The 230686-nt window shown below is 39.3% G+C and carries 226 protein-coding genes, 1 other RNA gene, 4 pseudogenes and 2 riboswitches (2 of these 233 only partly in view); of the genes and pseudogenes, 65 read left to right on the top strand and 166 right to left on the bottom strand.

Features of this window, described 5'->3' with window-relative positions:
• The 4 genes from JIN86_RS09985 to JIN86_RS09970 all read right to left on the bottom strand — a co-directional run.
• Positions 1–884, bottom strand: the 5' portion of a protein-coding gene (locus JIN86_RS09985) for an ABC transporter ATP-binding protein (RefSeq protein WP_202341834.1). The gene continues 37 nt to the left of window position 1, outside the view; 884 of the gene's 921 nt are visible here — the first part of the coding sequence; its start codon is at positions 882–884; its stop codon lies off the left edge, out of view.
• 87 nt (positions 885–971) lie between these two features.
• On the bottom strand, positions 972–1685 hold the full coding sequence (locus JIN86_RS09980; protein ID WP_004229317.1) for an ATP-binding cassette domain-containing protein: 714 nt from the start codon (positions 1683–1685) through the stop codon (positions 972–974).
• Between the two features lie 9 nt (positions 1686–1694).
• A complete protein-coding gene (locus JIN86_RS09975; RefSeq protein WP_004229320.1) occupies positions 1695–2051 on the bottom strand; it encodes a GntR family transcriptional regulator in 357 nt (118 codons plus the stop codon).
• Positions 2048–2824 (bottom strand): hypothetical protein, encoded by a 777-nt coding sequence (locus JIN86_RS09970; RefSeq protein ID WP_202341833.1) that lies wholly within the window; start codon positions 2822–2824, stop codon positions 2048–2050. The genes JIN86_RS09975 and JIN86_RS09970 overlap by 4 nt, the downstream gene beginning before the upstream one ends.
• Positions 2825–3014: 190 nt before the next feature.
• Here JIN86_RS09970 and JIN86_RS09965 point away from each other — a divergent pair, with 190 nt between their 5' ends.
• On the top strand, positions 3015–3248 hold the full coding sequence (locus tag JIN86_RS09965; RefSeq protein ID WP_004229323.1) for a hypothetical protein: 234 nt from the start codon (positions 3015–3017) through the stop codon (positions 3246–3248).
• 6 nt (positions 3249–3254) lie between these two features.
• Positions 3255–3929, top strand: a complete 675-nt coding sequence (locus JIN86_RS09960) for an HAD family hydrolase (RefSeq protein ID WP_009370926.1) — start codon at positions 3255–3257, stop codon at positions 3927–3929.
• 17 nt (positions 3930–3946) lie between these two features.
• On the opposite strand, the gene JIN86_RS09955 is transcribed toward JIN86_RS09960, so the two are convergent.
• From JIN86_RS09955 to JIN86_RS09940, 4 genes are all read right to left on the bottom strand, one after another.
• Positions 3947–5497, bottom strand: coding sequence for a hydantoinase/oxoprolinase N-terminal domain-containing protein (locus tag JIN86_RS09955; protein WP_202341832.1), 1551 nt, complete (start codon positions 5495–5497; stop codon positions 3947–3949).
• Entirely contained in the window at positions 5490–6593 is a 1104-nt protein-coding gene (locus tag JIN86_RS09950) for an S-methyl thiohydantoin desulfurase family protein (protein ID WP_202341831.1), read from the bottom strand. Before JIN86_RS09950 ends, JIN86_RS09955 begins: the two co-directional genes overlap by 8 nt.
• On the bottom strand, positions 6590–7858 hold the full coding sequence (locus tag JIN86_RS09945) for a cytosine permease (RefSeq protein WP_009370923.1): 1269 nt from the start codon (positions 7856–7858) through the stop codon (positions 6590–6592). The genes JIN86_RS09950 and JIN86_RS09945 overlap by 4 nt, the downstream gene beginning before the upstream one ends.
• Positions 7859–7987: 129 nt before the next feature.
• Complete coding sequence (locus JIN86_RS09940; RefSeq protein ID WP_202341830.1) at positions 7988–9592, bottom strand: PucR family transcriptional regulator; 1605 nt, start codon at positions 9590–9592, stop codon at positions 7988–7990.
• 137 nt (positions 9593–9729) lie between these two features.
• Between JIN86_RS09940 and JIN86_RS09935 the strand changes: the two genes are divergently transcribed.
• The gene (locus JIN86_RS09935; protein WP_202341829.1) at positions 9730–10584 is read left to right on the top strand and encodes a pentapeptide repeat-containing protein; all 855 of its coding nucleotides are present in this window, start codon (positions 9730–9732) and stop codon (positions 10582–10584) included.
• 39 nt (positions 10585–10623) lie between these two features.
• Here the strand turns inward: JIN86_RS09935 and JIN86_RS09930 are convergent, their stop codons facing one another.
• From JIN86_RS09930 to JIN86_RS09885, 10 genes are all read right to left on the bottom strand, one after another.
• Entirely contained in the window at positions 10624–12339 is a 1716-nt protein-coding gene (locus tag JIN86_RS09930; RefSeq protein WP_009370920.1) for an FTR1 family iron permease, read from the bottom strand.
• The gene (gene efeB, locus JIN86_RS09925) at positions 12314–13573 is read right to left on the bottom strand and encodes an iron uptake transporter deferrochelatase/peroxidase subunit (RefSeq protein ID WP_004229336.1); all 1260 of its coding nucleotides are present in this window, start codon (positions 13571–13573) and stop codon (positions 12314–12316) included. Before efeB ends, JIN86_RS09930 begins: the two co-directional genes overlap by 26 nt.
• Positions 13574–13582: 9 nt before the next feature.
• Entirely contained in the window at positions 13583–14452 is an 870-nt protein-coding gene (gene efeO / locus JIN86_RS09920; RefSeq protein ID WP_009370916.1) for an iron uptake system protein EfeO, read from the bottom strand.
• 162 nt (positions 14453–14614) lie between these two features.
• Positions 14615–15814: an MFS transporter gene (locus JIN86_RS09915; RefSeq protein ID WP_202341828.1), complete on the bottom strand. Its 1200-nt coding sequence runs from the start codon at positions 15812–15814 to the stop codon at positions 14615–14617.
• 11 nt (positions 15815–15825) lie between these two features.
• Positions 15826–16245 (bottom strand): MarR family winged helix-turn-helix transcriptional regulator, encoded by a 420-nt coding sequence (locus tag JIN86_RS09910; protein ID WP_004229343.1) that lies wholly within the window; start codon positions 16243–16245, stop codon positions 15826–15828.
• Positions 16246–16528: 283 nt separating this feature from the next.
• A complete protein-coding gene (locus JIN86_RS09905; RefSeq protein WP_009370913.1) occupies positions 16529–16936 on the bottom strand; it encodes a nuclease-related domain-containing protein in 408 nt (135 codons plus the stop codon).
• Positions 16937–17093: 157 nt separating this feature from the next.
• Positions 17094–18101 (bottom strand): FecCD family ABC transporter permease, encoded by a 1008-nt coding sequence (locus JIN86_RS09900; protein ID WP_004229349.1) that lies wholly within the window; start codon positions 18099–18101, stop codon positions 17094–17096.
• Positions 18094–19095: a FecCD family ABC transporter permease gene (locus JIN86_RS09895; protein ID WP_004229352.1), complete on the bottom strand. Its 1002-nt coding sequence runs from the start codon at positions 19093–19095 to the stop codon at positions 18094–18096. The genes JIN86_RS09900 and JIN86_RS09895 overlap by 8 nt, the downstream gene beginning before the upstream one ends.
• 23 nt (positions 19096–19118) lie before the next feature.
• Positions 19119–20045 carry an iron-hydroxamate ABC transporter substrate-binding protein gene (locus JIN86_RS09890; protein WP_004229355.1) on the bottom strand — a complete coding sequence of 309 codons (927 nt, stop codon included), beginning with the start codon at positions 20043–20045 and terminating at the stop codon, positions 19119–19121.
• Positions 20046–20058: 13 nt separating this feature from the next.
• Positions 20059–20847 (bottom strand): ABC transporter ATP-binding protein, encoded by a 789-nt coding sequence (locus JIN86_RS09885; RefSeq protein ID WP_004229357.1) that lies wholly within the window; start codon positions 20845–20847, stop codon positions 20059–20061.
• A gap of 147 nt (positions 20848–20994) precedes the next feature.
• Here JIN86_RS09885 and JIN86_RS09880 point away from each other — a divergent pair, with 147 nt between their 5' ends.
• Positions 20995–22044: an NAD(P)/FAD-dependent oxidoreductase gene (locus JIN86_RS09880; protein ID WP_202341827.1), complete on the top strand. Its 1050-nt coding sequence runs from the start codon at positions 20995–20997 to the stop codon at positions 22042–22044.
• Between the two features lie 50 nt (positions 22045–22094).
• Here the strand turns inward: JIN86_RS09880 and JIN86_RS09875 are convergent, their stop codons facing one another.
• The gene (locus tag JIN86_RS09875) at positions 22095–22337 is read right to left on the bottom strand and encodes a hypothetical protein (RefSeq protein ID WP_004229360.1); all 243 of its coding nucleotides are present in this window, start codon (positions 22335–22337) and stop codon (positions 22095–22097) included.
• Positions 22338–22567: 230 nt separating this feature from the next.
• On the opposite strand from JIN86_RS09875, the gene JIN86_RS09870 reads away from it, so the two are divergent.
• The 4 genes from JIN86_RS09870 to JIN86_RS09855 all read left to right on the top strand — a co-directional run bounded on the left by JIN86_RS09870 (position 22568) and on the right by JIN86_RS09855 (position 26189).
• A complete protein-coding gene (locus JIN86_RS09870; protein ID WP_004229362.1) occupies positions 22568–23179 on the top strand; it encodes a class I SAM-dependent methyltransferase in 612 nt (203 codons plus the stop codon).
• Between the two features lie 154 nt (positions 23180–23333).
• Entirely contained in the window at positions 23334–24461 is a 1128-nt protein-coding gene (locus JIN86_RS09865) for a DUF418 domain-containing protein (protein ID WP_004229364.1), read from the top strand.
• Between the two features lie 13 nt (positions 24462–24474).
• Positions 24475–25587, top strand: coding sequence for a sensor histidine kinase (locus tag JIN86_RS09860; RefSeq protein ID WP_004229366.1), 1113 nt, complete (start codon positions 24475–24477; stop codon positions 25585–25587).
• Complete coding sequence (locus JIN86_RS09855) at positions 25584–26189, top strand: response regulator transcription factor (RefSeq protein ID WP_004229368.1); 606 nt, start codon at positions 25584–25586, stop codon at positions 26187–26189. Before JIN86_RS09860 ends, JIN86_RS09855 begins: the two co-directional genes overlap by 4 nt.
• Positions 26190–26440: 251 nt before the next feature.
• Here the strand turns inward: JIN86_RS09855 and JIN86_RS09850 are convergent, their stop codons facing one another.
• The 7 genes from JIN86_RS09850 to JIN86_RS23780 all read right to left on the bottom strand — a co-directional run bounded on the left by JIN86_RS09850 (position 26441) and on the right by JIN86_RS23780 (position 31909).
• Positions 26441–26782, bottom strand: coding sequence for a hypothetical protein (locus JIN86_RS09850; protein ID WP_237497206.1), 342 nt, complete (start codon positions 26780–26782; stop codon positions 26441–26443).
• Between the two features lie 104 nt (positions 26783–26886).
• A complete protein-coding gene (locus JIN86_RS09845; RefSeq protein WP_202341826.1) occupies positions 26887–27591 on the bottom strand; it encodes an ankyrin repeat domain-containing protein in 705 nt (234 codons plus the stop codon).
• Positions 27592–27704: 113 nt separating this feature from the next.
• Positions 27705–28391 (bottom strand): response regulator transcription factor, encoded by a 687-nt coding sequence (locus tag JIN86_RS09840; protein WP_202341825.1) that lies wholly within the window; start codon positions 28389–28391, stop codon positions 27705–27707.
• Positions 28369–29847, bottom strand: a complete 1479-nt coding sequence (locus JIN86_RS09835) for a sensor histidine kinase (protein WP_202341824.1) — start codon at positions 29845–29847, stop codon at positions 28369–28371. Before JIN86_RS09835 ends, JIN86_RS09840 begins: the two co-directional genes overlap by 23 nt.
• 178 nt (positions 29848–30025) lie before the next feature.
• On the bottom strand, positions 30026–31387 hold the full coding sequence (locus JIN86_RS09830) for a PepSY-associated TM helix domain-containing protein (RefSeq protein WP_009370904.1): 1362 nt from the start codon (positions 31385–31387) through the stop codon (positions 30026–30028).
• Positions 31388–31556: 169 nt separating this feature from the next.
• Complete coding sequence (locus JIN86_RS09825; protein ID WP_004229387.1) at positions 31557–31724, bottom strand: hypothetical protein; 168 nt, start codon at positions 31722–31724, stop codon at positions 31557–31559.
• Between the two features lie 62 nt (positions 31725–31786).
• Positions 31787–31909 carry a hypothetical protein gene (locus tag JIN86_RS23780; RefSeq protein ID WP_004229388.1) on the bottom strand — a complete coding sequence of 41 codons (123 nt, stop codon included), beginning with the start codon at positions 31907–31909 and terminating at the stop codon, positions 31787–31789.
• Between the two features lie 30 nt (positions 31910–31939).
• A riboswitch (cobalamin riboswitch) is annotated at positions 31940–32131 on the bottom strand.
• Between the two features lie 253 nt (positions 32132–32384).
• On the opposite strand from JIN86_RS23780, the gene JIN86_RS09820 reads away from it, so the two are divergent.
• Together JIN86_RS09820 and JIN86_RS09815 are read left to right on the top strand one after the other, a co-directional pair.
• Positions 32385–32750 (top strand): VOC family protein, encoded by a 366-nt coding sequence (locus JIN86_RS09820; RefSeq protein ID WP_202341823.1) that lies wholly within the window; start codon positions 32385–32387, stop codon positions 32748–32750.
• Positions 32751–32991: 241 nt separating this feature from the next.
• Positions 32992–34347: a C40 family peptidase gene (locus tag JIN86_RS09815; protein WP_202341822.1), complete on the top strand. Its 1356-nt coding sequence runs from the start codon at positions 32992–32994 to the stop codon at positions 34345–34347.
• Between the two features lie 42 nt (positions 34348–34389).
• Here JIN86_RS09815 and JIN86_RS09810 read toward each other — a convergent pair whose 3' ends face one another.
• Positions 34390–35775, bottom strand: coding sequence for a UDP-N-acetylmuramoyl-tripeptide--D-alanyl-D-alanine ligase (locus JIN86_RS09810; RefSeq protein WP_202341821.1), 1386 nt, complete (start codon positions 35773–35775; stop codon positions 34390–34392).
• A gap of 139 nt (positions 35776–35914) precedes the next feature.
• A complete protein-coding gene (locus JIN86_RS09805) occupies positions 35915–37309 on the bottom strand; it encodes a Mur ligase family protein (RefSeq protein ID WP_202341820.1) in 1395 nt (464 codons plus the stop codon).
• A 140-nt stretch (positions 37310–37449) separates the two neighbouring features.
• Between JIN86_RS09805 and JIN86_RS09800 the strand changes: the two genes are divergently transcribed.
• A complete protein-coding gene (locus JIN86_RS09800) occupies positions 37450–38661 on the top strand; it encodes an ATP-grasp domain-containing protein (RefSeq protein ID WP_004229393.1) in 1212 nt (403 codons plus the stop codon).
• Between the two features lie 76 nt (positions 38662–38737).
• Here JIN86_RS09800 and JIN86_RS09795 read toward each other — a convergent pair whose 3' ends face one another.
• The 11 genes from JIN86_RS09795 to JIN86_RS09745 form a co-directional block, all read right to left on the bottom strand.
• Entirely contained in the window at positions 38738–40930 is a 2193-nt protein-coding gene (locus JIN86_RS09795; RefSeq protein WP_004229395.1) for a YheC/YheD family protein, read from the bottom strand.
• 79 nt (positions 40931–41009) lie between these two features.
• On the bottom strand, positions 41010–41441 hold the full coding sequence (locus JIN86_RS09790; protein ID WP_004229405.1) for a hypothetical protein: 432 nt from the start codon (positions 41439–41441) through the stop codon (positions 41010–41012).
• A gap of 148 nt (positions 41442–41589) precedes the next feature.
• The gene (locus tag JIN86_RS09785; RefSeq protein ID WP_009370900.1) at positions 41590–42249 is read right to left on the bottom strand and encodes an HAD family hydrolase; all 660 of its coding nucleotides are present in this window, start codon (positions 42247–42249) and stop codon (positions 41590–41592) included.
• Positions 42250–42367: 118 nt separating this feature from the next.
• Positions 42368–42718, bottom strand: coding sequence for a DMT family transporter (locus JIN86_RS09780; RefSeq protein WP_004229409.1), 351 nt, complete (start codon positions 42716–42718; stop codon positions 42368–42370).
• Between the two features lie 12 nt (positions 42719–42730).
• Entirely contained in the window at positions 42731–43054 is a 324-nt protein-coding gene (locus tag JIN86_RS09775; RefSeq protein ID WP_202341819.1) for a DMT family transporter, read from the bottom strand.
• A 25-nt stretch (positions 43055–43079) separates the two neighbouring features.
• Positions 43080–43298: a helix-turn-helix domain-containing protein gene (locus tag JIN86_RS09770; protein ID WP_004229412.1), complete on the bottom strand. Its 219-nt coding sequence runs from the start codon at positions 43296–43298 to the stop codon at positions 43080–43082.
• An 11-nt stretch (positions 43299–43309) separates the two neighbouring features.
• Positions 43310–43948 (bottom strand): DUF2975 domain-containing protein, encoded by a 639-nt coding sequence (locus JIN86_RS09765; protein WP_202341818.1) that lies wholly within the window; start codon positions 43946–43948, stop codon positions 43310–43312.
• A gap of 120 nt (positions 43949–44068) precedes the next feature.
• Positions 44069–45589, bottom strand: a complete 1521-nt coding sequence (opuFB, locus tag JIN86_RS09760; protein WP_237497205.1) for an osmoprotectant update ABC transporter permease/substrate-binding subunit OpuFB — start codon at positions 45587–45589, stop codon at positions 44069–44071.
• A complete protein-coding gene (locus JIN86_RS09755) occupies positions 45579–46535 on the bottom strand; it encodes an ABC transporter ATP-binding protein (RefSeq protein WP_202341817.1) in 957 nt (318 codons plus the stop codon). The genes opuFB and JIN86_RS09755 overlap by 11 nt, the downstream gene beginning before the upstream one ends.
• A 92-nt stretch (positions 46536–46627) precedes the next feature.
• Positions 46628–48424, bottom strand: coding sequence for a vWA domain-containing protein (locus JIN86_RS09750; RefSeq protein WP_202341816.1), 1797 nt, complete (start codon positions 48422–48424; stop codon positions 46628–46630).
• Between the two features lie 3 nt (positions 48425–48427).
• Positions 48428–49486 (bottom strand): AAA family ATPase, encoded by a 1059-nt coding sequence (locus tag JIN86_RS09745; protein WP_004229422.1) that lies wholly within the window; start codon positions 49484–49486, stop codon positions 48428–48430.
• Between the two features lie 146 nt (positions 49487–49632).
• On the opposite strand from JIN86_RS09745, the gene JIN86_RS09740 reads away from it, so the two are divergent.
• The 3 genes from JIN86_RS09740 (at position 49633) to JIN86_RS09730 (ending at position 52433) form a co-directional block, all read left to right on the top strand.
• Complete coding sequence (locus tag JIN86_RS09740) at positions 49633–51021, top strand: hypothetical protein (protein WP_202341815.1); 1389 nt, start codon at positions 49633–49635, stop codon at positions 51019–51021.
• Between the two features lie 163 nt (positions 51022–51184).
• On the top strand, positions 51185–51910 hold the full coding sequence (locus JIN86_RS09735; protein WP_004229425.1) for a glucosaminidase domain-containing protein: 726 nt from the start codon (positions 51185–51187) through the stop codon (positions 51908–51910).
• Positions 51911–52016: 106 nt separating this feature from the next.
• On the top strand, positions 52017–52433 hold the full coding sequence (locus JIN86_RS09730; RefSeq protein WP_009370891.1) for a hypothetical protein: 417 nt from the start codon (positions 52017–52019) through the stop codon (positions 52431–52433).
• Here the strand turns inward: JIN86_RS09730 and JIN86_RS09725 are convergent, their stop codons facing one another.
• The 12 genes from JIN86_RS09725 to JIN86_RS09670 all read right to left on the bottom strand — a co-directional run bounded on the left by JIN86_RS09725 (position 52434) and on the right by JIN86_RS09670 (position 64767).
• Positions 52434–53261 (bottom strand): C40 family peptidase, encoded by an 828-nt coding sequence (locus JIN86_RS09725; protein ID WP_202341814.1) that lies wholly within the window; start codon positions 53259–53261, stop codon positions 52434–52436.
• The gene (locus JIN86_RS09720; RefSeq protein WP_202341813.1) at positions 53230–54042 is read right to left on the bottom strand and encodes a serine hydrolase; all 813 of its coding nucleotides are present in this window, start codon (positions 54040–54042) and stop codon (positions 53230–53232) included. Before JIN86_RS09720 ends, JIN86_RS09725 begins: the two co-directional genes overlap by 32 nt.
• 7 nt (positions 54043–54049) lie before the next feature.
• Positions 54050–54982 carry a S66 peptidase family protein gene (locus JIN86_RS09715; RefSeq protein WP_202341812.1) on the bottom strand — a complete coding sequence of 311 codons (933 nt, stop codon included), beginning with the start codon at positions 54980–54982 and terminating at the stop codon, positions 54050–54052.
• Complete coding sequence (locus JIN86_RS09710) at positions 54979–55926, bottom strand: ATP-binding cassette domain-containing protein (protein ID WP_009370886.1); 948 nt, start codon at positions 55924–55926, stop codon at positions 54979–54981. Before JIN86_RS09710 ends, JIN86_RS09715 begins: the two co-directional genes overlap by 4 nt.
• Positions 55919–56992, bottom strand: a complete 1074-nt coding sequence (locus tag JIN86_RS09705; protein WP_051145728.1) for an ABC transporter ATP-binding protein — start codon at positions 56990–56992, stop codon at positions 55919–55921. The genes JIN86_RS09710 and JIN86_RS09705 overlap by 8 nt, the downstream gene beginning before the upstream one ends.
• Positions 56985–57959 carry an ABC transporter permease gene (locus JIN86_RS09700; RefSeq protein WP_004229435.1) on the bottom strand — a complete coding sequence of 325 codons (975 nt, stop codon included), beginning with the start codon at positions 57957–57959 and terminating at the stop codon, positions 56985–56987. Before JIN86_RS09700 ends, JIN86_RS09705 begins: the two co-directional genes overlap by 8 nt.
• Positions 57959–58903 (bottom strand): ABC transporter permease, encoded by a 945-nt coding sequence (locus JIN86_RS09695; protein WP_202341811.1) that lies wholly within the window; start codon positions 58901–58903, stop codon positions 57959–57961. The genes JIN86_RS09700 and JIN86_RS09695 overlap by 1 nt, the downstream gene beginning before the upstream one ends.
• 82 nt (positions 58904–58985) lie before the next feature.
• The gene (locus JIN86_RS09690; protein WP_232735586.1) at positions 58986–60815 is read right to left on the bottom strand and encodes a peptide ABC transporter substrate-binding protein; all 1830 of its coding nucleotides are present in this window, start codon (positions 60813–60815) and stop codon (positions 58986–58988) included.
• 332 nt (positions 60816–61147) lie between these two features.
• The gene (locus JIN86_RS09685; protein WP_004229439.1) at positions 61148–61942 is read right to left on the bottom strand and encodes a M55 family metallopeptidase; all 795 of its coding nucleotides are present in this window, start codon (positions 61940–61942) and stop codon (positions 61148–61150) included.
• Positions 61939–62553, bottom strand: coding sequence for a M15 family metallopeptidase (locus tag JIN86_RS09680; protein ID WP_004229440.1), 615 nt, complete (start codon positions 62551–62553; stop codon positions 61939–61941). Before JIN86_RS09680 ends, JIN86_RS09685 begins: the two co-directional genes overlap by 4 nt.
• A 455-nt stretch (positions 62554–63008) precedes the next feature.
• A complete protein-coding gene (locus JIN86_RS09675; RefSeq protein WP_202341810.1) occupies positions 63009–64067 on the bottom strand; it encodes a DmpA family aminopeptidase in 1059 nt (352 codons plus the stop codon).
• A 1-nt stretch (position 64068) separates the two neighbouring features.
• The gene (locus tag JIN86_RS09670) at positions 64069–64767 is read right to left on the bottom strand and encodes an aspartate/glutamate racemase family protein (RefSeq protein WP_202341809.1); all 699 of its coding nucleotides are present in this window, start codon (positions 64765–64767) and stop codon (positions 64069–64071) included.
• Between the two features lie 227 nt (positions 64768–64994).
• Here JIN86_RS09670 and JIN86_RS09665 point away from each other — a divergent pair, with 227 nt between their 5' ends.
• A complete protein-coding gene (locus JIN86_RS09665) occupies positions 64995–66392 on the top strand; it encodes an alanine/glycine:cation symporter family protein (RefSeq protein WP_004229444.1) in 1398 nt (465 codons plus the stop codon).
• Positions 66393–66513: 121 nt separating this feature from the next.
• Here the strand turns inward: JIN86_RS09665 and JIN86_RS09660 are convergent, their stop codons facing one another.
• The 3 genes from JIN86_RS09660 to JIN86_RS09650 all read right to left on the bottom strand — a co-directional run bounded on the left by JIN86_RS09660 (position 66514) and on the right by JIN86_RS09650 (position 71202).
• The gene (locus JIN86_RS09660; RefSeq protein WP_004229450.1) at positions 66514–68475 is read right to left on the bottom strand and encodes a methyl-accepting chemotaxis protein; all 1962 of its coding nucleotides are present in this window, start codon (positions 68473–68475) and stop codon (positions 66514–66516) included.
• A gap of 175 nt (positions 68476–68650) precedes the next feature.
• Complete coding sequence (locus JIN86_RS09655) at positions 68651–70330, bottom strand: methyl-accepting chemotaxis protein (RefSeq protein ID WP_202341808.1); 1680 nt, start codon at positions 70328–70330, stop codon at positions 68651–68653.
• 152 nt (positions 70331–70482) lie between these two features.
• Positions 70483–71202, bottom strand: coding sequence for a hypothetical protein (locus JIN86_RS09650; protein ID WP_370568661.1), 720 nt, complete (start codon positions 71200–71202; stop codon positions 70483–70485).
• Positions 71203–71405: 203 nt separating this feature from the next.
• Between JIN86_RS09650 and JIN86_RS09645 the strand changes: the two genes are divergently transcribed.
• Positions 71406–71972: a hypothetical protein gene (locus JIN86_RS09645; protein ID WP_054550850.1), complete on the top strand. Its 567-nt coding sequence runs from the start codon at positions 71406–71408 to the stop codon at positions 71970–71972.
• Positions 71973–72002: 30 nt separating this feature from the next.
• Here the strand turns inward: JIN86_RS09645 and JIN86_RS09640 are convergent, their stop codons facing one another.
• The 7 genes from JIN86_RS09640 to JIN86_RS09610 all read right to left on the bottom strand — a co-directional run bounded on the left by JIN86_RS09640 (position 72003) and on the right by JIN86_RS09610 (position 75462).
• Positions 72003–72539 (bottom strand): DUF1572 family protein, encoded by a 537-nt coding sequence (locus tag JIN86_RS09640; protein WP_202341806.1) that lies wholly within the window; start codon positions 72537–72539, stop codon positions 72003–72005.
• A 63-nt stretch (positions 72540–72602) separates the two neighbouring features.
• A complete protein-coding gene (locus JIN86_RS09635) occupies positions 72603–73484 on the bottom strand; it encodes a hypothetical protein (protein ID WP_004229456.1) in 882 nt (293 codons plus the stop codon).
• Positions 73477–73992, bottom strand: a complete 516-nt coding sequence (locus JIN86_RS09630) for a sigma-70 family RNA polymerase sigma factor (protein WP_004229457.1) — start codon at positions 73990–73992, stop codon at positions 73477–73479. The genes JIN86_RS09635 and JIN86_RS09630 overlap by 8 nt, the downstream gene beginning before the upstream one ends.
• Before the next feature lie 114 nt (positions 73993–74106).
• Positions 74107–74715 (bottom strand): SCO family protein, encoded by a 609-nt coding sequence (locus JIN86_RS09625; protein ID WP_004229458.1) that lies wholly within the window; start codon positions 74713–74715, stop codon positions 74107–74109.
• 104 nt (positions 74716–74819) lie between these two features.
• Positions 74820–74942, bottom strand: coding sequence for a YvrJ family protein (locus JIN86_RS09620; protein WP_004229459.1), 123 nt, complete (start codon positions 74940–74942; stop codon positions 74820–74822).
• Positions 74943–75007: 65 nt separating this feature from the next.
• Positions 75008–75232 carry a DUF2922 domain-containing protein gene (locus tag JIN86_RS09615; protein WP_004229462.1) on the bottom strand — a complete coding sequence of 75 codons (225 nt, stop codon included), beginning with the start codon at positions 75230–75232 and terminating at the stop codon, positions 75008–75010.
• Between the two features lie 14 nt (positions 75233–75246).
• Positions 75247–75462, bottom strand: a complete 216-nt coding sequence (locus tag JIN86_RS09610; protein ID WP_004229465.1) for a DUF1659 domain-containing protein — start codon at positions 75460–75462, stop codon at positions 75247–75249.
• Between the two features lie 121 nt (positions 75463–75583).
• On the opposite strand from JIN86_RS09610, the gene JIN86_RS09605 reads away from it, so the two are divergent.
• Entirely contained in the window at positions 75584–76012 is a 429-nt protein-coding gene (locus tag JIN86_RS09605; protein WP_004229468.1) for a DUF2621 domain-containing protein, read from the top strand.
• Positions 76013–76243: 231 nt separating this feature from the next.
• Here the strand turns inward: JIN86_RS09605 and JIN86_RS09600 are convergent, their stop codons facing one another.
• From JIN86_RS09600 to JIN86_RS09590, 3 genes are read right to left on the bottom strand one after another with little or no spacing between them, the layout of a single operon-like run.
• Positions 76244–76738, bottom strand: coding sequence for a CcdC family protein (locus JIN86_RS09600; RefSeq protein ID WP_004229470.1), 495 nt, complete (start codon positions 76736–76738; stop codon positions 76244–76246).
• 25 nt (positions 76739–76763) lie between these two features.
• Positions 76764–77150, bottom strand: coding sequence for a response regulator (locus JIN86_RS09595; protein ID WP_004229473.1), 387 nt, complete (start codon positions 77148–77150; stop codon positions 76764–76766).
• Positions 77151–77184: 34 nt separating this feature from the next.
• Positions 77185–77895: a cytochrome c biogenesis CcdA family protein gene (locus JIN86_RS09590; RefSeq protein ID WP_004229475.1), complete on the bottom strand. Its 711-nt coding sequence runs from the start codon at positions 77893–77895 to the stop codon at positions 77185–77187.
• 511 nt (positions 77896–78406) lie between these two features.
• On the opposite strand from JIN86_RS09590, the gene JIN86_RS09585 reads away from it, so the two are divergent.
• The 4 genes from JIN86_RS09585 (at position 78407) to JIN86_RS09570 (ending at position 82153) form a co-directional block, all read left to right on the top strand.
• Entirely contained in the window at positions 78407–79138 is a 732-nt protein-coding gene (locus JIN86_RS09585) for a FadR/GntR family transcriptional regulator (protein ID WP_004229477.1), read from the top strand.
• A gap of 139 nt (positions 79139–79277) precedes the next feature.
• Entirely contained in the window at positions 79278–79994 is a 717-nt protein-coding gene (locus JIN86_RS09580) for a (Fe-S)-binding protein (RefSeq protein ID WP_004229479.1), read from the top strand.
• 15 nt (positions 79995–80009) lie between these two features.
• Entirely contained in the window at positions 80010–81437 is a 1428-nt protein-coding gene (locus tag JIN86_RS09575) for a LutB/LldF family L-lactate oxidation iron-sulfur protein (protein WP_202341805.1), read from the top strand.
• Complete coding sequence (locus tag JIN86_RS09570) at positions 81437–82153, top strand: LutC/YkgG family protein (protein ID WP_202341804.1); 717 nt, start codon at positions 81437–81439, stop codon at positions 82151–82153. Before JIN86_RS09575 ends, JIN86_RS09570 begins: the two co-directional genes overlap by 1 nt.
• A gap of 742 nt (positions 82154–82895) precedes the next feature.
• Here JIN86_RS09570 and JIN86_RS09565 read toward each other — a convergent pair.
• Positions 82896–84191, bottom strand: a complete 1296-nt coding sequence (locus JIN86_RS09565; protein ID WP_202341803.1) for an MFS transporter — start codon at positions 84189–84191, stop codon at positions 82896–82898.
• Positions 84192–84312: 121 nt separating this feature from the next.
• On the opposite strand from JIN86_RS09565, the gene JIN86_RS09560 reads away from it, so the two are divergent.
• Positions 84313–85566 carry a helix-turn-helix domain-containing protein gene (locus tag JIN86_RS09560; RefSeq protein WP_202341802.1) on the top strand — a complete coding sequence of 418 codons (1254 nt, stop codon included), beginning with the start codon at positions 84313–84315 and terminating at the stop codon, positions 85564–85566.
• 40 nt (positions 85567–85606) lie between these two features.
• Here JIN86_RS09560 and JIN86_RS09555 read toward each other — a convergent pair whose 3' ends face one another.
• The 11 genes from JIN86_RS09555 to JIN86_RS09505 all read right to left on the bottom strand — a co-directional run bounded on the left by JIN86_RS09555 (position 85607) and on the right by JIN86_RS09505 (position 95205).
• Positions 85607–87511, bottom strand: coding sequence for an endonuclease MutS2 (locus JIN86_RS09555; RefSeq protein WP_202341801.1), 1905 nt, complete (start codon positions 87509–87511; stop codon positions 85607–85609).
• A gap of 118 nt (positions 87512–87629) precedes the next feature.
• Positions 87630–87812, bottom strand: a complete 183-nt coding sequence (locus tag JIN86_RS09550; RefSeq protein WP_004229493.1) for a hypothetical protein — start codon at positions 87810–87812, stop codon at positions 87630–87632.
• A gap of 328 nt (positions 87813–88140) precedes the next feature.
• Entirely contained in the window at positions 88141–89049 is a 909-nt protein-coding gene (gene rarD / locus JIN86_RS09545; RefSeq protein WP_202341800.1) for an EamA family transporter RarD, read from the bottom strand.
• 134 nt (positions 89050–89183) lie between these two features.
• Positions 89184–89720: a hypothetical protein gene (locus tag JIN86_RS09540; RefSeq protein ID WP_202341799.1), complete on the bottom strand. Its 537-nt coding sequence runs from the start codon at positions 89718–89720 to the stop codon at positions 89184–89186.
• Between the two features lie 245 nt (positions 89721–89965).
• The gene (locus JIN86_RS09535) at positions 89966–91135 is read right to left on the bottom strand and encodes a toxic anion resistance protein (protein WP_202341798.1); all 1170 of its coding nucleotides are present in this window, start codon (positions 91133–91135) and stop codon (positions 89966–89968) included.
• A 67-nt stretch (positions 91136–91202) separates the two neighbouring features.
• Positions 91203–91460, bottom strand: coding sequence for a hypothetical protein (locus JIN86_RS09530; RefSeq protein WP_004229511.1), 258 nt, complete (start codon positions 91458–91460; stop codon positions 91203–91205).
• A gap of 137 nt (positions 91461–91597) precedes the next feature.
• Entirely contained in the window at positions 91598–92842 is a 1245-nt protein-coding gene (locus JIN86_RS09525) for an ABC transporter permease (RefSeq protein ID WP_202341797.1), read from the bottom strand.
• Positions 92826–93731, bottom strand: coding sequence for an ABC transporter ATP-binding protein (locus JIN86_RS09520; RefSeq protein ID WP_202341796.1), 906 nt, complete (start codon positions 93729–93731; stop codon positions 92826–92828). The genes JIN86_RS09525 and JIN86_RS09520 overlap by 17 nt, the downstream gene beginning before the upstream one ends.
• A gap of 13 nt (positions 93732–93744) precedes the next feature.
• Positions 93745–94275 (bottom strand): DUF2812 domain-containing protein, encoded by a 531-nt coding sequence (locus JIN86_RS09515; protein WP_202341795.1) that lies wholly within the window; start codon positions 94273–94275, stop codon positions 93745–93747.
• Positions 94276–94352: 77 nt separating this feature from the next.
• Positions 94353–94889 carry a DUF2812 domain-containing protein gene (locus tag JIN86_RS09510; protein WP_004229527.1) on the bottom strand — a complete coding sequence of 179 codons (537 nt, stop codon included), beginning with the start codon at positions 94887–94889 and terminating at the stop codon, positions 94353–94355.
• Position 94890: 1 nt separating this feature from the next.
• Positions 94891–95205, bottom strand: a complete 315-nt coding sequence (locus tag JIN86_RS09505) for a PadR family transcriptional regulator (protein ID WP_009374222.1) — start codon at positions 95203–95205, stop codon at positions 94891–94893.
• A gap of 153 nt (positions 95206–95358) precedes the next feature.
• On the opposite strand from JIN86_RS09505, the gene JIN86_RS09500 reads away from it, so the two are divergent.
• Entirely contained in the window at positions 95359–95946 is a 588-nt protein-coding gene (locus tag JIN86_RS09500; RefSeq protein ID WP_009374223.1) for a TetR/AcrR family transcriptional regulator, read from the top strand.
• 58 nt (positions 95947–96004) lie between these two features.
• Positions 96005–97177, top strand: a complete 1173-nt coding sequence (locus tag JIN86_RS09495) for a YhgE/Pip domain-containing protein (protein WP_202341793.1) — start codon at positions 96005–96007, stop codon at positions 97175–97177.
• 238 nt (positions 97178–97415) lie between these two features.
• Here the strand turns inward: JIN86_RS09495 and JIN86_RS09490 are convergent, their stop codons facing one another.
• Complete coding sequence (locus JIN86_RS09490; protein WP_202341792.1) at positions 97416–97997, bottom strand: TetR/AcrR family transcriptional regulator; 582 nt, start codon at positions 97995–97997, stop codon at positions 97416–97418.
• 162 nt (positions 97998–98159) lie between these two features.
• Between JIN86_RS09490 and JIN86_RS09485 the strand changes: the two genes are divergently transcribed.
• Complete coding sequence (locus JIN86_RS09485; RefSeq protein WP_004229537.1) at positions 98160–98918, top strand: SDR family oxidoreductase; 759 nt, start codon at positions 98160–98162, stop codon at positions 98916–98918.
• A 48-nt stretch (positions 98919–98966) separates the two neighbouring features.
• On the opposite strand, the gene brnQ is transcribed toward JIN86_RS09485, so the two are convergent.
• Together brnQ and JIN86_RS09475 are read right to left on the bottom strand one after the other, a co-directional pair.
• Positions 98967–100307: a branched-chain amino acid transport system II carrier protein gene (gene brnQ, locus JIN86_RS09480; RefSeq protein ID WP_004229539.1), complete on the bottom strand. Its 1341-nt coding sequence runs from the start codon at positions 100305–100307 to the stop codon at positions 98967–98969.
• Positions 100308–100473: 166 nt separating this feature from the next.
• Positions 100474–101226, bottom strand: a complete 753-nt coding sequence (locus JIN86_RS09475) for an alpha/beta hydrolase (protein WP_004229542.1) — start codon at positions 101224–101226, stop codon at positions 100474–100476.
• Between the two features lie 285 nt (positions 101227–101511).
• Between JIN86_RS09475 and JIN86_RS09470 the strand changes: the two genes are divergently transcribed.
• Positions 101512–102393: a LysR family transcriptional regulator gene (locus JIN86_RS09470; protein WP_004229545.1), complete on the top strand. Its 882-nt coding sequence runs from the start codon at positions 101512–101514 to the stop codon at positions 102391–102393.
• A 90-nt stretch (positions 102394–102483) separates the two neighbouring features.
• Complete coding sequence (locus JIN86_RS09465; RefSeq protein WP_202341791.1) at positions 102484–103050, top strand: DUF5412 family protein; 567 nt, start codon at positions 102484–102486, stop codon at positions 103048–103050.
• Between the two features lie 137 nt (positions 103051–103187).
• On the opposite strand, the gene JIN86_RS09460 is transcribed toward JIN86_RS09465, so the two are convergent.
• Positions 103188–103976: a DUF1835 domain-containing protein gene (locus JIN86_RS09460; RefSeq protein WP_202341790.1), complete on the bottom strand. Its 789-nt coding sequence runs from the start codon at positions 103974–103976 to the stop codon at positions 103188–103190.
• Positions 103977–103988: 12 nt separating this feature from the next.
• Positions 103989–104612 carry a LysE family translocator gene (locus tag JIN86_RS09455; RefSeq protein WP_009374224.1) on the bottom strand — a complete coding sequence of 208 codons (624 nt, stop codon included), beginning with the start codon at positions 104610–104612 and terminating at the stop codon, positions 103989–103991.
• A gap of 215 nt (positions 104613–104827) precedes the next feature.
• Between JIN86_RS09455 and JIN86_RS09450 the strand changes: the two genes are divergently transcribed.
• The 6 genes from JIN86_RS09450 (at position 104828) to JIN86_RS09425 (ending at position 110299) form a co-directional block, all read left to right on the top strand.
• Positions 104828–105211, top strand: a complete 384-nt coding sequence (locus tag JIN86_RS09450; RefSeq protein WP_004229554.1) for a hypothetical protein — start codon at positions 104828–104830, stop codon at positions 105209–105211.
• Positions 105212–105601: 390 nt separating this feature from the next.
• On the top strand, positions 105602–106696 hold the full coding sequence (gene proB, locus JIN86_RS09445; RefSeq protein WP_202341789.1) for a glutamate 5-kinase: 1095 nt from the start codon (positions 105602–105604) through the stop codon (positions 106694–106696).
• 13 nt (positions 106697–106709) lie between these two features.
• A complete protein-coding gene (locus JIN86_RS09440) occupies positions 106710–107960 on the top strand; it encodes a glutamate-5-semialdehyde dehydrogenase (protein ID WP_004229561.1) in 1251 nt (416 codons plus the stop codon).
• A gap of 39 nt (positions 107961–107999) precedes the next feature.
• A complete protein-coding gene (locus tag JIN86_RS09435; protein ID WP_004229564.1) occupies positions 108000–108884 on the top strand; it encodes a DMT family transporter in 885 nt (294 codons plus the stop codon).
• On the top strand, positions 108884–109846 hold the full coding sequence (locus JIN86_RS09430) for a carbohydrate kinase family protein (protein ID WP_202341788.1): 963 nt from the start codon (positions 108884–108886) through the stop codon (positions 109844–109846). The genes JIN86_RS09435 and JIN86_RS09430 overlap by 1 nt, the downstream gene beginning before the upstream one ends.
• 63 nt (positions 109847–109909) lie before the next feature.
• Positions 109910–110299, top strand: a complete 390-nt coding sequence (locus JIN86_RS09425; RefSeq protein ID WP_202341787.1) for an RDD family protein — start codon at positions 109910–109912, stop codon at positions 110297–110299.
• A 138-nt stretch (positions 110300–110437) separates the two neighbouring features.
• Here the strand turns inward: JIN86_RS09425 and JIN86_RS09420 are convergent, their stop codons facing one another.
• Both JIN86_RS09420 and JIN86_RS09415 read right to left on the bottom strand, forming a co-directional pair.
• Positions 110438–111121 carry a hypothetical protein gene (locus JIN86_RS09420; RefSeq protein ID WP_237497204.1) on the bottom strand — a complete coding sequence of 228 codons (684 nt, stop codon included), beginning with the start codon at positions 111119–111121 and terminating at the stop codon, positions 110438–110440.
• A 95-nt stretch (positions 111122–111216) separates the two neighbouring features.
• Positions 111217–111648, bottom strand: a complete 432-nt coding sequence (locus JIN86_RS09415; protein WP_004229573.1) for a GNAT family N-acetyltransferase — start codon at positions 111646–111648, stop codon at positions 111217–111219.
• A gap of 125 nt (positions 111649–111773) precedes the next feature.
• Here JIN86_RS09415 and JIN86_RS09410 point away from each other — a divergent pair, with 125 nt between their 5' ends.
• On the top strand, positions 111774–112226 hold the full coding sequence (locus JIN86_RS09410; protein ID WP_004229576.1) for a MarR family winged helix-turn-helix transcriptional regulator: 453 nt from the start codon (positions 111774–111776) through the stop codon (positions 112224–112226).
• Between the two features lie 43 nt (positions 112227–112269).
• Here JIN86_RS09410 and JIN86_RS09405 read toward each other — a convergent pair whose 3' ends face one another.
• A complete protein-coding gene (locus JIN86_RS09405; protein ID WP_202341786.1) occupies positions 112270–113625 on the bottom strand; it encodes an aspartate aminotransferase family protein in 1356 nt (451 codons plus the stop codon).
• Positions 113626–113765: 140 nt separating this feature from the next.
• On the opposite strand from JIN86_RS09405, the gene JIN86_RS09400 reads away from it, so the two are divergent.
• Entirely contained in the window at positions 113766–115403 is a 1638-nt protein-coding gene (locus JIN86_RS09400; RefSeq protein WP_202341785.1) for a PucR family transcriptional regulator, read from the top strand.
• Here the strand turns inward: JIN86_RS09400 and JIN86_RS09395 are convergent.
• The 13 genes from JIN86_RS09395 to pdxR all read right to left on the bottom strand — a co-directional run bounded on the left by JIN86_RS09395 (position 115392) and on the right by pdxR (position 131335).
• The gene (locus tag JIN86_RS09395) at positions 115392–116219 is read right to left on the bottom strand and encodes an ABC transporter permease (protein WP_202341784.1); all 828 of its coding nucleotides are present in this window, start codon (positions 116217–116219) and stop codon (positions 115392–115394) included. The two genes, JIN86_RS09400 and JIN86_RS09395, sit on opposite strands and share 12 nt — an antisense overlap.
• A 12-nt stretch (positions 116220–116231) precedes the next feature.
• Entirely contained in the window at positions 116232–117173 is a 942-nt protein-coding gene (locus tag JIN86_RS09390) for an ABC transporter permease (RefSeq protein WP_009374228.1), read from the bottom strand.
• A gap of 16 nt (positions 117174–117189) precedes the next feature.
• Complete coding sequence (locus tag JIN86_RS09385; protein WP_004229588.1) at positions 117190–118746, bottom strand: ABC transporter substrate-binding protein; 1557 nt, start codon at positions 118744–118746, stop codon at positions 117190–117192.
• Between the two features lie 17 nt (positions 118747–118763).
• A complete protein-coding gene (locus tag JIN86_RS09380) occupies positions 118764–119735 on the bottom strand; it encodes a P1 family peptidase (RefSeq protein WP_202341783.1) in 972 nt (323 codons plus the stop codon).
• A 3-nt stretch (positions 119736–119738) separates the two neighbouring features.
• The gene (locus JIN86_RS09375) at positions 119739–120752 is read right to left on the bottom strand and encodes an ABC transporter ATP-binding protein (protein ID WP_202341782.1); all 1014 of its coding nucleotides are present in this window, start codon (positions 120750–120752) and stop codon (positions 119739–119741) included.
• Positions 120721–121755, bottom strand: coding sequence for an ABC transporter ATP-binding protein (locus JIN86_RS09370; protein WP_009374232.1), 1035 nt, complete (start codon positions 121753–121755; stop codon positions 120721–120723). Before JIN86_RS09370 ends, JIN86_RS09375 begins: the two co-directional genes overlap by 32 nt.
• Positions 121756–121770: 15 nt before the next feature.
• Positions 121771–123225 (bottom strand): aldehyde dehydrogenase family protein, encoded by a 1455-nt coding sequence (locus JIN86_RS09365; protein ID WP_202341781.1) that lies wholly within the window; start codon positions 123223–123225, stop codon positions 121771–121773.
• 10 nt (positions 123226–123235) lie between these two features.
• On the bottom strand, positions 123236–123982 hold the full coding sequence (locus JIN86_RS09360) for an SDR family NAD(P)-dependent oxidoreductase (protein WP_202341780.1): 747 nt from the start codon (positions 123980–123982) through the stop codon (positions 123236–123238).
• A gap of 1 nt (position 123983) precedes the next feature.
• Positions 123984–125072 carry a tartrate dehydrogenase gene (locus tag JIN86_RS09355; protein WP_202341779.1) on the bottom strand — a complete coding sequence of 363 codons (1089 nt, stop codon included), beginning with the start codon at positions 125070–125072 and terminating at the stop codon, positions 123984–123986.
• Positions 125069–126301, bottom strand: coding sequence for a M20 family metallopeptidase (locus JIN86_RS09350; protein ID WP_004229602.1), 1233 nt, complete (start codon positions 126299–126301; stop codon positions 125069–125071). The genes JIN86_RS09355 and JIN86_RS09350 overlap by 4 nt, the downstream gene beginning before the upstream one ends.
• A 419-nt stretch (positions 126302–126720) precedes the next feature.
• The gene (locus JIN86_RS09345) at positions 126721–127848 is read right to left on the bottom strand and encodes a conserved virulence factor C family protein (RefSeq protein WP_202341778.1); all 1128 of its coding nucleotides are present in this window, start codon (positions 127846–127848) and stop codon (positions 126721–126723) included.
• Between the two features lie 12 nt (positions 127849–127860).
• The gene (locus JIN86_RS09340; protein WP_202341777.1) at positions 127861–129747 is read right to left on the bottom strand and encodes an ABC-F family ATP-binding cassette domain-containing protein; all 1887 of its coding nucleotides are present in this window, start codon (positions 129745–129747) and stop codon (positions 127861–127863) included.
• Between the two features lie 121 nt (positions 129748–129868).
• Positions 129869–131335: a MocR-like pyridoxine biosynthesis transcription factor PdxR gene (pdxR, locus tag JIN86_RS09335; RefSeq protein ID WP_202341776.1), complete on the bottom strand. Its 1467-nt coding sequence runs from the start codon at positions 131333–131335 to the stop codon at positions 129869–129871.
• A gap of 101 nt (positions 131336–131436) precedes the next feature.
• On the opposite strand from pdxR, the gene JIN86_RS09330 reads away from it, so the two are divergent.
• Entirely contained in the window at positions 131437–132843 is a 1407-nt protein-coding gene (locus JIN86_RS09330; protein WP_202341775.1) for a pyridoxal phosphate-dependent decarboxylase family protein, read from the top strand.
• 139 nt (positions 132844–132982) lie between these two features.
• Here JIN86_RS09330 and JIN86_RS09325 read toward each other — a convergent pair whose 3' ends face one another.
• The 7 genes from JIN86_RS09325 to JIN86_RS09295 form a co-directional block, all read right to left on the bottom strand.
• Positions 132983–133597, bottom strand: a complete 615-nt coding sequence (locus JIN86_RS09325) for an HD domain-containing protein (protein WP_202341774.1) — start codon at positions 133595–133597, stop codon at positions 132983–132985.
• 701 nt (positions 133598–134298) lie between these two features.
• Complete coding sequence (locus tag JIN86_RS09320) at positions 134299–135342, bottom strand: S-methyl thiohydantoin desulfurase domain-containing protein (protein ID WP_009370450.1); 1044 nt, start codon at positions 135340–135342, stop codon at positions 134299–134301.
• Between the two features lie 16 nt (positions 135343–135358).
• The gene (locus JIN86_RS09315) at positions 135359–136933 is read right to left on the bottom strand and encodes an OPT/YSL family transporter (protein WP_004269402.1); all 1575 of its coding nucleotides are present in this window, start codon (positions 136931–136933) and stop codon (positions 135359–135361) included.
• Between the two features lie 22 nt (positions 136934–136955).
• Positions 136956–137708 carry an IclR family transcriptional regulator gene (locus JIN86_RS09310; protein WP_202341773.1) on the bottom strand — a complete coding sequence of 251 codons (753 nt, stop codon included), beginning with the start codon at positions 137706–137708 and terminating at the stop codon, positions 136956–136958.
• 12 nt (positions 137709–137720) lie between these two features.
• A complete protein-coding gene (locus JIN86_RS09305) occupies positions 137721–139400 on the bottom strand; it encodes a hydantoinase B/oxoprolinase family protein (RefSeq protein WP_202341772.1) in 1680 nt (559 codons plus the stop codon).
• Positions 139401–139403: 3 nt separating this feature from the next.
• Positions 139404–141440: a hydantoinase/oxoprolinase family protein gene (locus JIN86_RS09300; protein ID WP_202341771.1), complete on the bottom strand. Its 2037-nt coding sequence runs from the start codon at positions 141438–141440 to the stop codon at positions 139404–139406.
• Between the two features lie 425 nt (positions 141441–141865).
• Positions 141866–143545: a formate--tetrahydrofolate ligase gene (locus JIN86_RS09295; protein WP_048390103.1), complete on the bottom strand. Its 1680-nt coding sequence runs from the start codon at positions 143543–143545 to the stop codon at positions 141866–141868.
• A 213-nt stretch (positions 143546–143758) separates the two neighbouring features.
• Between JIN86_RS09295 and JIN86_RS09290 the strand changes: the two genes are divergently transcribed.
• Both JIN86_RS09290 and JIN86_RS09285 read left to right on the top strand, forming a co-directional pair.
• A complete protein-coding gene (locus JIN86_RS09290; protein ID WP_004269397.1) occupies positions 143759–143959 on the top strand; it encodes a cold-shock protein in 201 nt (66 codons plus the stop codon).
• A 145-nt stretch (positions 143960–144104) separates the two neighbouring features.
• The gene (locus tag JIN86_RS09285) at positions 144105–144383 is read left to right on the top strand and encodes an amphi-Trp domain-containing protein (RefSeq protein WP_202341770.1); all 279 of its coding nucleotides are present in this window, start codon (positions 144105–144107) and stop codon (positions 144381–144383) included.
• Between the two features lie 531 nt (positions 144384–144914).
• Here JIN86_RS09285 and JIN86_RS09280 read toward each other — a convergent pair.
• Positions 144915–145700, bottom strand: a complete 786-nt coding sequence (locus JIN86_RS09280; RefSeq protein ID WP_202341769.1) for a VOC family protein — start codon at positions 145698–145700, stop codon at positions 144915–144917.
• A gap of 149 nt (positions 145701–145849) precedes the next feature.
• On the opposite strand from JIN86_RS09280, the gene JIN86_RS09275 reads away from it, so the two are divergent.
• A complete protein-coding gene (locus JIN86_RS09275) occupies positions 145850–146335 on the top strand; it encodes a flavin reductase family protein (RefSeq protein ID WP_202341768.1) in 486 nt (161 codons plus the stop codon).
• Between the two features lie 90 nt (positions 146336–146425).
• On the opposite strand, the gene JIN86_RS09270 is transcribed toward JIN86_RS09275, so the two are convergent.
• The 5 genes from JIN86_RS09270 to JIN86_RS09250 all read right to left on the bottom strand — a co-directional run bounded on the left by JIN86_RS09270 (position 146426) and on the right by JIN86_RS09250 (position 150328).
• Positions 146426–146581, bottom strand: coding sequence for a YezD family protein (locus JIN86_RS09270; protein ID WP_004269393.1), 156 nt, complete (start codon positions 146579–146581; stop codon positions 146426–146428).
• A 70-nt stretch (positions 146582–146651) separates the two neighbouring features.
• A riboswitch (SAM riboswitch) is annotated at positions 146652–146747 on the bottom strand.
• A gap of 170 nt (positions 146748–146917) precedes the next feature.
• A complete protein-coding gene (locus JIN86_RS09265; protein ID WP_202341767.1) occupies positions 146918–148012 on the bottom strand; it encodes a DUF418 domain-containing protein in 1095 nt (364 codons plus the stop codon).
• On the bottom strand, positions 147996–148598 hold the full coding sequence (locus JIN86_RS09260) for a TetR/AcrR family transcriptional regulator (protein WP_004269392.1): 603 nt from the start codon (positions 148596–148598) through the stop codon (positions 147996–147998). Before JIN86_RS09260 ends, JIN86_RS09265 begins: the two co-directional genes overlap by 17 nt.
• Positions 148599–148700: 102 nt before the next feature.
• Positions 148701–149375, bottom strand: coding sequence for a phosphopantothenoylcysteine decarboxylase domain-containing protein (locus JIN86_RS09255; protein ID WP_048390090.1), 675 nt, complete (start codon positions 149373–149375; stop codon positions 148701–148703).
• A 71-nt stretch (positions 149376–149446) separates the two neighbouring features.
• Complete coding sequence (locus JIN86_RS09250; RefSeq protein WP_004269390.1) at positions 149447–150328, bottom strand: LysR family transcriptional regulator; 882 nt, start codon at positions 150326–150328, stop codon at positions 149447–149449.
• 133 nt (positions 150329–150461) lie between these two features.
• On the opposite strand from JIN86_RS09250, the gene JIN86_RS09245 reads away from it, so the two are divergent.
• Both JIN86_RS09245 and JIN86_RS09240 read left to right on the top strand, forming a co-directional pair.
• On the top strand, positions 150462–151361 hold the full coding sequence (locus JIN86_RS09245) for a DMT family transporter (protein ID WP_004269389.1): 900 nt from the start codon (positions 150462–150464) through the stop codon (positions 151359–151361).
• A 136-nt stretch (positions 151362–151497) separates the two neighbouring features.
• Positions 151498–151854: a hypothetical protein gene (locus JIN86_RS09240; RefSeq protein WP_202341766.1), complete on the top strand. Its 357-nt coding sequence runs from the start codon at positions 151498–151500 to the stop codon at positions 151852–151854.
• Between the two features lie 118 nt (positions 151855–151972).
• On the opposite strand, the gene JIN86_RS09235 is transcribed toward JIN86_RS09240, so the two are convergent.
• Both JIN86_RS09235 and JIN86_RS09230 read right to left on the bottom strand, forming a co-directional pair.
• Positions 151973–152410: a general stress protein gene (locus JIN86_RS09235; protein ID WP_202341765.1), complete on the bottom strand. Its 438-nt coding sequence runs from the start codon at positions 152408–152410 to the stop codon at positions 151973–151975.
• A gap of 188 nt (positions 152411–152598) precedes the next feature.
• The gene (locus JIN86_RS09230) at positions 152599–153039 is read right to left on the bottom strand and encodes a Dps family protein (RefSeq protein WP_004269386.1); all 441 of its coding nucleotides are present in this window, start codon (positions 153037–153039) and stop codon (positions 152599–152601) included.
• A gap of 217 nt (positions 153040–153256) precedes the next feature.
• Between JIN86_RS09230 and pepF the strand changes: the two genes are divergently transcribed.
• The gene (pepF, locus tag JIN86_RS09225; RefSeq protein ID WP_202341764.1) at positions 153257–155071 is read left to right on the top strand and encodes an oligoendopeptidase F; all 1815 of its coding nucleotides are present in this window, start codon (positions 153257–153259) and stop codon (positions 155069–155071) included.
• Positions 155072–155298: 227 nt separating this feature from the next.
• Complete coding sequence (locus JIN86_RS09220; RefSeq protein WP_004269384.1) at positions 155299–156282, top strand: SEC-C domain-containing protein; 984 nt, start codon at positions 155299–155301, stop codon at positions 156280–156282.
• 58 nt (positions 156283–156340) lie between these two features.
• On the opposite strand, the gene JIN86_RS09215 is transcribed toward JIN86_RS09220, so the two are convergent.
• Positions 156341–156532 (bottom strand): zinc-finger domain-containing protein, encoded by a 192-nt coding sequence (locus tag JIN86_RS09215; RefSeq protein WP_004269383.1) that lies wholly within the window; start codon positions 156530–156532, stop codon positions 156341–156343.
• Positions 156533–156719: 187 nt separating this feature from the next.
• On the opposite strand from JIN86_RS09215, the gene JIN86_RS09210 reads away from it, so the two are divergent.
• The 4 genes from JIN86_RS09210 to JIN86_RS09195 all read left to right on the top strand — a co-directional run bounded on the left by JIN86_RS09210 (position 156720) and on the right by JIN86_RS09195 (position 159624).
• Positions 156720–157112, top strand: coding sequence for a ribonuclease HI family protein (locus tag JIN86_RS09210; protein WP_004269382.1), 393 nt, complete (start codon positions 156720–156722; stop codon positions 157110–157112).
• Positions 157113–157344: 232 nt separating this feature from the next.
• A complete protein-coding gene (locus tag JIN86_RS09205) occupies positions 157345–158142 on the top strand; it encodes an amino acid ABC transporter substrate-binding protein (protein ID WP_004269381.1) in 798 nt (265 codons plus the stop codon).
• A gap of 67 nt (positions 158143–158209) precedes the next feature.
• Positions 158210–158866: an amino acid ABC transporter permease gene (locus JIN86_RS09200; protein WP_202341763.1), complete on the top strand. Its 657-nt coding sequence runs from the start codon at positions 158210–158212 to the stop codon at positions 158864–158866.
• Between the two features lie 11 nt (positions 158867–158877).
• Positions 158878–159624 carry an amino acid ABC transporter ATP-binding protein gene (locus tag JIN86_RS09195; RefSeq protein WP_202341762.1) on the top strand — a complete coding sequence of 249 codons (747 nt, stop codon included), beginning with the start codon at positions 158878–158880 and terminating at the stop codon, positions 159622–159624.
• Between the two features lie 679 nt (positions 159625–160303).
• On the opposite strand, the gene JIN86_RS09190 is transcribed toward JIN86_RS09195, so the two are convergent.
• The 5 genes and pseudogenes from JIN86_RS09190 to JIN86_RS09170 all read right to left on the bottom strand — a co-directional run bounded on the left by JIN86_RS09190 (position 160304) and on the right by JIN86_RS09170 (position 165951).
• A complete protein-coding gene (locus tag JIN86_RS09190) occupies positions 160304–162364 on the bottom strand; it encodes a HAMP domain-containing sensor histidine kinase (protein WP_004269377.1) in 2061 nt (686 codons plus the stop codon).
• Positions 162342–163037 carry a response regulator transcription factor gene (locus JIN86_RS09185; RefSeq protein ID WP_004269376.1) on the bottom strand — a complete coding sequence of 232 codons (696 nt, stop codon included), beginning with the start codon at positions 163035–163037 and terminating at the stop codon, positions 162342–162344. The genes JIN86_RS09190 and JIN86_RS09185 overlap by 23 nt, the downstream gene beginning before the upstream one ends.
• A gap of 244 nt (positions 163038–163281) precedes the next feature.
• Positions 163282–163899, bottom strand: a pseudogene (locus JIN86_RS09180) (NUDIX hydrolase).
• A 457-nt stretch (positions 163900–164356) separates the two neighbouring features.
• Positions 164357–165553 (bottom strand): MFS transporter, encoded by a 1197-nt coding sequence (locus tag JIN86_RS09175; RefSeq protein WP_009370464.1) that lies wholly within the window; start codon positions 165551–165553, stop codon positions 164357–164359.
• Positions 165553–165951, bottom strand: a complete 399-nt coding sequence (locus tag JIN86_RS09170; RefSeq protein ID WP_004269373.1) for a MarR family winged helix-turn-helix transcriptional regulator — start codon at positions 165949–165951, stop codon at positions 165553–165555. Before JIN86_RS09170 ends, JIN86_RS09175 begins: the two co-directional genes overlap by 1 nt.
• Before the next feature lie 167 nt (positions 165952–166118).
• On the opposite strand from JIN86_RS09170, the gene JIN86_RS09165 reads away from it, so the two are divergent.
• A complete protein-coding gene (locus JIN86_RS09165) occupies positions 166119–166673 on the top strand; it encodes a DJ-1/PfpI family protein (RefSeq protein WP_004269372.1) in 555 nt (184 codons plus the stop codon).
• A 35-nt stretch (positions 166674–166708) separates the two neighbouring features.
• Here the strand turns inward: JIN86_RS09165 and JIN86_RS09160 are convergent, their stop codons facing one another.
• The 5 genes from JIN86_RS09160 to JIN86_RS09145 all read right to left on the bottom strand — a co-directional run bounded on the left by JIN86_RS09160 (position 166709) and on the right by JIN86_RS09145 (position 169760).
• Positions 166709–167035, bottom strand: a complete 327-nt coding sequence (locus JIN86_RS09160) for a DUF3889 domain-containing protein (RefSeq protein ID WP_009370469.1) — start codon at positions 167033–167035, stop codon at positions 166709–166711.
• Between the two features lie 56 nt (positions 167036–167091).
• Positions 167092–167223 carry a hypothetical protein gene (locus JIN86_RS23775; RefSeq protein ID WP_004269370.1) on the bottom strand — a complete coding sequence of 44 codons (132 nt, stop codon included), beginning with the start codon at positions 167221–167223 and terminating at the stop codon, positions 167092–167094.
• 14 nt (positions 167224–167237) lie between these two features.
• Complete coding sequence (locus JIN86_RS09155; protein WP_004269369.1) at positions 167238–167462, bottom strand: hypothetical protein; 225 nt, start codon at positions 167460–167462, stop codon at positions 167238–167240.
• 125 nt (positions 167463–167587) lie between these two features.
• Complete coding sequence (gene coaW, locus JIN86_RS09150; protein ID WP_004269368.1) at positions 167588–168424, bottom strand: type II pantothenate kinase; 837 nt, start codon at positions 168422–168424, stop codon at positions 167588–167590.
• Positions 168425–169025: 601 nt separating this feature from the next.
• Positions 169026–169760 carry an SDR family NAD(P)-dependent oxidoreductase gene (locus JIN86_RS09145; protein ID WP_004269367.1) on the bottom strand — a complete coding sequence of 245 codons (735 nt, stop codon included), beginning with the start codon at positions 169758–169760 and terminating at the stop codon, positions 169026–169028.
• 214 nt (positions 169761–169974) lie between these two features.
• Between JIN86_RS09145 and JIN86_RS09140 the strand changes: the two genes are divergently transcribed.
• Entirely contained in the window at positions 169975–170796 is an 822-nt protein-coding gene (locus JIN86_RS09140; protein ID WP_202341761.1) for a squalene/phytoene synthase family protein, read from the top strand.
• A gap of 41 nt (positions 170797–170837) precedes the next feature.
• On the opposite strand, the gene JIN86_RS09135 is transcribed toward JIN86_RS09140, so the two are convergent.
• On the bottom strand, positions 170838–171326 hold the full coding sequence (locus JIN86_RS09135) for a metal-dependent hydrolase (protein WP_202341760.1): 489 nt from the start codon (positions 171324–171326) through the stop codon (positions 170838–170840).
• A gap of 157 nt (positions 171327–171483) precedes the next feature.
• Here JIN86_RS09135 and JIN86_RS09130 point away from each other — a divergent pair, with 157 nt between their 5' ends.
• Positions 171484–172716 (top strand): ferredoxin reductase family protein, encoded by a 1233-nt coding sequence (locus tag JIN86_RS09130; RefSeq protein WP_202341759.1) that lies wholly within the window; start codon positions 171484–171486, stop codon positions 172714–172716.
• A gap of 37 nt (positions 172717–172753) precedes the next feature.
• On the opposite strand, the gene JIN86_RS09125 is transcribed toward JIN86_RS09130, so the two are convergent.
• Positions 172754–174784 carry a methyl-accepting chemotaxis protein gene (locus JIN86_RS09125; RefSeq protein WP_004269363.1) on the bottom strand — a complete coding sequence of 677 codons (2031 nt, stop codon included), beginning with the start codon at positions 174782–174784 and terminating at the stop codon, positions 172754–172756.
• 194 nt (positions 174785–174978) lie between these two features.
• On the opposite strand from JIN86_RS09125, the gene JIN86_RS09120 reads away from it, so the two are divergent.
• On the top strand, positions 174979–175605 hold the full coding sequence (locus tag JIN86_RS09120; RefSeq protein ID WP_004269362.1) for a nitroreductase family protein: 627 nt from the start codon (positions 174979–174981) through the stop codon (positions 175603–175605).
• A gap of 368 nt (positions 175606–175973) precedes the next feature.
• A complete protein-coding gene (locus JIN86_RS09115; RefSeq protein WP_202341758.1) occupies positions 175974–176471 on the top strand; it encodes a hypothetical protein in 498 nt (165 codons plus the stop codon).
• A 29-nt stretch (positions 176472–176500) separates the two neighbouring features.
• Here the strand turns inward: JIN86_RS09115 and JIN86_RS09110 are convergent, their stop codons facing one another.
• A complete protein-coding gene (locus JIN86_RS09110; protein ID WP_202341757.1) occupies positions 176501–177550 on the bottom strand; it encodes a DUF1835 domain-containing protein in 1050 nt (349 codons plus the stop codon).
• Between the two features lie 141 nt (positions 177551–177691).
• Between JIN86_RS09110 and JIN86_RS09105 the strand changes: the two genes are divergently transcribed.
• Positions 177692–178861 carry a pyridoxal-phosphate-dependent aminotransferase family protein gene (locus tag JIN86_RS09105; protein WP_009370474.1) on the top strand — a complete coding sequence of 390 codons (1170 nt, stop codon included), beginning with the start codon at positions 177692–177694 and terminating at the stop codon, positions 178859–178861.
• A 263-nt stretch (positions 178862–179124) separates the two neighbouring features.
• Here JIN86_RS09105 and JIN86_RS09100 read toward each other — a convergent pair whose 3' ends face one another.
• Positions 179125–180453, bottom strand: a complete 1329-nt coding sequence (locus tag JIN86_RS09100) for a D-serine ammonia-lyase (protein WP_202341756.1) — start codon at positions 180451–180453, stop codon at positions 179125–179127.
• Positions 180443–180916, bottom strand: a complete 474-nt coding sequence (locus JIN86_RS09095) for a YaiI/YqxD family protein (RefSeq protein ID WP_202341755.1) — start codon at positions 180914–180916, stop codon at positions 180443–180445. The genes JIN86_RS09100 and JIN86_RS09095 overlap by 11 nt, the downstream gene beginning before the upstream one ends.
• Positions 180917–181091: 175 nt before the next feature.
• On the opposite strand from JIN86_RS09095, the gene gdhA reads away from it, so the two are divergent.
• The 3 genes from gdhA to JIN86_RS09080 all read left to right on the top strand — a co-directional run bounded on the left by gdhA (position 181092) and on the right by JIN86_RS09080 (position 184169).
• A complete protein-coding gene (gene gdhA, locus JIN86_RS09090; protein ID WP_004269356.1) occupies positions 181092–182465 on the top strand; it encodes an NADP-specific glutamate dehydrogenase in 1374 nt (457 codons plus the stop codon).
• 217 nt (positions 182466–182682) lie between these two features.
• On the top strand, positions 182683–183369 hold the full coding sequence (locus tag JIN86_RS09085) for a phosphoribosylaminoimidazolesuccinocarboxamide synthase (RefSeq protein ID WP_004269355.1): 687 nt from the start codon (positions 182683–182685) through the stop codon (positions 183367–183369).
• Positions 183370–183515: 146 nt separating this feature from the next.
• On the top strand, positions 183516–184169 hold the full coding sequence (locus JIN86_RS09080) for a Yip1 family protein (RefSeq protein WP_202341754.1): 654 nt from the start codon (positions 183516–183518) through the stop codon (positions 184167–184169).
• A 99-nt stretch (positions 184170–184268) separates the two neighbouring features.
• Here JIN86_RS09080 and JIN86_RS09075 read toward each other — a convergent pair whose 3' ends face one another.
• The 7 genes from JIN86_RS09075 to JIN86_RS09045 form a co-directional block, all read right to left on the bottom strand.
• Entirely contained in the window at positions 184269–185471 is a 1203-nt protein-coding gene (locus JIN86_RS09075) for an NAD(P)-dependent malic enzyme (protein WP_202341753.1), read from the bottom strand.
• Positions 185472–185878: 407 nt separating this feature from the next.
• A complete protein-coding gene (locus JIN86_RS09070; protein ID WP_202341752.1) occupies positions 185879–186709 on the bottom strand; it encodes an MBL fold metallo-hydrolase in 831 nt (276 codons plus the stop codon).
• A 54-nt stretch (positions 186710–186763) separates the two neighbouring features.
• A complete protein-coding gene (locus JIN86_RS09065; protein ID WP_004269351.1) occupies positions 186764–187318 on the bottom strand; it encodes a hypothetical protein in 555 nt (184 codons plus the stop codon).
• Complete coding sequence (locus JIN86_RS09060; RefSeq protein WP_237497202.1) at positions 187311–188075, bottom strand: hypothetical protein; 765 nt, start codon at positions 188073–188075, stop codon at positions 187311–187313. Before JIN86_RS09060 ends, JIN86_RS09065 begins: the two co-directional genes overlap by 8 nt.
• Before the next feature lie 2 nt (positions 188076–188077).
• Entirely contained in the window at positions 188078–188407 is a 330-nt protein-coding gene (locus tag JIN86_RS09055) for a hypothetical protein (protein WP_004269348.1), read from the bottom strand.
• 437 nt (positions 188408–188844) lie between these two features.
• Positions 188845–189654, bottom strand: coding sequence for a sulfurtransferase (locus JIN86_RS09050; protein WP_202341751.1), 810 nt, complete (start codon positions 189652–189654; stop codon positions 188845–188847).
• Between the two features lie 10 nt (positions 189655–189664).
• On the bottom strand, positions 189665–193276 hold the full coding sequence (locus tag JIN86_RS09045; protein ID WP_202341750.1) for a dynamin family protein: 3612 nt from the start codon (positions 193274–193276) through the stop codon (positions 189665–189667).
• Between the two features lie 242 nt (positions 193277–193518).
• Between JIN86_RS09045 and JIN86_RS09040 the strand changes: the two genes are divergently transcribed.
• Positions 193519–193941 (top strand): DUF4183 domain-containing protein, encoded by a 423-nt coding sequence (locus JIN86_RS09040; protein WP_004269345.1) that lies wholly within the window; start codon positions 193519–193521, stop codon positions 193939–193941.
• 24 nt (positions 193942–193965) lie between these two features.
• Positions 193966–194286 carry a DUF4183 domain-containing protein gene (locus JIN86_RS23955; RefSeq protein WP_202341749.1) on the top strand — a complete coding sequence of 107 codons (321 nt, stop codon included), beginning with the start codon at positions 193966–193968 and terminating at the stop codon, positions 194284–194286.
• Positions 194287–194318: 32 nt separating this feature from the next.
• Here JIN86_RS23955 and JIN86_RS09030 read toward each other — a convergent pair whose 3' ends face one another.
• From JIN86_RS09030 to JIN86_RS09015, 4 genes are read right to left on the bottom strand one after another with little or no spacing between them, the layout of a single operon-like run.
• On the bottom strand, positions 194319–195053 hold the full coding sequence (locus JIN86_RS09030) for a 5-oxoprolinase subunit PxpA (RefSeq protein WP_202341748.1): 735 nt from the start codon (positions 195051–195053) through the stop codon (positions 194319–194321).
• Positions 195053–195916 carry a 5-oxoprolinase subunit C family protein gene (locus JIN86_RS09025; protein WP_202341747.1) on the bottom strand — a complete coding sequence of 288 codons (864 nt, stop codon included), beginning with the start codon at positions 195914–195916 and terminating at the stop codon, positions 195053–195055. The genes JIN86_RS09030 and JIN86_RS09025 overlap by 1 nt, the downstream gene beginning before the upstream one ends.
• 3 nt (positions 195917–195919) lie before the next feature.
• Positions 195920–196615, bottom strand: a complete 696-nt coding sequence (gene pxpB, locus JIN86_RS09020; protein ID WP_202341746.1) for a 5-oxoprolinase subunit PxpB — start codon at positions 196613–196615, stop codon at positions 195920–195922.
• The gene (locus JIN86_RS09015; RefSeq protein ID WP_202341745.1) at positions 196599–197213 is read right to left on the bottom strand and encodes a pyroglutamyl-peptidase I; all 615 of its coding nucleotides are present in this window, start codon (positions 197211–197213) and stop codon (positions 196599–196601) included. Before JIN86_RS09015 ends, pxpB begins: the two co-directional genes overlap by 17 nt.
• Positions 197214–197832: 619 nt before the next feature.
• Here JIN86_RS09015 and JIN86_RS09010 point away from each other — a divergent pair.
• The 4 genes from JIN86_RS09010 (at position 197833) to JIN86_RS08995 (ending at position 200913) form a co-directional block, all read left to right on the top strand.
• On the top strand, positions 197833–198294 hold the full coding sequence (locus tag JIN86_RS09010) for a chemotaxis protein CheX (protein WP_004269332.1): 462 nt from the start codon (positions 197833–197835) through the stop codon (positions 198292–198294).
• Positions 198295–198578: 284 nt separating this feature from the next.
• Positions 198579–198749 (top strand): hypothetical protein, encoded by a 171-nt coding sequence (locus tag JIN86_RS09005; protein WP_153802592.1) that lies wholly within the window; start codon positions 198579–198581, stop codon positions 198747–198749.
• Positions 198750–198773: 24 nt separating this feature from the next.
• On the top strand, positions 198774–199265 hold the full coding sequence (locus tag JIN86_RS09000; protein WP_004269330.1) for a cupredoxin domain-containing protein: 492 nt from the start codon (positions 198774–198776) through the stop codon (positions 199263–199265).
• On the top strand, positions 199252–200913 hold the full coding sequence (locus JIN86_RS08995; protein WP_004269329.1) for a b(o/a)3-type cytochrome-c oxidase subunit 1: 1662 nt from the start codon (positions 199252–199254) through the stop codon (positions 200911–200913). Before JIN86_RS09000 ends, JIN86_RS08995 begins: the two co-directional genes overlap by 14 nt.
• Before the next feature lie 64 nt (positions 200914–200977).
• On the opposite strand, the gene JIN86_RS08990 is transcribed toward JIN86_RS08995, so the two are convergent.
• The 25 genes and pseudogenes from JIN86_RS08990 to JIN86_RS08870 form a co-directional block, all read right to left on the bottom strand.
• Positions 200978–202474 carry a carboxypeptidase M32 gene (locus JIN86_RS08990; RefSeq protein WP_009370492.1) on the bottom strand — a complete coding sequence of 499 codons (1497 nt, stop codon included), beginning with the start codon at positions 202472–202474 and terminating at the stop codon, positions 200978–200980.
• 76 nt (positions 202475–202550) lie between these two features.
• On the bottom strand, positions 202551–203645 hold the full coding sequence (locus JIN86_RS08985; protein ID WP_202341744.1) for a helix-turn-helix domain-containing protein: 1095 nt from the start codon (positions 203643–203645) through the stop codon (positions 202551–202553).
• Positions 203646–203911: 266 nt separating this feature from the next.
• The gene (mdh, locus tag JIN86_RS08980; RefSeq protein WP_016991928.1) at positions 203912–204859 is read right to left on the bottom strand and encodes a malate dehydrogenase; all 948 of its coding nucleotides are present in this window, start codon (positions 204857–204859) and stop codon (positions 203912–203914) included.
• On the bottom strand, positions 204859–205227 hold the full coding sequence (locus JIN86_RS08975; protein ID WP_004269325.1) for a BMC domain-containing protein: 369 nt from the start codon (positions 205225–205227) through the stop codon (positions 204859–204861). The genes mdh and JIN86_RS08975 overlap by 1 nt, the downstream gene beginning before the upstream one ends.
• Positions 205220–205504, bottom strand: a complete 285-nt coding sequence (locus JIN86_RS08970) for a EutN/CcmL family microcompartment protein (protein WP_004269324.1) — start codon at positions 205502–205504, stop codon at positions 205220–205222. Before JIN86_RS08970 ends, JIN86_RS08975 begins: the two co-directional genes overlap by 8 nt.
• Positions 205505–205540: 36 nt before the next feature.
• Positions 205541–206410 (bottom strand): phosphate propanoyltransferase, encoded by an 870-nt coding sequence (locus tag JIN86_RS08965; RefSeq protein ID WP_009370493.1) that lies wholly within the window; start codon positions 206408–206410, stop codon positions 205541–205543.
• Between the two features lie 12 nt (positions 206411–206422).
• The gene (locus tag JIN86_RS08960; protein ID WP_004269322.1) at positions 206423–207013 is read right to left on the bottom strand and encodes a phosphate propanoyltransferase; all 591 of its coding nucleotides are present in this window, start codon (positions 207011–207013) and stop codon (positions 206423–206425) included.
• 128 nt (positions 207014–207141) lie between these two features.
• Positions 207142–207420: a BMC domain-containing protein gene (locus tag JIN86_RS08955; protein WP_004269321.1), complete on the bottom strand. Its 279-nt coding sequence runs from the start codon at positions 207418–207420 to the stop codon at positions 207142–207144.
• A gap of 20 nt (positions 207421–207440) precedes the next feature.
• Entirely contained in the window at positions 207441–208931 is a 1491-nt protein-coding gene (locus JIN86_RS08950) for an aldehyde dehydrogenase family protein (RefSeq protein WP_202341743.1), read from the bottom strand.
• Between the two features lie 15 nt (positions 208932–208946).
• Positions 208947–209597, bottom strand: coding sequence for an ethanolamine utilization microcompartment protein EutL (eutL, locus tag JIN86_RS08945; protein ID WP_004269319.1), 651 nt, complete (start codon positions 209595–209597; stop codon positions 208947–208949).
• Positions 209598–209608: 11 nt separating this feature from the next.
• Positions 209609–210619: an ethanolamine ammonia-lyase subunit EutC gene (eutC, locus tag JIN86_RS08940; RefSeq protein ID WP_004269318.1), complete on the bottom strand. Its 1011-nt coding sequence runs from the start codon at positions 210617–210619 to the stop codon at positions 209609–209611.
• Positions 210620–210628: 9 nt separating this feature from the next.
• The gene (locus tag JIN86_RS08935; RefSeq protein WP_008176446.1) at positions 210629–211999 is read right to left on the bottom strand and encodes an ethanolamine ammonia-lyase subunit EutB; all 1371 of its coding nucleotides are present in this window, start codon (positions 211997–211999) and stop codon (positions 210629–210631) included.
• Positions 212000–212004: 5 nt separating this feature from the next.
• Complete coding sequence (locus JIN86_RS08930; protein ID WP_202341742.1) at positions 212005–213426, bottom strand: ethanolamine ammonia-lyase reactivating factor EutA; 1422 nt, start codon at positions 213424–213426, stop codon at positions 212005–212007.
• 17 nt (positions 213427–213443) lie between these two features.
• Complete coding sequence (locus JIN86_RS08925) at positions 213444–213944, bottom strand: EutP/PduV family microcompartment system protein (RefSeq protein ID WP_004269315.1); 501 nt, start codon at positions 213942–213944, stop codon at positions 213444–213446.
• 10 nt (positions 213945–213954) lie between these two features.
• Positions 213955–214296, bottom strand: a complete 342-nt coding sequence (gene eutS / locus JIN86_RS08920) for an ethanolamine utilization microcompartment protein EutS (protein ID WP_004269314.1) — start codon at positions 214294–214296, stop codon at positions 213955–213957.
• Positions 214297–214315: 19 nt separating this feature from the next.
• Entirely contained in the window at positions 214316–215566 is a 1251-nt protein-coding gene (gene eutH / locus JIN86_RS08915; protein ID WP_004269313.1) for an ethanolamine utilization protein EutH, read from the bottom strand.
• 83 nt (positions 215567–215649) lie between these two features.
• Complete coding sequence (locus JIN86_RS08910) at positions 215650–216228, bottom strand: ANTAR domain-containing response regulator (RefSeq protein WP_004269312.1); 579 nt, start codon at positions 216226–216228, stop codon at positions 215650–215652.
• Positions 216221–217681, bottom strand: coding sequence for a sensor histidine kinase (locus tag JIN86_RS08905; protein WP_202341741.1), 1461 nt, complete (start codon positions 217679–217681; stop codon positions 216221–216223). The genes JIN86_RS08910 and JIN86_RS08905 overlap by 8 nt, the downstream gene beginning before the upstream one ends.
• 226 nt (positions 217682–217907) lie before the next feature.
• Positions 217908–219815, bottom strand: coding sequence for an ATP-dependent DNA helicase (locus tag JIN86_RS08900; protein ID WP_004269310.1), 1908 nt, complete (start codon positions 219813–219815; stop codon positions 217908–217910).
• Between the two features lie 85 nt (positions 219816–219900).
• Entirely contained in the window at positions 219901–221037 is a 1137-nt protein-coding gene (locus tag JIN86_RS08895; RefSeq protein WP_004269309.1) for a THUMP domain-containing class I SAM-dependent RNA methyltransferase, read from the bottom strand.
• A 3-nt stretch (positions 221038–221040) separates the two neighbouring features.
• The gene (locus JIN86_RS08890; protein ID WP_004269308.1) at positions 221041–222786 is read right to left on the bottom strand and encodes a GGDEF domain-containing phosphodiesterase; all 1746 of its coding nucleotides are present in this window, start codon (positions 222784–222786) and stop codon (positions 221041–221043) included.
• Positions 222787–223273: 487 nt separating this feature from the next.
• Positions 223274–223654, bottom strand: an RNA gene (gene rnpB / locus JIN86_RS08885) — RNase P RNA component class B.
• Between the two features lie 60 nt (positions 223655–223714).
• Positions 223715–224011 carry a cell division regulator GpsB gene (gene gpsB / locus JIN86_RS08880; RefSeq protein WP_004269307.1) on the bottom strand — a complete coding sequence of 99 codons (297 nt, stop codon included), beginning with the start codon at positions 224009–224011 and terminating at the stop codon, positions 223715–223717.
• Positions 224012–224132: 121 nt separating this feature from the next.
• Positions 224133–225380: a ribonuclease H-like domain-containing protein gene (locus JIN86_RS08875; RefSeq protein WP_202341740.1), complete on the bottom strand. Its 1248-nt coding sequence runs from the start codon at positions 225378–225380 to the stop codon at positions 224133–224135.
• A 158-nt stretch (positions 225381–225538) separates the two neighbouring features.
• Positions 225539–225997, bottom strand: a pseudogene (locus JIN86_RS08870) (Zn-binding domain-containing protein); the annotation flags it as partial.
• A gap of 441 nt (positions 225998–226438) precedes the next feature.
• Between JIN86_RS08870 and JIN86_RS23515 the strand changes: the two are divergent.
• Positions 226439–226640, top strand: a pseudogene (locus tag JIN86_RS23515) (IS5/IS1182 family transposase); the annotation flags it as partial.
• An 883-nt stretch (positions 226641–227523) separates the two neighbouring features.
• Positions 227524–228150, top strand: coding sequence for a hypothetical protein (locus tag JIN86_RS08860; RefSeq protein WP_202341739.1), 627 nt, complete (start codon positions 227524–227526; stop codon positions 228148–228150).
• Positions 228151–228418: 268 nt separating this feature from the next.
• On the opposite strand, the pseudogene JIN86_RS23510 reads toward JIN86_RS08860, so the two are convergent.
• Positions 228419–228517 (bottom strand): annotated as a pseudogene (locus JIN86_RS23510) (helix-turn-helix domain-containing protein); the annotation flags it as partial.
• Between the two features lie 400 nt (positions 228518–228917).
• Here JIN86_RS23510 and JIN86_RS08855 point away from each other — a divergent pair.
• Complete coding sequence (locus JIN86_RS08855; protein WP_202341738.1) at positions 228918–229334, top strand: hypothetical protein; 417 nt, start codon at positions 228918–228920, stop codon at positions 229332–229334.
• A 761-nt stretch (positions 229335–230095) separates the two neighbouring features.
• Here JIN86_RS08855 and JIN86_RS08850 read toward each other — a convergent pair.
• A protein-coding gene (locus tag JIN86_RS08850) for a methyl-accepting chemotaxis protein (RefSeq protein WP_202341737.1) crosses the window boundary here: on the bottom strand, positions 230096–230686 show its final stretch. The gene runs 1092 nt beyond the window's last position; 591 of the gene's 1683 nt are visible here — the last part of the coding sequence; the start codon falls outside the window, past its right edge — the gene reads right to left on this strand; its stop codon occupies positions 230096–230098.

Raw genomic sequence — 230686 nt, 5'->3', positions numbered from 1 at the left:
GTCATTTCTAAGAATTGATCCTCTAACGTTTTTTGATGTGGCTGTACGGCAAATAATTGAATACCTGCTTGGACTAGTTGTGTAGTCATAGCCGGGACATCCTCTTTCTTCATTTCCACCACATAGCCTTGATTCTCTGCTACAAAGTTAAAGTTACGCTGTTCCAGATAAGCAGACACCTGCTCTTTTGGCTGTGCCTCCACATAATAAAACGATGAGCTTTCATTGTGAATATCGCGCAGATCAATCAGCTGCCCATTTTGAATCACGGCCACTCGATCACACATCAATTCAATTTCTGATAGTAAGTGACTTGAGACAAAGACGGATACGCCCTCTTCTGAAGCAATCTTACGCAGGTACATACGAAACTCACGAATACCAGCAGGGTCTAAGCCATTCGTCGGCTCATCTAAAATTAAAAATTTCGGTCTGTGCAATAACGCCTGGGCTAATCCTAGTCGCTGTCTCATACCAAGTGAATACGTAGAGACCTTTTCATGTATACGATTTTCGAGCCCAACCTGTTGAATGACCTCCTGAATTCGTTCCTTCGTTACATTTTTATGCATACGTGCAAAATGTAGTAAATTTTTATAGCCTGACATAAATTTATACATTTCTGGATTTTCAACAATCACACCAACTTTACTAATGGCTTCCTCATAATGCTCCTTCAGTGAAAGCCCGTCGATGATGACATTGCCCTCTGTTGGATGCATAAGCCCTGTCATCATTCGGATCGTTGTCGTTTTCCCCGCTCCATTCGGTCCTAAAAACCCTGTAATTTGACCTGGATATAAATCAATGTTTAACTGTTGAATTAATTGCTTTCCTCGAATAGTTTTCGATAAATTTTGCAATTGTACAATTGGTTCTGTCATATTTTTCACCCTTTCTAATCTATTTCGCCTGAGCATTATGCAGTCTGGCACGACAACATTGCTTTATTGACGATTCATTCTTCACCTTTAGCTGTCAATATTTTTTACTGAAGGCCGATAAAATCCTTTCATCCACTCAACTGCATCCTTATTAGCCACATCGCGTAATGTTTCCACGTTCTCATAGGCCATGATTGATCCTGCCTGCAATAAAATAATTTGATCTAAAATAGGCTCTACCTCATATAATTCATGTGTGGATAGCAAGATCGTTTGATTTTCGATGTCCGTAAATTGAATTAAGCCTTTAATCAGCTGCTCTCTCACAATAGGGTCTAGCCCAGCAAATGGTTCATCCATGATATAATAAGGAACCTCTCGCCCAAGGGTTGCAGCCATTTTCATACGACCACGATTCCCCTTTGATAATTGGCGTAGCTTTGTGCGTGTATCTACTTGTAAAAATTGTGCGACGATACAGGCCTTATCATAGGAAAAATCTTCAAACTGCGAAGCATAATGCTGGAAAAGCTGTTCACCCGTGTAGTACTCAAAAAATAAATCTGTATCTGGTAAATAAGCAATTTTGTCAGCACTTCTACGTGTGAGTGGCTCACCCTCTAATGTGATTTCACCAGCAGTGGGTCGCAGTAAACCAGCTAAAACTTTCATAAGCGTAGATTTACCACTACCATTTTCCCCAACTAGTCCAATGATTTGTCCAATTGGAAAGGAAAAGGATAGATCCTGTAAAACTGGCTTTTTCTTATATTGAAAAGATACATTTAATAGCTGTAACATCCCTTCACCTCACGCTTTATTTTTCAAAACCACCAGCATCTCTTCCTTTGAAAAGCCTAATGCCTCAATTGATGTTAAAAAATTTTCAGCCAGCTGATTTTTCATCTCTTCCCGCAATAACTCAATGCGCTCCTCATTGCTCGTAATAAATGTACCCTGTCCTCGTTTGGTTTCCGTTATATTCATTGCCTCTAACTCCTTGTATACACGTTGCACCGTATTGACATTGACACCTGTTTCTACTGCATATTCTCGAACGGAGGGAAGTCGATCACCTAGCTGCAACTTCCCCTTCAAAATGTCTCCACAAATTCGATCGACAAGCTGGCTATAAATGGGTTTGTCACGCGAAAAATCCATCGTCATCGTAAAACCACCCTTTCAAGCCACTTCGATGCTGCTAAAAACAGCAGTAGTAGTAATAACGTAATGGCTACTTCCTCAACGACATAAATCGAGCCAAGCATCCATTCCATCGTCATTTCTTTCCCTGTTGGTAGATATTGTTCGATGCTTTGAAGCGAAATCTCTCCATGGAGGAAGATCGTTCGATACAGCTGACTCTCCGTTACCCGCACCCAACTAGCTGTGGTTACATAAAACGCAATCATTGTCAGCACAATCGAAAAACGTCCTATTATACGCTTTAATTGCAAATAAAAAGCTAAAAAGAATAAAAGAACGATAAATAGCATTAATTGTAAAATTGTCAATATAATAACAACTATTACCAAAACCAATAAAATTTGTCCAACGCTGGCAATCAACTCATCCTTAATATTGAAAATGGCTATACTCGTAAAAAGGATCGTGAAGAGGACATAACCTACTAGTGAGCAAACCAATTTTGCGCCGATAAGCTTTGTGATGGAGCTTGTTGAATGGAGCCAGCTCTCCTTTGCTTTAATGTCCAATCGCATCGATGCCAAAAATTGTAAAACAGAATAAAATCCGCCTAGAAAAAGGACGAGCATCGTAAATACAAACTCTAGCTGATTTTCCTGTGCAAAAAGATCAACAAACCGATGTAACACATAGGGAACGATCCAAGATAGCATAAGTCCCATAAATATCCCTACTAGAAACCATGAGCGATAAAGTACCCACTCTTTTTTTAAAAGTCCCGTAAAGCTTTTCAATCACAACACCTCGTGTCATAGTGTACTAGTCACATATTACACTATGACTTTTTTGTTGGCAAGTGGCAAATACAAGAAAAGGGAAATTTAGTTTGCTCAACAATTATGCTTATTCTCAAAGAAGGTATTCACCTATTAAATACAGAATATATGGATAGCACGCTAACACTAAGCGTAAGGTGGTACTTGAATGGATAAAAGAGTTGTCTTTGATTTTGAAATTGAATTTACCAATGGTGGTGGCATACAAGGGCAGGATTTTCGCCTTGATATTGATGGAGATGACATATCGGACGAAGAGCTAGCTAAGTATATTGTGGAAGATATGAGGTTGCTCATGGTTGGTAAGGTAACGATCCTAAATAAGAAAATTATGAATGAAAAACATAAGCGAAATCCTCTTGATGAAGGAGAAAGGACATGAAGCTCGTTGGAAGCGATACTATTTGATTTAGATGATACCTTACTTAATCGAGATCATGCTGTCGATAACCTGTTTTATATTATTTTGGAAAAATACTATGGTGCTATTCAGGATACGCTGAAAATGGACATGCTGCAAAAATTTAAGGAGTACGATAAAAGAGACTATGGGTTTGCGGATAAAACCAATGTATTATCATCGTTTTTTGATGCGTTTCCATCAACCTTTCAATTGCCTCGCCATAACATGCAAGAATTTTGGGATCAGCAGTTTCCTTATTGCTTTTCTATCGATCAACATACGTTGAAGGTTCTCCAATTGATTAAGAAGCAAGTACAAGTTGGCATCATCACAAACGGCTCTACACAGCGACAAAGGGCTAAAATCACACATACAGGTTTAGCTAGCTATTTTGATGTTATCCTTATTTCTGAGGAAGTAGGATTAACTAAGCCTGACAAACGCATATTTGAATTAGCTCTACATCAGCTCCAAGTTCAGCCAAATGAAGCCTTATTCGTTGGGGATGACTTAGCAAAAGATATCGCTGGTTGTCAGCAAGCAAGGATGAAAGGCATATGGTTCAATCCTCATCGCCTCATGAATCCTACTGACATTACACCGGATGCCGTGATTCATTCATTTGATCAATTAATAAAAGGAAGAGCCCTGTTAAACTAGGACTCTTCCTTTGACTGTTACACCATTTTCCCTACTACTTTTACCTTTAATCTTGTTGCATTTTCTGGATGATAAGCGAGAGGTGTTTCTTCTACTTCCACTAGCTCAATCGTATCCTCAAGAGCACCTGCTAATACGGCTTGTTTCACAGCCTTGTTTTGTGCATCTTTTAATGATTCCTCACGCGATTCTTTGGAATAAATATAAATCTGCTCATATTGACCACTAATTTGTGCAATCGAGGCACCGATGGCATTCGCTACACCACCGTACTCAGATTTTACAATTGTGGAAACGCCTCGAATCTTGTCTGGCACAATGATTCCACCACCTCCTACTAAGACTAGTGACACATCCTCTGAGGAAGTTTTCATCTTATCAATCGCCTGCTCCAGTAATGAAGAAATTTCTTCTTGAACAGATTTGGCAAATGCTTCATCAATATGTGCAACTAACGTGCAATCGCCTACCTCTGCTAAGCCTAAACGGACAGCGATATCTGTTGTCGTTAAGGTCGAGCCACCGAAAACAAGGGCCTCCTCACTGATTTTATAGCCTACACTATCCGGCCCAACTGTAATTTTGTCACCATTCACTCGAACAATACTCCCCCCGCCAAGTCCGACTGAAATAATATCTGGCATCCTAAAGTTTGTCCGAATGTCTCCCACTTCAACTGCGACCGAGGATTCTCGCGGGAAACCATCCTGTAATACACCGATATCTGAAGTGGTACCCCCAACGTCCAATACCATTGTGTTTTGAATTTGGGATAAATACGATGCTCCACGGATACTATTGGTTGGTCCACAGGCAATTGTTAAAATTGGAAATTGCTTGGCGTAATCGATAGACATTAATGTACCGTCATTCTGGCATAGATAAACCTCTACATCAAAAATGCCTTCTGCTTGTAACGCCTGTATAAAGCCCTGTGTTGTTGTCTCAATCACCTTACATAATGCAGCATTCAGAATCGTAGCATTTTCACGTTCAATTAACCCGACGGAACCTATTATTGAGGAGCAGGAAATTGGGAATTCCTCGCCATAGACTTCTTGAATCCATTCACGAACCTGCAATTCTTGATCATTTTTAATAGAGGAAAAGACACCAACAATTGCAATGGATTCCACTTGACCACGCCATTCCTCTAGTAGTTTTGTAATTTCCTGTTGATCGAGCGCACTTAATAATTGGCCGTCATATTCATAACCACCACGGGCAATGGCATAATGACCAGATAATTCATCAACCATATCCGCTGGCCAAGCTGTATAAGGGAGTACGGAAGCCGTCGCTGGATAACCTAGTCGAATGACGCCCACCTTTGCAAGCTTTTTACGTTCCACAATGGCATTGGTACATTGTGTTGTCCCTAACATCGCATGGGTAATTTTTGCTTTATCGATATTTGCACCCTCTAGTAATTGTTGTAAAGACTTTTCAATTCCCGTTTTAATATCTAAGCTTGTTGGTGATTTCACACTGTAAATAAGCTGACTATTATGGTCTAAAAGGATGGCATCTGTGTTTGTTCCACCTACATCGATTCCAATTTTATACATGCTCTGCTACCTCCTTTTTCACCAATTCCTCAATTGGCGTATACTCATATTCATAGCCAAAGTATTTGGGTCCAGCTGTTTCAATACCCTTTGCTGTACGCCATTTTTCATGTGCTGGTAAGCCAATCACACGCACACGTTTACCATATTTTAAGCTCTCTGTTGTAACAGGCAATAAGGTTTCATAATCTACTAAACAAATTAAGTCTGGTGTCATGGCTATAACTTGCTCGTTTTTCTCAGCTAATAAGTTTTCATTTTGGAAATGAACCTTCATTTGATCATTTTTATAAGATTCAATACCTTCAAGATTCATTTTACCTAGGTTAAAGCCACCTTTCGTTTCACGAATAACATCCACTATCTTTCCTTGGAAAAGCTCATATCCTTCCACAAGCTTTAAAAGGCTTTGTAGCTTATCATTCACCTCTTGATCTTTCGAGGCAATAATTTCACCGATTTTTTCAGAAAGTGTCACTATATGATGAACACCGCTTTGTTTAATTTGTGCACCCGTTGTTGGGTAGAGGCTCACTAATGAACTAGCACCCATTTCTACTGTTGCTGTTCGGGCGATACGCTCGGTCCATTTATTATCAATCGTTTCAAAAATACCTATATTCCCTTTTTCATCGGTGATGGCCATTGGCGTTGCTGAAATCCCATCTAAGTGGAATGTCACCATTTGTAATTCTGGAAATGCACGCCCCATGCCATCACAATCAATCAATGGTAAGCCAAGCTGTGCAGCTACTACAATAGGAATCATCGAATTGACCCCACCTGCTTCCATTGGATAGGTACCTGCAATTTTTTCTTTACCCAAATATTGCGCGAGCTTTTGGAAAACCTTAACAAACTCATCGCCACGTGGGAATTTTTCTACTAAAACCGATGGCGCCCCCATCATTGCGGCTGGAATGAAAAATTCATCATCTGCAATTTCATCCACTGAATACAACTTTACAGGGCCATTTTTTTCGATGGCAGAAAGCGCCATTAATTTTCCAATATAGGGATCTCCTCCCCCACCTGTTCCTAGAAATGCTGCCCCAATGGCAATATGTTCAATAGCTACTTGATCTAAATATCTCATCTATGTTCCTCCAATATGACCGTTTTTTGTACAGATACACGATACCCAACATAATAAATCACGAATGAAATAATGATGCCAATCATCGGTTGGTTTGGTAGTGCTGGCAATGCAGGGAATAAGGAGAATACCACTGGCATACAGGCAATGACAGCTCCTACTAGCCAAGAAAATACACCTAATCGATTAACCCCTTCCACTTCATGCCAGCTATCTGCTTTGCCTTTAAGAATGACCCAGTAGGAAGCAATCATCACCCCTGCAACAGGCGGAATCATCGCCGATAAAATTGACATGATGGGTGTAAAATAATTTAAAATCCCTACAACGGCTAGGATTGTGCCAATTGTACCCGCCACACCTATGGCTAATCGTTCTTTGTTTTTCGCAACATCAAATACATTAATTAAGGCAATTCCACCTGAAATTGCATTGACCAAGTTGGTTTTCCATGTTGCTAAAATCAGACCCACTCCACCAATAAAGGGTGTTGCGATATGCAGAAAGACTGCTGTAATATCACTTGTTTGATAGGCAATCGTTAAGACAGCTCCCACAGCTATCATTAGCACTCCTGCGGGAATAATCCCTAATGTAGCGGCTTTGAAAACGTCTGAACGTTTTTTGGAAAATTGCGAATAATCGCCCGCTATAACAGCCCCTAATGCAAAGGACCCAATCGTTACAGCTAAACCATCCATAAAGCTCATATTGCCCTGTGGCTGATAATCCCGAACAAGCTGTAGTTGCTCACCAGTTAATATTTGACCTAAACCATACAGGCAAATGATGACGAGCAATGGTACGGCGATATAGCTTAAAATACGCAACACCTTCATCCCATAAAGTGCGGATACGACCATGACCATACCACTAATGAAGGAAGCGACTGGAATGGGTATAATCAAATGATAGATTGCTAATAAGTTTGCTAAGGCTACGCCACACACATTGGCCTGAATGCCAAACCACCCTAAGCAAGCAATAGCTAAGATAATGGATAATATTGTACGAGAGCCCTTTTTACCAAACACCTGTCCTGCTATATGGACAGTGGGCTTTCCTAAATCACTGCTTTGCATGCCTTGCAAGATCATGATGATCACGACAATAGCATAGCCTACAAAAGCAACAGCCAGTGCCTTTGATAAACTCATATTGGTAATCAGTGCGTTACCTACTAATAAACTGGGAATACAAATCATGGCACCCGCCCAAATAATGCCTAAGCTATACCAAGATTGACCTTTATTTTCATTTTGCATGTGACTCCCTCCTTATTTGGTGATGGATTAATGTTTTTAATTATAGAAGATAGGTAAGAGTCGAGTCTTTTGCGCAAATGAAAAAAATAATCTGAAATTTTGTTCAAAACGACAAAATTTCAGATTATTCTAATCATTAATCAATCGATATAGCATGCAAGCCATATAGGCATCATAAAATTCCGAATACACGGTAACATCTGTGCCAATCAGCTCACTAATTTTTTTGATGCGGTATTTCACCGTGTTTTTATGGATATAGAGGAGCTCTGCACAGCGCTCCACACTAGCATTTGCATCTAATAAAAAGGTTATCAATGTCTGCAAGGAATCATGGTCACGTAAAATGGGTTCAATTACAGACAAATATTCTTCAATCATTTCTTCGCCCTGCTTACTGACATCGATTGCCCTTTTCATGGAGCGCACTTCCGCTGCAGTAAACAATTTCCGCATCGGATAGATCGTATGGGCTTTGTCCCCCACCTGATTGACCAATTGATACATTTGACGAACAGACTTTGTATTTCTCATTTTAGGTGCATAAACAATTTCTGCGATTTGGGCATCATACTGAGTCGTTTCACTATATTCAATGGCAATTTCAAACTCATGATGCTTATAAAAGCAATTGCCTACCAGTACAATCATACAATGGTCAATGCATTGGATGACTCTTGTTTGATAATATTTGGACAGTTGCTCTTCTAATTCATCGCGAATTCTTCTTTCTTCTGCTAACTCATGGATGTAGATAAGCCACATCATTTGAATCGCGGAAACATCAATATGAAGGAGATTGGCTAATCTTCTCATTTTCTCCCCCTCATCATTGATAATAGCTTTAACTAAGGCATATTCACTAACCTCATCATGCTTGTCTCCCCATAAATTTAGAGCTACTTGCACAACCTCACTTACTTTTTCAATTGTCTTAGCAGGTAATTTTGTATTTTCTTTAATCAGAAATAAAAATAGCGGCTCGCCATTTTTTTGGTGTACTCTTTTATAGTCTACGACACAGGCGACATCACTTCTTAGTAGCTCAAGCTTGCCTGCTTCACTCTGAAAATTGGATCGGGAGCATTGTTCAATGACATTCGCTACATCTAATGATGAATTTCGTGGCCACATCACTTGGTTCACAATCTCAAAATGACTATTGGTGAGCACAATATTAGCCTTCAAACGATCTGAAAGCATTTTTAGTGTAATTTCAACACTTCTTAAATGCTCAGGTAGTAACGATACCTTTTCTAATGTCTCTTTGACAAAATGATCATTAACGCCCTGATTACTAACAATCGCTTCCATAACCTCATAAATAACCTCGTTATAGCGCAGTGAATAATCATTTCGCGGCATACAAATGATAATAAAGCCTTGTGCCTCCGCTAACGTAAGCACTTCCTGTGGAATATCAGGCAATACAATGCCGACATAATATAAAATAAGCCCCAGCTCTCCTAAATCATGTAAATGCTGAATCGTTTCACATTGCTGCTCCACACTATCTCGAATGGAGTAAAAGGAGCTAATGACAAGCTCCTCTGCATACCATTCCTCCTGTACACGGTTAATAATTTTCGAATAAAAATCAACATTCGATACCTCTAATACAGATAGAGATGATACGGTACGATGCAGATTATCTCGCCCTGTTAACACCTCTGCCCCTCGAAAAGATGGCAATTGTAATAATTCATTGACCGTTACCCCATGTTCCACCACCACTTTTCTTTACAACTCTTTTGAAGAAGAATACCATATCCCCTACTATCTTTCAAAATACAGTTTCTCTCTATTTAAACTGGTAGCTTGTTAGTGTTAAAATAGTAATTAAATGGATAAGATGAGAGAGGAAAATGAGGATGTCTAATCAGACAAAAAAAGAGACAACCGTTGGTACAAAAATCCGACATAGTCTACAGGCAGATTGTCAAAGCTGTTTTGGCTTGTGCTGTACCGCTTTAAATATTTTGGCTTCTAGTGATTTTGCGATCAATAAACCCGCAGGCACGCCATGTCCTAATTTGCAGGATAACTATAGCTGTCACATACATAGTCAGCTACGAGAGACTGGTTTTAAGGGCTGTACCGTTTTTGATTGCCTAGGCGCAGGTCAACAAGTTTCGCAGGTGACATTTCATGGACAGGATTGGCGACAATCTCGTGAGCATGCTGACAAGATGTTTCGTGTTTTTCCCATAATGGAACAGCTTTACGAAATGATTGCGTATGTGGCGGAGGCTTTGTCCTATCAGGTGGATCATATGCTTTATGAACAGCTTCTTGCTCAATTGAAACACTTACAGCAGATCATAGCTCAGGATGCAGATACCTTATTAGCCTTGGAAATGGTAGCTATTCGTATGCCGATCAATGCCCTATTGCTCCAAACTAGCGAACAAATTCGCCAGCACAGTGTGAAGGGAAAGGCTTCTAGAAACTTGAATCAGCGTGGGGCTGATTGGATGGGCAAAAATTTAAAAGGCAAGGATTTACGAGCGACTGATCTAAGGGGGGGTTATTTAATCGCAGCAAATCTTCAAGATGCGAATTTACAAGGAGTAGATTTCATCGGAGCTGATTTACGAGATGCCAATTTACGCGGTGCTGATCTTTCAACAAGTCTGTTTCTAACCCAAATGCAAATCAATGCCGCACAAGGAGATCGTTCGACTAAATTACCTTCCTATATAAAACGACCTGCTCATTGGCAATAAAAAAGGTAGATGGCGTTCTACGCTCATCTACCTTTTTCTTTAGGCTTGTTTCTTTTTATATAGCACAGTAGCCGCCACTAACACAAGTAAAATAGACTGCCCTATGATTGTTTCCACTGTTGGATAGAAGCCAATCAAGCTAATAACAGGTAAGCCATCAACAATCGTTGTGGACAGATTATCTGTCAGCTGCAAAGTATGCAAACTGACCCCAATAATTTTAAAGGCTAGCACGTAAATTAAAATGGTTGCTACTGCAAAAAATTTGTGAATTGGAATTTTACCACTTGCTTTAAATAACACGACTGCAACTACAGCAAGAATGAGTAGTGCTACCACAATCCCAAGAATAAACTGTGACGTTTCCATTTTTGGTGCAATCCCTGCATAAAAGACAAGTGTTTCTGCACCTTCACGGAAGACCGATAAAAAGCTAATCATAGCCATCGCAAAAATAGAGCCACTCGAAATGGCATTACCCATTTGTTTGGAAATATAGCGATTCCAGCTGACCACGCTTGATTTGCTATGTAGCCAGATACCAACACCAATCATCATCGCTGCAGCAACTAGCCCTACATACCCTTCCATTAACTCGCGATTCGTATCAATCGTTGCCGAATTTAAAATCGTCGACATAAGAATGGCTGCAATAGCAGACAATAGAACACCGACAAACGCGCCGACATAAATCCATTTGCGCATCTTGATCTGCCCTGACTTATTGAGGAATGACACTAAGGCTAAAATAATCAGTAATGCCTCTAGCCCTTCGCGTAATAAAATTAACGCAGCGTCCCAAATTGTGTAATCGGAATCCCCTTGAATCAGTTCAATCTCAGTGCGGAATGTATTTAATTGTTTGGTAATTGCTTGCTGATCGACGTTGGATTTTAATAAATCACTCGCGATCATCGGCATATCACTTTCAATTTTCGTATAAAGACTACCATTACGTGTGGAGATTTCAATTTCTACACTTGGCCAAATGGTAATAAACTCACGTATTTTATCTGAAGCTGCCTGGTAATCACCTGCATCCAAAAAATCATTGGCCTCATCTATATAGGCAATTAATGTAGCTAAAGAATACTCTCCCTCTACCACGTCGGCTGTTTCTTTGCCAGCTACAAAATCCTCAATCGTTTGCTTTAAATCAGCAAATTGAGATTGCATAAGCGCTACATCAGGCTCCTCAGCAGAAATAGAGATACGAAGAAATGCCATTTGTGTTTCGATTTGCCCATACATTGCGATACTTTGTTCACGCACAGGTCGCTCATTTTTATTCCATTTACTATTAAAATCTTTGTAGGCTTCATCAATGGCCTGAATATCACCACTTGCTAAAGCTTTTTCAAAGTCTGCCATTATCGGCTTAAATTTTTGCCCAAATTCTGCTCGCTGTGCCGCTTCATCCACTGGATTTTCAAGCTTTTCTAATGCACGCAATGCATTTGATAGTGCTGATAGCGCCTCTAAACGCTCATTCTTGGACGTTGCCTCAGTAGCCTGTGCAAGGATTTCATCCACCTTTGCTTTTGCCTCTTTCTGCTCTGAAGATACTTTAGCCCAATCAACAGAAAATTGTTCAAGTGCCTGCTTGGCCTCCGCCTCTTTATCCTGCTTTGTATTCATCAGTGCATCACTAATCGCAATATAGAGATGACTATAGGATTGCGCAGCTTGCACAGGTAAAGCTAAAGTCAGCATAAGGACAATCACGATACTACAGCGCGTTAAAAAGTGCTTCACCTAAATAACTCCCCTTTTGTACACCAGGGAAGCAAGCAAACACGGCACTGCCTCGATGGGTAATGTACTCATTCATTTTATCCATACGCCCTAAGCTATTTTGGATGGTTGTAAATTGGGCTGGGTCCTTTTGAAAAGAGATAAAGATTAGCCCTGCATCATGTGTCCCTGTATTAGACATCACGCCTGATGCATAGGAATAAGAGCGTCGCAAAATACGCGCACCTGATTTCCGCGCCAAATGGACATGTGATGTATCAGGCATAATATAATTGCCCTTATCATCCTTTGCCTCTACATCAAAATCCTCGAATTCCTTTGTTTTGCCAAAAGGTGCCCCACTGTCACGGTAACGGCCAAATGTTGCCTCTTGATCTTTCAATGATGTGCGATCCCACGTTTCAAGATGCATTTGAACCTTACGCGCAATTAAATAAGAGCCACCCTTTAGCCAGCCTTTATCCACCCACACGACCTCCTTTAAGTCTTTTTCATCGGTAATAGATGGGTTTACCGTACCATCCTTGAAGGCGAAGAGGTTTCGTGGTGTCCCTCCACTAGCTGGAAACGAGTTAAAGCCCGCCTGTGACCATTTTATTTCTACTTTACCTGAAGCAGCTCGTACTAAATTACGAACAGCATGGAAGGCCACCTGCGGATCATCTGCACAAGCCTGAATACACAAATCACCACCTGTGTATTCTTTCTGTAGCTGATCTTTAGGGAAATGTGGTAAATCCTTTAGCTCCGCTGGTTTTAAATGCTGGATGCCCAGTTTATCGAATAATGAAGGCCCGACACCAATGGTAATGGATAGATTAGATGCATCTAAGCCCTCTGCCTCTCCAGTATCGCCAGTTGGCACTCTTGTATTTGTCGATACATCGACCATGACTTCACCGTTCATTAAACGCACAACAAGGGGTGTCCATTGCTGGAACAGCGCTTGTAGTTCCTTCTTTGATGTCACTAATACATCTAAAGAAGCAAAATAAATATTCGTCTGTACAGGTGTCACAATACCTGACTGATGCTTGCCATAGAAATTGACCTTATTGCTAGCCGTCGTGCTATCTGCTACTGGCTCAAAGACATTATAGCCCATTGCTTTCATGACACCACCCAAGCCAGAGGCACCGATGGCAACACCTGCCACACCGATACCTGTTAGCTTTAACATATCACGTCTAGAAATTTTTTTATTTATAAATTTTTCCTCGTTTGACGTTGTCATTGTTTATGTTCACTCCAAAATGATACCCATTTGACTTAATGGTTCTCCAAGCTGATTCACCGCTGCTGCAAGTGCTTTTGTGTTTTCCTCTGTTAATTCTTCGTAAGATATATAGCCACCATCAGCCGTTGCATGCTGTGCTAATAAATCGTCCACTGCTTTGAATTTTTCATCAAGTGTTGCCACTAATGTGGCATCTTTTGCTTCTAATTTTGAGCGTAAAATCTCAAAGATTTTTTCTGCGCCTTCAATATTCGCTTTAAAATCATAAAGGTCTGTATGAGAGTAAATTTCTTCCTCACCTGTAATTTTTGATGTTGATACTTCATTTAATAAATCTACTGCACCTGTAATCATTAAGTCAGGTGTCACTTCCACTGTTTGCACAAGTGCATGCAATTCCTTCGCATCTGCAAGAAGCTGATCTGCTACAGCCTCATAACCTTTTGTTGTATTTTCTTCCCAAAGTGCATGCTCAAGCTTATGGTAGCCTGACCATTCTTCCTCACCTTTACCTTCTTCTTGAATATCTGCTAAACGTCCATCGATGCGAGGGTCAAGATCACCGAAGCTTTCCGCAATTGGCTCAGAACGTTCAAAATACATACGTGCTGGCGCATACGCTGCCTTTGCTCCTTCAATATCGCCCGCTTTGAATAGGTTCACAAATTTCTCTGTGTCTAGTAAAAATTGATCCATTTGCTCTAACGCAAATTGTTGATAGGCTGATAATTCAGAAGATAAATCCACCTCTTTTGTAGCTTGCTCCGCCTGTTCTGTTGCTGGCTTATCTTCTTTTTTTACTTCTTCTGTATTGCCACAGCCAGCCATTAAAATGCCTCCTGCTACCAATACCGACAAAAATGATTTGTTTTTCATACTTCGTACCTACTTCCGAATTTGTTTTATATTGTGATGATAATGATTATCATCATCTATTGCAACAACTATTTTTGTAAATAGAAAAAAACGTCATTTTTCAGTTATTCTTTACGAACAACTAGAAAAAAGACGTTTTTTCTACAATATAATGATTCTAATCTACAAAATTTTTGCTTGTTTCAAATTTTCATATTTTCCATGTAAAAGGTAATAAAGCACAATCGACACTAAAATAACAAAGACCATCGAGAAGAAAATCGAGCTGTAGCCCACAGATGGTACAAATAAGCCTAAGAAATAAGGCCCGACACCTAAGCCTAAATCATAAAAAATAAAATACGTAGATGTCGCAAGGCCTAAACGCTCATTTGGTGTTACTTTGATGGCAATTGCCTGTGCCACCGAGTTGAAGTTTCCATAGCCAATCCCGATACAAGCGGCAGCGATTAAAAAGGCAATCGTAGTGGTTGCTGAGCTAAAGGCATACATACCTATTGCAAACAACACTAAGCATGGATAGATAATGATATTCGCCCCTCTTGTATCAAGCAATTTCCCCGTAAATGGACGTGTAGCCAAAATGACAATGGCATAGATAATAAAGAAGTAGCTACCTGCTGATACTAAATCTAGCTCCTTTGCATAAAACGTCATAAACGACATCACACCTGAATAAGCAAAGCCAATCACAAGTGCCACAAAGGCAATCGGTACTGCGCGCATTTCAATAAAGTTCGTCACTTTAAAGCCAGCCCTTACAGCTGTATCCTTCGCTTTTTTCGGTGCATCTGGCACGGTCACAATATAATACATAAAGAAACAAATAATCGCTAACACAGAATCAACTGCAAAAATCATACGATAATCTGCAAATAGCTGTGTTAATAATATGCCAACAAATGGGCCAATGGCTGTGGCTAAAATGGCGCTTAAGCTATAATAACCAATCCCTTCGCCACGACGCTCAGCTGGTAAAATTTGTGCGATAATGGTACCTGTTGCCGTACTGGCAATCCCTAGTGCAATCCCCTGTACTAAACGATTGATCATCAGCAGCGGTAAATTGCCTGCTATAAAATAAGACATTGTTGATAACATAAATAATAACAGTCCACAAAATAATGTTTTTTTGCTACCCCAGTCTCCAATAATACGCCCTGTCCCAAGACGACCTAATAGTGTCCCGATAATAAAAATACTCGATACAAGCCCCGCTGTACTTGTAGAGGCATTAAAATGCTCCACCGCATATGCTGCAATCGTAACCATTAATAAATAAAAGATTAACGTAATGGTAAAATTAATAAGTGAGACAATTAAAAAATCTTTTGTCCATAGTTTCTTTCTGGTTGCTTCCACGTTACTCTCTCCTATTGATTGATATTCATACAAATTCTTGCTAAAACCTGAGTCGCAATATCAATATCTTGCTTTGGCACGCCTGCCAAAGCCTGCTCAAAAAACGGATTTAGATGCAACTTTATTTCCAGCACAAGCTTTTCCCCATGCTTTGATAGGTGTACCAGCTTTTCACGCTTATCCTTGCCCGTCATCGTTTCCACATAGCCTAGCTCCACAAGCTTATGTACAAGCTTCGTGACACTTGGCTTCTCTATAGACATGAAATTCGCGATATCTACAAATGAATGTGGACCCTTATCATTCAAGAAACGAAGCACTGCCCACTGCGAGCTATATAACTGATAGGGTTCAAGCTGCACATTCAGCTGATTAATAAACGGCCGATACATTAAGCGGTACTGATTAAAAAATTCTTGTTCAATTGTCACACTATCACTTCCTTTTATATTAGTTAGCCTAGCTAACCATATACCTAAAAACTCTATTTGTCTAGTAGGAAATAAGCGAAACACCGCTCTTGGAGGTGTGTGCTGCTAGAGTGGAATCCATCACTTTGCGCATTCTATCCACCTACACGAAGCGTATCCTCCACTTTCTCTGTTCGATCCATCACTTCTCGCACCCTATCCGCTACTTTCTCCATCTTATCCGTCACTTTCAGCACTACTATCCACCTACTTCAAGCGCCCTTTCCCTCTACAACACTAAAAGCTACAATTCAGACCGCTTGAGCTGAAGAAATGGATCCGTCATGCCTTCGACCGTATCATCTGCGATCGTACGTATTAATTGAGCGAACGGAGCATCGTATGAAAGTTTGCCTGTAATATTTTTGATTTCTAGGATGAGTAAAAAGTGAGGACAGAGAAAGATGGTGTCCGTTTGATGGATAGAACCGAAGTCATTCATTGTTTGAAAGTCATGAAGAAAATAGTGGGGGAATGGTAAGTCAAGTTCAAGCCATTTTGCATCAACGAACTGTTCACCAGCGCATCCTGCTTGTAGGCGCCTTAAATGCTCACAAGATAATGTGTATTTACTATGGGATATAGGAAGTCTTTGTACAAGTGCCTCTAGCATCTTTTGCGTCTCTGATGTTTGACGTTCTAATAAAATCATCTTATCGCCTCCATCCATGATTATATAAAAAAAGAACCTCAATGAATGAGGTTCCTAAAAACTTGTCATATAGAATGCCTAAAATAAAAATTCCCCTATTTTCGCTAAAACAAAAGTCTTTTCTTTCGAGCATCACTCAATTTTGATTGGTACTTTTCTAGACACTCTTCCGCAATAAATACAGAAAATAAGGTGCGCCAATAAAAGCAACAACAATCCCAGCAGGAACCGTTGCACTTGCAATAGCAACACGTCCAATGGTATCAGCGAGCATTAGCAAGCTTGCGCCAATGAATAGCGTCAGTGGTAAAAAGAATTGGTAGCGTGGACCAACGAGCTGCTTTGCAATATGGGGAGCCATCAAACCAATAAAGGCTACGCCCCCTGTTACGGATACAGCGGCAGCCGCTAATGCAACCGCAACAATTAATAATCGGAAACGTTCTCGCCCAATGTTCATACCAAGACCGACTGCTGTTTGTTCCGTCATGGCCAAGACATTTAACACATTGGCTTTATAGAAAATGTAAGGGATGCCCAGTACAAGCCACGGCATTAGCGCCCAGAAAAATGGCCAATCTGTGCCCCACACATTTCCGGCTAGCCATTGTGCAATAAATTGTACATCGCTCCGTTCAGCAGAGGAGATTAATACCATCATGACCCCGGATAAGGCTGACGCAACGCCTACCCCTACTAAAATGAACTGCACAGGATGGACACCCTTATTACGTTGATAAGAGAAAAAGTAAATACCCAGTGCTGTCACTAAGGCACTACAAAAGCCGACAATCGGTAAAATATAGGCAAAGTGAGGTAGGTCGCCATCTACTAGCAAATAAAAGACAGTTATCCCAACACCAGCGCCAGCACTGATACCTATAATTCCTGGGTCTGCTAAATCATTGCGGGTTACACCCTGCAATACGGCCCCTGCCAGTGCTAACGCCATACCCGCAGCCGCTAGCACAAACATTCTAGGTAAACGGACTGAAAAGAGCACAAAGGACTCTTTAAAACTACCATCGCCCAGTAAGGTTGGAAGAATTCGGTCAATGGAAACCGAGGCAGCACCTAATGAAATCCCTAAAATAAAAATGAGCACGGTTACCACAAGCCATATGAGTAACCATTTACGTTGTTTTTTGCGACCTTCTTTAAACAAATTGACGTCCTCCCTTCCGCACTAATAGGAGGAAGAATGGAAGACCTAAAATCGAAATAATAGCGACAACTGGCGTTTCATAAGGTGCGTTAATCATGCGCCCTGCAAAATCAGCCAACACCATAAACCAGCCACCAACAATGGCGCTCATCGGTAAGACAAAACGATAGTCTGTCCCAACAAACGTGCGGACAATATGCGGTACCATTAAGCCAACGAAAGCTAGATTTCCGACGAGGGCCACAGCAGAGCCTGCCAGAATAACCACAACGAACATCATTACACCCTTTACGAGCGTAGTATTTTGTCCGACACCCACTGCTACTTCCTCATTTAAGCTTAAAATCGTTAATTGACGACTAAAAGCAAATGAAAGCAGTAAGCCAATAATAATAACGGGTACGATCAATAATGCCTGCCAGGTTGTGCCAATAAAACCGCCACTTGTCCACATGGATACATCCTTGGAAATTTGAAATAAAATGCCTGTCCCTTCAGCGATTGCCTGTAATAATGCTGTAACAGCTGCACCAGCTAAAACAAGCTTTAAAGGGGAAAAGCCTTTTTTAGTAGAGGCACCAATCCCATAAACTAACATCATACCGATTCCCGCTCCAACAAAGCAGGCTAAAATTAACGTATAATACGAGAATTTAGGGATGAATGCCATTGTTAAAGCAAGGGCAGCATTTGCCCCTGCCGTTAAACCAAGCAGCCCTGGATCAGCTAATGGATTTCGTGTAACCCCTTGCATAATCGCCCCAGCGACAGCGAGGGCACTCCCAACAAAAATAGCTGCAATGATACGAGGAAATCGAATTTCACGTAAAATCGTGTAATGTTTACCTCCACTTTGTCCGACAATTGCTTGAAAGACATCTTGAATGCTTGTATTCGCTGCCCCTAAGCACAGCGAGATACTAGCAGTACCAATTAATACAAACAATGCAAGCAATACCTGAAGCCAAAATGGAAGCTTTCGAAACTTTGTCATTCGCCTTCGCTACTCTCTACTAATTATTGTAAAAATTTCTCTTCAAAGAACTTCAGTTGATGTTCTAATGTGATAGGGTCATTGAAATAAAAGGCATTTGCATTCACTTCAAATAAATGACCATTTTTCACTGCTTCTAAATCTTTAAACCATGCTGCATCTGTAAAGGAATTATCTTGATCTTGGAACATACTAAAAATCACGTAGTCACCTGCGTATTCCCCTAAAACTTCTTGAGAAATGGCATAGTAGCCAGGCTCTAACGCTGTTTCTTTTACTTTCTCAGGCATTTTCAAACCCATTTCTTGATATAAAATCTCTGTTCCACGACCCCAGTTATCGCCATAAATATAGAACTGTTTATTAAAGTTCTCTGCTACTGTTACAGTCGCATCTTCACCGATTTTTTCTTTAATCTTTTTACCAGCTTCTGCTGCACGTGTTTTAAAATCTTCTACCCAAGCAGTTGCTTCTTTTTCTTTATTCACCACTTTACCGATTTCGATGAACTGCTGTAAATAGTCTACTTTACCATACGTAAATAATACAGTTGGCGCGATTTCTGCTAATTTATCCGCATTTTCAATACCATTTAAGCCAATAATTAAATCTGGTTCTAGCTCAAGAATTTTTTCAATATCTGTATTTTCAACTACAACAGCATCTTTAATTGCATCTTCAAAGTTGGGATTTTTTGCTGCCCATGCATCCACACCAACAACATTTACATCAAGCTGTAATAAGCTTCCTACAAAAGAAGATAGTACAACAACACGTTTCGGATTTGCTGGTACTTCTACAGGACCTGACTCTGATTGATATGTGATTGTTTCTGATGAAGCTTCCTCTTTTGAGCCCTCATCAGCCTTCTCTGTTTTTTCTTCCTTACTGCCACATGCTGCAAGTACTAGCACAAGCATCATAAACATTGGTAATAGCCACTTTTTCATTGTTATTCTCCTTTTAAATGGTTTGTAATAAGTCATATGTAATGCACATTGGTTTGTTTGTTCGTGGATCTTTGCCAATAACTGCATCTATATTAAATACTTTTTTCAATACTTCTGGAACCATCACTTCTTCAGCCGTTCCGAATTTTACAAGCTCACCTTGTGAAAGCGCTACAATATAATCTGAAAAACGTGCCGCTTGATTTAAATCATGGAGGACCATGACAATTGTGCGCCCCTGTTCTTCATTCAGCTTGTAAAGTAGCTCTAAAACTTCTAGCTGATGAGCCATATCTAAATAAGTTGTCGGTTCATCTAAAAAGATAATGTCGGTTTCTTGGGCCAATGCCATCGCAATCCATACGCGCTGACGTTGTCCACCAGATAAGGCATCTACAGATTGTAAACGGAATTCTTCTGTTTTGGTTACCTGTAAAGCCCAGCCAATAACATCTTTATCTTTTTGTGATAAATTCCCGAAGCCCTTTTGATAAGGAAATCGACCGTAGGATACAAGCTCTTCCACTGTTAGACCATGTGCACTTTCTGGACTCTGTGGTAAGATTGCCAGCTCTTTTGCTAACTCTTTTGTTTTCATCTTGGAGATATTTTGACCATCTAATACGACCTGTCCACTCTCATGCTTTAAAATCCGTGTGATAGCCTTTAACAAGGTTGATTTTCCACAACCATTTGAACCAATGATTGTCGTGATTTTGCCATCAGGAATTTGCAGCGATAAGTCATGCACAATCGTTTTATTCTCATAACCAACACGAATCGATTCAACTTCTAAACGCAAATCGGACCCTCACTTTCTTTTTACTTCTTTCCATGCTATGATATTCAAAGTTAAAAATGATAATCATTATCACTAGAATTAGTCTAGTTATCTGATAAGATTTTGTCAATTACTTTTTTACTATTTGTTAAGGATGTGGCAATAAAAATGCAGCATGTGTATGATGTAACAATTATTGGCGGCGGTCCAGCTGGCTTATATAGTGCTTTTTATAGTGGTTTACGGGGTTTAAAAACAAAATTATTAGAAAGTCAACCACAGCTTGGCGGTAAAGTATTACTTTATCCTGAAAAGCTGATATGGGATATTGGGGGTCATCCTCCCGTTTTAGGCGAACAATTTGTTAAACAATTAATCGAGCAAGCCAAAACATTTGATCCTACAATTTTGACAGGTACAAAAGTAGATTTAATTGAACGTCACGATGATATTTTTATAATACATACAGCAGCTGGTGAAAAGCATTATTCTAAAACGGTGCTGTTAGCTGTAGGTGGCGGCATTATTAGCCCTCAAAAGCTAACACTTGAGGGTGCTGAAAAATATGAAATGGCCAATCTACATTACACTGTGCAATCGTATAAACGTTTTGTCGATAAGGATATCATCATCTCAGGCGGTGGTAATGCAGCCATTGATTGGGCTGTTGAATTAAGTCCGATTGCCAAAAGCGTAACGGTTGTTTACCGCAAAGAGAATCTATCAGCTCACGAAGCCACTGTACAGGAAGCACTGGATGCAGGTGTGCGCATTGAGTGTAATACAACGATTACAAAGCTTTCCGCAAATACTGATAAAACGGCTATTCAATTAGTCACATGTGAGAATATGATCACGAAGCAAAGTTATACGCGTCAAATCGATGAGGTAATCGTCAGTCATGGCTATAATCGTGAGGCGTCTCTTGCATTTGATGAGGCCATTGCCATTCCGAAAAAGGATGATTATTATGTTGAAGGAAAAGCAACAGGTGAAACAGCACAGCCAGGTATTTTTGCAGCAGGTGATATTTTATCATTTGATGGAAAAATTAATTTGTTACTTGGCACTTTCCAAGATGCAGCCAATGCAGTCAATTCTATTAAAACGTATTTAGAACCAACTGCCTATCGTCATGGCATGGTGTCCTCACATAATGAGCTATTTAAAGAGAAAAATCGCTCTATTATCGAAAAGCAATTTGCACCAGCCCACTAAACCTAAATATAACCCTCTTAAGATCCTGATCTTAAGAGGGTTTCTAGTTTTTATCTAAATAAACTTAATAACGCTCCCATCTGTCTCAACATATTTACTCCATTTGTAATCGTCCCAGCATGCCCCATAATTGTATTTAAATGATCTGGTAAATTTCCTAATCTAGGACCTTGCTGTTGCTGATTGGGAGAATAGTATGGTTGCACCATCCTACCTCGAAAAGGTGGGCCAAAATATTGCCTATTGTTTGGCGGATATGGACCTCTTCTAGCATTCGGCTGAAAATATGGCATTTATACACCCCCTATCTGAAAGCTTCTCACTAGTATATGTAAAAATTTTTATAGCGAATTAGACTTTTGGAGAAGAGGTTAAAAATAATAAGGGAACCATACTAGTTTCTCTGTCATACTATAAGAAAAAAGAAGGTGGTACTATTCAAGGCTCTCATTATCTTACCTTTTTAGCTAAGTTTGGGGTCGGAGGCGCACATCCTGGGGGCATTAATCTATCAAAGGCTGTCTTGCAAGCAGAGAATATCGAGCAAAACGCACATATTTTAGATGTGGGATGTGGTACAGGGCAAACGGCTGCTTATTTAGCATCTTCCTATCAAGCAAAGGTCACAGGTCTCGATATTCAGCCCATCATGATAGAAAAGGCTCGTCAGCGTATGCATAAAGCGCGTCTACCTGTTAAACTTCTGCAAGGCTCTATTGAACAAACCTCGTTAGCGAACGAGACATTTGACTTGATTCTAGCTGAGTCGGTTCTGGCTTTTGTTAATTTGCAGCAGGCTTTGCAGGAAATTTATCGTTTATTGAAAAAAGGTGGCCGCTTTATTGCTATCGAATTTACCATTCCTCAAACACTTCGTACCGAACTTGCAGACGACCTCCAACAATTTTATGGCTTTCAGTCTCTCCTCAGGAAAAAGGATTGGGTAAGACTACTGCAACACGCTGGCTTTTATGATATCCATATACAAAAAAACAAATCCATCTCATCCAAGCCTGAATTTCAAGTTTCCACAGATCTAGAATCCGAATTCTATGAAATCATGGATCAGCATATTGCCATGAATGAAAAATACGAAGACATTTTAGACTATCGCATCTATACTTGTACAAAATAATGAGCCGGCAGCAAAAGCGTTGCTGGTTTTTTTGTGCTGTCACAGCATACTTTATGACACCTGTCATCAAGATTCTTTGACTGGTGTGAATAGGTTTTTTTTGGAGATTTTCTTATCCTTAAGGTAAGAAAACAAAGAAAGAGTGATCGAACTTATGCAAACACAACAAAGACTTCCCTTTATCGATATGTTAAGAGGCTTTGCCGTCTTAGGAACGCTTGGTACAAATATTTGGATATTTGCTTATCTTGGTGATTTATCGTATATCACCACAAGTGATTATTCTGGTTGGTGGTCCTTCAATGATTTTTTACGTATGGTCGTATTATTTTTTGTTAATGGCAAGCTGCTTGGATTGTTAACAATAATGTTTGGTGTAGGTCTACAATTAAAATATCAGCAAGCCTTACGTAGAGGTACAGCGTGGCCAGGAGTATACCTGTGGACTATCGTTTTTTTAGGGTTAGAGGGGCTACTGCACTACACGCTTGTGATGGAGTATGATATTTTAATGAGTTATGCTGTTACAGCATTCATCGTCGCTTTTATTGTACGTTTGGGTGATAAGGTCATGACAGGAGCCTTTTATTTTTTTGGTGGCTTTCACATCCTATTGATTCTGCTTATTTTTATCAGTACCTTACAAGGAGCGGGTGTTTCCTTAAATGGCATGGCGTCCGTTACTGAGCTCTATGAACATGGTACATGGTTTGCGCAGGTGCAGCATCGTCTCACAAACTTTTTATTTTATCGCTCAGAAGCTATATTTATTATCCCAATGAATGTCTTTTTATTTTTACTTGGCGTGAGGTTCATGCGGAATGGGGTATTTTCACCAACAGACAAAGGACGTCAAACTCGACAAAAGCTCTTTAAAATCGGTGTATTCATTGGCTTTCCTATCAATCTGCTTATTTTTATTCCTGGGGGGCTTTTTGATTTACCTGTTCGCTATCTTTGTGCCCCTCTTCTATCCATTGGCTATATTGGAATTTTAGGTAAACTGGTAGAATATAAGAGGCTAGACTGGCTTTGGCAGCGCTTTGCTCATGTCGGTAAAATGTCTTTAAGCTGCTATGTCCTCCAAAACGTGCTTGCGTCGATTATTTTTTATGGCTGGGGGCTTGGCTTAGGTGGGCAAGTCAATAGCTTCACTGTCATTGGTATTTGGCTATCTCTATCAATCTTACAACTTGTTATAGCGTTTGCTTGGTTACAGCAATTTCAAACGGGCCCTATGGAATGGATTCGTAAAAAAGCCCTTCAAGCGATGACAAAGTAATCAGCAACAAAGGATGGTGCTAGTAATAAAAATATATCCTAGAGAACAAATTAAGCATTATTTAATCATTGATGCAGCTTCTGTCATTTTCCTATTCGCACTAGTACTAGGGTCTCATTCCCTTCCCTTAGCTATGAAAATAACAGTGCTCCTTTTATACCTAATAGCCTTCTACATTGCTTTATGGCATCGAGATTGGAGGCTACTTGCTGCATCTTTAGTAGCCTTTGTCCTGATCACCTTACTTAGCATAATTGTTGATCCTTTTATGCTTATTTTTGGCTTTACCTTTGCCGATTTACTAGGACGGGCAAAATCAAAATGGCATATTGCCAGTGGAATTGTAGCCATCGTTGTCATGTTTTTGACGGTTATGTACACGACAACCGATTCTCTTTTACCGAAGGAATCACAGGTACTAGTACCGATTATGATGTTTCAACTAGTGCTCCCGATTCTCATTTATTTTGTGGAAAAGTCCAAAAATCTGCAGGCTGAGCTGGCAGACGTAAATACTCAGCTTGTTCAGCAAGAGGAACGACAACGGATCGCTAGAGACCTTCATGATACAATTGGCCATACGCTCACAATGATTAAAGTAAAAACCGAATTAACGACCAAACTGATTGACCGAGATCCTTCAAGCGTGAAGCCTGAGCTACATGACATATTAGCCACTACCCGTACCGCTTTAAAACAAGTACGTGAGCTAGTGTCTGATATGAATTTTATTGCGTTGCAAACGGAGCTTATCCATTGCCAACAGCTTTTACAAAGCGCGGATATTACAACAACCCTTGACAATCAATGTCCTCAAATCGTACTTTCTAGTGTGGAGGAAACGATGCTTGCTCTATGTGTACGAGAGACGACTACGAATATTCTCAAGCATAGTCAGGCAAAAAAATGCCATTTCACCATTCAATGTTGTAATGGACACTATACACTTGTGATAAAAGACGATGGCATCGGTTTACAGTTGCAAGGACGTGGGAATGGCATCCACTCCATAAAAGAAAGAATGCATATGCTGCAAGGCTATGCCCTGATTGAAAGTGACACACCAGTAGGCACCATCGTCACACTTACTCTACCCATTCAAGATGGAAAGGAGCCTCTAACATGATACGTGTATTACTAGCAGAAGACCAACAAATGTTACGTGGTGCCCTAACTTCGCTACTAGCGTTTGAGCCGGATATTGAGGTCATAGCTGAGGTGGCGGATGGACAACAAGCATGGGAATTGATCCAGCAGGAGCCACCAGATATTTGCCTAGTCGATATTGAAATGCCCCATCTATCAGGGCTTGAGCTTGCTGAAAAAATTAAACAGGCCAACCTCCCTTGCAAGGTAATGATTGTGACAACCTTTGCACGCCCTGGCTATTTGCAGAAGGCAATGGATTGCGAGGTACACGGCTATCTATTGAAAGATGAACCCATTGATTATTTAATTGCTACTATTCGTAAAATCATGCAAGGAGAAAAGGTGGTCAGCAAGGATTTAGCCGCCTCCTTATTTATGAAGGAGCAAAACCCTTTAAATGAACGAGAAATTGCGGTGCTACAGCTAGTCAAAAAAGGCTTGACCACAAACGAAATCAGTAAGCAATTATTTTTAACCAAGGGCACGATTCGCAATTATTTATCCACATCTATTCAAAAGCTACAAGTTGAATCTAGACAGCAAGCCGCTCAGGTAGCAGGCGAAAAAGGCTGGCTATAAAAAAATCTCGCCACAGCTGTGACGAGATTTTTACAATGGTGGCATAAAACACGTTCCATTTATTAGGTTTCAAAAGACAGATTCATTATTAAGCAAAAGAACGTTTATTTTCCTTGTAGAACTAAATCTGTTGCTGTAGCCCAGTTGTTTAATGGGGTTACGGTATAGCTGACATTTGTTTTCAACGTACCACCATTCGTTAGATCAAAAATGCCCACAGCACCTTTACGTGATGAATAACGATATTGTGCTTACAATGTACTCCCATCACTGCCTTTTAACCCTACACTTCGGCCAGCAAGTAAATCAGATTGCGGATCGTTTCTTATTTGTAATTCAAAGGATTTTTCATCCATGGCCTTCGCTGATTGCAGGCTGAATGGCGCGATTTCGCTCGCCACAAAGCGCTTTACATCTATTTCCGCCCATTGTGCGTACACTCGGTAAGTCACACCTGGTTTTAAAACCTTGCCAGCAGGGAGTCTAAATTGAGGAGCCTGTCTGCCATCAGCTGCTTGACTCCCGTGGGATAGCAAGACAGGAGAAACTCTAAACGGAGCGGTAGCGGAGGAAGCGATTCGGTGCTCGCCCACAGAAAATCAAATAGCCTGCAACGGAAATCCATTTCTACCTTTCAATTGACTGTTTTGTTTTTCAACACTAAGAAAACGGTAGAGAGCCGCCTCTACCGTTTGGGTTACTTTGCGCCTGCTGCAAGTAGAATTTGTTCAATCTCTTTAAAGCCTCGCTGTTTTGCATGTTGCAGTGGTGTTACCTTATTTTGATCGGGAATATTCACATCAGCACCATGTTCAATCAACAGTTGTATCAAGGTTTGCTGTGTTGGATTGCCGTTATTTAAGACAATCGCCTCCATCAGGGCTGTCCAGCCTAAATGATTCACATGATTGACGTCAATATCGGTATTGCTCAATAGCTCCTCGATGACCTCCACATGACCATGCTCTGCTGCTGGTATGAGTGCCGTTCCCCCATATCGATTTAAAATAGTCGGATCGGCCCCAGCTTGGATGGTCATCTTTAAAATAGCCAGATAGCCCTCCGCACCTGCATAGAGAAATGGCGTATTTTGCTGATTATCCAAAATATTAACATCTGCACCTGCATCTATTAATAATTTCGCTGCCTCGATATCCTGATTATAGGTAGCTATCATCAAAGCTGTTCGATTATTTGAATCTTGTACGTTGATGTCCCCTTTTTGACTTAAAACATGTTGAAGTCTATCGATATCTCCCTTTTCAGCTGCCTTTAGCAACTCACTCGTCCAATCTGTTTGTATCACTTCACTCCCTCCTTTATCATGTTGTATTGTATTAATTGTGGCACACCCTTGAAGCAAAAATGTTAATGCAATGATAACTACCTGCCTTTTTTTCAATATATATGCACCGCCTTTTTTCCTCAGTGTAAGTGGTAATGCTAAAATGCCGATTAACGAATTCTTAAAAAAGTCTAAAAAAACTACCCCGCCACAAGGACGAGATAGTTTACTTAAACATTAAAGCGATAGCCTGCACCCCAAACTGTTTCCAAAAACTTGGGCTGCGCTGGCTCTCGTTCAATTTTTTCACGTAGTTTTCGGATATGAACAGTGACAGTCGAAACGTCTGCAGCTGATTCATAGCCCCAGTTTCGCTCATATAGCTGTTCCTTACTTAATACTTGATTGGGGTGTCTAACAAAAAAGACGAGCAAATCAAATTCCTTCGTTGTAAAGGCAATCTCATCACCATTGACAAACACCTTTCTAGCCGAAGTATCGATTGTAATGCCATGAATGGACATCATATGATTTGTTTGTTGATTGGTCGCCAGACGCTCATATCTCGATAAATGTGCCTTGACCCTCGCTACTAATTCACTCGGACTAAATGGTTTTGTAATATAATCATCAGCTCCTAGTCCAAGACCACGAATTTTATCAATATCCTCTTTTTTAGCTGAAACAAATAAAATGGGCATATTGTGTACCGCTCGAATCTGTTTACAAATGTCAAAGCCACTTATCCCTGGTAGCATAATATCCAAAATGATTAAATCATAATTACCTTTAAGTGCCTGCTGTAGCCCATCCTCTCCATGATGTTGGATATCTACTGTAAAGCCATTAATCTCTAAATAATCTCGTTGAAGCTCAGCTATGCTCACTTCGTCTTCAATTAGCAGAATTTTTTTCATGATGATTCACCTTCTTCTCAGCCTTTTTCAATGAAATGAATATGCTCGTCCCCTTTGTTAATTCACTCTTTGCCCAAATATCGCCACCCATTTCAACAACGATTTGCTTTGCAATGGCTAACCCTAAGCCACTGCCTCCTGTTTGCGAATTACGTGAAGGCTCCGCACGGTAAAAACGATCAAAAATATAGGGCAATGCGGCAGAATCAATGCCTGCACCATTATCTGTTACCTGAATAATCGCATCCTCTGCTCGCTCATGCAAGGAAATAATGATTTGCTTATACGGCTTATCCATATATTTTTCGCTATTACTTAAAAGGTTCGTCAGGACACGTCTTAATTTATCTCGATCCACCATTGCCAAAAGCGGCGAGCCTGCTGATAGATATTGTAAATGAATGTCTCGTGCAATAAAATCAAAGCTTGCATCCTCTACATAATCATGCATATATTGCTGGAGATTGACGCTTTCTAATTGGAAGGGAATCTTTTTTAAGTCCAATTTAGAAAATAAGAATAGCTCATCAATTAATACATCCATATCCTTTGCCTTTGTATAGATAGTAGTTAAATATTTATCCATTTTTTCCTCTGTATTTGCCACACCGTCTTTAATGCCCTCTACATAGCCGATAATGGAAGTCATCGGCGTTTTTAAATCATGGGAGATATTGGAGATGAGCTCCTTTCGATTTTCCTCGTATTGAAGCTGCAGCTGGATGGATTCTTTTAATTTGACTCTCATTTCCTCGAATGACCGATTCAGCTGACCAATTTCATCCTTCGAGTGGGTCGCAATTTCAAAATCCAAGTCGCCCGATTTAATTCGTTCTGCCCCTTCCTTTAATGCCGAAATCGGTTTAATAATACTTCTTGAGACTAAATAATTTAAAAAGCCAATAATCATCATAAACAGGACAAATAAAATACCCAAAAGAATTGGTAACAATTCCCTCGTTACCTCTGCATGGGAACTAACCTCTCTCAATACGAAAATACTGCCCTCTGTTTGATCTGGAAAATAAAAATCAAATTTGACATACGTATAAAAGGCTCGATTTATCATGATGGTGTCACGAGAATTAATATTGGTTGCTTCAAAGCCAGGTAAGCTTTGAAGCAATAATTGTTTATGCTCTTTCTGTGTTGAATAAACAATTTGATGATCTTTTCGTACCACAATCTCTATCGAAGGCGCATTGATTTGTTCAAGCTGTTCGAGATCTAAAAGCTGCTGGGGATTTTTTTTAGCTAGTAATTTTAAATCTAGAAACGCATTTTCCTCTACTGTCGTCAAAGGCTTTTGGACGTAAGATTTTTTATAAAAATGCTCAATTGCTTTGACATCGCCTGTAATGGCAAAGGAAAAAAGAAAAACCGCTGCTAATAATAGCGTGATGGCAATGATGATGACACCCACATATGATAGCAAAAACCTTGTTTTTATTGACATCTACATACCCCCATAAGCTGAAACTACTAGCAATGTACCATACAAATCTTAAAACTTTATAAAATCATGCTGAAAAATCTATAAACATTTTTACCGCTTCAGTATAGTATTGCGTTCCTATAAATGAAATAAACAAAAAAGATACGGCACAATCCCGCTGTGCCGTATCATCTTTGCTTTATTTAGTTTCTTGTGCTCTTAGCTTCTTCTTTGTTTGCCAACCTAAAAGGATATATTCAATTAATGCCACAACGATTAATGAAGCACCAAATAGCGGCATCATAATCCCTAATATGACAAGGAAAATGATGAATGGCATGGATATTTTATGAGAAATTTGCGGTGGTGCAGACAGCTCCCCTTTTTTTCTACGTAAAATCCAAGTGCGAATGCCCCACACAATTACGGCTAAAAAGGCTAGACAAACCACTAAATTTAAAAGCTTATTGGGCCAGCCGAATAAATGCCCCTCATGTAATGGTATCCCCCACGTAAAGAATTTAGCTAATAGGCCATAATCGTCATAATTCACTTGATCGATAAACTTGCCACTATACTGATCAAAATACATTGTAGCTTCCGCTGTAGGTTTTACATCTAGCCCTGTTACACCAGAATTACTAGCCTTCGCGACTGTATAGACGCCCTCACCGTTTGACGGATAAATTATAGAGTAAGGCTTAGCAACGTTCATCGAATTGATCTCTTTTTCAAGCTGAGCAATCGGCATTTGGCTGTCGTTCGTATAACGGACAGCACTACCACCATGATGCTGTGCATGTTCTCCTTCTGATGTCGGTGCCTCTAATTGACGAGTGGCCCATGGAATTTCAGAGACATCAGATGTTGGTGGCTTTTGTTGGAGTAATGGATAGCCAAAAGTAGGATTTTCTGACGCTATATCTGCTAGCATGGAACCCTGAAAAGCAGACCATAATAGCCCAGTCGAAATGAACATCACCATTGGAATCGTAATGATTGTCCCAACAAGTGCATGCAATCTCTTACTTTTTTGTCTCTTATTCTCCGACTTGCCCTTCTTTAGGAGATTTCCTTTGAATGTCATATAAAGACCTGACAGTAATAAAAAGATCGTCCAGCAAGCTGCCAGCTCTACTAAATAGTTGACAAAGGTCCCACCAATAAAGAGAGAGCTATGCGTATTTCTCATAATATTTGAAAATGTATAATCGGCATCCTGACTACCAACCATTTGATTGTGATCATCTAAAAATACGTACTTTTGTTTAGCTCCATTTGATAAAGTTAAACGCGTATTATAAGGCTCCTCCAACATAATCACTTTCGTAGTAGAGTATCCTGCAAATGCCGCCTCCGCTTTTTCCACGGCCTCATCAATTGTTAAGACCTCTTCCTTATGGCTTTCACCAAAAAAATAATCATCATATAATCGATTTTCTACATCTGTAAAAAACAAATAACCAATCCCACTTAATGTGAGAGACAGCAATAAAGGCGTAATAAAAAGTGCTGCGAAAAAATGCAACCGCCAAAACCTAGAATAAAGCAAATTTTTCATATTTGATCTCCAATCTCTCTATTTATAGCAGATTAATTATATAAATAAAAAGTGAAATATGAATGAAGTCCTAAAGGCAGTTTTATGACAAACAAATGTATTCCAATTGGTATTATGTTATTTACTCAGAAAAATGGCTACTTCATTTTTCGAAGTAGCCAAACATATTCTATCCTCTTAATTCTTTCAAAACATTGGCGTACGCTGCTAAAATAGATTGCTCATGTGAAGCATCATGCCCAACATAATGTTCAACAAGCTCCTTTAAGGGTTTAGGCTCTTGCATAATTTCAAATTTGAATAAGCTTTCATAGTACTCAACAACTTGTGGATTCATGTGGACCGCTCCTTTAATTTTTTACATAAAAAAACATCTTTCCCTCATCAGAAAGATGTCTACTATGACAAATACACGACATAATACGGTGATTGCCAGATGGAAAGAAGCTTTCTATTAAACATAGAAGCACCCTTTTTAGCAATCATCGTACTATGAGCATGCAGGAGAAATTCTCTAGTCACACTCAACACCCCCTATCCGCGTAGGTTTTTTGGCTGTACTAGATAAAGGCAGGTCTCCTGGCTTATGTTCATCACACCTTTCACCTTCCCATTACGACTCGTAACAGTGGTCTTTTGAAATGTGCTCCCATTTACAGTTGCGGGACAGCGTCGGATTCACACCGATCTTCCCTTTTAAACAAATTAAAAAATCTAATTTGTACCTCTATCCTATTATTCCGTTTTTATTATTATACCATAGTATTAAATCTTAACAGAATAGAAATGTTGGGCTTTTAAAGTTCTAAAGATTAGATTTAGAACTCTATCCCTCTCTTTTGAGGTTTTATCCACTTAATTTGAAGCGCTATCCACCAGTTTTAGAATCCTATCCTCCTCTTTTGAAGTTCTATCCGCTAGTTTAAAGTCTATCCTCTCATCCATTTCAAATATCTAGAAATTAATCTATAATTAAGGAAAAAGGGGGCGGTCTGAGATGATTATGGGTTTACATCATGTGCAAATTACAATTCCGAAAGGCTGTGAGGAGCAAGGGAAGGATTTTTATTGTCATGTCTTAGGACTTCCAGAATTGGAGAAGCCTGACTCTCTCAAAGGACGTGGGGGATTTTGGTTACAGCTTGGTCAACAGGAGGTCCATGTAGGGACAGAGGATGGCTTCGATCGTTTGACCACAAAGGCGCATATTGCGTATCAAGTAGTGGATATTCAGTATTGGCGGAAGAAGCTCGCAGCACATCAAATCAAGATACTCGATTCTGTGCCTATTCCTCATTACGAGCGTTTTGAATTCCGTGATCCTTTTGGTAATCGTGTAGAAATGATACAGAAAATCGTGTAGGCTGCCTCGTTTTGGGGCAGCTTTTTTCATGGAATTGTTCCATATTACATCTTACTGAAACATTTGTAATAAAACTGTAAATTCTCTTGATAAAGCCTTTTATAGCAAGTGTTGAAGCCCTCCCTTCAGTTACCCTGGTAACATTTACCGCCCAGAAGCCCTACTTTTTCATGCTACGATTATTTCCATGGCAAAGGTATACAGGAGAAATCCTACTAGATGCTTTAGGAGGTTACACAACATGAATAAACGATTTTTATCTACAACACTTGCATTAACCATTGGATTTAGTTCATTTGGAATGGTGCAAACAGCGGTCCAGCCGATACAAGTAGAGGCTGCGACAACAAATGCTCAGAACAACGCACAGGCGGTAGCTGCAAAAGCAGACCAATTAATTCAGACTGGTAAAAGCTTAATGGGGCAAGCAACATACAGCAATTCGGTTTACAAGCCTACATACCCATACAAATTTTCTTGTGCTTCATTTTTAATGTACATCTTCGAGAAAAACGGGGTAGACCTTGGTACGTATAATGAAAATTATATGATTCAGCAAGGGACTTATGTAGCGCGAAACCAATTACAAAAAGGCGATTTAGTGTTCTTTAAAAGTAAAAAAACAGGAACTGATCCCGATCATGTCGGTATGTATATTGGCGACAATAAAATCATCCATATGGCTGATAGCAAACAAAATATAGTTATCTCTGATTTAAATAGTAAGCCATATTATACGGAAAACTATGTATCTGCACGTAGAGTATTACCTACTCTACTATCTGCCAACCCTGCTACAAAAGGCGATAAAATTGTAGAGAATGCTCTATCCTATAAAAACAAAGTAACGATTAGTTCCACAACAAATGAGGCTAGCTTACGCTTTACAGCTCCAACTTTCGTTGATTTTATCTATCGTAAAAGTGGTGTGACACTTGGCGCAACTTCATTAAACCAATTAATGAACCAAGGATCCACTGTGGCACGTGCTAACTTAAAGAAAGGTGACCTAGTTTTCTTTAATAGTGTCAAAGGCTCTAAAACACCTTCACTTGTCGGGATTTATGCAGGAGATCACCGTATCATCATCCCTAATTCAGATGGTGTAATGACAAGAGTATTATTTGTAGATTACTATACTGAACATTATATTACAGCGAAGCGCGTTTTCTCTGGTAGCACCTCTACGCCCAGCGTAAGTGCACCTTCAGCAAGTACATCTGCCGATAAAATTATTGCCACTGCTACTGGCTTAGCAAGCAAAGCAAAATTCGGCTATACGTACAATGAGAGTGCACTGACTTTTACAAGTGCGGGTTTTACTTATTATGTCTTTAAAAAGCATGGTATTGATTTAAAAGATAAACTAGCAAGTAAACAGGCTTTAGTAGGGACACGTATTCAAAAATCACAACTACAAAAAGGGGATCTACTGTTCTTCTCTACGAATAATGGTGGACAAGAAATCACACAAACGGGTATTTATATAGGCAATAACCAATATATTAGTATGACAACGAATAATATTGTAAAACAAAACATGTCTTCGACGTGGGCACAAAAGAATTTTGTAGCCGCTCGACGCGTCTTAAAATAAATGAGGAAAGGGGTGTCTCAATCTTGTTGAGACACCCTTTTTCTATGCGTTTTTTAGTTTATTGGCAAATTCGATCATGGATCTACTAGACATCGGTCCCTTAATTAAAACTATCGTGTCTGCATCAAGCTTTGGCTTCAATAATTCTAAAACGCCTGCTACCTCTTTAAACGTATGAACCTCTGCGCTGGTTCCATCCTTTTGCGCTTGATCGGCAATCTTCTCTGCCCTTTTGCCGATAGTAATCAATGTATCGATCTTTCTTACTGCTACCATGGAGCCGATTTCGCGATGATATTTTTCTTCAAAATTGCCTAATCGCTTTATATCCCCTAAAACAAGAATGACCTTTTTGTCTTTTCCCACCGTATCTATAACTTTTAAGGCTGCCTCTACAGATGTTGGGTTATTTGTCCATGTATCATCAATAATCGTACTGTCACCAAGTCCTGTCGTAAATTCTAAATGTCTTGCCATCTGTTTAAATGTTCTGAGTCCTGCGATTGCCTGACGAATGGTCAGCCCCATTTCATGACTAGCTGCAATTGCGGCTAAGGCATTATAGACCTGATGCTCACCATAGCCTGGGACAAACACATTGTATCTTTCATCCGCCACCTCTAAAACAAACTTCATGCCCGTATTGGCAAACTCCACTTTCGAAGCCTTGTAATCTGCCGTATCCTGTAAGCCAAACTTGATAATCTTCCCTTTAAATCTTTTCAATGAGATTTTTTTAGTATTGGCATCATCAGCATTGATGATTAACGTGCCATCTTCTTTAATGCCTTCCACAATTTCTGCCTTGGCCTTAATATAGCCCTCCAAATTGAGACAGCCATCTAGATGATGTACACCAATGTTTGTAATGATGCCAATAGTTGGTTGATAGATCATACATTGATGTTTAATATTCCCCGTATTCCCTAAGCCTAGTTCAAAGATAGCGGCTTGTGTTTTATCGTCAATGCCCGTTAAATAAGGTAATGATTGCCTTGGCTCGTTTTTACTGCTGACGGATGCTTGCACTTGCCAATGCTTACTAGCAATATGTTTTAACATCTCTTTTGTTGTTGTTTTCCCACAAGTTCCTGTTAAAGCCACAACGGGAATTTCAAAGAGCCCACGATAATACTCGATAAATGTCCAGTATGCCTGTGCAACACTTTTCACTTGTAAAACGGTTGTATTCTCCAGTGCATTTTTTAACTCTGTAGACGGTTTATCGGATATGATAAGAGACGGACCTTTCCGATCAATCTCTTGCCAGTTGATGTGATCGTTTCGACTAACAAACAGGAGCGAATGGCTCCTTGTTAAATCATGCCGATTATAATAGATCGCCTGCTTAACAGACCATTGTTCTGATCCGTGAATGAGCTTTCCCTGTAGGACATTCCTAAGTTTCTGCACACTAATGGATTGCAAGTGTACTACGCCTCCTCTCTTTATCAATCTTGTAGATGACTTATTTCTTCTCTTGATCTAGGCTGCTTTTTGATCAATTACTATACCTTATTAGAAAGCTCCTCTATGTGGCACAGTCAATATCCTATATTGAAAGAAGCTAATCAGCAGGTGGTGGAGGCTTTAGCTTTAGCTCCGTTGCTAGTTTAGAGACCTGTTTGCTATACATATCTCCCTTTATGAGAATGATGGTATTTTCATCCACAATCTTCTGCAATAACGGATAGACTAGCGTACTATTTTTAAATGTGTAAACAGGCGCGCTAAATCCTAGCTTTACTGCATGATCAGCCATAATCCTTGCGTGTTCTCCAATGGTAATCAGGACATCCACGCCAATACGTTGAATTAATTCACCCGCTTGTTCGTGAATAATGTAGCCCCACGAACCTAAATCGGTAATCGTACCAATAACCGCAATCTTTTTCTTGCCGTCACCTAACTCATTCAACACCTTTAAGGCAGCCTCTAAGGAAGTGGTTGTAATACTCCAGGTATCATCCAATAACATGGAATGATTAATGCCCTCAAAGAGTTGCAGCTGTTTTTTCAATTGACGGAATGATTGAAGCTGTTTTGCTGCGACTGGAATAGGCATCCCCATATCATGGACCGCGGCAATAGCAGCAAGAGCATTATAAACCTGATGCTCGCCAAACCCTGGTACAAGAATGTCATAGCTTTTTCTATCATGATGCAGGATAAATTTCATCCCTTTTTGATAGTAGTGGATATGGCTTGCTCGAAAATCACAGGAGTCATGCTTTCCTACCTTAATCAAACGCCCACGAAATCTCGAAACATCTATTTTTTTCGTATTCATATCTTCAGCATTGATAATTAATGTACCTTTTGGATGAATGATATCTACCATTTCTCCCTTTGCTTGAATATAGCCTTCTAATGTTTTGCAATAATTTAAATGATGGGCTCCGATATTCGTAATAATACCGATTGTCGGTTTGAAATATCTCCCTGCATTCGTAACGTCTCCAGGTGAGCCTACTGCTGTTTCAAAAACGGCAGCCTCGGTATCATCCTCAATGCCCAGTAAATATTGCAAAGAAGCCGTTCTAGAATTGCTGCTCAATGTCGTCGCAGTCACTTTCCGATCAGCCGAAAGAATATGTTTAATCATCTCTTTTGTCGTTGTTTTGCCTGATGTACCTGTAATCGCGACAATCGGAATATGAAACTGGCTGCGATAAAAATGAACAAATTTCCAATAGGCCTCTTCTGCATTCGCTACCTGTATCAGCATGACATGATCGGGAATGTCAGAAGGCCGATAAACTCTATTGGTCACTAGCACTAGAGGAGAAAGTGGCTCAAGACTTTTCCAATTAACAATACGTTTACTTGTAAAAAGGGCCGTATTGGATTTTTTCACTTGCTTTAATCGATAAGCCCCATGCTGAATCAGTGTATCCTCTGACCCGTGCACTAGATAGCCTGCCGTAATCATTGCTAAATTTTTCACCGAAAGAGGCTTCATATCTTTTCTCCCTCCTTTCTTTTCTAGTATATGTAACCTTTTAAAAGTTGCTTGGATGTAGACAAGATACATAACTAGAGGAAATCTATTTCATTGCATATATATAAAGGTGATTAAGTATCTAAGTACCAATAGAAGGAGTGATATACCTGAAAGCCATTGTATTTATCGGTACAAACAAATCTGGGTCTAGTCGTGAAGCAACAAGGGCAGCAGAAAAATTAGGCTACTTCACAGTACTTTTCACAAATAATGAAAAACAACTTGAACAGCGCAGAGCCTACCCCGACATCCATAAAATGATACTCATTGATACTTTTGATATCGAGAGCATGAAAGATGAAATTGAGAAACTAGGAAAAACTGGATTAAATATTAAAAGTATCGTTAGTTTTGTTGATCCATTTGTTCATATTGCTTCAACACTGTGTGATGAATTTTGTCAGAACTATACATCCTCCAGTGCGATTGAAACTATGGAGGATAAAGAAAAAACAAGAAAGTTTTTACAAGATCAACCATACTCGCCAAAATTTTTGCTCATGAAACCGAACGAACCCATAGCTAAAAATTTGACCTTTCCATTAATCGTAAAATCTCCTAAATCAACAGGCTCAAAAGATGTCTTACTAGCAACGGATGCCGATCAGCTCAATAACCACCTCAAAGCACTTCGCAGTAAAAATCCCTATGAAACCATCATGATTGAAGAATATCTAGATGGCCCTCAATATTTAGTAGAGGCGGTTGTTTATCAACGTCAACCACATGTCATTGGTATAATTGAGCAAGAAATTACGCAAGGAAAACGATTTATTATTACGGGCTATGGTGTTCTAGTGAAAGCCCCTAAAGACATCCAATCGGGCATCGAGGAGGTACTCCATTCCATCGTGAAAGCCTTTGATATTGAGAATGGGGCGCTTCATTTAGAACTTCGATTAACCCAAAATGGTTGGAAGCTTATCGAGATCAATCCTCGAATTTCAGGTGGCGCTATGAATAATATGCTACAAGCAGCTCTAGGTTTTAGTTTAGTAGAAGAAACATTGAAGATATTGCTAGGAGAACAGCCTAATCTGCAACCAAGACACAAAAAATTTGTTTATACAAAATATGTCATTGTGGAAAGTAGAGGAATATTAGAAAAGGTTATTGGCAAGGCAAGAGCGACAAGATCAACTGGCGTCGTTGAAGTATATGTCAAACCGAGAAGAGGTACCCTCCTCACCCCACCTTTATCAATGGGTCACCGTTATGCCTATGTCATTGCAGAGGGAGCAACCTTGAAGGAAGCAAGAAATCACGCAATCAATGCAGCGAAGGAAATAAAATTCATTTTGAGAGTTTGAAAAAAATATCCCGAATAATTGCCGCTTGCCAGTGGACAGTTACTCGGGCTTTTTTAATTTCATAAGTCGTAATCCATTATTCTTCTTTAAACGTTTGATCTAAAAACTTCACGGTTTCGAACATATTGGTTTTACTTGCACCCTTCACAAGAATGGTATCATGAGGCTTAATGAGCTTTTCAAGGAGGACATGCAATTGATCTTTATTAATAAAATGATGGACTCTGGATGGGTCCATGCCCTTCGCGATGGCTGCATTACTCATTTCATCTGTCCTAAAGCCATAGGTAATAAATTCATCGATGCCTATGTCATATACGTATTCCCCAACCTTACGATACTCCTCTTCCCTCAAGACACCAAGTTCTCGCATTTGCCCAATAATGGCTACTTTTCGATTTGTTGCGATATTCGTCAGTACATCGAGCGCAGCACGAACCCCCTGCGGATGAGAGTGTACCGTATCATCAATAACCGTTATATCATCTCGGCAATTATAAATCGTTAAGCGTCTTGGTGGTTTTTTAAAGTTGAGCCCTGACTGAATATCAAGTGGACTAAACCCTAAAAGATCAGCCACTGCCACTGCATTCAATGCATTATATACATGATGTTCTCCTAAAATAGGAATATATAATTCTATTTCTTGCCCATGTAGCTTCATTTTAAAGGACATGCCGACATCTTTATATTGCAAATCATATGCACGGTAATCCGCTTCTTTTTTTATGCCTACCGTGATGATTTTCCCTTTAAATTGCTGTGTCTCTAAGTATCTTGAATTGTCATCATCTTGATTGACAATGAGTAAGCCCTGTTGATCCATGCCATGAATCAATTCCGATTTTGCCTTGGCAACACCCCTTACATCTCCATCAAAGTTCCCAACATGGGCTAAGCCTATATTCGTTACAATACTAATATTCGGCTGGATGATGCTACAGTGATTGGTAATAATGCCTGGGTAAGCCATCCCATACTCTAATACAACGGCCTGATGTGAATCATTGATTTCTTCCTTATGCTTTTTCGTATGCTCTGTCGTATTCCAGTAATCCTTTGATTCAAATACATTCCACTTTTTCGATAAGATGGAACCAATAAATGCCTTTGTTGTGGTTTTCCCTGCACTTCCTGTAATCGCAATAATAGGCAGGGTTTTCTTTGCCTCCACTTGCTTACTTTTTTGTTGGACAATGTTCTTTTTCAGCGGTTTTTGATTTTTGGCAAGATACATCGCATAACGGATGGAATGGATGACCACATCTAATTCCAAGTAAAAGGCAGGGGGACAGCCTGGGCGCCAATTGACCTCATACATCCAAATTTTTTGATGTTGATCTAAGCCCACATCAATGCCAATTTCATCAATAACCTCCCCAAATTTCGCCATTTGAATTTCATCCAGATGATGTGCCAGCGCCAGTGAAAAATGCTCAAGCATTCGTCGAATATTATAGGCCTCTTCCTTAAACTCCTGCTCCAAAAAAGGATCTAAATAATTGGTATAGCCACCATTATTAATATTCGGTATGATGGAGCCATTTGGTGCAATGCGTGGATATACCGTTGTCACTACCCATTTACCTTCTCCATTTTTTTGAACATGCAGGCGGAAATCATAGACCTGACCAGATTTTGTAACAGATTGAATATACGGCTGCATAATAAAGGTGCCAGACGCAAGTTGCTCCTTTATCAATGAATCCAATTGTGGCTTTGTATAGGTTGTCGTGGTGCTATCCTTTCGCACCTCAAAATACTTGGCTCCCGCCTTTGTTATAAAATAAATGCCCTTCCCTTTTCGTCCATCAATTGGCTTAAACACCACTCGTTTATAATAATTAACGAACTTATGAAATAAATCGGCATCCTTTACAATTTCAGAGGGAATCAAATACTGTTCAAATTCCTTCGCTTCCTTTAATCGTTTCATCACATTCCATTTGTTCCCGATTGAATGGGTGGTAAATGGAATCTCCTCTTTTAAACGGTCAATAATCTCCTTGGAGACAGATAATTTCTCAGGGCTTCCTGCATTATAGATAACATCAGGAAAGGGCATTGTTTTTTCCTGCCATTGTCCATTCTCATAGACCTTTGCTCGAATAGAACGTTTGGCAAAGTCCACACTTTTAGGTGTGAAGTAAAAAAATGTTGCGCCTTCAGCTTTCGCAACTGCTGCAAAGGCATAGGACTTGAGCACTGTTGTCGGATCAAGTCGATGATGCAGCATACCAATAATCGTCATAGCTAAACTTCCTTTCATTAGATTCTCTCTCTATTACATTCACTTTGTATCCCTTGCATATAGACAGATGCTCTAGCTTTAGTAGTTTAATATGGCACTACCATTTCGGCTCTATGATAAATTTCCCCTTCAACATGTCTGGCTTTAAGAGCTGAATGGCCGATATACCGCTGAGTTCAATAGATTTCTTTGTACTTGTTTTTTCTAACCTCACCACATCTGCAATCGAATTTGTATCGTTTCCTTCATAATCATAAGCACGCAACAACGATACTGTGCCACGGCAACGCTCTCTATCAACAGCCTCAATGCGGAAAAACTCGGTCTCAAATTGTTTCACTGTATCCAATAAGCGTAAATGAGCACCACTATGTGTAATTAAGAAAAATGGAATCGTATCACTCCCGACAATTTTAATAAGTAGCTGACCAAAATATTTAGAATGAAAATTCATCATAATATCCTGAAGATCCTTTAAATCACTTAAAGCTTCACATAAAAAGTGATTTCTTTTCTTATCACTATTCAATTCGTAGCCCCCTCTCTTAGTTTGACTATACGATTTGATCCCTGTAAGTTGCCCTCTCGTTATCATATGTTGTGACAAAAAATATGGCGACTTCTTCCTAAAGAAACTAAAAAAACCTCCACCAATGAGGGGAGGCTTTTGCAAAAGTTTATGTTGCAAAACATGCGAGGAGATCATGTATCGTATAGTGTTCTAATGCAGTTACAGTATGATGTTTTGTATTGAATGGTAATTGCTTGGTAATCTCGTTCGGAATGACCACTGTAAAAAGACCCGCTGCTACTGCGGCTTGTGCGCCATTCGGTGAATCCTCAATTGCCATGGCCTCATCAGCCTCTACACCTAATTGTTCAAGCGCCTGCAAGTAAAGCTCTGGATCAGGCTTAACATTTGTCACCGTGTCAGCACTACAAAAGCAATCAAAGTATTGTCGGATACCCAGCCGATCCACATACAAATCAATCCATTGACGACTGGAGCTACTAGCAAGTCCAATTTTCAAACCCGCTTCCTTTGCCTGCTGTAGCAATGTTAAAATACCAGGTCTTAGCGTTTCCGTTTCCATCCATTGTGCATGGCGTTGCTGAATGGCTGTTTGAAAAGCCTCCACATCCAGTTGTATGTGATGATGTGTAACAAGATATGTATAGGGATTAAAAGTTTGAAGATTGGTCCCAAGGCACTTAGCATAGGTCGCTAACGATAATTCAACACCATATTGTGCATAGGCATCCTTAAAAACGTTATACCATGCTGTTTCCGTATCAATGATAGTACCGTCAAAATCAAAAATTAGAGCTTTTATCATCAAATTCTCTCCATTCAATTGTTTTGCGCTGAATCAAGCCCAGGTTTTGGCAGAGTTATCCGTCAATTTCCTAATCCTATCCATCAATTTAGACCCGCTATCCGCTACTTTCGCATTTCTATCTGCTTTTGCTATCCACCACTTCTTCACCTTTATCCCCCTGATTCAACAAGCTAACGCCTCCTATAATGAGGGCAATACCGATCGCAGAATAAACAGTAAAAATATCGTGCCAAATGACAATACCTACCAGAACGGTTAAGGCTGTGCCGACACCTGACCAGATAGCGTAGGCCAAGCTTAATGCCATGGTTTTTAAGCAGAGAGATAGGCTATAAAACGAAATACCATAGCCAATTGCTACCGCCAAGGATGGAACGAGGACAGTAAAGCCGTCTGAGAACTTCAACATGGTTGTTGCAAAGACCTCGCTTATAATCGATAGTGTTAAAAATAAATAGCCTTTCATCATGTTCAACTCCTAATGACCACCAGCAAGATTGAGTACCACGACACCCAAGATAATGCATAGAATCCCTAATATCTTCTTGCGATTAAATCGTTCCTTATAGAGGACAACCCCCACAATAGCGGTTAACGCTGTCCCTAAACCTGCCCAAATTGCATAGGCTGTGCCAATAGGAATCACTTTTAATGTTAAGGCTAAACAATAAAATGCCGTTCCATAGCCTACTACTACGCCGATTGATGGCCCAATTCGTGTGAAGCCCTCAGTACGTTTGAGCATGGAACTAGCAAAAACCTCTGCTATGATAGCGAGAATTAAAAAACTAAAAGCTGTCATTCAAAAAATCCTTTCTGCTTTGCTTCTAGATGTCATCCTCTTCCTCTACATATTCCAATATGTCTCCTGGCTGGCAGCCCAAAGCTTTACAAATGGCATTTAATGTAGAAAAACGTACGGCTCTTACCTTGCCTGTTTTTAAATTAGAGAGATTGACAATCGATACATCCACCCTCTCTGCAAGTTCACTCAGCTGCATTTTACGATCCGCTAGCATACGATCTAATCGAATAATTATGGTCATGTTTTCACTTCCTAAGCTGTTGCATCATATTCATCCTGAAGGAATGCACCGTATCGGAAAATACGTGCAAAGGTCCAAATCACCACACCACATAGTAAAAGAGTCCAGTGAATGCCTGTAAAATGATAGCTAATCCCCTTGATCAAACCCGTCTCGACAAATCGGGACTCCAATTGAAATTGTTGCATAATCAGATAGACGGTATATGTACGAAATGCATTCACTGTCAAGCTCAATACAATCACACAGTAGGCAATTCTCTCCATTTTTTTACTATTTGCGAGTGAAAATACAATACCTTTTGATAAATTACTTAATATATTCCTCACTTGTACAATAATCATTAATAAAATAGCTATGTATATTGTAGCAGTAAATAGAAAGGTCATGACATCTTTTTTTGAATAGTGAATGTCCCTTGTCACATGGTCTGCCAGCTTCATTTCCAATCCCTCTAACTGAACGGCAGCGGTCACACTGCCCTTTGCTAATAAATGATTCACTTGTTGCTCTGATACGACCATTGCTCCCACCATAAAAATCGCGAGCATCGTCAAGGCAAAAATCATCATCACCATGATGATGGTAAAAGCGGTACGAAGCCCCTTTGTCATCCATCGAAATTCTTTACTTTGAATTGTTTGCCCCATTATCAACCTCTCCCTCCCTTCTCTCTATTATACATCCCCTTTTATCTCTATCAATAATTTCTTAATGTTTATCATTAATAAATTATTGATAAAAATAAACCCTCTAAAGTTTAGAGGGTTTTATTTTAGTAATCCTATCTTTACTAAATATTCTTTTGCTACTTCTGCTGCAAGCTTTCCTTCTACATTCACCTGATAATTCATTTCTCGCATTTCCTCATCTGTAATGTGATCAGCTAGTTGATTTAACGCTTCTCCAATCTCTGGATAGTCAGATAGCGTTTCTTTCCTTAGTAAAGGCGCTCCCTGGTATGGTGGGAATAATGCTTGATCGTCCTCCAATACACGTAGCTTGTATAGACGAATTTCACTATCTGTTGAATAAGCATCGAGCAAATTAATATCACCTGATTGTATTGCCTGATAGCGAAGCTTGGGCTCCATCGTTGCAAGTGTCGTAAAGGCTATTCCATAGCGTTTTTGTATGCCCACATAACCATCCTCACGGTCATTAAACTCTAATGTAAAGCCTGCTTTCACCTTCTGCTCTATTGGTTTAAGGTCAGAGATTTTTTGCAGTTGATAGCTCTCAGCCAGCTCCTCTGATACAGCGAGTGCATACGTATTGTTATAGCGCATAGGACTCAGCATGACCATATCGAATTGCTTCTGCATCCCCTCTTTTGCCTGAAGATAGACGTCCTCTTGGTTATTATTAATGGCTTCTTCCTTTAAAAACTCCGAAATGGCGGTGCCTGTAAATTCAGGATAAATATCAATACTGCCCGATTTCAATGCATTGAATACAAATGAAGTTTTACCAAGCCCTGGCTTTAATGTCACCGTTAAATCGGTCTCCTGCTCAATTAATAATTTATACATATTGATGAGAATCTCAGGCTCCGCACCAAGCTTTCCTGCAATGACAATTTCATCTTGCTGTTTACTGCTTAGAAGCGGGAAGAAAATCATTCCCAGTGCCACTAAACTTATGAGACTTAATGTCGTTATTGTTTTTTTAAAGGACAGAGATTCTAATTTTTTAAGCGCCACATCAAAAATCAGGGCTAAAATAGCGGCGGGAATGGCTCCTATAAGAATAAGTGCCGTATTATTTCGGTCAATCCCAAGTAATATAATATCTCCTAAGCCTCCTGCACCAATTAAAGCGGCTAATGTTGCTGTCCCCACAATCAGCACCATTGCTGTGCGAATACCAGCCATCATAACAGGCATAGCAAGTGGTAGCTCTACCTTTACTAAACGCTTTGATCGATTCATTCCCATAGCTAATGCCGCTTCTTTCAGTGATGGGTCAACCTCATTGATGCCTGTATAGGTGTTTCGTAGAATAGGCAACAGCGCATAGACGACTAACGCAATAATTGCGGGAACTTTCCCAATACCGAATAAAGGAATTAATAAGCCGAGCAACGCTAAGGAAGGAATCGTTTGCAGCACAGCACTAATCCCAATAATACTCTCGGCTACTTTCTTTTTATTGGTTAAATAGATACCTAGGGGAATAGCGATGAGGACAGCAAAAAATAGCGCAATAAAAGAGATTTGGATATGCTCTAGTAATGCAGCCAGCAGCTGTGCCTTCCGTTCCTGAAATACATCTATCACATTAGCCACCATGCCCATGCCCTCTTTTCTTAGAATCCGCTGCTAAATAACGAAGCGTGGAAGCTCTTGTCACCATACCAATGAGCTTGCCATTCTCTTCGACACCTAACAAGTCATGCTCGGCTAATTTTTCAAGAATCATCGGAAATGGGGCATCAACAGGAATGGTATGCCCAAAGTCGTTTGTCACTGTGATTGGCTGTAACACATCATGGATCGTAAACAATTGATCCAACTGCTTACCTCCAATAAACTGGTGGACAAAATCATTTACCGGATTTTGTAGCAATTGCTGTGGAGTGCCTATCTGAACAATTTCGCCATCTTTCATAATACAGAGACGATCTCCTAATTTCAGTGCTTCCTGCATATCATGTGATACAAATACAATGGTTTTCTGGATGGTAAGCTGCATCTCTAGTAAATCATCCTGTAGTTTGGTGCGACTAATAGGGTCTAGCGCACTAAAGGGCTCATCCATTAAAATAATTTCTGGGTCAGCTGCCAAGGCACGAACAACGCCAACCCTTTGCTGTTCGCCTCCTGACAGCTCCTTTGGCTTACGCTGACGATATTTCGCTGGCTCCAGCCCCACCAACGCTAATAGTTCGTCTACACGCTGATGGATTCTCGTTTTACTCCATTTCTTCAGTTCTGGTACAACCGCAATATTTTCCTCTATCGTCATATGCGGAAATAGGGCGATTTGCTGTAGTACATAGCCAATACTCCAACGTAGCTCATGGATATTATAATCGCTAATTCTTTTATCATTGATCCAGATGGTGCCTGCTGTTAGGGGGATTAATCGATTAATCATCTTCAACAAAGTAGTTTTGCCGCATCCACTAGGGCCAATAATAACAAAGAATTCACCCTTTTTAATTTCTACATTTAGCGCTTTGACAGCTATTTGGTTGTTATCATATTGTTTTGAGACATTGTCAAATGTAATCATCTGTCATCTCCTTTAAAATGTGCTCAATAAATGCGTTCACTTTTTATATTTCACCAACAAAAATTATTTCAAACATTTGTAGATAGATGAAACTATTTCATTCTAAATACTTCGCCTTTAGGCACAAACGGTAGCTTTGCCCCCTGTGGTAGTACGAAGGCATGCTGTCTTTTAATGGCTAAACGATCACATTGTCCATCTGTAATAATCAGGATAGGACCATCTTTGGGAAAATCCTGTGCTGCTTCAAGTAGCTGTATACCAGGCTGTAAAACTGTGCCTCCTCTACCTCTTACTTTCACTTTCGTTAATAGTTCTTCAGGTGCTAGATAGCCCGCATCATAGGCAACAGCATCACAAAATATAACGCGAACAAAGGGGACATCTCTAGCGATGCTATAGCTCGCTATTGTGCCGAGTGCTTTTCCTAGTAAGATACGGTCCATGGAGCCTGATGTATCAATAAGGACTGCGAAAGTTCGTCCATCTACCTCACCGCTTTGATGAATCCATCTTGGTCTTGCTATATCGGGTGTCGATGCTTGTCTTCTACTGGGGCGGGTATACGTTCTAACTTTCTCTATCGGTTGAAACATCCGATCAAACCATTTGGCTAATGCCACATCCCAAGCAATAGGAGGCTGTGCAAGGCTACGAATTTCCTCAATGAGCCCTTGTGGCAGATATCCTCTCTCTTGGGTCATATGATAGCTTAACCCTTGACTCAATGCCCTTCTATAAAAAGCATCTAAATCCACACCTACCTTGCCTTCCCAAAAATCTGGTGGATTCGTTTCGATCATATCGCCCATGCCCTGCCCTCGAAAGGTTCTTAATTTGCGATACATCCTAATATCTGTAACAATACGATCATAAATAGATTCTGCTGAAAATCCTTTTAATGTTGGATCATATAGCCCACCAAATGCTGGCATCTCGCCGATTTGCATATCGATGAGCCAGCCATTGATAACATAATCACAAGCAACATTCCATAAGTAGGGATCACGTCCTTGTCTGCGGGTAGCATGGCTTAAACCCGCATGCAGCAATTCATGTGCCATTAGAAATCGCATTTCCTCATCGGTCATTCCCACAGCCGTATTCAAATAAATCTCCTTTGTTTCCACTGCAATGGCTGCGACCGAGATATCCATTCTTGTACAAATAAGTGGGTCTTCAATGATCGTAAAATCTGCTGCCAAAGCACCGAATAAGGGATAGGAGCTCATAAACCAAGCCTTTGCGCGTTGTGCTTGTGTTACCCTCGTTGTGCCTCCCAATGTGTTTTCTACCCCACCCGCTACTCGAATGGCACTTTGCACGGCTTTCGATAAACCTTCTGCAAATAATGCAGCGAAATCACTATTCCCTCGATAAAGATAGCCTGTTTGATTTTGTGAAATCACAAAGTCCACTTGGCCTGGCATTGTACTATAGCCTTTCAAATCATCTGGTACACCTTCGCGTAATAATCTTTCATATAATTTTTCCTCAGAGCTAATGGCCTCAAAAAGAGGATTACTCATTTCCTTTGGTGCTTGACCAAATTTTAGCTCTGCTAAAAATTTTGTTATATAGCAGTCACAGGCAATATTCCAAAGCTCCTGCTGCTCTTTTGATTGATGATGATGTAAGCCAAGGTGTAGCAAGCAATGCGCTATCACATAAGCCCATTCATTTGGCTGACCTTTTTTATCCTGATTCACATAAATAACACCTGCGCTTGTAACGTAAGCCCAATCCTTTTGGGGCATACTTTCGTATTGCATGTAAACAGCATGACATAACGCCTCGAACAGGGGATGTGTAGAGACGATGTCATGCCCACGTGCGATGGCTTTCTCATTTTTATGCTCCTGCTGTGATGCTTTCTTTTTTTTGGCCATAAGCTACCCTTCCTTTTTGGCTACTAAACGAGGTAAATCTCGGATAACCTCCAGCATAAACCAGGCAGGCAATGCTTCACCCTTTTGCTCTGATACAACCATCTGTGCAATTTCTAAGCTGATGGATGATAAGTCCTTGATCAAGTCTTTGGCTCGAAAGGCTAATTGCCGTTGATTGCCCTTCAATGTCGTATGCTCGTTCGGAAGCTCCTTCAGTAACTGAGCACGGAAGGATTGTGCCATGAAATAAAGCAAATCTCTTTCATCAGGTTGATCGGGCCAACGTAATTCTCCTTGAATAATTTTAGCAAGATCATATTTACTCTGCACTTGCTTGATAAAGGCTTTAAATTGACTGGCAGTATGCGCGGATAGGCAGCTACTTGCTAATAGATCAATTGTTTGTTCTTGTAAGCTATTGCCATATGCATACAAACAATCACTTAACATATGCCATGAACGAGGCGTGGAGAAGGGTTCTTCTGTTTTCGGAGGTTCGCTCCATAAATGATCGGGACGCATTTGAATATACTCAATCACATATGGATGTATTTCATGTGTATAGGCCCATTCAAGCCAATCTTTATGCGATGCCCTAAGCTGAACATGGACCATCCGATTGATTAATGCGGAGGACATCGGCTTAACAATGGCGTTATCCTGAGCCCGATTGCCTGCACCAATAACAATCGTACCCTCTGGCAATGTAAACTCTCCAATCCTGCGTTCATGAATAAGACTATAAAACGCTTTTTGTACTTCCTGTGAGCAAGCATTTAATTCATCTAAAAAAAGGCAATAAGGTTCATCGCGTGCAATCATTTTGGGTGGACAAAAAACACTGTAGCCATCCTTAATCTGCGGAACACCAATAATATCCTCAGGTGCTAGCTGACTGCCCAATAACGATACACAATGTAGCCCTAATTCACTAGCAAAGTTTTCAACAATCGCTGATTTCCCAATGCCAGGTGCTCCCCAAATAAAAACTGGTCTTATTGTCGCTACATTCAGTAGAAAATCATATAGTTGTTTTTGTGTCACATTAAAAATCGTATTCAATCAAAACGCCCTTTCAACTTATTGTTTTAAAGGTTAATAATACCATTTTCTATGAAATTAATCTTGTCTCTACCATTCTATGAAATTGACTGCCAATTACTAGCTGTGAGAAAATAATAAAAATTGTAGTAGAGAGGTCGTGACCTATGCATAATGGCTTTCAGTTTTTGGCGATTTCACAACTAGCAAAAAGGTTTCCAGCAGACTCTTGGTGGGCAAAGTTTTACAAGGATTTTAGTGAGGATGATCTAGTAGCGTACTATGAGGGGGATTTAACACTTCCCTCTCTTGATTTGGACTGGGATATGCCATTCCCACAACAGGACAAGACCATTCTCATCTTCATCAATGGACATTTAACCGTAGACACCCTCTATAATTTAGAGACAGATGGGGCAATTGGGCTGATAGTGATGGGCAATGTACTTTCTAAAAATATAGCTGTAGGTGGTCAGGAAATCTATGTGCACGGGCATCTGACAGTCGAGAATATATTATGTGGCTCCTACAATCATGGCGAAACGATCGTTAATGGCAATCTTCAGGCAGCAATTTTGGTTCAAGATGATGAGTATCGCATCAACGTAAAGGGTCAGAAGTCGATTCCTTGTATCGTAAATATATGGCACGGAGATGGCGTTTTTCAGGAACTCCCTATCCGTATTGAAGATGTATTAGTAGACGAGATATTTTTACCTGAGGATGAGGATGACATCGGCTTTTCCTTCACTTCACTCGTGGAAATTCTTAAACAAGGACGTTCTGCACTCACTCAATTTACAAGCGTTCCTAAAAGGACAATAGCAGCCCCTATTTATTTCACGCACCATTCGATCAATGCGGAAAACATACTGAAACTGACTTCATGTATTCTGATGACACCTGACAAACCTTCTTTCGATTTGACGGAACAGGATGTTTATTTTATGATCCAACGCGCACATACCAATGCTGATGGAGATGTACGCAATGATAGTATTTATATATTGACCTCGCAGTGTCATTATTTTATTTGGCTTAATGAGGATCAATCCGTCTCTCTCTTGACAAAAACACTAGATGAAGAAGCTGAATGGTGGGATATTACAGCATCCCCCCAGGAGGATTTAGTGGATTTACAACAGCTCTGGCTGATGTTGTTAACCTGCATCAATGTAGCAGAACTTTACTTGCATAGTATCGAGGTGCGAGATGTACAACAAATTCTCCAGCATCCTACGATTCTGGATTTAGACGATGAACATGATGGATTGTGGGATGGTTCCAAATGCTATAGCTTCCGTCAAACCTATTTGGATGATGAAGGCGATAGGATACATGCTCGCATTGAAATTATGACGCCTGATGAAGCGTATTATTTTTATACGCTCGAAAATCAATCCTATGTTGCTCGCCACTATCAGCCTCCTAACGTTTTTGGTCGACAAGAGCTATCTTATTTAAACACGATTCAATGGGAAGCGTCCGAGCGATATTTTGAGAGATTCAAACAATTTATGTCTCAGAATTTTAAGATAGATTTAGGAACTAATTAAGGCAAGAAACGTTCTATTAATGATGAAGTCTATTCAACTATACATCTCTTTCACTCTCTGTAATAATGAGAGATAACTAAACTTTTAATAGAAGGGAGGGAGATGTGGTCACGACCAACATCCAGCTACAATGAAATACGTGCTAAACTTTTTTAAAGGACTTATGATTGTCGTTGTTGTTATTTGTATTTCGTTTTATATGGTGACACAGTTATTTAATACGACTGAAAGAGAAGAGTCTGTGGTTATTGATGATCGTCCAAGTGTGGAAGAGTTTATCGGTGAGATTGCAGAGACCGCACGAGATCTTGGTGCTGACAATGACTTATATGCATCCGTGATGATAGCTCAGGCGATTCTAGAAAGTGAGCATGGGCAAAGTGGACTTGGCTCTGCCCCTAATTATAATCTTTTTGGAATGAAAGGTAGCTACCAAAATAATTCCGTCACACTCGAAACCACAGAGGATGATGGGTCAGGCAACCTTTCTACCATCATGGCTGACTTCCGCAAATACCCTTCCTATGAAGCATCCATGCAGGATTATGTAAAATTAATGCGTAATGGCGTTTCATGGAATAAAGATTTTTACGCAGGCGTTTTCAAAAGCAACACAACTACCTATACAGATGCGACCAAGTTTTTAACAGGCTCCTATGCAACTGATTCGGCTTACAATGAAAAATTAAATACATTGATCGCAAAATATGACCTTCAACAATATGATAGTCCTGTAAAAGATAAGAAAACCATCACGGTGGCTGATGGAGATTCACTTATGAAGATTGCCGAAGCCTATAATGTGAAAGTGACATCACTTAAGCAGTGGAATCAGCTTCGAACAGAACGACTTGAAGCAGGCCAGCAACTCAATATTTATCATTATTAACACAAAACGTCCATGACTCATCAAGGAGTATGGACGTTTTTTCTCATGAAACTAATTCGTTTGTCAAAACGTCTTAATGTAAAAATACGGAAAGGATAGGAACACAGTGAAGCGTACACAATTGCTCAGTCTTCTCGCCGTTAACCTTGTGCTATTGCCATTGATTCAGCTTAGCTACCACCTATATTTCATAACAAAAATAGCAGAGGGTTCCTTTTATCTTATTATTTTGCCCACTCTTATTATTTTATCGAACCTCTTACTATGTTGTAGTTGGCAAAGAGTAGCAGCCTCTATCCATTGGACTTTTATCTATGTGGGACAAGGCACTTCTATAGCCTGTTATTTTGTGTGGCATTATGGGCAACTAGAGCCCTATCCAGATATGCCTCCAGGTGAAGCAGTCTTTGATTTATGCATGAGTACATTTTTAATTGGGCTATGGCAGTTCATCGTGTTAGTACTGATCCATCTCAGTACGTTGATCATCCTCAAAATGGGACTGACCTTTAAAAAAGCTTAACTAGTCTTTCTGTGAGTTATATAAAGTACCTACTGCTAGTATGGTCGTGGCTAAATCCTGTCGATAGAGGGGATGTTTGGCATCTAGACTATTAATGGTTACTTCATTACCACCTAACGATGAATGGACATACAAATCATCACCCATATATAAAGCAATATGACCTGGAAAATAGATTAAATCACCCTTCTGCATTTGGTCTTGGTCTATGTTAACGATAGGGAAGCCCTCTACTATTCGGGCATCACGATAAATATAGACACCGTTTAACATATAGGCCATTGAACATAAACCAGAGCAATCAATACCCAGTGGCGATTTGCCCCCCCAGCGATAAGGGGCCGTTAAATAGCTAAGCGCTGTGTCCACCACATTTTCTCGGAACTGCTGCTCTGATAATGACTGTACTGTTATTTTAGGCTGTAGCCATTTTGTTCGAACATACCCTATTTGTCCTGACACTAGCTGTACAGCTGACCATTCTTCAGGCACTGCTTCGTCTGACATAACACGAATGGAAGAGCCTCTTACAAGCGTTAGCAGCTTTGTACTTTGAATACGTGGCTGCTGCAAAACATCTGCAAAGCTTTGACAGATTACATACTGTGCCTCTTGTTGCCATGTAGACGCAAGAGCCTCCTCTTGTAGTAAATCTGCCTTCTGACAATACCCCTCGTAACGATAGGCCGTTCGAATAGAAACCCAAGCGTCATTGACATCACTGATGATCTCGACGGTCATCCCATAAAGCACTTCATCGACTAATTCAGAAGCTTTATCTGGCATGGCATGCAAGCTAGCAATCATGGCTGTAACGATAGCCTTCATCCTTCTCCCCCTTCCGCTTCACTAGCTGGTCATAGACAACTTTCGATAGACGACCAATGAGTTGGCGCGCCTGATCATTGTCCGTTACATTTGTTATAAAAACACCCATACTATAATCGACTGCATTCGTGTAAAATATCCCTACATCATGATCGATGGTATCTAGTCCGCCTGTTTTATGTGCCAGCCTCACATCTTCTATTAGATAGCGCTTTAGGGAGTCATGCACACGCTGACGGCTTAAAATATCAATGACTAGCTTATTGTAGGGAGGCGATAAAAGCTCTTGCTGATAGATACGCGTATAAAGATGCGCCATATCCCTTGCTGATGTGCGATTATCTATGCCCTTTGCTAGCCGCTCCACATCCATCATTTTTCGCTGTAGCAATGTATCCTGTAAACCGATATGCTGAAAATAGGCATTCAAATATGCCATGCCAACTACATCGATTAAGACGTTCGTAGCTGTATTATCGCTTGTAATAATCATCCATACTAGCAGATCATAGAAAGTGCTTTGTGTAAGTCTTTGTTCACTAATCACACTAAAATCCACCCAATCAGTTGGTGAAATCGTATGCGTAGAATCAAGTGATAATTTGTTTTTCTCTATATATGAGAGCAAGGCTAACAGAATCGGCACTTTGATTAAACTAGCACTTGAAAATGAAGCCTCTAGCTGATGACTGATGAGCAACTGATTTGTTGTTAGATTTTTAATAAACAAATGTACGTTGTAGGGCGATTCTTGAATAAGTGTCGTAATTCTCTGCTCCATAGACCACCTATCCAACTACATGGATACGCTGATTGTCCGCATCCATTTTGACGCTTCTTCCTAAAGGAAGCGACATCGTTGGTAAACAATGACCACATGCCAAATCAGCAATCATAGGCTTCCCTAAAGGCACTAGAATTTCTTGAAAAATAGTTTGTAATGATAAGCTGTGTGCTGGCTTTTCGGGATTTTCAGGTTCGCAATTTGTCCAAGCGCCCAATAAAATGCCTGCCACGTCATCTAGCTTTCCTGCCAGTTTTAATTGTGTCAGCATACGATCCACCCGTTGCTCCGTTTCATCGATATCTTCTAAAAACAGAATCTTACCTCGTGTATCAATTTCATAGGGTGTGCCAAGTGAAGCGGTCACTAATGTTAAATTGCCACCGATGAGTTGACCTGAAGCGCTCCCAGGAACCAGCGTGGACATGGGCTGGTGAGAAGGATTTTTTAAGTAGTACGCCTTTCTTTCATTCTCCATAATCAGCTGAATGAACGACTGCCAAGTATAGTCATCCATCTCCTGTCTAATAAATTCTGTGGATGGCATCGGCGTATGATAGGTTACAAAGCCACATAGCTGATTAAAAGCTATATGTAGAGCGGTCACATCACTATAGCCAGCAAATACTTTGGGATTGGCACTTATCAAGTCAAAGTCTAATTGAGCTAAAATTTTCGTCGCACCATAGCCCCCACGTATACAAAAAATGCCATCAATCATTGGATCACCAAACATACGATGAACATCTGCTACCCGTAAATCATCTGTGCCTGCTAAATAGCCATGTCTTACGTGACAGGTCTCCCCAACGACTACATTGAGCCCTAGCTTTTCGATACTAGCAATAGCAGGTTGCAGCTTTTCAGGTGGCGTTGCTCCAGAAGCACTAATAAGACCAATTGTGTCACCCTTTTTCAATGCCTTTGGACAAATCATATCTTTTCCTCCCTTTTCAGTGAAGTACGATAATGGGCAAGTTCCTCTTCATTGGCTAAAATAAAATGACCTTCCTCTATTTCAACAAATGAGGGGGGATTCTCATCATAACGATGCTGTGACGGATCATACACTTCTACAACTTTCTCCCGCTCCTTATAGGGATTTGGCTCTGGTACTGCTGATAACAAAGCCCTTGTATAAGGATGCAGCGGATGAGCAAAAAGCTTTTCTGTTTCCGCTAGCTCCACAATTTTCCCCTTATAAATGACCGCCGTACGATCCGTAATAAAACGGACAATCGATAAATCATGGGCAATGAATAAATATGTTAAATGATTTCGCTGTTGAAGGCTTGCTAATAAATTTAATACTTGCGCTCGAATGGATACGTCCAAAGCAGATATAGGCTCATCTGCAATGATAAATTCAGGCTCCATCACTAACGCTCGAGCAATGCCAATACGTTGGCGTTGACCTCCTGAAAACTCATGCGGAAAGCGGCTTGAGAACTCTGGAAGTAGCCCAACGTTCAGTAAAGCATCGCGCACCTTTTGTTGCCGATCTGCCTCATCTTTATATTTTTTCGAAGGGTATAAGCCCTCTGAGACAATATAATCTACTTTTGCTCGTTCATTCAGAGATGCCATAGGGTCCTGGAAAATCATTTGGATTTTTTGTGTAATTTCTCTATCCCAATCTTTAGGTATTTTCCCCTGAATACTTTTGCCATGGTACAAAATTTGTCCCTCTGTAACCTCATTGATGCGCATAATCGCTCGACCAATCGTTGTCTTCCCTGAGCCTGATTCACCTACAATGCCAAATGTTTCGCCTTTAAAAATTTGAAAGCTGACATCATCAATGGCTGTAAACTTATTTTTTCCTTTGCCAAAAACAACAGATAAATTTTTTATCTCTACGAGCACCTCTTTATCAGTCATTCGCATACTGCCTCCCCTCGGCAAAAAATGCCTGTAAGGCTGCTGGAGGCTCTACCTTTGGCGCCAGTGGATCTAACAACCATGTTCGCGCATAATGAGTATCACTGACCTGAAAAAAGGGAGGTCGCTCGATAAAGTCAATTTTTAGTGCATATGGATTGCGTGGCGCAAAAGCATCACCTTTGATTTCTTGAAATAGATTAGGAGGCGTGCCCTTAATGGAATACAATTGTTCTCCCTTTGAGCCAAGCTGTGGTAAGGAGGAAATAAGCGCCCACGTATATGGATGCCTGCTATGAAAGAAAATTTCATGTGTTTCCCCAACCTCTATGACATCGCCTGCGTACATTACGGCAATACGGTCAGCCACTTTTGCGACTACACCTAAATCATGCGTAATATAGACGATTGTTAAGTCGTATTTTTGCTGAAGACTTTTTAAGAGCTGTAAAATTTGTGCCTGAATGGTTACATCCAAGGCTGTCGTGGGTTCATCACATATTAAAATATTCGGCTTACAGGCAATCGCAATCGCAATAACGATGCGTTGGCGCATCCCTCCTGAAAATTCATGCGGGTATTGCTTATAGCGCTTTTGTACATCGGTAATGCCGACATCTGTTAACAGCTTTAGTGTTTCCGCATAGGCTTCCTTGCCTCTTAAGCCCTGATGCATAACCACACATTCTTCAATTTGCTTTCCAATGGTTTTGAGCGGGTTTAACGATGTCATCGGATCCTGTGTCACCATCGCTATTTCCTTGCCACGAATCCCTAGCCATTCTTGCTCTGTTGTGAACTTGCCTAAATCCTGTGCATTGTAAATAATTTGTCCCTGCTTAATGCGACCATTTTTATCAAGCAAGCCCATAATGGATTTCATCAGCACGGATTTACCCGAACCTGATTCGCCCACAATGGCAAAACTTTCTCCCTTGTAAAGGTCGAGTGAAATATCGCGAATCGCTGTTAAAACTCGCCCACGTAGCGTAAACTGAATCACTAAATTTTGAATGCCTAATATGCGTGATTTTTTCAATGTCACTCGCTTCCTCTCCTTAAACATGGTTTTTCGGATCTGCTGCATCTGCAAAGGAATTACCAATAATATAAAATGCGATCGTAATAACGCTTAGCACAATACTTGGGAAAATAAGCTGATAACGTAGATCTGGTGACATCATAAGGACACGTCCTTCATTGATTAAATTTCCTAAGGATGGCTCACTGATCGGAAGCCCTAAGCCGATATACGTTAAAAAGACTTCTGCCCCAATTGCAAAGGGTATCGCTAAGCTCATGCGTAGCATAATGACAGAAATTAAATAAGGTAATAGATTTTTTAGAATAATACGATAATCAGGTGTGCCTAAGCACTTTGAGGCTAGATTGTATTCGCGGTCCCGCAAAATAACAATTTGATTGCGGATAAACCTCGCCATTTCCACCCACCCCGTAATACACATGGCAATAATAATTGTTGAAATACTTGGCCGTAAGATATAGGACATTAAAATGAGCACAATAGTTGTGGGGATATTATCGATAACATTATAAAGCTGTGTTATGGGCGCTTCTAATTTCCTTGAAAAGCCCCACAGCGTACCGATTGTAATCCCCACAACTGCCTCCACTAAAGCCACAACACAGCCGATAAAGAGGGATGTCCGTGTGCCTGCCCAAATACGAGACCATAAATCCTGACCAATTGAATTCGTACCAAACCAAAATTCTGCATTAGGTACCATATTACGTGCCTGCATCCCCGTTTGTTCATCCAAGTAAATTTCAGTTGGTGATTTTTGCGCGGGTAAATAGGGCTGTAGAATCGTAAAGCCAACAATGATGATCACCCCAACTAATAAAAAAACGGCCAGTCGATTTTTCAAAAAGGATTGCCATGTAGACCGCCAATAAGAATAATTTGAATAGCCCGTTTCCTCCGCCTGCCTTGCATCTACTTCAGCAAATTCAAACAAGGTTTCACGCGATTTATTGGAAATATTATTGATTTCATCTGTATACATCCCCATTAACGCACACCCCCTCCCTTGCCTAATTTAATACGAGGGTCGACAAGTGCCATGGCAATATCCCCCAAAATAAGTCCAATGATACCTAGGGAAGAGAACACTAACACTAGGCCTTGCACAATTGTATTATCCTGTCGCTGAATAGCATCCACAAGCAAGCCCCCCATCCCTGGAATGGAATACAACGACTCTATATAAATCGAGCCTGTAATCGTAAACAGAATCGTTGCAGGTAAATATTGTGCCATGGGAATAAAGGCATTACGTAATACATGCTTGAACATCAATGTCCGCTCCTTTACGCCCTTTGCCCTAGCTAGCTTAATATAGTCCTTGTTCAGTTCATCCACCATATAGCGTCGCATCCACATCGCGTAGGAGGCAGTTGGAGCCAATGCCATTGACGTAAGTGGAAGAATCCAAGTAATCGGCCTGTATTCATCAAACAGCATCGGTAATTGAAAGAGTTCTGTAATATACATTTGAATAACTAAGTAATAAACGGCTGCAGGGACTGCAACAACAAATACGATATAGCCTGTCCCAAGTCGATCCAGCCAACGTCCCTTACGATAGGCCATCATTATTCCTAACGGTACACCAATCAGGAGTGATAAAGCGACGGCTCCTAAACCAAAGAGCAGAGAATACGTGATTTTATCTGCAATAATCGTCACTACTGAGACATCGGTACGATAAGTTACTGATTTGCCCAAATCTCCCTGCAGTAAATTCTTGTAAAAATTCCCCAGTTGGACAAGCATTGGGTCTCGCAAGCCGAGATTTGTTAAGTAAATTTCCTGCTGAGCAGGTGACATTTTATCAGCTGCCGCTCCTAAATAGCCTTCCTCTGGCATTAGCCGTAATAATGAAAAGACAATGGTGATGATAATAAAAAGGGTTAAAACGGATTGTAAGAGTCGTTTTCCTATATACTGCAACATCGCGCCATCCTCCTTTGTCAAAAAGACGAAAGGAGATGCCGACTATTCTTTTCGGTATCTCCTTTTCATCTACGAAATTCTACTACTTTTCAGCATTGGCTAGTGCTTCCGCACGTTCTTGCTCCCACTCAGCAAGCGCTTTTTTAAATTCTTCATTACTCATTGGCTTTTCTAGCACTTGCTGGCCTTTAAATTTCTCTGCCGTTACACCAAATGGCGAATATTGCGCCTCGAATGGATTTAATTTAGATGCCATATAGCCACTACCACCAACTGAATATGGAATAACAAAGGCTTCCTCAATTAAAAACGCTTCTGCCTTCGCAAATAGCTCATAGCGTTTGGCTGTGTCAATTGTTTCTTTCGCTTGATCTACAAGATTTTGATATGTTGTTTTACCATTCGCCTCTTTATAGCCTTCTGCTAATTCTGGTTTATTGTAAGTTCCATCTACTGTGAAAGGATCTGTATACGTAGATGGATCTGCAAAGTCAGGACCCCAGTTCGCCTCTAAGAGTGCAAATTTACCTGGACGACGTACCTCTGATAAGAAGCCTGTGGATGGACCAGCCTCTACAATAATGTCGACATAATCTGTCCCTAGTAGTTTTTCCATTTGCTGCTCGACTACTTGAGAGCGATTAGCCCAATCCGGCATACCAGCGTTATAAGGCATTAAGACTTTCACAGGGAATGTCGCCTTACCCGCTAATGCCGTTTTTGCTTTTTCTTTATACTCAAGGGCCAGCTCTTTATTGAAGGAATCCTCATTGGAAATGGATGTAAGTGGTGCTAGTTGTGTATAATCCACGCCTTCCACATCAACAAAGTTTTTTGGTGTAATGGTATTGCTCAACAAATCTGCTGGATTATAGGGCTCAACCGTTAGCATCGCGGACACTCGATCAAGCGCATGGAATAAGGATTTGCGGAAATCTTTATTATTGACGGCGATTTTCCAGTTATCAGGCTCGTATTGTGCGTCAAATTGTGGGTTGAAGTTGAGTGCATAAAAGTAGGTATAGAAGTTATTTTGTGTTTGACGAACCTGAGATTTTTTCTTTTCATCTTTAAACCATTCATCAATGATAGAGGTAGGGATACTAGCCGAATCGATTTCGCCACGTAAAAACAGCTCAGGCGCCACAGTTGCCGCTTCTTTATTGTATTTATAGCGAATACGATCAATCAGCACCTTGTCTTTATCCCAGTACGTTTCATTTTTCACAAGAACGCGTTCATTTTGTGGCTCAAATTTATCTAAAATATAGGCACCGTTATAGAGGAAGTTTTCACGTGTTGTGCCAAAATCCGCTCCTTTTTCCGCAATGAACTTGCCATTTACAGGGAAGAAACAAACATAATTCAACATAGAAAGAAAATAGGGTGTCGGCGCCTCTAAAGTATATTCTACTGTATGTTCATCTAGCGCCTTTATGCCTACTTCCTTGAAATCGTTCATCTCGCCATTATAGAAAGCTTCCCCATTTTTCACCACCGTCGCAATCCATGCTGTCGATGATTCATTTTTAGCATCAAGCACATAGTGTAAGCCATCCACAAAGTCTTGTGCCACAACAGCTGCATATTCCTTGCCCTCATGTGTTACCCATTTTGCGTCATCACGCAATTTGAATGTCCACACCGTAGCATCCTCATTCGAGGACCACTCTTTCGCTAATCCTGGCTGGACCACCCCATAGTTGTCATATTCAATGAGCCCATCCACCATATTCGCAGCCACCGCAAATTCATTTGTTTCTGACGTCTTTAAATAATTTAACGTTTTAATTTCCCCTGAATACACCACTCGATATTCCGATGCTTTTTCACTCGCTGACTTGTCATTACAGGCTACACAAAATAATACGACCAGACATACGAACAGCAACCAATATTTTCTCACAAGCATCCCCCTAGTCATCTTTTTATAATGAAAATCCTATTGGTAGGATGGATTGCACCTTCCCTAGGATCATTCAAACATAAGCTAGGTCTGTCTAAATCGACCATCTATCGATGAAATGAACAACGGTACATACTCGTTGTCACGGTTATGAGATTAAATTGTCGGTTCTATCAAACCACTCAGACAGCGTGTCCCACTGCTTTTTGAGCGGGTCTATCTACCTTTTGATCACTTCTCACACCCTTGTGAGCGGGTCCCTCACCAAATGGATCACTTCTCACCTTTCAAGAAATAGAATCCTCACTTGATGTAAAAGCTCCCACTAGACCTTTCCATCATGTTAAAAATTGCAGGACACGCAGCACCTCATAAAAATCATGGGTCAAGAACTCCACGGTATTATGTGGTTTGAATTTGGCATTTGGATAAAATGAATTGCGATAGGCTCTTGTATGGTCACGATAAATAATCTCAACCATAAAGTGTTCTGGCAACGTTACCTGTAATGCGGCACGAGGGATCTTCATAGAAGACTCTACCAGTCGCTTGGTTTCCATTATGGTTAGTTGTGGACTGACACTAATCGTCGCATTGCCGATGCCTTCCTTTGTAGCAAACGTGACAATGTGTTCATTTATCGCCTGAATCTCTTCTGTCAACCCCACATCACCACTTACGAAGGACACGGGCACATCGTGTAACGCTGCTGCATACGTATTGATTAGAAATTCGCTCGCATATTCGCCATTGATTTTGACATCTGCGTATGTGCAAAGTGTGTGGGCTAGTGGGTTACGCTCACTGCCACCCTTGCTGTGATAACCGATAAAAATAGCACGGTCAAAGCTTTGATCGAGACCTGCTACCATACACATAGGGTCATATGTCCAGCCACGGATGACTTTACAGTTGATTGGTAAATTGGAAATGTCTAGATTGCGGGCTGAATCATGTGCGTCCTTTAATAAAATTTCAGTTGCTCCCCCTGCTATCGCTCCTTCAATGGCAGCTTCTACTTCTCGCGTCATTTGTCTTTGAAAAAACTGATAGTCAGGTGCGTTTAACTCGGTCTCACTCCACGAGGTTGTACCTGTAATCCCTTCAATATCTGCACTAATATAAACTTTCATAGAAATCGAAACTCCTTTACATTGTGATGTTGAATTGTTGCGTGTACTGCTCCGTAATGAGCTACCTGTGCATAAACACGTCTAGCCCATGCCACATTGCCATAATCGTAATGCCACCATTCCTCCGCATAGTTCGTAAATCCAGCAAGTGTCATACAGTTATACAGCAAACGTCGGTGCTGACAGGCAAGCGGATTTTCTTGCGTATGCTGTTCAAAATAACGGGTCGCTGATTTTTCATTCATTTCATCAAACGCTGTCCCAAGATCGAGGGCTTTACCATGAACATTAGCCAGTGTTACATCGATGGCACCCCCTGTTAAATGGGGGGCTAAATGGGCTGCATCTTTACTTGGAAATGCTACATATTTTTTGGTCGCCTGCATAATCTCTTGTGGTGTTAACTGCGGCAGCCTTTTTGCTAATTGCCGAGAAAAATGGCTGAACAAATACTGCTGTACTTGAAATGGGCGATAGCCATCATAAAGTAATAAGCCATACTCTTGAGGTAATAATGTTAATACCTGTTGCAAACGCTCATAGACACCTTCTCTTACATAAATAACGCGTAAACTATTAGAAATCTGTTGCTGATAGTAGATTGGCTTCATAAATACCCTAGGATGAGCACCTGTAAGCTGGATAAGCGGCTCATTGTTTTCACATACAACTGGTGATGGCGAAGGGCTTCCATTTAGAGAAGGTGCTATCGGTTGAAAAAGGTTAATAATAACGGAACCCCCCTTCAAATAGTTAGATAATTCAGTTTTTTAAGTTGAATATTATCACATCTCCCTACCATTGACTAGATAAAAAAAGAATAATTACAAAATAATGGATATACTCTTATAATGATACATATTCCAGCAATTGACGGGTCGAAAAACCACTTATATCCTCTAATTAAGGATTTTATTCATCTTATAGCTCGCTCATGCTAAAAAATTAACGAATCCTGTTTGGTTACCTAAAAAAAGCCATTGAAACACTGAACTGCCCCGTAAAAGTTAGATTGATGTCTAACTTTTACGGGGCAGTTCATTTGCTGTTTCAATGGCTTTTTCTTTTATGCCTGATGAAAGGAGTAAGCTTGTACAGTATGACCATTGCGGCCAGTTGTTGTCTGTGCCTGCGATAACGAATTCAGTATCGCTTCCTCAGTCGCTTCCGCTGCGGCTGTAAACAATTGATTCATGATGGGATGATCCTCACGAAGCTGAAATCTTGTCTCTATAAGCTGATCAACGGTATGAGGAATACAATATGCCGTCGTGAAGCCAATCACAATGTCACCACTACCATGTGAAAAATGACTGCCTGTCCGTCCTAAACCGATACCACAGCGTTTAATGACACGTGTCAATTGTCGACTACTTAGCGGGGCATCTGTCGCAAGAACAATGATAATGGAGCCATCTGTTGGTGATAGAGTAGATTGGTTCTGCATAGTTGAGACTTTGTAATGCTTAGCTAAAAACTCCCCACCTTGTCCAAAGTTACTAAGAACTAGGCAGCCTACTGTATAGTTCACTTCATTTGATTCTACTTTGACGATGCGAGAGGAAGAACCAATTCCTCCTTTATAGCCGAAACACATCATCCCCTTTCCTGCACCAACAGCGCCTTCCTGTGCCGTCTTTGTAGAGGCTTGGCGAATGGCTTCTATGGCATGCGCAGGTGTCACTGGACAAGCTCGAATCGAATTAAGATAACTATCATTACACTCGCCTACAACGAGATTAATGGTTCCTGTTGTCAGTCCAATGTCTTCATTCCTATCAAGCATATAGCTTAATGTACCTTGTGTCACAGCTGGTACGCCAAAAGTATTGGTTAACATAATGGGCGATTCCAGTACACCTAGTTCATTCACTTGCACAAGTCCCGTTGTTTTCCCAAAGCCATTTAGTACATAGCTTGCCGCTGTTACCTTTTCCTGAAATACATTGCCTCCATGCGGTAAAATAGCTGTAACGCCTGTACACGCATAGGCACCATTCTGATCTAATGGCTCATCTAATGTCACATGTCCCACTTGGACTCCTTCTACATCCGTGATGCAGTTTTTCTGCCCAACTGGTAACATGCCAATTTCAATGCCCAATTGTCTTACTTTTCCCTGCATATTATGCCTCCTCCTGAATCGCCATTAATACAGCAGCCTGTGCATGGATCGCCGTTGTATCAAACACCGGAATGCTGACATCCTCCTGCTGAATCAATAAGCCGATTTCTGTGCAGCCCAAAATTACCCCTTGTGCCCCCGCATGTACAAGCTCCTCGATCACTTGGCTATAGTACGTTTTAGATGCTGGTACAATGGTGCCAAGACACAATTCATGATAAATAATTCGGTTTACTTCCATTCGGTCGTTGCTGTCAGGCACGATCACCTCTATGCCAAAGCTTTCTACCCTTGCCTTATAAAACGCTTGCTCCATTGTGTATTTTGTGCCAAGAAGCGCTATTTTCTGTAGCCCCGCTTCTTTGATTTGCTTAGCTGTGGCATCCGCAATATGTAAAATAGGAATGGTTATAGCAGGCTCGATAACATCAATGACCTTATGCATTGTATTGGTACAAATGATGATTAGTTCTGCACCTGCCCGCTCCAGTGCTTGTGCAGCTTGAGCTAGCACCTCACCTGCTTTGTCCCACTCAGCGTTAGCTTGAAAATGCTCAATTTGCTGGAAATCTACACTAAACAAAATACATTTCGCAGAGTGTAAGCCCCCTAGTCTATGTTTAACCTGTTCATTGATAAGTCTGTAATATTCAGCAGATGACTCCCAGCTCATCCCACCAATTAAGCCGATTGTTTTCATGTCTACACCACTCCCTTTTTTCTATTATTATACGCCTCTCTCACACAAAAATAAGAGAATTTTCCAAAAGCAATAGATGACGATTGGAAAATAATACATAAAAGGAATTTTCGCAATTAATAAATTTAAAATATCAAAATTTTAGCATAATTCATTATATTAAAAAAAGTTGATTTTATATAAAAAAACAGTGTAGACTAAAGCGTATTGTGAAAGGAGGACAACTTATGGAATGGATCTCAACGATAGTTGATAGCGGAAATAATATTTTATGGACATATATCCTCATTATCTTACTTTTAGTAGCAGGATTATATTTTTCATTCGGTACGAAGTTTGTACAAATTCGTCTTTTTCCTGAAATGTTTCGTTTAATTGTAGAAAAAAGAGAGGGCGATTCGGGGGTTTCTCCGTTCCAGGCCTTTACCATTAGTGCTGCTTCACGTGTCGGCACAGGAAATATTACAGGGGTAGCTTTAGCCATTGGTGTAGGCGGACCTGGTGCAGTATTTTGGATGTGGATAATCGCAATTTTAGGGATGGCCACTGCCTTCATTGAAAGTACCTTAGCGCAGGTCTATAAAGTGAAGGATGGCGATACATTCCGTGGTGGACCGGCCTACTATATGGAGAAAGCGTTAGGTCAACGAAAGCTTGGCATTATTTTTAGTATTTTATTAACATTAAGCTTTGGCTTTATTTTTAATGCTGTGCAATCCAACACAATTGCCACTTCAGTCGGCGAAGCCTTCAATGTAAATCCAAAGATTATCGGGGCTATACTTGTCATGTTAACTGGATTAATTATTTTTGGTGGTGTCCATCGAATTGTAAAGGTGACACAAGTTCTTGTTCCAGTTATGGCCATCTTCTATTTACTTGTAGCTCTTTTGGTCGTGGTGACCAATTTATCGGAAATCCCACATGTTTTTTCATTAATTTTCACTCATGCGTTTGGCCTACAGGAAGCTGCTGGTGGCGCAATTGGGGCAGCAATCATGCAGGGCGTACGTCGCGGTTTATTTTCCAATGAAGCAGGGATGGGGAGTGTACCGAATGCTGCTGCGACTGCTAATACTTCGCATCCTGCTAAGCAAGGACTTGTACAAAGCTTAGGTGTCTTTTTTGATACGATTATGATTTGTACAGCCACTGCGTTTATCATTATTTTAGCGGGCTTATATGATAAAGGTGAGAGTAATGGTATTATCTTGACGCAAAACTCTTTAGCTGTTCATGTTGGTGATTGGGCTCCTTATTTTATTGCCATCTCCATCATTTTCTTTGCTTTTAGTTCAATTATTGGTAATTATTATTATGGTGAATCCAATATTGAATTTATGGATGCCCATAAAGCTTGGATGTTTTGCTATCGAATTTTAGTGTTAGTTATGGTTATGTTCGGCTCTATCGCACAGGTACAGCTTGTATGGAATCTTGCTGACCTCTTTATGGGGCTGATGGCGCTTATCAATATCGCCATTATTATGATGCTCGGTAAAGTTGCCTTCCTTGTGCTAGACGACTTTACTGAGCAACGTAGAGCAGGCAAAAATCCTGTCTTCTATGCAAAATCAATCCCAACCTTAAAAAATACTGACTGTTGGGAAGAAGAAGATCGATAAAATACTGAACGCCACTTCTAAGATTGGAGTGGCGTTTTTTGATAAAAACGGTTGCTTTGCTCTACTAGTACGGCATTTATCAACACTTAACGCCACCCCAAATTTGGAGTGGCGTTGTGCTTTAATATTTAAACTGACTAATCAGTAGCTTTAATTCATCCGCCATATGCGCGAGTGCTTGCGCAGAGGCATTGATTTCCTCCATTGAGGCTAATTGCTCCTCTGTTGATGCCGCTACATCCTCAGACGCCGCTGCATTGCCTTTCGCGGAGAATGCCAAATCTTCTGTTACTGCTGCTACCTCTTGAACACCTGCAGACATCTGTTCAGAGGCTGAAGAGACCTCCTCCATTTTAGGGGTAATTTCATTCATACTTGTCATAATGACTTGGAATTTTGCAATGGCTTCATCGGAAATATGCAATCCACTTTGCACATCCTCTGTAACCTTCGCCATAATACTGACAGATTGCTCCGTTTCTTGCTGAATCCCTCGGATAAGCTCAAATATTTGTTTAGCTGATTCCTGTGATTGCTCTGCAAGCTTCCGCACTTCGTCTGCCACAACTGCAAAGCCTTTCCCATGCTCTCCTGCTCTCGCTGCTTCGATAGCGGCATTTAAAGCAAGTAAATTTGTTTGATCTGCAATGCTTGTAATCACATCTAAAATGGATGTAATTTGCTGAGAGCGTTCATGCAATGTCTGGATTTTCGCATTGGAGTCTGCTACAGATAAATGAATGGATTGCATTTGATCCTTTGTATTTTGAACAGCTTGTCCACCCTCATCTGCCTGTAATGTCGCGTGCTGTGAAAGGTCCGTCACAGCGGAGGAGATTTCTGCAATATGCAGAATAGCAGTAGAAAGCTCATGTAAAGAAGCTGCATTTTTATTGGCACTTATCGTTTGAGAATCAGCGCTTGTTGCAACATCCTGAATGGAAATCGCCACTTTTTCCGTTGCAATGCTTGTCTGATTGGCATTGGCAGTTAGTTCTTCTGCTGAAGAAGCAACCTCCTCTGCATTTTGTTCAATTTTTTGAATTAGTGTCCGCAAGCTTTCTTGCATATCATTAAAGGCTTGTCCTAATTGACCAATCTCATCTTTTGACGTAATCGTTACTATTTCCGTGAGATCCCCTTTGCTGATTGTAACAGCACTATCCTTTAAGGCTTTAATTGGTTTAATGACAGCCCTCATTACAAAATAAAAAATGATGGAACTGATGATTATTGCTGCTATAAGGACTAGAATCGTATGGTATAAAATTGAGGAAGCAGACTCATCAATTTCTTTAGCAAAAATTGTTCCTGTTATTTTCCAATTTGTCAGCTCATTTGTCGTATAGAATAATAGACGATCATCACCATTAAAGACATATTCATACGTACCTGATGGACTTTCGTACATTTTATCAAGGAAGCTTTCTTTCAGCTCCCCACCCGCTTCCAGTGTAGGATGTGAAATGACCATCTTGTCCTCTCCAAAAATAGAAGGATACCCATTTTTTCCGATTCGAATTGAATCAGCAATTTTTTGAAGATCGGTTAATTTAATATCAATGGCCACAACTCCAGCCTGATCCTTCGTCTGCTTAGCAACTGTTACCACCATATCACCCGTCCCCGCATCCTTGTAAGGGTTGGTAATTAAGGTTTCTCCTTTTAAAGCTGTTGCATCTTTATACCAATCTCGATCTAATGGATTATAGTCTGCACCATTCAATTTTGGCTCCTGTGTAAATCGACCGTCATTCATGCCAATATAAACACTCAATACATCTGCATTAAGCTTTGTATATTGCTGAAATTTAGCCACAATCGAAGCTTGTGCTTCTTCATATTGGCGCACATCTATTTCACTACTAAATACATTGATATCACTCATTTTCTCACTAATCGTTTTGTCAATGAGCTTATTTAAAATGCCTACACTTTCATTGGCACTAAATAAAATTTCTTCTTCAATCGAGTCTTTTGCAGATAAATAAGACAAACTCCCAACAGATATGACAGGGATAAGTAATACTAGTGCAAATAGCGTATAAAGCTTGCCCTTAAAACTGCTAAATAGTTTCTTCATATATCAATCTCCTTTTGATTTTTTCAAAACCTCTCCCTCTCTTTATCTGCTTAACATTTCTCCCAAAGCTTTTATCGGACAAAAAAATTTTTTTCTAACTTTTTTACGATTTTCATATTATTCAGGCTTTACCGACAAATAAAAACCCCTGTAACTAGACAGGGGTCAATTGGATTTAGTATTTAAACGACTGAATGGATTCTTGCAGGTCTATCGCCATCTTTGCTAGATGGGTAGAGGCTGCTGCTACCTCCTCCATCGCTGCATTTTGTTCCTCTGAAGAGGCTGCAACACTTTGCACATGATGGCTTGATTTGATCGACACTTCACTCATATAGTCCATTTCCTGCACTAACTTTTCAATATCTTGATGAATTGCTTGAATGGCTGCCGTTACTAGCTCGGTCTGTGCTTGTACATCATTAATGGCATCATCAATTTGTATAAAGTTATCCCTTGCCACATTGACCTTTTCACGACCTACATGGACAGAATCATTACTATTAACCATATCTTCCTCGATAATCCTCGTGCTATCTGTAATTTGGGCCACTACTTTTTCAATATCAACTGCAGCAAGATTTGACTCATCTGCTAGCTTGCGGACTTCCTCTGCCACTACCGCAAAACCTTTCCCATGCTCCCCGCTCCTTGCGGCTTCAATAGAGGCATTGATTGCTAGTAAATTGGTCTGTGTCGCTATACTTTTAATGACATTTACTGCTGATACAATCGCCGCTGTATTGTCATCTAAATCTTGCACACGTGTATTTAGCTCACTTGTGTTAGTAGAAATTTCATTCATTTGCGCTGTAACATCATGCACAGAAGAACGACCTGTTTGTGCCATATTTTTCGTGTTGACTGTTGCTTGATTCACGCTTTGAATGCTTGTAGAAATATCATTCATTTTCTTCAAAATATGCGCAGATAAATTTCGTACATCACCTGTTAATGTATCCTGCTGATCAATACCTTGTGCAATATCATGAATAGATTCTGTTACCACCTCTGTCGCCTGTGTAACCTCCATGCTACTTGCTGTTAGCTGTTCGGATGTTGCGGCAACTTGCTCAGAGGAGTTTCCGACTTGTTTCATCATGAGTCGAAGCTTTTCTGACATACTATTGAAGGAATCGGCTAAGTGCGCAAACTCATCCTTGGTTTTAAATTGTAAATGCGTATGCAAATTCCCTTCCGAAAACTTATCCATTTCAACTACTGTTTGTTGAATATTTTTTGCGATCCGTCTACCAAATAGTGTTGCAATGATAATGCTTATAAGTAGAGAAATAGCCACTAGAATCATAATTTCCAGGCCACTTCTTTCTCCTTTTTGCTTGGTAGCCTCAATATGAGCCTGCATATCTTCTTGCTGAGCTGTAGCCATCGTTTTTCCAAAGACAACCAATTTCTGAGAGCCCTCACCTAAAATCGGTAAAGCCATTTGTTGTGCTTGCTGATGATCCCCTCGCTGATAAAGAGGCACAATCTGCCCATCTATAGCCTTTTCCCAGTCGTCAAGCTGCGATAAAAATTGATCAAAATCTTGATTACTATCACCTATTTCCTGAAGTCGATTAATCGACGTATGTAAGGTATTTCGGATTTCATGATGATTGTTGAGCATTTCTTCCTTGCCATATAACATATACCCACGAATAGCCGCATTCGCTCGTACGGTTTGGAACGAGATATCTTGATATAAATGGATTAATTCCGTATTGTCTTCGATTTCTGCTAATGTCTGATTATTATTATTCAAGTAGTACATAGCAATCCCTGAAATAAGCAGTAAAAAGATGAGGACAATACCAAAAGCAAATTGCAATTTCCGTTCCACAGTTAGTCTCATATGATTCCCTCTATTCTTCTATAATCCACTTGAGTATAGCCTACCTAAACCTATTAGCCTATAAAATCTATGTTGCTCCTCCTAAACTATCGCTAAAATTTAACAATAATGAGAATTTCGCATCTAAGCTATTGACAATAATATCCACTATTTCACCAGTTGAAATAGGAAGTAATCATTTGGAAACCATAGAGATAACACCAAAAGAGCGGAAGAAGCAGGAGCATTTTCAGAAAATGACCTCTTTTTTCTAAAAACTCTCGCATGCCTGAAGTCAGCATCATCGCACTCAGTAATAGTAAGCTATGTTGAGCCCCATAAATCTGCATAGAGAATGTGATAACAAGCGGTAAGATGGCTGGATAAATAGAATCTGCTAGTGATCTTTTATCCTTCGTATTGGAGGGCATGCTTTCTTTCTCTGTGGATTTAGTGGCTACTAGTTTCTTTGCAAGCATATAGACAAGACCAAAAAATAAAATTGTATAAACAATAAATAATAGCCACGACATTTTGCTTTTCTCATTTAACAAATGAAAATAATCCTCAGCTTCTTGTGCTTGCAGTACATAATACAATCCTGTTTTTTGATCCATTAGGAAGAATCGTTCATCCTCGACTATTACTTTCAAGGCCGTTTCCTTGCCATTATGGAAGCGTATGTATAAATCACTTACTGCTTCATGGTCTGCGGGTCGACTGCTAAGGTCCTTTTTAGTTTGTAAAACTTGCTGAAGGCGATCTGTATCTTTCACCTCATAGCGGTCGACATAGAATACTTGCTTTAATGGATATAAATAGTGCTCTTTGCCATTATTTCCAGACAAATACCAAGCCTCTTTAATCGATTGAATAGGAGTATGCAGCGGCACTAGCTCCTCCCGCTGCCTTTCATTGTAAATGAAGAGTAGTAGTGTGCTTATACTCAGAACCATGCCCAGAATAAGTGTATAAATATAACCACCCTTGTGCACTTTATCACCTCCTTTACCACTTTACATTTATAGTAATTATTGTCATATACGATTTACTACGCTAATAAGTTTCAGCTATACTTAAATAGAGGTGATGATGTATGAGTAGACCAGAATTATATGTACATTTAGTAGTCGGTCCTGATTGTGATTTTGAATCCATGGCCATTCGAGCGGCACTGGAATCCTTTGGTGCAGGAGTGACACTTGATTTAATTGGTAGACCAAATGATTTAATTGATATTTTATCTGGAAATGATCTTCCTCACAAAATGGATTATTTGCTATTGAACTTTCATGGCGATGAGGGGCGATTTTGTCTGCCTGAGCTAGGAGAAGAGGTATATGAAGAAAATGAACCAAGGAGTATCTATTTTGAACCTCAAGATGTCTTAACCTATTGTCAGCTACAGGGTGTCAAGGTCATTGCGGCAGGCTGTACATTAGGCTGGCAGCAGCTAGCGACAGCCTTTTTAGAGAGTGGCTGTCATTCCTACCTAGCACCTGATGATTATATTGAGGGTAATGCTAATCTCATGTTTCTAATTCACTTTTTCTATGAGATAATCACAAATCATAGAAGTCAGCAGGAGGCATTTGAACTTGCTCAAGCGACCGATCTAGAAACAGCCTTATACAAGCTCTATTTAGCAGAAAAAAGATCGTAGCACCTACTACTTGGCTACGATCTTTCTTCTTTAGCGTTGATGTTTATCTAGCATGGCTTCCGTAAAAGCTTGTGACTGTCCTTTAGGAATACTGAGTGTTTGCCAATCAGAGCCCTTTACCTGTTTGGCAATATAAATGATTTGACCGACGTGCTGTGCATAGTGTGCCATTTGTCTTTCAATAGCATCAATGACCGCTAGCTGCTCCCCTCTAATCGTGACATGCCCCTGTAAATCGGATTCTGTCAAACTCGCCAATGCCTCTAAAAACACTTGCCAACCCTTGTCCCAAGCCGAGATAATTGCTTCTTTGGTGTGAAGACTATGCTCAAACTCATCATCCCGATTTCTCGTTGGCTTTTCTCCATCTGTCGTTAAAAAATCTGTCCAGCGGGAAATCATATTACCACTTACATGCTTTACAATCACTGCAATACTATTGGATTCTTCATTGTATGCCCAGTGCAATTGTGCCTCTTCCATTTGGGCAAGCGTTTTATCCCCTAGCTCTTTCACACTTTGAAATCTTTTCTGAACAACCTGTAAATAGGTTTGTGCAATTGTCATAGTCGAACCTCCATCCCCTCTTTTCTATCATTCTATTATAGCTCAATTGAAATGTCTCATGACTTATTCGCCAAGAATAAAATCTCTTGCAAGGATCGCCATTTTTTCTTGCACCTCCTGTGGGTCTCCCTCAAGTTGATACCCGATGTGATAGACATAGCCGTTATAGTAAGAATAAAACTCATTGGCTCTAGTAGTCATTTGAAAGATTCGCTTATCCGTCTCATCATAATTATAATAAGTATATACATAACCTCGTTCTGGTGACATCTCCCGATAAAACAGGGGATTCATAAAATTTAAGCCTATATTCGAAACTTTCATCCCTAAAGTTTCTTCTATATTTTTCGACTTCACATAGCTCGCTAAGGGATTATACTTTACATTTGTCACGGTAAAATTAATAAATTGTAAATCCACCCCAGTGGAGGATTTTTCTTTATAGCTAAATTGAAATTGCGTTTGTTTGCTACCATCCTCCATTTTTGCTGAAAGTGCATAGACCTCCTGTATATTTGGTTGAAATGGTAAATTTTCAGGATCAGTGAGATGAACGACATCCTCCAGTGATGTTGCTACTGATTGCATTGCCTCTAAACCTTGAAGTGGTGCATAATATTGGATATGTTTTGCCTGACTTAAATAATTAGCAAGTGGAAAAAAATTACTGAATGCTGTGTCTTTGCCCTCCACTTCTGTTTGAAATAAATCTGTGAATGTAGGTGTTACCCCTTCATCCTGTGTCGCCAGCTCATCCATCGGTTTGGCGGCTTGCCAGGCAATAAATAGTAAAATAGAGCAGGTAATCATCATCGTAACGACACGATATGCCCACCTTGGCTTGGGCATAATAGGCTCTTGCTGAATTTGTTGTCGAACCTTATGAATAATGGCTTCCTTATGTGCTGAAACATCTTGTAGTACCTGCATTGTATGTTTATCCATGGAAAAGCACCTCCCACTCAATATGTTGTAACTCTACTTTTAATAGCTCCTTTCCTTTCTTTAAACGCGATTTCACAGTACCTTCAGGAATCGCAAGTAGCTCCGCAATCTCTTTAATCGTCATCTCCTCCAAGTAAAAATAGACAATCGCTTCTCGTGGCTTGAGTGGTAAGCTTAAAATGGCATCATCTAACAGCGTTTGTTCATCTTGACGAATCAGTGTGTCCGGCAATGTTGATTTTTGTTTGGTAAAAAATTTATGCTGAAATGTTATTTTTCTGTATGCCCAGCTTTTTAAATAATCCTTGCATTTATTGATTGTCATGCGAGCTAAATATGCCTTCATCTCTCCTCGTTCCTCATAGTGTTTTTGATGATAGAACTTAATAAACACATCCTGTACAATATCCTCGGCTATTTGTAAATCCTTTGTATAGTAATAAGCAATTCGAAACAATTGCTCCGTATGTATAGCCATTAACTGCTCGAATTTTTCATGATCAGACACGCCATCACCCTCCTTCTACACTATAAACGACTCCCAACCAGAAAAAGATTATTTTTCCAGATAGAAAAACATATAAAAAACCGCCTCAACCATTTGAGACGGTTTATTGTTACTTTATAAATTTTCATCAATATATGTTTCGATATCAGAAGCTATCGTATCTATCGGTACATCTTCAATGTTTTCAGCATAGCCATTATACATTTTGACGAGGACACCATCTTTATCGACTAAGAAAAATTGATTACCATGAATGACTTGGTCACTGTTAGGGTCGTTTTTCACTAAAATCTTTGTATTTTTCACCGCAAATTGTTCGATATATTTCTGTGAATACCCTGTAAGAAGGTTCCATTTAGATTTATCTGGAACATTGTATTTACTAAGATAATTCGCTAACACATCTGGCTGATCAACATCAGGATCTACTGAAAAGGCAACAATGTTATAGTCCTCTACGCCTTTTTTCTGAAGCTTTTCTTGGACTTGTGCCATGTTTAATGACATGGGCGGGCAGATGGACACACAGTTTGTGAAAATATACATGCCAATCCAAGGCTTACCTTTTAAGCTTTCAAGCGAAACCGTTTCACCACGTTGATTAACATGTTCGAAATCGGGTATTTCTAGACTATAATCTGCTTTAAATTTTGAATTTCCGCATGCGCCTAAAACAGATGCACAGGCTAACAGCAGCACTAGCCCTATTAATTTACGTTTCATGTCAACACTCTCCCTAACCTACACTATCCCCATCCTAACGTAGGTTGTAAGCGTTGACAAGAACTTCTAAGTGACAGCTTTCGTACATCTTTGTGAAATCCATTTCATTTTAATGAAACAAGTGCAGCATGTATCGCATCGAGCTTTACTTCGACGCGGTGCAATAAATAAAATGACACTAGAATCGGAAAACCGATATCGGATATCATGTTCAACCACTGTTCCACCCTTCTCCTCCTCTCTTCCGTTAAAAATGGTCTTTGCACTTCTCGTAGCAAAGACCATTGTTGAATTATTCTGTTACTACTTCAAATTCTGTTACTTGACGATCTACAATACGAGCTCCCTTGATGGCTGACAGTGCACCACCTTGCCCAGTAAAAACATTTTTAGCCATAATCGTTGCCATTGCCTGCTGAATGTCAGTCACCGTGATATTCGGCTTCGGTGCATCAATCGAAAGAGTTGTCGTTTTCCCATCAGTTGTTGCAAAGTGTAATTCTAGAACTTGTGTCATTTTGTGATCCCTCCTTAAGATAAATCATGTGTTTCCTGTTTCGCAATGCCAGCCAGTGACTGTGATGAAAGACTAGCAATCGCATAAGCAACAGCTAACAAATCGTCCGCGCTATGTGTGTTGTTAATATTTCGATACGATTTCGTGGTGAACGTTGGTTCATTGTTCTCATCATAGCCATCCACATACTTGAGACGCAGTGTAGCATTTACAAAGTTAACATTAGCCATGTAGCATCACCTCCCTTCTGCACACTATATAAAGGCGAATTGCTAAAAAAGGGACATTAAGGATGAATTTTTTTTCAGAAGCTTTTATAATAGAGTGAGAGAAGGCAAAGAGGTGAACGATTTGTTACAAGGTTGGTTTTTATGGTTTATTTTATTTTGGGTTGTCGTCCTCATTTCATTGATGGCTATTGGCGGATTCTTCATGTTCCGCAAATTTTTAAAGGCACTCCCAAAGCAGGATGGAAAATCAGATTTAGATTGGCAAGAATATTATTTAGATAAAACCGTTCACTTGTGGGGACAAGCTGAAAAAGAATTACTCTATGAACTCGTAAGCCCCGTCCCTGAGCTTTTTAGACAAGTGGCGAAGGAAAAAATTGCAGGAAAAATTGGCGAGCTCGCATTAGAAGAAAAAGCAGCAGCCATTAACAATGACCTCATTATTCGCGGCTATATCCAAGCAACACCAAAACGCGATCACAAATTTTTACGCAAAAAATTAGAGCAAATGCAAATTGACATCTCCCCCTACGAACATCTATTCGAATGAGTAAACGCTGCACAAATCTTTGTGCAGCGTTTTTACTTAGCTATGGGATATTGTCTTAACCTGTGTTTTTAAGAAGCTATCCTGCACTTAGCTAATTTTATCCTCTTCATTTGGACCTCTATCCATGCTTTGCTGCTCTATCCATGCTTTGCTGCTCTATCCTCTACTTTTATGAGGCTATCCAGTTCCTCCCACGCTTAAAAGCATAAAAAAACTACACTAGCTTCAGTACTAGTGTAGTTTTGGAATTGTTTTTTTGACGCGTTTAAACTGGATGAGCATTGCAATACGCCAAGGTACTAACATGGCAAAGGCTAATATCCAGAACATACCTGCTAATTCACCGACATCAATGGAGCTACTTAAAATCATTTTCGCCACCACTCGGAATATTAACAATCCGATTAATATAAAAGCGAATGCTTTTGAACGTTTTAAATAAATATCTCGACCCTTTACTTCGAATTTAGAAGTAGCAATTAATATTGTCGAGAACACCATTCCTACAGCTGCCGCCTCTAAGATTTGCATTGGTGGTACACGGAATTGCTCAAATAAAAACATCAGTGCACCTGAGGACATCGCTATTGGTGGAATAATAATTTTCTTCTCATTTGTCGGCATTTTGGAAGCTCTCATTCGTATGACCATCACAAAGCTTCCCATAAGAATGGCCATAATGGTCGACCCTATAACATAATAGTGAGAAGGGATACTGCTTAACATAAAAAAATCCTCCTCTAATGTCTAATTAACAATTTTGTCCAAGTAATTGATCAGCAACAGCCTTTAATCGTTCTGGCTCGAAAGGCTTTGTAATAAAATCCTTTGCCCCACTCTCAATCGCTTCTACGATTAATTTTTGCTGACCTAATGCTGTTACCATAATGATTTTTGCATCTGGAAATTCTGGGATGATTTTTTTTACGGCTGCAATACCTGTCATAACGGGCATCGTTACATCCATTGTGACTAAATCTGGTTGTAACTCTCGATACATCGCCACAGCTTCCTTACCATTTACTGCCTTACCTACTACCTCATAACCCCATTCTGTAAACATATTACTGATTGCAACACGCATAAATAGCGTATCATCTACTACTAAAACTGTAGGCACATGTTCATCTCCCTCCACGTTAAAGTTCGGTATGCCTCTTTAGTTTAACAAATTAAAACCCTGTAAATCCACCGAAAATAGGCTGTAAAACACGTGTAATATACGTTAAGCCATCAAAGAATAATAAAATCCCAACGGCAATCATGATGTACCCGCCGACTTTTACAATTTTCTGGCTGTGTGTACGAATCCAAGTCATTCGTGAAATGAAGAAAGATAGCACGAAGAATGGAATGGCAAATCCTAAATAATACGCAAACATATAGCTAAAGCCCGCACCTGGGTTAGTACTTGCTAACATGATAATCGATGCAAGGATTGGTCCTGTACATGGTGTCCAGCCTGCCGCAAAGGCAATACCAATTAAGACAGACCCAAAATAGCCAGATGGTCTATTTTTAAATTGGAACTTTCGATCCTTCATTAAGAAGTCTATCTGCAATAATCCCACAATCATTAAACCGAATACGACGATTAAAATAGCCCCAACCTGTCGTAATAATGTTTGATAATTCAGGAAGAATTCTGCTGCATATGAAGCACTTAGTCCAATAATAATAAAGATAATGGAAAAGCCTAGTAAAAAGAATAGTGTGTGGAAAATGGCACGTTTTTGTAGCATGCCTTTTTCTGATTTTAGCTCATCTAATGTCATACCCGTTATGTACGATAAAAATGCTGGATATAGTGGAAGAGTACATGGTGAAATAAAACTTAAGAACCCTGCACCAAAAGCTAAAAATACGTTAATATCAGATCCCATATTTTTTATTCGCTCCTTACAGTTACTGCATCCATCGTACCAAAAAACAAAATAAAAAGCGCCCTTCTAGTTTGTGAACGTTTCATGGCAAAATGATGAGATTTTTGAGAAGTCCCATCAAGCTACTTCTGCATTATGCGCTCCTGTTGATTTTCTGTCAACAAAATCCGCCAATCTTCCCCCTTTTTCAAAAAGAGTATAGCTAATTTTTCTACCTTTTTCTTGACAGTGTCGATTACTTGTCATTAATGTTGAAAGAAGCTTCTGTTTTTCATAGACACTATCACGCCCATGTTATAGTAAGAAACTATTTATTTTAAACTCATCTTTTAAATCATCTGGATATACAGTCATCAGATGACCTTATTATATGTTTATATGTTTCATTATTATTTCTTTAAATTTCGACAGTCCTCTACTCTACACAACGTGTTCATGGTAAACCATGAGTAAATGACTTATTTTCATGTATAATGGTGATAGCAAATGAGCGAAAAAAGAGGTGTAGCCCTTGGAATTAAGAAAGATTAGACCAAAAAAGATCTATGAAGAAGTATCCGAAATCTTGCATGAAAAAATTCGAGCTGGTGTCCTAAAGCCTGGTGATCGGCTTGACTCAGTTGAGCAGCTTGCCGAGCAATTACAAGTGAGTCGTTCCGCTGTACGGGAGGCATTATCTGCATTAAAAGCAATGGGATTGATTGAAATCAAACAAGGCTCTGGAACGTTTGTCAAAAGTGTGCCAGCCCATCAGCTTGACTTTCCTTTATCCACCGCTATGTTAACGAATAGACAGGATATTGCTCATTTACTAGAAGTGCGCAAAATTATTGAGGTGGGAGCAGCAGGACGTGCAGCCCTCCAACGTACAGATCAGGATATTCAGGCAATGGTACAAATTTTAGAGGATATGAAGCAGGCACATGGTGATGGCGAGCTTGGTGAAAAAGCAGATTATCAATTTCATGCAGCTATTTCCAATGCCTCTCAAAATCCACTACTCACTACAATTTTAGATCAAATTTCTGGTTTAATGATCGAAACGATGAAAGAGACACGGCGAATTTGGTTGTACTCACAACAAACAACGAGCGAACAATTATATGATGAACATATGCAGATTTTCCTCGCGATTAAACAGCAAAATGAAGAGCTAGCCAAACATGCAATGGCATCTCATCTAAGCAATGTTGAAAAAGTGCTATTACAATATTTCGAAACAACAGAATCCAATTCACACTAAAAACTACCTAGTACACGCTAGGTAGTTTTTCTTTTCTGAAAATTCATTAAAAAACGTTTTCACTCTTTCAAATTTGTTGTATGATTAATTTATTGATAAGTCATCTGATGACCAGTTGTTTATAAAAGGAGCGATGAATATGAAAGTCACACTATTCGCCACTTGCTTAGTGGATATGTTTCAAGGGGATGTGGGAAAAGCAGTTGTTGAAGTATTAGAAAGACTTGGCTGTGACATCGACTTTCCAGAGGATCAAATTTGCTGTGGACAGCCTGCTTACAATAGCGGCTATGTCGAAGAATCGAAAAATGCGATGAAAAAAATGATCACAGCCTTTGAGCATGCTGAATATGTAGTCTCTCCCTCTGGTTCCTGCGCTTATATGTTGAAGGAATATCCAGAAGTTTTTAAAGGAGACCCCATATGGGAGCCAAAAGCGCAAGCATTAGCAGCTAAAACCTATGAATTCACAGAGTTTATTGTCAACGTATTAAAGATAGAAGATGTTGGAGCGCATCTAAAAGGTAAAGCTACTTATCATACGTCATGCCATATGACAAGATTACTTGGTGTAACAGAGGCACCCTTCCAATTATTAAAGAACGTCAAGGGCTTGCATTATGTGGATCTCCCTGGTAAGGATCGATGCTGCGGATTTGGTGGTACATTTTCAGTTAAAATGGGCAATATTTCTGGAGAAATGGTCAATGAAAAAGTACTGAATGTGGAAGAAACAGGCGCTGACATTTTGATAGGAGCTGACGCAGGCTGCTTATTGAATATCGGTGGCCGCATTCAACGTCAGGGTAAGCCAATTAAAGTGATGCATATTGCAGAAGTGTTAAATTGCCGATAAAAGGGGGAAATAAACATGGCCATGAAAACAAGTGATGATCGGTTTCAACAACGTGTCACGAAAGAGCTAGATAATCCGTTTATGCGTCGTGCGGTTTCGAGTGCCCAAGAACGTTTTCAAACACGTCGCCTTCAACAAGCAGAGGAATTAGGACATTGGGAAGAATGGCGTTCTCATGGAGAGGAAATTCGCAAGCATGTTTTAGCAAATCTTGATTATTACCTTTATCAATTAAGTGAAAATGTTGCCAAACGAGGTGGGCATGTGTTCTTTGCGCAAACTGCACAGGAAGCAACCGACTATATTCAAAGCATTGCTAAAAAGAAAAATGCAGCAAAAATTGTGAAATCCAAATCAATGGTGACAGAAGAAATTAACTTAAATACGGCTTTAGAAGCGCTTGGTTGTGAAGTGATTGAGACAGACCTAGGTGAATATATTTTGCAGGTGGCAGATCACGAGCCCCCTTCGCATATTGTGGCGCCAGCCTTGCATAAAAATAAGGAGCAAATTCGAGATGTTTTTAAGGAAAAACAAGGCTACAGTCAAACAGAAAAGCCAGAGGAACTTGCCCTTTATGTACGTGAAAAATTAAGACAGGAATATTTAACAGCCGATATTGGTATTACAGGCTGTAATTTTGCTATTGCTGAAAGTGGATCGATTACACTCGTTACGAATGAGGGCAATGCTGATTTAGTAACAGCGCTACCAAAAACACAAATCACAGTTATGGGAATGGAAAGAATAGTTCCTACATTTGAAGAAATGGAGGTCCTTGTTAGTTTATTAACAAGAAGTGCTGTCGGTCAAAAGCTAACGAGCTATATTACAACGTTAACAGGCGTAAAAGACGAAGAGGATACGGATGGACCCGAGGAATTTCATTTAGTTATTGTCGATAATGGACGCTCGGCTATTTTAGGTAGTGAATTTCAGCCTATTTTACAATGCATTCGCTGTGCTGCCTGTGTCAATGCTTGCCCTGTCTATCGTCATGTTGGTGGGCATACGTATGGCTCTATCTACTCTGGACCTGTAGGTGTTGTACTCTCTCCACTTTTAGGAGGTTACGATGATTTTAAAGAACTGCCCTATGCTTCTACATTGTGCGGTGCTTGTACAGATGCATGCCCTGTTAAAATTCCATTACACCAGCTCATCCATCGCCATCGTCAGGTCATTGTTGAAAATGAGGGCAAGGCACCTATCTCTGAAAAGCTTTTAATGAAGGCATTTGGTCTAGGGGCTTCCTCCCCTACCCTTTATAAAATGGCGACAAAAATGGCTGCACCTGCCATGTCTCCATTTATCAAAAACAAGACTATTTCTAAAGGGCCAGGCCCATTAAAAGCATGGACTGAGGCAAGGGATTTCCCTGCACCAAGTAAAGACAGCTTTAGAGACTGGATGAAGCATCGTACAAAAGGAGGCGGGCAATAATGACTGGTATGATTCAGCGTCGAGAAACCTTTTTAGCAAATATTGCGAAGCAGCTCGGACGCTCGCCTAAGACAGAACTACCACGACCAACTTGGCAGTATCAGCCACAAGATCGTGTGCTCAAAGATGCGACAAAGGATGAATTGGTGGAAATATTAATCAAGCAGTGTGCCAACATCCATACCAATATTGTCATTTCTAATACTGCCACACTTCCAGAGGATTTACAGGACGTTGTTGACAAGTATGGAGGTCAGTCTGTTATTACATGGAAGGATAAACGGTTCCAGGACTACGGATTATCCGCACTTATGAACGAACAATGGCCACAAGCCAATATTCAGCTTTATGAATGGGATTCACAGCACCCTGAGGAAAATATTCGTCAAGCTGAAAAAGCAAATATCGGGATAACCATTAGTGAAATGACGTTAGCAGAATCAGGAACTGCCGTGCTCTTTAGTAGCAAAGAAAGAGGGAGATGTATTAGCTTTTTACCCGAAAAGTCGATCATTATCATACCTAAAAGTACAATTGTGCCTCGTATGACACAGGCAGCTCGTTGGATTAGTGAAAAAATCCGTCAGGGTGAAAAAATTGCTTCCTGTATCAACTTTGTTACAGGACCAAGTAACTCAGCCGATATCGAAATGATTCTTATCGTTGGAGTTCATGGCCCTATTCAAGCAACCTATATTGTCATTGAGGATCAGTAAAAGAACAGGCATGCATTTCACTGCATGCCTGTTCATGTTGTTGAAAAAGATGATGTCAACAGCAGAAAAAGCAACTTTGCAAGGTGAGGGGTTGATTTCCGTTCCGCCAGCGTCCTTTCCAGGGGGCGTCCGATGAGCCGCTTCACTCACTTCCGTTCGCTCCAGGGTCTCCTCTGTGACGCTCTCCCCTAGGAGTGACGCTGGCTCCACTCCAATCAACCATTCTGCAAAAGGGGCTTTTCCTTATCTTTCATACTAGCTAGCCGTAGTAATCAAATTAGCCTATTATTTGTATGATTAGAGAAAGGATAGACTCTTAATTTCATTGCGAAGAAGTAATGAGTGTCAAAAGCCCTCCATAATGGGTAGTGAAGACCTTCACTTTATTTGAAAACCTTTGCTAAAAAGTTAGTGGGTTGAAGTGGAAGGCTACTTGACTCCCGTGGGATAGCGAGACAGGCGAAACTCTAAACGGAGCGGTAGCGGAGGAAGCGATTCGGCGCTCGCCCACAGGAAAGCAAGTAGCCTGCAACGGAAATCCATTTCTACCTTTCAATTGACTGTTTTGTTTTTCAACACTAAGAACGAGGCTGGGACAAAAAGAAAAAATGTTAGACCAAGATATTATTAGTCTAACATTTTTTTGATTTAGGAAGGCATATTTAACTTCTTAAAGTGAAAAAGCTAATATCCATTTTTATTGTTTTTCAATATAATCGAGTTCTGTCCCAGCCTCGTTATTTTAAGTTGTTGTGTTCGCGCCCCCTTCTGGTAGAGCTGCTTTTTCGTAATACTCTGGATGTGCCTCTTTTAAAATAGATGAGCGTAGCATCACAAGTGAAATGATAATAATAATGACACTCGTTACTGGTAAAATAATAGTTGCTGGTAATGTATCATATAACATGCCATAGACTACCATACCAATCGGCATCATAGACATCGCCATCGTTTCCATTAGCCCAAAAACACGCCCACGATACTCTTCCGCAATGATTTTTTGCATATACACCCCGATGGGCATATTTATTCCCATTTCGAAAGTTGCGAAAATAAAGTAAATGATGAGATAGAAGATCACGATGGCTATATAAGAAAAATTAGTGACTAATGGGATGACTGCTAAGCCGACACTTCCCGCCAATAGTAATAAGCTGATTTTCGAAAAGCGTAAAGGTACCTTCACTTCAGGTCTTGTTGCGAAATAAAGGGATGCTAAGAGCATGCCTAATGCACCAGATGCTTCAATAAAGCCAAAATGTTTGGATTCTACTTTTAGCAATTCAATAATGATGTACGTTCCTCCAACAGCGATGGCAGAAAAGAATAGGTTGATCCACAATGCTACCCACATAATGGTCTTTATGACGTTACGTTGCTTGATATAATGAAAACCACTTTTCAGCCCTTCCCACATCTTTTCTTTTTTCGTATCTTCCCCTCTTGTACTATAAAGGTTAAAATCCATTGTTGCCTCTAAACAAAAGGCAATCGCATAGGCCACCATATTCACCATTAAAAATACATCCATACTAAAAAATCCATACATCATACCACCAATGACTGGTCCTCCAATTGCAGCTACGGACATTGACATTTGGTTAAATGACATCGCACGTTGTAATCGCTCTGGATTGACAAGTGTGGCAATAGCAGATGAAAACGTTACACCAGAAAAGGCCGAGCAAATAGTATTAAAAACAGTAGCTATGTATATAGCATAAACAGATATTCCTACTGTTTCTGTATAAAGCAGTAATCCCCCTACTGTCAAAATGGTTCCTGCCTGTGCTAGTAATATCGTGCGTTTTTTTGAAAAATTATCTGCGACATAGCCTGCTAAGGGTGCTACAAGTGCGCGTGGTAATACTGAACAAATCATATTGGTAGCGAAGCTCATTGCCGAACCAGTCATCGCTAAAATATACAAGCTAATACCGAATGCCATGACATTTGCACCCAACATGGCAATCATTTTACTTGCCGTGAATGTCCATAAGTGATAGGTTGCCTTTTTCAATTTTTCCGCTTCATGCATCTAAACCCCTCCATTATTTAACTAAATTAAAAAGTTTAATTATGTTAAACAAAATATACCACAGCTCCCTCTTTTCACGCAAGCAAAAGTTTAATATAATTAAACAAAAGGAGGCGAGGCAGTGGACTCTTTAGGCACACGAATTCGCAAATTAAGGAAAGATCAAAAATTAACATTAGAGGCACTTGCCGGTGATCGTCTAACTAAAGGAATGTTAAGCCAAATAGAAAATGATAAGGCCAAGCCTTCCATGGAAAGCCTTGACTATATTGCTGAACGTTTAGGTGTAAAAGCTAGTGCATTACTGGAAGAAGTAACCCCATCCTCCATTCGCCAGCTATTAGAGCAGGTGGAAAGTTTATTTGCAGAAGTAAAACGTGGTGATGCTGATCATCATCAAGAAATTGTCGATTTAATTAAGCCGTCTGTGGAGAGCCTGCCTCAAAGTTATGAAGCTGGCCGTTTATTGTATATTTACGCAGATGCCCAGTATGAAGCTGGATTAACAACATGGGAAGTCCCACTTCAGCAAGCCCGCACTATTTTTAAGGAAATTAATTTACTCAGCCATTGGTTCAAAACCTTTATCCTAGAGATAGCTATTTTAGCAGCAAAACGTCAATATACAGTGGCGTACGATCGTATCTTACAGGCAAAGGAAATTATTGAACAAGAGAATTATCAGCTCGATTCTCGTGATGCCTTATTAATGACTTATTATACAAGTATTTTCCAACTTGCAATTGGTGAGCATGAGGAAGGGAAAAAACTAATTCAAGAGACGATTGCCAATGCTCATAAAAACCAACTGTTCTATCAGATTGATAATATGTACAGAATTGGTGCCTATTGTGCCATGATTGATCGTGATTTCGAACAAACCAATCATATGTTTATGAAACTGGAGCAATATCAGGCATTTGCTGAACGTGTTGAGGTTGATGCTTTTATCTTTGTATTGAAGGCACATTATTATAATAATTACAGCAATAATTATGACCAGGCTCTGATTGAAATAGAACGTTTTTATCAGCTTAGACACGATGATTATTTAGACAAGCTAGATCCAAACTTTTACTATGCTGAAAAAGGAAAATCCTTATATTTACTTGGACAATATGAGGAGGCGAAGGCTGCATTCGAACAGTATAAACACAGACCGCTCTATATTAATCATCCATATGATATTTTAAGCTTGAATGAATGCTTTTCCTATAAAGCCCTTTGCTATGCCCATTTTGGTGAGCTAACAACAGCCTATGAAATTGCAAAAATGGCCTATATAGATTCACTGGATTTAGTGGATTTGCCCTATAAACGAAAAATTGAGGAAGTCTACCGAACGATTAAGGCACAGATTGATTCCATAACTTAATTAGGAAAGGGATTGCACGAGGCTGTGCAATCCCTTGTTTTTATTGCTGACGATCACTCTTTATTTGTTTATGGATCTTACGTAACGCTTTTTTCGACCCACGTTCGATATCGTGCTGAAGCTTCCGATCCTGATAGTCTACAAATAATGTCTCTAAATCATATCCTTCAGGGTATAACTCTGATGCAGGTAATTCAAGGGCAAGCCGCTTTACATTCACCTCTAGTATTTGCCCCTGATAGAATACGCTGACATTATTGTACGGATTCATTTCTTCATACACCAATCCCACATCATCATAGTCCAATAATTTCACACGATCCCCTTTGGCAAATGTATACGCTGCTGCCAAGCTTTTTTTCTCTTCTTTAGGCTTTCGAATTTTACTGTCCTGAATGAGCGTCAGCTGATATTCTTTATTATTTATATAATCCTTTGCTCTTTGTAAAACAGTTTCGCGGACATTCATTTTTTTAGAAATCCATAAGGCATTGCTTTCTCCAGAGGTGCCGATGAGTAATTGGTACAAAGGCTCTAATGTTTCAGCATGGAAGCGCATTGCCGCATTCATAAAATCAGGATGCATTTCAGAAAATCGTTTAATTTCACCATAATGTGTAGTTGCCACAGTTATACAGCCCATTTGATAAAATTCTTCTAATATCGCAATGGCTAGTGCAGCTCCTTCATTTGGTTCTGTTCCACTGCCAATTTCATCAAACAGTAAGAGTGTATGATTATTAGCAGCTCTCATAATATCTGAAAGATTTTTCATATGAGAAGAAAACGTACTAAGTGCATTCTCTATACTTTGATTATCGCCAATATCAACAAATATATGATCAAATACAGCCATTTCCGTTCCTTCGTCCGCTACAATATGGAAGCCCGACATCGTAGCTAATGTTAAAAGGCCAATGGTTTTCAACACAACTGTTTTCCCACCAGCGTTTGGACCTGTAATAATTAAGCTACGGTAGTCTTTTGCAATGGAAAATTGAAGGGGTACCGCATTTCCTGGTAGTAATGGATGCTTACCATTGATCAGTTGAATATAACCGTAATCATTTATACGCGGCTCCCTACCACCAATTTGTCTACTGAACTTTGCTTTGGCAAAAACCATATCGTATTGACTAATCAACTCCATGTTAATGGTGATGGCATGAAGATGTTCCATCAGTAGCCCTGATAAAGACGCTAAAATCTGATATTCCTCTACGGCTTCCTCAGCCTTTAAGGTAGCTAATTCTACATTTAATTTAGCGATAACACTTGGCTCCATAAAAACGGTTGCCCCTTTTGAGGAGATTTCAACGACCGTTCCCTGTACATGATTTTTATAGGTCGCCTTAATCGGAATCGTATAGCGATCATCCTTTTGACTAATAAAAAATTCCTGAATATACGGTTTATTGGCACTGTTATTTAAAAATTTCGTTAAACGTTCTTTAATTTTATCCTCAGTCGTTTCCATATGATGTCGGATGCGTTTTAATTCACGACTAGCAGCGGAATCTACACGATTGGCTTTGATCGCAAAATTAATCTCCTCCTCCACGCTTTTAAATTCAGCCATAGAATGAGCGTAAGAGGAAAGAACAGGCGCAAAAAATGTCTTATCTAACATAAATTTTTTGATGTTGCGGCAGCCCCGTAAAAAATCGGAGATACTCACTAGCTCACTGGGATCGAGAAGCATCCCCTTTTCAAGCTTCGTCATGATATGCTCAATATTTGATACCCCTAAAAACGGAACATGCCCCTCTGCATCCAATATTGCACGAGCTTCTGTTGTTTCATTCAACCGATTTTTTACCACTACTAAGTTTGAGCTTGGCATTAATTTATCTAAAAGCTGTTTTCCTAACCCGCTGACACAGTAGGATTTAACGATGTCCTTTAATTCATGATATTGTAATTTTTCAAGTGTAGTATTATTCATTTCTTTTTGCTCCTCATTGTAATGTTTTATCATACATGAAGATACCTACCCAATAATAGATAGCAATGATGGTTTAAACAACATAAAAAAGCTGCGAGGAATCCCCACAGCTCTATCTTTAAAAGGCGCGTTTTCCTGGCATCACAAATAAAACTTCAGCTAATTGAAGTTTCATCTTACATGCCACGCTTAATAAAGTATTGTAGGTATCTACATAGGTTGTTGAAATAGGTCCATGACAAAATAAGGGGTGTTCATAACATGTATCCCCTGCTGTCGTCATCGCCACTATTTCATTCAATTTTTACCTAGTTAGAACCTACCGCACTCACAAAAAGCACCTCTCATTAATTATCATTGTTATCTAATTATTGACATTTTACTATATGCTAACAGGAAAGTAAAGGTACCCACCTTCAAAAGGTTTTCTCCTATTTTTGTCGAATCTATCAAAAAGACTCTATTGTTAGCCTCACTCTACTCAGTCTACTACTCTTTAAGATACGATTAAATAAAATAGCAGGCAATCCAGCAGCCCAATCCGATAAGGAATAAAAAAGTTTTGGGCATTACAAAGCGAAGTGGTAAAAGTTACATAAAAAAGACCTGTAGAAAAATCTACAAGTCTTTTACGAAACTGATTTATGATGGGCTTTTCTTGTTTCTATAATTTTCGAACCAGAAAATAAAAGTAAAGCTGCCCAAATAATGCTGAATGCAAGGAGCTCAATTTGACTAAATGGCTCTTTGTATAGCACAATGCCTAAAATCAAGACAATAGTTGGCGATACATATTGGATAAATCCTAGTAAATATAAAGGAATATTTTGTGCCCCCTTCGCAAATAAAATAAGCGGGACGGCTGTTACTAAACCACTAAAGATCATCAAAATATCTGTTTTAACATCGACATGTAAAAACGAGGCTTGATGTGTAGCGAAAAGATAGACATAATAGCCTAATGCAAAGGGTAAAATCAATAACGTTTCAATGGCTAGCCCTCTTGTAGCATCCAGTGTAATTTTCTTTTTTAGCACACCATAAATAGCGAAAGATAGCGCAATCAATAAAGCAACCCAAGGTACAGAGCCGTAATTGATCGTTAAAATAATCACCGCAATAAAAGCAATTCCTGTTGCTACCCATTGTGAACGACTCAGCGATTCTTTAAAGAAAATCACCCCAAAAATGACAGACAAAAGCGGATTAATGTAATAGCCTAAGCTCGTTTCAATGAGATGATTATGCGTCACTGCCCAAATATATAAATACCAGTTCATTGAAATGACAAAGGACGCGCCTGCAAGCTGCCAGAAATGCTTTTGATGTGACCATAAATATTTTAAATCTGCTACGAGATCCTGACGCATTCGAAATACAATCACTGCCAGCACCGTAAAGACAAAGGACCAAATGACACGGGATAATAAAATCTCCATACTTGGTACATGCTCAAGTAATTTCCAATATAGGGGGAATGCTCCCCAAAAGGCATAGGCAAAAAAGGCAGCCAAAACTCCTTTTTTCTCATTTGACATGATATAAACGCTCCTACTCTTACTGAAATCGGTTAATGATTTCCTATAATCTTAAACTAGTTAAAGAATAGACTCATTATAGGACTTTGAGTAGCTGCTGTAAATGCCAAATTTCTAGTTCCTTTTAAAAGCTGTTAACCTTTCTGTTCCGACTCTAGCTCAGAAATATACTTGCGTACAGTACTATAGCTAATCTCTGGATTGATTTGGCGCTTGATGCGAATATGGATTTCTTTAATTCCAACCCCTTGCTCACGCATATCTCGAATCATCGACTTCAAGGGCCCCGTCAATGACTCTCTTGACATCGCTGTATATTTACTTAGTTCAATGAGAAGATCTGTATTTTGTTGACGGAGCACCTTCATCTCCTCCACCACACAATTATATTCAGTGACCTTTTTCTGCAAGACCATGTTTTGCTGCTTTAACTTTTGTAGATCCTCTGTTAGCTGTGCATTTTGTTTTTTTAGCATTTTTCGTTCTCGTTCTAAACCATTTTGCTTGTTATCTAAATCCTTATACATAGCATTATATAACTCTTCCATATGCAAAAGCTCTAGATAGCGACTTTGCTGTACAATCATTAAGCTATCTGTCGTGTATAGAGCAAGCGTTCCATCTTTAAACGGCTCATACGACAATGTAGAGGGATTTATTTTATTTGCCATTTATTTTTCTCTCCTCCACGAAAAAATACATGATATCGAATTGCTTTGTTTCGCATCTTTCCGCTTCCTTTTTCATTTGATAATCATTCTCATTTAACTTTATCATAATCACTATTTTGCTTTTTGTCAAAGAACATTTCCATCTTAGCGAATATTATGGCAAACCCTTGGAAGGAGCCTCTCTACCTGACTACACATTCCATATAAAAAGCCTCTTGCAACAATAGCTGCAAGAAGCTTGGGCCTTACATTTTTTTCAGTTTTTCATATTCCAATTGCAAACGTTCAATACGTTTACGACCTTCTTCACGGTTTCTTGCTGTTTCTGCTTGAATTTGCTTCGTTTCTTGAATACCAGCCATAATTGTTTGCCACGTTGTTTCAATCGTTTCGATTTTAATGCTTGGGCTACCAGCTTGACGTGCGATATTCACACTGTTCTTACTAATATTTTCAGCATTACGGACAAGCATTTCGTTCGTACGGCGGTCTAGTTCCACCATAGAATCAGAAATCAGCTTTTGACGCTTCAATGTGACTGCGTGAATCAGCCCCTGCTTAAAGATCGGAATCGTTGTGACAAAGGCAGAATTAATCTTGGCAATCAAATGATTGTTCCCTTGCTGCATTAAGCGAATTTGTGGTGCTGATTGGAAGGATACTTGTTGTGCCATTTCCAAATCATAGCGACGTTGCTCTAATAATTCCACAGCGCGAAGCATTGTTTCATATTCCATGGCTGCCAGTTGATCACCTGTTTGAGCCTTTTGTTCAAGTGCTGGTAAAGACGCACGAACCTCTTCTGTTTTCACTTCAATCGCAGCAACAAATTTACTTAATGATTGGAAGTAATTTAAGTTCTGTTCATACAGATTCTCAAGGTCAATGGTATTACGCTTCATTTCCCCTTCGTATTTTTGGATTTCACGGTAAATGACATCCACTTCTTTATTCATGCTGTCATACTTAGATAAGAACCTTTCCAATTGCTCTTTTCCTTTGTTAAAGAGCTTGGAGATGAAACCGCCCTTTTTCTCTTCCGCAAAATCCTGTGGATCGAATTTATCCATAATTTTATTCAGGTTATTTAATAGCACACTCGATTCTTCCAGCTTACTAGCTTTCATCGTTGCGAGCATTTTATCGGAAAAGGTAGAAATGCCACTTGCTGTTTCTTTACCAAGCTCTAGCATGGCAATTTGATCTTTGACATCAATTTTTTGTGCAAGTGTATGAACCTCTGGATCTTGCTTTAACATTAGCTGATTTTGAGCGATTTGTGATAGCTCCTGCTCAGATACAAGTACCGGCTTTTGCTCAGGCGCCTGCTGTAAAAGTGGATTTGGCTGTAATAAAGGATTTTCTGAAGCGAATGGGTCCTTGGATTTTAAAAGATCATTGTTGAATTCAGACATACGTTTTACCCCCTGCAATTTATCTCTACTAATTACTTACGATTACCATGTAAAAAAGTTTCATTTTCTATAGGATGAAAAAATATGAGTCTGCTATACGATAGCCATTCTGGTGAAGCTTATATTGCACGCTATATTGGTTAGGGTGAGTATTATCAACAAAAATGTCCATCTCAGTACAATGGTGGAGAATTTCTTCTATTTCATTATTCATGGGACAAAGCTGCTGAAGTTTTTGAAAGAACTGCGCTTTTTCCTCAGGTGTTGCTAAACGTTGATTTGGTGGGTGGGCAAGGAGCGCTTCCACCTCTGATTTAGCTAACATGGTCTCACCCCTTTGTTAAATTATAGCTTCTTTCTATGCAAAATTCGACTAATTCCGTAAATTCCTTTACATTGTTTGCTAACTATGGCTACTTGTGATCAAAAAAGCAGCTACATCATGATGTAGCTGCCCTAGTGTTATGTTGTTACCTTTAATACCGTTTTAATTTTTTGAATGACGCCGCCAGAGCTATATGTCAATACACTACGTTTATAGAACGATAAACTAAATAGGTATACGACAACAATCGTTACGACTAAAATTCCTAAAGAAAGTAATGGTACAATGCCACCGATATCTGTAGCGCCAATACGCATTGGCATGATCATACCAGAAGTTAGTGGGATATAAGAGAATATTTTAATGATAATTGTATCTGGATTCCCCATGCCTGTCAGCATAACATAGAAGCCAATAATCGTAATAATCATTGCCGGCATTAATACTTGACCCGCCTCTTCTACTTTCGATACTAAAGAGCCAAATAATGCACCGATGATAAGATAAAGGATAACTGTTAACAGTAGGAATACGATTGCATAGATGACATAGCCAATGGACAATTCCTTGACAATGCTAGCAGCTGCATCCCAAACCATCCCACCTTTGATAAACTTCGCATAGATAAGGAACACGACTGCAATAATGCCCATCTGTGTTAAAGCAAGCAATAAAACTCCAGCTATTTTCGCTTTAAAATGTGTCCCAGGTTTGACACTTACTAAAAGCATTTCCATTGCGCGTGAGCCTTTTTCAGAGGCTATTTCAGTCGTAATCATCGATAGGAATGTAGAAATGAAGAAATAGATTAAAATCCCTACCGCATAGGAAACTACTAGCCCTGATTGCTTTTCTTCCTCACTTTTTCCCCCTGCTGATGCCTCATTTAAGTTTTTCGTGGAAATTGTTGTTTGAGCTGCCATAATTTGCGCGGCTTGCTCAGATGAAAGTGATAATTGTTGTACGGCATAGTGCTGTCCTGCATATTGTAATAAGGATGATAATGTAGATTGATCGTTTAATTTCAGTGGTGTGAACGTAGCAATTTCCGCATGTAATTGACCATTTTGATCGTTAATCGTCACAATCGCATCCAGCTTGCCGTCCTTTACTCTTTTTTCAAGGGTCGATACATCTTGCTCATCCTGAATAAAGTTCATATCTCCATTCGAGACAAAAATACCACTTAGATCAGCAGAGGTTTCATTAATAATCGCGATTTGCTGTGCTGCATCATCACCTGTGAATAGTTCCTTAATTTCAGACCAGAAGACAGCTACTGACATGACAAGGACATATAAACAAGTCATTAAGATAAAGGATTTTGATTTAATTTTAGCTTTATATAATTGCTTCATTAATAAACTAAACTTCGACAACATGGCCACCTACCTTATCTTTAAAGATTTCATCTAATGATAAATAATCTAAACTGAATTTTTCAATATACTTCCCATTGGATAGCTGCTCAAAGATACCTTGAGCAAAGCTTTCGTCTACTAATGTAAGCACTGTTTGCTCCTTCTCTACACGTACATCCTTGACACCCTCAAGTGCCAATAATTGTGTTGTTGACCAATCCGTACGAACAGCAAGCTTTGTTTTACCATATTGTTTCTTTAAATCTAGTAAGCTTCCAGAAAATAAAGAAACACCTCGTTTTAATAAACACAAATGATCACAAAGCTCCTCGACATTATCCATTTGGTGACTGGAGAACAAAATCGTCGTACCTTGCTCTTTCAATAGTAAAATAGCATCCTTTAGTAAATCTTTGTTGACGGGATCTAGCCCACTGAACGGCTCATCTAAAATTAAAAACGCAGGTTTATGGATAAAACTTGCAATTAGCTGTACCTTTTGTTGATTACCTTTTGACAATGTTTCTGCCTTATCTTTGCGTTTTTCTTCCAATTCAAACCGTTGAATCCAAAAATCTATTTCATTTTTCAGCTCTGCTCGCTTCATGCCTCGTAGCTCACCAAAAAAGTAAAGCTGCTCCTCTACCTTCATTGTTGGGAAGATACCACGCTCTTCTGGTAAATAACCAAGGACATCTCGGTTAATGGCATTAACTGGCTTGCCATCCCAAGTAATTGTCCCCGCCGTCGTCTCCTGTAAATCTAAAATCATTCGGAATGTCGTCGTTTTCCCTGCACCATTTTGACCAATTAGACCGAAAATTTCACCCTTTTCAATGGTAAAATTCAAATCATCCACAGCTGTAAAATCCTTATACTTCTTTGTAACATGCTGTAACTGTAACGTCATGTTATCATCCTCCCTATCCTTCAAATATATGTAAGTCTTGTTTCAAGCCCTTTTTACGATTTCCATTTTTTACTATAGGCACTACCATAAGGAGGGCTACTAAAAAACTAATGCACCCTGTCCTAATACTCAAAAGTCCTGCAGCAGGCTCCAATAACCCTAGCACGACATTATAAATTCCAATCATTACATTGAACAATAATACTAGTATAAAAAAGCGATTCATTGACTTTAGATAACTGATTTTAGATGTAGCATCTGAGAATAATTCAAAGTTCCCCTCCGATTTTGGTTTTCGATAATAGGCCCACCCACCAAACTTAGACACACACTCGATATTCATTTCGTCTAAAAATTCAAAATAATCCTTTGACTTTCTATTGACAAATTCATTTCGATAAATATATTGACCTGGTGTCCCTTTTTCAAAAACAAAGTAGCCTACCACTGTCTTTTTAAGATTCCACCCCCGATCTGCCATGTCATTGACCCATCGTTCTTCCTTTTCGTAATCAATAAAAAAACGATACATTCTTTTTTTCATTTTGCATCACCCCTACTATAAAATCATGCTTCCTTTTTCATTATTTTCTGATTTCCCGGAAAATAATAGACGCATCGTTAATCCGAAAATACATTTAATTCTCTCTTTAATCGATTACGTATACGCATAAGCTGATAGAATGGGAGGGCAAATAATACAACAACCACAAGATTCAGCGTATTTAACGCAAAACCAACCCAGTCTGTTGTTTGCTCCGAAAAATCGCCAATTAAACCGATCAGTCCAATGAACAAATTAAGTAGAATAAGAGAAAGCAGGATCCTCATCTTTTTTGACAGGTTACCAATTTTCGTTTTTTTATCTGTATACAGCTCAAATGGACCTTCCTGTGCTGCTTTTCTAAAAAATACAAAATTTCCAGAGCGGTCTACTTGTTCAATGTCAGAGGATTTGAGAAATTCGAGAAATTCCTCTTCATAGTGCGTACCGAATCGCTCTAATTCATCATGGCGATAAATATCGCTATTTGGTTCTCCACGCTCAAACGTAAAGCGAATCCATGTAAATTTTTTTAAGTGCCAGCCCTGACTAGCCATGTCATTGACCCACTTCTCTATTGCATAGGGATTAATCATCAATCGATATTTATGCATATTATTCAACTCCTCTCGTTATACGGATACCATTGTCAAAAAGTTCCCTTAATCTTAAAATTTCATATTCTACCACTGTTTTTCCAGTTTCAGTAATAATATATTCTTTCTTTCTGCCATCTCCATCAAGTGCCTCTATCCATCCTCGTTCCAACAATGTTTTAATCGCACCATATATGGTTCCGGCCCCTAAGCGCACTCTTCCATTGCTCATTTCTTCCACCAATTGCATAATGCCATAGCCATGCCTCGCCTCATATAATGCTAATAAAATATAATAAACGCCCTCTGTTAATGGCGGATGCTCCTGTGTCATACAAATCCTCCTTTATATCGCCCATCAATATATCGTCAGTCGATATACTCAAAATATATCAGCAGTCGATATAATTGTCAACGCTCATTCATAGTGTTGCAGATCCTCGTACACTATGCTAGGATGTAAGTAATTACTTGCATGAAAGGAAGTATGTTTTTGACAACGAAAGGAACTGCACAACGAATTATCGAAGCTGCTCTACAATTGATTAGTGAAAAAGGCTATACAGCTGCAACTACCAAAACCATTGCAGAATTAGCAGGTGTCAATGAGGTCACTCTTTTCCGTCACTTTGGCAACAAACGTGGGTTATTAAAAGCCATTATTGAGCAATTTTCTTATTATCCGCTTCTACAGCAGGAGATCAATCAAAATGTAACGTGGGAATTAGAAAAGGATTTATTAAATTTCTCATTGAAGCATTTTCATTTTTTAATGTCGATAAAAGATTTTGTCATGATCGGCTTTAAGGAATCTATTCAATTTCCTGAAATTAGTGAGGAAATCGCCAATATCCCTCTCCTCATCAAAAAGGAGCTCATTCACTATTTTCAAGAGATGCATCGTCAGGGGAAAATAAGAGAAGTTGATTTTGAAGCAGCAGCATTATCGCTTATCGCTTTGAATTTTGGTCATTTTATGTCACGCGCTCAACTTGGAACAATCGTGTCTGACTTACCAACGGAAGAACTTTTACAAACTAGTGTTGCTATTTTTTCTAGGGGACTCGTTTCCTAGAAAAAATTTTTCCAATCAATGCAAGTAAGTACTTACTTAATCTTAGGAGGAATAAAAAATGACAGGTTTACAAGCATTTTTACGAGTTCGCGAAACCTATATTGGCATTGTTGCAACCATTGCCTTTCAATTAATCTTCTTTACAATCTGGATGACTGCCTATGATGGTGTCAATGAAAGAGCAGAACAGTTAAGCATTGGCATTGTTGTGGAAGATTCTGTAATGGGGCAACAGGTAGCACAAAACATCAAAGGCTCCATCCCCTTTGCAATGGAGGACTATTCTTCGATGAAGAAAGCTGAGAGCGCATTAAACGAACGAAAAATTAATATGATTATGCAGATTCCAGCTGATTTTACAAATCAAATCCAAGCAGGGAAAGAGGCTGAAATTATTTATGCGATTAATCAAGCCAATGCAAGTGTAGCGAAAAATATGATGGAGGGTGTTGCAAAGCAATTAACAGAAGAAATCAATCAAGCCCTTTATCCAATGCAGCAAAATCAAGCGGTTGCAGTCTTTGCTCAACAATTTGCTCAGCTTCCATTCGAGCAAGACACTGCCCAACAAATTACCACTTCTGTCAAAACGACTGTAATGAATGTCAAAGACCATCCCGTCGATGGTACAATTGTAAAAACCAATGATGTAAAGGGATTTGCTGCAAACTTCGTCCCATTTATGGTCATCATTTCCTCCTTTGTGGGAGCGATGGTCATGATTATGCAACACCAAGAAGCAGCACAGCTCGTGCAAGCAAGCCTATCAAAATGGCAATTGTTTCTCGCACGACAGCTACTCAATGTGGGCGTAGCCTTTACATTGCCATTCATAACAATTGGCTTGATGCACCTTTTTAATATCGATAGTCAAGAAAGCCTGTTGTCGATTTATCTCTTCCAAGCTGTAATGTATCTTGCTTTCCTTAGCTTGGCCCAAGTATTTGTGATTGCCTTTGGAAATATGGGGATGATATTTAATATTTGTGCTCTTTCACTCCAATTAGTAACATCAGGTGTACTTGTTCCAAAAACCATGCTATCTGAAGGATACAAGCAGGTCGCTGCTATGCTACCTGCCACGTATGGAGCAGATGGCTACTACACAATCATCTTTGGTGGTAGTTCTGATAATCTCCTGCAAAACAGTAGCTCCTTAGGCATCATCATCTTCGTGACACTAGCCGTTGCTACGTTGATCGTCACATTTAAGCCTGCTCCAGTCCGATGATTTAATAGAAAAGAGAAGGTCTACAAGTTGATGTAGACCTTCTCTTTGAGTGGTTATCCGCTACTTTTTCTCTTCTATCCTTCACTTTGAGCTTGCTATCCGCTACTTTTCCTATACTATCCTTCCATTCTGGCATTCTATCCGTCACTTCTCTCTCTATCCTTCAAATTGAGCATTCTATCCGTCACTTCTCTCTCTATCCTTCAAATTGAGCGTTCTATCCGCTACTTTTCCTACTCTATCCCCCACTCCTCACATTCTTTAAAATAGCTGCTAGCTGTTGATTTAACATGGTCACGCTATCGCTGAAATCGCCGCGATACCATTGGATGATGAGACCGATGATGGCGTTTGCTTGATAGGCGCTATAATAGTCGATCGATATATGATCCTCCATTTGATGTATGTGGTGTGTGGTAATGTCTCGTTTTAGCAGAGAATAAATGCCATCAAAAAGCATGTAATAATAGGTCAGCGGGACATTTTTAGAAAAGACGATACGGTAAAACATTTTAAAGCGTTCAATATGATGAAAAATACGGATGGTGTTGGGATCTAATTGATTTGTGTCCAATGTCGTGACTGCACGATAGGGTTCTTCATAGGATTGATATAAATCCTCCATGATCTCCTGAAAGTATTCTTCAAAGAGCCCCTCTTTTTGCTCGTAGTGTAAATAGAACGTTCCTCTATTGACCTTTGCTTCTCTACAAATTTCAGCAATGGAGATTTGATCCAATGGCTTTTGGCTAAGCAAGGTCAATAAAGCATCGTGGAGAGCTTGCTTGGTTTTAATAATCCGTAAATCCGTTGTACGCAATTTTTTCAGCTCCTTAATAAACAATTTGTCCAAATGTGTTGATTACTCAACACATCCTGTTTTTTTGCATATTGAAATCGCTTTCATCTTTATTATATGATTTTAATGAATAATGAACAGATGTTCAATAAATAAAGAAATTACGATGAGGAGGTCTTTGAGATGAGATTAGAAGGTAAAGTAGCCATTGTGACAGGTGCAGCTTCAGGTATGGGGAAAGCCATTGCAGAAGGATATGCAAAAGAAGGCGCTAAGGTTGCCGTTTCAGACTTAAATTTAGAGGGTGCCCAAGCGGTTGTGGAAGGTATTCAGGCGGCTGGAGGAACAGCATTTGCCATTCAAACCAATGTCGCATCAACAGAAGACTTGCAACGTTTATTTGATGAAACAAAAACAAACTATGGTCAATTAGATATATTAGTCAACAATGCAGGCATTATGGATGGTATGGAGCCAGTTGGAGAAATTTCTGATGAACGATGGGAAAAAGTATTTGCAGTGAACACAACAGCTGTTATGCGCTCTATGCGTATGGCTACCGAAATTTTCCTTGCACAAGGTCACGGTGTCTTTGTCAATAATATTTCTGCTGGTGGCTTATATGGTGCACGGGCTGGGGCTGCTTATACAGCTTCAAAACATGCGGTAGTTGGTTTAACAAAAAATACAGCCTTTATGTATGCTGATAAAAATATTCGCTGTAATGGTATCGCGCCAGGAGCAGTGATGACCAATATCGCCACTTCTATGACAAATATGAGCCAAACTGGAGCTGCACGACAAGCACTAGGACTATCCATCAATCCGCGGGCTGGTCAGCCAGAAGAAATCGCTCAATTAGCGATCTTCCTAGGCTCGGATGAGGCTAGCTTTGTGAATGGACAAGTTATTGCAGTTGACGGTGGCTGGACAGCTTACTAATTCATAAAGAAACACGCACAGAGACATTTTCTGTGCGTGTTTCTTTCATTATATAACTTTTCGAGACGGAATCAGGCTTCCAATTACTGCCCCTATGAACGCTGGCAGTATCCATCCTAAGCCAATATCATAAAAAGGTAGCATCGCAGAATAGTATTTTTCTACTGCGTCCAACACACCTAACTTCGCATCTGGCACACTTTCTACCAGGGCTTTATAGCCATCAATCAGGCTAATGAAAAATGTAAAAATCATCGCTATGGCATACACTGTTTGCTTATTCTTAAAGAAAGAGGAGCTTAGAGCAAGCAAGATTAAGACGATCGCTAATGGATATAAGAACATTAAAACTGGAATAGCATATTTGATAATATTGTTTAAACCAAAATTCGCAATCGTAAAGGATACAGCGCACAACAGGAACACAAACCATTTGTAACTGATTTTCGGAAATACCTCATGGAAAAACTCACTACAAGATGTAATTAAGCCGATACTTGTTTTTAAGCACGCTAGCACAATGATGACCGCCAATAAAATAGCTCCAAATGAGCCGAAATAATGATCGGCCACTGCCGCAAAGATTAAACCACCATTATCAAAAGTCCCGACAGCATTAATACTGGAAGCGCCCATATATGTTATGAGACCATAAATCAGCGTCATTAAAGCCATCGCAAAAATACCTGATGTCCATGTAGCCTTGGCAATTTCCTTACGATCTGTAATCCCTGCACTTTTAATTGCATTAATGACAACAATCCCGAAGGCTAGTGAGGCAAGGGCGTCCATCGTATTATAGCCCTCTTTAAAGCCTGTCATAAAGGCAGCATCCATATATTCACCAATTGGCTGCTGGAAATGGCCCATTGGCTTTGTAATACTTGTAATAATTAAAATAAATAAAACAACTAAAAATGCAGGCGTTAAATATTTACCGATGTAATCCATTATTTTTGCTGGATTTAAAGAAAAATAGTAAACAATGGCAAAAAATATAAAGCTAAATACAGCTAGTAACAGTGTTGCATGTTGTGCTTGAATATATGGCTCAAACCCTACTACAAAAGGTACAGTTGCTGTACGTGGGATGGCAAAGAATGGGCCGATTGTTAAGTACAGTGCCAATGAAAAAATAATACCAAATATAGGATGAACACGATTGGCTAGATCACGTAAACCATTACTACCTGATAAGCCAATTGCCAAAATTCCGAGGAATGGTAAGCCGATAGCAGTCACTAAAAATCCGATTAATCCAAACCAAAAATTAGTCCCAGCAAATTGACCCATTTGAATAGGAAAAATTAGGTTCCCTGCTCCAAAATACAGTCCAAATAACATGGTACCAATGACTGCGTAAGTTGAAAAAGGTATTTTTTGTTGCATAATTGATGTGCTCCTTAGAAGTTTTAGACTATAGCAAATTATTTTAATCGAATGATTTTTCACTACAATTTCATCATGTTATCAAGCATTTATTATAATTACAATAGTTTTTTCGTTTATCCAGTGAGATTCAACAAAAAAAGAGCTGTCTACTGACAGCCCCTTCTTAGTTTGCAACTGACCATTCAATATGATCTAAAAATTTATAAACATCTTCATACACTTTATCGCGTTCTTTGTCCAATGTAATAATGTGGCCAGAGTTTTCATACCAAATGATTTCTTTGTCGTCTGTTTCCACAGTATTTAAAATAAAAGGTGCGCTTTCTTGATATAGGTCATCATCTAGTGAGCCTTGTAACACAAGAGTTGGTGCTTTGATCGTTGATAATTCTTCACGTGTTTCTGTTGTTAAACGTGTGACGCCGTCCAATGAATCCTTCGGTGAAATACGTAATTCATGTAATTCTGAAATAATTTGATCTTTTGATTTATTTTCAAAGTGTTTATATAAACGAGCATAGTGGTACAAACGTGTAAATAAGCCTTTTGAATTATCACGTGTAATCGGTGCACACATCGCTACACATGCTTTCACTGGGAATGTCTCTGCCACTTTTAATGAAAAGACGCCTCCAAGTGAAATCCCAACAACAGCGATTTCTTCATAGCCTTTCTCTTGTAGGAAGTTATAACCTTCTACTACATCGTTCCACCAATCTTCTGGTTTTGTTTCTAATAATGCTTCTGGTTCTACGCCATGGCCACTATAGATAGGTGCATGCACAGTATAACCTCGTTGAGATAAAAATTCTCCTAGCTTTTTCACATCTTTTGTGCTACCTGTGAACCCATGCAGTAATAGTACGGCTTTATTGCCTCCCTCAATTGTTAGAGGTTGCGGCTTTGTTAACTTCATTTTATGATATCCCCTTCACGGAAATTGATAATTGTGTATTTTATGTGTCTATCTTACCACCCTTTATTCATAATGTACAATTTATAGTTTTTATCAAATCAATGTGTATTGTGCATGAATGATGTCAACTTAACGGCTGTACTATCACACTTTCTGCTACTTAACTTTTTCATTCTGCTAAATAATTGCAGCGTCCTTTTAAAAATATTTTGCTCCCTATACTTCCCGTCTGTTTCCCGTTATAATGCAGATAACTCAAAGTTCACAAGAAAAGAGGTGAAAAAAATGGAGTGGCAACAATTAGAATATTTTGTAACCGTTGCAAAGTTAGAGCATATGACACGGGCTGCCGAAGCATTAGCGATTTCACAGCCAGCACTTAGTCGTTCAATTTCAAAGCTGGAGGAAGAATTAGGTGTACCGCTTTTCGACAGACAAGGGCGCTCGATTATGCTAAACCGATATGGAGAGCTATTTTTATATCGTGTCCAGCGCATGCGTAAGGAATATGAAAAGGCTGTTTTAGAATTACAGGAACTTAATAATCCAGAACTCGGAGATGTATCACTCGGTTTTTTACATACACTTGGAACGAGTATTGTACCCGACTTGATTCGTGCCTTCCGTCAAAAACATCCCCATATTCGTTTTCATTTCACACAAAACTACTCCCATTCACAGTTAAAACAATTACTGGCGGGTGAGTTAGACTTGTGCCTACTAGCTGCGATCGATACAGAGCCGCCAGTTTGTTGGAAGGAATTATGGCGAGATGAGCTCTTTATAATGGTCCCAATTGATCATCCATTAGCCCATCGTAAAAGCATTAAAATGAAAGAATTGGAGCATGAAAGTTTTGTCTTAATGAAAAAGGGCTATGCATTACGTCGCTCAGCTGATCGCTTATTAAATGCTGCGGGCATTAAGCCTAAAATTTCTTATGAAGGTGATGAAGTATCGACAATCGCTGGATTTGTTGGTGCGGGGCTTGGCGTTTCCTTACTACCCGATGATGAGGATTTAAACCCGAAAAAAATCGTTAAAATCCATGTTGAAGATATGGTATGTGAACGAATTATTGGCATGGCTTGGATCGAAAATCGTTATTTATCGCCATCTGCACGTCAGTTTAAACAATTTGTCTTCGATTTTTATGACAAAAAATAGAAAGAGCGAGTAACACCATCATCTAGATGTCCATGTTACTCGCTTTATTTTTTAAAAGGCACTGTTTCACCATACTAGGGAGGTAATAATTTGAATTTATTACTTAATACATTAGGTTTCTTTGTATTTTTATTTACCTTGATCGTATTGTTCATTTTTGTAATCAAATTAATGATTTTCTTTTTTAAACAGAAAAACTTCCCTAAAAAAACATTAACAGCACTATTGACAGGTATAGTCCTGTTTTTGGGAATATTGATAGATATCCAATATTTTTTTACGTTTAGTACTTTAGATAAAAAAAATACGCAAAAGGTGCCCGAATCTGTCTCATCTCCTACAGGGGAATATACAGCGCACGCTTATTATGAACCATATGGTGGTGCAGGTCCAAGTGGTGGTGTTCATGTATGGATAGAAATTTTAAATAATAAAGCTCACACAAACAAAATCGTCTATTATGCAGAGGCTAAAAGTCAATTCTCGATGAAATGGCTAGACGAAGAAAAATTATCCATTGTTAATAAAGAGCCTAATTATATCAATTCAAATAGAAGTATAGTATTACGTATTGATAAAGAGATTTATCATGAAAATGGCTTGGCTTGTCAAAGTTTGTTGATGAAAGATGAATATGAAAAGTGTTATCAAAATTAAAACGGTTAAGTTACTGTGCTGAATCATTATTGTTGAAACGACTGATTTGGAGTACTACTCAAACAGCTTCATGCATTTGTTAACAATAAAAAATCAGGCTTTGCTCGCCTGATTTTTTACTGTTCATTTACTTACAATTAAAGTAATTTAACTTGATAGGAAAAAATATCATTTGTATCGCCTTTCATGGCAAATACGCCCTGTTCGACGAGCGTCAGTAAGCGATACTCTACAAAATCATTTCCTACATAATGGACAAAAGTTTCAAATATCTGTGCCAAAATATGCGTAGGCATTAGCCACTCTTCATTTTGCTGTAAATGCAAATTTTTTGCACTGGCGATAATGTATGCATCCATTGCATCTTCCTCTACATGCAATAGTTCACTTTTCCATAACCGCAATGTACTTGGCTGTTCTTTGATGTTTTCCCATTCCTTAGCGAGTTGCTGACATTCTTGCACAGAGAATCGTTTCGCACTAGGGCGTAGCTTCATGAGCATTTCCGAGGAAAGCTCGCCTGTATGGCGAATATCTAGATTGGGGTGGATACTCTTCAGATTCTCCGTTGCATCAATACCATACACCATACTGCATTTATGAATTAACTCACTCATCACATAGCGCAGTCCTATCTGTTCATGTGTGTTGTGACTATACCAAATCCACACATCCACATCACAAGGTAAATTAGCGATTTTTTTCCTCCAGTTTTCATACATCTCATCATACAATTGCTGGTCATCATCATCTAAAATATGCGTGGCTAACCAAGTTTTACGGTCTTCAAAGTTTTGAAGAGGTCCAATTGAGAGATCATCATGGACACTTAGAACTGATTCATTTCGCTGCAAACGATGTTGACGTATTGCAAGTTTCATAGAACCCTGCGTTGCTAAGCTAAAGGTAATATGTAAAATAGCCATGTCCATTCCTCCCTACTGTTTGCTGATGGCAATCTGTATCCCGATAAATGTGAATAGAATACCTTGAACTGTATTTAGTCGTTTAGCAATCGCAGGTTTACCAATAATCACTTGTCTAACTTTCCCTGCAAATATACTAAACAATGAAAATAATACAAGCGCTTGTATTAAAAATACAATACCCAAAATAAGCATTTGAAACGCCACATGTCCTTGCGATGGATTAACAAACTGTGGTAACAGCGCTAGGAAAAATAACGATACTTTAGGATTTAAGATATTCATTAATATTCCCTTTTTATATAATTCAATATAAGCTTGCGTATTTTGCTGTTGCAACGTAAAAGGGTCTCCTTTAGCACGAAATGATTGCCAAGCTAGATATAATAAATACGCTGCTCCTGCAAATTTGACGATGGTAAAAATAATGGTCGATTGATAAATTATCGCAGAAATACCAAGTACTGCTGCACTAATATGAACAAGTAGTCCTGTACACAATCCAAGTGATGTGGCAATACCCGCTTTTTTATCTTGTGTAATACTTTGGGCAAGCACAAATAGATTATCGGGCCCTGGCATAATGGTTAAAATCATCGCAGCCCCTAAAAACGCAAATAACGTTGAAATGTCCAAAACTTTCCCTTCCTTCAACTTCTTTTAAAAAACTATATACATTATACTACATGACGTTGTTCTCACTAGATGTAAGTTTATGACTTTATCCAAAACTTTTTTAAAATTTTGGTTTCACAATTTATGCTCGCTCAAGCGATACTTTTCTTCCCTAATCCATTATAATAGTAGAAACTCATGATAAAACAGATAACTTCCATAAGAGGTGATTGATAATGGCAGTAAGTGATATTGTCACGCAATATGAGGATGAGCATGGACAGGTTTACTATAAAATGAAATCCCATGACATTGAGGTAAAGGCCACACAAAACGCAGGCTTAGCACCTGTCATCACGTATTGGATGGCTGACAAAGAGATTACAGATTCCATTCGAAATTTACGCTTCAGTCCACGTGCCCCATCTAGCTATATACAAGATTACGAAGAATTTCAAGCAATGCTTTATGCGAAAGAGCAACGAGCCATTAACCAGCTGTATGAACAAATGAGTATTAAACCCAAAAATATGTCTTCGGGGAAACAAGTCATTTGGAGTTTCTTTGTCATTGTGCTAGCTATGCTTCCCCTTTTCATTGCGATTTGGTGGTTTAAATAAATGAATAAGCGGCCTCTTTTTCATTTTAGCGCATCCCTTTCTTAATTTATCAAAACTTTCAAGTAATTTACCCTTTCAGCTTGACAGACTTATAGAAGTAGTGCATCCTTTAGTCAATAGATGAGAAAACGAACGAAGACCAGTAGTTAGCCACTGCTTGAAAAGAGAGCGATGCCCATCGGCTGGAAGGCATTGTACAAGAAAGACTAATGAAACCTACTTCGTGAAACGTCCTAGCCAAACTAGGCGCAGTCTCGAGCGTTATGAGAAAAGTGGAATGTCGCATGATATTCAATGTAGGTGGTACCACGGAAGGCAAGTCTTTTCGTCCTAATTTTTAGGATGAAAAGGCTTTTTTTATCTTGATTTAGCAATGATGGAGGTAGTGAGATGGAGAGAAAAAGAATTGTTGTTAAGATTGGTAGTAGCTCTTTAACGAATGCGAAGGGTGAAATCGATAAAGTTCGCTTAATGGACCATGTGCAGGCAATCGCCGAGTTGAAGAAATTGGGACATGAAGTGTTGCTTGTCTCGTCAGGTGCTGTAGCGGCGGGTTTTAAACAACTTGGCTACCCTGCTCGCCCTGTGACAGTGAAAGGAAAGCAGGCAGCTGCTGCTGTAGGACAGAGCCTACTTATTCAAACGTACAGTGCTTTGTTTAGTATTTACGATATCGTGCCTGCACAGATATTATTGACACGAACAGATTTTTCTAAAAAAGAATGCTATAAAAATGCCTATGCGACTTTCGAGGAATTGTTAGAACGATCCATGCTACCGATTATTAATGAGAACGATACAGTGTCTATTAGTGAATTAACCTTTGGAGATAACGATATGCTTTCAGCACTCGTCAGTGGACTTGTCCACGCGGATCAGCTCATCATTCTAACAGATATCAATGGCCTTTATAATGCCAATCCCAATAAAAACCCACAGGCAGAGCGCATTGATCGATTAGCTGCTATTACAGATGACCTGCTAAGCTTTGCGGATGGTACAGGTTCAAAGGTTGGCACAGGTGGCATGGCCTCTAAGCTTCTGGCTGCACGAACAGCGCTACGTGCAGGGGTGAAGGTATTTATCGGTACAGGTCATGGCGCACAGAAGCTCGTCGATATTTTAGCAGGGCATGGTGATGGCACTTATGTGGAGCATGATGAGCTTGCTGTATTAACAAATCATAAACAGTGGATTGCACTAACGGAAATTTCTGGTAAAATTTTTATAGATAGTGGTGCTGAACAGGCTTTAATGAATAATGGGAAAAGTCTATTACCTGCTGGTGTCTATCGTGTAGAAGGGGATTTCGTAAAAGGTGATGTTGTAGAAGTCTATAGTGAAAAGGACTTACTAGGACGTGGCGAAGTGCTGTACTCTTCTCAAGAGCTTATCTCTGCCATGGGAAAACGGACTGATACATTGCTGAAAAGCCCTATTGAGGTAATTCACAGAGATAAATGGCTGAAAATTCAAACGAATTAAGGAGGAATGACAAATGACAAGTGAAATTCAAGAAAAAGGACAACGCGCAAAAGCCGCAAGCTACATGTTAAATATTAAAACGACCTGCGAGAAAAATGAGGCACTGAAAAAAATTGCAGAACAGCTATTAATCGATCGACATGACATTATGGCTGAAAATGCAAAGGATTTGGCACAGGGTGAGCAGCAAGGTATACCTGCATCTACGTTAGATCGCATCATGCTCAATGAAGAACGGATTGCGGCAATGGCCGATGCCATTCATTTACTCGTCTCCTTAAACGATCCAGTAGGTACAATTGTTGAACGTATTGAAAAAGACAATGGGCTTCGCATTGAAAAACGAATTGTGCCACTTGGTGTTATTGGTATGATCTATGAAGCTCGACCAAATGTCACAATCGATGCAGCAACACTCTCTCTAAAAACAGGCAATGCCGTTATTTTGCGAGGAAGCTCTTCTGCCAAGTTTTCTAATATGGCTCTTGTCGCAAGTATTCATCGCGCGCTTGCTAAAACATCTATCCCTACCGATGCTGTTCAATTAATTGAAGATACAAGCCGCGAAACAGCCAAAGAACTATTCCATTTAAAAGAGTACTTAGATGTGCTGATTCCACGCGGTGGCAAAGCCCTGATTGATTTAGTTGTCAATGAAGCGACTGTTCCTGTACTGGAAACAGGTGCAGGCAACTGCCACATTTACGTGGATCAAATGGCGGATTACATAAAAGCAGAAAAAATCTGTCTGAATGCTAAAACACAGCGTCCTTCCGTTTGTAATGCAGCAGAAAGCTTACTCATTCACCCTACTTGGTTTAAAGAACATGGCGTCCAGCTTTTAACGTCTCTTCATCATGCAGGTGTAACCATCATCGGGGATGAGCAAGTATGTCAGCAGTTTGAAGCTGCCCTTCCAGCTACGGCGGATGATTATGCGACAGAGTACCTTGATTTAAAAATAAGCGTTAAATTAGTGGAAAATGTCTATGAAGCGATTGAGCATATTCAATACTTTGGCACAAATCATTCTGAGGCCATCATTACAGAAGATCAATTAACCGCCGAGACGTTCTTAAACAATGTCGATGCAGCAGCAGTGTATCATAATGCCTCCACCCGCTTCACAGACGGCTTTGAATTTGGCTATGGTGCAGAAATCGGTATTAGTACACAAAAGCTACATGCCCGTGGACCAATGGGCTTGCCCGCACTAACATCAACAAAATATGTTATTCATGGCAACGGCCAAATTCGTGAATAGTTCTTATAGTTTAATAAAATAATAGAAGGAAGGTTTCGTATGAACATCTCAGCAATCATTAAACTAACAGTCTCCATGGCACTGTTTGGTTCCATCGGCTTTTTTACCGTTCACACTGGTGTTCCCGCTACAGAGCTTGTCTTTGTTAGATGCATTTGCGCAACCCTCTTTCTAGGTGGTATGTGGCTCATTACGGGTGGACATAAAACAGAGGTATGGGATAAGAAAGAAATTTTTCAAACGCTTATTTGCGGTGTCTTTATTGTATTAAATTGGGTATTTTTATTTAAAGCCTTTGAGGAAATGTCCATTTCGATTGCCATTTCCATCTATAATTTAGCGCCTATATTTGTGTTAATTTTAGGCGCTATCTTTTTGAAGGAAAAAATGACCATTCAGGCACTTGTCGCAACAATCACTTGCTTTATCGGTAGTATTTTTATCATCGGTCTCAATAATTTTGTATCGTTCTCAGAATTTATGCAATCTGGCTTTATCTGGGCATTACTGTCAGCTGTATTTTATGCTCTTACGATGCTAACAAGCAAAACCATCACGAAGCTTAGCTCGTATGCGTTAACCTATATTCAAACAACAGTTGGAATCGTGATACTACTGCCTTTTATCGACTTCTCGCTGTTCGATGGATTAACGTCAACCAATTGGTTTTATATACTCGGCACAGGCTTTATTCATACAGGATTTGTGTACTATTTATTTTTTGATAGTATTCGTAGCCTGTCTACGATTCTTGTCTCCGTATTGGTTTTTGTCGACCCTGTTGTCGCCATTTTGCTGGATATGCTATTGCTTGATTTTATGCCAAGCTTTACGCAAACGATGGGGATCCTTCTCATTTTCGCTGGTATTTTTTATACGATTTATGTTCCAAAGAAAAAGCGACTACCACAGGAGGTCTCATAATGGGCAAGCTCTTCACAATTGGAGAATTATTAATTGACTTTACACCAACACAGCAGCACGGCTCCCTAGCCAACATTGAGCATTTTACTAAACATGCAGGAGGGGCACCTGCCAATGTAGCCACAGTCTGTGCAAAGCTAGGACAGCAGGCGGCCCTTCTCACACAAGTAGGTCAGGATGCCTTTGGTGACTTCCTAATCAAAACGTTGCACCAAGCAGGTGTAGATACACAGTTTATTCGTCAAACAACGGATGGCGAAACAAGTCTTGCCTTTGTTTCATTAAATGAACTTGGCGATCGAGATTTTCAGTTTTATCGCCGACATGCTGCAGATCTCTTATACAAACAGGAATACCTCCCCTCGCAGCTATTAACAGCGCACGATATCGTTCACTTTTGCTCTGTTAATCTTGTAGAGAGTCCTATGAAACAAGCACATCTTGCCCTTATTGAACAGGCACATCAAGCAGGGAGCCTTATATCCTTTGATCCGAATGTGCGCCTTCCTTTATGGCAGGATAAGACGGCGTGTTGTGAAACCATTTTAGCCTTTTTACCAAAAGCCCATATTGTCAAGCTTTCAGAGGAAGAACTGTTGTTTTTAACTACTCTAGAAGATGAACAGGAAGCTGTTCAAACGTTATTCAAGGGATATGTAGAAGTTATCATCATTACACATGGTGCTGCTGGGGCTACCCTATATACGAAAAAGCATCATGTGAAGGCTCCTGCTAATGAGGTACAAACCGTTGATACAACGGGGGCTGGGGATGCTTTTATCGGCGCGATTTTAAGTCAATTTCTTCATCATCAACTAACAGTAGCTCAAGTGGTAGCTCATTGTGAACAGTATGCGATGTCTCTGCTTTCTTTTGCAAACGGATATGCAGGCATTTCAACAACAAAGCATGGGGCGATTCCATCCTATCCTGTACTTTCATTAGATATGCATTTAGGATAAATCGAAACTTTTTATCCTTATTGTTCGTATGTACTAGTGACAGGTCATTAAAGGAGGGCTTATATGGAATCGATGACAAAAAAACGCACAGCTGCATTTTTAATCGATACAGCTGTTTCAACAGCTGTCACGTTGGGGGTTGAATACTTCCTACGAAAAAAAGTAAAAAACGAGGCTGTTCATGCACTTGTTACGCCAACTGTAGTATTGTGGGCACTAGAATATGCACAACTCCGTAAAAACGGACAAACGATTGGCTACAAAGCAATGGGATTAACACTCGAAAATGAAGATGGTCGTCCATTATCAGAAGGTCAAATTATTAAACGCATGGCTTATCGAGACACTATCAGTACGTTCGATTATCTAAAAGATCGCCAAGCCTTCGAGCAACAGCAGGGGCAACGTCTTCCTCATGATTGCTTTGCAGGTACGGTTGTAAAGGAAAAATAAATGAAAGCTGCCTTATCGTTTGGGCAGCTTTCTTTAATTGGAGCATTTTGCTAAAGTGTGAATCTTCCTGATCGCCTGAACCATTACAGAAAGTAGCATGGAAATATACTTCAATATAAGCCTCTTTAGAGAAGTACGCTAATCTTTGGAAATAAACTGCTGTATATCATTCGATAAAATCGCGTTTTCTGACGGAAACCAAAAATAAGTAGTACCATCAAATTGTATGCCATATTGAAAAGCAATGGCATCGTCTGTATAAAAGAGTACATCATAACGGTTCGTATCTCCATTTGGCTCAAAGGATGGGGCTAGTTTACTATTGGTTAAAATCGCCTTTATAGCTTCCATGTCAGACTGGTCTGTAAAGCTAGCCGTTTTCTGATTGCCTTCTTCCATAGATGTGTAAAATTCTATTTTCTTCACTTCTTCTAATGGAACCTGATCAAAATTCCGTCGCAGCGGAGCTTCATCTCTTATCATATAAATTCGATAGCCATTAATAACCGACTGATCCTCTACCGCAATGGCATCGTCAAGACCCTTTATCGCATAAAGCTTTGTCCCCTTCTCATGGAAAGCTGCATCGCCATCCTTAAAACGATAAGAAGTTCTTTTGATATGATCAGCCACTTTAAAATCAACTTCTCCTATTTCCTTATCAATGAATGAACGATCGGCTAACGCGACTTCATATACAGCTTCATATTGCTTACCATCCCATTTGATTAAATCAACCCATTCGATGATGACTTGACTACCGCAAGCAGTCAGTAACAACAAACACATGATACAAAGGCATATCCATTTCTTCAACAACATCCCCCCTTTTAAGCAGTAGACCCAAGCAACGATTAAAAAGTTACAAAGTATGACGCTAAGTCTGGCATGTTCTATAATCGTGTGAATTTTGTCTGCTACCAGTATTTCTTCATTAAAATATGGGGGATGCCACAATCCATAAATTCTTCCCCTTCACGCTGATAGCCTAATTTTTCATAAAAGCCTTCTGCATAGGACTGAGCATTTAATTTTGCTTTTGTTAGCCCTTTATCTCGAGCAATTTGCTCTAGGCCCACAATAACTTCCTTACCAAGGCCATATTTGCGGTATTCTTCTAATATACAAATACGCTCCAATTTGCCATAGTCCTCTACAACACGAAGTCTCCCTGTTCCAACGGGTTGCTCATTGTAATACACCAAAATATGATCGCATGGAGCATCCAGTGTATCAAATTCATCATATTCTTCTTCCTCAGGGACTTGCTGCTCTTCAATAAAAACGCTTCGTCTAAAATCAAACGCTGTTTGTAATTCTGCTTCAGTTGTCACTTTTTTTATAGTCATTACTATTCCTCCTAGTTTCTCCTGCCCTATCATCTTCTCTAGGTGCAATTTCACTTTGAAGATGATAGTATTAGTATAGAATGATTTTTATTGCAATTACAACAAAAATCTCAGGAGGATCGCACATGAAAGAAATCTTACGTGAAATAGGTGCCATTGCACGGGCATTAGACTCAATAAGCAATATTGAATTCAAGGAATTGGATTTGACAAAGGGGCAATATTTATATGTCATCCGTATTTGTGAACATCCAGGTATTATTCAAGAGAAAGTCGCAGAGCTATTGAAGGTAGACCGTACAACGGCTTCACGAGCTATTCAAAAATTGGAGACCAAAGGCTTTATTGAAAAACGAATTGAACAAGGGAATAAGAAAAATAAATTACTTTTTCCTACAGCTAAAAGCATGGACATCTATCCTTTTTTAAAACGGGAGGGCGAATATTCTAATGCTCGTGCGCTTGAGGGGTTTTCTAATGAGGAGATTAACTGCATTCACAGTCTTCTAACACGTGTGTTACATAACATCGAAATTGACTGGGAAGAGGTGAAGAAAGGGCATAAACGACAGTATTAAAGGCGATTCCTCGTGTTTTTTGCACATTTGGAATCGCCTTAGGCTAGACATTGGCTGCAAATACTCGTTTTAATACAGCAACCATAAAATCAAAATCCTCGTCTGTACAGCACAGCGGTGGACTTAACGTAATGATATTATTGAAGCCTTCAACTGTATCGCCATTTCTTCCAATAATTAAGCCATTTGCTTGACAATCAGCCATGATTTTCGCGATTAGCTCAGGCTTGGCAGGTGTTTGAGATTGTTTATCTTCGACCAGCTCGATGCCAATGAGTAACCCAAGCCCACGAATATCGCCAACGAAAGGCAGCTCTAATAGGTCTTGCAAATCATGTAGGAGTTGAATACCCAAATCTCTTGCTCGCTGCACAAGTCCTTCCTCCTCCATGATTTTTATATTTTCTAAGGCTACTGCACAAGCTGCTGGATTGCCCCCAAATGTATTGATATGGCGAAAATGACTATAGCCGTCCGTCTCTTTAAATTTTTCATAAATGTCTTTACGTATAGCTGTAATGGATAGAGGTAGGTAGGCACTCGTTAATCCTTTCGCCATGGTAATGACATCTGGTCGAATATCAAAATGCTGATGGCCAAATAGCTTACCTGTCCGTCCGAAGCCACATATAACTTCATCCATGATGAGTAATACCCCATGCTTTCTACAAATGTGCTCGACTTCTTTGACATATGTTGGATGTGGAATAAGCACTCCACCACCCGTGATGAGTGGCTCCATAATGACAGCTGCAATGGTTTCTTTTTGCTCCCAAATAATCTTTTCTTCCATTTCTCGGGCAAGTGCTAGGCTGTATGCCTCAATTGACTGCCCTTTTGGACGACGATAGTGATCAGGTGGAGCAACATGTAAGAAGCCTGGTGTCAGCGGCTCGTACTTAAATTTACGTAAAGCCTGACCTGTAGCTGCTAAGGCCCCAAGTGAACTGCCATGATAGCCCCGATAACGAGCAATGATTTTGTAGCGGTTCCCTTCCCCATTTTGTTGATGGTATTGACGTATTAACTTAAACGCTACTTCATTCGCATCTGAGCCACTATTGGAATAAAACATCATATAGTCATCATCAAGTAAGCTGTTAATTTTTTCAGCGAGCCTAATAGCAGGTTCATGGCTTTGTGTTAAAGGAGCATAGCAAAGCTTTTTTAGCTGCTCATAGGCAACCCTAGCAAGACGCTCACGTCCATACCCTACATTCACTGCCCATAAGCCTGACATGCCATCTAAAAAGCGATTGCCTAAACTATCTGTAATCCATGCTCCTTCTCCCTGTTCAATAATGGGAGGTGCTTTGTCGTTATAGATAGACATGTGATGCCAAATGTTTTCATGATCTTTTTGCTGTAAAGTATGTGTAAACTGATCGTTTCGCTCCATATCATGACCTCCAATCGTGTATCATCGGTGTCTTTTTGTCTATCACCATTTTCCCTATTAAGCTAGTTAATATTGAAATTTTCTGATTTCTCTAACATAATGAAATAGACATTGTACATTCGAAGGGCAGGTGCTAATTGATGTCGAAACATCCTCTACTCGTACGTGATGTCCTCATGCGCAAGCATTTTGAATCGGCGAAGCTTATTGCAGGGCAGCACGGCCTAGATCGCCAAGTATTGTGGACACACATATTAGAAATTAAAGATTTTGAAACATTAATCAATGGTGGTGAATTAATATTAACCACGGGTGTCGGTTTACAGCTAGAACGAGAAACACAAATCGCCTACTTACAAAACCTTATTCGTAATGAGGCAGCTGGTCTTTGTATAGAAATTGGCGATTATTTTGACCATGTTCCCGTAGAATTGATTGCCATGGCAAATGCCCATCATTTCCCTATCATCATTTTTGAAGAAATTGTACGATTTATTGATATTACGCAAGATTTGCACACGTACATAATTAATCAACACCAGCAGGCACTTACACAGCTAGATACACTATCCAAAACCTTTATGGAATTATCATTAATGCCAAATGGTATTTTAAAAATATTACAAGTGCTCCATCAAGATACAAATGCTCCCTTTCTATTTGTTTCAGAAGATACAAAAAGCTTTTATTATCCTATGGAGGCTAAAAAATACTTACGTGTTATGGAGGAGCATTGTCAGCAGTTAGAACTACAAGAGCCCTTGCACCTTCTATCCTTGGGAAAAGACCATTTTGTCATTATTCCTGTTAATGGGCTTGGACAAGTGTGGGGCTATTTATGTATGCATTCTGAACTGCCAAAGCAGAGTGATTACACCTTGTTAAATCTTGAACGAGCAACTATGTCGATTGCCCATATTTTAATGCGTAACCGCATGCTTCAGGAGCGTCAACAAAGCCGTGAAGATGAATTCATACTAGCCTTAATTCAAGGTCAGCCAGTAGATATTCAATATTATCAAAGCTATTTACCAATCGAAAGTCGTAATTTATTTTACCGAGTTGTTGTGTTCAATCTACATGATGAAGCCAATACTGTGCCTGAAGAAGAATGGCAGGAAATCCAGCTACAAAATGCCATGTATGTTCGTTCGATCCTGAAAAAGCTTGGATTTTTCCCTACTGTTTCAGTAAGACAGCACGAGATAATTATTTTAGCCTTTTTCATTGCTGCAGATTATATGAAAGACAATCGCGACGCTTTTGATCAAGCGATGTCACAAATTATTGCAAGAAAAGCAGCACAATTTTTTGAGCAACTTACCCTTAGCTGTGGTATTAGCAATGTCTATCAATCGATCGAAAGTGTTCATCTGGGCTATAAGGAAGCCAAATCAGCCATCCAAATGCAGCATCATCAATTGACGAGCTCCATCTATTATAAAGATTTAGGTGTTTATCGATTGTTATTACAGCAGGATCATACAGCCCTCCTACAATTTGTAAAAGATTATTTACAGGAAATTTTAGTATTAGATCAAAAAAGTAGCCATGATTTATTTCAAACATTAGCTGTTTATCTGACCTGTAATGGGGCTAAAAATGATACAGCAGAACAGCTGTTTATTGTCCGTCAAACACTTTACAAACGAATAGAACGATTAGAAAGTATACTAGGTGCTGATTTTTTACAAGCCCCCCACCGCCTCAATATTGAGATGGCTGTTAAGGCATATGAACTGTTGCAAAAGACAGCACCTGATCTATTACGATTTTGAACGCGGGTCCATAAAATCTCGTAAAGCATTACTGAGCATATATAAGCCTAGAACAAGCATCGTAATGGCTCCTCCAGGGGCATACGTATACCAAGGGGCACCGATTAAATAGGCTTGTGAATCTTTTAACATTCTACCCCAGCTCGGGTTTGGTGGCTGTACGCCAAGCCCTAAATAGCTCAGTGCTGCCTCGGCTAACATTGCTGTCGCAAAAGTCACGGTTGCTGCAACAATAATTTGCGACGAAATGTTTGGCAAAATATGACGGAACATGATGCTATAAGGCTTAACACCAATTAATTTCGCTGCCAGCACATATTCCGAGTCACGTTGTTGCACAAAGCCACTGCGGGCAATCCTCGCAATAGCTGGTATTGCGATAATCCCAAGCGCTATCGCTGTATTCGTTATTCCTGGGCCGAATACCGCTACAAGCATTAATGCTAAGATGATTCCTGGAAAGGCCATTAAAGCGTCCATCGTGCGCATAAAAATTTCATCGACCCAGCCACCAACATAGCCTGCAATTCCGCCTATGAGAATACCAAATATCGTTCCAATCGCAACCGTTAATAGACCCACGGCAAAGGCTGTTTGTGTCCCCTTCATAATGCGACTAAAAATATCTCGCCCAAATTCATCTGTTCCAAACATATAGGCACCACCTGGACCACGCAATTTTTCAGGTATATTCATCGCGTTGACATCATGGGGTGTATAAAAAAAGCTAACAATCATGACGAGCAGAAAGCCAACAATGACGAGGAGACCAATGACTAAATTGATTTTTTTAGTATAGCGCTTTAATTGTTTCATAGTAGTCACCTCTTAACGTAATCGAATTCTTGGGTCCAACACAGAATATAAAACATCGACGATAAAATTAATCATGACAACAGCTACTGTAATATACATAACGATCCCTTGTACGAGTGGAAAATCACGATTACTGATAGCCGTAATCAATAACTGACCAATCCCTGGCAACGAAAACACCTGCTCCACAATAATCGTTCCTGCCACAACCTCCGCCATAATCAACCCAAAAACCGTCAATATCGGAATCATGGAATTTTTCAAAACATGCTTATACATTACATTTTGTTCAGACATCCCTTTACTGCGTATCGTACGGACATAATCGAGCTGGACCTGCTCCAAAATGGCTGTACGAACATAACGAAAATTCACCGCAATTTGCGGAATCGCAATCGTTAAGGCTGGGAGTATTAGCGTACTGAGCGCCCCTGCTACACTTTGTGTCCAAGGTATATAGCCACTAATTTTAAAGAAGCTGAACTGTAGGCCAATGTAAAGAATAAGCATCATTCCTAGCCAAAAGGAGGGCACTGCCATACCGATCTGGGTTACAGTCGATAATGACACATCACTTAATTTATTTTGTCTTCTTGCTGCAAACATCCCTAAAGGTAATGAGATGATTAAGACAATGATAAGGGTGAGTCCTGCTAATGACATGGTGACAGGAAGTCGATCAAATAGTAATTCTTTTACTGGCATGGAAAATCGAATGGAATTCCCTAATTGCCCTGTCAATAAGCCCTTCATCCAATCCACATATTGTTCATAAAGAGGACGATCCAAGCCAAGCTCAGATCGTAAATTTTCAATTTGAGTGGGATCCGCCTCTGTTCCTAGCATTGTGCGAACTGGATCACCAGGTAAAATTTGAAAAACACCAAATGTAATAATGGATACTAGAAGGATGGTTGTTATTAACAGGATGATTCGACGTAGGATATACATCATAAGCACTCATCCCTTTCTAGTTTGAAAACTTGACCTCTGACATATCGTGGAACCAGAATGGATAGCTCTTGAGCCCCGTCACCTGTTTGTCAGATCCCCAAACGATTTGATAATCCGCAATATACACTGCTGTTGCCTGCTCAGCTAATATTTCCTGTGCACGATGATAGAACTCTATTTGCTTGGCTTGGTCGGTTTCCTTTAAAACATCAGCCATAATTTTGTCGTATTCTTCATTTTTAAATAAGAAGAAGTTTTCACTATCGTTTGTAGAAATGTAATCATTCAACACTTCAAAAGCAGATGCACGACCTGTTAAGTCAATCGTTGTCATTGCATAGTCACGACCAAAGTAAACGCGATCTAGCCAAATTCCCCATTCCACTACTTCAATTTCTACATCAATTCCAATTTCTTGCAAATTAGCTACGACAATTTGGGCAATATTGGAGTAAATATCATTGTGTGAAGACACTGTAATTTTTGTTTTAAAGCCATCCGGATAGCCTGCTTCTGCTAATAACGCCTTCGCTTTTTCCACATCTCGCTCATACATGCTTTCTAAGCCCTTCTTTTGGAAATCGCCCATCGCTGGACTCATATTAGAGCCAAGTGGCACAGCATAGCCTGCAAACACAGAGTCAATAATATCGGCTTTACTAATGGCGTAATTGATTGCTTGACGAACCTTCACATTGTCAAATGGTGCCTTTGTTTCGTTAAATGTAACAATAAGAGAAGAGTTATTATTTTGGTGTGATAAATTATAGCTTCCCTCTACCTCGCTCACACGGTGCCAAGGAACACTTGTTAAATCAACTTCGTTTGCCATTAAGCTCATAATGGCTGCCTGATCATCTGATTGGAAGGCAAAGGTTACTTTATTCAAATAAGGTAATCCTTCTTGCCAGTACTGTTCATTTTTCTTAAGCTCTAAATTTGTACCTGGTGCATATTTCACAAAGGCAAATGGACCTGTACCAATTGGATTTTCATTATGCTTCCCATCATTGCTCTTTGGAATAATAGCTGATTGTCTGCCTGTTAATGAATACAAGAAATTTGAATTTGGCTCTTTTAGCTTGATCACAAATGTACTTGCATCAGACGCCTCTGTAGATGCTACATTATCAAAGCTATTGGACATTTTTTCCCCACCATTTTTCCCCATTAAACGGTCAAAGGAATATTGAATATCCTCCATCGTTAAATCATCACCATTATGAAACTTCACACCTTGGCGAATCTTAAACGTATAGGTTAAGCCATCCTCAGAGATTTCATAGCTTTCAGCAAGTCCCTCTTTTAAGGAGCCATCCGTTTCAGGAGCCATTAGCCCCTCAAAGATATTTAGAATCATTTGATACGAAATGGACGCTGTCGCTTTATGTGGATCTAAAAAATCTGGATCATCATTCACACGTACAACAATTTCCTGTGGAGCATCTGTTGCCGCTTGACCATCTGTAGTACCTGAAGTAGTCGTCGTTTTCTCTCCATCACTTGAACACGCTGCCATAACGATTGCCATTAACACTGTTAGTAGTATCAATCCGCTTTTTTTCCATTGCATGGCTGTTCCCCCTTTTTCTAAGTGCTTGTCTTTTGAATGCTTGTATAACTCTCAACATCCGCCAATCGTTCAGCGGCTTTAATGCCAGCCAGAATCGCTTCCTCCATTACCTTTGTCGCTAGCTGGCCTAAATAATCAAGTGCATAGGATTGATCCCCTGTACCAAGCACAAAAATCGTATCGCCATCCAGCATCGTATGAACAGGATAAATCGTGCGTGCTAAGGCATTTTGCGTAAGCTGCGCAATCTTTTTAGCCTCAGCCTTCGTTAGCTTGGCATTCATTGCCACAACACCAATGGTTGTATTAGTACCCGCTAAAGCCTCTGATTGTGCATGTTGCTCTAAATAGGCACAGCAATCCACCCATTGACCAGAATGCGTATCTCTTGCTCCAGCTAAAATTTGTCTTGTTGTAGGATCCTTTACATCTCCAACTGCATTGACAGCCACGATAGCACCTGCTACAAGACCATCTTTCCCCGCATAGGAAGCACTACCAAGCCCACCCTTCATTGCAAATTCTGGACCAGCTAATTTGCCTACAGTTGCTCCGTAGCCTGCGCCTACATTGCCGTTTGGAAATGAACCGACTTGTGCCGCTTGTGCCGCTTCATAGCCCATAAGTGCAGTAGGTCGTGCATGTGGATCACCGATAAACAAGTCAAAGAGGACAGCACCTGGTACAATCGGTATTTTCGCTACTCCTGCATCTACCCCAATCCCTTGCTCCTCTAAAAATTGCATGACGCCTGTAGCAGCATCTAACCCAAAAGCACTACCCCCAGCTAAACAAATGGCATGGACTCGGTCAATTTCATTGATGGGATCTAACGCATCTGTTTCGCGAGTACCTGGTGCAGAACCCCGAACATCCACTCCACACACCGCTCCGTTTTCCACTAATAGCGCCGTACAGCCTGTGATGCCCTCTTTATTCTCGCGATGTCCTACCTTAACACCTGGCACATCCGTTATATTGCCAAACATCCTTCACACCTCACTTGTTAAATAATTGAAATTTTCTGATTTTTCTTCATATAAAAAACAGGCTACTCGTTGATGATCATTTTCATCGTGAAGCTTCGGTCTCTCCTGATGGCATCTTTCCATCACATACGGGCAACGTGTATGAAAGACACAGCCAACAGGTGGATTCATCGGACTTGGTAACTCACCCTGTAAAAGTATTTCTTGCTTAGGCTCATCAAAATTCACAACTGGTATGGCAGATAGTAATGCTTGTGTATAGGGATGTAACGGATTGGCATATAGCTCCTTCTTTGTCCCAATCTCCACTACTCTACCTAAATACAGCACTGCCACACGGTCACTAATATGCTTCACAACGCTTAAATCATGTGAGATAAATAAATAAGTTAATTGAAATTCATCCTGTAAATCCATCATGAGATTGAGCACTTGTGATTGCACCGACACATCCAGTGCTGAAACGGGTTCATCGGCAATAATGAATTCTGGATGAATCGCTAATGCCCGTGCAATCCCAATACGCTGCCGCTGCCCACCAGAAAATTCATGTGGAAACTTATGCATGGCATCCTCAGGTAGCCCTACCTTTTGTAATAGCTCCTTCACACGCTCTTTGCGTTGCTCCTTCGTCAAGGTTAATTGCAACTTCATCGGTTCTTCGATAATAGAGCCGATTCGCATCCGTGGATTGAGTGAGGCAAAGGGATCCTGAAAAATCATTTGCATTTGATTGCGGTAACTTTGCAGCTTATTCCCCTTTAAATGCTGGATGGGCTGTCCTTTATACAACACTTCTCCTGCTGTTGGTTCAACGAGCTTCAAAATTGTTCGCCCAAAGGTGGATTTTCCTGAGCCTGATTCGCCAACAATACCAAGCGTTTCCCCTCTATAAATCTCAATCGAAATATCATCCACCGCTTTAATGACCTTTTTCTCTTCCTTCATCGACTTACGTTTCACAGGAAAGTAGGCTTTTAAATGATTAATTTCCAGCAAAACTTCTTTCTCCGTCATGAGCCAGCTCTCCTTTCTCCGTGAATAAATGACAGCGTACCTTATGTGCCTCTTGAATGTGATGAACAGCAGGTTGCTCCTGATGACAATGTGCCAGCGCATGGGGACAACGTGGCGCAAAGCGACAGCCGTCAGGTAATGCATACGCAGGTGGCACAGTACCAGGAATCGATGGTAGCCTTTTGACATCTGTTTCAAGGCTTGGCATCGTCTTTAAAAGCGCTGTTGTATAAGGATGCTGTGGATTTAAAAAGAGCTCTCTTACTGGGGCTTCCTCGACGATCTGTCCCGCATACATCACCATAACGCGGTCAGCTGTCTCTGCAACAACGCTCATATCATGGGTAATGAATAAAATGGCTGATCGATGCTCTTCCTTCATTTTTAGCATTAGCTTTAAAATCTGTGCCTGAACCGTGACATCAAGTGCCGTAGTTGGCTCATCCGCAATCAATAGCTGCGGATTATTCGACATCGCAATGGCAATCATGACTCTTTGTCGCATCCCGCCTGAGAGTTGGTGAGGATATTCGGCGATGACCTTTTCTGCATTCGCAATTCCCACTTCTTTTAAAAGCTGTAGCGCTTTATTCCATGCCTCTTTTTTCGATACCTTTTGGTGTCTTCGTATGCCTTCAATCATTTGATTGCCAATCGTAAAAACGGGATCTAAAGAGGTCATTGGCTCTTGAAAAATCATACTAATTTCATTGCCTCGAATACGGTTCATTTCTTTATTTTTATAGGTAAGTAGATTTTTACCGTTTAAAGTGATAGAACCTGACGTAATTTCACCTGGAGGTATAGGCAGCAACCGCATAATGGCTAAGGATGTAATACTTTTGCCACTCCCCGATTCACCGACCAGTGCAACGGTTTCTCCTTTATGAATAGTAAAATTCACATCTTCCACAACTTTTGCCTCTTTGCCATTTTTTAAATGGAATTTAATTGATAAGTGATTGACCTCTAAAAGTACATCTTTTTCTTTTGGCTGTTCCATATGCGTCCCTCCATCTCAGTGTGGATTAGGTGGTGCATAGCGTATAGCGATATTTTTCATTTGCGTATAGTTTCGCAGTGCAACAAAGCCCTTCTCTCGACCAATTCCACTTTTTTTATAGCCGCCAAACGGCATTTGAATGCCTCCAGCAGCCCCATAATTATTGACAAATACTTGGCCAGCCTGCACACGGCTTGCCACATAATGAGCCGTATCGATATTTTGTGACCAAATGCCCGCCACTAGGCCATAGTCCGTACTATTGGCTAATGCGATGGCCTCCTCTACAGTTGAAAATGTCAAGACGGTTAACACTGGACCGAAAATTTCCTCCTGAGCTAATGGATCATTTGGATCAACACCATCAAGTATAGTTGGCTGAACATAAAAACCATTCTCATAGCCTGCCAATGTCAATGGTTCCCCACCCGTCACAACATAGCCATCTACCTGTGCTTGCTGTAATAATGCAGTGATTTTTGTATATTGTTGTTCATTCAGTAACGGTCCCATCTCCATATCTGCCTCACCTGGTCCTACTTGGATCGCTTGGAATCTTTGCGCTAATCGGGAAATAAAGGACTCTTTTATACGTTCCTCAATGAGTAAACGTGCCCCTGCTGAACAAGTTTGACCAGCATTTTGGATAATCGCACGTACGACTCCCTCTAATGCCTGCTCCATGTTAGCATCCGCAAAAACAATATTAGGAGATTTACCACCAAGCTCTAATGTCACAGGCACAACATTTTCTGCAGCCGCCTTCATCACCGCAATTCCTGTCGGAACAGAACCTGTAAACGTAATATGATTAATATCGGGATGTGAAGTTAAATAAGGACCAACTTCTCGTCCCAAACCCGTAATATGCTGGAAAATCCCTTTTGGCAACTTATCGGCGAACCATTGTGCAATGGCATGTGTTGTTAGCGGTGTATCCTCCGCACTTTTCACAATGACTGCATTACCAGTTGCGATAGCGGCTGCTACACTTCTTGCCGTAATTTGAATCGGATAATTCCATGGCACAATATGTACCGTAATGCCCACTGGCTCTAGCACTACTGCATTTAATAGCCCATCCTCAATTGGAATGGTATCTCCCATCACCTTATCCGCTGCACCACCATAAAATTCAAAATAGCGAGCCGCTGCTTCAATATCTGCTCTTGCCTGTGATAAGGGCTTTCCTACATCCCGACATTCTAGTAAACTCCATTCCTCTGCATGCTTACGAATATAATGAGCAAATTCGATCAATAACTGCCCACGTTCATAGGCTTTCCATTGACGCCAGTCCTCTCGTTCAAAGGCTACTCGTGCTGCACGCACTGCCTCTTCTACATGTTCTTTACTTGCGTTGCCAATTTGTGCAATCACTTCACCTGTTGAGGGATTCTTAACATCGAGGTATGTCTGTGCATCACCGTGAACCCACTCACCATCTATCAACATAGGAATTTTTTTCATTATACCCCTCCTATAATCCACGGCCACCATCTACATGTAATGTCGTTCCTGTGACCATACTTGCTGCATCTGATAGTAAATAACTAACAGCTCCTGCTATATCTGCTGGCTTCACTAATCGTCCTAATGGCACAGATTGCACAAAGACACTTTGCTTCGTCTGCTCTACGTCTGCACCCTGTGCGGCGAATTGACCAAGCATTTGTGTGTCGGCTGGTCCTGGATGAATCGTATTAACCCGAATTTGACTAGATGCTAGTTCAATTGCCAGTCCTCTCGTAAAGCTCTCTGCTGCACCCTTGGATGCAATATAAGCCTGTAAGCCCGGTCTTGGTCGCACTGCTGAAATCGAGGCAATTGTAATAATAGAGCCCCTTTGCTGTTTTTTCATAAAAGGGGCAACTGCTTTTGTCGTGATAAATAAACTTTTCACATTAACATCCATTAATCGATTCCATTCATCCATTGTGACCTCTTCAATCGGTGTAGCTGACTGGGCAATTCCCAGTGCATTAACAAGACCATCTATTCTGCCATACTTATCAAAAACCTGCTGGCAGATGTCTTGCACACGTTCCTCCTGTAACACATTGACTTCAAAGCATTGAAGGGCATCCTGTGCAATATCTGATAAGGCATCTATGGATAGATCAAGTCCAACAACTCGATTGCCCTGCTTTAATTGCTCTTGAATAATGGCCTTGCCCATACCGCCTCCCGCACCAGTAACCACAATCACCTTTTGCTCAACTGCCATGCTAAACACCTCCTGCTGTTAAAGTTCTATTAATAATTTCCTGACAAATCGCATCGCCCATTTGTGCTGTTGTTGCTTGTCCACCAATATCTGCTGTTTTCACAACGCCTTCTTGCAGTACTGCTGTAATGGCTTTAACAATGAGCTGTTCTAAATCTGGTCTGCCTTGATGGCCAAGCAGTAAGGCAAGCGACCAAATTTGAGCAATTGGATTGGCAATGCCCTTGCCTGCAATATCTGGTGCTGAGCCATGAACAGGCTCAAACATCGAAGGAAAATCCTTTTCTGGATTCAGGTTGGCTGATGGAGACAGGCCAAGTCCTCCGACAATGGCAGAGCCTAAATCAGATAAAATATCGCCAAACAAATTGGACGCCACCACCACCTCAAAATTCTGTGGTCGTTCTACGAAATAAGCAACGAGTGCATCGATATAAATGGATTCGAGCTGTAGTGCTGGTGAACTTTGAGCCACCGTTTTGCTTGTATGCTCGTCCCAGAATTTCATCGAATGAATAATGGCATTCGATTTTGTCGCACTTGTTATTTTGGTTTTACCGTGTTGCTTCGCATAATCACAGGCAGCATGGACAATCTTTTCAATCCCAATGCGCGTCATGATTGTATTTTGAATCGTCATTTCCTGCGGCTGCTGTTGGTACAGTCGACCACCACTGTCCGAATATTCACCCTCTGCATTTTCACGGAAGATCACAAAATCAATTTCTTTGCCGTTAGCCAAGGGCGACGCGATCCCAGGTAGTGATTTAATAGGACGGAAATTCACATATTGCTGGAAATGCTTTCGAATGGGCATAATTAATTCCCAAACGGTCACATCATCGGGCACACGAGCATCGCCAATAGCCCCAAATAAAATCGCATCATATGTTTGAAGTGTTGCCAGTGCATCATTAGGCATCATACAGCCATGCTGCACGTAGTAATCGGAGTTCCAAGGAAAGATGGTTGTTTCAATTTGTAAGGAGCTATGTTGTTCTTGCAAACAATTTAAAACTTTTAACGCTTCCTGCATAACCTCTTTTCCTATGCCATCTCCTGGTATTACTGCTATTTTGATAGCTGTCATTGTGCATCACCCGCCAAAAATTTTAATGCTGCTAAACGGTAAATTGCCGTTGTTTCTGCCAATTCTTCAATGTCCACATACTCATTGATTTGATGAGGGATTTCTCGATCTCCTGCTCCAACCGTTACAATTGGAATACCATGCACATGAAGAAACGTACCATCTGTCGCGCCTGGAACACCGTTATATTTTGGTTCCTTCTCTGTTACCTCTCCCACAGCCTCATATATAGCCTGTACAACAGGGTCTTCCTTCGCTGTTGCTGTTGCAGGTCGGTTATCAAGAACCGTCAGCTCTACTTTGAAATCAGGATCATCTGCTTGTAATCGTTTAATAATCGCTTCAATCTTGCCCAGTAGTTCATCATGGTCCTGCGCAGGCACCGTACGAATATCGAGTGTTGTCATACAATGATCGGGAATGACATTGATTTGTGCATCTCCCTTTACAGGCGCTCGTAAAATCGTCGGTGTAATAGATGGCCAATTCAGCATTGGATCACGCCCCAATCGTGCTTGCTCCTCTTTTTCCAATTTTTCAAGCTCTACGATGAAACGTGCCATACGCCAGTTAGGATTGATGCCACTCCACGAAATCGCACCATGCGCCATTTTGCCGAAAATATCTACCTGTAAACGAATAGCCCCACGTTGTGCAATACACACATTATTTTCCTGTGGCTCACAGATAATCGCACCATCCACACCATCAGCCCAGCCATTTTTAATAAAATGTTTAATGCCCAGCATAAGCCCTTCTTCATCACAAGGAATACATAAAATAATTTTGCCTGTAAACGCCTCTTGATCTAGTAGCAATGACTGACAAGCTGTAATCATACAAGCAAGATTCCCTTTTGTATCATTCGTTCCCCTGCCATACATACGCCCATCTACAATTTCTGCTCCAAATGGATCATAGGCCCAAGCCTCTCGATTGCCCTCTGTCACCACATCCGTATGTCCTTCGAAAAGTAATGTTTTCCCAGGCTTGCCCGAATCAATAATACCAATGACATTTGGTCGCCCTGGCACAACCTCCTCGATATGCGTCTCGATGCCAATATCTCGTAAATACGCTGCTACAAAAGTTGCCACCTCTTGCTCATTGCCCTTCGGATCGTTCTCACGGTAAACGCTTTCAATGCGCACGAGCTTCTGTGTTAAGGCGATGACCGTCTCACGATCTCGCACATACGATGTTGTTGTCTTTAAACTAGTTACTGTCATGCAAAGGACCTCCTATTTTTAAAGAATATTCTGAATTTATGTTATTTTAACATTGTCCTTTCTCTATGAAACTAGACAATATGTTAATGATTCAAAGAACGCCTTTAACTTTTTGTTTAGCAATAAATCACTAGAAAAAAACATTTTTTTCTGTTTTACGCAGTTTTTCGATTAATCCATCAAATGAAAGAGAGTATTGATTTTGATTTTGACGTGGTTAGAGATTTTTAGTTTGGAAGAGAGCGACACTTTTTTTGAGCGGGATTTCTTTAATTTGGAGAAAGAGTTTTTGGTTCTTTGGAGCGGTTCGCTCACCACTTGGAGAGAACCTTCACTATTCAGATGCAACCTCTCCCTCTTATTAGAGCAAACTCCTGCATTACAAAACAAAAAAACCAGCATTTGCTGGTTTTTCCTGATTATTGTTGACGGGATTCGGTCATTTGCTTCCAAACCGAGCCTTTTGCTTCCTCTCCTTGTTCAATACGGGCAATGGCCATTTTCACTTGTAGCTTCACTTCGAATTCTTTGTCATCTTCGGCAGCCTTCAATGCTGGTAAGGATTGTTCTGTGCCGACCTCATATAAATACATGGCTGCGCGCCAGCGAACCAATTTGTTTTTGTCCTGTAAGGCTTGCAGCATGGCTTCTTCAAATTCTACAAAGCCCAGGTCACTCATGCAGTCACCTGCTGTTCGACGTACAGCTGCACTTTTATCTTGTAGGGCTCTTTCTAAATAAGGGACAACTGCCACATCCTCAATCATGCCTAAGTACACCGTCGCTAGTCGACGGATAGACATTTGTTCATCCTGTAAAGCTAAATCTAATAGCGGTAGATCGTCTAGCTCAGGATCAGCCATTTGATCGAGCAGTTGGAAGCGTTTCTCCCATTCAGGTTGCTTGAACTGTTCTACTGTCACTTTAAGTTTATCCGTTTTCACAGTGGCTTTTTCACCATCATTATTGATAGCTGTGACAATTTCTGCTAAACGGTCTGCAGAATAAGTGACATCAATCTCCTGTTTGACTGTTTCAGCAATTTCCTCAAGCTCACCGTAGCGAACCCCATAATCAATCCACTTACGTTGGAAAATATAGTTTTCATCTACTGCTGACTCAATAATTTGATTAAAAGCATCGACAAAACGGTCTCCGCAGCTAATACGATATTCACGTTGGTTATCAAAAACTTTTACTTGTAAAGGCACCTGCTTGTAAAATTGTACATGGACATAAACCTCTCCATAAAATTCATTGGCCACAACCGTTTCTTCTTGTGTTTGGACATCTTCCCCTAACACTTGACGAATACTTGCTAGAATACCTTCCCATGCATATTTGGCATTGCGCTCAACAGCAAAGAAATCGGCTACATGGTAAACGCCCTTTACTCCCTCAATCGCTAAAATAGCAGCTGCCTCGCCTGTTGCTTCGTCTTTATTATCCTTTGTAAAATTATAGCTCTTCCCGAATGGTAGCTCTGTATCAACAACAATCTTCATAGAATTGGGACTTGGCGTCGGTTCAATGGTAATAATCTTCATGTCTATCGCTCCTTATCCGTTAACTATTTCATCTAAATACGACCATCTTTCAATTAGATGCTCATACTGTGCATTTAGCTCATCCAACTTAGCTGTTAATTCTTGTAGCTTGGTAAAATCTGAGCCTGCATTGGCGATTCCTTCTTCGGTCTGCATCATAGCCGTTTCTGTTTTCTCTATCTCGTCTGCAATCGTTTCCCATTCTTTTTGCTCTTTAAACGATAGCTTTTTTTTGTCTGATTTTGGCTTTTCTGATTTGGTCTTTTCTACTTTAGGCGTTTCTACTTTGACAGTAGCTGTCTGCTCACGTTTCTCCAGATACTCACTGTATAGATCCAGTGTTTCCTCTACTTTTCCTCGACCATCTAGTATCCATAGCTTTTTCGCAATACGGTCGAGGAAGAAACGATCATGGGAAATCGTGATAACCACGCCTGGGAAATGCTCGATGAAATCCTCTAGCACACCTAATGTTTCAATATCTAAATCATTCGTTGGCTCGTCCAATAATAAGACGTTTGGTTGCTCCATCAATAAACGTAATAAATGAAGACGCTTGCGCTCACCGCCCGATAATTTTCCAATTGGAGTACCATGAGCATGCAACGGGAATAAAAAGCGCTCCAGCATTTGAGCTGCTGAGTAACGGACGCCCTCAGCATCTGTAATATCATTTGAAGCCTCACGTATATATTCAATCATGCGCTCATTTTCATTCATTTTCGGCAATGTTTGCTTAAAATGTGCCAGCTTGACCGTTGACCCAACAAGAATTTCACCTTGATCGGGTGTCAGCTCTCCTGCTAGCATGTTCAATAAAGTTGATTTTCCTACACCGTTCGCGCCGATAATACCAATTCGATCACCTTGCTGTAGTAAAAATGAGAAGTTTTCAAGGATTTTTTGCTGTCCAAAGGCTTTTGAAATATTCTCAGCCTCCAGTACTTTACGACCAAGTCGTGTTGTCGCAAGTCCCATCTCCAAGGAAACATCTTCTGATTTGCGCTCTAGGTTTTCTTCTAGCTTTTCAAAGCGTTGAATACGAGCTTTTTGCTTGGTTGAACGCGCCTTCGCACCACGACGAATCCATTTTAATTCTGAACGATAACGATTGCGATCCTTCTGTGCAGAAGCAGCTTGCATTTCCTCACGAATAGCTCGAGCCTCTAAATAATCACCGTAATTCCCTGTATGACGATACAAGGTTTGATTCGCTAACTCGTAAATATGTGTTGATAATTCATCTAAGAAATAACGATCATGGGTGATGAAAATCACTGCACCTTTTAATCGTAAGACCATCTCTTGAAGCCATTCGGTAGACTGTACATCTAAATGGTTGGTGGGCTCATCTAATAAGTAAAGATCCGCTGGTTCAATTAACACCTTCGCTAATGCAACACGTTTTTGCTGACCGCCTGATAGCGTTAGTACATCTTTTTCAAAAGTTTCAATCCCAAGCTTTGTTAAAGCCGTCTTCGCAAGGGCATTGACATCCCATGCCTGCTCTTCATCCATGCGCTGTTGCAGACTAAATAACGTCTTTTGTAAACTTTCGGATGTTGGGTTACTTGCTAGAGCAGCAACCGTTTCCTCATATTGACGATTCAGCTGTAAAATGGGCGAATCGCCTGAAAAGACGGCTTGTAAAACCGTTTCGCCTGCCTTAAATGTAGGCTCCTGAGGTAAATAAGCGACACGGTATTTATTCGGGCGATCTGCTGTCATCGAATCCGCTTCCATGTCCCCAGCTAAAATGGATAACAGAGTTGATTTTCCTGTTCCATTTATACCGATTAAGCCTGCCCGCTCTCCCTCATAAATGGTAAATTCAATATTTTGAAAAAGGGTTTTATCGCCCACTGTTTTGGTTAAATTTTGTACAATTAAATGACTCATTCCACTATTCCATCTCTTTCATGTTAGGTATTGTTCATGCCCACACGATTTTTATGTAGACGATTATTGATATCCACTATTCATCATAACATCAAACCGTAGGTAAACAAAGAACAACAAACTAGCAACGAACTGGTGGCATGTCCTGTAAATAGGATTCCATAAGCTGACAAAGCTTGATGATTCCTTGTGTTAAGTCTTGCGGTTCAGGATAAGAATAACTAATTCTCAGATGGTGATATTGTGGCTCTCCTGGATAACAAGCTGAGCTTGGTAAAAAGGTAATTTGGGCTTGTTGGGCCTTCCATAACAGCTCATCCGTATTGCCATTACTAGGTAAAGACACCCAAATATTAAGCCCACCTTTTGGTTCGATCCAAGTAACGCCTTTTGGTGCATACTTATTCAACAATGCAATCGTCTGATCCCTTCTTATCTCAAGCGCAATGCGCAGTTTTTCTAAATGGGCATGCATTCGGTCTGAACGTAAAAATGGAATCAGTGCCTTTTGTGTTAATAGGGGGTTACCTGAATCGGTACTGGATTTGGCAGATAAAAGTCGTTGATGAACAGTACCTTTTGAAAGGATAGCACCGATTCTACAGCTTGGGGCTAACGTCTTACTAAAGCCTTTTAAATAAATAACATGACCACTTGTATCTAAAGCTTTCAGAGGTGGTGGTGGAGGGTTATTGTCAAAATAGATTTCATTCCATGAATCGTCCTCTACAATAAGAAAGCCATATTGTTGGGCAAGTTCCAGTAATTCTCTCCTCCTCGCTGCACTTAAAACTGTGCCTGTAGGATTGTGAAAGGTTGGATTTGTATAGATAAGCTTTGGTTGTTTGCTTAGGCAGAGTGTCGCTAGAAGGGTTGTCTGCATCCCTTCCTCGTCTACTGGTATGGGAATAATGTGGGCCCCACGATTTCTAAAGACATCGATTGCTGCTGTATATGTAGGGGCTTCGGTAATGACAATATCTCCTGGTCCAATAAATGTTTTAGCCACTATATCTATACCTTGTTGTACACCGTTTGTGACAATAATTTCTTGTGGTGTTGTAGCAATATTACTATATGCTTGGACATAGTCTTGGATTGCCTTTCGTACATCTTCATCCCCCTGTACCGTTCCATAACGAGCCACAATCTGAGGATCTGCCTGTAATATCGCCACAATTTCATTCACCAAATAAACAGAGGGTAATAACCCAGGGTGGATGGTAGCACTTGAGAATTTGATCGCATATTCCATTCTTTTATTTAACATAGCTTGTGAACGTTGAATGTAATCAGTAATGGTTAGTTGCCAATTGTAATCACTACCGATCTCATTTGTGCTTCTTTGTTCTTTGTTTCGAACAAACGCCCCCTTGCCATGTATCACCTCAATATAACCATTTCTTTCTAATAAGGCATATGCCTTACTGACCGTGACAGGGCTCACTTGATTTTCTTTTGAAAAGCTCCGAATAGAAGGTAATTGGCTCCCTTCCTGTAAAAATTCTGACCTTATTTTCTCTGCAAGGATAGTTGAAATCTGATTAATTAAAGATTGATCAGACTGACGATTCAACTTTATTTCCATTGGACCTCCAACTGTTATAGTCTTCATTTGACTGTTATATATATCACTATATAGTGTAAAGGCAGAAATAGCTAAGTTAATATGAAGGGAAATGATGACACATGATGAACATGAAGCAAGATCAGGAAAAAATAAAAACGCTTTTAATGGATGTAGTTGACCATGCAGCCAATTTTTTTACTGATCTGGAGCATAGAGCTGTAACGAACCATTCACCTAGCCTTCCTGCTTCGACACTTCCAGAGGCGGGTGAGGGTGCTCAGGCAACACTTCAATATTTTACAAAGCAATTTGCTGAAGGCTTAAATAGTAGTGTAGGTTCAAGGTACTTGGGTTTTGTCACAGGTGGATCTACCCCTGCTTCGATTGTCGGAGATTGGTTAGTAAGTGTTTACGATCAAAACTTATCCCATTCTAAGGGCTCTATTGCTGGTTCAATGGAACTTGCGACAATTGACATGCTAAAGGAGTTATTACTATTAAGCGATGATTATCGAGGAACATTTGTCAGTGGGGCTACGATGGCTAATTTTGTAGGACTTGCTCAAGCGAGGGAATGGATTGCACAATACTATGGAAAAAACACTGCGCTGGATGGTCTATATGGTATCCCTCCAATAAAGATTGTTAGCGGAACGCCCCACTCAAGTATTATCAAAGCAACTTCTATGCTTGGCATGGGGAGAAATTCCATTCATACTATCCTATGCCTAGAGCAGCGAGAAGCAATTGACATCATAAAATTACAGCAGTTTCTTGAAGAAAATCCACATGAGCCGTGTATAGTTGTAGCAAATGCAGGAACTGTCAATACCGTTGACTTTGATGATTTACAAGCAATTGGCGAGCTAAAAAAGCGATACCCTTTCTGGCTTCATATCGATGCGGCTTTTGGTGGCTTTGCAGCCTGTTCACCAAAGTATCGTCACTTTGTTGAGGGCATGAATTATGCAGATTCAATTACAATTGACGCACATAAATGGCTGAACGTCCCTTATGATGCCGCTATGCAATTTACCCGTCATCAATCGTTGCAAGCAACCGTTTTTCAAAATAATGCAGCCTATCTTGGTAGTTCCCTTGAAAATCCAGATTTCTGTGATCTTACACCTGAAAATTCACGTCGTTTTCGTGCGCTGCCTGCTTGGTTTTCTTTACAGGCCTATGGTAAATTGGGCTACCAACAATTAATAGAAGAAAATGTATTACTCGCACAACAGCTTGGTCAAAAAATAGATGATAGTCCCTACTTTACATTGCTAGCACCTGTTCGACTGAATATCGTGTGCTTCGCGGTCAATCATGAGGCACTAACAGCTGAAATGAACCAACAATTTTTAACAACTTTAAATCAACAAGGCCAAGTATACATGACGCCAACTGTCTACAAAGGTATGCCAGCTATTCGTGCGGCTTTCAGTAATTGGCGCACTTCCCAAGCAGACCTGACAATCATTTGGGAAGCATTAACAACAGCGATATCCTCTTTTTTTAATGAATCCATCTAAGAATGGAGTAACACTTGTTGCTCCTCCAATCTATTTGATAGTCACTACAAAAACTAAATCACCACCTTGCCATAGGAATGGCACTCAATAATGAACAAAAACCGCCCTTCAAATTGAAAAGGCGGTTTTGTGCTATGTGCTACTGACCGATTTCGTGCTGGAGTTGCTTTAAAAAACTTTCCATAAATTGATGACGTTCAAGTGCCATTTGCTTGCCCTTTTCCGTCACCATTAAATCTTTTAGCAGTAATAATTTCTCATAAAAATGAGTAACAGACGCGGTATTTTTTTGACGATATTCTGACTCTGACATATTTGTACGTGCTTCTTCTTCCTTATCATAAAGCTTGCGACCTTTTGCTCCACCGTAAGCAAATGTTCTGGCAATGCCAATAGCACCAATCGCATCTAAACGATCTGCATCTCGGACGATTTTTGCTTCCAATGATGTTGCTTCTAGCTCATTCCCACCATTAAATGACACTTGAGCGATGCAATCTCGAATATGTTGCTTTTTTCCCTCGCTAACAGGTAATTCCGCAATAAGCTGTTCTTCCTTTTCCTTGCTATCGGTATACTTTTTGTCACTGACATCATGTAAAAGTACAGCTATTTTCACAACTTCTTCATCTGCTGTTGGCTCGCTATGTAGGATAGCTAATGCATTTTGATAGACACGCTCAATATGTTGAAAATCATGACTAGCATCAAATTGCTCATATATTTCACGTACTTTATTCATTAAATGATTCATAGTCTACACTCATCCTTTCCTACAAATTATACTGTATTTTATTACATAAGAGGTAATCTAGAAAAATTAAAAATCAAACCCATTTCAATTGACTAATTTTTCTGAATATTGTATGATAAACGTACAGAACAGCTATCTGTTCTGTACCTCATATTTTTCAGCAATGTACATCAGCTGTGTGTTTAACAGATTTAACATTAACTTCAGCGGGCTTACAATTGAATAACCTGTTTAAAAGATGACGTGCGTATTGAAGACCTATCATCTTAACAAATAAAAGTGAACACTTTCCCTTAGAAATTCTTTGTTTAACCCGCATAGCCAACTGTACATGCCGATAATGTGAACAACAAGTTAGTTTGTTGCATGACCAAAAGGAGTTCGCCAGTTGTAGCAGAAGTGCATTGTTTTTTCATTACTGGTTGTTACCTTCTTCTAGTCAATACCTTGATTATGTATGAACGTAGCTCCTCCCTTTAATGAAAATCGTACACGATAATTGCTTACAGCTTGTGAATACCACGTTCGATGAGTTGTGCAAATCAGTAAGAAATTCATTTAAGCCATCAATGTATGAAGTGAAAAAGGAAGTAGGAACGATTGTGATAAAATGTATTACCATCCCGCTGAAGGACAAATAAAAGCTGCCCATCTTACATTCAAGTAGATGATGGCAGCTTTTACTGTTTTGTTTTCTTATTTCATAGAACGCCTTTGATCACTTCATCAATTTCCCGCAATAGAGCCTCGTTTTGCATGGTTGTACTTAATTTTAAGTTAGATTGGTCTACATGTATCACTGTGACATGCATTCCCTCTTTAATACTTGCACTTGGAACTGGCATCATTTTCTCTGTATCGAACGTCATGATGAGGTCTGGGAATTTGGATTGTACCTGCCCTTCCTTCGATAATGTCATATATTCATTCCAGAACGTCAGATGGTAATCCCCCACTGATAATTTCCCTACATCGAAGCCATTTTCCTTTGTTAACGAATAATTTGTGACGGCACCTGATACGATGTGCACCCCATTCAAATACTGCAACACATGGGCTAGCTTTTCTTCAAAGGTTTGCCCATTTAAGAAGCGATAGCCAAGTTCTATGGCCATAGTGATCGCATTTGGTGCGCCATGTTTTTGTAAATAGTCAATCGTCACAGGATTTCGAGTGACCCCTACTAGTCCGCCTGCTAATATAGAAGCTTGGCGTGCTGTCTTTGCGGTGCTGTGTAAATTTCCTTCCACAAACCCTTGGACCGCGAAGTCATCTTTTCCTCCTGCATAAAATTGTACGGATTGATATTCTTCTTGTTCATGGAGATTTAAAGAACCCATGATTCCCGTTGGATGTGCTCGTCCATTACAGGGAGCATCCACAACAGGTACATTTAATAAAACTGACTGCAACCAGCCATTGATCGTCGTGATGGCACCATTTTCATTGGTAATGATGCCCTTTAGACGTTGATTGATATGGTTGTTCATACTACGATAGCTCCAACAAAGCTGTTCATTTGAAATATATTGATCGACCGCTGATGGCGCACCTACCATTGCCACACAGGCAACTAAATCTTCTTGATCTAATTCGGTAATATCCACGATTTGAGGTTCGCCTGCTGCAAAGATTTCCTCTACTAGCTTGAGTCCTTCCTCTAGGAGACCACCGCCGCCTCCGCCAAGGATTGCTCCTCCATAAACGGCCGCAATCCCATCCTCATAGGACAATACTTTTGTCATCCTTTATTACCCCTTTCTATTTCCCTATTTTGATAATAGAAGTGAAGAAGCTATATAAAGCATCTCCGGCAATAACACCTGCTGCAAACACTGTCATTTCAGATTCTCTCTTACCTTTCGTCACATATGTGAAAATTACACGTAGTAAGATACCAACTAGAACAGCCCAACCAGCAATTGGATTGACAAGTAATAGACCTGTTGCAAATAAGATACCCATTTGACGTTTTGAACCACCGATGAGCTGAATTAATGCACCTGGAATCGCCCATATCATTAATTGTTTTGCTACATCGCCTGTAACACCTGATTGAATTGTGGCTGCATACACATGGTTAACAGGTGCTACTAAATCCTGTGCAAAATAAGATTTATAGGATAGCAGAACTACAACTGCCGAAATTGCAAAAGCTAACATACCAGCAATCAATTGTTGCTTGCGACCTTCTTTTTCTAATGCAACATCACTACCATTACCACGTAAAATGAAACCAGTTTTTAAGTCATAGCCCATATCCGCAAACGCTACCCCTGTAGCAGCACTATACCCTGCTAGTAATGCCAGTGCTGGCGCTGGGAAACCAATTAAAATACCCACAATCAGTGTAATAAATGCCACTGCAAATGCTGGGAACCAACCCGCATGCATTGCTGCGATACCCACAATTAGCTCATGGACAAATGCAGCAATCGTTGCAAAGATGATGAATCCTATTAACATACCGAAAGACATGTGTGAAATAATACCGCCTAAAATAGCGATTAACAGAGCAATGGCCAAATAAGCTATAAAACCAACACCAAATGCTTGGCGAATTTCTTTTGCATCTTTTGAATAGCTTAACTCTTCTGACTTTTTAGCTGACTTTTTATTCAATAAGGCAAAAGCTACTTGGAAAAGTGCTACAATCCCAGCACCAATCATAACGCCATGAGGAATATAGTAAGCATTTAAGTCAACATTAAATAATTGAACAGAATAGCCTCTTAATAAAAGCCCAATCCCAAACATCGTCAGTGCCCAAATATTACCGATGAACGCTACCCCAAAAGCTGACATTGGAATTTTCAAAACAGATCCCACGATACCAATTAACACGCCACCAATTAATACCTTTGCATTCTTACCGCCTTTATCGCCCGCTTTAATGGCTTCAGCTGTTGCAATTCCCGGTGGCCAAGTACCTGCTGCTGGGAAAATCTTTGTATCGAAAAATTTATATAATAATAAAGCATCAACAAACATCGCTAAAATAACACCGATAAACAATGGTAATACTAAATTTTCATAGCCTAATACATATGGAATACCGATTGGCAACATTAAACTACTTGCTGCACTAAATGTTGCTGCCGAAATGGCTGTTTGAATAATATTTTGTCTGTGTACAGATTTAAAGGCAATTAGCTTGCCAATCGGTATTCTTCCAAGAATCATCGCAAATATTGCCCCAACGATTGATGTATTGGCAGAAATCCCTAAAGTCGTAATCAGCTGTATCCCAATAATGGCCCCCACAACAGATGTTAAGACGATCATTAGTAGAGTTACAGGCTCTAAAGCCCTTGGATGTAATACTTTATTATTCATAGTGTCAGCTCCCCTATTGTTGTTATAATTTTGAAATGTGTGATTGTATTTGCTGAGCTACTTTCACTAACTGTTCAAGCATATTTTTCTCCCTTTGATCATCTAAATCATATACTAACCCAGAAATTGTAAGAGATGCAGTGATTTCCTTTTTATAGTTAAATAACGGTACACTGATGCCAAATGCATGTTCATTATACTCTCCGACGGTAACACACCAGTTGTTTTGACGAATTTGTTGCAGCTCTTCCTTTAATGACGCTAGGAAAGAAACCTGCTCTTCCTTCGATTGTTCCTCATGAAAGAAGGCCATTAATTCCAGTTGCCTGTCCTCGTCTAAATAAGCAAACATGACCTTACAGGAAGCACCGATGTAAAGGGGTGTCTTTGTTCCTAAAGACACCGCATACTTTACATTTTTATTGCTTTCGGCTATTTTCGTTGTGACACCGTATTCATTGTCCATATAAGTAAGAAATACTGATTCATTGATTTCACTGGTAAGATTTTGCATCAATTCATAAATGGTCGAGTGAGGGTCTTTTGAATTCGATAACACATCATAAAAAAGGTACATTTTATAACCTAATTTATATTTTTTCGTGTGTTCATCCTGTATTAAATAACCCGCTTCTGTAAATGTATTAATGGTTCTTTGCACGACACTTGTCGGCAGTTTCATCATGCGTGAAATTTCACGAACACCTAATGCATTTTCTGTCGTTGCAAAGCATTCTAGTATATCCAATGAGTTTTTTAATGTCTTGACAGTCATCTATTTCTCCCTTTAAGCGTTTTGATAACCGTATCGCTCTTTCGCTACATCTACAGAAATATATTCATTTAATAGATCACGTTCAATGGCCTCTGAGCTTCGTTCGTGTGGAGAACCATAACCACCGCCAGTAGCAGTCACAAGCTCAATACGGTCGCCTTTTTGCAATTCATAATTGGCAAGTACACCCACTGGTCCAATTTTCGTTCCATCCTTTTTATGAATGATTAAATAGTTGTGAGAGCCTTCTCCACCACCATTTAAGCCGAATGGCGCGAATTGATGTCTACCTAAGTTCACAGAAACCTTTTGACCATCATGATTGACTGTATAAACGCGACGAACACCTAAGCCACCTCTAAATTGACCAGCACCAGCACCGTCACAATTTAAGCTATATTCATCAATTTGAATACCGTATTTTGTTTCTGCAATTTCAACTGGAAGATTATATGTTTCACCATCTCCCATACAGTATTGCCCGCTTTGCCCATCCTCATCATTCGCCGCTCCCCAGCCACCAACAGATGGCTCTACAATTAGGAATGACTCATCATTATCAGGATTTTTCCCAGTGAGAATAAACGTACAAACAGATTGTAAATGCCCTGCCGATAAGCGTTCTGGTAAATGCGGCGCAAGCGCTTTCCAAATGAGATCAGCTGCCCCAATACGTGCCTCAAAGTTCATAGACACAGGATGTGGACGTTTAGCAGAAACAATGGAATTGTCATCTGTGATAATCGTTAAGCGTTTAAAGACACCTTCGTTAATTACGTCAATATCGCCAAGTAATGCTAGGAACATAACGCGCACACTTGCCATTAAACCAAATTGAGAACAGTTCATTGGCACATTGACCGCAGGATGTGAGCCTCTGAAGTCACAAATAAACGCCTCATCACTGATTGTGACTTTCACTTTTATTGGATAAGGTCCACCCTTTAATGGGTCCCCTTCAATAAAGTCCTCCGCATAAAATTCACCTTTAGGTAGGTGTTGAAGCTCATACTCTACAATTTTCTCACCCTTGTCCAATAATTTTTGAATGGACAATTTCACCGATTCCGCACCAAACTTCTGACAAAGCTCTGCGATTCGTTTTTCACCTGTTTTTAAGGCAGCTACTTGTGCAAACATATCACCGATTGAAAGCTCTGGTAAACGAACATTCGTAGAAATGATTTCATAGACTGCATCGTTCAACTCACCTTGATGATAAAGTTTGACACCTGGTAGCTGTAAACCTTCCTGATAGATTTCATTAGAATTACTTGTAAACGAACCCGGGTCCATGCCCCCTACCTCTGTCCAGTGTGCTTTATTGGCAGAGTACGCAATAATTTCACCGTTATAGAAAATTGGGAGAACTAAGCCCACATCCGATAAATGTGAGCCGCCTCCAACATAAGGGTCATTGATAATAATGACATCACCTTCGTGTAGTTTTTTCCCATTATCAAACTTTTCAATTACACGCTGTACCATTGGACTTAACATCCCAATAAAACTCGTTACACCGTTTCCTTGACTAATTAAATTACCCTTGGCATCTGTTAAACCACAAGCATAGTCTAATACCTCATAGATAACTGGGCTCATAGAAGAGCGTGCTAGAGCAACAAACATCTCATCTCCTATAGCTAGCAATGAATCTTGAATAATTTCTACTGCAAAAACATCTTTTTTCATGTTTTATTTCCCCTCCATCTCTACAATCAAATTGCCGTATTGATCAATTTCTATCGATTGCTTGTCATTGATTACGACCGTAGATGTTGGATTTTCCACAATGGCAGGACCTGTAATGACATAGCCAGGTACTAATTTTTGTTGGTCATAGACATTGACCGTTACCCAACCTGTTCCCTTCACATATAAATTGCGTTGTGCCTTGATACATGTGGAATTGTCAATATGAGAGAAGTCTAGCTCTTTAAATTGAACCGCCTCATCTTTCCCGTAGATTGTAAGATGTAAGTTCACTAACTCAATTGGTGTAGCTGGTAAATCAAAAGAAAACTCTTGTTTATGTTTGATGTGGAAGGCTTCAGCTAATGCAAGTAGCCCCTCTTCATCAAGCAAAATAGCTGATGCATTTAATTTAACGGCATGCTCTTGACCTTTGTAGCGTAAATCATAATTAATTTCAAAATAATAATGATCCTTTGATAATGGTGCATCTGCATAGGCAGTGGCAATCACTTGATCAATATTTTCTTGAATAACCGCAAGATGATCTTTGTCAAAGTTCATTAAACTTGTTTGAATGTAATCTTGTCGATATTCGGTCATCATCATTCCTAATGCTGAGAAGACGGATGAGCCATAAGGAATAATGACTTTTTTCATACCAAGTTCTTCTGCTAAATTCATCGCATGTAGTGGACCACCACCACCAAATGCCACCATTGTAAAGTCTTCAGGGTCGTAGCCTTTACGAATAGAGATCAGCTTCAGTGCATTTAACATATTAGAGTTTGCAATATCTAAAATACCTTGTGCTGCTTCTTCTGCTGACACATTAAATGGTTTCGCAATGCCTTCAATAAGAGCCTCCTCCACTTTGTCAATGGATACTGGGTTATCAAAGTTTTCTAAGGATAATCTTCCTAAATAAACATTGGCATCTGTAATTGTTGGCTGTGTATTCCCTAAGCCATATGCTACAGGCCCTGGATTTGCCCCAGCAGAATCTGGTCCAACCTTTAATGAGCCAAACTGATCTACACGTGCGATGGAGCCACCACCATTTCCGATTTCCACAATATCCACTACAGGTGTTTTAATTGGATAGCCCGCAAATTTTTCATTTCTTTCAATATAGTAATCTGTTGTGACATTGACTTTGCCATCCGTAATAAGCGAACATTTTGCTGTCGTCCCACCAACATCAAATGCGATAATATTGGATTCATTGAGAAGTTGACCTAATTTTGCAGCTCCAAACATACCTGCTACTGGACCAGATTCTACAAGATTAATCGGCAGCTCCATTGCTTTATCAAAGCTTGTAGTCCCGCCATTCGATTGCATAATTTTTAAATGGTCTGTAATGCCAACTGTGCTTAATTTCTCTTTTAGGCTTTTTAAGTAGGCATGTGCAATCGGCTTCACATAAGAATTGAGGACTGTTGTGTTTGTTCTTTCATACTCACGGTATTCTTTAATCGTTTCACTTGAAAGTGTGATATATACCTCAGGCCAAATTTTTAAAATGGCTTCTTTTAACTGTTGTTCATGAATTGGATTTTTATAGCCATGTATGAGGGAAATGGCAATCGCCTCAACACCCAATTCCTTAAATTGATGAACGATCTTGTCAACTTCCTCGGTATTAAGCGCTTTCATAATATTTCCTTTAAAGTCGATTCGCTCATCAATTTCTTGACGTAAATAACGCTCTACAAATGGTTCTGGCTTTTTATATTTAAAGTTATATAAATCTGGTCGATTTCCACGAGCAATTTCTATAACATCACGGAAACCCTTTGTTGTAATTAACCCAACTACGCCCCCCTTTCTTTCCGTTAATGTATTGATAATAACCGTCGATCCATGAATAAATGATTCAATGAAAGAATCTTCCGTTACATGTCGCCCTAATACATTTAATATGCCATCCTCAAAGTGACCAGGTGTCGTATGTCCCTTATCAAAATGAAGATTTCCTTTTTCATCTGTAAAAACTAGGTCAGTAAAAGTACCGCCAATATCTGTTGCGATTTTCAAGACTTCATCCCTCCGTGTTCCTATTATCGGTACAGTGTTCCGAATTAGAATTAAATAAATTATATTTAAAAGAAAAAGAAAATTCAATGTATTTTTTAAATAAAAATTCATTTGACAATTGTCCTTCCTTGTAAAAATCAGCTCTATCTTTCCAATATCAGATAAATATAGATAAAAAATACCAAACACATTTCTATAAGGAAAGTTCTCATGATTTTTGTGAACATAAAAAAGATCCTAGTTTTCACTAGAATCTTAAAAAAATTAATTTTTTTGAATTTTTACTCAAGGGGTGGATAAAGTAATCACCCTAAATTTTACTTTTATACCATATTTGCATTGTAAACAATTGATGATTCTAGAACGATACTTACCAAAATTATCAAAAAAAGCTGCCCATTTAAGTTAGGCAGCTTTAATATCGTTTAGAACAATCCTACCGCATGTCCTTCATTATCGACATTCATGCGTAGAGCAGCTGGTGCTTTTGGAAGTCCTGGCATTGTCATAATATCGCCAGTTAGACAAACTAAGAAGCCTGCACCAAGCTTTGGAATCACTTCACGAATTGTAATGGTGAAGCCTTCTGGTCGACCAAGTAAACTTGGTTGGTCTGATAAAGAATACTGGGTTTTCGCCATACAAATTGGAAGAGAGTCCCAGCCGAATTTTTCGATTTGGGCAATTTGTTTTTTGGCTTGGTCTGTAAATTGTACATCTTTCCCGCCATACACCTTTTGCACAATCGTACGTACCTTTTCTTCAATCGACTCTGTGACATCATATAAAGGAGAGAAGTTGTTTTCTTCCTCTAGCACAGCTAGTACTTGCTCAGCTAAGGCTAGACCACCTTTACCGCCCTCTTCCCAGACATTCGTACGGGCAATGCGAACATGATTTTCTTGACACCAGTTCAGAACGGCTTCTAGTTCAGCCTCTGTGTCCGTGATAAAACGATTTAAGGCAATAATTGGTTCAACGCCAAATGTACGAACTGTATCTACATGTTTAGCTAAGTTTTCAATTCCTTGTAGGAGTGCTTCCACATTTTCACCTACAAGAGCTGTTTTCGGAACACCACCATGCATTTTTAATGCACGAATTGTCGCTACAATGACAACTGCGCTTGGTTTAAAGCCTCCCTTACGAGCTTTAATGTTCATGAATTTTTCAGCACCTAAATCAGAGCCGAAGCCCGCTTCTGTCACCACAATATCAGCTAGCTTACGAGCGGTTTGTGTCGCCATAATAGAATTACAGCCGTGGGCAATATTCGCAAATGGACCACCATGGATAATAGCAGGTGTTCCCTCTAATGTTTGTACTAAGTTTGGCTTAAAGGCATCTTTTAATAATAGTGTTAAGGCACCCTCTACCTGTAAATCACGCACAAAGACAGGCTCACGCTCGAAAGTATAGCCAATCACAATACTAGCGATGCGCTCACGTAAATCCTCAATGCTTGTTGCTAAACAGAATACCGCCATAATTTCAGAGGCAACCGTAATATCAAAGCCATCCTCACGCGGCATGCCTTGAACAGGACCACCTAATCCCACCACTACTTTACGAAGGGCACGATCATTTAAGTCCATGACACGCTTCCAGATAATGCGTCGTGGATCAATGTTAAGTGTATTTCCTTGGTGGATATGATTATCAATAAATGCGGATAAAGCATTGTTAGCTGTTGTAATCGCATGAAGGTCGCCAGTGAAATGTAAATTAATATCCTCCATTGGTATAACTTGTGCGTAACCTCCGCCAGTTGCGCCACCTTTTACGCCCATGACTGGACCTAATGATGGTTCACGTAATGCGACCATCACCTTCTTATCTAATTGATGAAGGGCATCTGCCAGTCCAACAGTCACAGTCGACTTTCCTTCACCAGCAGGGGTTGGACTAATAGCTGATACTAATACTACCTTTGCATCCTCACCCTGAGCAGTAATTTTTAATGGGTCAATCTTTGCTTTGTAGCGTCCATACTGCTCAAGAGCATCCTCTGGAATACCCGCAGCATTGGCAATTTCCGTAATAGGTTTGATCACTGCTTGACTAGCGATTTCTAAATCTGATAATGGTTGATTTTTCGTTGTCATTTGGCATCCTACTTTCTATGTTGTTCATTTCCATTATAGTCTTAATTGTGAAAAAAAAGAAAGCCAGATATACAAGCATTTCGTCAATCAATTGACATCTTTGCTCAATTCCTGTATGTTCTAAGAGAAAATGCATTTTTTTCACATTTTCACAATGAGAGCACCATTTATTTAACTTTATTTTACATTCAAGCGCATTGGAGGCGAATGCTTATGCAACAGGGGATCGTAAAGTGGTTCAATAATGAAAAAGGTTATGGCTTTATTGAATGTGATGATGGCGAAGATGTATTTGTTCATTTTACGGGCATCCAGGAGGAAGGCTTCCGTACACTTGAAGAAGGTCAAAAGGTTTCATTTGATGTTGTGGAAGGCAATCGTGGACCCCAAGCATCAAATGTTGTAAAACTATAAGCATAATGGGGCTATCCATGTAGTTCCAGATTAGCAGCGGATTAGGAAATGCATCGTTTTCCTCATCTGCTTTTTGTGTTGTTTTATAAGCTGAATGCCTCCTCCATGTTATAATAGAAGTAATTATACGTAAGGAGGGATTTCGATGCATAAACAAAATAAACCCATGACTGCAGTTATTTTGAAGCATAAAGAACGACAAAGTGTAGCAGAATTTGCGGCAACACTGGAAACGATTGCAAAAAAGCTTAAAGAAAATGGTGAATTCACTTTTGTTCAAGGCACAGAGCCAACAGTTGTCAGCCCAAGTGAACAGCTCAAAATCGAATACTCCTATACCAAAAAGGGCGACAAGCATTCATTTGAAATTGAGTTTGATTGGTATACAGGTACAGAAACACCGAAAAAAATGACCATCGAATAACAATTGGCAACGAAAATCCACTTCTCAGATGAAGTGGATTTTTCCATACTGTTGAATAAAGATCATGTCACTAGCTAAAACCTTTTAGCAAGGTGAAGGATTGTTTTCGCTCCAGAGCCTCCTCTGTAACGCTAAATCCCCTAGGAATGACGCTGCATTCCAATCAACCATTCTAAAAAAGTGGCTTTTGTTTTTTCATAGTAGAAAAGTGATGAGTGACAACACCTCTCGATAAATGAGTAGTGAACACCTTTGCTAAAAGTTAGTGGATTGTAGCGATAGCGGAGGAAGCGGCCCGCTAACAGGAAAGCAAGTAGCCTGCATCAGAAATTCTATGGATGTTCTTGTTTTCGACACTATGTAAAGTGTTTGGGCAAAAGTGTTTCAGCCAACAAAAATACCGAACTATCCACTGAAATGCTCACGAAGTGTTTTGGAATAGTTCGGTTTTTCTAGTTATCATGTTTTGTTAATTTAAAGATTATTCGGCTTAATGAAGGTCCCAGTTAGTTATGGCCCAGCCTTTTCTCCTTATCGATTTATCCAATAAAAAGCACCAGGGCAAACTAATGTTTCTTTTGTTCGTTTAGGATCCTTTAATGTCACACCAAATGGTCCCTCTTTGACATGACCGAGTGTCATTGTCATCGCACTCTCTTCCTTATAGAAATCTAAACGCATATTCGGTAGCTGTAGTGACATATACTGCTCATATTGCGTAGGCTCTGGTAGCTGTAACACCTCTTGCCACAGCTGTACTGTTGCCTGCATGTCCTTGACGTAGAATTGGACGGATTCCATCGTTATAGCCTGTTTGACATCAATGGCACCACTTGCTTTTAATTGAACAAAGCGTTCTTCATCTTCCTCCGCCCATTCAATCAAAAATGGAAAATCAATTGGCAGATCTGGCTTACCAAAATGCAGTAGCTTCCATTCTACCACCGTGCCATCTGGTCTTGTTCTGCTACATGCATCTGGTCCATATACTTCATAGCCAAATGCTCGCAATCGTCGAGCCTCTTCCTCAATATTTTTTGTGCGCAGAGCAATTCGAGAAAATCCCTGGCGCTCTTGATCACGTTTAAACGTATAATGTAGGGAATATGGGTATTGTGCCGCTTGCTCAAATAAATCACGATCATAGATAGCAATTTGTTCAATATAGCTTAAGCCAAAGTAGCTTAACGTATTATAAGTCCCCCACATCGTGTGCTGCCCACCATTCACTGTATGGACATTTCGTTTATTGAAGAAAACCTTTATATTTTCTGGTGATTCCACTTGATGAACCAGATGATCAAAATATAAAGTCATGGCCATTCCCCTTTCTTTCCCCATTACCTTTACCTGTATGTTTGATTAGTTTAAAATTTACTCAAGAAAAGGAGTTACTAGTAGGATATGAAAAAAAGTTTCGTTTACCTACAAACTCCGTTCACTAATTTCATAAAGAGGTGATTTGAATGACAGATTTAGTAGCTGCTTTTAAATTGGCATTAGGTAATTACCCTACAGGCGTAACAGTTGTCACGACATGTCATGACACAAAACCGATTGGCTTAACCGTCAATTCCTTTGCATCTGTTTCAATCGACCCGCTCCTTATTTTGTGGTCACTCGATAAAAAATCTCAGCTCCATCCCTATTTCACGACTGCGCCAAATTTTGCGGTCAATATTTTAGCGAGTGATCAAGAGCATTTATGTACACTATTTGCTAGTAAAATCCCTGATCGCTTTGCACAAGCAACATGGTCCACTTCCTCTTTAGGACTACCGATTTTACATGATACAGCAGCTAATTTACAATGTAAAACATTTCAGCAAATCGATGCTGGTGACCATACCATTTTTATAGGGCAGGTCGTAGATATTACAAATGCTCAAAAAGAGCCCTTGCTGTATCATCGCCGTCATATCGGTCCCATACCAAAAAGCTTTTATAGCTAGCCTTTACACAAAAAAAGGGCCACTTGTAAGCACAGGAAATCCTTCATGCTTATAGGTGGCCGTTTGACATAAGTTCTACTGAAATCATGGTTATTTTTTCTGCGGAAATCTCTGCTTTTCAAGCCTATTAATTTGCACAATCACACCATCTTGAATCGTAATATGCACTTCACCAAATTCAAGATTTTGAATCGCCTTCGCAATTGCCTCTAATTTCTTATCATCTACTTTTACTGACTGAGCCATACGATACACCCCTTCTTTTTTATCCTTATTGTTCATAAAGAGGCCAACGCATCAAACTGATTGATAGCCCCTCCTATCTCTCAGACACCATCTGTTGGATTTGGCACCTGTTTTTCGGTTGCCGAGGCTTCATTGGGCCAAGTCCCTCCACCTCTCTTGATAAGAGTACTGCGTTTCTTGAAAATAATTCTATAATTCTGCTATAGGAATGTCAATACAAAATATTAGAAAACCTAGTTGAATACTATGCAATATGTCGTTTAGATTAAAAGACTCCCTATACCTAAAGTATTTTATGCCTAGTCAGTGAGAAATAGATGGCACTCCATTAATTTATTACAAGCTCCATTTCCTCATCATGAATTCAAGTGGGCCTCGATGATGTTTAGCCCTCCACCATACTGAAACAAAGACACATCCTAAAAAATAACAGCAGGCATACAGCATGGAAAAAGCAAGTGTTTGGTTCTCCAGCTTTTGGCAAATAATTAGTATTCCAATGCCTATAACAACATGGCCAACATAATGCGTTAAAGACATTTGTCCTGTTAATATGAAAGATTGAATAACTTTATTTTTACATGTCTCTACAAGATAGATGGAGCCCACAATGATGACAATAGCCGAAGCCGAATTAGATAGGACATACATCATATTCGGTGGAATCGGTCCTGTATCAAATAAATACAATGCACTCTCTACATCTAATAAATGAATGGTTGTCATCTTAATGAATAACGTTGAACAAGTCTCAGTCATGATGACTAGCAATAAACCTGTCACCAGTAAGTTTTTTCTTAATGTATGATTTGTTAAATCTAATGTGCCTATCACCATACCTATCAGAAAGAAGCAAATCCAGGGGAATAGAGGGTGATAGCCATTAAACATCAAATTTCTTATAAATCCAGCTGGTGTCCAAAAATCAAGATACTCTAGTAACACATATGTTGGATGCCAACCAGCAAGGTAATTAAACTGAATTTGGAGCCATTGTGAAAGGATAAGGATGGCACCGATTATGAAGATCATCATTTTCTTGGATTGGGCAATCAACCAAGCAGCAACAAACATATACACGCCATAATAATGTAATATATCTCCTGTCCAGCCGATCACATATAATAGTATCCCTATCGTAAATAACAAAAGCGCCCTCTTCCACAAAGTAAGTCGATTTTGACGAAGAAGGATTGGGTCCTTACTCTCTCTAGCCTGACGAGTCATGAAGGCTGTCCCTATTCCTGCTAGCATGACAAATACGGCTGAAGCACGTCCCTCGAAAAGATGTTGGAAGGCAATTAACCATGTTGAACCATTCGTTGTAGAACCTGTTATAACGCCAAAATTGACAATGAACATGCCAAGCATGGCGAGAGCTCTTGCAAAATCAAGACCTTCAATGCGCCGATCATCATTTCTTTTTGTCATCTTTGCCCCCTTGAATAACGCTATGTACAGCCTCCTTCCAAATAGCCCTATAGTTCAATTGGTTGCCTGTTAACATGAAATTACCGATATTATCATAGACCAGGGCTAGCATCTGTGCCTTCGCTTCTATATGGGGAGTATCCTCTAACACGCCTAGCTGTACGCCATATCGTAGGATAGTAACAAAGCTTGTTAAAAAGCTGGTTTCTAGCTCTACTAATTGTCTTTTATAGTTTTCATCGCGAGCCGCTAATAGTACATATTGATTAAATATTTTATTAAAATAAGGGTCCTTGTCCTGTGCCTCAATAGATTGATAGCCTAGCTTAAGTAATTCCTCCTTAAAATTAGCGGAAGAAAGCTCTTTATAATCCACAGCGACATCATGTTGAATTTCTTTATACAATTCATCAAATATGAAAGCGATTAATTGATCTTTTGATTGAAAATAATAGTAAATGGCTGGTTTTGAAATACCGACCTCTGTAGCAATCATTGCTAAGCTTGTTTTTTCAAAACCATTTTCCGCAAACATCCCATAAGCAATTTCTATAATCTTTCGAAAAGTTTGTTCTTTATTTCCCATTATTACCCTCCTTTTTTACCGAACGTTAAGTAAATATTATAGGATGCTAACCTTTTAGGCAAGAAAAAACTGCGTAGAACTATTTCTCTACACAGTTCACATTTATTGATTTTGTAAATACATCATTAAAGCTTCTGCTGTTTTTTGCTTGCCCATTACTTTAAGAGGCTGTCCATCAGCAGGTACAATCCAATGAGGTTCATCCCCCCCATATAAAGACTGAGAGCTATTTGCTACCATAAATTGTGCATTGGCTGTTTCCATACGCAGTCTGGCACGAGCTAACAAGAATTCCTCATCATTCGTTGCTTCGAGCTTAAAGCCTACTAACGTTACATTCGGTTGCCATCCCTTAATTTGACCTAATACTTTTGGTGCTTTTTTAAAATGAATAATAGGTGGTTCGTCAGAAGGCATTTTCCCCGTTTCCTCCATTAAATTACCTGATTGATCATATACTTTGTCAATGACCCAATCAGAGCCCGCAGCCGCCATAATAACGATATCGACATGTTGTTGTTGAACTGCATGACGCACCTTTTGTCCTAAATCCTCTATGCCTTCAAATTGTATCAATGTCATATCATTTTGGTTTTCTGGGAGCTGTGCAAAGTAACCATGCATGTATACTACGTTAGCGCCAGCAGCCAGCGCCGCCTCTGCTAAATAACACCCCATTGTGCCTTTTGATAAATTCGTATGACCTCGTACACGATCCCATTTTTCAAGTGTTCCCCCACTTGTAATGAGTACGGTTTTGCCCTGTAATGTCCCCATACACTCACCTATTTTCTGAAATATATACAAATACTATTTTAACGTAATGTAAGGATAGGCTTCAATAGCCACTATTTTAGGGAGCTGTTTTGTTCTTTTAGCCAAGCACTTAATATCTCTGCAAATTTCTTTGTGACGGGCGAAGCATGGTGTTTCATGGCAATACCAATCGTTCGGTAGCCACCTTGCTTTAATGGAATCGCTCTCAATGTTGGCGGTAAATTTTGAATAACCAACTGAGGTAAAATACTGATCCCTAAATGATGAGAAATCATGGAAAGAATCCCTACCTCCTCAGAAAGCTCAAAGCGGATATTCGGCTTGACATGATATTGCTCTAATAGCACCTTGACATCATTTGTCCCTTTATAGGAAGTCATAATAAATGGCATATCCTCTAAATCTACGATATCAATTTCTGTCTTATCAAACAATGGACTTTTATCCGAAACAATACATAATAATGGGTCTTGTTGGAGCTCAGTGAACTGATATTGCGCTGACTTTTGACCATTCAAAAATCCTGCTTCTACTTCACCACTTAAAAGCCATTGTTCAATTTCATAGTAATCTCCCTCTCGTAACTCCACCTGTATCCCTGGAAATTGATTATCCATAATTCGAACAATTTCTGGCATCCAATTGGAAGAAATACTCGATATCACACCAATTCGAACCTTACCCCGTGTCACGCCATGAATGTGAGCTGCTTCCTGTTGCAATAATTCCTGAGCATCCAAAACCTGACGCATTGCCCTTAGCATTGTTTGTCCCTCACTCGTTAATGTCACACCCACACGACTTCGATGAATGAGCGCAAAGCCAAACTCTTTTTCTAAACTCGACACGGCATGACTCACAGCAGATTGTGTTAACCCTAGCGCATCAGCTGCTTTTGTAAAGCTTGCCACCTCTGCCACCTTTGTAAGAATCTCATATTTAACTAAGCTCATCCGCAATCCCTCTATATACATGAATTTTTTTAATCCTATTCATTATAAACATTCGTTTTACTAATCACAACACAAGATATATAGTAATTTTTAGTATAAAACTGTTTTAGTACACAGATGGTAGGTGAACATAATGAGTATCCAAGGAAAAGCAAATGTATTGATGGTTATTGTCACAATGTTTTGGGGGCTCTCTTATACCTTTATGGTCATGGGGCTAGAAACGTTGGCAGTTTATAATGTGGTGGCATTACGTTGTATCATCGCATTTTTCGTAGCAGGACTTATTTTTTACAAACGGATGATCAAAGTAAATGGTAAAACATTAAAATATGCGGCTATTCAAGGATTTTTATTATTCATTGTGTTCGCGTTAAGTTTATTTGGTTTACAATCTACTTCTGTTTCAAATGCAGGCTTTATCTTGAGCCTAACAGTCGTGTTAGTGCCGATTTTTAGCAGCTTTATTGAAAAAAAATTACCTTCACGAGCAGTTAGCTTTGCGATCATTTGTACCATGATTGGTATTACCGTCTTAACAGCACACGGCTCATTCACTTTCCATAAAGGTGATTTATTAGTAGCAATTGCTGCGTTATGTTATTCAATTTATTTACTTTTAAATAGCTCATTCACACGAAATGTAGAGTCCATTTCATATGGAATTTATCAGCTTGGCTTTGCTGGTATTTATGCACTTGTGTTAACGTTTCTATTCGAAACACCAACAATGCCAAATTCAGCAATATCCTGGATTGCTATTTTAGGGCTTGGCATCATCTGTAGTGCGTTTTGCTTTGTTGGTCAAACTGTTGCACAACAGTATACTTCTGCTACACATACAGGTCTTATATTCTCCTTAGAACCAATTTTTGCCGCTATGTTTGCCATGATGTTTATCGGAGAAGGCATAACAATGAAATTAATGATTGGTGGTAGCTTCATTCTTATAGGGAATTTAGTAGCACAATTAGAGCATTTCCATGTATTACGTTTTATGAAAAAGGATGCACAGGAAAAAGTCATACAATAATATAGTGTATTGAGTCACTTTGTTATATGAATAAAAGAGGAAGCTGAGCGTTATTTCTCAAGCTTCCTTTTCTATGGCACGATTACATGTAAAATAGTATAATTTTTACAGGAACAAAAATAAAGGAGATTCATACATGCAAATTCAAACCTTACATACATCAAATTATTTACCAACCAAGGACAATCAACGGATTCAAACACAAAACCTACTGGATTTAATAAGACATGTGGATGACCGTGAAGTGGAAGACGAAAAAAAGAGCAAATCGAAAATTGAGGTCAGACACGAAAATGGCTATGTACGTCAATACCTTGTCAAACCAACAGGACAAAGGGTGCTCCTCATGGAAGCCAAACAAAGCCTTGACATCAGAGAATCTACTAATTTACAAGACCTGCTTTCGCAACCTTTTAAAAAGAAAACAAGTGATCCAATTCTCTCAATACTAAATGAGAAAAATAACATTTCTAAATATAAAGATGGCATTTAAAAAATAGCCCTTCTTTTCAAGAAATGCTAGATAAGAAAATAATAGACAAAGTCGAAACAATCGACTTTGTCTATATTCAAACTAGCGAGAAATAGTCATACCTCGTTAGTTTAATTCATTATAAAAATCTTCTATATTGCTCTGCCTCTGCCATACGCTGTTGATTTCTTAAACGCTCCTCTTGCTCTTTAGCAGTCTCTGGATATGTTTGGTGTGTATCAACATCCTCCTCACGTTCTGCATATAAGACAATACTTCCTTGTTCTACAAGATGCGCATAGTAAGCGATTTGTCCCTCTGACAGATTAAATCGTTTTAAACCCTCTGTAACGGCTGAGTCGCCTGTAAACCAAGATTTAAATTGGTCTACCCAATTTCCAGCCTCATGCGTTTGCACATCGGCATCCCACTTTACATCCTCAAACTGTTGGGGATCTCTCGCAATAATATGAATATCGTCTTGGTGATAACCTTCCATTCGCATATTCTCTAAAATGTGAAGCATTTCATCCCTTGTATGGGCCACCTCAATTTTTGGATTTTGTTCATTCATCATGTTCAATTCCTCCTATGTTGTATGGCTTACTAGGTAATTACCCGCGCTACACACAAACAAACCCATTTTACTAAACTGTAATAATTGTTAAATTGCCTTAAACTACGTTGCTGATTTGACATAATATGTTGGGCAGAAAAAAAGCATGCTGGAGAGAATGTCTTCTCCAGCATGCAAATTGTCAATGTTTACTTGTCAAGAAAGGCTTTTAACATCCATGTATGCTTTTCAAGAGACTGATACATGGCATTGAGTAAATCCTCTGTACGGTCGTCTCCTTCTTCTGCGGCTAGCTCCATTGTAGAATTTAAAGCTTTCATCAGCTTTTGGAAATCTGAGATTGTTGTTGCAACCATGTCCTCTGTCGTTTCTTCACCTGTTGCTTCCTCTACATAGGATAGCTCTAGATGCTCTTTTAATGTTGCCACTGGCTTGCCATCCTTTGATAAAATACGCTCTGCTATTTCATCTAAATTCAATGTTGTTTCATTATATAGCTCTTCAAATTTTGCATGCAGTGTAAAGAAGGCTGGACCTGTGACATACCAATGATAATTGTGTAGCTTTGTATAAAGCACAGACCATGTCGCCACTAGCTTATTTAATTGTTTGTTTAAGTTTTGTGCCATAATCAATTTCTCCTCCAATATGTCTTGTTCTAGCCATTAGTATGAGTCATAAAAGATGTTGGCTATACACTCATTGTTCCCGACCGACAATATTTCAAACATCCTTCATGAGAAACGATTTAGAGTAAGAATATTTCAACTATTCTACGAAATTATTTCACTTTCCGAAATAGTTTCGTTATAATGAAATCACTTATATGTAAAGGGGTGTCCATAAATGAAAGTTTTACCATTACGAAAAGATGTTGCAGTAGAGCAAACTTGGGATTTAACAGATTTATTGAGCAATGAGGCTGATTTTGAACCTACCTTAGCCCAATTAGTGGAAGATGCACTTAGCTTCGAGCAGCAATACAAAGGTACGATTACAAATGCACAAAAAGTAATCGACGTGTTAACAGCCTTTGAAGAGCTACAAATAAAGTTTGTTCCGATTGGCACATATGCAAGCTTAAATCTAGAGACAGATCGCACAAATGATGTAGCACAAATGCGTGCTGCAAAGTTTGGTACAGCTATCGGAAAAGTCAGCAGTGCACTATCCTTCGTGCGCAGCGAGTTACTGGCATTGGATGAAGCTGTTTTACAAGAAGCAGCGACATTAAGCCCTCTTTACAAACGATATCTAGAGGAATTATTAAAACGAAAACCACACCAGCTCCATCCTGAAGTGGAAAAAGCGCTGGCAGCCTTCAGTGCCACATTTGACGCGCCATATAAAACGTACAATACGACGAAATTAGTGGACATGGATTTTGGCGAATTTGAAGCCAATGGTGAAAAGCATCCCCTTAGCTTCGTCCTTTACGAAAATGACTGGGAGTTTGAAGCAAATACAGATGTACGCCGTGCTGCCTTTCAAGCTTTTTCAAGCAAGCTACGCGATTACCAGCATACAACAGCACAAGTATATAACACACATATTCAACAAGAAAAAACAATGGCTGACCTAAGAGGCTATAATTCTGTCATTGACTATTTACTATTTGATCAGGATGTCGATCGTTCACTTTATAATCGTCAAATTGATTTAATTACAAAAGAGCTTGCCCCACATATGCGTCGCTATGCAACGTTAATTCAAAAAGCCAACGGAATCGACCAAATGACATTTGCAGATTTAAAAATTGCACTTGACCCTGATTATGATCCAAGATTATCAATGGCTGAGGCAAAAGAATATGTTGAAAAGGCATTAGCCGTTATGGGTAAAGACTATAATCAATTAATGGAGAGAGCCTTTAATGAACGTTGGATAGACTATGCGCCAAACAAGGGAAAATCTACAGGAGCATTTTGTTCAAGTCCGTATGGTAGCCATCCTTATATTTTAATGTCATGGAATGAACAAATGAATGAAGTCTTTACACTTATTCATGAGCTTGGTCATGCTGGGCATTTTGCAAATACGTATGAACATCAATCTTATCTTAATAGTCGACCATCTCTATACTTTATTGAAGCGCCATCGACAATGAATGAAATGCTGTTAGCGAATTATTTACTAACACATAATGAAGATCTACGCTTTAAACGTTGGGTAATTTCCAATATTGTAGCGAAAACATATTATCATAACTTTGTTACACATTTACTAGAAGCTGCCTATCAACGCAAAGTATATGAATTAATTGATGCTGGAGAAGCAGTTAATGCAACCATCCTCAATCAATTAAAACGTTCCGTGCTGGAAGACTTCTGGGGAGATACAGTCGTTATTTCTGAAGGCGCTGAACTCACATGGATGCGTCAGCCGCACTATTATATGGGCCTTTATCCATACACATATAGTGCAGGGTTAACCATCTCCACACAAGTGTCTCAACGTATTTTAAAAGAGGGCGCTCCAGCTGTTGAAGATTGGCTAGCAGTTCTTCGGGCTGGCGGTACAAAATCACCAGTGGAGTTAGCGCAAATGGCTGGTGTTGATATTACGACTGACCAACCACTTCGTGATACAATTGCCTACATTGGCCATTTAATTGATGAGCTTGAACGTCTAACAGTGGAAATCGAAGCGGTTCAGCAATAATTTAACTAGAAAACGGTCCTACCTATTCAAGGTATAGATCGTTTTCTTTTTTTAGTTCTAAGTAGAAAAATACGTACATATACTAGAATCAGGGCGTCCCTCTATATTTTTTAGATATTTCAAAATAGACAATCATTTTTCTTCATACAAAAGTACCGTTATTATTAAGAGTACGCAAATTATTTAGCAATATACGATTAACAATGATTAAAGGAAGTGTTCTAATTATGGTAAAACGTAATGATCCATGCCCATGCGGTAGCGGCAAAAAATATAAAAAATGTTGTGAAGGCAAACAACAAGTAACAGTGGAAGCAGTACAAATCGAAGAATTAGAGCGTGTGCTACAAACATTTTACTTAGAGTATCCTGAACGTAAAGATGTTCGTGCCTATATTGAGCATGTGGGCACATGGCAGCCTAAATTAGAGAGCGTTTTACAGCGAGAGCTTATTGAAGCCATCGCTTTAGACGACTTTTTCTTCCACCAAGAGCCATCTATTTGGAAAAATTATTTGAAGAAAACGAAGAAAAAGGCGGTAAGACCTTCTACAGTCAAAGTACTTGAAGATTGGTCTCAGCCGACTTTATTTATTGGTACGGTGTCTGTTGTTGAGGAAAAATATTTCAAGGCTAATCATATACTTACAAATGATGAGCTTTATATTCGACGTGAAAATAACAAACCGATTCCTGAAGGTATGCATGTATTTGCCTTCATTTTACCAGATGGAACGAAGAAATCGGCTCATTATTTAGCTGTGTCTACACTGATTTTCTTCCCAGAAGATCATGCGAAGGTCTTTGAAGAATTCAAGAAGCGCTTTGAGGCTTCAGAGAAGAAGGTTGGCTCCTTCTTAAAAGAAGAGCACCTAGCATTTTGGGAGTTATTAGTATCAAATGGCTATAAAGGTGAGGAATTTTCAAACTTTGAGAGCAATGTCCTGACACAAGTAAAAGACTTCCTAGAGCAAAATGAGCGTGAAACAGCACCGATGCTAGAGCTTCTAGAGGACTATTTAATTGAAGGTCAACCGACTGCGCGTAAAGAAGCGGCCATTGCAGCTGGTGCGATTCGTTATGGCCAGGAAAAGGAGCTGTTTGAGTCCCTTTCTATGACGGTAAAAGAAATCGCTGCGACATTTGATATTTCGGCTTCCTCTCTTACAAAGTATTACCAAGATCTAAGCAGCTATGCTGAAACAAAATAATGATGACAATAAAGAAGCTACATGTATTTGCTAATACATGTAGCTTTTTCTCATGTGTTTATTTACTATAAACTTTTAAAAGTTCTTCCCCTAGGAACTGTAGCTTTTCTCCAACTGAACAGGCTTCAATGCAGAAACGATGAGCCCCTGGTTTACCACGTTCTTTACGTAATTGCTTAATCACTAAGCAATCCGAACAATACGTATCATGCAGTTCATCAATATCCTTCATAACCGTCACTTTATCCATGTTGAACTCTCGCTCCTTTCACGTCCAAAATTCACTTCATACTATTATGAAGCGTTCAATTTCAACAAGCAACTATTTTGTTTACTTCCTACGTATTTTTTTCAAACACGAATTGCCCACAAGGATGCTTTAAACCATAGCCTTGTTGTACAATTATAATGAAGTCAAAACGCAAAGTAGGGATAATATGTTAGAAGTTTATATAGATGCTGCCAGTGCAGGAAATCCTGGGCCAAGTGGGATAGGAGTATTTATTAAAGGTGAAGGTCACCATATCCAAATCAGCGAGTATATTGGTGAAACAAACAACCATATTGCTGAATTTTCGGCATTGGTTCGTGGTCTTGAAGAAGCACAAAAGCTAGGCTCCCCTCTTGTCTCGGTGCGTTCAGATTCCAAAATCGTTGTTGCTTCTATGGAAAAAGAATATGTGAAAAATGAGGAATTTAAACCTTATTTAGAAAAAGCTTTAGCGCTTGCCACTAGCTTTGATTTATTCTTTATCAAATGGGTGCCCGACTCACAAAACAAAGCGGCTGATGCCTTGGCACGAAAAGCAATCCAAAGCAAAAATGCCTAGCTTCATTTCACAGGACTGTTCTATTGGAGCAGTCCCTTTTTCTTATCCCTATTCTTCAGTTATTTACTATCCCCCAATCTCATTATTTTATGATATTCAAAAAAATGCTAGAAAACGCCACTCATTTTCTGATTAATCCAAAACGATATTGACATTGTTAGAGGACGATGTTATCCTTTAACACATTAGTAGTTTAGCAAGCGAAAGTGATAGATTATAGGGGGAAACAAAGATGAAACGTGTAGTGACTTTATTTATGATGCTGACAGCTGTCATCGTTTTAGCAGCGTGCGGCTCTTCAAAAGAAAAGACAGCAGAAAAAGACGAAACAGCAGCAGATCAAGAAAAAATGATTATTGGAATCGACGATAAATTTGCACCAATGGGCTTCCGCGATGATAAAAATGACATCGTTGGATTCGATATTGATTTAGCTCGTGCTGCAGCAGAGCATATGGGCGTTGAAGCAGAATTCCAGCCAATCGATTGGAAAACAAAAGAGGCTGAATTATTAAGTGGACGTATTGATTTAATATGGAACGGTTATACCATTACAGATGAACGTAAGGAAAAAGTTTTATTTACAAAGCCTTATCTTGAAAACTCTCAAGTTGTGATAACAAAGGCAGATTCAAAGATTACGAAGCTAAGTGATTTAGCTGGACAAGAAGTAGGTATTCAATCCCTTTCTTCTGCGGCAGATGCATTAAACGGTAACCCAATTCACAAAGAAGTGAAAAAAATGACAGAATTTGCGGATAATGTTTTAGCATTATCAGACTTAAAAACAGGCCGTGTTGATGCTGTGGTAATCGATGCTGTAGTTGCAGAATATTACATGACACAAGAGCCTAACACATTCAAATTATTAGAGGAATCACTCGCACCTGAGCAATACGGTATTGGTGTGAAACCAGGAAATGAAGCCTTATTAGAAAAACTACAAGCCGCGTTAGACAAAATGAATGAAGACGGTACTGCGGCTGATATTTCAACAAAATGGTTCGGTGAAGATAAAGTATTAAAATAATGACAGGATACATCAACTGTAAGAGTTTCCTTAGCGGAACTCTTACTCTTTTTGGAGGGACATCGTTATGGCGGATTACTGGCAAACTATGATATTACCGATGCTAGAAGGGGCAAAAATGACAGTTTTACTGTTTTTCATCGCCATTCTGGTATCGATTCCATTCGGCTTTTTACTAACACTTGTCGTAAAAAGTCGGATAAAACCACTCGCTTGGCTTGCACATACGTATATTTATATCATGCGTGGTACACCACTATTACTACAATTATTATTAATTTGCTTTGGTTTACCTATGCTGCCAGTAATCGGTGAATATTTAGTACTCGATCGTTTTGTGGCCGCTTGTCTTGGCTTTATTTTAAATTATGCTGCCTACTTTGCAGAAATATTCCGTGGTGGTCTTCTTGCCATCGACAAAGGACAATATGAGGCAGCCCAGGTACTCGGTTTATCCAAATGGCAAACGACGACACGTGTTATTTTGCCACAAATGTTTCGTGTCGCCTTACCCGCTTTATCAAATGAATCCGTTACACTAATCAAGGATACAGCCCTACTTTATGCAGTTGCTGTTCCAGAATTACTACATTTTGCGCAAACAGCTGTCAATCGTGACTTCACAATTACACCGTTCTTTATTGCTGGTGCAATTTACTTAGTCATGACCCTTGTATTGACCGTGTTCTTTAAATGGCTAGAAAAACGCTTTAAATTCGAATAGAGGTGACACATATGGCATTAATGGAAGTAACCAATTTGAAGAAATCTTTCGATCAGGTGGAGGTTCTGAAACAAATTACATTTTCAGTAGAGAAGAATGATGTCATTGCAGTTATCGGTCCCTCTGGATCTGGGAAAAGTACAATGCTTCGAAGCTTAATACATTTAGAAGAAATCGATGGTGGCAGTATTGTAGTAGATGGCGATTATTTAGTGCAAGATGGTCGATATACAAAGCCACAAGACATCAAAGCAATCACAGCTAAAATGGGAATGGTCTTTCAACACTTTAACCTGTTCCCCCACTTAACAGTTCAGCAAAACCTTGAAATGGCACCAAGCTTATTAAAAGCAGAATCGGCAGAAGCCATTACAAAACGCTGTCAAGATCTACTACAAAAAATTGGTCTTGCCGACAAGGCCAAGGCTTATCCAGCCAATCTTTCTGGTGGCCAAAAACAGCGTGTAGCAATTGCACGTGCTCTAATGATGAATCCTCAAATTTTATTATTTGATGAACCTACCTCTGCCTTAGATCCTGAGCTGACAGGTGAAGTATTAAAGGTTATGAAAAGCCTAGCAGAGGACCACATGACGATGATTGTTGTGACACACGAAATGGGCTTTGCACGAGAGGTAGCAAATAAGGTAGTCTTTATGGATGGTGGTCAAATTATCGAATCTGATCATCCTGACAACTTCTTTACAAACCCACAAAACGACCGTACAAAAGCGTTTTTACGAAAGAATCTTAACTAATTTGAAGGAGAGCTGGCTCATGTCGCTCTCTTTTTTATACAGTTCTTTACTTACACAAAAGGAATAGGACACGCAGGTATCCTATTCCTTTTATAGTGTTGAAAAACAAAACAATCAATAGAATTTTTGTGAAAAGTGAAAATGAATTTCCGTTGCAGGCTACTTGCTTTCCTGTGAACGAGCGCCGAATCGCTTCCTCCGCTACCGCTCCGTTTAGAGTTTTGCCTGTCTCGCTATCCCATGGGAGTCAAGTAGCCCACCACTATAAACCGCTTTTTAGCAAAGGTTTTCAAATAAAGTGAAGGTATTCATTACTCTTTATGAAGAGGTGTTGTCACGCATCACTTCTCCACCTTAAAAATAATAAGAGCTTATCCCCTCTAAGAATACAGATAATGGGCTATTTGATCGCTATGCTAGTATGAAAAAAGTAAAGACATTTTGCAGAATGGTTGATTGGAGTGGAGTCAGCGTCACTCCGAGGGGATTTAGCGTCACAGAGGAGACCCTGGAGCGAACGGAAGTGAGTGAAGCGGCTCATCGGACGCCCCCTGGAAAGGACGCTGGCGGAACGGAAATCAACCCCTCACCTTGCTAAAAGGTCTTTTTCTAGTAACATGATCTTCTTTCAACAACAGAAAAGGAATAGGACACGCATGTATCCTATTCCTTTATTACATTATTCATTTGGGAATTTCGGTAGATAAATCATGACCTTAAATAAATCACCATCTACTTGAACTAAGAATTTGCCATTCTGGATGTGAATAAGGCTTTCAGCAATCGACAACCCTAATCCGCTACCTTGACTTGACCTTGATTCGTCGCCTCGTTTAAAGCGTTCCATTAACTCATCTACTGAAATATTTAATTCATATGCTGAAATATTTTTAAATGTCACAAGTATTTCATTCCCTAAATCTTCAACACCAATATATACCCTTGAGGTAGGGAGTGCGTATTTAAAAATATTCGAGAATAAGTTTTCGATGGAACGCCATAGGAGTTTACCATCAGCCTTCACATACACTTTTTCTGTTGGATGGGCTAACTTAAAATCTAATGACGAGGCTTCAATTTTTTCATCCATTTCTCCAATTCCTTGCGTTAGTAATGATACGATATCAATCCGTTCTAACTGAACAGGTATACTACCACTTGATGCTTTAGCCGCTTCAAATAAATCATCCGTTAAAAGCTTGAGTCTTTTCGATTTTTGATCTAACACCTCTACATATTCTGCAATCATTTTAGGATCGTTTTCTAATTTCAATAAATCAACATACGTAATAATTGACGTTAAAGGGGTTCTAATATCATGCGAAACATTCGTAATAAGTTCTGTTTTTAAACGCTCACTCTTGATTTCACTATCCACTGCCTTTTTTAACCCATCTGTAATACGATTAATATTTTCTGCAAGTTGATTAAACTCCCCATTTCCATCAACTTCAATTCGATGATGAAGATCTCCATTTTTAATTTGCTCTACGCCCTCTTTAATGCGGTTAAACGACTTCACCTTTCTCATTGCCAACCAGGCAGCTATCCCCATCGTAATGGGAAACATGAAAAACGTAGCCGCTACTACTAATGGATAACCAATTACTAGTAGCACAATTTTCACGCCTGTACTGCCACTGTCAAAAACATGTTTCACTAAAATAAATAGCTTTTTAAAAAGTTGATAGAGGAGTGTATGCTGAAAGAACGTTCTATTTTTAATATGCTTTACGAGTGATAAAATCAATAGTAAGCCAATGATAAAAATAGGCACGGTGAAGAACATGTACATATCACGGAAGACTTCAACAATCATGGCGATCCACATCGCTGTTAAGCAACCGATAAGCACAATATTAAGGTCATTATAAAGTTTATCAATGACATGGAAATGAATTTCTTCTTTATCAAATGGCGTTCTTCCAATAACTATAATTAAATATACAAAACAAAAAATAAATCCTGCTAGAAATACCATCCATTCATTCAGAAAACCTTGGGCAGCCGCTTTATCTTTTTCCCATTCCGATATTTTTTGCTGTAGGTAAGAGTCTTTAAAAGCCACATAAATAACATCTGTCTGTGGGTTCAACATGTTAACTTCGTGTGTAAAGTAATCCAAGTATTGACTTTCTTTCACTTCATTAGGGTAAAGCTTTTGTTGATAATCTTTAAATAACATATAGGCATCAAAGGATTCAAATTGCTCTTTCTTAGTGAGATCACTATTGGAGAACTCATGTTCACCGTCACTTGCATAAAACACAATTCCTTCATAGGCTTCGAGCGAACTGCGTAATTGATAAAAATTTCTTACCTGTTCTTTCATACTTTCATCTTTTGTTCTAGCAATGTCTTTTGCATAGTTTTCTTGATAGATGTGCTTATTTTCCTCTTCACTCACATTAGGATTATATCTGTAAGAATTACGGAAATCATAATATAATTCCTCTTCGATTCTTCTATTATCCTCTCCTGTTAGTGTCTTTCCACTTAAAATATATTCTTCACTTTTATATTTTCCGATTAATTGCGCTAAAGGAGCAATAATGCTGTAACTTTCATCTGCGAATGCTCGGCTTTCAAAATAGGTATCTTGATTTATACTACTAAGATGAATCTCATTAAATTCCATGTTAATCATTACTCTCGCTATACCAGTTAAACAAGCAACAGCAATTAGAAACATAACTACTTTCGTAATAAGTGCATGACTAATACTTCTCAACTTTCTCAACCTTATACCCAACTCCCCATACAACTTTTAAATACTTCGGCTCTTTTGGATTAATTTCAATTTTTTCTCGAATCTTTCGAATATGAACCGAAACCGTATTTTCAGGATTAATAGCCCTGACATTCCATACCTTTTCATAAATTTCTTCAATCGTGAATACTCTTCCAGCATTGGCAGTCAGAAGTTTTAAGATTTTATATTGCACTGGTGTCAAATGAACCTCTTGTTTATCAACAGTAATGACTTTTTGTTCATCATCAATCACAAGACCACCCGTTTGAAATACAGCACTACTTCTCTCGAGACTTCCAAAGGTCGTATACCTTCTGAGCTGCGATTTCACTCTAGCCACAAGTTCTAATGGATTAAACGGCTTAGCCATATAATCATCTGCTCCGATATTTAATCCCAGTATTTTGTCATAATCCTCCGATTTAGCAGAAAGCATAATTAACGGAATCATATTATCTTGCCGAATCTTCATCGTCGCCGTAATCCCATCCATTTTGGGCATCATAATATCCATAATAATAAGATGAATAACGTGATCCCGAATAAGATCGATTGCCTCTATCCCATTGTAAGCTTTGAATACTTGATAGCCCTCATTTTCTAAATAAATGCTAATCGCCCTAACAATTTCTTTATCATCATCACAAATCAAAATGTTCAACTACATTCACTCCTCCAGCGCTTTAGGTTCATGTCAATCACCCCTATAGGATTCGTATAAGGATATAATACTAATTAAATCTTAACAAACTCAGACATCAATTCTTAAGATTTTCTTAGTGTTTTCCTTTATGCACACTTGATGTCAAATACAAATTCAAGGAAAACAATAAAAAAGGAAAGCAGGTTTGAGCGGCTCTCCTTTAATCGTCAAATATACAATTCATATTATTCAGCTTGAGATATCAATCAAAATAGGTAGGTAAATGTAGATTATTTAAATGACGAAAAGCTAACTTTAGTTGTGACTTTGTATTTCTAGCCATTGATAGAGAGGGCATTTCATTTTCTGCAAAGAACGCAACAGCGTTAGTTTCCATACCTTCTTCTGCACGTCCTCCAATGATTTCACATTGGATAAACATTTTATAGGCATGGTAGAGAGATGGTGGATGAGGGAGGCACTTCTTATCAAATACACTTATGAGTTTGATTGCTTTTATATCAAATCCCGATTCTTCTTTCTTTTCTTTGATGGCTACTTCACTAGGTGTAAAGCCGATGTCGCCCCAGCCACCTGGTAATGACCAATCACCATCCATTTTTCTTTAACCATTCATATTTTATTGTCCTTAAAAACCAACGCCCGAATATCTATTTTTGGGGTCGCATAACCCGTCTCATTAGCAAATAAATCACGTATAACTGTCTTTTCGATATCTGTATGGTGTGCTATAATGCCAACGCTTATTCCTCTTAATGATTCAAACCCTTTCCAAGTCATAAATATCCTTCGAATAAGTTAGTCCTGCCTGCGCAATTGATTGTGGCTGTTTTGCCCACTCAAGCCATTTAGGTTCCATATATTTTGTTTCCCAAAAATCATTGTAGTCAATGACAATTAAATTTACATTAATTGAAAAAAACTGTTTATCCATGTTATAATTCTTAGTGAAGATGTATATAAGTAAATAAGACGAATCGCTTCAAAGGCGATTTGCAAAGTGATGAAAGTAAACCATCTCACATGCTGGCGAGGCAGGGGCGGTTTACTTTTTTTGTGTAAAAGTAAATGACAATGCAAGTACAGAAACAATAAGTGTAGAAAGACTTATTGCAATCATCATTGCTTCAAAAATAGTCAAAGGCATCAACTCCTTTCTCTTCCATAAGTTGAATGAGATAGGTTAAAATTGTGCCAACCGCCCATGAAACCTCTATCTAGTTACTCTCTTATTATACCATATTTTGGTCAAAAACGGCCACGCTACAGGATTGCCTATAATCATAAAAACAGTTGGGACAGGCTCAACTGTTTTACTATATATTCACTACCTTTTTCGGTTTCATTTTTGCAAGTCGTAATAGATAAATAACAAAGACAACCCCTAGTAAGCCTGCACCTGACAAGTAGACTGAAGCATAGCCAGCCTGCACGGCTACCATTCCTAAAATATAGGAACCTAGTGCGATCCCAAGGTCAAACATCGTAAAATAGGTTGCTGTAGCATAGCCACTTCGCTGGATGGCTGTGGATTGAACGGCTAATGCTTGCAAGCTTGTCGTCACAGCACCATAGCCGAAGCCTACAAAAATAGCAGCACTCAAAAATAATACAGGCCCTTCTACAAAAGCGAGCATAACAAGCCCGATGGCGAAGGAGATAATGCCGGGAATAATAACAAATTGTGGCCCCTTCGTATCATAAAGTTTACCTGTGTACGGACGCGTAATTAACATGGATGCAGCAAACACGGCATAAAAAAGACTGGCCACAGCCATTAAACCCTTTTGCTGTGCATAGACCGATAAAAAGGATAAAACGCTGGCATACGAAAAGGCTACTAAACTAGCAATCGCAGCAACAGGTAACGCCTTTCGCTCAAACAAATCATCAAATTTAAAGGTTAGTTTCCCTTCATGTGCAGGTTTCGGTAAATCATCGGTATTGACCGTTAACGCTAGAATTCCTCCTGCTAGAATACAGATACTCATAACGATGAACAATACGTTAAAGGTACTGTATTGTATTAATAATAGTCCGATAAATGGACCAATAACGACAGCTAGATTTGTAGACATCGTGAAATAGCCAAGGCCTGCCCCTTTTCGTTTAGCTGGAACGATATCAGCCGCTAAAGATCCTGCAGCTGTTGTAATAATACTAAAGAAAATCCCTTGTATAAAACGTAGACCAAGTAAAAGGCCGAATGGATGAATAAATAAATATAAGACAGTACATATAAAATAGCCCACGATTGAGAGGACTAACAGTTTTTTCTTACCGAATACATCCAACAGTTTTCCTGAAAACGGACGTACAATGATTGCTGACAATAAAAAACCAGACAATAGAAGCCCTGCCTCCTTATCTGTCTGATGTAGCTCCCCTATTGCGTAAAGCGGTAAAGTCGTTACAAGTCCATAAAATACAAAAAAAACTGAGATATTCGTTAAAAATAGACTAATGAAACGCTTCGTCCATATTTGTGTATTCTCTTCTCGCTGCATGTCCATCAACCCTTCATTTTTTCCAATAGCTTCAGAAATTGCTCTTGTTCCTCAGCAGTTAAAGATCCTACCATTTCCTCCTCAAACGCTCGAATAGTCGCTGTAATGGCTGGTAGGCGCTCCTCTGCTTGTGTGGATAAAGTCACTATCTTTTCTCGTTTATCCTCACCATCTAATCGTTGTACCCAGCCCAATGCCTCAAGCCTTGTAATCGCCCTGGTGATACTTGGCGCTTCCACATTTAAATATTTCCAAATTTGCGTCAGTGTCATCGGTCCATTTTTATGTAAGCAATATAAAATGGTCCACTGAGAACTATATAAATGATGCTGCTTCAGCACTTCATTTAAGCAATTAGTTAAATAGCGATTTTTTTGGAATAAAGCATGGAAAATTGGATTCATCACTATCTACCTCCTAAAATTATTTACCTAGCTAAACAAATACTATACGCTTCATTTTTTTCTTTGTAAAGGAAGTAATTTGCCAAGATGGCTTGACCAGGAGCAGGAAATTTTTTGCATGTGTCGAATAAAAGTTAATAAACTTTCAATGTAAAGGAGATGGAATCATGGGGAAAAAAGTTTTAATACTTGCAGGAGATGCCGTAGAGGCTTTAGAGATTTTTTATCCTTATTATCGTTGTCTTGAGGCAGGCTATGATGTCACAATTGCAGCACCATCAGCTAAGAAATTACAAACTGTACTACACGATTTTGTAGATGGCGTCGATACATACATCGAGCGACCTGCCTATGGTTTAGAGGCACATGCTTCTTTTGCTGATGTTGATCCAACCCATTTTGATGGATTGATTATTCCTGGTGGTCGTGCGCCAGAATACATTCGTTTGAATGAGCATGTGCCATCACTCGTATCCCACTTTTTCGAAACGAATAAACCGATTGCAGCCGTTTGTCATGCGGCACAAATTTTCGCAACGATTCCTGAAGTGCTAAAAGGACGTGAGCTGACAGCCTATATTGCTTGCAAGCCAGAGGTGCAAGTGGCTGGCGCTACTTATATTGATGCCAATCTTCATACAGATGGCAATTTAGTAAGTGGACATGCATGGCCTGATTTGCCAGGCTTGATGCGTGCGTTTATTCAAAAGCTTGAAAATTAAATGAATGAGGATGCCTTTTCTGGGCATCCTTTTTTTTATGACGTGCTTTCTTGTAATTCAATTTTTTCTACCTTTTGTGTTGCACTTTGATAACTAATTCTTACATAGACACCAAATTCCTTATCGGGTTGCTTGAGCCAAAGCTTAAACTTTTCGATTGTTGACGCCCCATGTACTTCTTTACCCTCATGCAAATAATCGATAATTTTGGCTGAAGGATATTTTGCCTTTACCTCTTTGATGGCCAGTTGTCCCCATTTGGCATAGGCTGGTGTTTCTTGTTGTGCATTTGCGACCATTGCTGTTTGTATGAACACAGTAAGACAAACAAGCATAATCCCAAGTAAATACAACTTCCTCACTCGAATCACTCCTTTAAAAAAATAAGCGCTCCAAAAAGCTTTGGAGCAGCTTGTCTTTATTGCTTTGGCTGTTGAGGGTTATTATGAATGACTTGGTTAAACTCTGCTGAGTACTCCTCACGATCATTCTTTTTATGAGTATCTTCCTTCTTTTTCTTTTTAAAGCTTGTTTTTCTCTTTTTTGCCATGATTTGTACCTCCGCTATTTCGTTTTATTGGACTGCTGGTTTTTATCATGATTCGTTTTATTGTTTTTATTTTTAGCTTTCGCATCAAATTCTGCTGCGAATTCTTCGTTTAAGTTGTCATTTGGATTGTTATTATTGCTATTACTTCGATCAAGATCTTTGCTTTTGTAGGTCCCAAAAGGATTATGTGTTCGCATATTCATGGTTTTACTGTTATTTCGATTATTACGTTTGCCCACGTAACATCACCTCCTGCACATAATTTGTTCAAATAGAGGCGTTACTATGTAGATCAGTTTCTTCGCAAATTGTAAAAAAATGAACATGACTAATGTGTATTAGTCATGTTCATTCCTATCTATCCCTAGACAATTGTATATTCTGTAATGTTCAGCAATGCTCCAACAGCACCTGAAAAACCATGATCGTTAATAAAAACAGGTGTATGCTTCTTTGTGCGTGTATAATTTGCAATCACACGGGCAAGATGAGCATTATTACTGAGCGTTGATCCAATATAAACAATATGTTGTGCTTTTTTTTCTTCCGCATATTGAATGCTAAGCGTTGTAATTACTTCGCCTACTAGACCCTGAACCGTCGCTATAATATCCTCTGCTGGATGTTTCATGGACCGTGTAATGCCCACTTTCCCAAAATTACTTGCAGTTAAATGACCGTCAATAGGTGTATCCATTCCCTGATAAATGTCCTTAACTAATAAATCAATGCTCTCACGATGGCCATTGTCAGCCATTTCTCGTATTTCATTGTAATCTGTAACCCCTGTTGTAAGCGCTGACAATCCAATTAATGTCCCTCCACCAACGCCTGTCCCGCCAACGCGAATATGGGTATTGCCCTCCATGTAATGAATGGAAGTGCCTGTCCCAATATTGGTAATCATACTACGCTCAAAAAAGTAGCCTTCTTTATTTAATAAAAATCGGACACCCTTTAATGTTGCTTCAAATTCCACTATATAATGAATCGATTTCATTGTTTTAATGACATCAAGTAATTGCTCTGTACGTCCCCCCGTAACACCAATATCCTCAATATCTGGATGATCAATAATCCATTTTTTTACAGACTGTAAATCATTAGACGGAAAGGTTGTTAAAACAAGTTCATTGTGTTGATCTAAATAAGCAACCTTTGTCAATGTGCCGCCTGCATCAATACCTATAGCCTTTGGCATACAATTCTCCTTTGTTTTTATTACGCAACTTTGTCATGTAATGATTGCAGTTTACGCGATGATTAAGGCAACTATTAAAGTACATGCCCTCTTTGGTACGAAGGATTTTGCAAGGAGTTTTTTTGTGTGCCAAAATCCTGACCAATTAATTTGTTCGTACAAAAGCAAAACGCTTAGTACAATCCCCCAAATTGTGTAATGACATTTTCGCCCTTTCTAAACTTTAACGCTGTTGAAATGATTGTGCAATAACTTCGTAAACTTTCATGAAAAAATCATGGAAAATATCAAATTTTTTCTATTGGATAGCTGAATGTTATATTGCATTTAGAAAGCTTTATCATCATTCTACTAAAAAAATAAAGCTTTGTTAAAGCATAATGCTGTTTTTGAAATTTAACGAAAATTTATATAGGCAGATTCCAGAAGAACGCTTAATAGTGCTTGAAATGAGGAGTTTAACTAGGCACGATGCCTATCATATTGGGAAAATTGTATTCCTAAGTAAAATGCAAGGCGTTTGGGGTGGCTCGTGAAATAATGCAAAAAAAGTGAAAATGCACTGCTTGAACAGGCACTTTCACTTTCCTAAAACGATTAATTAGCGTGCTGAATAGCCACCATCAATGACAAGCTCAGCACCTGTAATGTAAGAAGCTTCATCAGATGCTAAAAATAAAATAGCATTCGCTACTTCTTCTGGTTGACCAAGGCGTCCCATTGGTGTCGCTCTTACTAACATATCCATTGCTTCTTTTGCTTCTGATAATTTAGCAGTCATTGGTGTTTCAATGACACCAGGGAATACTGTATTGACACGAACATTGAAAGCACCAAGCTCTGATGCCGCTGCACGAGCAATCGCACGTAATGATCCTTTAGAAGCTGTATAAGCATTAAAGCCTGCACCAATAATCGCCGTGTAAGAGGATGTATTAACGATAGAGCCTTTTCCAGCTTCTTTCATATAGTTAGAGGCATGTTTAATGCCCAAGAAAGGTCCAAAAGCATTGATATTATGCATGATTGACCAATCCGCTTGTGTAATTTGATCTGGTCCTTTTTCTGATGAAATACCAGCATTGTTAATTAAAATATCAATGCGACCATATTTCTCCACAATGGCTTTCGTCACTTCTGCCCAGTTTTCGTCAGAGGAAACATCTAATTTCATCCCCTCTACATGGTCAAGCTCAGAAATTTTTGCTAGGTTATCTTCATTAATATCAGCTGCAATTACCGTAGCACCCTCTTGGGCAAACAATTTCGCCATTGCTGCACCCATACCAGATGCGCCACCAGTAATCATCGCAATTTTGTTATCTAAACGTCCCATTTTTCTAAACTTCCTCTCTTCTGTAATGTGGTTTAACTTATACTTTCGTCCACAATGAAAGTATAAGTTTAAATAGTTTACCATTAAACTATATCACTTTTAGGAAACGTTTTCAAAGAATATCTCTTTAAATATGAACAATCTGTTTTATCTTTCCCTATTTTTACGATACGATATACTATAGATGTGGAACCATTTGAACGGAGGAATACAAGTGAACGAGCAAAAAAGACTTTACAAAGAAGCGATGCAGGTTTTGAAAGATACAAGCCGCACGTTTTATATACCTATTACATTTTTAAAAAATGATTTAAAGATATCAGTGGCTGCAGCCTATTTAGCAATGCGTGCCATTGATGAAATTGAAGACCATGAAGAACTTTCTAATGATGTCAAATTTGATTTACTGTCAGCAACGAGTGAATTACTAAAGGACAATTTCAATAACGAAGCCTATCAGTCATTACTCGCACCTTATGCAGAGCAATTACCCGAAGTATCCCTTCGTTTAGCAGATTGGCTGACATTTTGTCCTGAGGAATCCAGAAAAATTGTACAGGCTTCCACAAGTGAAATGGCTTTTGGGATGGCAAAATGGGCAAAGGCGAATTGGCAGGTCCGCACACGTGAGGATTTAGACGATTATACATACTACGTGGCTGGGCTTGTAGGGACGATGCTGTCTGAGCTTTGGGCATGGGGTGCAGGCGTTCAAACGGATCGCGAGCTAGCAATAGGCTACGGCCGTGGATTGCAGGCTGTCAACATCTTACGTAATCAGCATGAGGATTTAGATGAACGTGGTGTAAGTTTCGTACCAGAGGGATGGACACGTGCGGATTTATTTGCGTATGCAGAAGAAAATTTAGCCAAAGCAGATTTATATATGAAGGATATCAATAAACGTACTATTCTGCTGTTCTGTCGCCTACCACTTGCCTTAGCGCACAAAACATTAAAGGCAATGCAAGAAGGACGAGAAAAAATGACTCGTGCCGAGGTAGAGCAAACTGTTGAAGAGGTACAGGTAGACTAACATGAAAAGCCCCAGTAAACGATTACTGGGGCTTTTCTTATTTATATCGCATCAATAAATCTTACAATTAATTCATAGCTGAAATAGATAGATAGCATCGATAACAACATCAGTACGACACCTTCTACCTTGCTACCCGTTTTCGTTGTAAGTGGAAAACGAATGGAGACAGTCGCAGGGAAAAATAGTTTGACCCCTTTTTTTGTACACATATCAAGTATGATATGACTAGCCATTCCGATAATTATTCCATTAGATATCGCTCGATAAGGAATCAACATATGTAATAACACCATCATGCTTATTAAAAATAACAAACTATGTGTAAAGGAACGATGTCCAAATACTGTATTCACTAGCTTCGCGATGAGGGGAAATGTCCGACCTATTTTACTACCTCTATGACAAATATCTGGAAGTAACGCACCAATAACCCCCGCACCAACTAAGACAAGTGGGTTATCATTTGAAAACTGTGCAAAGGCAAGACTTGCTGTAATGCCCCCAACGATATGGGTATTCCCTTGCATAAATTACTTCCACTCCTTTTCTCTTATTTTTCCTTCTTAATGTAACATAATTCGACACAAAAGGGAACATACATTCCGAACGTACGCTCGAAACTTTTTTCCTCTCTGATTGTATAGCTAATTAAATTATGGATAAACATAGTGATGGAGGTTAAATATGAGAGCGTATAAAGGGATACTTTTTATTTTCAGCATTTTGTGTGGTAGTGCTTTGCTTTGGTATTTTAGCAAACCGATGGCACCGATCCATCCGTTGAACACACTAAGTCATGTCATTGGAGGCTTAGCCATAACTTGTTTATTTCTTGTATTCTTATTAGCTACAAGAATAAAAATGTTGGAGCATTGGTTTAGTGGTCTTGAGCATGTCTATTTTTATCATAAATTACTAGCAATCCTTTCACTTGTATTGATTCTTATTCACGGGCAATTACAAAACATGATTCCTGATGAAGAGCTAACACAACAAACGCCACTCAACGAATTCGCAAAAGATCTTGGCGAGCTTGCTCAATATGGCTTTATCTTTCTAATCATTCTTGCCTTTATTGCAAAATTCCTGAAGTACGAACATTGGCGCTGGCTTCATCGTTTATTACTTGTGCCCTATGCATTGGGTATTTACCATGCTTATTTTTCTAGCCACTATGATTTATTACAGCCCTCAGCTTTAGGGATTTTTACAGCATTAACAACTACGATTGGATTTATGTCAGCTCTTTATATGCTGACAATGTATCAGGATATGTTCTTTCCCTATAAAGGTCAGATTTCATCCATTCAAAGGCTGACCCCTGAGATATTGGAAATTAAGTTGAAGCTTACAAAACAGCTGGATTATCGACCAGGACAATTTCTTTTTCTGAAAGTCTTTCAAGAGGGTATCGAAAAAGCACCACATCCCTTCTCTATTTCTGGGGGGTGTGGACAACAAATTAATCTTACGATAAAAGCTATTGGAGATTATACTAAAGAGGTCTACAACCTTATTCAGGTCCATACAGAGGTTGCTGTAGATGGCCCCTATGGTCATTTTGACTTCGGCAACGGGAATGCACAGCAGCTATGGATTGCAGGTGGTATGGGCATCACCCCATTTCTTGCCTATTTACACACGAAGCCTGATAAAAAAATTGACTTATATTATTCTTTTCACGGGCAAGACAATGTCATCTACAAAGATTTTTTAGAGGATTATGCACTGGCAAACGACCATTTTACTGTCACGTTTATAGATACAACACAGCGAAATAGACTCTCTGTTGATGAGTTATCCATCTCTCCACAAACTAGTATTTATATATGTGGACCTGAAAAAATGATCAAGCATTTCAAATCGGCTGCACCTAAGAAAAATGTACAGTGGGAAGCTTTTTCATTTAGATCTTAAAAAGGTGTACACCTAAATCTAGATGTACACCTTACCATTAAATCGTGAATTTAGTTGCTTCTTCTTGCAAATTTTGAGCAAGTTGTGCTAACTGCTCAGAGGCTATGGACATCTCATTCATCGTTGATGCCTGCTCTTCCGTTATGGCTGATACATTTAATGTATGATCATTTGTTGCAAGTGCCTGTTTGCTAATTGCCTGTACTTTTTCAGTTACTGCCTGCAACTTTTCAAAAGCATCAGATGTCGTTTTGCTTGTCTTTTGCATGGTGTTTTGGAGGCCTTCAATTGCACTGGCAATTGTATCGAAGGTCATGCCTGCTTGTTGAACAGAACCAATGCCTTGATGGGCTATTTTTCGACTTTGCTCCATCATCTCTACCGCGTCATTCATTTGTTCCTGAATCGTCTGCACAACCTTTGCAATATCTAACGAAGCACGGCTAGTTTGTTCAGCTAGTGCTTTGACCTCTCCTGCAACAACAGCAAAGCCTTTCCCTGCTTCCCCTGCTCGTGCTGCCTCAATGGCAGCATTAAGTGACAGTAAATTAGTTTGGTCGGTAATAGCCGAAATGAGCTGACTCATCTGCTCTATTTGAAGCGAATGCTCCTTCAAGCCATTCACAAGATTGGCACTACTGTCAACCTGTGCATGTAGGTGGACAATATCATTCACGAAACCATGTATTTTTTGTGATCCGCCAGTAGCAAGTTCAGAGGTTTTTTGCGATTGTTGGACTGCTTCATGTAAATCGTCCATGGCGGTCTTCATATCCCCACCTAGTTGTGTTGTTACACCCTCTAACTCCCCACTCACTTGTTGTTGTGAACTCGTATTTTCTGCCACCTCTTGCATAGAAATCGCAACTTCTGTAACAGTTTTATTGACCTCCTGCACACTTGCCGTTAATTCCTCTGCAGTAGAAGCAACTGTCTCGGTTTCAGCTACAATGCGCTGCATCATCGAACCTAATGCTTCCACAGAGTCATTATAGTACTGCGCCATTTCACCAAATTCATCCTTTGTATGAACGGCCATTTGTTGTGTTAAATCACCCGTAGCAAGATAGCCTAAATGCGTATTCATCGTTTTCACTTCCCCACGGATGTAACGAGCAAGGAAATAAATACTAATTGCGATTAGTAAAATTAGAACGACACTGATCACGATTTGCTGTTGGAGCATGGCCTGTATTTCGCCGTAAAGCTCAGTTGTCGGAACCAGTAAAACTAATTTCCACGGCATATCTTGTATTTGCATAAATTGTAAGGTAAAATCACTACCCTCACTGCTTGTATGTATTAACTTTTTTTGATCAGAAATCTGCTCCACAGGCATGTTCAACAACTGCTGGATCGTTTCTTTATTCACTTTATTTACATCAGGGTGCGTTAAAATTTTTCCACTATCATCAATTAAAAATGCATAACCACTCTCACGAATTTTCACGTCAGAAACAATGGATTGAATTGAATCTAATACATAATCCCCTGTAATAACGCCAATGGGCGTAGAATCTTTGACAATTTGTGTACCAAATGAGATAAACATTTCCCCCAGAGCTTCATCAAAATAAGGTGCTGTATGAACTACCTTATTCGATTGGATACTATTGCGATACCATTCTTGCTCGTGAAAATGATAGGCAGGATCTTCATAAGCATCCGTGGAGACAATTTTTTCTTCTTCCTTATAGGCATAAGGCCCAAAAATTTGTCCATTTGCCATATCCTCCTCTAACCATAATCCCATACCATACGTTTCCTTATTGAAAGGCAATAGCTGCTGTACGTAGCGAATAAATTGCTCTCTGGTCATCATACTGTCAGCTGATTCTATTGTTGTCTTTGCACTATTTATGAGCTGAATGTGTGCATGCAGTTTGCCCTCAACGGAACCTGCAACGTCATCCGCTAGTATAGACATTTCATTTTCAATAGAGCTTTCAAGTTCATTGGATACGTTCAAATAGTTAAGGAAGGTCATACCACCTAAAAAAACAGTAATGACAGGAATAAGCATTGCGATTTTTGCCATAATATTTAAATTTCCTAATAGCTTTTTCATTCACCTTCACTCCATATCTATTATTATTGCTCTATTCAATCTCTAGTATAAATGGATTATACCAACAAAAATATGTTTTTTTTGTAACTTTTAAATCCTAGATTCAAGACTCTTTAATTCGAGCAATTTACTTGGAAAATGAATTCATTTATCGTATAGTAAAAAACGCATCATACCATGAAGGAGACAAAATAATGACAATGACAAAAAGTTCTTTAACTAAAGTTATACATGAGCGTAAATCCGTTCGTAAATACGATGAAAACTTTAAAATCCCGCAGCAACAATTAGAAGAATTACTTGTAGAAGCAACGTCTGCTCCGTCGTCTAGTAACCTACAGCCTTGGCGCTTCTTAGTAATTCAGGATGAAGCGGTCAAAAAAGAGCTACGTGCTATTGCCAATAACCAAGAACAAGTAGAAACTTCCTCAGCGATTATTGCTGTTTTAGGTGATACAAAAATGTACGAAAATGCCGAGGCTGTTTATACAAAGAACTTCGATCTTGGCTACATCAATGAGTCAACAAAAGAGTTAATGATTAACAACTCGATCAATCTATATTCTCAACTTCCCCAAGAAGTGTTGAAAAATATCGTTACATTTGATGCTGGTCTAATTTCCATGCAAATCATGCTACTAGCTAAAGACATGGGCTATGATACAGTGCCGATGGGTGGATTTAATAAAGAAGCCTTTGCTCAACGATTTGAATTAGCTGACCATATCGTCCCAGTTATTTTAATTGCGATTGGTAAGGCAGCCGCACCTGCTTACAATTCTTCCCGCATTGAACTTGAGCACATCGCCAAATTCATTTAATACACGTGAAAATAGTCATCTTATAATGTAGTTAAGATGGCTATTTTTATTTTTTGTGGCATTTCTTGGGCATCTACCATCATAGGATAGTAATGTTTTTGTACGTACTTTTTGAAATGAATAAAACGGAAAATGATTCTCAAAAACTAGCATAATAATGTTCCCAAGGATATTTTTTGCATTTTTATCATAAGGTACTCAAAAAATCATCATTAAAGTCTTAAATAATCAACTTCATTCTAGTACATTTGTGTGATTTCTACTAAATATTACATCTAAATTGTTGTAGCTTAAACACTTGAGGATTGTTATGATTAGGAGGATTGTTATGATTAGGAGGTATTTTCATATGAAGGGAGGTTTTTCTGATGAATTATGACTATAATGATTCTTATTATTACTCAGATTTAGATGCAGCCATGGGTGGTTTATTTTTTATCTTTATACTAGTCGCTCTTGCTATTGGTTTAATTGCCTACATTATTAGTGCACTTATTTATTTTATGACATCTAAAACAAATGGTTTTGAAGATGTAGCCTATATTGCTTGGATTCCCATTATTAATGTATATAGTCTCTTCCTGCTGACAGCTGGTGGGGATACTCGAGAAACAATACGTGCAACAGCTTTAAAAAATACGCTTATTTATGCGGGCTTGATCATTGTTTCGTTTATTCCATTTATCGGTATTCTGGCTTCTTTAGGAGCGGCAGGCTTTACACTCTATTTCATGTATCGCCTATTCTACCGCTGGTGTGGTGAAACAGGTAAGGCTGTATTATACACAATCTTAATGGTAATAACAGGTGGATTGTTCTTTGCCATCTACGGCTTAATGCGCATGAACAGACCTTTCGTTGCTTAATTGTTTTAAAACCTCTTTATGCCCCCAGGCTAAAGAGGTTTTTTACGTAATTTCACAGAGTAATGGTGCATGGATTTAGGAATTCCCTTTAACTCAAAGACTCCACTATATACTAAATAGCGAATTCTATATTCTAAAAAGAAGACATTTGGGGGAGCATCCATGCTTGTTAATAGCTCTGAGATAAATACACCTGTTTGTATAAAATCACTATCCCCTTGCTCCTTATGAAGTTGTCCAATCGTTGACATAATCAAATTATCATAATAACTCTCTTGGACTGCTTGAATTTGTTGATGTAGCCATAGACGACAAATGTCCTTTGTCTGTGCTAAACTTTCCCACTGTTGCTGAAAAAATAGACGCTCCTTCGCGGACAATCGCTTTACTTCATACATTTCCATGTTCCATTGGTGGTTTGTAGCCCGTTGTTCACCTGTGTTGATAAGAACAACTTCATTGGTTTTATCACGTAATAAATAAAGAAGAAATCTAAGGCCACACTGTTCTTCTGCATTGGACCCACACCAAATGTAAATCGGCAGGTTGCTTGGAATATCCTGTATCTCTCTGATTGTGTTCATCAATTTATTCCGAATTACAAAATCATCCATTCCATCATTCATATTTTCTCTTAGCCACTCATCACGGAATGCCTGTCCTCTTTTTTCATCGAGTTTCCACAATGGTCCAATCGACAAATCCTCTGGAAACCCGATCACATATTTCGGTGGAGCAAGTGCCGCTCGTAATGAGCCTGCTGCAGATTCCGAGCAAACAATATGTACCACTTGTGCTGAAGTAGTGGTTATGACCTGTTGAATATAATCATTAATAATTTCTACTAAATGATAGAGCTCTTCTTGCCCCATAAAGAGAGACCACCCCTGCTGAGGTGTCCTTCGTTCATGATGAAATGCTGTAACAGATTCAGATGGCTCAAGCTCATACCCCTGCCATTCCCCCTTCTTCATCACATCTGCTACTGTGATATACTCTAACGCTTGAATTCTATACACTAGCACCTGGTTTGTGTCGTAGAAGAAATAGATAAATGGATAATGCATGGATGTCTCCATTAACACTGCCTCCTTTTTAAAAATTGTACCACAATGACAATCTCTTCCATCATTTTTCAAAAAAGTAGTTAGCTAGCACCATAAATATGCTATTATTATAGTTAGAAAATTTTGAATTTCTAACAAAGGGGATTGATGAATATGCATGAAAATATTTTAAGACATCCGGGGCCAACACCCATTCCAAAAAAGGTACAGCTTGCGATGAATCAGAATATTTTTAGTCATCGTAGTCAGGAATTTGTAGAATTATACCGAGAAACAATTGAATTAGTAAAGCCTGTTTTTGGTACGACACAGGACATCTTACTATTACCTTCAGGTGGGACAGCTGCTCTTGAGGCTGCGGCTGTTAATACGGTATCTGCTGGTGAAGAGGTTGTCGTCATCACAGTTGGAGCTTTTGGCGACTATTTCGTTTCGATCTGTGAGCAATATGGCTTCCATGTACATAAGCTTGAAAAAGAATGGGGACAAGCTTGCACAGCTGAAGAACTACGAGCATTTTTACAGCCATTACAAAATATTAAAGCCGTTTTTGTGACGTACAATGAAACATCCACAGGTATTTTAAACCCTGTTGCTGAACTAGCAAAAGTCATCCGTGAAGAAACCGATGCCCTCGTTATCGTTGATGGTGTAAGCTGTATTGGTGGCGCTCCTGCTGAAATGGATGCTTGGGGCATTGATATTCTCGTGACAGGCTCTCAAAAAGCGATGATGCTCCCACCTGGACTCTCTCTTGTTAGCGTAAGCGAAAGAGCTTGGGGAGTCATTGAAGAAAATCAAACACCTGCTTATTATTTAAATCTTCAAAGCTATCGTAGCTGGGCGGAAAAGGGCATGACACCTAATACCCCTGCTATCACACTGATTTACGGACTGCATGAGGTGTGTAAGTTAATTGAACAGGAAGGTGGCTTTACGCAAACAGTTGCCCGCCATGACCTGATGAAAAACATGGTGCGAAATGCAATGCAAGCATTACACATTGAGCTATTAACTGAAGATCAATACGCTTCTCCAACTATTACAGCAATTAAAACACCTCAAGGAATTGATCTTGGTGAATTTTTGGCGCACCTTAAGCAACACTATCATTTAGATTTCGCAGGCGGACTAGGTCCTCTACAGGGTAAAATTTTTAGATTCGGCCATATGGGCTATTGTTTCCCAAGTGACATTTTACAAGCCGTTTCCCTACTTGAGGCTGCCCTACAAGACTTCTCCTATGATTTCGAACCAGGAGCAGGCGTCCTTGCAGCACAAGCAGTATACTTAGCCGCACAACGTAAAGCACTACAACGTTAAACAGCAAAAACAGGTGGAGAAAAATGACTCCACCTGTTTTTTAATTTGATTTTGTTTCTACTAAACTTGAAGTTGCGTTATGCGTTTATGGACGCTAATTTGAGCGAGATACCTCACTTTTTGAACGCTTCATACACCTATTCGAGCGGGTCCATACATTTAACGGGGCATCTCACTCACTATTCGAATGCTTTACTCCATGCTCAAGTGGGATATAACTAATAGAGGTCAAGCTTCCATCCAAACATAGCTTCACACCGTCTTTAATTAAATTCCTTGGCCTTTGCTAAATAAGCAGCTCGCATTGTAGGTGGGACCATGCTACCGCCAGTTGCCCATACGAGATGTGTGGCTTGTGGTAGATGGTTTTCTAATGCGTGCTTTTCTAGATAGGATTGACCTTGTTGCAATAAACGAATGGCTCCATACATTCCTGCGTGTGCAGATGGCTCTAAAAATAAACCTTCACTTTCCATCGCTAATCCTAGAGATGTAAACAGCTCTTCATCTGATACTGTATAGCAACCACTTATATACGTCTCCATCACTTTTCCTACAAATTTGGAGGCGCGACCAACGGCTAACCCATCCGCTTCTGTTCGATTGTCAAGGCCAATATCTTCTACACTAATTGCGTCATGTAAGCCTGTCATCAGCCCGATCGTCATACAAGGAGAAGCGACAGGTTCTGCAAAGAAAATATGCACATGCTCACCGTAAATTTCTTTTAATCCATAGGCAACCCCACCTGGTCCTCCACCTACGCCACATGGTAAATAGACGAACAATGGATGTGCTTCATCCACTGAAATATTCGTCCTTTCTAGCTGTTCCTTTAAACGCTTGGCAGCTACGGCATAGCCAGCAAATAAATCTTTTGAATTTTCATCATCAATAAAATGACACTTTGGATCTCGCTCAGCTTCTTGTCGCCCCTGCTCAACAGCTACACTGTAATCAGCTGCATATTCAATCACTGTAGCACCCTTTTCACGGAGTAAGGCTTTTTTCCACTCCTTGGCATCACTCGACATATGTACAACGACATTAAAGCCGAGCTTCTTGCCCATAATGCCGATACTTAATCCTAAATTCCCAGTAGAACCTACTGCAATCGTATATTGTTGGAAGAACGACTGAAATTCCTCTGTTGCTAAAATTGCATAATCATCCACTTCTTTAAGTCTTCCACTTGCCAAAGCAAGCCTTTCCGCATGTTTTAATACCTCATAAATTCCTCCACGTGCTTTGATCGAGCCAGAGATTGGTAATGCATGATCACATTTTAAAAGCAATTGGCCGGGAATCGCCACACCATATGCTTGTTCAATAGCACTTTTCATCGAAGGAATTTCCTTGATCGTTGATTCAATTAAACCATCACTTTCTAGAAGCTCTGGAAATGCTACTTTTAAATAAGAAGAAAAACGTTGTAATGTTGCTTCCGCATCATCCACTTCAGCCATAGTAAAGAGCGTTGTTTCAGGATTTTTCATCCAATTTGTATTTTCCCACAATACAGTAGCCTTTTTTGCTAGTTCGTTCAACTGCGGATATTGTTCGAATAGTTCGTGTTTATGTTCATTTTTCACCTGTAGATTCCTCCATTTTATGGGCTAAAATCGCTCGTTCACAAATTTGTCGAAATTTCATTTCAAACGAAATATTGTTTTCTTGTGTTCTTTTTTTAGGTCCCTTTGTTCGTCCACCTGCCCTTCTAATTTTTTGACCAACATGCCGCATATCGAGCAAACGTTCGATGTTTTCATTAGACATTTCTCGTCCATTTTGATCAATCGGATACCCCCCTCGTGCTAAAACCATGGCTGCTAATCCGTAATCCTGTGTAATAACAATATCGTGTTTTGAAAGCGCGTTCACTAGCGTAAAATCAACCGAATCTGGACCTTTGGGTACAATAATTGTTATTACATTATCACGTTCAACACGATGTGATGTATCGCAAAACAAGATAGTTTCTATCTCAAACTCAGATGATATAGATAGCGCCAAATCCACTACTGGACAGGCATCAGCATCTATAAGAACCTTCACAATAAGGCATCATTCCTTTCTCATGATTAGATGAATCACTTAGAACTAAATTATTTCAATATAATTTTAAAACAACCTCTCTTGCTCAATTTTTCACAAACTTTAAAAGTATTTTATTGAATAGTTTGAAAAATAGATATACGATACACCTATCAACTAAATGGGGGTTTTATTTATGACAATTACAACTGTTAGCAATGAACAATTAGCAAAAGAATACGTAGATGGCGTATTTGAGCAACTTAAACAACAGAATAGTCATCAAGCGGAATTTTTACAAGCAGCTGAAGAAATTTTCATCTCATTAGTACCTGTATTTGCGCAACATCCTGAATATATTAAGGCCAATATTTTATCTCGTATTGTGGAGCCAGATCGTATTATTTCTTTCCGTGTAGCATGGCAAGATGATAACAATCAAGTACAAGTGAATCGTGGCTATCGTGTACAATACAGTAATGTCATGGGCCCATATAAAGGCGGTCTTCGCTTCCATCCTTCTGTCAACGAATCCATCATTAAGTTCCTAGGCTTTGAGCAAATCTTTAAAAATGCTTTAACAGGGCAACCTATCGGTGGTGGTAAAGGTGGTTCAAACTTTGATCCGAAAGGAAAATCAGATTCAGAAATTATGCGTTTCTGCCAAGCATTCATGACTGAATTATACCGTCATATTGGTCCAGATGTCGATGTTCCTGCTGGTGATATTGGCGTAGGTGCTCGTGAAGTAGGTTATTTATGGGGCCAATATAAGCGTTTAACAAAAGCAAATGAATCAGGTGTATTAACTGGTAAGACTCCTGGCTACGGTGGCTCTTTAGCACGTAAAGAAGCAACTGGTTACGGTACTGTTTACTTTGTGAACGAAATGCTAAAGGATGCAAATGACTCATTCGAAGGAAAAACAGTGGTTGTTTCTGGATCTGGTAATGTCTCTACGTATGCCATTGAAAAAGCGCAACAATATGGTGCCAAAGTGGTTGCTTGCTCAGACTCTTCAGGCTATATCTATGACCCAGAGGGCTTAGATTTAGATGCCATCAAAGAAATTAAAGAAGTAAAAGGTGACCGTATCTCAACTTACGTTAATTATCGACCAAATGCTACTTTTACAGAAGGTTGTACAGGAATTTGGACGATTCCTTGTGATATTGCTCTACCGTGTGCTACGCAAAATGAAATTAACGGTGAATCAGCTCGTACATTAATTTCGAATGGCGTGAAAGCAATCGGTGAAGGTGCTAATATGCCATCAGATCTTGAAGCAATCAATGAATTCCTAGAGGCAGGCGTATTATTTGGTCCAGCAAAAGCAGCGAATGCTGGGGGAGTCGCGGTATCTGCTCTTGAAATGGCACAAGATTCTAGCCGCGTATTTTGGTCATTTGAAGAAGTAGATGCGAAACTTCATCAAATTATGAAAAATATTTATACAGACAGCAAAGCAGCAGCAGAAAAATATGGCTTCCCAGGTAACCTAGTAGTTGGTGCAAACATTGCTGGCTTTATCAAAGTAGCAGATGGAATGCTTACTGAAGGCGTCTATTAATAACCTTCTATTTTCAATGTTTCCTAGGATTTGATTTCGGAATATTCTTGATTTCAACCAAGGTGGTAACGAACATTCGTTATCACCTTATTTTTTATTTACAATTCCGTTATAAAACATAAAAATAAACGTTTTAAACGAACATTTTTATCATTAAATATTTAAAACATTCGTGTTATAATTTTAGAGTACTATGAAAAATATTGGAGGGTTTTTTGTGGAATTATTGTATACAGGTAAAACAAAAAATGTGTTTAAATTAGAAGATGGTCATTATTTATTAAAATTTAAAGACGATGTTACAGGAGAAAACGGCGTGTTTGATCCGGGTGCAAATACTGTCGGTTTAACTATTGATGGGGCTGGCTTGGCTGGTTTACGTTTAACTTCTTATTTTTATTCAAAATTAAACGAACAAGGTGTTCCTACGCATTTCGTTGATGCTAACTTCGAAGATGCAACAATGACAGTAAAACCGGCAACTGTTTTCGGTAATGGCTTAGAAGTCATTTGCCGCTTCAAGGCAGTTGGTTCATTCCTACGCCGTTATGGTGCCTATGTAAAAGAAGGACAAGATTTAGACTCCTTTGTAGAAGTAACAATCAAAGATGATGATCGTTTAGATCCTCCAATTTCTGAAGATGCTTTAGCGATGTTAAACCTGTTAACTCATGAAGAATACGCCATTTTAAAACAACGTACAATTGAAATTTCCAAATTTGTAGCGGCAGAGCTTGCTAAAAAAGGATTAACGCTTTATGACATTAAATTAGAATTCGGCCGCGATGCGAAAACGAATGAAATTTTATTAATCGATGAAATTTCAGGCGGTAATATGCGTGCTTACAAAGGTGATCAGTATATTGAGCCGTTAGAACTTGAGAAAATTATGTTAGCTGAATAATAGAAACAACCTTAAAAAGAGTCGACAATTACGACTCTTTTTTTATGTGTGGGCTAATTTTTATTTTCCATGAAACTTTTCTTTACTTCTCTCGTATATTAACTATATGTAACAAGCAATTATTCTATTATTTTGGAGGTAGTTTGATGGAAAACTTGAATGAGACATCGAAAGAAGAAAGGTCAAAACTAAATCCATTTTTATCAGTTTGGATGCATCCAAAGCAAACGACTCGTTATATGATTAATGAAAAATCTATCGGCTTTGCAATTTTGGTTTTGTCTATTGGTTATATTGGCTCTCTTATGTCTGGATTAATTGATTCAGAATTTCTTCCTGATTTTTCTCCATGGCTTTTAGTCCTATTATGTGTCATTTTGGCTCCGATCGCAGGTGTGATTGGCACAGCTATTTCTGCACTCATCTCTTGGCTATTCGGGAAATTATTTAAAGGTACTGGGACTTACTCGGACTTATTTAAGGGGTTAAGCTTAACAGCAATCCCATATATCGTGCTGGTTCCACTTTATATTATTTGGTTAATGACTTCACCCGATTCATTATTGGATCCTAATTTTATGGGTTCATTACCGTGGATTTTTTGGCCGACTATTTTAGTAAGCATCATTGTGACGATTTGGTCATTTGTTATTTCTGTAGGTGTAGTCGCTGAAGCACACCAAATTTCGAACTGGATGGCTTTCTTCACCATCTTTATTCCAGCCATTATTATCTTCATCGTATTATTTGTTCTTTTCTTTGTCATACTCATCGGAATTATTGGTGTTGGCATGGTCTAAAAACTTGAGATAAGGCCTTTGTTAACTTGATACAGCATAACAATAAAAGCAGATAGAGAAAAAGCCTGAAACTTTTCTCTATCTGCTTTTTTAATTTTATTAGACAGAAAGTGCTGTACTTTGCTGGAATAGCTCAGATACGCCAGATTCAACAGCTGCCCCACTTACTGCGCGTGAGACGATAGCCACTACGCGTTCGTCCAAAGATTTAGGCACAATATATTCTTCCTTTAGTTCCTTATCACTCACAAGGGAGGCAATTGCTTCTACAGCAGCTAGCTTCATTGACTCATTAATATCCGTAGCACGCACATCTAAAGCTCCGCGGAAAATACCAGGGAATGCGAGAACATTATTAATTTGATTTGGATAATCTGAACGGCCCGTTCCCATCACACGTACCCCCCATGCTTTGGCATTTTCATACGTAATTTCTGGATTTGGATTGGCTAAGGCAAAGACAACTGGATTTTCATTCATGGACGCAATATGTGCCTCCGTTAATAGATTGGCTACAGAAACTCCAATAAAGACATCTGCACCTGTTAGTGCATCCTCTAGTGTACCATGTTGCTTCTCTGGATTCGTCAAATGAGCAACCGCTTCTTTAATCGGGTTCATCCCCTCTGTACGACCCTCATAAATAATACCTTTTGTATCGCACATATAAATATTCTTATAGCCCATTTGCACAAGTATACGTAAGATTGCAATGCCTGCAGCACCAGCACCATTAATCACAACCTTCATCGTTGTTACATCCTTTTTCACAATACGATTGGCATTAATCATCGCTGCTCCTACAACAATCGCTGTTCCATGCTGATCATCATGAAAAACTGGAATATCACATTCTTGACGTAGGCGATCTTCAATTTCAAAGCATCTTGGTGCTGAAATATCCTCTAAGTTTACCGCACCAAATGTCGGGGCAAGCGCCTTCACAATGCTGACGATTTCATCCGTATTTTTTGTATCTAAGCATATTGGAAAAGCATCAACATTGGCAAAACGCTTTAGTAAAATCGCCTTCCCTTCCATTACAGGTAAGGCAGCTTTCGGTCCGATATCTCCTAACCCTAAAACTGCTGTCCCATCAGATACAACAGCTACCATATTCCCCTTCATTGTATAGTCGTACACAAGCGAAGGATTTTTCTCAATTTCCACACATGGCGCTGCTACCCCTGGTGAATAAGCTAAGCTAAGATCATAGGAATCTTGTACAGGTACCTTTGAGCTCACCTCTAATTTCCCACTATAGTGTGCATGCATTTCTAATGCCTTTTTCATTACGTCCATTCCATCCCATCCTTTTCCCTTTGGTTTTTTATTATATTTCAGAATCATAATACTTTGTGAAAATATAGTCAACGAATTTTCTGTCAATTTATTTTAAACTTCAAAATTCCAATGTTTAATGACTTTCATTACATTTTTCTGTCAAATTAAACATTTCACAATCAATTATTTTAAGATAATTAATGCGATTATTGACACATTATAAAGTGTACACATAGAGCCATTTAGCCTGTTCAACTTTTCACATAGTATTTTTCTTATGTAAATGAGATTTTTTTCACAAACTTTTGTAAGCGCATCCATTGTCCTGATTGACTTCGTCACAATTTATTCACATTTTTTCACAAAGTTTTTTATTATACAGATCAAAGTATTTGTGAAATTCTTAACAAGCCAAAAAAAGAGCCCTATATATAGGACTCTTCGGTAAAATGATTAATAAAGGCCGTAATGATATGCTTGGAAGACCATTGCTCTCCCGAAACTTTTGTAATCGGATAATCACGAGGAAAAATTGTTTTGGTGATTTCTTCAACAGAATAACCTTGCATAAATAATTGTTTCACTTTTCCTTGCATGTCTTCCAAATAAGCAATTTTTTCTTGTATTTTCGTTCGACCATCCTCTATAAAGCCTGCATGACAGCAATAGACGACATCGAAATCATAGTTTACTATTTTCCTCAAAGACGCCAGGGTATGGACAATATTTTCTTCATCAAGCACAACCTTCGTCTTTGGCTGGATAAACAAATCTCCTGTAAACATAGCGCCTGTTTCTCGATTGTAAAAAGAAAGATGATCTGCTGTATGTCCAGGTGTTTCAATGACATCCCATGTTGCTGCGTTCGTTTGTAAAGTTTGACCAAATGGTTGGGCAACAAACGCTGGTCGTTCCCCCCACAATGCCTGACGATAGAGTGGATAATCTCCATCTTTAGCACAAAGATTGACTGAATCACGATGAATATAAATAGGTACATTCATATGATGTTGAATCCACGCTGCATTTCCTGCATGATCCTCATGTGAATGTGTTAATGCCAATTGCTCTATCGGTATATCCTTAAAAAAGGATTGAAATTCCTGCGATAGTGAGTAGGAACCTGTATCAATCAGTAACCCATCCACAAAAAAGCTGTACACACTCATACCAACCCCCTGAACCGCAACTTTCCCATGCGCACATTGTACACCCCGATGCTGCTGAATCTCGATACTTTTCTCCCGTTTAAACATCCTGCTCCCCCTTTGCCCCTTGTACAAAAAGTGTAGCATAAAATGAATGGTGAGTCATTTTTGTAAGTAGGTAACAACAAAGGATTTGTTTTTTACATGTTTACGAAGTGCTAACACATGAAGAAATAACCGTAAATTTACAGCCAATAAAAGCAATGCGCCCAGAAACAATAATCCCATCTGCCAATCACTTGTAACATTCATCAATAGTGTCCAACTAATAATGACGGCAAAGGATATCGCTATATATTTTTTCATCACTCTTGTAGTGGAACTCTGTACATCGTGTTTTTGTTCAATGCTTAATAAAATTTTTCCAAATTCCATTATCATCAGCAATTCAATTCCTTGAATTAAAACCGTACTCCAATAAAAGAGAAGATGGAAAGAAAAGATGGTACTCATCAAGGTTATCATCATAGCGCAGGCCATATATGTTTTGATAGGTGCCTTTTCTTTATAGAACGAAAGACTTTTTAAATAGGCCCCATAAACAAGGATATCTTGTACAAGATTAGCGTATTTAAAAACATTTAAATAGATCAATTGAAAAAAGAGCGCCACTGCTAACCATTGTAAAAGTTTTACCTGTTGTTTAGATTCACTCATTGTTTTCACGCACCTTTTTCACCAAATTTGTCGTAAAATACGCTTGTGAATATAATCTTTTAGTTAAATAACCATCCAGGCCACTAAAACCTATGGATGTATTGATATCTAAGGGTGCTTCCTTCAATTGAATAGTCATCTCCAAGCGTTGACCTTTCGTCACTGAAAAAGGAAAATCACTTGCTGTGTAACGCTGATCGTTTAATCGCCATTCTTTCAATAGTATCTTACCCTCTAATGCAGCGGGAACATAAAATGCCTCAAAAATAGCATCCTGTTGAAGGATAAATGATATGATTTGTTCCGAATCATGTTGTGACTGACTATAGCTATTATTCATGATCTGTTTTTCATCAATGAAAGTTTCCCTCGTAAAATGAATAGGGGCAGGCAATTTCATCCCGTCATTTAATACAAGATAAACAGTTTTACTTGCCATCACTTTTTTCATCGTGTTTAAATCAAGCTGAAAAAAAGCTAATCGAACATTTTGATAGCGTAAATCTTGCGAAGTATCGAATGGATAATAAAAACCATTTACTAGATTTTCTTGCTCCATTCGATCATATACTATTGGTAATTGCACATCTTCTGCCTGCAAATATTTCACATATCGATGGTCAGAATTGTTTGTAATATAGCGTATCTCTAAAGCATTCTGTGAGCTATCCGTAACTTCAATTATTGTAGGCACCACAACTGGTTTTCTTAATTGATGTTGTAAAAAAATCGTACTGTTACCAATCAGTAGAATCAAAACTATGGCAACACCAATTGTCTTTTTCTGATTAAGCTTTTTTTAGAGATGTATAGTATGATGACTACGCATAAAATAGCCAAAATCCAGTACATTGGCGGAGATAAATTATCTAATTGTGACATTAACGCATTAGCCCGAGCATTATCTAAGTGCTGTTCCCCCCTCATTAATGCCACAAATCCACCCGCCGCAAGTGTTACAGCAATCTTGGGCACCCAGCTCTTAGTTTTGTACTGCTCTTTTTTTGCTTGTTCAATGCCTTGTTGACTACGCTGATGTAACGATTCTGGAATGTCTATTAGATCCATCTGCTTTTTTAGATCGTTCACCCTTGCCCCTCCTGTTCAGTGCCAGCTTTAATTTATAAAATGGTTTTGGTCGTCCCTAATTTCCGCTGCAATACTTAAGCCACCTGAGGCAATGTATAATCATGATAGAATCTCAATAAAGCTTCATTATCATATCTTCCAACATCCACCTCTCAGGAAGTTCTTCATGCGATTCCTGCACTCCCTCATCCCCCTTTATCTATTAGACTCTTAAACTATGCATTTTAGCTTTGCAACCTTGCATGCTCTCTCCACTTTGATGGATTTTTTGATCAGGTATTAAATTCTATCCACTACTTTCAAAGGGCTATCCTTCATTTTTTCATTCTTATCCACCACTTTGAGCAGGTTATCCGCTACATGAAATTCTAACCTCTACTTTACGCTATATCCACCGCACTATATAAAAAAACGCCCACCGAAGTGAGCGTTTCTTTTTATTCGTTTGTCCCTTTTTCCACGTCATATTCTGTAATCCAATCACTGAAGCTACCTACATATAATTGGATGTTGTCATAGCCTTCATCTGCTAACACAGCATAAAGAGGAGAGGCGGTTACGCCGCTGCCACAGTAAACCACAACCTGCTCATCAGGTAAAACTTTTTGACGTAATGCATCGTTTGTCTTTAGTTGACCATTTGACTTCAATTGCTCCCAGTCAAAGTTTTTCGCAGTTGGGATATGACCTGCTACTTTATCCAATGGCTCTACTTCTCCTCGGTACCTTGCAGCAGCGCGGGCATCGAGTAAAGTAGCTTTTACCTCTCCATCCACAATGGCTTTTACGGCTTGGCGTGGTGCATAAAGCTCATCTTTCCAATCAAACTCAATGATGGTTGGGGGATATTTAATAATATCCTTGGTAAAAGGAATTTTTGCCTCTAGCGCAGGGGCACCTCCGTTGACAATCACTACATTTGGGAAACCAGCATAGGTTAGCATCCACCAGGCGCGTGGGGCAAATGGAGCTGCTCCTTGGTCATAAACTACAATCTGATCTTCATAGCGTAATCCTAGTTCTTGAAAAACGGATGCCAATTTTTCTTTGCTTGGCATCGGATGACGACCGTCTTTGCTGTCCATATCCGATAACTGCTGTTCTAAATCAATATAGATAGCACCAGTAGCATGACCTTCTTCGAATGCCTTTTTGCCAGCCTCTTTGTCCTGAAGATCGTAACGAGCATCGATAAAACGGACACCATCAAATTGAATTTCATCCACTGATTTGAATACTTTTCCCATTGGAATCACCTCATGCGTATTGTAATTGTGCGTAAATCGCTTTCCAAGAAGCTAAACGGCTCTCTTCTTGTAAGGCTAATCTTTCTGTGTCAATTTGTTCAAGCGCTTGATGATAAATATAGTAACGTAATTTTTCGGCTTCCTCTGCAATAAACGTAATCGCCCATGTCATGAGGGAAACTTTCTGTGCATCTAAATAATCTTGTGCATCGGGTTTTGTTATAGCTTCTAGTGCCTCACTTAGCTTCACTTTTTCGTTCTTTTCAAAGAAAGCTTTTTGATTGCGGAAATGAGATTTTACGCTAGCATATTTGGAAATATCCGCAAACGGTCCTTCAAAATCTAATAAATTTGGCTCAGAAGATTCAAAAGCTAGGAATGAGAAGCTTCGATTTAACTCTTTCAATTCGCGTACTTCATCTTTAAAACGTTGTTGCATCTTTTTGCTAATGAACTGCGATAAACGGAAGTTTGTTACACGCATTTCTTGAGTAAAATCAAAACGCAAGCTTTGCATCACTTCTTTTAATGCATGCTCCAATGCTTGTTGTGCTGGCATTGCAGCAAAGGTAGAAGGATTGTAGCCTTCTTTAAAGAACTCAGGGTAACGATAATAAACACGTTGAAGAACATAATAAAGTAGCTCATCAAGCTCCTGTTTTGTTTCACTCTCTAACATGCTCGTATTCAGTACACTGTACTTCGATTGAATATGTTGTTCAAGTGTTGTTAATTCCTCTAGTCGCTCATCTTTACGTTTTAAGTTTTCCTCTGTTTGGGCAATTAAATCCGCCAAACGTTGCTCTGTTTTATCAACTTCCTCTGCAAGAGCTTGAACGGCTAATGCACTCAATTCATCATTTAAGAATGTATGGAAGTCTTTTTCAAACGGTGGCATACCTGATGTTAAATCGGCACCTTCTACCTTTTCTTCCAACGCTAAAAGACTAGATACCCCATATAGTCTCGGGAAGCGAATGCCAAAGCGTTGTAACTCTGAGCGTACATAGCCTTTTACATCTTCCTGTTCTTCATCCGTTGTTGCCAAATCAATTGCATTGACAATAAAGAACATTTTATCTAGCTCAAATGCATCCTTCACACGACCAAGTTGTATTAAAAACTCTCGGTCAGCTTTGGCAAAGGCATGATTATAGTACGTAATAAATAGGATGGCATCAGCATTACGAATATATTCAAATGCTACGCCTGTATGGCGGGCATTAATAGAGTCCGCTCCTGGCGTGTCAACAAGTGTCACGCCCATACGTGTTAATGGACTATCATAATAGAAGTCGATATTGTCAACAAAGCAAGATTTATTTTCTTGTGCTACAAATTTTTCAAACTCTTCACGGTCTACGCGGAGGATAGAACCAAACTCAGACTTAAAGGTTGGGTAGCCTTCTTTATAGGCACGAATAAATGATTTATGAACATTTAAGCGTTCATCCGTTAACTGAACTGCAAGCCCTTCATCAGCACGATTATAGGCTTCCTCCAATGTCGATACAGACAAACCAATCGCCCCATAGGAGCCTTGAATATCCTCTAGCATTTGTTCAGCAGTTTTAAGCTGTACATCCGCTGTTTCATGTGGGTGTTCAGGTGTAACTGGACGAATTTTATTGATGGCCGCAGTTGTTGGGTTTGGTGATACAGGCAACACCTTGGCTCCCATTAAAGCGTTCGAGAAGGAAGATTTCCCAGCACTGAATGCGCCAAACAATGCAATGGTAAAATCTTTTTTCTGTAGTCGTTCTACTTTATTTTCAAGGTATTGGGCTACTTCGGCAAAGCCTTGCACCTCTTTGACAGCATTAGCAGTATGAAGTGCACGGTTAATCACACCATCGATTGGTAGAGTCGTTGCACTAGTAGCTTGCTGAGCTTCCTCTTGTTGGATGATTTGCTCTTTTGGCTGCAACATGGACTCGTCAAATAAACGAATTTCTGCTAAATCTTGTTTAAATGATTGTTCCCAATTTGTAAGCTGTTGATTGGCAACTGTACGAATTTCATTGCTCGCTTGATGCATAGTACTTGCACTATATTGCTGATAGCCTTCAATTTCAAGGACCGCATTAATGGCATCTACTTTGTCCTGCATACCCGCCATTTTTAATTTTGATGGTGCGGCAGTTTCTGTTGCAACAGCTTCAAGAGTTGTCGCTTGCGCATTTTTCCAGCTATCTGTCTCCTGAATGAAGTAGCGCTTTGTTGCTTCTGCGATACGGTTAGCGAAGTTTAACACCGCATCACCTGTTAAAATAGCGCCTGTTTGAACTTGCTGCTCAATCAATGAAAAAGGTAAGTCAAATACATAGGCATCAATGGCTGCGGCACGTTCCTCATTTAATGCCCCAACGTCCTTCAATGCCTTTTTCATAAGACCTTTTAAATGCCCCGTGATTTGTGCATGGATCACATTTTGATAGGCATGATACGCATCTTCTTTACGTCGGTTTCGCTCTTCCTCTGTTTTTTTCTTTGCAGTAAAGAGCCCGCCAACTTTAAAACCTTCCTGCATGCTTTCTAAATAAAGGCGTAAGCGATCGCGTAAATCAGCTGGCATAATTGCAGCATTCGCGAGTAGCTCCTTACGTTGCTCCTCAAACGTTTCGTTCCAAGCTTCTACTGAGAATAATTCAACCTGACGATTTAATTTATTGTATTGCTCTAAAATATCCTGATGGTGTGCCCAGTCATCCGCACTTAAAATTTCTTCATCAATTGCCAAACGATCCTGTCTTTCTTCCATTAAATAATTGTCATGCTCGCTTTGCAATAAACGCAATGTATTCGTAGCTGTTTGTACAAGCTGCTCCTGCCAATCATTCATACTGTCCATCACAATTTTCTTTACTGCCTCAAAATCATTATGTGGATGCTCAGGCTCTCTTAATGAAGTAAAGAAAACACCTTTCGGTACAACACCCCATGCTGCAAAGGATTGATGAACAGTTGCTTTAAATTCTTCGAAGCTCAATTCATTATCTTTATGCTTATCAATCATGTTGACAATTAAATAAACATTTGGATTATATTTCATTAATTGCTTAGTGAATTGGAAATTTAATTCCGACTGCACATGGTTGTAGTCCATTGTATAAAATACGATATCGGCAATATGTAATGCTGATTCTGTTGACATGCGGTGTGCATCATCTGTGGAATCTACCCCTGGCGTATCCATTACAGTGACACCTAGTGGTAGTGTAGAGGCACTGTGTCCAATCTCAATTTGTGACACTAAATCCCCATTTTTACTTAGCTCTTTTACTGTTTTAAAATCATAGCCAGCCTCAAATTTTACAGGCTTTTCATTGTGCATATAAACAATCGCATAGTCTTCCTCTGATTTATGAACTTTTACGATGTTCGCACTTGTTGGAATAGGACTAGATGCCAGTAGATTTTCACCAGACAGCGCATTAATCATACTGGACTTCCCTGCAGAGAAATGGCCTGCAAAGCCAATCACATACTCTTTTTGCTGAATTTTTCGAGCAAAAAGTGATGTTTTATCCATGCGCTCTGTATCACCATTATGCTGATAAATTATGTATTGCAAAGAGGCTTGCTTTAATAGCCCCTCCAATTGTTGTTCAAAATCTTTCATGAAACCAGTAACCCCTTTTTCATTAATTATTCATAATTAGTATTCTACCTTATTCAACTAGCAAAGTATAACACTAATTTAAAGCATATATGCCAACGTTTCCATCCTTAGAAAAACATGTTTATACAAAAAATCTATGCCAAATGATAGATGGTCAACTAGTTCTTTTTATTTTTTCCTCATATTTTATAGTAAGCATATTCGGGGCAAAGTTATTTTTTATGAAGGGAGTGTGATGCCATATGATAAATCCTAAGTCTCATCAAATCATTGAAAAATATTGTTCATGTAACTGTGAGGAGCGATTTATCTGGCCCCGTATAAAAGCAACAAACGGAATACCCATTAATCCTCCTGAAGTAGTCCCTGAAGGTATGATTATACCAACAATCCACCGATATTTTTATATTGTTACAGCTGATCTTGATCTATCGAATGGGGCAACTCTTCCAGCCGATCTCTTTTGGAATGATGAAGCAAATGCTGTTACTGAGTTTACAATTTTTTCACCCAATGGTTACGTTAACCTTTATATTAATGCAGTGATGCAGGAAGGCGGTATTTATACGGTAACCCCAGCCTCCCTGACAATCGTACCCTATAATGCCACATTGTATAGAGGAACACCCATCATTATTGAATCGCTAGGCTTTACAACAAAATAAAGGAAATGAAAGGAGGTGAATCGGGTGGCACTTTCCATTATTAATATTCACGTCAATGTAACAGGTACTTCTACAAGATTTTTTAACGTCTTAGCTGCACCCCTTGCCATTGCAGATGGCACAACAGTCGCTGCAACAACGTTTTTAAATGATAGCGGTACAGCAGCAACAGTATTCCCAGAAGTCGCAAATGGTTACTATAACTTATATATCAATGGTGTTCTACAGGAGGGTGGTGCCTATACAGTTTCTACAACTGAAATAACGTTTAATACTGTCACAGGTACACTTTCTGCTGGTACGCCAATTGTGCTCGAAGCTGTGGAGCTAGTGACAACAATCTAAATAAAATGGATGCCTTGTTTAGGGCATCCATTTTATTGTAATTGCTTTCTGAGACCTGCAATTTTTTTTGCGTAATCTATCGCATGTGGGCCATCTCCGTGAATACATAAGGTTTGGACTGCAACTTTAATTTTTTTGGACTCGACCGACAACACTTCATTAGCAGTCAAAATACCTTTTACATGCACTAGCATTTCTTCTTCCGATTGTATTAAGGCATTTGGTTCCTGTCTGTTCACTAAAGTGCCGTCATTGTTATAGCGTCGATCCGAAAAAACCTCCTCATATACTTGAAGCCCTTTGTCTCTAGCAATCTCTACGATGAGGCTACCAGATAAGGCATATAAAATAAGGTGTGGATTAAAATCATACACTGCATGGACTACAGCCAACGCTTTTTCACGGTCGTTCGCGCATTGATTATAAAGTGCGCCATGTGGTTTAACATGATGAAGCGTACCATTTTCAATCTGCACAAATGCTTGTAAGGCACCAATTTGATAAACCATCATATCGTAAATTTCACCTGGGCTACATTCCATATTACGGCGACCAACCCCCTCTCGATCTGGATAGCCTGGATGCGCACCAATGTGAACGTTTTTACGAATGGCGCTACGTACAATTTGATGCATGATTGAATGATGTCCCGCATGATAGCCGCATGCAATGTTGATGGACGTTACATAGTCTAATAGTTCTTCATCCTTACCCGTGATAAAAGCATCGTGGCTTTCACCTAGATCACAATTGATATCAATTGACATCATGTTTCCTCCAGTACAAAGTGAATTGTGTTAAACATACGCATTTGCGCTACTTTATGTAAATCTTCTTCATGAACTGTTGCAATAATAGGATAGCCTCCTACTGTTTGAGCATCAGCCATTAGGATAATGGGATTACCACTTTGAGGCACTTGGATTGTTCCGAACTGTGTAGCTTCTGACAGAATATCCTTCATCTTCTGAAGTTGTAAGGCAGGTCCTTTGATGTAGTAGCCCATACGATTGCCGCCAATAAATTGAAAAGGATTTTGTAAAAATTGTTGCTGACTTTTTTCTGTAAATAAATGAAAGTGTGGTCCTTTAAACAATCGAGCCGTTATGGAACTGTCAAAACGCGGACGATAGGGTGCATATAGCCCTCTATTATTTTTTAGAGATGGTGATACTTGCCCATATAAAATACTTCCTTTTGTAATGCATGTTCCCAAATTCCCAAGCGGAAGGTAGGATTGGCTACCAAGCTCATCGTTTGTACGAAAACCTCCTAATGGAGTTAAGTAAACAATAGAGCCTTGATGGACACTCTTGATAGATAATCTATCTCCCCTCGTTAAATGGAATGTTTTCCACATTTCGATTGGTACTTGATTAACCAAGCATGTACCATGTCCTCCTGTTAATATATAAACACCATCAGCCAGCGCCTCAAATTCAAAACCACCTACAAACATTTCAAAAGACGTTTGATCATGGTGGTGCTGTAAGATTCTTTGAGCTGCTTGATACGAACGGTAATCCATTGGTCCAGATAGCGGAATACCAAATGCCCGATAGCCGAACCTTCCTTTGTCTTGTAAGCTACCATACACCCCTAGTTTTGTTACGAGCAGAAGTGGCTTCAAACGCTACACTCCTTTGCTTTTCATTTCCCAAAATTGCTGTTGGGTTATTTCATAAAACTGAACTTCATCACCAAGTTCAAATAAAAATGGCTCTTTACCATGAACATCAAATAAATCAAACGGTGTTTTCCCTATAATATTCCAGCCTCCAGGTGAATCAACAGGATAGATTCCCGTTTGTCCACCCCCAATCCCAACTGAACTCGCTGATACAGATGCCCTTGGTTTCTGTAAGCGTGGCACAAACAACTTAGGATCAAGCTCACCTAAGTAAGGGAAACCTGGTAAAAAGCCGATTAAATAAACATAATAGCTTTTGGACACATGCAGTGTTTTAATGTCCTCAAAAGATAGCCCTGTGTAATCCATTACACGCTTGCGATCTAAGGCAAATTCCTCATCATAGCAGACAGGTATTTTTAAAAGACGATTCGTTCCTTTATCAATTGTTGTGGAGGCTTGCATCTCAAGCCACTGCATGCCTAAACGTTCAACATCTATTTTTTGTTTAATATAAGCTGTTACTGTATGGTAGCTTGCAACACTTTCGACTAGGTTATGCCGTAGCTGCTGTTTCAGAAATCGATTAAACGTTTGGACCGCGTAAAAATTTGAGTGGGAGATTTCCTCCTTGAATGCAAAACGAATAGTATGTTGACTAATCCACATCGAATGAGGAAAATCAATGATTGGTTGCACGTACCGTCTCCTCAATACAAAGCGTTACCGCAGCTATTAAATCTCCGATATTCCAGCCGGGAATTTTGCCATGTTGGATTGCTAGCTCAAATGATGCTGGAATATGAATAAAGCCAGCACGAACCCCTTCATGTAGCTGTGCATAAGCAAGCCCCTCATACATAATGTTATTACATAAGTATGTACCCGCTGTATTGGAGATTTCGGCTGGATATCCTTCTGCCTGCAAACGATTCACCATACTGCGAATCGGTAAGTTTGTTAGATAAGCATCTGCCCCCTCCTCATGGATACGCTCATCAACTGGTGTGTAGCCATTATTATCAGGCTCTCCATCTTTTACATTAATGGCAATGCGCTCCGGTGTTACTTTAAAACGACCTCCTGCTAACCCTAATGAAATGATGATTTGTGGTTTCACTTCTTCTATCTGTTGTTTTAATTGCTCCGCTGATTGCTGAAAATCTACAGATAGAATTCGTCCGACGATATCATAGCGATCTATCTTCTTTCCATTTAATGCTTTCACAATTTGCATCGTTGGATTTATTTTATAATCAAGAAATGGCTCAAACCCTGTTACTAATATTTTTGTCATATTTGTCACCTGATTTCTTTAAATAACCTTAAAGGTTTGCTTCATTTTACAATAGATTTCTGAAAAAACAAATATTTCCCTTGAACAAAAACATGTAAAAAAGAGCCGATTCTTTTCCCTACTATATTGCTATGGAAGAAACTTTTGTAGCTTGGTTGATTGCAGAGGAGACCGTGTCATTCATAGGCAATGAGTGTTACAGATAAGATTCTGGAGGGTGAGTGAAAATGGACACTGGCGTAATGGAATCGCCACTCGCCTTGCTAAAGCCCTTTTCTGCACATGCTATATTCTTTCTTAACATCATGAAAAAGAGTATGAAGCACAGCAGCTTCATACTCTTTTGTTTAGCTCTTATTTCAAATGTGCAGTTGCCTGGTTCATGACGTATTTTCCAACTCCAATATAGATCACGACAGCTGCTCCAATCAATACGAAAGTCATTGCGAACCGCTCCTTCTTCGTTATTTTTCGTTAAGTTTTCAGACGTTTACATTGAATTTGAAAATCATTCTCATTAATATATTATAAATTTCACGTGAATTCGTCAAGACATACTTTCATCTTACCCTTTTTACATGGTAAGATGTAGAAAAGTCGGAAAAAGGATGCGGTAATGATGAGTAATTCGAAGTACTTTCAAACTATTTTAAACGGGACAATCCACGCTTTAAAAACCATTCTTCCTATGGATATAGAAGTAAAGTCGCCTAGTATTATTTCTGAACCCTTTCAACAGCAACAAATGGGCGTATTAATTGGCTTAATCGGAGATTTAAAGGGACGCGTCATCATTGATTCCTCTCCCGAAGTGTTCAGTGGGATCGGTAGTACCATGTTCGGTATGCCGCTTGAAGGAGAAATGCTAGAATCCTTTACAGGGGAATTTGGTAACATGATTGCAGGAAATTTATGTACAGCTGTTGGGCAAGAAAGCTTAGAAATTGATATCACTCCGCCAACGGTGATGGTGGGCAATACAAAATTATATGGCTTTGAAAAGGCATTTGCACTCCCAGTTTCGGTCCCAAGCGTCGGTGCCCTAACAGTTCTATTAACAATTGAAGAAGAAGCAGAATAGAGCTTAGTAGGTTTTAAGTCTGTTCCAAATAAGACATTGTATGCAAGACATTCAGCATTTATTTGTAAGACTTGCCGTTTGCCCAAAAGGACTAAGAATGACAGTTCTCCCTTCCTTACAATCTTTTATTTTTATTAAAAAAAGTTAATTATAATCATTAAACAAGCCATCTCAATGACTTTTGAGATGGCTTGTTTTTTTCTCTCTTAAATTCTTCACACTTTTTTCACATAATTCCTCTAGAAGTGTGATTTTTTTCACATCAAAATGCAGGGGATTTTTATATGATGGCTGTAAGAAACACAACAATAAAAAGCGTAGGAGGAGCAAAAATGGCAAATAAAAAGAAGTCAGATGAAAATTTAAAAGGTTCACTCTATGCAGTTTTTGGAGTAGGTATTATCATCATTTTACTTTGGGTGTACTGCTTCGATTTGTTCATTGGACGGTTTTAATCTACGAAGAAGGGACAGAAACATATGCACATACATAAGTATGAGAAATACTGGCTTGTTTTTGGAGTTACCACTTTAGTGGCATTCCTGATCATTCTCGGTATCGGAGCATTTCATCAAGGCTCCCATCCAAACAATGGTAAAAAAACACTAGATTACGAGAAAGTGAAAGAGACAGCACCTTTTGATAATCCAGGTGTCCATAAGGTTGAAGGTAAAGATTGGGATTACGAAGTGGTAGTAGTTGCTTCTGCATTCAATTATAATCCTCCACAAATTGAGGTTCCACTTGGTGCAAAAGTGAAATTTATCGCGACAAGCGAGGATGTTATGCATGGTTTTGAGGTTGCAGGTACGAATATCAATATGATGCTTGAGCCTGGCTATATTTCGGAATATGTGACAGAAGTCAATAAAGTTGGCGAGTTTTTAATCGTATGTAATGAGTATTGTGGTACAGGACATACGATGATGCACTCTATGCTAAAGGTGGTGGATTCAAATGAGTCACACTAATTCAATGACAAAAGTGGATCGTCGAGATGCAAAGCTAGCAATGGCACATATTTACGTGGCATTTATCGCATTGTTATTAGGTGGTCTTGCAGGTTTATTACAGGTTTTTGTACGTTCTGGTCAATTTACATTACCAGCAGGCATTGGTTATTATCAAGTATTAACAGTTCATGGTGTATTACTCGGTCTTATATTAACTACATTCTTTATTTACGGCTTCCAAATCGCAAGTGTAAGTCGAACATCTGGTACATTCACTGACACTCAGAGAAGACTTGGCTGGATTGGTTTCTGGTTAATGACGATCGGGACAGCTGCTGCCGCAACGATGGTGTTATTGAATAAAGCAACTGTTCTTTATACATTCTATGCACCATTAAAGGCACATTGGATTTTCTATTTAGGTCTTACATTAGTCGTTGTTGGTTCTTGGGTTGGCGGCGCAGGTCAAATATTACGTTATGTACAGTGGCGCAAAGAAAATAAAGCGAGTGGACAACGTAGCCCCTTACTATCATTTATGGTAGTTGTTAATAATTTAATGTGGTTCGTGGCAACGCTTGGTGTGGCAGCTTCTGTTTTAATTCAATTATTACCATGGTCATTAGGTTTAATTGAGCGTGTCGATGTGGCATTATCACGTACCCTTTTCTGGTATTTTGGTCATGCACTCGTATACTTCTGGTTATTACCTGCCTATATGGTTTGGTACGTGATTATTCCAAAAGTAATTGGCGGAAAAATTTTCTCCGATTCTTTAGCAAGACTTTCGTTTATGCTATTCTTACTCTTCTCTATTCCTGTTGGGATTCACCATCAGTTAACAGAGCCTGGTATTGATGGTACATGGAAGTTCATTCAAGTTGTTTTAACATTTGCTGTTATCGTACCTTCTCTCATGACAGCCTTCTCGATGTTTGCCATGTTCGAGTTACGCGGACGTGAATTAGGTGGCAAAGGACTATTTGGTTGGTTTAAAAAATTACCTTGGAAGGATGCTCGTTTCTTCGTACCATTTATCGGTATGGTGTCATTTATTCCAGGGGGTGCAGGCGGTATTGTCAATGCCTCTTATCAAATGAACCAATTAATTCATAATACCATTTGGGTTACAGGGCATTTCCATTTAACGATTGCAACAGCTGTTGTTTTAACTTACTTCGGTGCGGCATTCTGGTTAATTCCACATTTAACAGGTCGTACACTTTCGAAGTCTTTAAATAATCTTAGTAATTTCGCTGGTATCTTATGGGCTACTGGTATGACGATTATGTCTTCAGCAATGCATATTGCTGGTCTAATTGGTGCGCCTCGTCGCTCAGATTACTCAGAATATGGTGGCGCTCAGCAGGCTTACGATTGGATTCCTTATCAAATCGCGCAAGCTGTGGGTGGAACAATCCTCTTTATCGCCATCCTAGTGATCATTTATATCGTCGTGAAATTAGCTTGGTTCGCACCTAAAGGCGAAGAGGAATTCCCAGTAGGTGATGTACATGAGCTTAGCGGTCCGACACCAGCTATTTTAGAAAACTTTAAAATATGGCTTGTTATTTTAGTAGCCTTAATTTTATTCGCTTACACAGTACCAATTATCGATATTATTTCAAACTCACCAGCCGGCTCTAAAGGCTATCAATTGTGGTAAGCATCCAAACGCATCTTCCTATAAAAAAGCGATTTCTCTGTAACGAGAAATCGCTTTTTTCACTTTATAATTGATAGAGTTTCGTATATTTTTCTTGTAAGTAGTCTGCCAGATACTTGGCATTTAAGCCTTCCCCTGTCGCTTCTTTCAGCAATTCAAACGGCTTTTTCAATGCTCCATATTGATGAACTTTATCAGTTAGCCACTCTCGAATTGGCAGTAGCTCTCCCTTTTCTAGTAATTCATCAAAATTAGGAATATCCTTGTCCATTGCATGCTTCCACTGCGCTGCATAAATCATCCCCAATGCATAGGATGGGAAATAGCCAAACATACCGCCTGACCAATGCATGTCTTGTAATACTCCCTGTGCATCTGTCTCAGGACGAATACCTAAATATTCCTCATATTTATCATTCCATACCTGTGGTAGATCCTTCGCCTGTAAATCCCCATTGAACAAGTCACGTTCAATCTCATAGCGAATCATGATATGTAATGGATATGTTAGTTCATCTGCTTCAATGCGAATTAAAGATGGTTCTACCATATTGATGGCACGTAAAAAATCTGCTAATGCCACATCACCAAATTGAGCTGGTGAAAAGTGCTGAAGACGTCCGTAGTTATGCTCCCAGAACTTTTCATTTCTGCCGACAAAGTTTTCATAAAATAATGATTGTGATTCATGAATCCCCATCGATGTACCAGTCGCTAATGGCAGACCTGCAAGTTTTTCATCAATGTTTTGCTCATACATCGCATGTCCGCATTCATGAATTGTGCCAAAAATAGCTGAACGGAAATCATTTTCATCATATTTCGTTGTAATGCGAGCATCACCATAGTTTAAGCCAATCATGAATGGATGGACACTTTCATCCAAGCGACCAGCATCGAAGTCATAGCCGAGCTGAGCAAGCAATTCTAACGATAATTCACGCTGTGCCTCACGCGGGAAATGCTTAAATAACATGGTAGTATCGGGTTTATTCGATGAATGAGCAATTTTTTGAACAAGCGTCACAATAGACTCTCGTAATTCACCAAATACTTGATCTACGACATCTGTCGTCATATCTGGCTCATACAAATCTAATAATGTATTGTATGGAGATCCATTTTTAATGCCCCAATATTGAATGAATTTTTTCTGCCATTGTATGATTTCTTCTAGGTATGGTAGGAATAGAGCAAAATTATTCGTCGCCTTCGCTTCTTCCCAAGCCGTTTCTGCCTTCGATTGAAGAATGACGAATTCTTTATATTCATTCGCAGGGATTTTTTTATTTTGATCGTAATTCTTTCTTACTTCTTCTACTAAACGTAGTGTTACATAGTCAAGATCAGCTTTTTGTGCCTCTAATGCTGCTAAAAGCTCTCCTAGTTCTTCACTCGTCTGCATATCAAATAAGGAGGCTGATAATGTACCAATTACCTCAGAACGTTGTGCTAACCCCTTTTTCGGTGCACCCGTCCGCATATCCCAATAAATCACATTGAGCGCTTCCTCATAATGCTGCATTTTCTTCACATAGTCTGTAAATTGTTGAACAGTCATGCATTCATCCTCCTTTTCACGTTATAAGTTTATCATATTTTCGAAAATTTTGTATATTGCGGACTTTCCAGGGTAATTATTCAGAATATTCCTTTTTTATCTTCCCTATTATTTTGATATATTGTCTATCCCCTAATCCATAGTGTGGAAATAGGGAAAACAATTGCTTTAACAGGTCATTTTGAGATAGATTGAGGTGTTTTTTTATAAACGTAGTGATCTCATTCTCTTCATTTAAATAACTGAAAAATAATTGAATGCCCTGATACATGACAGGTATAAGCGTTGTCTTGGGCAAACGATGGTGCAACAATACCTCTTGATAGACCTCCCCATACGGTCCAAGTTCTATCTCTGTTTCTTCCACATCATAGGTCATTTCCTTGACCATATAATAATAGACTTTGCCTTGATACCTTTGTTGCTCTAAGAAAGCAAGGACGGTCAATAAATTCATCTGACAAAACATATCATCTCCAAACCATAAAACAATACATTTATAGTCATTTGTTAACAATGGCTTCAACGGCTTCAATGTCACCTGCTCATATTGCTGTAAAGACACCTCATGCCCTATAGCACGCAGTTTATTAAATTCTTCACTGAAAATCGGACTAATCGTTGGATTCGTACACATCGCTTCATTGAAAGGAACGTAATCACTGTTGCCCATTAATTGTTGTTTTGCGAACTCCTCATACATCATTTGACCATTTAATACATTCAGTAGCTCTTGATCATATTGTGCATTCATCTTCTCTTGTAATGCCTCAATTTTTAATTTTTGAGAAATATCCATCGTCAACCATCCTCCATCATCCTGTAATCTTAACTTTACAAAGGTTTGTAAAGGTTGAGGAGATTTTCTGTAATCATTCGGACTTATACCAAAGTACCTTTTAAAAGCTCTAGAAAAGGATTCCTGTGATGAAAAGCCGTAGTGAAAGGCGATATCGATTATTTTCTTTTGGGGATCTTTTAATGCAATAGTAGAAAGATAAATTTTACGTAGTGATCTATATTTTTTAATCGTCATCCCGGTCGTCTGATGGAATTTAAAAGAACAGTAATAAGGAGAATAACCCATATCCTTTCCTAATTGCTCTAATGAAAACCCGTCTGATAGGTGACGCTCAATCCAATCAATCATCTCCTGTACAATGTTGTTCATCCACATCCCTCCTAATTTCATTATAGTAGAAGCGATTATGATTTTTATGATATAAGTTGTGAATGAAAAAACTGCAGCAAACTTTAAAGTCTGCTACAGTTTCTGCTCTCATAAATAGTGGAGAGCTTTCTATATAATTGGGGATTTATACTAGCCTTCAAGTCATGTTCGGTTTCCAATCAAACATTTTTTGAGCTATCATGAAGTTTTATTGGAAAGAAAGTTGGGGATCCTTTCGATCCATTGAAAAATAGAGTCTGTTTACTCTATTCAATGTTTTGGCAAATAGCAATTACCTGTTTCACAGCCTCTGCAGAGTGCTGAAGGGCTGTTTGTTCTTCATTTGTTAGGTGCAATTCGATGACAGATTCGATGCCATTGCCACCTAAAATAGTTGGTACCCCTAAAAAGAGATCGTGGTACCCATATTCTCCTTCTAATAGGGCAATAGAAGGGATAATTTTTCGTTGATCTTTGATAATAATTTCAACCATTTGGGCACACGCTGCGGCTGGTGCATAGTAGGCACTACCATTACCTAGTAAGCCAACAATTTCACCACCGCCTTTACGCGTACGCTCCACGATTTGCTGTAGTCGTTCCTGAGGAATTAGTTTCTCTAATGGAATACCGCCTGCATAGGAATAACGGATTAATGGTACCATTTCATCGCCATGTCCTCCTAGGACGAAGCCTGATACATCCTCTGGTGCAATGTGAAGCTCCTGCGCCACAAACGTGTTGAAGCGAGCTGTATCTAACACACCAGATTGACCAATGATACGATTTTTGGCAAAGCCTGTTTCCTTATGACATACATACGTCATGGCATCAACAGGATTACTCAACACAACAACAATACTATTTGGAGCATAGTGTTTAATTTGTCTTGAAACCTGTTGAATGATTTTAGCATTTGTTGTGACTAAGTCATCACGACTCATCCCTGGTTTACGTGGAATACCTGCTGTAATGACAACAATATCCGCGCCAGCGATATCTTCATATTGACTCGTGCCTTTAATGGACACATTGAATTTTTCGATGGGACCTGTTTGTAGCAAATCCAAAGCTTTTCCTTTTGTCGGGTTCTCAGCTTCTGGAATATCAACAAGCACTACATCGCCTAATTCTTTCTGTGCTAAAAATAAACTCAGTGTAGAACCAGTATGTCCTGCTCCAATAACAGCGATTTTATTTTTACGAAATGCCACTATACCTCACCTCGATTATCTGTCGCCGATGTTGTTTCTGTTGTTTTTTTAGCACGAGTTGCTGTTGGTGCAGAGACTGCCTTTTTCTTTGGTGCCTCTGGTCCTTTAATCATATTAAAGACATCTTCATCAGGTCTCGGAATGACGTGAGCGCCTAATAATTCACCAACACGCATAGCTGCTGCTTTTCCAGCCTCTACTGCAGCTTGTACAGAACCTACGTCACCCTTCACGACAATCGTCACGATGCCACCATCCACAAATTCTTGTTTGACGATTGTGACATCTGACGCTTTAATCATCGCATCAGCAGCTTCATAAGAACCAACTAATCCTTTTGTTTCGATCATTCCAATTGCGCTACTCATTGTCCTCACCTCTCATTACTTCTGTAGAATCAATAATACCAATGACAACTGCATCAATCGGTAACGGATTATCTTTCATAATATAGCGAGATGACCCACCACTTGTAATCAGGACATCATCACCAATACCCGCTCCTATACGATCAGCTGCAACCATTTCTGTGCGAATCGGCTGTTGATTGGAATCAATAGGTTGAATGATTAGTAGCTTTAAACCATTCAGCCCCTCCTCCTTGCGTGTTGCCCATACACTGCCTATCACTCTTCCCATTTGCATGAACTTCACCCTCTTTATGCGACACACATTGTCTAACTACTCTGAACGAATCGTTAATGTTTTATTTAACTCTCGCAGCTTATCATAAGCCAATGCTGTCACAATGGTTTTCTTTGGAACGACAATTTCTTGTGCATCGATATCGAGCACTTCTATTTGTGAAAGTAGCTTTTTGTCATAATGATAGACGGATGGTTGCTCTACTTTCTGTACGACTGGCGACTGCTCTTTCACAGTGATCATAGGTTCACTTACTTGATGATGCACGATTTCTGCAAGCGTTCCTTGCTGAATTAACCCTGCATTTGCTTCATCTGTATCAATATGCATTTCTAAGCGATAGCGCTCTGAAACACGGATAACCACATTCGATAAAATAATTGGGCGAATACCTTCTACCTTAATTTGGACAGATTGCCCATCTACGACTTGGAATCTCGCACTATCCGCTGGGGACATATGAATATGTGCCTGTGCAATAATGAGGCCTTCATTTAACACAACACTTCCCTTTGGACCAATTAATGTAACAGGACTGGAACCTTGAATATCACCAGAAATTCTTAATGGTGGCTTCAGACCTAATTTCATAGCATCTGTCCAGCTTACTTCCACTTGCGATAAGGAACGAGCGGGACCAAGAATACGCACGCGCTCAATTGACCCTTTTGGACCTGCAATTACTACAGTTTCCTCCGCAGCAAATTGCCCTGGCTGTGAAAGCTCGAATTTCGGTGTGAGCTGATAATTTTCACCAAAGAGCTGTTCCACTTCTGCTTGTGCAAGATGGACATGACGGGCAGATACACCAATCGGTATTTTACCGTCATGTGGAGGGGAAGATTGATTTTTTAAGACTTGTTGCAGAACTTCTTCCACAATTTTTTGCACTAAATTTTCTTGCATCTTGCCTCCTCCTTACGATGATACTTTTATTAATTTACCCTGTGCCTGCTGTTCGATAAAACCAGCATTTGCTTCATCCGTATCAATGTGCATTTCCAGACTAAAATCATTGGAAACACGTACAACGACACCTCGGAAAGTGACAGGTCGATCACTTACAACTTCTACTGAAACTAATTCATTATTGCGTACTTCCAATGCTTTGGCATCTTCCTCAGTCATATGAATATGCGCTTGCGCAATGATGACTCCCTGCTGGATCTCTATTTCTTTGTCTTGAGAAAGTATTTTAATACCCGCAGAATTGTCAATATCACCTGATTGACGTAAAGGTGGTGTCACTCCTAGCTTCATGGCATCAGTGCGGCTTACCTCTACTTGGGTTGCTGGTCTTACAGGTCCAAGGACACGGACATTATGAATAACGCCTTTAGGTCCCTCAATAGAGACGCGCTCTTTTGCAGCAAATTGCCCTGGCTGTGATAAGTCGAAATCTTTCGTTAGGGCTGCATTTGGACCAAAAAGTGCTTGTAAATCCGCTTCACTTAGATGGATATGACGAGCCGAAATGGCCACTGGAAAAGTTTTTGTTGCTGTTGTCATGTTAGCCACCTCTTTATTTTGTTGATGATTTTATCTGGACAAGGTGAGAGCTGTTCTAAAGTTAGATCCAGCTCTCCTCTATAAATGGTAGTTATTTTTCCATCTATAGCGTTTGAAAGAACATGAAATTATGCTTCAGCTTTTGGTAAAATCATTTCTAATTCGTGGTGTGGACGTGGAATTACATGGACAGATAATAGCTCTCCTACACGTTGTGCTGCTGCTGCCCCTGCATCTGTTGCTGCTTTTACTGCACCTACATCACCACGTACAAGAACTGTTACAATCCCGCCACCTACATGTACTTTGCCTACTAAATTAACGCTTGCTGCCTTTACCATTGCGTCTGCTGCTTCAATTGCCCCTACTAAACCTTTTGTTTCTACCATTCCTAATGCTGTACTCATTTGTCATTCCTCCAAATAATTTATTTTTTTTGTAATGTGATTTGTTTTAATACTTGATCGACAATTTGTTGAACCATCGTTGTATCAAGAGTAGGTTCTTGTGAAACTACCGATTCAACAACGGACTGTACTTCGAATTCTGGTTTTGGCACTTCGACATCTTTAATGCCATACGCCATACGTTTGATATTTAATAAATGTCTTGCTGTAATGTTATCTGACGTAATATTGCCGCCAAATGTCCCACAGCCTAATGTAAAGGATGGCGCCAAGCCTGTTGTGCCACCTACTGCACCAATTGAGGATAATGTATTAACCACAATTCGTGATACTGGTAATTCGACAGAAAATTGCTCTGCTAATGCTGCATTTTCAGTGTGAATGGAGCATGTATGTCCGCGTCCTCCAATATTTAGCAGGTCAATCATCACCTGCTTGGCTTCTGTACTGTTTTCAACAACATAAAGCGCAAAGATCGGTGATAGTTTTTCAAGAGAAAACGGAATATTTTTACCAATCATTGTTTCGAAGCCCACAAGAACTTTTGTATCGTCTGGTACCGTGATACCAACAGAATCTGCTAGGCAAGTAGCTGATTTACCGACAATCTGAGGATTTACTTTCCCAGGAACTGGCGAGATCAATTTTTCCATTTTAGCTTTTTCTTCGGCATTTAATAGATAAGCACCATTTTTCTTTAATTCTGTTTGCACTTGCTCTGCAATCACCTTATCCACAATAATAGCTTGCTCTGTTGCACAGATTGTGCCATTATCGAACGATTTACTTTGCACCAATTGGCGTACAGACTTTTGAATATTAGCTGATTTTTCAATGTAAGCTGGGACATTTCCTGGGCCAACCCCATAGGCAGGTTTGCCAGAGCTATAGGCTGCCTTGACTAATGCACCACCACCCGTAGCTAAAATTAAATGGATGTTTGGATGCTTCATTAGCTGCTGTGTTGCTTCCATGGAGGACATTGTTAAACATTGTAGTAATCCTTCTGGCGCACCTGCTTTCTCAGCAGCTACTCGACAAATATCTAAAGCCTCTTTTGTACATTTCACTGCATATGGGTGTGGACTAAGTACTAAACCATTTCTCGTTTTTAAAGAAATAAGTGTCTTAAAGATCGCTGTAGAGGTTGGATTTGTTGTTGGTACGATACCAGCAATGACACCGAAAGGACTTGCAATTTCGGCTACTTTTTTCATCCGATCATAGCCCACAATACCAACTGTTTTTAATTCTTTAATATCTTCATAGACATCTCGTGAAGCAACTTCATTTTTCATCTTTTTATGGTTAGGAATACCCATTCCTGTTTCTTGCACAGCCATTTTTGCTAAACGCTCTGCTTCCTTAAAGGCAGCATCCGCGACAGCCTTTACAATGTTGTCTACTTGTTGCTGAGAAAATTGCATATAGGCAGCCTGTGCTGTATTAGCATGTTTAACGGCATCTCTCATTTCCTGAATCGCTAATAAGTCTTTGTCTAATGTGGCCATAAAGCCGCCTCCCTTCTAGATCACTGGGTTTCTAGCTATATTTTCAATAGCTTCTCTGAATGCATGTGCCGCAGCCTCGCATGAAGATTGACTGCCAGTTAATAAGCCGCCCCCAAAATTGGTTTCAGATGGAGGACCAAAGAAAACCTTTAGCTCAACATCTGCAGCCTTTAATGCTGCATCTAATCCTACAACTGCTTCAAGCGGCGGTGCGATTAAATAAGCAAGTGGGGTGCCAACCTTTACATCTGCAAGCTCAGCAAGATACGTCCCACAGCTTGCTACGGTATGGGCAAACAAGGCATGATTGTCATTATTATTAATGGCTTCAAAATACGTATCAAATTCAATTTTTTGTTGAATGGCATCAAGACCACTACGAATTTCATCAGGTGAGCTTCCAGCAATAATGCCAATCACTTCACCTGACAATGGACCAGACGAATGTGCCGCTCCCGCATAAAAGCTTTTTGCATAGACAACATCGACATCTGCCTTTTTCGTCGCCTCATCTAAGGCTACATAGCCCACATCGTCGATTGTCAGAGTGACAAGTCCAATGCTATGATGATGTGGCTTTAAATCTAACTGCTCTGCTAGTTCACTATTGACTCTTGGAATGGTTTGCATCGCCAAGATTTGAGCCATAATTTTTTGAGGATACATATTTCAGCCTCCTAACCTTCTTTTGCGACAAGCTCTACGCCACTTGCCTGATAATGCAGAATTTTTTCTACGACTGTGCCAAGATAAGCTCCCGCTTCTAATGGTGGGATACCACCCTTATGGATATTTGAAATTACCATGCGTTCCGCTTCCACTGTCCCAATTCTTGGCTTGTAGCATAAATATGCACTCATCGATTCTGCCGATACGAGCCCTGGCCGCTCACCAATTAGATAAACAATGACCTCTGCCTGTAGCAGCTCACCAATCTCATCCATTAAGGCAACACGTCCTTTATCGATATAGAACGTAGTACCGATGTCAATATTTAAATTGCTAAGACTTTGCTGAAGGGCTAAGTAAACATCTTGAACATTCTCCTCAATCGCACTTGCGCTCAAGCCATTCGAGATAATAATCTGTACCTTTGGGTGTGGTTTACATTTTTGCTGAATCAATGCCTTTGATTCTTCTGATAAACGACGCCCTAAGTCAGGTCTTGTAATGTATTCCTCTTTATCTGTGACCTTCGTTGTGACCTGAAAGACATCAAGCTTTTGTAAAAGTTCTTCTGTCACTTCGCCATATACAGCATCTACTGCAGCAGCATGATCGAGTCGGAATTTTAACCAGGTTTTCGTTTTCGGTCTTGTCCCCGCTCTCCCTACACCAATACGAGCAGGTGTATGTTTCTTAGCAGCCTGCACACTTTCACTTAAGGATCCTGCTTCAAACTGAAAGGGCTTGATCGGCACAGCGTCATTTACTGATTGGTCGAAAGTAGCAGAAGTAACCGTTGTTACTCGCTGTGGAGCTCCATGCTGATACAGCTGAATTAATGGCTCCTGTGATGTTGCGATAGCTTCTATTGTTTCTGAAGAACGATTTTCTACTGTATCATAAAATTTAATAAGTGGTTGTTCTGTTGGAGTAGCTGCTATTTCAGGTGTTTGGCTACCTGTACTTTTCTCCATCTTCTCCATGACAAGCTGTGTAATCATAGAAACTAATTGATCATTCACTTGACTCACCTACCTTTCAAAAATGGATAAATCGCCAGCTCTTGCTGACAGTCGACCATTTTCATAAATGCCCATTTTCTCTAACCAGGCTAAATACTCTGGTGCTGGTTTTTTACCAAATGTTTGGAGTAATGTAGCCACATCATGGAAGCTCATCGATTGATAGTTGAGCATCACATCATCACCCATTGGCGCAGCAATAATAAAGTTAACGCCAGCAGCTGTTAGCAATACACTTAAATCTTCCACATCATTTTGGTCTGCTTTAATATGGTTGGTATAGCAAATATCTACCCCCATAGGAATACCATGCATCTTGCCCATGAAGTGATCCTCCAGACCTGCTCGAATTACTTGTTTATTGTTGTATAAATACTCTGGGCCAATAAAGCCAACTACTGTGTTCACAATATAAGGATTAAAATGTCTTGCAAATCCATAATTGCGTGATTCCAGAGTTACTTGGTCAATGCCCATATGTGCCTCTGCCGATAGCTCTGACCCTTGACCTGTTTCAAAGTAGAATAAATTTGGACCAGTACCTGTTCCTTGCTTTTTAATGAGCTCCTCTGCTTCTCTTATTAAATCAGCAGAAATACCGAACGAACGGTTAGCAATTTCTGTCCCTGCGATACTTTGGAAAATCATATCTGCTGGGGCGCCTTGTTTAATCGCCTTCATCTGTGTTGTAATATGTGCTAATACACAGTTTTGCGTAGGAATCGACCAATCATTGATGAATTCCTTTGTAGCCGTAAGTACTTTTTTGACACTTTCAACTGAATCATCTACAGGATTAATGCCGATAACAGCATCCCCAATACCATAGGACAGTCCTTCTTTTAGAGAAGCGATGATGCCATCAATATTATCTGTCGGATGATTTGGCTGTAGACGAGATGACAGCGTCCCTTTTTGACCAATCGTAATATTACACGTTGAAAGTATTTCAACTTTATTGGCTGCATGTACAAGATCTAAATTGGACATTAGCTTTGTAACAGCGGCAATAATCTCGGAATTCATCCCTTTACTTAAACGCTTTAATTCACGATCACCCGTGTCATTTGATAGAATGTATTCACGCAGCTGCTCGATGCTCCAGTTTTTGATTTCTCCATATATTTGCTCATTAATATCGCCCTCAATAATGCGTGAAACCTCATCATTTTCTTGTGGCACTAATGGATTTTCGCGGATATCTTTAACTAAAAGCTCACTTAATACAGCCTTTGCTGCGATTCGTTGTTGAACCGTCTCAGCGGCAATACCTGCTAGCTGATCACCTGATTTTTCTTCATTGGCCTTAGCCATAACATCTTTTAATGATTTAAAATTATATTTTTCTCCACCAAATATCACCGATAAGTTCACATTCATCCTCCTTACTTTGAATGGAAGGCAAGGGTCTTCACCACAACAGGAACAACGCCAGATGGCAGAACCTCTCCAATGTCGATGTAATCGCCCGTTTCCACTTTAATTTGATCGATGCAAATAATTGGTACTGTCGCATTTATGGCTTGTATGGTCTGTCCAATAATCTTTGCATAATCTGATTGAATGACTATGATAATTGGTATGTCTTTAGAGCATCTTGTTGCCAAATGTAGCAAAATGGCCTGACACAATGCATGTACATCCTGAAAGCTTAAATATGGCAATTCACTAAAATAGAGTGCAAATGGTGAACGATTGTCCTGTATAGAAAATAAATCATTTGCTCTCTCTACTGCTGTCCTCACCGTCGAGTTAAAGTCTGTTGAAGGATCTAGATGACAATTGAAGACAGGTACATTCTTTAGTGGTAACACTTGTGCATCCACCTGAATGGTTGCCCCACTGATTTCAGTGGTTTGTGTACCAGCACCAGTCACTGTTGCACGTGCTGTTTCCTCTGGTCGTAACCATAAAAATGATTGTAGCTGTTCATGCTGTTGTAGCATTTTCGCTAATTTTTCACCAATATCATCATATTGACGTTGTGTACAATCATTTTCATAAATACAAGAGGCCACACCACCCGTAAAAACGATAGCATCCACAGGTTTATGCCAGTTTGGTAAATGCCCTAGTAATAACGGATGCTTCTCATCTCTGCATTGTCCATGAAGAATCATGGCAAGTGTTTGCACCATTTCTTCAATACAATGTGTCACTCGAATATCTTCGGCCGCATCACCGACCGCTAACGGATTAGCCCATCGTTGCATCAATCGCATGAGTGGCGGAGAAATTGATTGAATCTTGCCATCCTTAAACTCAATCAATCTACCACCAACATGTAAGGTACATGTACCAATGACCTCTCCAAATTGCATAACAGCAATATTCGCTGTCCCTCCACCAATGTCGATATTGGCGATGACTTTGGATGAATTCTTTGATTGCTGTAAAGTACCTGCTCCTTTGGCAGCAATGATGCCCTCTAAATCAGGACCTGCGGTAGCAACTAAAAAATGACCTGCGCCATCTGCAATGGTATGGACAACCTCACTTGCATTTTCCTTCGTAGCTGATTCACCTGTAATGATAATGGCCCCTGTTGCAATGTCAGATGGAGCAATTTGTGCCAATTGATACTGTTGAGAAATAAATTCCTCTATTTTTTTCATATCAATGATGTCTTTATTGATAAAAGGGGTTCTGATAATTGGACTTTGATGCAACACCGTTTTCTCAATAATTTCAATCCTTGGCACATGTGTTACGCCAGCCACATTCTTTAACAGAAAACTACTGACAACCATTTTTGTGGTACTTGTCCCAATATCAATGCCTGCACTAAATATTTTTTCAGTTTTCACCCTACACCTCCCTCTCGCTACTGTGAGCAATACATGAGATACGGACTATCGCTTTCCTTAACAAATTGTCGAATTTCTTCATTTGTCTTGAGTTGAATCAATGGTTCAATCAATTCAATGCCAAGCTTTTGCCATGAAGAGGTTTTCACGATAGGGCCCTGCGTCATAACATTTTTTAATAAGGCAGTAGCCCTTTCTACATCTGCATCTGGGGCATCGATCTTGGTAATAACCCCTATTTGTATTTTGGGAATCCCTAAGCTGAATTGCGGAGGGAATACACTCCTTGCTGATGTGGCATCCTGCAAGTAAATCACATGAGTTACTTCCAAAGATGTTGCCATAATATTTCTGTAATACATTGGATTTTCAACATATTCACCTGGTGTATCAACAATCCAGTCATCATAAACGAGTGCTTGTGTTTTGTTGGCACTGCTTTCTTTGCCCAACAATGTATTCATCAATGTTGACTTTCCTGCTTGCACACCGCCTATTATCATTACTCGATTTTTCATATGACACATCCTATGATTTTGTTATTTTTGATGGTGTATAGCCTAATACCTCGGATAAAAAACGATTGATTTCTAACATCGCCATTTCTACCTCTGACACACTACCAACAATAACGAGACTACCTGTAAAACGATCTAAAAATCCTAGTTTGACATTGGCAGCCTTGGTCGCTAAGTCTCCTGCAATAATTACCGTTTCACTTGGCGTACAAGTCATAATGCCAAGGGCACCTGCTTCTTGGATACCTAGCTTTTGAAACATTTCTGGATCAGGATTGGCAATAAGGTGACTCAATGTTAGCTGTTTACCCGGCACAAACTCCTGAATAAATCGTTTTTTCTCTTCACTCACACGTCATCACCTCACTTTTTCATTGATTATGATTTTGATCTGTTAAATACTCGCCTTCTTTAATAATGCCAGCCTTGCGATCCTCAATTTCTAGCCTTAATGCAGTTGGTACTGAAAGCTTATAGGCTAAAATAATCGCAATCACACCCGCTAAAAACTTTCCAGCGATAACAGGCAGGATAATCGTTGGCTGGAAGTTCGCCGTGAAGGATAAGTGATCACCTAATAAGAATGCCGAACATACACCAAATGCAATGTTAATAACTTTATCCTTTGGTGGCATATGGCGAACTAGTGTGAACATCGCCAAAATATTAGCAATCGTTGCTAATAACCCCGCACTTCCTACAGAGGATAAGCCTAATTTTTTACCACCTGCTTCAAGTGGCTTGGAAGCATATTTTCGAATTAGATACACCATCGGGAAGGCACCCGCTAGCATAATCCCGATATAACCGGCTGTTTCTAATGCTCGGAACTGATCGATTTCATCAGCCATGATTGGATCGAAGCCCCACGCGCCAAAAATCTTTGTAAAAATACCTGTAAAAATCTCAACAATAGAGAACACTAACACCAGTTTAATTCCGGCATCCATTACACGACCGAATACCATGAAGCCAGTAATCATGCCGTTTGGAATAAGCTTTAAGCCTAGTGCGATTAAGATAACGAAAATGAATAAAGGTAGTAAGTTAATTAATATTTGTAAAACAGAAATGGCAAATACATATGTAGGAGCCTCTGTTGTACTAATGACTTCACGTACTTCTGTGTTGAATAGCACAATCATGATAGAAGAAATAAATGCACCAATCGGAATTGTTAAAACGCCAGCCATAATCCCTAGCGCCATGTATTTATGATCACGTTTATCCAACATCGCAAGGCCCATTGGAATCGAGAATACGATAGTAGCACCTGACATAAAACCAACAACAAGAGCCATTACCCATCCCTCATAAGACTCCTTTAATGCATTGGCTAATTGGTAACCACCCATGTCCGATGCTAAAATCGTCGTCGCTGCAATTGCAGGATCTGCACCAATTAACTCAAAAATCGGACTAATAAAATGACTAATAAACCATGTTAAGTAAGGTATAGCTGCCATGATCCCTGCTGCTGGGACAAAAATATGACCAACTGTATGGATCCCATTCATAAATTCTTTCCCAATCCCATACTCAGCATCTCGGATAGCTCCGATTGCCCCTAAAACGGCACAAATCATAATAATATAAACGATAATCGTTCCTATCATTGCCATCTTACTCATCACCCCTTTTTTATTTATAAATTTATATAAAAAAAGGCACTTTAAAGAAGAAATCTCTTTAAAGCGCCTTTGCTTCAACTATTGACTTGTAGGTTGTTAATAATTTGCTGGGCAATATGCACCATTTCCTGTTGTGTTTGCATGCTTTCATTACGAATCTTACGGTAAGCCTCGTCCTCGCTTATATTTTCAGCCTGCATCAGCAAGCCCTTTGCTCGTTCAATGACTTTTCGCTTATCTAATTGTGTTTGCTTATGTAAGATCTCCCCATTGAGACGGTTGAATTTATCAATTTGATGAAAAGCAACCTCTAGCACAGGCAACACATTTTTTTCAGAAAACGGTTTCATTACATATCCTAATATATTATCCTGCTTCATGTATAGCAACAATTCTTTTTCACTATAGGCCGAGATGAAAAGAACGGGTATACCAAGTTGTTGTTCAATAATTTTACTTGCCTTTAAACCGTCAAGTTTAGGCATTTTAATGTCCATTAAGATTAACTGTGGTTTATGTAAAAAGGCTAATTCAATGGCTGTTTCCCCATTGTTCGCTTGAGCTACAACTTCGTAGCCGTTATCTTCTAACATAAACTTCAAATCAATCGCAATCAGTGATTCATCTTCGACAATCATTACTTTCCTAGTCATTTACGATAAATACCTCCTCACTTACAGGGAACTGAATTTGAGTATGTGTACCTTCATTACTAGGGATAATTGAAAATGAGCCAGCTAAATCATATTCTACAAGCCTTGTGATAATCTCCATACCAAAAGATGCCTTCACCTCTTGCATTCCAACGCCGTTGTCAGAAATATGAAGCGAAATTGTAGAATCTTCCTGAATGAATTGAATATCAATGACTCCTTCATCACGTCCGATAAACGCATACTTTAATGCATTTTGCAGTAGCTCACAAATAATGAGTGCTAAAGAGACTGCCTTTTTTGAATGGCAGAACAGCTGCAAATTTTCATGATGAAAGGCAAGTTGAATAGTTGCTGTATTAGACGTACCAATCATTTTATGACCAATTTTTTTAGCTAATGCGATAACGTCCACTCTTTCTTCAGCGTTATCTTCATTTTCTAAAATCAGCTCATACACCGATGAAATACTATAGATTCGATTTAATGCCTCTTGAAAAGCACTTGCATTTGAAGCAGAGAGATCATTTCGCATTTGCAAACGTAATAGACTTGTCACTGTCTGAAGATTGTTTTTCACGCGGTGGTGAATTTCTCGTATCGCAAATGTTTTCATCATTAGCTCATTTTCTTTCAGCTTAAGCTCTGTTAGATCATGAATAATGAGTAGTGTGACTTTCTCGTTATGACTGCGAATAGGAATCTTCTTCACAATAAAGGATTTACGATCAATCGTAATTTCTAGGAAAAAGACATCGTCGCCTTTATCATAGACCTCCTGTAAAAAAGGTAAGATTTTATCCAACGCTATATTGTCAAAATTTTCTAATCCAGATAGCTCCGAAATAAAATGATAGCCTGCTGGATTACTATAAATCACTTTATTTTCGTGATTTGTGAGAATAATCGACTCTACGAGTAAATCAGAAACAACTGGAATTGGTTGAGAATTAGGTTCAACAATATGCTCTATTAATGCAAAGGGCATATTTTGAAAATCATCCTTCGGTGTCGTTTGCATTTTCACCATTTTTTCCTGAATCAACACAGCAATTACTTGCTGTTGCTCATTAAAAATTGGAATGACATTTTGCTCCACCGTTATGCCTTCTTGCGTAATTGCTCTGGAAATGGATGATTTTTCTTTATGTTTAAACGCAGCAAATACGGCTGGTTCAAAACTTTCAAATACGAATTTTCCGATAACTGATTTTTCGTATAAACCAATCTCTTTCTTCGGGAATGCCTCTGCCACAACAATTGCATGCGGTAAATTCTCCAACAGGCAATCTATGAACATGTAACAATCAGTCAACTCAGCATAATACGTTAGCGTAGCCTCTATTTCTATTAACTTGTCAATATCAGTTGCCGATAGATTTGTATATTTTCTACACAATGATTGAATGTTCGACAGGTTTAAGCCCCCTATCAAGGAATAGTCAACAATCAATTTGACTATTCTTAAAAATCTTTGTCATTATTATAAACCTTTTGTGAAATTATTTTCAATATAAAAAATATATTCTTTCACAAGATTTCGTTGCATTACAAAGAACTATATAGCTTAAAAGAGAAATATTCAACAGTTTTTTAAATATCCATAATTTAACTACATACATAATGTTATTTCAATATAATAAAAAACGAGCTTACCGTTGGGGTAAACTCGCTTCTTTCTATTTTATTTCTGGTACAACTGCTACTATATTTTCAAAGGCTGCACGCTGTGTTTGTTCATCTTCATTTAATAAAATGTGAATATCACCATGGTCATTCGATGTACGAATTAAGCGCCCCATCCCTTGCTGCAAGCGTAATTGCATGAAAGGTAATTCCACTTCCTCAAATGGGTTTTCTGCAAATGTACGTTTCGCATCAAATAATGGATCCTGTGGAGGAAACGGTAAATCATAAATAATCACACGCGTTAATGCTTCCTCAGGCAAATCTAACCCTTCCCATAAATGATATGAACATAATGTTTTAACTGTTCCTTGCTGGAAGTCTCGAACAATGGCTGATAGCTCGCGATCTCCCTCAAATGCTACATACATTCGCTCCATTAGCGGTAATTCTGCCTTGAAGTTTAGCATGGCTTGCTTCGATTTAAATAAAATCAACGTTTGCTCGCCATCACGCAACAACTGCTGAACACGCGCTGTTTTGTCTCGTTGTGTAAGCTCATGTAAATAGATTTTCATAACCTCTTCATAGTCGAATGGGGATGGCACAGAAAATGATTGGTAATCTCGAATTCCTAAACTATAGGCAATATAAGAAAAGTCTTTATTGACCGATAGCGTGGCAGAAGAAAAGACGATTGGAAGCTTTTTAGAGAATAATTTTTCTGCTAAAACTTCTGTGATTAAACGAGGCATAATGACGAGCGTTTCTTCACCATCTGTTTCCTCTAACCAATCTACTGCATCTCCCTGTGCGATGAAAATACGCAACGAAGCCTCATATTGTTCTAAATATTCTTCCGCCATATTTAGCTCATATTCAGGAATCATGTACATTTCTGATTCAAAAACAAATTCTTCCATCAATGTTTCTACATCATCTATTAACTGCTTCCCGTAAGTAAGCAATGTTTTTGATTTGTTTATGCGTTTGCGATCTTCATTAGAAGCGACGATATCATCGCGAAGTTGATCAAAAAATAGTTCATGATCATCCTGTAATTTCTCCATTGCATACAGTGTGCGCTCCCGTACACCATCTACCATCAAGCGCTCCAGTAATTGCACAATAGTCGTCGCCTGTACTTTATAGGTCATCGCTTTTTGCGCAGCATACTCCAATAAATGTCCTTCATCCAGCACCATCATTGATACCTCAGGCAGTAATGCTAGCTGACCTTCACGCTCACGAGATTCCTTTGTAGCCAAATGCTCCATTAGAAAATCTTGTGAACAAATAACAAGATCGGTTGATTTTCGATAATGAGAGCGATGCAACGTTTGCCCACAGCGATTACGAAGATCACAAACCGAACATTGCATAATCGAATTGTAATTAACCTTTTGCCAATCCTCATCACTGACTGTTGGATAATCACTGCGTTCCCCATATGGATGAACAGCAATCATCGAACCTTGTGCATAAACACCATCAGGGATAGAAAAGGAAATATCGTCAATCCATTCATCCGACTCCACTTTCTCTGCTTCCTCAAAGCGTTTTAAGCATAAATACTGATCTCTCGATTTTGCTAGACGAACATCAATATCAAGTCCTAACGTTTTTTGGAGTTTATAAATATCGCCCCCCTCTTTTACAAGTTGGTCGATTAATGTTTCATCTGCACAAGCAATCAAGGCAGGTTTCCCTGTGTAACGTGCATAGGAAATGGCTGGAAGCAAATAAGCGATCGTTTTGCCAGTTCCCACCCCTGCCTCCGCAAAGAGAACATTTTTTTCTTTTAGTGCTTGTTCTATTTGATAAGCCATAAAGATTTGCTCATCACGGCATTCAAAGCCCTTTTCTGGTAATTCATCATAAAGAACATCGCCCATCCAGTCACCTAATGAATCGAAAAATGAACGGTCCTTTGATAATGCAAATGGTAAAGATTTACGCAATTAATGTTCCCCCTCTTACTATCTGTTGCTATTATACGCGACGAAACGGAAGATAAGAAAAAATCTTATCTTCCGTTACTATTCGTTAATCTCTTTTAGACTTTTGACCCCAGAACTGATAATAATTTGTTTCAATAAAACCATTAAATAATTTACGTTTTTTCGTCGCTTGGCGTCCATATAATTCTTCAAAATTCTTCATGGAGGATAGCATATAAACAGACCAAGTTGGATAGTTTTTCATGACCTTCCCAACATCACGGATCACCTGTTCCACGACTTCCACATCACCAATACGCTCTCCGTACGGCGGGTTCCCAATCATGACACCATCCATTAACTGTGTTGTAAAATCACGTGCTTGCATTTGCTTAAACGTGATTAACTCTCCAAAGCCTGCTTCAATTGCGTTTTCTTGCGCAATGCTGACCATGCGGTGATCAATATCGGAACCAATAATTTCTAACGGCTGATCATAGTTCGCTAAACTATCTGCTTCATCACGAACCGTATCCCAGACTGCAGCTTTCATCCACGGCCATTCCTCAGAAATGAATTCACGGTTATAGCCTGGAGCTATATTTTGTCCAAACATCGCTGCTTCCAATGCAATAGTACCAGAGCCACAGAATGGGTCAACAAACGGACGATTTGGATTCCATTTTGAAATTTGTACAAGTGCAGCTGCTAATGTTTCTTTTAATGGTGCCTCACCTTGTGCCTGACGATAGCCACGCTTATGTAGGCCAGCACCAGATGTATCAATTGTTAGTGTCGCCACATCTTTTAAAATTGAAACCTCAACTTTGTAAGTCGCTCCCGATTCATCCAAAAAGCCAAGTCGCTTATAATGCTGTTTCATTCGCTCAACGATTGCCTTTTTGGTAATGGCTTGACAATCTGGTACACTAAATAATTTCGATTTTACGGACTTTCCTGAAACAGGAAAAGCAGCGTCCACTGGTAAATACTTCTCCCAAGGGAGTGCCTTCACACTTTCAAATAATTGTTCAAACGATTTTGCTGGGAATTGCCCAACGACAATCTTTACACGATCCGCTACACGTAGCCATAAATTGGTACGCGCAATCGCCGTTTCATCGCCTTCAAAATATACTTTGCCATTGTCAACGGTTGTTTCATAGCCAAGTGCTTTTACTTCTTGTGCCACAATAGCTTCTAAGCCCATTGCTGACGTAGCTACTAATTGATAGTTTGCCATAGATTATTTCCTTCCTTGATGCTCAATTTCCCAATACTCCATAAACTCCATCAATTCGTTTAATGGGAGTGGTTTGCTGTAATAATAGCCTTGGATTATATCACAGTTCATTTTACGTAGTATATCCACTTGTTGTGCTTGTTCTACACCTTCTGCAACAACTTTCATTTTTAAGCGATGGGACATTTGAATAATCGCATCTACAACCGCCTGTTTTTCATCGAGTGATCCAATATGCTGGATAAAGCTACGATCAATTTTTAAACAATCTAATGGGAAGCGAACTAAATAGCTTAAGGATGAATAGCCAGTCCCAAAATCATCGATTGAGATTTTAAAGCCTAATTGTTTTAAACGAACCAATTTACTAACTGTCTCATTGGCATTGTTCATCACCGTTCGCTCTGTCACTTCTATTTCAAAATTGTTAGCTGGCATATTGTAGCGCTCTAATATTGTTTGGATCGACTCCAAAAAATTCTGCTGTTTAAAGTGAATGCTCGAGATATTAATGGCGACAGGTGTTTTCCAACCATATTGTCGCATTTGAATGACTGCCTCACATGCTTTTTCGATAATAAGCTCACTTAATGGAATGATTAGACCTGTATCCTCCGCATAAGTGATAAACTCAGCAGGCGAAACAAAGCCTAGCCTCTCGCTATTCCAGCGGACTAGTGCTTCTAAACCTTGAATTTGCTCATTTTCCATAGAAATCTTTGGCTGAAAATGTAGCTCAAATTCACGGTTTTCTATTGCTCTTCTTAACTCAGAATCTAGCAATAGCACTCGTTGTGCGTCTGTTTGCAGTTCATCAAAATAGAAGGAATAGCCGTTTAATTCATTCTTTTTTGAATAAGTCATCGCTCTATCTGCACAATTGATCAGTTCTTCTGTGTTTTTACTATCAACTGGATAAACGCTAATACCAATACTCGTTGAAATAAAAACTTCCTGATCATTTATCATCATTGGCTGTTCAATACTACTAATAATTTGTTCAGCAAATTTTGCAGCCTCTTTCACATTTTTCACATTCGTTAGTGTAATGACGAATTCATCTCCGCCATATCTTGCAATAATATCTTTATTTTTCAGTAATTTTTTTAGTCGATTTGCTACTTCTATTAAAATTGAATCTCCAACAGCATGGCCTAATGTATCATTAATTTGCTTAAACCGATCCAAATCTAAGAAATAGATCGCATGCTGCACTGAATGAGAAATAGCAGAAGTCGATTCCAAAAGATTATCCATTCTTTCGATATAGGCAAAACGATTGGATACATCTGTTAATGAATCCGTGAGCAAACGCTTTTCTAATTCATTTTCTACTATTTTTCTTTCAGACAAATCTGTGAAAATACCACAGTAATTTGTAACCTCACCCTCATCGTTGGTTACACAAACAATTGTTAACCATTCAGGATATACGTCTCCAGTTTTACGACGATTCCATATCTCACCTTGCCAAATGCCTTCTTGTCGTATCTGCTCCCACATCTCTAAATAGAACGGCAATTCATGTACACCAGATTGTAAAACGGCTGGCGTTTTTCCAACCACATCATCACATGTATAGCCTGTCACAAATTCAAAGGCAGGATTAACCATTACTATTTTTTTGTATTTATCAGTAATCATGATACCTTCAGATACATTTTCGAAGATTTTAAGTATTAAGGTAGTCGGATATTTAGATATCAGTTTCAGTTTATCCGTACTTTCCCAATTATTTACTCCGTTCATGTTTCCGCTCCATCCTATCTCTCTATACTCCCTCTCAGAAGGGCATTTACGTCAGGCCAACCACTATGTAATAATCTATTACGCTCGGTGTAATTGTCACTGACGCTTCTCTTTCGTGCAATGAATGCGTCCAGATTTTTCGAACTTGCTCGAAAAGCGCCTCAAGTAAGTCTATGACAATCGCCAAGGCATTCTCTTGATAAACAGGTAACCATACACCTTCAACTGATAAACCATTTAAAGAGGTGGTTGTTGTTCCTGGCGTTTGCTTACATTACAAAATATGTGAGCAGTCAAGATCAATACATCACATTGATGCGAAAACCGTTTTCAGATGTTGTGACTTAGAAGCGGTAGCGATACTTCTCAAACATATAGCGCATACCAAGACTTGATTAACAAGGTTACTTTTTCCTCATGAATTCAAAATAAAAGCTCTCCACCGAATTGGAGAGCGCTTGTTATTTCGTAGATAAGCATCAAAAAATTCCATAAGCCATGTTTTGTTCCTGAGTACTCAAACAGCTTGCGCCTCGTACGATCAGGTGGTAATCATCTATCTACAGAGCAAACTCTGTCCCTCTATCCGTTCAATTCCTTCTAGAGAGTGCCCCTACCATAATTTGGGTTTCTCACTCGTGGGGTTTACCTCGTTCCACCTTGCAAGTTTCCAAGCAAGCTTCGTCACTGTGGCACTTTCAGGAAGTGTCAACCATATCCAGAGGACTTAGGTTTTCCTTCCGCCGTCAGCCTTAATAGCTGCCTTACCTTATTTTTTCAGTAAGCACGAACACTACGGTCATCTCAGAACCGTGCGAGCATGGACTTTCCTCTACGACGTCTAGCGCCGCAGCGATTACCAGAATTTCGTGATGATACGAAAGATTATACTAGAGTTTTATGTTAAATACAATATAAATGACTAAATTTATTCGTACAGCTTGCTACCAAATACATGTTTTTCTAAATTAGAAAGACGTTTTAAAATATCAAAATTCGTTGTACCAGCTGCCGCTGAAGCAACCGGTTGTCTCTTAGGTGTGCTTTCAATTTCTTCTTTTAGCTGTCTATTTTCTTCACGTAGTTGGGCCACCACTTTTTCAAACGTTTCATAGTCTTGAATAATTTCATCAAGAAAAGAATCTACTTCTTCTACATTGTAGCCTTTAAAGTTCTTTTTAAATTCCTTTTCAAGGATCATTTTTGACGTTAATTTAATATCCATTCACATCGCCCTTCCTCACACTACATACACGAATACATTATAGCATACTTCATCACATTATATCGTCTGAAAATACTAATTGTAAGGCTAAACTTGTCGTTTCACGCGCTTACCCACGAATTTATTTCTTATTTCCTAATCTGTGTAGTCTCTTTTCCCAAGAAATTTCCCATTTTTGTTTTTGTTCTGCTCTCCATTGCCCATTATTTCGAATGAGACGTATGCCTTCTTGCGTATAATAAAGGGCCTGCTCATAATCCTTCATTTTGTGCTCATAAAGTATGGCTAGCTGCTCAAGGGCATGTAACTTTGTTCTTGCTTCAACAAAATGAAGGGAGGCCACGAATGAGTCAATAGCTTCACTATAGCGTTTATTCTTCTTGTGCTGTAAAGCTAAATAATATTGAGCATGGCCCGCTTCTAGTGCATCAAATGTCGATGTCACCTTTTCTAAAATCCTCACACTTTGTGTGCTTTCTCTTAAATCACCATACCATTTCCCAATGTTGGTGAAAGTTTTTGCCGATTCTTCATGGTCCTGCTCGAACAATAAAAACGTAGAATGACTATACAGTGTAATAAGTGATAGTAAATCCCACTCATTATGATGCAAAACCTTTATAAGTGCATCTGGAATGCCACTTTTTACTGCATCCAAATAAATAATAGGTGCGAGATGGCCTGGAATATCCCCTTTACGCGAAAAACCAAGCTTTTCTTCCTCGACAGATTTTAATTTTAAGCGCTCCATATCATTTTTCCATAAACGCTTCGAACTATGCAACAAATCGATCTGTCGCTGAGAGCGTAATTTTGGTAAGGTTTTTTGATGCAATGTCCATCGTGTTTCAAGCTGTGGCCAATCAAAACTTTTCCCATTATAGGTAATCACAGTAGCTGACTTTTGCCAAAGCTTGGATTCAAATAAGAAGGCTGCTTCATGTGCAGGATCTGCCATAATATATTGTGTGAGGATAAAGGATTTTTCAGCTACTTCTAAAAATCCAAGCAAAAAAATATGGGTCCCAACACCCTTTAAACCTGTTGTTTCCGTGTCAAAAAATAAGACGGACTCTTCCATATCGAGCGCATAAGGATGATCAAACTCAGCATCTTGCCATTTTTTCAGGGCTTCAAAGAATGATTGCAGTTGATAATGTCCATGCCGATAGCTAAACGGATAGCTTACCTGTCGCTTAAATACGATGCCGAAATCATTTTCAACAACCGTTAATCCCGCCTGTTTCCATTGCTCTGTGTAGCTTGGCCTAGCAGGTTTCTGGAACGCTGGTTCTTCAACTTTTTTGGCGGACATCGGTTTTTTTCCTAGCATTTTTTTCATTTGTAATATTTTATTTTCGTAAGACATGAATTTCACTCATTTTCTGCTTATTGTATAAGACATCTCTCTTGCAAGAGTATCATGATTGTTAACCTCATTCAAAATATTCTTCGTTGAAAATCGATTTACCATGAATACAAACAAGAGGGTGAAAGAACAAATTGGCGTTCCTCACCCTCAGTTTACTATGCCATTAATTGTTGCAGTAATTTAGCTACCTTTCCTTTTGTTTGAAGCAATGATTCTTGTGCCCCAATACAGGAAGGACAGCCCGATTCACATGCACAATTTGTAACATGCTCATATGTTTTCATGATTAGCTCTTCCCATAGTTCATATACCTTTTCACTTAAGCCGATGCCACCAGGATACTTATCATAGACAAAAAATGTTGGCCGCTCATTATGTGTGGCCTTCACCTGCGGTACAACGGCTACATCACTACTATCACACTGAATAAACAAAGGAATGAAGGCATTCATCGCGTAAGCTACTCCAGTCATAGCATCTGTTAGCTCTTCCTCTGTCCATTTATCTGGTGCTGTAAACGATAGCCACGAAGCACTTGTATGCATTTCATCTGGCGGTAGATGTATAGGTCCTGAGCCAATATTGTCATGTGTGCCGAAGCGTATTTTAATAAATGTGTGATTTAACATAAGTTAAGATATACAAGTCTCCAATTCACAGAAAAGCTATAGGTGACGTTTAATGACAATTCTAGTGTGCTAATGTTTAAAGAAAAAGCATAGCATTTAACAGGACTGACCCCAACAGTATAGACAAAATAAAAAAAAAAGCACCTTCGGTTGAATTCGGGTTTAGATACCTAAACTTCTGTTGGTTTGGAAGAAATTTTGATTAAAAGCAAGTCATGAACATTAATTCTATATAGAAGAAATCCACTCAGTTTAAATTAAGTTTAATCAAAATAAGTAGATTTTGTTTACGTATGAGAATGAATTTCATAATTCCAGACCCTTGTCTCCCAAGGGTTTATAGACATAAAAAAGGAAGTACCTCCCCAAGTCTTGTATAATTGTAGTCGACCAAAACATCCCAAAAAGACTGGAGGAGTACTCCCTATGACCATTATAAGACAACAGAAGCCTATTTAGCATGGAAGAATTATATGAAATGGAACCTACCCAAAAATACGAAGAGATCACGGCTGCCATCGACTTGGACATCATCTTCTATGAAATCAACAAGAAATCCCACTTAGGCGCGCTGAGTGAATTGAATTACGGTGCCATGATTGTGAGTATATTTGCACGTTACATTGATCTGCGATGTTTCCATGACCGTTAATGGCAGATGATGATTTATAAAAACCATGTCCACCTTTAAATACCATATTATTAATGTATTTATTGTTTAGCTTGGGAGCAATTATATGTTTCATAATATCACCTACTGTCACGCAGTGAGCGTCTTTCAATCTAGAAATATAACTGCTAAGGGATTCCACTTTAATTGTTCTAATTCCAATTGGTTCAATTGAAAATAAACAACTTCTTTCCAATTACATTACACCAGCATTTCATATCTTCTATTATTAGTTAAATATAATAATAGAATTGTCTAAATTTCTTACTTTTATACAATGGTGTAAATAAAATATATATCAGTCTCACCTAAAACTTAATCTACTATTACTTTTCTCCTTATGTGATTGAAATAGTTTTTTCATAAAGTACAACGAACTGTCTAATAGTTTATTCTCAAAAAAAGTTTTATTATTTATTCATTAGGCTAATTTTTACTCTGGTTTATATTATTGTAAAATATATAAATACAAAAAAATGTTAAATATTGTAGTGGAAGGTAATATTGGAGATTGAAGAAGAATTTTTATAGAGTTTTCTTTTAAAAGATGGGATAGTTAAACAAACCAGCCTAAAGGGTCGGTTTCTTATTATACAGGAACCAACTTTTTGAGGTTAAAATTTGATTATAATATAAAATTCTCTAATCGTTGGCTGTACCCCTTAAACAGGTCGTGAAACCAAGAGCCTTTTAATACTGTTATTTTAAAATAACTACAAAAAAAAAGAGAGTAATTAGTTAAAAAATATTATTTATAACTATTTTTATTTCAAATGGCTATTAAAGTAATTTAGTAGTATAATACTGACAAGAAATTTAATCAATTTAGGGAGTGAAACGAATGAATCTTGGTGATTACTTGATTTATAGTCCTCGTATAGGATGGAAGTTAAAGAATAACCAGGAGATGTTTAGTTTGTTAACCAAATTACGTAACCAGTTGACCATTTTAAGTTATGGGACAGACTTAGATAATCAAGCGATTCAACATCTCATTGATAAACATTTATTAATTGGAGCTCAAGAACATGGTGGTAAAATCATGGAAGTTAAATATGATAAATATGACTCTGATATAAAAAAAGACTTAGACGGCCACTATTACACAGAAACGTATTATGTGAATGAAAGGCGATTGATTGAGTTTGAAAAAGAATTACGTAAGCTTTCAGGAAAGCATATTCGATGTCAGTTCGGTGTGCGTGCACATTTCGATGTTGACTTAAAAGGCAGTATTTTTTCTACACGGTTGTATAGGACATTGGACTGCTTATCTGTATACCGAGAAAAAATCGAAGGTCAGTACATATTTTTTATCGATAATGAGTCAATTGATAATCAAATGATTCGAAATAAGATACACATTCTACCTAAAAAGTTACAATCTCTTTCACTACCTATAAATTTTACAAACTCACAAAAAGAATTATATGTAAAAGATTGGATTTCTAAAATTCTTGATTATTGATTTGGGATTTCTTTATTTCATATTATTAATTTTTCATAAATAAGTTCTTCACTCTAATGTTTACTTCAGATAGACTTCCGTGTGATTTTTTTCGTTATAAAAAATATCAGGCTAAAGATAAGGCGCAATAATTTTATACTTTACTACTGCTGCTTGCCGCTGTTCTTCTGAAAAAGCTGTTAATGGATGTTGTTCATTTTGCATAGATATCAACCTTTCCGATTTATTGTTTTTCTAAATAGCGATAAATCGTTGTGAGAGACACACCTCACTTTTCCGCAACATCTTTAATCGTTGTGCCACTTTAAATTAAAGCTTTCATCATTTCAATATCTTTTGAACCATACTTTTCCGAACGTCCACCTAGCGCCCACGTGCTTTAAACACGCGGAGGGTATGATATTACTGTAACATATAAAGATGAACCGTCTTCATATGTATACGAGTATTTTTATAATGCAAAAACCAAAAAGATTAATTTGATTGTATTAGATGACGGAAGGAGTATTGAAGAAGATATGAAATACCCTCCAATCAAAGAATAAAAAACAGACGTCAAAAAAACAAAACATACTAACATTAGTAGAAGTGAAGAAAAGCTGACTAGCCTCTGGGACCATTTGTGAGTCCGTATATAAAACCTGCTAACTTCATGCCTTTATATGGATCAGCTTAGTATGTTGGGTCCTAAGAGATCGTGTATAAGAAAGTGGAATCGATAAGGTACTGTGATGACTTCTATGATTGGTAACAGGGAGAGGGATGAGATGAAACATGTCAGTGCGTTAGATATTAGTAAAGGAAAAAGTACCGTTCCGATTTATGATGGTCACCACCATTGTGATTTTGAAGGTGTGTTACATCATACACGGAGTGATTTTGATCGATTACTCGAACGAATGGAAGAGATGACGAAGCAAGATGGACAAGCACCAGATATAGTATTTGAAGCAACAGACATCCAATCAAAACCTGTCGAAGCGTTTTTCAAACATTATGGTCCACTTGAAGCGAATTTACAAATGGCAACAATGCGTCGCAATAAAACTGATATCACTCTCCAATCATCAACTTTTATTGATTTTCCTAACGAATTAAATAATTATGCATCTCCCAGTTCCACTGAGCCACAATCGAATACGCTTTTTCTTCAACGTCTAAATCCTCATATCCACCCGTATTAAATCGCCATCTTCGACGTCGTCCAAATTCAATTGCTTATGTATTTCTTCCATCAATCCACCATATGAAATCATTCGTTTTCGATTCAATGCTTCTTCTTTTTTTAATAACTTTTCGAGTGTTCTAGTGTCCGTAGATCATGTCTACTTACATATTTGGACATGAATCTTTAGACAAATTATTAAAGATTTCTTATATAATACCATTTTGAATCTCTGAAACTTCTTGTCTTCGTACAATTTTGCAACCTTTCTATGTTTTCCTAGGCTCGAGTTTTGCTTCTTTATCACAGAATTAACCAGCATATTTATATGAAATAATCGTTGCCATAGACCACTTTTTGGAGTATGCGTCCCCCCCTTGCTCGCCTCTTCCTTTTCCCTTCATTACCAGGGCTCCTGCTAATCTCATTTCAATCACCTTCATTTTTACTTCTATTGGATAACTTGCTCTTGTTCCCCTAGAAAAAACACCTTCGTTGATTGTTTGGTTATGCTTATACCAGTTTTTCAACGAAAGGTGTTGTTATTTGTCTCATTTCTCTAGGTCAGTGCGTCTTCTAAGTGGGGATTTTACGGTATTTGGTGATAATCCTTTTTGCTCTAGAATATTTGTAAAATCTAAGACCTCTGAAATAATCTTCATATAAGAATCTACTAATAAGACAAAGACATTGTCTTCACAACTTTCAATTCACTTACTCCTCCATCAGAACATACATTCCTGGTTGTAATTTCAAGAAATCCTTTTAACTTCGCTTAGATTACTTAATTTTAAAATGTGCAATTTGACCTTTCAAGTTTTCAACCATCTCATTTACTTGATTAGCTGTTCCCAGCATTTCTTCCATAAAAGCAGATTGCTCTTGCATAGTTGAAGCAATATTTTGGGTACCTGCTGATGTTTGCTCCAATGATTGCACAGTTGTCTCAGTAGTCCCTAATACTTGTTCAGAGCTTGCTGATATTTGTTCTACTGTGGAAGCAATTGATTGCGTTCGCATACTAATGTTTGAAATTAGAGATGAGATTTTTTGAAAAGTATCTCCAGCCAATCTTATTGCGATAGTCTCATGATTAATTTCATCTACTACTCTCGTAATAGCTTCAACAGATTCATTAGAATTGTTTTGCATTTCAGAGATTAATTTAGTTATGTCATTAGCCGATTGGGCAGATTGTTCTGCTAAATGTCTTATTTCATCTGCGACAACAGCAAATCCTTTTCCGTATTCACCTGCACGAGCAGCCTCAATAGCTGCATTTAATGCTAGTAAATTAATTTGATCTGAAATACTTGTAATAACATTTGTAATTTGTCCTACTTCTTTAGAACGTCGATGCATTTGTTCTGT

The sequence above is a fragment of the Lysinibacillus sp. HST-98 genome, from assembly GCF_016757845.1.
Lineage (GTDB): Bacteria > Bacillota > Bacilli > Bacillales_A > Planococcaceae > Lysinibacillus > Lysinibacillus capsici.
This window is presented reverse-complemented; position numbering and strand designations above follow the sequence as displayed.

Excerpts from the sequence above, each read along its gene's own strand:
- JIN86_RS09565 (WP_202341803.1), bottom strand. The coding sequence starts at position 84,191 with ATGCATGAAGCGGAAAAATTGAAAAAGGCAACCTATCACTTATGGACA.
- JIN86_RS09050 (WP_202341751.1), bottom strand. The coding sequence starts at position 189,654 with ATGGGAAAAGTATTCAAATCAGTGGATGAAATTCAATTTGATGGTGTC.
- JIN86_RS09430 (WP_202341788.1), top strand. The coding sequence starts at position 108,884 with ATGGGCAAGCTCTTCACAATTGGAGAATTATTAATTGACTTTACACCA.
- JIN86_RS09420 (WP_237497204.1), bottom strand. The coding sequence starts at position 111,121 with ATGTTGTTGAAGAAATGGATATGCCTTTGTATCATGTGTTTGTTGTTA.
- JIN86_RS08925 (WP_004269315.1), bottom strand. The coding sequence starts at position 213,944 with ATGAAAAATCGAGTAATGATAATAGGCGGTGTGCAAGCAGGAAAGTCA.
- JIN86_RS09725 (WP_202341814.1), bottom strand. The coding sequence starts at position 53,261 with ATGAAGGCTATCGTTACAGCCATGATTGCTAGCTTGCATGCCATGCCA.
- JIN86_RS09530 (WP_004229511.1), bottom strand. The coding sequence starts at position 91,460 with ATGTTAGCTAAATCAGAGGTGGAAGCGCTCCTTGCCCACCCACCAAAT.
- JIN86_RS08960 (WP_004269322.1), bottom strand. The coding sequence starts at position 207,013 with ATGACAACAGCAACAAAAACTTTTCCAGTGGCCATTTCGGCTCGTCAT.
- JIN86_RS09510 (WP_004229527.1), bottom strand. The coding sequence starts at position 94,889 with ATGCATAAATATCGATTGATGATTAATCCCTATGCAATAGAGAAGTGG.
- JIN86_RS09070 (WP_202341752.1), bottom strand. The coding sequence starts at position 186,709 with ATGTTTAAACGGGAGAAAAGTATCGAGATTCAGCAGCATCGGGGTGTA.
- JIN86_RS08910 (WP_004269312.1), bottom strand. The coding sequence starts at position 216,228 with ATGACTAGGAAAGTAATGATTGTCGAAGATGAATCACTGATTGCGATT.
- JIN86_RS09200 (WP_202341763.1), top strand. The coding sequence starts at position 158,210 with ATGGCGGATTACTGGCAAACTATGATATTACCGATGCTAGAAGGGGCA.
- JIN86_RS09750 (WP_202341816.1), bottom strand. The coding sequence starts at position 48,424 with ATGGCCAAAAAAAAGAAAGCATCACAGCAGGAGCATAAAAATGAGAAA.
- JIN86_RS09740 (WP_202341815.1), top strand. The coding sequence starts at position 49,633 with ATGCATAATGGCTTTCAGTTTTTGGCGATTTCACAACTAGCAAAAAGG.
- JIN86_RS09170 (WP_004269373.1), bottom strand. The coding sequence starts at position 165,951 with ATGAATCCAATTTTCCATGCTTTATTCCAAAAAAATCGCTATTTAACT.
- JIN86_RS09555 (WP_202341801.1), bottom strand. The coding sequence starts at position 87,511 with ATGAATAATACTACACTTGAAAAATTACAATATCATGAATTAAAGGAC.
- proB (WP_202341789.1), top strand. The coding sequence starts at position 105,602 with ATGGAGAGAAAAAGAATTGTTGTTAAGATTGGTAGTAGCTCTTTAACG.
- JIN86_RS09535 (WP_202341798.1), bottom strand. The coding sequence starts at position 91,135 with ATGTCTGAATTCAACAATGATCTTTTAAAATCCAAGGACCCATTCGCT.
- JIN86_RS09030 (WP_202341748.1), bottom strand. The coding sequence starts at position 195,053 with ATGTCAATTGATATCAATTGTGATCTAGGTGAAAGCCACGATGCTTTT.
- JIN86_RS09275 (WP_202341768.1), top strand. The coding sequence starts at position 145,850 with ATGACAGATTTAGTAGCTGCTTTTAAATTGGCATTAGGTAATTACCCT.
- JIN86_RS09525 (WP_202341797.1), bottom strand. The coding sequence starts at position 92,842 with ATGTTGTCGAAGTTTAGTTTATTAATGAAGCAATTATATAAAGCTAAA.
- pdxR (WP_202341776.1), bottom strand. The coding sequence starts at position 131,335 with ATGGAAATAAAGTTGAATCGTCAGTCTGATCAATCTTTAATTAATCAG.
- JIN86_RS09755 (WP_202341817.1), bottom strand. The coding sequence starts at position 46,535 with ATGATTACATTTGACAATGTCTCAAAACAATATGATAACAACCAAATA.
- JIN86_RS09500 (WP_009374223.1), top strand. The coding sequence starts at position 95,359 with ATGTTTTTGACAACGAAAGGAACTGCACAACGAATTATCGAAGCTGCT.
- JIN86_RS09405 (WP_202341786.1), bottom strand. The coding sequence starts at position 113,625 with ATGGAGCGAAACGATCAGTTTACACATACTTTACAGCAAAAAGATCAT.
- JIN86_RS09045 (WP_202341750.1), bottom strand. The coding sequence starts at position 193,276 with ATGAAAGATTTTGAACAACAATTGGAGGGGCTATTAAAGCAAGCCTCT.
- JIN86_RS09945 (WP_009370923.1), bottom strand. The coding sequence starts at position 7,858 with ATGCAAAATGAAAATAAAGGTCAATCTTGGTATAGCTTAGGCATTATT.
- JIN86_RS09905 (WP_009370913.1), bottom strand. The coding sequence starts at position 16,936 with ATGATTTTATTAGAACGTCAAACATCAGAGACGCAAAAGATGCTAGAG.
- JIN86_RS09495 (WP_202341793.1), top strand. The coding sequence starts at position 96,005 with ATGACAGGTTTACAAGCATTTTTACGAGTTCGCGAAACCTATATTGGC.
- JIN86_RS09115 (WP_202341758.1), top strand. The coding sequence starts at position 175,974 with ATGAATTATGACTATAATGATTCTTATTATTACTCAGATTTAGATGCA.
- JIN86_RS09955 (WP_202341832.1), bottom strand. The coding sequence starts at position 5,497 with ATGTATAAAATTGGAATCGATGTAGGTGGAACAAACACAGATGCCATC.
- JIN86_RS09325 (WP_202341774.1), bottom strand. The coding sequence starts at position 133,597 with ATGAATCATTTAATGAATAAAGTACGTGAAATATATGAGCAATTTGAT.
- JIN86_RS09590 (WP_004229475.1), bottom strand. The coding sequence starts at position 77,895 with ATGGGATCTGATATTAACGTATTTTTAGCTTTTGGTGCAGGGTTCTTA.
- JIN86_RS09570 (WP_202341804.1), top strand. The coding sequence starts at position 81,437 with ATGACTGGTATGATTCAGCGTCGAGAAACCTTTTTAGCAAATATTGCG.
- opuFB (WP_237497205.1), bottom strand. The coding sequence starts at position 45,589 with ATGGTGGCTAATGTGATAGATGTATTTCAGGAACGGAAGGCACAGCTG.
- JIN86_RS09580 (WP_004229479.1), top strand. The coding sequence starts at position 79,278 with ATGAAAGTCACACTATTCGCCACTTGCTTAGTGGATATGTTTCAAGGG.
- JIN86_RS09395 (WP_202341784.1), bottom strand. The coding sequence starts at position 116,219 with ATGAAACAATTAAAGCGCTATACTAAAAAAATCAATTTAGTCATTGGT.
- JIN86_RS09345 (WP_202341778.1), bottom strand. The coding sequence starts at position 127,848 with ATGAAGATTATTACCATTGAACCGACGCCAAGTCCCAATTCTATGAAG.
- JIN86_RS08965 (WP_009370493.1), bottom strand. The coding sequence starts at position 206,410 with ATGCAAGAAAATTTAGTGCAAAAAATTGTGGAAGAAGTTCTGCAACAA.
- JIN86_RS09235 (WP_202341765.1), bottom strand. The coding sequence starts at position 152,410 with ATGATGAATGAACAAAATCCAAAAATTGAGGTGGCCCATACAAGGGAT.
- JIN86_RS08970 (WP_004269324.1), bottom strand. The coding sequence starts at position 205,504 with ATGCAAATGGGAAGAGTGATAGGCAGTGTATGGGCAACACGCAAGGAG.
- JIN86_RS09770 (WP_004229412.1), bottom strand. The coding sequence starts at position 43,298 with ATGACCATAATTATTCGATTAGATCGTATGCTAGCGGATCGTAAAATG.
- JIN86_RS09705 (WP_051145728.1), bottom strand. The coding sequence starts at position 56,992 with ATGTTTAAGGAGAGGAAGCGAGTGACATTGAAAAAATCACGCATATTA.
- JIN86_RS09840 (WP_202341825.1), bottom strand. The coding sequence starts at position 28,391 with ATGAAAAAAATTCTGCTAATTGAAGACGAAGTGAGCATAGCTGAGCTT.
- JIN86_RS09520 (WP_202341796.1), bottom strand. The coding sequence starts at position 93,731 with ATGACGTTACAGTTACAGCATGTTACAAAGAAGTATAAGGATTTTACA.
- JIN86_RS09980 (WP_004229317.1), bottom strand. The coding sequence starts at position 1,685 with ATGTTACAGCTATTAAATGTATCTTTTCAATATAAGAAAAAGCCAGTT.
- JIN86_RS09625 (WP_004229458.1), bottom strand. The coding sequence starts at position 74,715 with ATGAAACGTAAATTAATAGGGCTAGTGCTGCTGTTAGCCTGTGCATCT.
- JIN86_RS09125 (WP_004269363.1), bottom strand. The coding sequence starts at position 174,784 with ATGAAAAAGCTATTAGGAAATTTAAATATTATGGCAAAAATCGCAATG.
- efeB (WP_004229336.1), bottom strand. The coding sequence starts at position 13,573 with ATGACAACGTCAAACGAGGAAAAATTTATAAATAAAAAAATTTCTAGA.
- JIN86_RS09820 (WP_202341823.1), top strand. The coding sequence starts at position 32,385 with ATGATTATGGGTTTACATCATGTGCAAATTACAATTCCGAAAGGCTGT.
- JIN86_RS09460 (WP_202341790.1), bottom strand. The coding sequence starts at position 103,976 with ATGGCTATTTTACATATTACCTTTAGCTTAGCAACGCAGGGTTCTATG.
- pepF (WP_202341764.1), top strand. The coding sequence starts at position 153,257 with ATGAAAGTTTTACCATTACGAAAAGATGTTGCAGTAGAGCAAACTTGG.
- gpsB (WP_004269307.1), bottom strand. The coding sequence starts at position 224,011 with ATGGATATTAAATTAACGTCAAAAATGATCCTTGAAAAGGAATTTAAA.
- JIN86_RS09340 (WP_202341777.1), bottom strand. The coding sequence starts at position 129,747 with ATGAGTCATTTAATTGTACAAAATTTAACCAAAACAGTGGGCGATAAA.
- JIN86_RS09485 (WP_004229537.1), top strand. The coding sequence starts at position 98,160 with ATGAGATTAGAAGGTAAAGTAGCCATTGTGACAGGTGCAGCTTCAGGT.
- JIN86_RS09015 (WP_202341745.1), bottom strand. The coding sequence starts at position 197,213 with ATGACAAAAATATTAGTAACAGGGTTTGAGCCATTTCTTGATTATAAA.
- JIN86_RS09615 (WP_004229462.1), bottom strand. The coding sequence starts at position 75,232 with ATGACACAAGTTCTAGAATTACACTTTGCAACAACTGATGGGAAAACG.
- JIN86_RS09005 (WP_153802592.1), top strand. The coding sequence starts at position 198,579 with ATGATGGCTGTAAGAAACACAACAATAAAAAGCGTAGGAGGAGCAAAA.
- JIN86_RS09505 (WP_009374222.1), bottom strand. The coding sequence starts at position 95,205 with ATGACACAGGAGCATCCGCCATTAACAGAGGGCGTTTATTATATTTTA.
- JIN86_RS09425 (WP_202341787.1), top strand. The coding sequence starts at position 109,910 with ATGGAATCGATGACAAAAAAACGCACAGCTGCATTTTTAATCGATACA.
- JIN86_RS09670 (WP_202341809.1), bottom strand. The coding sequence starts at position 64,767 with ATGAAAACAATCGGCTTAATTGGTGGGATGAGCTGGGAGTCATCTGCT.
- JIN86_RS09355 (WP_202341779.1), bottom strand. The coding sequence starts at position 125,072 with ATGACAGCTATCAAAATAGCAGTAATACCAGGAGATGGCATAGGAAAA.
- JIN86_RS09080 (WP_202341754.1), top strand. The coding sequence starts at position 183,516 with ATGGAAAACTTGAATGAGACATCGAAAGAAGAAAGGTCAAAACTAAAT.
- JIN86_RS08990 (WP_009370492.1), bottom strand. The coding sequence starts at position 202,474 with ATGACTGTTCAACAATTTACAGACTATGTGAAGAAAATGCAGCATTAT.
- JIN86_RS09210 (WP_004269382.1), top strand. The coding sequence starts at position 156,720 with ATGTTAGAAGTTTATATAGATGCTGCCAGTGCAGGAAATCCTGGGCCA.
- JIN86_RS09655 (WP_202341808.1), bottom strand. The coding sequence starts at position 70,330 with ATGAGACTAACTGTGGAACGGAAATTGCAATTTGCTTTTGGTATTGTC.
- JIN86_RS09380 (WP_202341783.1), bottom strand. The coding sequence starts at position 119,735 with ATGTTTGGCAATATAACGGATGTGCCAGGTGTTAAGGTAGGACATCGC.
- JIN86_RS09600 (WP_004229470.1), bottom strand. The coding sequence starts at position 76,738 with ATGTTAAGCAGTATCCCTTCTCACTATTATGTTATAGGGTCGACCATT.
- JIN86_RS08985 (WP_202341744.1), bottom strand. The coding sequence starts at position 203,645 with ATGAACAACATTGTACAGGAGATGATTGATTGGATTGAGCGTCACCTA.
- eutL (WP_004269319.1), bottom strand. The coding sequence starts at position 209,597 with ATGTATCCTCAAAAAATTATGGCTCAAATCTTGGCGATGCAAACCATT.
- JIN86_RS08935 (WP_008176446.1), bottom strand. The coding sequence starts at position 211,999 with ATGAATGTGAACTTATCGGTGATATTTGGTGGAGAAAAATATAATTTT.
- JIN86_RS09195 (WP_202341762.1), top strand. The coding sequence starts at position 158,878 with ATGGCATTAATGGAAGTAACCAATTTGAAGAAATCTTTCGATCAGGTG.
- JIN86_RS09640 (WP_202341806.1), bottom strand. The coding sequence starts at position 72,539 with ATGACAATTGCACAAACCTATTTACAGGTTGTTCAGAAAAGATTTCAA.
- JIN86_RS08975 (WP_004269325.1), bottom strand. The coding sequence starts at position 205,227 with ATGAGTAGCGCAATTGGAATGATCGAAACAAAAGGATTAGTTGGTTCT.
- JIN86_RS09255 (WP_048390090.1), bottom strand. The coding sequence starts at position 149,375 with ATGGGGACATTACAGGGCAAAACCGTACTCATTACAAGTGGGGGAACA.
- JIN86_RS09010 (WP_004269332.1), top strand. The coding sequence starts at position 197,833 with ATGAGTAATTCGAAGTACTTTCAAACTATTTTAAACGGGACAATCCAC.
- JIN86_RS09390 (WP_009374228.1), bottom strand. The coding sequence starts at position 117,173 with ATGATGTATATCCTACGTCGAATCATCCTGTTAATAACAACCATCCTT.
- JIN86_RS09385 (WP_004229588.1), bottom strand. The coding sequence starts at position 118,746 with ATGCAATGGAAAAAAAGCGGATTGATACTACTAACAGTGTTAATGGCA.
- JIN86_RS09785 (WP_009370900.1), bottom strand. The coding sequence starts at position 42,249 with ATGATAAAAGCTCTAATTTTTGATTTTGACGGTACTATCATTGATACG.
- JIN86_RS09440 (WP_004229561.1), top strand. The coding sequence starts at position 106,710 with ATGACAAGTGAAATTCAAGAAAAAGGACAACGCGCAAAAGCCGCAAGC.
- JIN86_RS09290 (WP_004269397.1), top strand. The coding sequence starts at position 143,759 with ATGCAACAGGGGATCGTAAAGTGGTTCAATAATGAAAAAGGTTATGGC.
- JIN86_RS09825 (WP_004229387.1), bottom strand. The coding sequence starts at position 31,724 with ATGAATCCACAAGTTGTTGAGTACTATGAAAGCTTATTCAAATTTGAA.
- JIN86_RS09855 (WP_004229368.1), top strand. The coding sequence starts at position 25,584 with ATGATACGTGTATTACTAGCAGAAGACCAACAAATGTTACGTGGTGCC.
- JIN86_RS09475 (WP_004229542.1), bottom strand. The coding sequence starts at position 101,226 with ATGAAGTTAACAAAGCCGCAACCTCTAACAATTGAGGGAGGCAATAAA.
- JIN86_RS09710 (WP_009370886.1), bottom strand. The coding sequence starts at position 55,926 with ATGACTGATAAAGAGGTGCTCGTAGAGATAAAAAATTTATCTGTTGTT.
- JIN86_RS09375 (WP_202341782.1), bottom strand. The coding sequence starts at position 120,752 with ATGACGGAGAAAGAAGTTTTGCTGGAAATTAATCATTTAAAAGCCTAC.
- JIN86_RS08995 (WP_004269329.1), top strand. The coding sequence starts at position 199,252 with ATGAGTCACACTAATTCAATGACAAAAGTGGATCGTCGAGATGCAAAG.
- JIN86_RS09450 (WP_004229554.1), top strand. The coding sequence starts at position 104,828 with ATGGCAGTAAGTGATATTGTCACGCAATATGAGGATGAGCATGGACAG.
- JIN86_RS09635 (WP_004229456.1), bottom strand. The coding sequence starts at position 73,484 with ATGGATAAACATACAATGCAGGTACTACAAGATGTTTCAGCACATAAG.
- JIN86_RS09120 (WP_004269362.1), top strand. The coding sequence starts at position 174,979 with ATGACAATGACAAAAAGTTCTTTAACTAAAGTTATACATGAGCGTAAA.
- JIN86_RS08955 (WP_004269321.1), bottom strand. The coding sequence starts at position 207,420 with ATGAGTACAGCATTAGGAATGGTAGAAACAAAAGGTTTAGTAGGGGCA.
- JIN86_RS09435 (WP_004229564.1), top strand. The coding sequence starts at position 108,000 with ATGAACATCTCAGCAATCATTAAACTAACAGTCTCCATGGCACTGTTT.
- JIN86_RS09000 (WP_004269330.1), top strand. The coding sequence starts at position 198,774 with ATGCACATACATAAGTATGAGAAATACTGGCTTGTTTTTGGAGTTACC.
- JIN86_RS09245 (WP_004269389.1), top strand. The coding sequence starts at position 150,462 with ATGAGTATCCAAGGAAAAGCAAATGTATTGATGGTTATTGTCACAATG.
- JIN86_RS09280 (WP_202341769.1), bottom strand. The coding sequence starts at position 145,700 with ATGACTTTATATTTTGATCATCTGGTTCATCAAGTGGAATCACCAGAA.
- JIN86_RS09860 (WP_004229366.1), top strand. The coding sequence starts at position 24,475 with ATGGTGCTAGTAATAAAAATATATCCTAGAGAACAAATTAAGCATTAT.
- JIN86_RS08855 (WP_202341738.1), top strand. The coding sequence starts at position 228,918 with ATGAAACATGTCAGTGCGTTAGATATTAGTAAAGGAAAAAGTACCGTT.
- JIN86_RS09175 (WP_009370464.1), bottom strand. The coding sequence starts at position 165,553 with ATGGACATGCAGCGAGAAGAGAATACACAAATATGGACGAAGCGTTTC.
- JIN86_RS09890 (WP_004229355.1), bottom strand. The coding sequence starts at position 20,045 with ATGAAAAAGTGGCTATTACCAATGTTTATGATGCTTGTGCTAGTACTT.
- JIN86_RS08895 (WP_004269309.1), bottom strand. The coding sequence starts at position 221,037 with ATGGCAAACTATCAATTAGTAGCTACGTCAGCAATGGGCTTAGAAGCT.
- JIN86_RS09260 (WP_004269392.1), bottom strand. The coding sequence starts at position 148,598 with ATGGGAAATAAAGAACAAACTTTTCGAAAGATTATAGAAATTGCTTAT.
- JIN86_RS09875 (WP_004229360.1), bottom strand. The coding sequence starts at position 22,337 with ATGCCATATTTTCAGCCGAATGCTAGAAGAGGTCCATATCCGCCAAAC.
- JIN86_RS09350 (WP_004229602.1), bottom strand. The coding sequence starts at position 126,301 with ATGACAGTAACTAGTTTAAAGACAACAACATCGTATGTGCGAGATCGT.
- JIN86_RS09230 (WP_004269386.1), bottom strand. The coding sequence starts at position 153,039 with ATGGCACAAAACTTAAACAAACAATTAAATAAGCTAGTGGCGACATGG.
- JIN86_RS09815 (WP_202341822.1), top strand. The coding sequence starts at position 32,992 with ATGAATAAACGATTTTTATCTACAACACTTGCATTAACCATTGGATTT.
- JIN86_RS09715 (WP_202341812.1), bottom strand. The coding sequence starts at position 54,982 with ATGATTTGTCCAAAGGCATTGAAAAAGGGTGACACAATTGGTCTTATT.
- JIN86_RS09220 (WP_004269384.1), top strand. The coding sequence starts at position 155,299 with ATGGTAAAACGTAATGATCCATGCCCATGCGGTAGCGGCAAAAAATAT.
- JIN86_RS09720 (WP_202341813.1), bottom strand. The coding sequence starts at position 54,042 with ATGGAGCAGAGAATTACGACACTTATTCAAGAATCGCCCTACAACGTA.
- JIN86_RS09680 (WP_004229440.1), bottom strand. The coding sequence starts at position 62,553 with ATGAAGCCAATCTACTATCAGCAACAGATTTCTAATAGTTTACGCGTT.
- JIN86_RS09130 (WP_202341759.1), top strand. The coding sequence starts at position 171,484 with ATGAGAGCGTATAAAGGGATACTTTTTATTTTCAGCATTTTGTGTGGT.
- JIN86_RS09105 (WP_009370474.1), top strand. The coding sequence starts at position 177,692 with ATGCATGAAAATATTTTAAGACATCCGGGGCCAACACCCATTCCAAAA.
- JIN86_RS09690 (WP_232735586.1), bottom strand. The coding sequence starts at position 60,815 with ATGCTTGTGAGAAAATATTGGTTGCTGTTCGTATGTCTGGTCGTATTA.
- JIN86_RS09365 (WP_202341781.1), bottom strand. The coding sequence starts at position 123,225 with ATGAAAAAAATTCCTATGTTGATAGATGGTGAGTGGGTTCACGGTGAT.
- JIN86_RS09735 (WP_004229425.1), top strand. The coding sequence starts at position 51,185 with ATGATTGTCGTTGTTGTTATTTGTATTTCGTTTTATATGGTGACACAG.
- JIN86_RS09675 (WP_202341810.1), bottom strand. The coding sequence starts at position 64,067 with ATGCAGGGAAAAGTAAGACAATTGGGCATTGAAATTGGCATGTTACCA.
- JIN86_RS09165 (WP_004269372.1), top strand. The coding sequence starts at position 166,119 with ATGGGGAAAAAAGTTTTAATACTTGCAGGAGATGCCGTAGAGGCTTTA.
- JIN86_RS09780 (WP_004229409.1), bottom strand. The coding sequence starts at position 42,718 with ATGAAAGGCTATTTATTTTTAACACTATCGATTATAAGCGAGGTCTTT.
- JIN86_RS09575 (WP_202341805.1), top strand. The coding sequence starts at position 80,010 with ATGGCCATGAAAACAAGTGATGATCGGTTTCAACAACGTGTCACGAAA.
- JIN86_RS09540 (WP_202341799.1), bottom strand. The coding sequence starts at position 89,720 with ATGGCAAATAAAATAAATCCCTCTACATTGTCGTATGAGCCGTTTAAA.
- JIN86_RS09320 (WP_009370450.1), bottom strand. The coding sequence starts at position 135,342 with ATGACAAAAGTATTGTCCTATGAGGATGGGATTGCGGCCGTTTATGGA.
- JIN86_RS09310 (WP_202341773.1), bottom strand. The coding sequence starts at position 137,708 with ATGACTGTCAAGACATTAAAAAACTCATTGGATATACTAGAATGCTTT.
- JIN86_RS09835 (WP_202341824.1), bottom strand. The coding sequence starts at position 29,847 with ATGTCAATAAAAACAAGGTTTTTGCTATCATATGTGGGTGTCATCATC.
- JIN86_RS09215 (WP_004269383.1), bottom strand. The coding sequence starts at position 156,532 with ATGGATAAAGTGACGGTTATGAAGGATATTGATGAACTGCATGATACG.
- JIN86_RS09880 (WP_202341827.1), top strand. The coding sequence starts at position 20,995 with ATGCAGCATGTGTATGATGTAACAATTATTGGCGGCGGTCCAGCTGGC.
- JIN86_RS09270 (WP_004269393.1), bottom strand. The coding sequence starts at position 146,581 with ATGGCTCAGTCAGTAAAAGTAGATGATAAGAAATTAGAGGCAATTGCG.
- JIN86_RS09610 (WP_004229465.1), bottom strand. The coding sequence starts at position 75,462 with ATGGCTAATGTTAACTTTGTAAATGCTACACTGCGTCTCAAGTATGTG.
- JIN86_RS09665 (WP_004229444.1), top strand. The coding sequence starts at position 64,995 with ATGGAATGGATCTCAACGATAGTTGATAGCGGAAATAATATTTTATGG.
- eutH (WP_004269313.1), bottom strand. The coding sequence starts at position 215,566 with ATGGCAATGATAGGAACGATTATCGTTTATATTATTATGATTTGTGCC.
- JIN86_RS09415 (WP_004229573.1), bottom strand. The coding sequence starts at position 111,648 with ATGACTATAAAAAAAGTGACAACTGAAGCAGAATTACAAACAGCGTTT.
- JIN86_RS09765 (WP_202341818.1), bottom strand. The coding sequence starts at position 43,948 with ATGGGGCAAACAATTCAAAGTAAAGAATTTCGATGGATGACAAAGGGG.
- JIN86_RS09830 (WP_009370904.1), bottom strand. The coding sequence starts at position 31,387 with ATGAAAAATTTGCTTTATTCTAGGTTTTGGCGGTTGCATTTTTTCGCA.
- JIN86_RS08860 (WP_202341739.1), top strand. The coding sequence starts at position 227,524 with ATGAATCTTGGTGATTACTTGATTTATAGTCCTCGTATAGGATGGAAG.
- JIN86_RS09645 (WP_054550850.1), top strand. The coding sequence starts at position 71,406 with ATGAGTAGACCAGAATTATATGTACATTTAGTAGTCGGTCCTGATTGT.
- brnQ (WP_004229539.1), bottom strand. The coding sequence starts at position 100,307 with ATGCAACAAAAAATACCTTTTTCAACTTACGCAGTCATTGGTACCATG.
- JIN86_RS09205 (WP_004269381.1), top strand. The coding sequence starts at position 157,345 with ATGAAACGTGTAGTGACTTTATTTATGATGCTGACAGCTGTCATCGTT.
- JIN86_RS09265 (WP_202341767.1), bottom strand. The coding sequence starts at position 148,012 with ATGACAAAAAGAAATGATGATCGGCGCATTGAAGGTCTTGATTTTGCA.
- JIN86_RS09240 (WP_202341766.1), top strand. The coding sequence starts at position 151,498 with ATGCAAATTCAAACCTTACATACATCAAATTATTTACCAACCAAGGAC.
- JIN86_RS09470 (WP_004229545.1), top strand. The coding sequence starts at position 101,512 with ATGGAGTGGCAACAATTAGAATATTTTGTAACCGTTGCAAAGTTAGAG.
- JIN86_RS09295 (WP_048390103.1), bottom strand. The coding sequence starts at position 143,545 with ATGACAACGAAAAATCAACCATTATCAGATTTAGAAATCGCTAGTCAA.
- JIN86_RS09330 (WP_202341775.1), top strand. The coding sequence starts at position 131,437 with ATGATGAACATGAAGCAAGATCAGGAAAAAATAAAAACGCTTTTAATG.
- JIN86_RS09065 (WP_004269351.1), bottom strand. The coding sequence starts at position 187,318 with ATGAGTGAATCTAAACAACAGGTAAAACTTTTACAATGGTTAGCAGTG.
- JIN86_RS09700 (WP_004229435.1), bottom strand. The coding sequence starts at position 57,959 with ATGGGGATGTATACAGATGAAATCAATAATATTTCCAATAAATCGCGT.
- JIN86_RS08950 (WP_202341743.1), bottom strand. The coding sequence starts at position 208,931 with ATGGCCACATTAGACAAAGACTTATTAGCGATTCAGGAAATGAGAGAT.
- JIN86_RS09370 (WP_009374232.1), bottom strand. The coding sequence starts at position 121,755 with ATGGAACAGCCAAAAGAAAAAGATGTACTTTTAGAGGTCAATCACTTA.
- JIN86_RS09935 (WP_202341829.1), top strand. The coding sequence starts at position 9,730 with ATGTCTAATCAGACAAAAAAAGAGACAACCGTTGGTACAAAAATCCGA.
- JIN86_RS09660 (WP_004229450.1), bottom strand. The coding sequence starts at position 68,475 with ATGAAGAAACTATTTAGCAGTTTTAAGGGCAAGCTTTATACGCTATTT.
- JIN86_RS09040 (WP_004269345.1), top strand. The coding sequence starts at position 193,519 with ATGATAAATCCTAAGTCTCATCAAATCATTGAAAAATATTGTTCATGT.
- JIN86_RS09145 (WP_004269367.1), bottom strand. The coding sequence starts at position 169,760 with ATGGGACGTTTAGATAACAAAATTGCGATGATTACTGGTGGCGCATCT.
- JIN86_RS09775 (WP_202341819.1), bottom strand. The coding sequence starts at position 43,054 with ATGACAGCTTTTAGTTTTTTAATTCTCGCTATCATAGCAGAGGTTTTT.
- JIN86_RS09135 (WP_202341760.1), bottom strand. The coding sequence starts at position 171,326 with ATGCAAGGGAATACCCATATCGTTGGGGGCATTACAGCAAGTCTTGCC.
- JIN86_RS09110 (WP_202341757.1), bottom strand. The coding sequence starts at position 177,550 with ATGGAGACATCCATGCATTATCCATTTATCTATTTCTTCTACGACACA.
- JIN86_RS09400 (WP_202341785.1), top strand. The coding sequence starts at position 113,766 with ATGTCGAAACATCCTCTACTCGTACGTGATGTCCTCATGCGCAAGCAT.
- JIN86_RS09305 (WP_202341772.1), bottom strand. The coding sequence starts at position 139,400 with ATGAAAAAAGATGTTTTTGCAGTAGAAATTATTCAAGATTCATTGCTA.
- JIN86_RS09865 (WP_004229364.1), top strand. The coding sequence starts at position 23,334 with ATGCAAACACAACAAAGACTTCCCTTTATCGATATGTTAAGAGGCTTT.
- JIN86_RS09895 (WP_004229352.1), bottom strand. The coding sequence starts at position 19,095 with ATGACAAAGTTTCGAAAGCTTCCATTTTGGCTTCAGGTATTGCTTGCA.
- JIN86_RS09975 (WP_004229320.1), bottom strand. The coding sequence starts at position 2,051 with ATGACGATGGATTTTTCGCGTGACAAACCCATTTATAGCCAGCTTGTC.
- JIN86_RS09075 (WP_202341753.1), bottom strand. The coding sequence starts at position 185,471 with ATGGACGTAATGAAAAAGGCATTAGAAATGCATGCACACTATAGTGGG.
- rarD (WP_202341800.1), bottom strand. The coding sequence starts at position 89,049 with ATGTCAAATGAGAAAAAAGGAGTTTTGGCTGCCTTTTTTGCCTATGCC.
- JIN86_RS09950 (WP_202341831.1), bottom strand. The coding sequence starts at position 6,593 with ATGAGATATTTAGATCAAGTAGCTATTGAACATATTGCCATTGGGGCA.
- JIN86_RS08875 (WP_202341740.1), bottom strand. The coding sequence starts at position 225,380 with ATGTCTTACGAAAATAAAATATTACAAATGAAAAAAATGCTAGGAAAA.
- JIN86_RS09805 (WP_202341820.1), bottom strand. The coding sequence starts at position 37,309 with ATGAAGCCTCTTTCGGTGAAAAATTTAGCAATGATTACGGCAGGCTAT.
- efeO (WP_009370916.1), bottom strand. The coding sequence starts at position 14,452 with ATGAAAAACAAATCATTTTTGTCGGTATTGGTAGCAGGAGGCATTTTA.
- coaW (WP_004269368.1), bottom strand. The coding sequence starts at position 168,424 with ATGCCAAAGGCTATAGGTATTGATGCAGGCGGCACATTGACAAAGGTT.
- JIN86_RS09685 (WP_004229439.1), bottom strand. The coding sequence starts at position 61,942 with ATGAAAGTTTATATTAGTGCAGATATTGAAGGGATTACAGGTACAACC.
- JIN86_RS09250 (WP_004269390.1), bottom strand. The coding sequence starts at position 150,328 with ATGAGCTTAGTTAAATATGAGATTCTTACAAAGGTGGCAGAGGTGGCA.
- JIN86_RS09695 (WP_202341811.1), bottom strand. The coding sequence starts at position 58,903 with ATGTTGCAGTATATAGGAAAACGACTCTTACAATCCGTTTTAACCCTT.
- JIN86_RS09410 (WP_004229576.1), top strand. The coding sequence starts at position 111,774 with ATGAAAGAAATCTTACGTGAAATAGGTGCCATTGCACGGGCATTAGAC.
- JIN86_RS08890 (WP_004269308.1), bottom strand. The coding sequence starts at position 222,786 with ATGAACGGAGTAAATAATTGGGAAAGTACGGATAAACTGAAACTGATA.
- JIN86_RS09285 (WP_202341770.1), top strand. The coding sequence starts at position 144,105 with ATGCATAAACAAAATAAACCCATGACTGCAGTTATTTTGAAGCATAAA.
- JIN86_RS09515 (WP_202341795.1), bottom strand. The coding sequence starts at position 94,275 with ATGAAAAAAAGAATGTATCGTTTTTTTATTGATTACGAAAAGGAAGAA.
- JIN86_RS09315 (WP_004269402.1), bottom strand. The coding sequence starts at position 136,933 with ATGAATAATAAAGTATTACATCCAAGGGCTTTAGAGCCTGTAACTCTA.
- JIN86_RS09965 (WP_004229323.1), top strand. The coding sequence starts at position 3,015 with ATGGATAAAAGAGTTGTCTTTGATTTTGAAATTGAATTTACCAATGGT.
- gdhA (WP_004269356.1), top strand. The coding sequence starts at position 181,092 with ATGACAATTACAACTGTTAGCAATGAACAATTAGCAAAAGAATACGTA.
- JIN86_RS09795 (WP_004229395.1), bottom strand. The coding sequence starts at position 40,930 with ATGAAAGGAAGTTTAGCTATGACGATTATTGGTATGCTGCATCATCGA.
- JIN86_RS09360 (WP_202341780.1), bottom strand. The coding sequence starts at position 123,982 with ATGGCAGTTGAGCAAAAGGTGATTGTGGTTACTGGTGCGGGAGGCGGT.
- JIN86_RS23775 (WP_004269370.1), bottom strand. The coding sequence starts at position 167,223 with ATGGCAAAAAAGAGAAAAACAAGCTTTAAAAAGAAAAAGAAGGAAGAT.